The 204,387-nt window shown below is 70.8% G+C and carries 181 protein-coding genes and 2 pseudogenes; 87 read left to right on the forward strand and 96 right to left on the reverse strand.

Annotated elements, in window-relative coordinates; genetic code table 11:
* Positions 1-53: 53 nt before the first annotated feature.
* From ilvC to AB0K18_RS29020, 5 genes and pseudogenes are all read right to left on the reverse strand, one after another.
* Positions 54-1,037 (reverse strand): ketol-acid reductoisomerase, encoded by a 984-nt coding sequence (gene ilvC, locus AB0K18_RS29000; RefSeq protein WP_364376834.1) that lies wholly within the window; start codon positions 1,035-1,037, stop codon positions 54-56.
* A 22-nt stretch (positions 1,038-1,059) separates the two neighbouring features.
* Entirely contained in the window at positions 1,060-1,584 is a 525-nt protein-coding gene (ilvN, locus tag AB0K18_RS29005; RefSeq protein WP_355414474.1) for an acetolactate synthase small subunit, read from the reverse strand.
* 48 nt (positions 1,585-1,632) lie between these two features.
* A pseudogene (locus tag AB0K18_RS29010) lies at positions 1,633-3,378 on the reverse strand (acetolactate synthase large subunit); the annotation flags it as partial.
* A 199-nt stretch (positions 3,379-3,577) separates the two neighbouring features.
* Positions 3,578-6,196, reverse strand: a complete 2,619-nt coding sequence (locus tag AB0K18_RS29015; protein ID WP_364920249.1) for a GGDEF domain-containing protein — start codon at positions 6,194-6,196, stop codon at positions 3,578-3,580.
* Positions 6,197-6,433: 237 nt separating this feature from the next.
* Positions 6,434-7,252 (reverse strand): 2-hydroxyacid dehydrogenase, encoded by an 819-nt coding sequence (locus tag AB0K18_RS29020; RefSeq protein ID WP_364920252.1) that lies wholly within the window; start codon positions 7,250-7,252, stop codon positions 6,434-6,436.
* A gap of 128 nt (positions 7,253-7,380) precedes the next feature.
* Between AB0K18_RS29020 and AB0K18_RS29025 the strand changes: the two genes are divergently transcribed.
* The gene (locus AB0K18_RS29025; RefSeq protein ID WP_364920255.1) at positions 7,381-8,430 is read left to right on the forward strand and encodes a PQQ-dependent sugar dehydrogenase; all 1,050 of its coding nucleotides are present in this window, start codon (positions 7,381-7,383) and stop codon (positions 8,428-8,430) included.
* Between the two features lie 612 nt (positions 8,431-9,042).
* Here AB0K18_RS29025 and AB0K18_RS29030 read toward each other — a convergent pair.
* The 3 genes from AB0K18_RS29030 to AB0K18_RS29040 form a co-directional block, all read right to left on the reverse strand.
* On the reverse strand, positions 9,043-10,794 hold the full coding sequence (locus AB0K18_RS29030) for a VanW family protein (protein WP_364920258.1): 1,752 nt from the start codon (positions 10,792-10,794) through the stop codon (positions 9,043-9,045).
* Between the two features lie 329 nt (positions 10,795-11,123).
* On the reverse strand, positions 11,124-11,792 hold the full coding sequence (locus tag AB0K18_RS29035) for a response regulator (protein ID WP_364920261.1): 669 nt from the start codon (positions 11,790-11,792) through the stop codon (positions 11,124-11,126).
* Positions 11,793-11,864: 72 nt separating this feature from the next.
* A complete protein-coding gene (locus tag AB0K18_RS29040; protein WP_364920264.1) occupies positions 11,865-13,439 on the reverse strand; it encodes a sensor histidine kinase in 1,575 nt (524 codons plus the stop codon).
* A gap of 138 nt (positions 13,440-13,577) precedes the next feature.
* On the opposite strand from AB0K18_RS29040, the gene AB0K18_RS29045 reads away from it, so the two are divergent.
* The 3 genes from AB0K18_RS29045 to AB0K18_RS29055 are packed head-to-tail and all read left to right on the forward strand — an operon-like array spanning position 13,578 to position 16,535.
* Positions 13,578-14,549: a tripartite tricarboxylate transporter substrate binding protein gene (locus AB0K18_RS29045; protein WP_364920267.1), complete on the forward strand. Its 972-nt coding sequence runs from the start codon at positions 13,578-13,580 to the stop codon at positions 14,547-14,549.
* Positions 14,549-15,034, forward strand: coding sequence for a tripartite tricarboxylate transporter TctB family protein (locus tag AB0K18_RS29050; RefSeq protein ID WP_364920269.1), 486 nt, complete (start codon positions 14,549-14,551; stop codon positions 15,032-15,034). Before AB0K18_RS29045 ends, AB0K18_RS29050 begins: the two co-directional genes overlap by 1 nt.
* A gap of 1 nt (position 15,035) precedes the next feature.
* Positions 15,036-16,535: a tripartite tricarboxylate transporter permease gene (locus AB0K18_RS29055; protein WP_364920272.1), complete on the forward strand. Its 1,500-nt coding sequence runs from the start codon at positions 15,036-15,038 to the stop codon at positions 16,533-16,535.
* A 135-nt stretch (positions 16,536-16,670) separates the two neighbouring features.
* Here the strand turns inward: AB0K18_RS29055 and gatB are convergent, their stop codons facing one another.
* The 8 genes from gatB to AB0K18_RS29095 form a co-directional block, all read right to left on the reverse strand.
* Positions 16,671-18,176, reverse strand: a complete 1,506-nt coding sequence (gene gatB / locus AB0K18_RS29060; RefSeq protein ID WP_364920275.1) for an Asp-tRNA(Asn)/Glu-tRNA(Gln) amidotransferase subunit GatB — start codon at positions 18,174-18,176, stop codon at positions 16,671-16,673.
* Positions 18,177-18,225: 49 nt separating this feature from the next.
* Complete coding sequence (locus AB0K18_RS29065; RefSeq protein ID WP_364920276.1) at positions 18,226-18,801, reverse strand: hypothetical protein; 576 nt, start codon at positions 18,799-18,801, stop codon at positions 18,226-18,228.
* A complete protein-coding gene (locus tag AB0K18_RS29070; RefSeq protein ID WP_364920278.1) occupies positions 18,798-19,829 on the reverse strand; it encodes an AAA family ATPase in 1,032 nt (343 codons plus the stop codon). Before AB0K18_RS29070 ends, AB0K18_RS29065 begins: the two co-directional genes overlap by 4 nt.
* Before the next feature lie 22 nt (positions 19,830-19,851).
* Positions 19,852-21,342 (reverse strand): Asp-tRNA(Asn)/Glu-tRNA(Gln) amidotransferase subunit GatA, encoded by a 1,491-nt coding sequence (gene gatA / locus AB0K18_RS29075; protein WP_364920281.1) that lies wholly within the window; start codon positions 21,340-21,342, stop codon positions 19,852-19,854.
* Positions 21,339-21,638 carry an Asp-tRNA(Asn)/Glu-tRNA(Gln) amidotransferase subunit GatC gene (gene gatC, locus AB0K18_RS29080; RefSeq protein WP_101787882.1) on the reverse strand — a complete coding sequence of 100 codons (300 nt, stop codon included), beginning with the start codon at positions 21,636-21,638 and terminating at the stop codon, positions 21,339-21,341. Before gatC ends, gatA begins: the two co-directional genes overlap by 4 nt.
* An 87-nt stretch (positions 21,639-21,725) precedes the next feature.
* Positions 21,726-23,789, reverse strand: coding sequence for an EAL domain-containing protein (locus AB0K18_RS29085; RefSeq protein WP_364920285.1), 2,064 nt, complete (start codon positions 23,787-23,789; stop codon positions 21,726-21,728).
* A 453-nt stretch (positions 23,790-24,242) separates the two neighbouring features.
* Positions 24,243-26,432 (reverse strand): NAD-dependent DNA ligase LigA, encoded by a 2,190-nt coding sequence (gene ligA, locus AB0K18_RS29090; RefSeq protein ID WP_364920288.1) that lies wholly within the window; start codon positions 26,430-26,432, stop codon positions 24,243-24,245.
* Between the two features lie 65 nt (positions 26,433-26,497).
* Positions 26,498-27,499 (reverse strand): methionine synthase, encoded by a 1,002-nt coding sequence (locus AB0K18_RS29095; protein WP_364920290.1) that lies wholly within the window; start codon positions 27,497-27,499, stop codon positions 26,498-26,500.
* A 24-nt stretch (positions 27,500-27,523) separates the two neighbouring features.
* Between AB0K18_RS29095 and AB0K18_RS29100 the strand changes: the two genes are divergently transcribed.
* A complete protein-coding gene (locus tag AB0K18_RS29100; protein WP_364920293.1) occupies positions 27,524-28,165 on the forward strand; it encodes an MBL fold metallo-hydrolase in 642 nt (213 codons plus the stop codon).
* Here AB0K18_RS29100 and mnmA read toward each other — a convergent pair.
* Complete coding sequence (mnmA, locus tag AB0K18_RS29105; protein ID WP_364920295.1) at positions 28,149-29,207, reverse strand: tRNA 2-thiouridine(34) synthase MnmA; 1,059 nt, start codon at positions 29,205-29,207, stop codon at positions 28,149-28,151. The genes AB0K18_RS29100 and mnmA overlap by 17 nt on opposite strands.
* A 66-nt stretch (positions 29,208-29,273) precedes the next feature.
* On the opposite strand from mnmA, the gene AB0K18_RS29110 reads away from it, so the two are divergent.
* Complete coding sequence (locus AB0K18_RS29110) at positions 29,274-30,362, forward strand: DUF695 domain-containing protein (protein WP_364920297.1); 1,089 nt, start codon at positions 29,274-29,276, stop codon at positions 30,360-30,362.
* Between the two features lie 106 nt (positions 30,363-30,468).
* On the opposite strand, the gene AB0K18_RS29115 is transcribed toward AB0K18_RS29110, so the two are convergent.
* Positions 30,469-31,632, reverse strand: a complete 1,164-nt coding sequence (locus tag AB0K18_RS29115) for a cysteine desulfurase family protein (RefSeq protein WP_364920300.1) — start codon at positions 31,630-31,632, stop codon at positions 30,469-30,471.
* Between the two features lie 53 nt (positions 31,633-31,685).
* Between AB0K18_RS29115 and AB0K18_RS29120 the strand changes: the two genes are divergently transcribed.
* The 6 genes from AB0K18_RS29120 (at position 31,686) to AB0K18_RS29145 (ending at position 37,510) form a co-directional block, all read left to right on the forward strand.
* Positions 31,686-32,195: a TetR/AcrR family transcriptional regulator gene (locus AB0K18_RS29120; RefSeq protein WP_364920303.1), complete on the forward strand. Its 510-nt coding sequence runs from the start codon at positions 31,686-31,688 to the stop codon at positions 32,193-32,195.
* A gap of 168 nt (positions 32,196-32,363) precedes the next feature.
* Positions 32,364-33,557, forward strand: coding sequence for an MFS transporter (locus AB0K18_RS29125; RefSeq protein WP_364920306.1), 1,194 nt, complete (start codon positions 32,364-32,366; stop codon positions 33,555-33,557).
* Between the two features lie 120 nt (positions 33,558-33,677).
* On the forward strand, positions 33,678-34,580 hold the full coding sequence (locus AB0K18_RS29130) for an ATP-binding cassette domain-containing protein (RefSeq protein ID WP_364920309.1): 903 nt from the start codon (positions 33,678-33,680) through the stop codon (positions 34,578-34,580).
* Positions 34,577-35,338 carry a hypothetical protein gene (locus AB0K18_RS29135; protein WP_364920311.1) on the forward strand — a complete coding sequence of 254 codons (762 nt, stop codon included), beginning with the start codon at positions 34,577-34,579 and terminating at the stop codon, positions 35,336-35,338. Before AB0K18_RS29130 ends, AB0K18_RS29135 begins: the two co-directional genes overlap by 4 nt.
* A 19-nt stretch (positions 35,339-35,357) precedes the next feature.
* Positions 35,358-36,059 (forward strand): response regulator transcription factor, encoded by a 702-nt coding sequence (locus AB0K18_RS29140; RefSeq protein ID WP_364920314.1) that lies wholly within the window; start codon positions 35,358-35,360, stop codon positions 36,057-36,059.
* Positions 36,056-37,510: a HAMP domain-containing sensor histidine kinase gene (locus tag AB0K18_RS29145; RefSeq protein WP_364920317.1), complete on the forward strand. Its 1,455-nt coding sequence runs from the start codon at positions 36,056-36,058 to the stop codon at positions 37,508-37,510. Before AB0K18_RS29140 ends, AB0K18_RS29145 begins: the two co-directional genes overlap by 4 nt.
* A 361-nt stretch (positions 37,511-37,871) precedes the next feature.
* Here AB0K18_RS29145 and AB0K18_RS29150 read toward each other — a convergent pair whose 3' ends face one another.
* The 12 genes from AB0K18_RS29150 to AB0K18_RS29205 all read right to left on the reverse strand — a co-directional run bounded on the left by AB0K18_RS29150 (position 37,872) and on the right by AB0K18_RS29205 (position 51,202).
* The gene (locus AB0K18_RS29150; protein WP_364920320.1) at positions 37,872-38,825 is read right to left on the reverse strand and encodes an electron transfer flavoprotein subunit alpha/FixB family protein; all 954 of its coding nucleotides are present in this window, start codon (positions 38,823-38,825) and stop codon (positions 37,872-37,874) included.
* A gap of 19 nt (positions 38,826-38,844) precedes the next feature.
* A complete protein-coding gene (locus tag AB0K18_RS29155; protein ID WP_364920321.1) occupies positions 38,845-39,624 on the reverse strand; it encodes an electron transfer flavoprotein subunit beta/FixA family protein in 780 nt (259 codons plus the stop codon).
* 219 nt (positions 39,625-39,843) lie between these two features.
* Positions 39,844-41,064, reverse strand: coding sequence for a serine/threonine-protein kinase (locus tag AB0K18_RS29160; protein ID WP_364920323.1), 1,221 nt, complete (start codon positions 41,062-41,064; stop codon positions 39,844-39,846).
* A 35-nt stretch (positions 41,065-41,099) separates the two neighbouring features.
* Positions 41,100-42,893: a serine/threonine-protein kinase gene (locus AB0K18_RS29165; RefSeq protein ID WP_364920325.1), complete on the reverse strand. Its 1,794-nt coding sequence runs from the start codon at positions 42,891-42,893 to the stop codon at positions 41,100-41,102.
* Positions 42,894-42,909: 16 nt separating this feature from the next.
* Positions 42,910-45,018: a protein kinase gene (locus AB0K18_RS29170; RefSeq protein ID WP_364920327.1), complete on the reverse strand. Its 2,109-nt coding sequence runs from the start codon at positions 45,016-45,018 to the stop codon at positions 42,910-42,912.
* Positions 45,019-45,151: 133 nt separating this feature from the next.
* The gene (locus AB0K18_RS29175; protein ID WP_364920330.1) at positions 45,152-45,664 is read right to left on the reverse strand and encodes a YbaK/EbsC family protein; all 513 of its coding nucleotides are present in this window, start codon (positions 45,662-45,664) and stop codon (positions 45,152-45,154) included.
* Positions 45,665-45,727: 63 nt separating this feature from the next.
* Positions 45,728-47,287, reverse strand: coding sequence for a flavin monoamine oxidase family protein (locus AB0K18_RS29180; protein WP_364920332.1), 1,560 nt, complete (start codon positions 47,285-47,287; stop codon positions 45,728-45,730).
* Positions 47,280-48,122, reverse strand: a complete 843-nt coding sequence (locus tag AB0K18_RS29185) for a M55 family metallopeptidase (RefSeq protein ID WP_355414540.1) — start codon at positions 48,120-48,122, stop codon at positions 47,280-47,282. Before AB0K18_RS29185 ends, AB0K18_RS29180 begins: the two co-directional genes overlap by 8 nt.
* Positions 48,119-49,339, reverse strand: coding sequence for a DUF6395 domain-containing protein (locus AB0K18_RS29190; RefSeq protein WP_364920336.1), 1,221 nt, complete (start codon positions 49,337-49,339; stop codon positions 48,119-48,121). The genes AB0K18_RS29185 and AB0K18_RS29190 overlap by 4 nt, the downstream gene beginning before the upstream one ends.
* The gene (locus AB0K18_RS29195; protein ID WP_345389327.1) at positions 49,330-49,671 is read right to left on the reverse strand and encodes a hypothetical protein; all 342 of its coding nucleotides are present in this window, start codon (positions 49,669-49,671) and stop codon (positions 49,330-49,332) included. Before AB0K18_RS29195 ends, AB0K18_RS29190 begins: the two co-directional genes overlap by 10 nt.
* A gap of 76 nt (positions 49,672-49,747) precedes the next feature.
* On the reverse strand, positions 49,748-50,521 hold the full coding sequence (locus tag AB0K18_RS29200) for an enoyl-CoA hydratase-related protein (protein WP_364920339.1): 774 nt from the start codon (positions 50,519-50,521) through the stop codon (positions 49,748-49,750).
* 24 nt (positions 50,522-50,545) lie between these two features.
* Positions 50,546-51,202 (reverse strand): endonuclease, encoded by a 657-nt coding sequence (locus tag AB0K18_RS29205; RefSeq protein ID WP_364920342.1) that lies wholly within the window; start codon positions 51,200-51,202, stop codon positions 50,546-50,548.
* Between the two features lie 93 nt (positions 51,203-51,295).
* On the opposite strand from AB0K18_RS29205, the gene AB0K18_RS29210 reads away from it, so the two are divergent.
* Together AB0K18_RS29210 and AB0K18_RS29215 are read left to right on the forward strand one after the other, a co-directional pair.
* Positions 51,296-51,580, forward strand: a complete 285-nt coding sequence (locus tag AB0K18_RS29210) for a Fe-S cluster assembly protein HesB (protein ID WP_345389333.1) — start codon at positions 51,296-51,298, stop codon at positions 51,578-51,580.
* Between the two features lie 77 nt (positions 51,581-51,657).
* Positions 51,658-52,188, forward strand: a complete 531-nt coding sequence (locus AB0K18_RS29215) for a hypothetical protein (protein ID WP_364920345.1) — start codon at positions 51,658-51,660, stop codon at positions 52,186-52,188.
* A gap of 71 nt (positions 52,189-52,259) precedes the next feature.
* Here AB0K18_RS29215 and AB0K18_RS29220 read toward each other — a convergent pair.
* Positions 52,260-52,547: pseudogene (locus AB0K18_RS29220) on the reverse strand (TIM barrel protein); the annotation flags it as partial.
* Positions 52,548-52,700: 153 nt separating this feature from the next.
* On the opposite strand from AB0K18_RS29220, the gene AB0K18_RS29225 reads away from it, so the two are divergent.
* Together AB0K18_RS29225 and AB0K18_RS29230 are read left to right on the forward strand one after the other, a co-directional pair.
* Positions 52,701-53,450 carry a hypothetical protein gene (locus tag AB0K18_RS29225; protein ID WP_364920347.1) on the forward strand — a complete coding sequence of 250 codons (750 nt, stop codon included), beginning with the start codon at positions 52,701-52,703 and terminating at the stop codon, positions 53,448-53,450.
* Complete coding sequence (locus tag AB0K18_RS29230; protein WP_364920350.1) at positions 53,443-54,585, forward strand: XRE family transcriptional regulator; 1,143 nt, start codon at positions 53,443-53,445, stop codon at positions 54,583-54,585. The genes AB0K18_RS29225 and AB0K18_RS29230 overlap by 8 nt, the downstream gene beginning before the upstream one ends.
* Before the next feature lie 53 nt (positions 54,586-54,638).
* On the opposite strand, the gene AB0K18_RS29235 is transcribed toward AB0K18_RS29230, so the two are convergent.
* Entirely contained in the window at positions 54,639-55,280 is a 642-nt protein-coding gene (locus tag AB0K18_RS29235) for a TetR/AcrR family transcriptional regulator (RefSeq protein ID WP_364920352.1), read from the reverse strand.
* A gap of 103 nt (positions 55,281-55,383) precedes the next feature.
* Between AB0K18_RS29235 and AB0K18_RS29240 the strand changes: the two genes are divergently transcribed.
* The 5 genes from AB0K18_RS29240 (at position 55,384) to AB0K18_RS29260 (ending at position 63,024) form a co-directional block, all read left to right on the forward strand.
* Positions 55,384-56,310, forward strand: coding sequence for a zinc-binding dehydrogenase (locus AB0K18_RS29240; RefSeq protein WP_364920354.1), 927 nt, complete (start codon positions 55,384-55,386; stop codon positions 56,308-56,310).
* 111 nt (positions 56,311-56,421) lie between these two features.
* Entirely contained in the window at positions 56,422-57,399 is a 978-nt protein-coding gene (locus tag AB0K18_RS29245) for a zinc-binding dehydrogenase (protein ID WP_364920357.1), read from the forward strand.
* Positions 57,400-57,443: 44 nt separating this feature from the next.
* Positions 57,444-59,210 carry an ABC transporter ATP-binding protein gene (locus AB0K18_RS29250; protein ID WP_364920360.1) on the forward strand — a complete coding sequence of 589 codons (1,767 nt, stop codon included), beginning with the start codon at positions 57,444-57,446 and terminating at the stop codon, positions 59,208-59,210.
* Complete coding sequence (locus AB0K18_RS29255) at positions 59,207-61,012, forward strand: ABC transporter ATP-binding protein (protein ID WP_364920363.1); 1,806 nt, start codon at positions 59,207-59,209, stop codon at positions 61,010-61,012. The genes AB0K18_RS29250 and AB0K18_RS29255 overlap by 4 nt, the downstream gene beginning before the upstream one ends.
* Positions 61,013-61,107: 95 nt before the next feature.
* Positions 61,108-63,024, forward strand: coding sequence for an N-acetylmuramoyl-L-alanine amidase (locus tag AB0K18_RS29260; protein ID WP_364920365.1), 1,917 nt, complete (start codon positions 61,108-61,110; stop codon positions 63,022-63,024).
* On the opposite strand, the gene AB0K18_RS29265 is transcribed toward AB0K18_RS29260, so the two are convergent.
* Both AB0K18_RS29265 and glgP read right to left on the reverse strand, forming a co-directional pair.
* Entirely contained in the window at positions 62,987-63,883 is an 897-nt protein-coding gene (locus tag AB0K18_RS29265; RefSeq protein ID WP_355414562.1) for a MurR/RpiR family transcriptional regulator, read from the reverse strand. The genes AB0K18_RS29260 and AB0K18_RS29265 overlap by 38 nt on opposite strands.
* Before the next feature lie 48 nt (positions 63,884-63,931).
* Positions 63,932-66,514 carry an alpha-glucan family phosphorylase gene (gene glgP, locus AB0K18_RS29270; RefSeq protein ID WP_364920368.1) on the reverse strand — a complete coding sequence of 861 codons (2,583 nt, stop codon included), beginning with the start codon at positions 66,512-66,514 and terminating at the stop codon, positions 63,932-63,934.
* Positions 66,515-66,758: 244 nt separating this feature from the next.
* Between glgP and AB0K18_RS29275 the strand changes: the two genes are divergently transcribed.
* From AB0K18_RS29275 to AB0K18_RS29285, 3 genes are all read left to right on the forward strand, one after another.
* Complete coding sequence (locus AB0K18_RS29275; RefSeq protein ID WP_364920370.1) at positions 66,759-68,831, forward strand: alpha-1,4-glucan--maltose-1-phosphate maltosyltransferase; 2,073 nt, start codon at positions 66,759-66,761, stop codon at positions 68,829-68,831.
* 73 nt (positions 68,832-68,904) lie between these two features.
* On the forward strand, positions 68,905-70,605 hold the full coding sequence (treS, locus tag AB0K18_RS29280; RefSeq protein WP_364920372.1) for a maltose alpha-D-glucosyltransferase: 1,701 nt from the start codon (positions 68,905-68,907) through the stop codon (positions 70,603-70,605).
* A 3-nt stretch (positions 70,606-70,608) separates the two neighbouring features.
* Positions 70,609-71,940, forward strand: coding sequence for an aminoglycoside phosphotransferase (locus AB0K18_RS29285; protein WP_364920375.1), 1,332 nt, complete (start codon positions 70,609-70,611; stop codon positions 71,938-71,940).
* A gap of 6 nt (positions 71,941-71,946) precedes the next feature.
* Here the strand turns inward: AB0K18_RS29285 and AB0K18_RS29290 are convergent, their stop codons facing one another.
* Entirely contained in the window at positions 71,947-72,807 is an 861-nt protein-coding gene (locus AB0K18_RS29290) for an NAD(P)-binding domain-containing protein (protein ID WP_364920378.1), read from the reverse strand.
* A 96-nt stretch (positions 72,808-72,903) separates the two neighbouring features.
* On the opposite strand from AB0K18_RS29290, the gene AB0K18_RS29295 reads away from it, so the two are divergent.
* The 6 genes from AB0K18_RS29295 (at position 72,904) to AB0K18_RS29320 (ending at position 83,993) form a co-directional block, all read left to right on the forward strand.
* Positions 72,904-76,005: a BTAD domain-containing putative transcriptional regulator gene (locus AB0K18_RS29295; RefSeq protein WP_364920381.1), complete on the forward strand. Its 3,102-nt coding sequence runs from the start codon at positions 72,904-72,906 to the stop codon at positions 76,003-76,005.
* 147 nt (positions 76,006-76,152) lie between these two features.
* The gene (gene glgB, locus AB0K18_RS29300; protein ID WP_364920384.1) at positions 76,153-78,315 is read left to right on the forward strand and encodes a 1,4-alpha-glucan branching protein GlgB; all 2,163 of its coding nucleotides are present in this window, start codon (positions 76,153-76,155) and stop codon (positions 78,313-78,315) included.
* Between the two features lie 99 nt (positions 78,316-78,414).
* Entirely contained in the window at positions 78,415-80,439 is a 2,025-nt protein-coding gene (locus AB0K18_RS29305; protein ID WP_364920387.1) for a S8 family serine peptidase, read from the forward strand.
* Between the two features lie 194 nt (positions 80,440-80,633).
* Positions 80,634-82,025 carry a S8 family serine peptidase gene (locus AB0K18_RS29310; protein ID WP_364920390.1) on the forward strand — a complete coding sequence of 464 codons (1,392 nt, stop codon included), beginning with the start codon at positions 80,634-80,636 and terminating at the stop codon, positions 82,023-82,025.
* A 109-nt stretch (positions 82,026-82,134) separates the two neighbouring features.
* Complete coding sequence (locus tag AB0K18_RS29315; protein ID WP_364920392.1) at positions 82,135-83,334, forward strand: histidine kinase; 1,200 nt, start codon at positions 82,135-82,137, stop codon at positions 83,332-83,334.
* Positions 83,331-83,993, forward strand: coding sequence for a response regulator transcription factor (locus tag AB0K18_RS29320; RefSeq protein WP_364920394.1), 663 nt, complete (start codon positions 83,331-83,333; stop codon positions 83,991-83,993). The genes AB0K18_RS29315 and AB0K18_RS29320 overlap by 4 nt, the downstream gene beginning before the upstream one ends.
* Here AB0K18_RS29320 and AB0K18_RS29325 read toward each other — a convergent pair.
* Positions 83,883-84,572, reverse strand: coding sequence for a DUF2306 domain-containing protein (locus tag AB0K18_RS29325; RefSeq protein WP_364920397.1), 690 nt, complete (start codon positions 84,570-84,572; stop codon positions 83,883-83,885). The two genes, AB0K18_RS29320 and AB0K18_RS29325, sit on opposite strands and share 111 nt — an antisense overlap.
* A gap of 189 nt (positions 84,573-84,761) precedes the next feature.
* Between AB0K18_RS29325 and AB0K18_RS29330 the strand changes: the two genes are divergently transcribed.
* Complete coding sequence (locus tag AB0K18_RS29330) at positions 84,762-85,745, forward strand: NAD(P)-dependent alcohol dehydrogenase (RefSeq protein ID WP_364920399.1); 984 nt, start codon at positions 84,762-84,764, stop codon at positions 85,743-85,745.
* A gap of 60 nt (positions 85,746-85,805) precedes the next feature.
* The gene (sppA, locus tag AB0K18_RS29335; protein WP_364920402.1) at positions 85,806-87,503 is read left to right on the forward strand and encodes a signal peptide peptidase SppA; all 1,698 of its coding nucleotides are present in this window, start codon (positions 85,806-85,808) and stop codon (positions 87,501-87,503) included.
* Here sppA and AB0K18_RS29340 read toward each other — a convergent pair.
* The 5 genes from AB0K18_RS29340 to AB0K18_RS29360 form a co-directional block, all read right to left on the reverse strand.
* Complete coding sequence (locus tag AB0K18_RS29340) at positions 87,496-87,981, reverse strand: flavin reductase family protein (protein WP_364920403.1); 486 nt, start codon at positions 87,979-87,981, stop codon at positions 87,496-87,498. The two genes, sppA and AB0K18_RS29340, sit on opposite strands and share 8 nt — an antisense overlap.
* A gap of 73 nt (positions 87,982-88,054) precedes the next feature.
* Positions 88,055-88,981 (reverse strand): ABC transporter substrate-binding protein, encoded by a 927-nt coding sequence (locus AB0K18_RS29345; protein WP_364920406.1) that lies wholly within the window; start codon positions 88,979-88,981, stop codon positions 88,055-88,057.
* A 37-nt stretch (positions 88,982-89,018) separates the two neighbouring features.
* Positions 89,019-89,711 (reverse strand): ABC transporter permease, encoded by a 693-nt coding sequence (locus AB0K18_RS29350; RefSeq protein ID WP_364920409.1) that lies wholly within the window; start codon positions 89,709-89,711, stop codon positions 89,019-89,021.
* Positions 89,708-90,388 (reverse strand): ABC transporter permease subunit, encoded by a 681-nt coding sequence (locus tag AB0K18_RS29355; RefSeq protein ID WP_355414599.1) that lies wholly within the window; start codon positions 90,386-90,388, stop codon positions 89,708-89,710. The genes AB0K18_RS29350 and AB0K18_RS29355 overlap by 4 nt, the downstream gene beginning before the upstream one ends.
* A complete protein-coding gene (locus AB0K18_RS29360; protein WP_364920413.1) occupies positions 90,381-91,439 on the reverse strand; it encodes an ATP-binding cassette domain-containing protein in 1,059 nt (352 codons plus the stop codon). The genes AB0K18_RS29355 and AB0K18_RS29360 overlap by 8 nt, the downstream gene beginning before the upstream one ends.
* Before the next feature lie 313 nt (positions 91,440-91,752).
* On the opposite strand from AB0K18_RS29360, the gene AB0K18_RS29365 reads away from it, so the two are divergent.
* Complete coding sequence (locus tag AB0K18_RS29365; RefSeq protein ID WP_364920416.1) at positions 91,753-93,555, forward strand: hypothetical protein; 1,803 nt, start codon at positions 91,753-91,755, stop codon at positions 93,553-93,555.
* A 35-nt stretch (positions 93,556-93,590) separates the two neighbouring features.
* Here AB0K18_RS29365 and AB0K18_RS29370 read toward each other — a convergent pair whose 3' ends face one another.
* Genes AB0K18_RS29370 through AB0K18_RS29395 form a run of 6 tightly spaced genes read right to left on the reverse strand, consistent with a single transcriptional unit; the run spans position 93,591 to position 99,783 of the window.
* Entirely contained in the window at positions 93,591-94,748 is a 1,158-nt protein-coding gene (locus tag AB0K18_RS29370) for a lipid-transfer protein (protein ID WP_364920419.1), read from the reverse strand.
* Complete coding sequence (locus AB0K18_RS29375) at positions 94,745-95,131, reverse strand: MaoC/PaaZ C-terminal domain-containing protein (RefSeq protein ID WP_364920420.1); 387 nt, start codon at positions 95,129-95,131, stop codon at positions 94,745-94,747. The genes AB0K18_RS29370 and AB0K18_RS29375 overlap by 4 nt, the downstream gene beginning before the upstream one ends.
* Positions 95,128-96,033, reverse strand: a complete 906-nt coding sequence (locus tag AB0K18_RS29380) for an OB-fold domain-containing protein (protein ID WP_364920423.1) — start codon at positions 96,031-96,033, stop codon at positions 95,128-95,130. Before AB0K18_RS29380 ends, AB0K18_RS29375 begins: the two co-directional genes overlap by 4 nt.
* Entirely contained in the window at positions 96,030-97,184 is a 1,155-nt protein-coding gene (locus tag AB0K18_RS29385) for an acyl-CoA dehydrogenase family protein (protein ID WP_364920426.1), read from the reverse strand. The genes AB0K18_RS29380 and AB0K18_RS29385 overlap by 4 nt, the downstream gene beginning before the upstream one ends.
* On the reverse strand, positions 97,184-98,173 hold the full coding sequence (locus AB0K18_RS29390) for an acyl-CoA dehydrogenase family protein (RefSeq protein WP_364920429.1): 990 nt from the start codon (positions 98,171-98,173) through the stop codon (positions 97,184-97,186). The genes AB0K18_RS29385 and AB0K18_RS29390 overlap by 1 nt, the downstream gene beginning before the upstream one ends.
* Positions 98,173-99,783, reverse strand: coding sequence for an AMP-binding protein (locus tag AB0K18_RS29395; RefSeq protein WP_364920432.1), 1,611 nt, complete (start codon positions 99,781-99,783; stop codon positions 98,173-98,175). Before AB0K18_RS29395 ends, AB0K18_RS29390 begins: the two co-directional genes overlap by 1 nt.
* Positions 99,784-100,024: 241 nt before the next feature.
* Between AB0K18_RS29395 and AB0K18_RS29400 the strand changes: the two genes are divergently transcribed.
* The 6 genes from AB0K18_RS29400 (at position 100,025) to AB0K18_RS29425 (ending at position 105,841) form a co-directional block, all read left to right on the forward strand.
* Positions 100,025-100,621 carry a TetR family transcriptional regulator gene (locus AB0K18_RS29400; protein WP_364920666.1) on the forward strand — a complete coding sequence of 199 codons (597 nt, stop codon included), beginning with the start codon at positions 100,025-100,027 and terminating at the stop codon, positions 100,619-100,621.
* 267 nt (positions 100,622-100,888) lie between these two features.
* Positions 100,889-101,878, forward strand: coding sequence for a sigma-70 family RNA polymerase sigma factor (locus tag AB0K18_RS29405; RefSeq protein WP_364920435.1), 990 nt, complete (start codon positions 100,889-100,891; stop codon positions 101,876-101,878).
* A 42-nt stretch (positions 101,879-101,920) separates the two neighbouring features.
* Positions 101,921-103,036, forward strand: coding sequence for a steroid 3-ketoacyl-CoA thiolase (locus tag AB0K18_RS29410; protein ID WP_364920437.1), 1,116 nt, complete (start codon positions 101,921-101,923; stop codon positions 103,034-103,036).
* Positions 103,037-103,097: 61 nt separating this feature from the next.
* On the forward strand, positions 103,098-104,132 hold the full coding sequence (locus tag AB0K18_RS29415; protein WP_364920439.1) for an MBL fold metallo-hydrolase: 1,035 nt from the start codon (positions 103,098-103,100) through the stop codon (positions 104,130-104,132).
* A 25-nt stretch (positions 104,133-104,157) separates the two neighbouring features.
* Positions 104,158-104,838 (forward strand): FadR/GntR family transcriptional regulator, encoded by a 681-nt coding sequence (locus AB0K18_RS29420; RefSeq protein WP_364920442.1) that lies wholly within the window; start codon positions 104,158-104,160, stop codon positions 104,836-104,838.
* A gap of 55 nt (positions 104,839-104,893) precedes the next feature.
* Positions 104,894-105,841 (forward strand): DNA polymerase ligase N-terminal domain-containing protein, encoded by a 948-nt coding sequence (locus tag AB0K18_RS29425; protein ID WP_364920445.1) that lies wholly within the window; start codon positions 104,894-104,896, stop codon positions 105,839-105,841.
* Here the strand turns inward: AB0K18_RS29425 and AB0K18_RS29430 are convergent.
* From AB0K18_RS29430 to AB0K18_RS29460, 7 genes are all read right to left on the reverse strand, one after another.
* Positions 105,838-106,776, reverse strand: a complete 939-nt coding sequence (locus tag AB0K18_RS29430) for an aldo/keto reductase (protein ID WP_364920447.1) — start codon at positions 106,774-106,776, stop codon at positions 105,838-105,840. The two genes, AB0K18_RS29425 and AB0K18_RS29430, sit on opposite strands and share 4 nt — an antisense overlap.
* Positions 106,776-107,765 carry an ABC transporter permease gene (locus AB0K18_RS29435; protein WP_364920450.1) on the reverse strand — a complete coding sequence of 330 codons (990 nt, stop codon included), beginning with the start codon at positions 107,763-107,765 and terminating at the stop codon, positions 106,776-106,778. The genes AB0K18_RS29430 and AB0K18_RS29435 overlap by 1 nt, the downstream gene beginning before the upstream one ends.
* Positions 107,762-109,240: a sugar ABC transporter ATP-binding protein gene (locus tag AB0K18_RS29440; RefSeq protein ID WP_364920453.1), complete on the reverse strand. Its 1,479-nt coding sequence runs from the start codon at positions 109,238-109,240 to the stop codon at positions 107,762-107,764. Before AB0K18_RS29440 ends, AB0K18_RS29435 begins: the two co-directional genes overlap by 4 nt.
* A complete protein-coding gene (locus AB0K18_RS29445; protein ID WP_364920456.1) occupies positions 109,240-110,262 on the reverse strand; it encodes a sugar ABC transporter substrate-binding protein in 1,023 nt (340 codons plus the stop codon). Before AB0K18_RS29445 ends, AB0K18_RS29440 begins: the two co-directional genes overlap by 1 nt.
* A 120-nt stretch (positions 110,263-110,382) precedes the next feature.
* The gene (locus AB0K18_RS29450; RefSeq protein WP_364920458.1) at positions 110,383-111,123 is read right to left on the reverse strand and encodes an SDR family oxidoreductase; all 741 of its coding nucleotides are present in this window, start codon (positions 111,121-111,123) and stop codon (positions 110,383-110,385) included.
* On the reverse strand, positions 111,120-112,415 hold the full coding sequence (locus AB0K18_RS29455) for an L-fuconate dehydratase (protein WP_364920461.1): 1,296 nt from the start codon (positions 112,413-112,415) through the stop codon (positions 111,120-111,122). Before AB0K18_RS29455 ends, AB0K18_RS29450 begins: the two co-directional genes overlap by 4 nt.
* Before the next feature lie 8 nt (positions 112,416-112,423).
* On the reverse strand, positions 112,424-113,269 hold the full coding sequence (locus AB0K18_RS29460) for a fumarylacetoacetate hydrolase family protein (protein ID WP_364920463.1): 846 nt from the start codon (positions 113,267-113,269) through the stop codon (positions 112,424-112,426).
* A gap of 463 nt (positions 113,270-113,732) precedes the next feature.
* Between AB0K18_RS29460 and AB0K18_RS29465 the strand changes: the two genes are divergently transcribed.
* Positions 113,733-114,917, forward strand: coding sequence for a cytochrome P450 (locus AB0K18_RS29465; RefSeq protein ID WP_364920466.1), 1,185 nt, complete (start codon positions 113,733-113,735; stop codon positions 114,915-114,917).
* A 107-nt stretch (positions 114,918-115,024) separates the two neighbouring features.
* Here AB0K18_RS29465 and AB0K18_RS29470 read toward each other — a convergent pair whose 3' ends face one another.
* The 4 genes from AB0K18_RS29470 to AB0K18_RS29485 form a co-directional block, all read right to left on the reverse strand.
* A complete protein-coding gene (locus AB0K18_RS29470) occupies positions 115,025-115,813 on the reverse strand; it encodes a DUF559 domain-containing protein (RefSeq protein ID WP_364920469.1) in 789 nt (262 codons plus the stop codon).
* A 614-nt stretch (positions 115,814-116,427) separates the two neighbouring features.
* Positions 116,428-116,838, reverse strand: a complete 411-nt coding sequence (locus AB0K18_RS29475; RefSeq protein ID WP_364920471.1) for a DUF2000 domain-containing protein — start codon at positions 116,836-116,838, stop codon at positions 116,428-116,430.
* A gap of 84 nt (positions 116,839-116,922) precedes the next feature.
* Complete coding sequence (locus tag AB0K18_RS29480; protein WP_364920474.1) at positions 116,923-117,759, reverse strand: SRPBCC domain-containing protein; 837 nt, start codon at positions 117,757-117,759, stop codon at positions 116,923-116,925.
* Complete coding sequence (locus AB0K18_RS29485) at positions 117,752-118,330, reverse strand: helix-turn-helix domain-containing protein (RefSeq protein ID WP_364920477.1); 579 nt, start codon at positions 118,328-118,330, stop codon at positions 117,752-117,754. The genes AB0K18_RS29480 and AB0K18_RS29485 overlap by 8 nt, the downstream gene beginning before the upstream one ends.
* A gap of 51 nt (positions 118,331-118,381) precedes the next feature.
* Between AB0K18_RS29485 and AB0K18_RS29490 the strand changes: the two genes are divergently transcribed.
* On the forward strand, positions 118,382-119,203 hold the full coding sequence (locus AB0K18_RS29490) for an AraC family transcriptional regulator (protein WP_364920479.1): 822 nt from the start codon (positions 118,382-118,384) through the stop codon (positions 119,201-119,203).
* A gap of 235 nt (positions 119,204-119,438) precedes the next feature.
* On the opposite strand, the gene AB0K18_RS29495 is transcribed toward AB0K18_RS29490, so the two are convergent.
* Positions 119,439-120,461, reverse strand: coding sequence for a GDP-mannose 4,6-dehydratase (locus AB0K18_RS29495; protein WP_364920481.1), 1,023 nt, complete (start codon positions 120,459-120,461; stop codon positions 119,439-119,441).
* Positions 120,462-120,711: 250 nt separating this feature from the next.
* Between AB0K18_RS29495 and AB0K18_RS29500 the strand changes: the two genes are divergently transcribed.
* From AB0K18_RS29500 to AB0K18_RS29515, 4 genes are all read left to right on the forward strand, one after another.
* Entirely contained in the window at positions 120,712-121,962 is a 1,251-nt protein-coding gene (locus tag AB0K18_RS29500; RefSeq protein WP_364920484.1) for a glycosyltransferase family 4 protein, read from the forward strand.
* A 3-nt stretch (positions 121,963-121,965) separates the two neighbouring features.
* Positions 121,966-122,676, forward strand: coding sequence for a class I SAM-dependent methyltransferase (locus AB0K18_RS29505; protein WP_364920487.1), 711 nt, complete (start codon positions 121,966-121,968; stop codon positions 122,674-122,676).
* Complete coding sequence (locus AB0K18_RS29510) at positions 122,673-123,722, forward strand: prenyltransferase (protein ID WP_364920490.1); 1,050 nt, start codon at positions 122,673-122,675, stop codon at positions 123,720-123,722. The genes AB0K18_RS29505 and AB0K18_RS29510 overlap by 4 nt, the downstream gene beginning before the upstream one ends.
* A 145-nt stretch (positions 123,723-123,867) precedes the next feature.
* Positions 123,868-124,848 (forward strand): DUF1702 family protein, encoded by a 981-nt coding sequence (locus AB0K18_RS29515; RefSeq protein ID WP_364920492.1) that lies wholly within the window; start codon positions 123,868-123,870, stop codon positions 124,846-124,848.
* Between the two features lie 4 nt (positions 124,849-124,852).
* Here AB0K18_RS29515 and AB0K18_RS29520 read toward each other — a convergent pair whose 3' ends face one another.
* Positions 124,853-125,488, reverse strand: a complete 636-nt coding sequence (locus tag AB0K18_RS29520; protein ID WP_364920494.1) for a class I SAM-dependent methyltransferase — start codon at positions 125,486-125,488, stop codon at positions 124,853-124,855.
* 79 nt (positions 125,489-125,567) lie between these two features.
* Between AB0K18_RS29520 and AB0K18_RS29525 the strand changes: the two genes are divergently transcribed.
* From AB0K18_RS29525 to AB0K18_RS29535, 3 genes are read left to right on the forward strand one after another with little or no spacing between them, the layout of a single operon-like run.
* Entirely contained in the window at positions 125,568-126,020 is a 453-nt protein-coding gene (locus AB0K18_RS29525) for a pyridoxamine 5'-phosphate oxidase family protein (protein ID WP_364920496.1), read from the forward strand.
* Entirely contained in the window at positions 126,017-126,208 is a 192-nt protein-coding gene (locus AB0K18_RS29530; protein ID WP_364920498.1) for a ferredoxin, read from the forward strand. Before AB0K18_RS29525 ends, AB0K18_RS29530 begins: the two co-directional genes overlap by 4 nt.
* A gap of 25 nt (positions 126,209-126,233) precedes the next feature.
* Positions 126,234-127,325, forward strand: coding sequence for a Zn-dependent alcohol dehydrogenase (locus AB0K18_RS29535; protein ID WP_364920500.1), 1,092 nt, complete (start codon positions 126,234-126,236; stop codon positions 127,323-127,325).
* Between the two features lie 71 nt (positions 127,326-127,396).
* Here the strand turns inward: AB0K18_RS29535 and AB0K18_RS29540 are convergent, their stop codons facing one another.
* The 8 genes from AB0K18_RS29540 to AB0K18_RS29575 all read right to left on the reverse strand — a co-directional run bounded on the left by AB0K18_RS29540 (position 127,397) and on the right by AB0K18_RS29575 (position 136,441).
* The gene (locus AB0K18_RS29540) at positions 127,397-128,404 is read right to left on the reverse strand and encodes a sugar phosphate isomerase/epimerase family protein (RefSeq protein WP_364920503.1); all 1,008 of its coding nucleotides are present in this window, start codon (positions 128,402-128,404) and stop codon (positions 127,397-127,399) included.
* A complete protein-coding gene (locus AB0K18_RS29545) occupies positions 128,401-129,552 on the reverse strand; it encodes a Gfo/Idh/MocA family oxidoreductase (protein WP_345389459.1) in 1,152 nt (383 codons plus the stop codon). The genes AB0K18_RS29540 and AB0K18_RS29545 overlap by 4 nt, the downstream gene beginning before the upstream one ends.
* Positions 129,553-129,569: 17 nt before the next feature.
* Positions 129,570-130,619: an ABC transporter substrate-binding protein gene (locus AB0K18_RS29550; protein ID WP_364920506.1), complete on the reverse strand. Its 1,050-nt coding sequence runs from the start codon at positions 130,617-130,619 to the stop codon at positions 129,570-129,572.
* Positions 130,616-131,623, reverse strand: coding sequence for an ABC transporter permease (locus AB0K18_RS29555; RefSeq protein WP_364920509.1), 1,008 nt, complete (start codon positions 131,621-131,623; stop codon positions 130,616-130,618). Before AB0K18_RS29555 ends, AB0K18_RS29550 begins: the two co-directional genes overlap by 4 nt.
* Positions 131,623-133,107 carry a sugar ABC transporter ATP-binding protein gene (locus tag AB0K18_RS29560; protein ID WP_364920512.1) on the reverse strand — a complete coding sequence of 495 codons (1,485 nt, stop codon included), beginning with the start codon at positions 133,105-133,107 and terminating at the stop codon, positions 131,623-131,625. Before AB0K18_RS29560 ends, AB0K18_RS29555 begins: the two co-directional genes overlap by 1 nt.
* A gap of 14 nt (positions 133,108-133,121) precedes the next feature.
* A complete protein-coding gene (locus tag AB0K18_RS29565) occupies positions 133,122-134,279 on the reverse strand; it encodes an ROK family transcriptional regulator (RefSeq protein ID WP_364920514.1) in 1,158 nt (385 codons plus the stop codon).
* Between the two features lie 179 nt (positions 134,280-134,458).
* Positions 134,459-135,331, reverse strand: coding sequence for an SDR family oxidoreductase (locus AB0K18_RS29570; protein ID WP_364920517.1), 873 nt, complete (start codon positions 135,329-135,331; stop codon positions 134,459-134,461).
* A gap of 51 nt (positions 135,332-135,382) precedes the next feature.
* Complete coding sequence (locus AB0K18_RS29575; RefSeq protein WP_364920520.1) at positions 135,383-136,441, reverse strand: MBL fold metallo-hydrolase; 1,059 nt, start codon at positions 136,439-136,441, stop codon at positions 135,383-135,385.
* A gap of 45 nt (positions 136,442-136,486) precedes the next feature.
* On the opposite strand from AB0K18_RS29575, the gene AB0K18_RS29580 reads away from it, so the two are divergent.
* Complete coding sequence (locus tag AB0K18_RS29580) at positions 136,487-137,332, forward strand: glutathione S-transferase C-terminal domain-containing protein (RefSeq protein ID WP_364920523.1); 846 nt, start codon at positions 136,487-136,489, stop codon at positions 137,330-137,332.
* On the opposite strand, the gene AB0K18_RS29585 is transcribed toward AB0K18_RS29580, so the two are convergent.
* Positions 137,280-138,569 carry an MFS transporter gene (locus AB0K18_RS29585; protein WP_364920526.1) on the reverse strand — a complete coding sequence of 430 codons (1,290 nt, stop codon included), beginning with the start codon at positions 138,567-138,569 and terminating at the stop codon, positions 137,280-137,282. The genes AB0K18_RS29580 and AB0K18_RS29585 overlap by 53 nt on opposite strands.
* Positions 138,566-139,132 (reverse strand): winged helix-turn-helix domain-containing protein, encoded by a 567-nt coding sequence (locus AB0K18_RS29590; RefSeq protein WP_364376730.1) that lies wholly within the window; start codon positions 139,130-139,132, stop codon positions 138,566-138,568. The genes AB0K18_RS29585 and AB0K18_RS29590 overlap by 4 nt, the downstream gene beginning before the upstream one ends.
* Before the next feature lie 74 nt (positions 139,133-139,206).
* Between AB0K18_RS29590 and AB0K18_RS29595 the strand changes: the two genes are divergently transcribed.
* The 5 genes from AB0K18_RS29595 (at position 139,207) to AB0K18_RS29615 (ending at position 145,662) form a co-directional block, all read left to right on the forward strand.
* Positions 139,207-139,851: a phenylalanine--tRNA ligase beta subunit-related protein gene (locus AB0K18_RS29595; RefSeq protein WP_364920528.1), complete on the forward strand. Its 645-nt coding sequence runs from the start codon at positions 139,207-139,209 to the stop codon at positions 139,849-139,851.
* Between the two features lie 204 nt (positions 139,852-140,055).
* On the forward strand, positions 140,056-143,706 hold the full coding sequence (locus AB0K18_RS29600) for a multifunctional oxoglutarate decarboxylase/oxoglutarate dehydrogenase thiamine pyrophosphate-binding subunit/dihydrolipoyllysine-residue succinyltransferase subunit (protein WP_364920531.1): 3,651 nt from the start codon (positions 140,056-140,058) through the stop codon (positions 143,704-143,706).
* Positions 143,707-143,808: 102 nt separating this feature from the next.
* Positions 143,809-143,988, forward strand: a complete 180-nt coding sequence (locus AB0K18_RS29605; RefSeq protein ID WP_080045373.1) for a DUF6104 family protein — start codon at positions 143,809-143,811, stop codon at positions 143,986-143,988.
* A 121-nt stretch (positions 143,989-144,109) separates the two neighbouring features.
* Positions 144,110-144,913: a DUF4097 family beta strand repeat-containing protein gene (locus tag AB0K18_RS29610; protein WP_364920534.1), complete on the forward strand. Its 804-nt coding sequence runs from the start codon at positions 144,110-144,112 to the stop codon at positions 144,911-144,913.
* The gene (locus AB0K18_RS29615; RefSeq protein ID WP_364920537.1) at positions 144,910-145,662 is read left to right on the forward strand and encodes a helix-turn-helix transcriptional regulator; all 753 of its coding nucleotides are present in this window, start codon (positions 144,910-144,912) and stop codon (positions 145,660-145,662) included. Before AB0K18_RS29610 ends, AB0K18_RS29615 begins: the two co-directional genes overlap by 4 nt.
* Positions 145,663-145,711: 49 nt before the next feature.
* Here the strand turns inward: AB0K18_RS29615 and AB0K18_RS29620 are convergent, their stop codons facing one another.
* From AB0K18_RS29620 to AB0K18_RS29645, 6 genes are all read right to left on the reverse strand, one after another.
* Positions 145,712-146,572, reverse strand: coding sequence for an oxygenase MpaB family protein (locus AB0K18_RS29620; protein ID WP_364920539.1), 861 nt, complete (start codon positions 146,570-146,572; stop codon positions 145,712-145,714).
* A gap of 75 nt (positions 146,573-146,647) precedes the next feature.
* Entirely contained in the window at positions 146,648-147,604 is a 957-nt protein-coding gene (locus AB0K18_RS29625) for a zinc-binding dehydrogenase (RefSeq protein ID WP_364920541.1), read from the reverse strand.
* A gap of 174 nt (positions 147,605-147,778) precedes the next feature.
* Positions 147,779-148,660, reverse strand: a complete 882-nt coding sequence (locus AB0K18_RS29630) for a hypothetical protein (protein ID WP_364920545.1) — start codon at positions 148,658-148,660, stop codon at positions 147,779-147,781.
* A gap of 47 nt (positions 148,661-148,707) precedes the next feature.
* The gene (locus AB0K18_RS29635; protein ID WP_364376746.1) at positions 148,708-149,139 is read right to left on the reverse strand and encodes a type II toxin-antitoxin system VapC family toxin; all 432 of its coding nucleotides are present in this window, start codon (positions 149,137-149,139) and stop codon (positions 148,708-148,710) included.
* Positions 149,126-149,389, reverse strand: a complete 264-nt coding sequence (locus AB0K18_RS29640; RefSeq protein ID WP_364376749.1) for a DUF6364 family protein — start codon at positions 149,387-149,389, stop codon at positions 149,126-149,128. Before AB0K18_RS29640 ends, AB0K18_RS29635 begins: the two co-directional genes overlap by 14 nt.
* Before the next feature lie 95 nt (positions 149,390-149,484).
* The gene (locus tag AB0K18_RS29645) at positions 149,485-150,924 is read right to left on the reverse strand and encodes an acetyl-CoA synthetase (protein ID WP_364920549.1); all 1,440 of its coding nucleotides are present in this window, start codon (positions 150,922-150,924) and stop codon (positions 149,485-149,487) included.
* Positions 150,925-151,206: 282 nt separating this feature from the next.
* Between AB0K18_RS29645 and AB0K18_RS29650 the strand changes: the two genes are divergently transcribed.
* From AB0K18_RS29650 to AB0K18_RS29675, 6 genes are all read left to right on the forward strand, one after another.
* Complete coding sequence (locus tag AB0K18_RS29650; protein WP_364920552.1) at positions 151,207-152,346, forward strand: trypsin-like peptidase domain-containing protein; 1,140 nt, start codon at positions 151,207-151,209, stop codon at positions 152,344-152,346.
* A gap of 287 nt (positions 152,347-152,633) precedes the next feature.
* Positions 152,634-153,737: a hypothetical protein gene (locus AB0K18_RS29655; protein ID WP_364920554.1), complete on the forward strand. Its 1,104-nt coding sequence runs from the start codon at positions 152,634-152,636 to the stop codon at positions 153,735-153,737.
* A gap of 198 nt (positions 153,738-153,935) precedes the next feature.
* Positions 153,936-155,096 (forward strand): hypothetical protein, encoded by a 1,161-nt coding sequence (locus AB0K18_RS29660; protein ID WP_364920557.1) that lies wholly within the window; start codon positions 153,936-153,938, stop codon positions 155,094-155,096.
* A 550-nt stretch (positions 155,097-155,646) separates the two neighbouring features.
* Positions 155,647-157,179: a hypothetical protein gene (locus tag AB0K18_RS29665; protein WP_364920560.1), complete on the forward strand. Its 1,533-nt coding sequence runs from the start codon at positions 155,647-155,649 to the stop codon at positions 157,177-157,179.
* A 436-nt stretch (positions 157,180-157,615) separates the two neighbouring features.
* Complete coding sequence (locus AB0K18_RS29670; RefSeq protein WP_364920562.1) at positions 157,616-159,169, forward strand: hypothetical protein; 1,554 nt, start codon at positions 157,616-157,618, stop codon at positions 159,167-159,169.
* A 176-nt stretch (positions 159,170-159,345) separates the two neighbouring features.
* A complete protein-coding gene (locus tag AB0K18_RS29675) occupies positions 159,346-160,830 on the forward strand; it encodes a hypothetical protein (RefSeq protein ID WP_364920565.1) in 1,485 nt (494 codons plus the stop codon).
* A gap of 73 nt (positions 160,831-160,903) precedes the next feature.
* Here the strand turns inward: AB0K18_RS29675 and AB0K18_RS29680 are convergent, their stop codons facing one another.
* Together AB0K18_RS29680 and AB0K18_RS29685 are read right to left on the reverse strand one after the other, a co-directional pair.
* The gene (locus AB0K18_RS29680; protein WP_364920568.1) at positions 160,904-162,262 is read right to left on the reverse strand and encodes a hypothetical protein; all 1,359 of its coding nucleotides are present in this window, start codon (positions 162,260-162,262) and stop codon (positions 160,904-160,906) included.
* A gap of 264 nt (positions 162,263-162,526) precedes the next feature.
* A complete protein-coding gene (locus tag AB0K18_RS29685; RefSeq protein WP_364920570.1) occupies positions 162,527-163,714 on the reverse strand; it encodes an NADP-dependent malic enzyme in 1,188 nt (395 codons plus the stop codon).
* A 355-nt stretch (positions 163,715-164,069) separates the two neighbouring features.
* On the opposite strand from AB0K18_RS29685, the gene AB0K18_RS29690 reads away from it, so the two are divergent.
* The 4 genes from AB0K18_RS29690 to AB0K18_RS29705 all read left to right on the forward strand — a co-directional run bounded on the left by AB0K18_RS29690 (position 164,070) and on the right by AB0K18_RS29705 (position 167,026).
* Positions 164,070-164,930 carry an ABC transporter substrate-binding protein gene (locus tag AB0K18_RS29690; RefSeq protein WP_364920573.1) on the forward strand — a complete coding sequence of 287 codons (861 nt, stop codon included), beginning with the start codon at positions 164,070-164,072 and terminating at the stop codon, positions 164,928-164,930.
* Between the two features lie 3 nt (positions 164,931-164,933).
* Positions 164,934-165,761: an amino acid ABC transporter permease gene (locus AB0K18_RS29695; protein ID WP_345389550.1), complete on the forward strand. Its 828-nt coding sequence runs from the start codon at positions 164,934-164,936 to the stop codon at positions 165,759-165,761.
* On the forward strand, positions 165,758-166,501 hold the full coding sequence (locus AB0K18_RS29700) for an amino acid ABC transporter ATP-binding protein (protein WP_364920576.1): 744 nt from the start codon (positions 165,758-165,760) through the stop codon (positions 166,499-166,501). Before AB0K18_RS29695 ends, AB0K18_RS29700 begins: the two co-directional genes overlap by 4 nt.
* Before the next feature lie 66 nt (positions 166,502-166,567).
* Positions 166,568-167,026, forward strand: coding sequence for a CGNR zinc finger domain-containing protein (locus AB0K18_RS29705; RefSeq protein WP_355414736.1), 459 nt, complete (start codon positions 166,568-166,570; stop codon positions 167,024-167,026).
* Here AB0K18_RS29705 and AB0K18_RS29710 read toward each other — a convergent pair.
* Positions 166,963-167,292 carry a S24 family peptidase gene (locus tag AB0K18_RS29710; RefSeq protein WP_364920579.1) on the reverse strand — a complete coding sequence of 110 codons (330 nt, stop codon included), beginning with the start codon at positions 167,290-167,292 and terminating at the stop codon, positions 166,963-166,965. The genes AB0K18_RS29705 and AB0K18_RS29710 overlap by 64 nt on opposite strands.
* A 90-nt stretch (positions 167,293-167,382) precedes the next feature.
* Here AB0K18_RS29710 and sodN point away from each other — a divergent pair, with 90 nt between their 5' ends.
* The 3 genes from sodN to AB0K18_RS29725 all read left to right on the forward strand — a co-directional run bounded on the left by sodN (position 167,383) and on the right by AB0K18_RS29725 (position 169,147).
* Positions 167,383-167,784: a superoxide dismutase, Ni gene (sodN, locus tag AB0K18_RS29715; RefSeq protein WP_148442130.1), complete on the forward strand. Its 402-nt coding sequence runs from the start codon at positions 167,383-167,385 to the stop codon at positions 167,782-167,784.
* Between the two features lie 128 nt (positions 167,785-167,912).
* Positions 167,913-168,350 carry an anti-sigma factor gene (locus AB0K18_RS29720; protein WP_364920581.1) on the forward strand — a complete coding sequence of 146 codons (438 nt, stop codon included), beginning with the start codon at positions 167,913-167,915 and terminating at the stop codon, positions 168,348-168,350.
* Between the two features lie 17 nt (positions 168,351-168,367).
* On the forward strand, positions 168,368-169,147 hold the full coding sequence (locus tag AB0K18_RS29725) for an RNA polymerase sigma factor SigF (RefSeq protein ID WP_186404427.1): 780 nt from the start codon (positions 168,368-168,370) through the stop codon (positions 169,145-169,147).
* A 44-nt stretch (positions 169,148-169,191) separates the two neighbouring features.
* Here the strand turns inward: AB0K18_RS29725 and AB0K18_RS29730 are convergent, their stop codons facing one another.
* Positions 169,192-169,575 carry a hypothetical protein gene (locus tag AB0K18_RS29730; protein WP_364920584.1) on the reverse strand — a complete coding sequence of 128 codons (384 nt, stop codon included), beginning with the start codon at positions 169,573-169,575 and terminating at the stop codon, positions 169,192-169,194.
* Between the two features lie 90 nt (positions 169,576-169,665).
* Between AB0K18_RS29730 and AB0K18_RS29735 the strand changes: the two genes are divergently transcribed.
* Complete coding sequence (locus tag AB0K18_RS29735; protein WP_364920586.1) at positions 169,666-170,631, forward strand: diacylglycerol kinase family protein; 966 nt, start codon at positions 169,666-169,668, stop codon at positions 170,629-170,631.
* Positions 170,632-170,900: 269 nt separating this feature from the next.
* Positions 170,901-171,155, forward strand: coding sequence for a WhiB family transcriptional regulator (locus tag AB0K18_RS29740; RefSeq protein WP_345389576.1), 255 nt, complete (start codon positions 170,901-170,903; stop codon positions 171,153-171,155).
* A 36-nt stretch (positions 171,156-171,191) separates the two neighbouring features.
* Here the strand turns inward: AB0K18_RS29740 and AB0K18_RS29745 are convergent, their stop codons facing one another.
* A complete protein-coding gene (locus AB0K18_RS29745; RefSeq protein ID WP_355414746.1) occupies positions 171,192-172,661 on the reverse strand; it encodes a histidine kinase N-terminal domain-containing protein in 1,470 nt (489 codons plus the stop codon).
* A gap of 58 nt (positions 172,662-172,719) precedes the next feature.
* Here AB0K18_RS29745 and AB0K18_RS29750 point away from each other — a divergent pair, with 58 nt between their 5' ends.
* From AB0K18_RS29750 to AB0K18_RS29780, 7 genes are all read left to right on the forward strand, one after another.
* Positions 172,720-173,115, forward strand: coding sequence for a hypothetical protein (locus AB0K18_RS29750; protein ID WP_364920589.1), 396 nt, complete (start codon positions 172,720-172,722; stop codon positions 173,113-173,115).
* Positions 173,112-173,831, forward strand: a complete 720-nt coding sequence (locus tag AB0K18_RS29755; RefSeq protein ID WP_364376788.1) for a GntR family transcriptional regulator — start codon at positions 173,112-173,114, stop codon at positions 173,829-173,831. Before AB0K18_RS29750 ends, AB0K18_RS29755 begins: the two co-directional genes overlap by 4 nt.
* A gap of 24 nt (positions 173,832-173,855) precedes the next feature.
* Entirely contained in the window at positions 173,856-174,569 is a 714-nt protein-coding gene (locus AB0K18_RS29760; RefSeq protein ID WP_364920592.1) for a dethiobiotin synthase, read from the forward strand.
* A 79-nt stretch (positions 174,570-174,648) separates the two neighbouring features.
* Positions 174,649-175,809 (forward strand): histidine kinase, encoded by a 1,161-nt coding sequence (locus tag AB0K18_RS29765; protein ID WP_364920594.1) that lies wholly within the window; start codon positions 174,649-174,651, stop codon positions 175,807-175,809.
* Positions 175,800-176,456 carry a response regulator transcription factor gene (locus AB0K18_RS29770; protein WP_364920595.1) on the forward strand — a complete coding sequence of 219 codons (657 nt, stop codon included), beginning with the start codon at positions 175,800-175,802 and terminating at the stop codon, positions 176,454-176,456. Before AB0K18_RS29765 ends, AB0K18_RS29770 begins: the two co-directional genes overlap by 10 nt.
* Positions 176,453-177,244, forward strand: coding sequence for a hypothetical protein (locus AB0K18_RS29775; protein WP_364920597.1), 792 nt, complete (start codon positions 176,453-176,455; stop codon positions 177,242-177,244). Before AB0K18_RS29770 ends, AB0K18_RS29775 begins: the two co-directional genes overlap by 4 nt.
* A gap of 59 nt (positions 177,245-177,303) precedes the next feature.
* The gene (locus tag AB0K18_RS29780; RefSeq protein ID WP_364920598.1) at positions 177,304-178,950 is read left to right on the forward strand and encodes an acetolactate synthase; all 1,647 of its coding nucleotides are present in this window, start codon (positions 177,304-177,306) and stop codon (positions 178,948-178,950) included.
* Between the two features lie 4 nt (positions 178,951-178,954).
* Here AB0K18_RS29780 and AB0K18_RS29785 read toward each other — a convergent pair whose 3' ends face one another.
* Complete coding sequence (locus AB0K18_RS29785) at positions 178,955-180,610, reverse strand: protein kinase (RefSeq protein ID WP_364920601.1); 1,656 nt, start codon at positions 180,608-180,610, stop codon at positions 178,955-178,957.
* A 244-nt stretch (positions 180,611-180,854) separates the two neighbouring features.
* On the opposite strand from AB0K18_RS29785, the gene AB0K18_RS29790 reads away from it, so the two are divergent.
* Complete coding sequence (locus AB0K18_RS29790; protein ID WP_364920605.1) at positions 180,855-181,238, forward strand: hotdog domain-containing protein; 384 nt, start codon at positions 180,855-180,857, stop codon at positions 181,236-181,238.
* On the opposite strand, the gene AB0K18_RS29795 is transcribed toward AB0K18_RS29790, so the two are convergent.
* From AB0K18_RS29795 to AB0K18_RS29825, 7 genes are all read right to left on the reverse strand, one after another.
* Positions 181,228-181,440, reverse strand: coding sequence for a biotin/lipoyl-binding carrier protein (locus AB0K18_RS29795; RefSeq protein ID WP_345389604.1), 213 nt, complete (start codon positions 181,438-181,440; stop codon positions 181,228-181,230). The two genes, AB0K18_RS29790 and AB0K18_RS29795, sit on opposite strands and share 11 nt — an antisense overlap.
* A gap of 41 nt (positions 181,441-181,481) precedes the next feature.
* Entirely contained in the window at positions 181,482-182,837 is a 1,356-nt protein-coding gene (locus AB0K18_RS29800) for a biotin carboxylase N-terminal domain-containing protein (protein WP_364920608.1), read from the reverse strand.
* Between the two features lie 132 nt (positions 182,838-182,969).
* On the reverse strand, positions 182,970-184,262 hold the full coding sequence (locus AB0K18_RS29805) for an HD domain-containing phosphohydrolase (protein WP_364920611.1): 1,293 nt from the start codon (positions 184,260-184,262) through the stop codon (positions 182,970-182,972).
* The gene (locus tag AB0K18_RS29810) at positions 184,259-185,614 is read right to left on the reverse strand and encodes an HD-GYP domain-containing protein (protein WP_364920615.1); all 1,356 of its coding nucleotides are present in this window, start codon (positions 185,612-185,614) and stop codon (positions 184,259-184,261) included. Before AB0K18_RS29810 ends, AB0K18_RS29805 begins: the two co-directional genes overlap by 4 nt.
* Positions 185,615-185,838: 224 nt before the next feature.
* Positions 185,839-186,780, reverse strand: a complete 942-nt coding sequence (locus AB0K18_RS29815; protein ID WP_364920618.1) for an NAD-dependent epimerase/dehydratase family protein — start codon at positions 186,778-186,780, stop codon at positions 185,839-185,841.
* A 10-nt stretch (positions 186,781-186,790) separates the two neighbouring features.
* Complete coding sequence (gene rsrA / locus AB0K18_RS29820) at positions 186,791-187,057, reverse strand: mycothiol system anti-sigma-R factor (RefSeq protein WP_345389622.1); 267 nt, start codon at positions 187,055-187,057, stop codon at positions 186,791-186,793.
* Positions 187,054-187,659: a sigma-70 family RNA polymerase sigma factor gene (locus tag AB0K18_RS29825; RefSeq protein WP_345389625.1), complete on the reverse strand. Its 606-nt coding sequence runs from the start codon at positions 187,657-187,659 to the stop codon at positions 187,054-187,056. Before AB0K18_RS29825 ends, rsrA begins: the two co-directional genes overlap by 4 nt.
* A 233-nt stretch (positions 187,660-187,892) precedes the next feature.
* Between AB0K18_RS29825 and AB0K18_RS29830 the strand changes: the two genes are divergently transcribed.
* Positions 187,893-188,633 carry a methyltransferase domain-containing protein gene (locus AB0K18_RS29830; protein ID WP_355414773.1) on the forward strand — a complete coding sequence of 247 codons (741 nt, stop codon included), beginning with the start codon at positions 187,893-187,895 and terminating at the stop codon, positions 188,631-188,633.
* A gap of 51 nt (positions 188,634-188,684) precedes the next feature.
* Here AB0K18_RS29830 and AB0K18_RS29835 read toward each other — a convergent pair whose 3' ends face one another.
* Complete coding sequence (locus tag AB0K18_RS29835; RefSeq protein ID WP_345389631.1) at positions 188,685-189,017, reverse strand: TraR/DksA C4-type zinc finger protein; 333 nt, start codon at positions 189,015-189,017, stop codon at positions 188,685-188,687.
* Between the two features lie 157 nt (positions 189,018-189,174).
* Entirely contained in the window at positions 189,175-189,921 is a 747-nt protein-coding gene (locus tag AB0K18_RS29840; RefSeq protein WP_364920623.1) for an SOS response-associated peptidase, read from the reverse strand.
* Between the two features lie 109 nt (positions 189,922-190,030).
* On the opposite strand from AB0K18_RS29840, the gene aroA reads away from it, so the two are divergent.
* Positions 190,031-191,317, forward strand: a complete 1,287-nt coding sequence (gene aroA, locus AB0K18_RS29845) for a 3-phosphoshikimate 1-carboxyvinyltransferase (RefSeq protein WP_364920626.1) — start codon at positions 190,031-190,033, stop codon at positions 191,315-191,317.
* A 351-nt stretch (positions 191,318-191,668) separates the two neighbouring features.
* Positions 191,669-192,736, forward strand: coding sequence for a ribosome small subunit-dependent GTPase A (rsgA, locus tag AB0K18_RS29850; protein WP_364920669.1), 1,068 nt, complete (start codon positions 191,669-191,671; stop codon positions 192,734-192,736).
* Between the two features lie 67 nt (positions 192,737-192,803).
* Here rsgA and AB0K18_RS29855 read toward each other — a convergent pair whose 3' ends face one another.
* Positions 192,804-193,259: a DUF4442 domain-containing protein gene (locus AB0K18_RS29855; protein WP_364920629.1), complete on the reverse strand. Its 456-nt coding sequence runs from the start codon at positions 193,257-193,259 to the stop codon at positions 192,804-192,806.
* Between the two features lie 89 nt (positions 193,260-193,348).
* On the opposite strand from AB0K18_RS29855, the gene hisN reads away from it, so the two are divergent.
* Positions 193,349-194,146 carry a histidinol-phosphatase gene (gene hisN, locus AB0K18_RS29860; protein WP_364920632.1) on the forward strand — a complete coding sequence of 266 codons (798 nt, stop codon included), beginning with the start codon at positions 193,349-193,351 and terminating at the stop codon, positions 194,144-194,146.
* Here hisN and AB0K18_RS29865 read toward each other — a convergent pair.
* Positions 194,136-195,836, reverse strand: a complete 1,701-nt coding sequence (locus AB0K18_RS29865; RefSeq protein ID WP_364920635.1) for a right-handed parallel beta-helix repeat-containing protein — start codon at positions 195,834-195,836, stop codon at positions 194,136-194,138. The two genes, hisN and AB0K18_RS29865, sit on opposite strands and share 11 nt — an antisense overlap.
* A 58-nt stretch (positions 195,837-195,894) precedes the next feature.
* Here AB0K18_RS29865 and AB0K18_RS29870 point away from each other — a divergent pair, with 58 nt between their 5' ends.
* Positions 195,895-196,728, forward strand: coding sequence for a TetR/AcrR family transcriptional regulator (locus AB0K18_RS29870; protein ID WP_364920638.1), 834 nt, complete (start codon positions 195,895-195,897; stop codon positions 196,726-196,728).
* Here AB0K18_RS29870 and AB0K18_RS29875 read toward each other — a convergent pair.
* Together AB0K18_RS29875 and AB0K18_RS29880 are read right to left on the reverse strand one after the other, a co-directional pair.
* On the reverse strand, positions 196,725-197,510 hold the full coding sequence (locus AB0K18_RS29875; RefSeq protein ID WP_364920641.1) for a fructosamine kinase family protein: 786 nt from the start codon (positions 197,508-197,510) through the stop codon (positions 196,725-196,727). The genes AB0K18_RS29870 and AB0K18_RS29875 overlap by 4 nt on opposite strands.
* Complete coding sequence (locus AB0K18_RS29880; protein ID WP_364920644.1) at positions 197,497-197,970, reverse strand: low molecular weight protein-tyrosine-phosphatase; 474 nt, start codon at positions 197,968-197,970, stop codon at positions 197,497-197,499. The genes AB0K18_RS29875 and AB0K18_RS29880 overlap by 14 nt, the downstream gene beginning before the upstream one ends.
* A 176-nt stretch (positions 197,971-198,146) precedes the next feature.
* Here AB0K18_RS29880 and pstS point away from each other — a divergent pair, with 176 nt between their 5' ends.
* The 5 genes from pstS to AB0K18_RS29905 are packed head-to-tail and all read left to right on the forward strand — an operon-like array spanning position 198,147 to position 202,636.
* Positions 198,147-199,259 carry a phosphate ABC transporter substrate-binding protein PstS gene (gene pstS / locus AB0K18_RS29885; protein ID WP_364920647.1) on the forward strand — a complete coding sequence of 371 codons (1,113 nt, stop codon included), beginning with the start codon at positions 198,147-198,149 and terminating at the stop codon, positions 199,257-199,259.
* Positions 199,260-199,266: 7 nt separating this feature from the next.
* Complete coding sequence (pstC, locus tag AB0K18_RS29890; RefSeq protein WP_364920650.1) at positions 199,267-200,247, forward strand: phosphate ABC transporter permease subunit PstC; 981 nt, start codon at positions 199,267-199,269, stop codon at positions 200,245-200,247.
* Positions 200,244-201,119 carry a phosphate ABC transporter permease PstA gene (pstA, locus tag AB0K18_RS29895; protein ID WP_355414796.1) on the forward strand — a complete coding sequence of 292 codons (876 nt, stop codon included), beginning with the start codon at positions 200,244-200,246 and terminating at the stop codon, positions 201,117-201,119. The genes pstC and pstA overlap by 4 nt, the downstream gene beginning before the upstream one ends.
* A gap of 15 nt (positions 201,120-201,134) precedes the next feature.
* Entirely contained in the window at positions 201,135-201,911 is a 777-nt protein-coding gene (gene pstB / locus AB0K18_RS29900; protein WP_364920655.1) for a phosphate ABC transporter ATP-binding protein PstB, read from the forward strand.
* On the forward strand, positions 201,911-202,636 hold the full coding sequence (locus AB0K18_RS29905) for a response regulator transcription factor (RefSeq protein ID WP_364920658.1): 726 nt from the start codon (positions 201,911-201,913) through the stop codon (positions 202,634-202,636). Before pstB ends, AB0K18_RS29905 begins: the two co-directional genes overlap by 1 nt.
* Positions 202,637-202,883: 247 nt before the next feature.
* Here the strand turns inward: AB0K18_RS29905 and AB0K18_RS29910 are convergent, their stop codons facing one another.
* Positions 202,884-203,765 (reverse strand): serine hydrolase, encoded by an 882-nt coding sequence (locus AB0K18_RS29910; protein WP_364920661.1) that lies wholly within the window; start codon positions 203,763-203,765, stop codon positions 202,884-202,886.
* Positions 203,766-204,387: the final 622 nt, after the last annotated feature.

Raw genomic sequence — 204,387 nt, forward strand, 5'->3', positions numbered from 1 at the left:
CTTCCGATCTGTGCTCCCCCTCGCCCGCCGCGCTCAGCCGGACGCGGCCCGGCTCAGCCCTTGAGCCAGCTCATCATCGGGCGCAGCGTGGCGCCGGTCTTCTCGATGGCGTCCTCGGAGAGCTCCTCGCGGTAGCGCTTGAACTCCTTCTGGCCGCTGTCGAACTCGTTGACGAGCTGCTGGGCGAAGGTGCCGTCCTGGATCTCGCCCAGGATGCGGCGCATCTCCTGCCGGGTCTCGTCGTTGATCACGCGCGGGCCGCGGGTGTAGCCGCCGTACTCGGCCGTGTCGGAGACCGACCAGTACATCTTGGAGATGCCGCCCTCGTACATGAGGTCGACGATCAGCTTCATCTCGTGCAGGCACTCGAAGTAGGCGACCTCGGGCTGGTAGCCCGCCTCGATGAGGGTGTCGAAGCCGGCCTTGATCAGCTCGGAGACGCCGCCGCACAGCACAGCCTGCTCGCCGAACAGGTCGGTCTCGGTCTCCTCCTTGAACGTCGTGCGCAGCGCGCCGGCGCGGGTGCCGCCGATGCCCTTGGCGTACGACAGGGCGAGGTCGAGCGCCTTGCCGGAGGCGTCCTTCTCGACGGCCACGAGCACGGGGACGCCGCGCCCGGCCTCGAACTGGCGGCGCACGAGGTGGCCGGGGCCCTTGGGGGCCACCATGCAGACGTCGACGCCCTCGGGCGCCTCGATGAGGCCGTAGCGGATGTTCAGGCCGTGGCCGAAGAACAGCGCGTCGCCCTCCACCAGGTTGGGGGCGACGTGCTGGGTGTAGAGGTCGCGCTGGATGTGGTCGGGCGCGAGGATCATCGTGAGGTTGGCCTCTTCGACCGCCTCGGACGGGGTGAGCACCCGCAGGCCGTCGTTCTCGGCCTTCTCGCGGCTCTTGGAGCCCTCGGGCAGGCCGACGCGCACGTCGACACCCGAGTCACGCAGGGAGAGCGCGTGGGCGTGGCCCTGGCTGCCGTACCCCAGCACGGCCACGTGACGTCCCTGGATGATCGAGAGGTCGGCCTGGTCGTCGTAGTAGATCTCGGTCACTTGCTAAAACCTTTCAGGCGGTACGGTCCAGTGCCCTGAGGGACCGGTCGGTGATGGAGCGGGCGCCGCGGCCGATGGCCACCATGCCCGATTGGACGAGTTCTTTGATCCCGAACGGCTCGAGGACCTTCACGAACGCCTCGAGCTTGTCGGGGGTGCCGGTGACCTCGATGGTCACGGCGTCGGCCGCCACGTCCACGCAGCGGGCCCTGAAGAGCTGGACGAGCTCCAGCACGTGGGAGCGGCTCTCCGCGTCGGCCTTGACCTTGATCAGCATCAGCTCGCGCTGCACCGACTGCGACGGGTCCAGCTCGACGATCTTGAGCACGTTCACCAGCTTGTTGAGCTGCTTCGTGACCTGCTCAAGGGGCAGCTCCTCGACGCTCACCACGATCGTGATGCGGGAGATGTCGTCGTGCTCGGTCGGCCCGACGGCGAGGGAGTCGATGTTGAACCCCCTGCGGCTGAACAGCGCGGAGACGCGCGCGAGGACACCCGGCCGGTTCTCGACCAGCACGGACAGCGTGTGACGGCTCATCGCTCGCTCACTCTCCTTCGTGCGCCGCGCGGGCACCGCGTCGCGCTCCTAGTCATCCTCGTTCTCCCACTTCGGCGCCATGTCACGGGCGATCTTGATGTCGTCGTTGCTCGTGCCCGCGGCCACCATGGGCCAGACCATGGCGTCCTGGTGGACGACGAAGTCGACCACGACGGGCACGTCGTTGATCTCCATGGCCTTCTTGATCACGGCGTCCACGTCTTCGGGGCGCTCGCATCGCAGGCCAACACAGCCATAGGCCTCGGCCAGCTTGACGAAGTCCGGGATCCGCCGGACCGTCTGCAGGTCGGTGTTGGAGTAGCGCTCGTCGTAGAACAGGGTCTGCCACTGACGAACCATGCCGAGATTACCGTTGTTGATGACCGCGATCTTGATCGGCACACCCTCCAGGGCGCAGGTGGCCAGCTCCTGGTTCGTCATCTGGAAACAGCCGTCGCCGTCGATCGCCCACACCGTGGCGTCGGGGCGGCCCATCTTCGCGCCCATCGCGGCCGGGACGGCGAAGCCCATCGTGCCGAGGCCGCCGGAGTTGATGAACGTGCCGGGGTTCTCGTAGTGGACGAACTGCGAGGCCCACATCTGGTGCTGGCCGACGCCCGCGATGTAGTAGGTGTCGGGGCCCGCGATGGCGCTCAGGCGCTCCATGACGTACTGCGGGGCCAGCGAGCCGTCCTCGAACTGCTCGTAACCCAGCGGGTAGGTCTCCTTGTAGCCGTTGAGCAGCGTCCACCACTCGTCGTAGTCGCCCTGCTGGCCGGAGGCCTGGATCACCGAGACGAGGTCGCTGATGACCTCCTTGCAGTCGCCCACGATCGGCACGTCGGCGTGGCGGTTCTTCGAGATCTCCGCCGGGTCGATGTCGGCGTGCACGACCTTCGCGTGCGGCGCGAACGACGACAGGTTGCCGGTGACCCGGTCGTCGAACCGCACGCCCAGGCCGATGATCAGGTCGGACTGCTGCAGCGCGCCGACCGCCGCGACGCTGCCGTGCATGCCGGGCATGCCCATGTGCTGCGGGTGGCTGTCGGGGAACGTGCCGCGGGCCATCAGGGTCGTGATGACCGGGATCTTCGTCAGCTCGGCGAGCTGGCGCAGCTCGGCAGCCGCGCCGGCCTTGTGGACGCCGCCGCCGACGTACAGGACGGGCCTGCGGGACTCGGCGATGAGCTTGGCGGCCTCGCGGATCTGCTTGGAGTGGGGCCTGGTGACCGGGCGGTAGCCGGGCAGCTGCATGGTGGGCGGCCAGCTGAACGTGGTCTCGGCCTGCAGCGCGTCCTTCGAGATGTCCACCAGCACCGGGCCGGGACGCCCCGTCGAGGCGATGTGGAAGGCCTCCATGATCGTACGCGCGATGTCGCCGGCGTCGGTGATCAGGAAGTTGTGCTTCGTGATCGGCATGGTGATGCCGGAGATGTCGGCTTCCTGAAAAGCGTCGGTGCCGATCATCGGCGCGGCCACCTGTCCGGTGATCGCCACGATCGGCACCGAGTCCATGAACGCGTCGGCGATCGGTGTCACCAGGTTCGTGGCGCCAGGACCGCTGGTCGCCATGCACACCCCGACCTTGCCGGTGGCCTGCGCGTAGCCCTCGGCCGCATGACCCGCACCCTGCTCGTGACGTACGAGCACGTGCCGGACCTTGGTCGAGTCGTAGAGAGGATCGTAGGCCGGAAGAATGGCACCGCCCGGGATCCCGAACACTGTGTCGACTCCGACGTGCTCCAGCGCCCTGACCAGGGCCTGTGCACCTGTCATCCGTTCGGTCATCGGCTCGTTCCTTGCGTGGCTACTCGCTTAAGGACATAAAAAATGCCCCTCTCCGCCGGAACGGCGGGTCTGGGGCGGCGCGCAGGTCGTCGTGCTTCGCTATCGGCCTGCGCGCCGGCGAAGTACTACGAGAATCTCACTGCGAAGCATGGCTTACACGATAGCCGCTCCGAACGCCCCAGTGTCAACTTGGTGGACACATGTCTCAAACCGTGAGACTCGTCCGCATCAGCGAGTCGACCCCGCGCGCCGCCATCGGCCGTGCCACCAGGAAGCCCTGCCCCCTCGTGCAGCCCATCTGCTTCAGCAGCTCGAGCTGCTCAGGACGCTCGATCCCCTCGGCCACCACGATAAGCCCCAGGTCGTGCCCCAGCCGCACGATCGTGCGGGTGAGCAGCGTCAGCGTGTCGTCCTTGCCGAGTCCCGACACGAACGACGGGTCGATCTTGATCATGTCGACGGGGAGCTGGCGCAGGAAGGCCAGCGAGGCGTAGCCGGTGCCGAAGTCGTCGATGGCCAGCCGCACGCCCAGCGAGCGCAGCTCCGACAGCCGCTTGATCGTCTCCTCGGCGTCCTCGACCAGCATCTCCTCGATGACTTCGAGCGTGAGCGACGAGGCGGGCAGCCCGCTCTCGCGCAGCGCCTCCTCCACCGTCTCGACGAACCTGGGCGCCATGATCTGCCGGGCCGACAGGTTCAGCGACAGCCCGATGTCCCACGACGAGGCCCGCCAGGCCGCCACCTCCCTGCACGACTCGCGCAGGATCCACTCGCTCAGCGGCACGATCAGCCCGGTGTCCTCGGCCGGGCCCAGGAACTGCTCCGGCGGCACGAACACCGAGCCGCGCCACCACCGCACCAGGGCCTCCACCGCGGTCACCCGCGACGTGGCCAGATCGACCACCGGCTGGTACTCGATGGCGAACTGCTGCTCGATCAGCGCCCGCTGCAGGTCGGCCGCCAGCTCAAGGCGGCGTACGACGTCGGCGTGCATCTGCGCGGCGAACACCTCGACCCGGCGACCGCCCAGCTCTTTGGAGCGCGCCATGGCCACATCGGCGTTGCGCATCAGGTCGCCGGCCGGCATGCCGTCCTCGGTGAAGGCCACCCCGACGCTCGCCGTCAGCGCCACGTCGCGGTCGGCGACGCGGAACGGCTCCTGCGAGACCGCCCCGACCAGCCGCTCGGCCAGATCGACCGCCACCTGCGCGTCTCCCCCGGTCTCCACCAGCACCGCGAACTCGTCGCCGCCCCACCGGGCGAGCGTGTCGTCCGCGCGTACGGCGCCGCGCAGCCGCCTGGCCGCCTGGCCGAGCAGGTAGTCGCCGCTGGCGTGCCCGACCGAGTCGTTGACCGAGGTGAACCCGTCGAGATCGAGGAAGATCACCGCGACGTTGCCCGACGTGCGCCCCGACAGCACCTCCCTGGTGCGCTCCTCGAAGTAGGCGCGGTTGGGCAGCCCCGTCACGCCGTCGTGGAAGGTCAGGTGGGCCACCTGGTTGCGCAGCGCCTCCTCGTCGCTCACGTCGCGCGTGGTGACCAGCAGCAGGTCGTCGCCGCCGACCTGGCGGGTGGCCACCGACTCGGTGGGCCGCCAGGTGCCGTCGGCCGCGCGGACGCGGCAGGCGATCAGGCAGGCGCCCGGCGCCGCCGGCTCGTCGTCGAGGGTCAGGGCACGCATGGCGACCTGGATGCCCGGCACGTCCTCCGGGTGGATGTAGTCGAAGATCGAGCCGCCCACGACGTCGGCGGGCGCGTAGCCGTACGTCGCCTCGACGCCGGCCCCGATCTCGCGGACGACGCCCTCGTAGTCGCAGGTGAACACCACGTCGCCGGTGCTCTCGGCGAGGTCCATGAGCTGGCGGCGGCCCAGCTTGACCTGAGCGCGCAGGCGTACGTTGGTGGCCGCGAGCACGAACAGGCGGACCAGCAGGAGCAGCACGACCGACGCCTCAAGCGCCGCGACGCCCGCGACCGGCGGCTCCGGGCGGCTGCCCATCTGATGGATCAGCATCGTGAAGACCGCCACCGCGACCAGCGCGAGCGGCGCCAGGCTGACCGCGTGGCCGATGGCCGGCCGGGTCGTCGCCCTGCCCTTCGGGCCCCACGGCACCGCGGCCAGCAGCAGGAACGCGACCGGCGCGAGCATGACGCTCCACAGTTGCGGCTCGCCTTCGAGCAGCCGGCCCACGGCGGAGCCCACCCCCGCCACCGTCATGGTGGCCAGCACGCCCAGCCCCGCCAGGCCGAGCAGCCACGACGGCGACTTGCTGGTGACCACCGACGGGATCATGGAGCAGGTCACCAGCAGCGCGATCATCGGCGGCAGCAGGGCCAGGGTGAACCCGACCGGGTTGGCGGAGTCGGCGTAGACGTGCCGTAGCGCCATGACCCAGCCGATGAGGAAGAGCGCGACGGCGCACAGGTAGGAGTCCGTGAGCTGCCGTAAAGCCGTCCTGGCCGGGAACCTGCGGTCGGCGGCGATCAGCGCGCCGCCGGCCGTGACCACGGTGCCGAGCAGGACGAACATGTCCGCGAAGTTGACGACGAAGCCGTCGGCGAACGGCCGCAGGGTGATGCCCGCGGCCCAGATGACCGCGCCGCCGCCCATCCAGCGGGCGCCCGCCGCCGAGGGGCGGTGCGTGGCGACCTGTCGTACCGAGGCGATCAGCAGGGAGGCGGCGGCGATCAGCGCCGCGAGCCCACCGGCGATCGCGCCGGTGATCGTGGCAGGGGTCTGCGCCAGGAGGACGGCGGCGAACGCCACCGCGCCTGCCACCGCCGCGGCGGCCGGCGGCACCCGTGGATCACGCCAGCGGATCACAGTCGTTGCCCATCCCGTCTCGAACTCTGCACCCGCGACCGCCGAAGCCCGGCCGATCACCTTTGCCAGTGTGTGCGGTCGAAGGTGCGCGGGTGGTGACAACGCCGATGTCGTCACCGATCTGATAACCAGACAGACCAATTGCCGCCAAGAGTTCCTTGACAGTGAGTCAGGAACTCCCTGCAAACGTAACCGTACGCACCGAAGGTCACGGACCAGCCACGTTCCGGGATCCTCTCAGTACGCGTCGGTTATGACGTTGACCAGGTCTTCGCCGGCGCGGTAGCGCTCCAGCTGAGCCCGGATGAGACGCAGTGTCCGCCGCTCGGACGCGGGGGTGCTGCCCGCGATGTGCGGCGTGATCAACACGCCGGGCGCGCTCCAGAGGGGGTGGCCCTCGGGCAGCGGCTCGGGCGCGGTCACGTCGAGCGCGGCGCGCAGCCGGCCCGTCTTCAGCTCCGCGAGGAGGGCGTCGGTGTCGACGATCCCGCCCCTGGCCGCGTTGACCAGCACGGCGCCGTCCTTCATGCGTGCGAGGAACGAGGAGTCGACCATGCCGGCGGTGTCGGGGGTGGCCGGAACCAGCAGCACCACCACGTCCGCCTCGGGCAGCAGGGCGGGCAGCTCGTCCATGGCGTGCACGCCGTCGCGGGCCCTCCTCGCCACCCTGACGACCTCCACCTCGAACCCCTCCAGCCGCCGCTCCAGCGCCGACCCGATCGAGCCGTAGCCGACGATCAGCACGCGCGAGTCGGCCAGCACGCCGGTGTGGTGGTAGGTCCACTCGCCCCTGCGCTGCGCGTCCACGAAACCGGGGAACTCCCTGAGCACCGCGATCATCGCGCCCACCGCCCACTCGGCGGTGCCCGCGTCGTGCACGCCGCGCGCGTTGCACAGCACCGCGCCCTCCGGCATGTGCGGACGGTACGGCTCCACGCCCGCCGTCACCGTCTGCACCAGCCGCAACGACGTCATCCTCGCCAGCGTCCCCGGCACGTCGGGCACGGTCACCAAAGGCGGCACCCATACCTCGACGTCTTCCACGCCGTCCGGCATCGGGACTTTGCTGTTATATACGGCGCATTCGACGCCGGGGAGGTCGGAAAGTGCAGCTGCCACCGAATCGGACGGAACCCAGGTCTTCATGCCGAGAACCTTACGACTCCGAGGGCAGGATGGAACACATGAGGAAGCTCTGGACGATCATGCTGCTGGCCGTCCTGACCGCGTGCTCCGCGGGCGACGGCGAGGTGCTGCCCACGGCCGCGGTGTCCGCCGCCGCCGCTCCCGGCGAGCCGAAGGACGTCGCGACCGGGCTGTCCGTGCCGTGGGGGATCGCGTACCTGCCGGGTGGCGACGCGCTCGTCACCGAGCGCGACACCGCCCGGCTGCTCCGCGTCACGCCCGGCGGCCGGGTCACCGAGCTGGCCACCGTACGGGAGGCGCGGCCCGACGGCGAGGGCGGGCTGATGGGCGTCGCCGTCAAGGACGACCAGGTCTTCCTGTACTACACCGCCGAGACCGACAACCGCATCGTGCGCTACCGCCTCGCCGGTGACGCGCTCACCGACGAGCACCTGCTCGTCCGCGACATCCCGAAGGGCGGCATCCACAACGGCGGCCGGCTCGCCTTCGGGCCCGACGGCCACCTGTACGCCACCACCGGCGAGGTCGGGGACGGCGACCTCGCGCAGCAGCGCGACTCGCTCGGGGGCAAGATCCTGCGCATGACCGTGGACGGGGCTCCCGCGCCCGGCAACCCGTTCGGCACCCTCGTCTACAGCTACGGCCACCGCAACGTCCAGGGCCTCGCCTGGGACCCGTCCGGGCGGCTCTACGCCTCGGAGTTCGGCGCGAACACGTGGGACGAGGTCAACCTGATCAGGCCCGGCGGCAACTACGGCTGGCCCGAGGTCGAAGGCCGCGGCTCCGACCAGCGCTACATCAACCCCATCCTGACCTGGCCCACCTCGGACGCCTCCCCGTCGGGCATGGCCTACGCGAACGGCTCGCTGTGGGTCGGCGCCCTGCGCGGCGCGCGTCTGTGGCAGATCCCCCTGAGCCAGGACGGCTCCGCCGGCACCCCGACCGCCCACTTCACCGACCGTTACGGCCGCCTGCGCGCGGTGGCGTCCGCCCCGGACGGCACCCTGTGGATAGGCACCAGCAACAAGGACGGCCGCGGCTCCCCGAACCCCGGCGACGACCGCCTCATGACCCTGCCCCCCACCTGACCCGAACCGTTGTCGCAGCACCCATCCCCCTGGACTCTTCCGACCTCCGAACAGGCCGTCGCCCCTTCCCCCACAACCACCCCCTGAACCCACCAATCAACCCCTTCACAAACTGCCTATCTCTCCCATCGCAGGGGCCGGGGTCCTTTGGGGTTGGGAGTGGCCCATGGTGCGGTCCGAGGTCCTTCAGGGGGGTCGAGAGTAGGCCATCGTGCGGGCCGAGGTCCTTCAGGGGGGTCGGGAGTAGGCCATCGTGCGGGCCAAGGTCCTTCAGGGGGGTCGGGAGTAGGCCATCGTGCGGGCCGAGGTCCTTTCGGCGGGGTGGCACGAGGGCCGAGGTCCTCAAGCGCGAGGCGGGTTGCATCCCCCACCCAAGCGACCGCACCCGACCCTGACGCACAACCGCCGACCACCGCAAGGGCTGAGGTCCTTCAGGGAGAGAAGGGGAAGGGGAGGACACGCAATGGGACACGAGCCGAGGGGTGTCGGAAGTCGCCCGCGCTCATAGACACCGAGCCGCGCTGCGGGCCGCCGGACCGAGGGGCGCCATGTCCCGCCCGCGCACCGAAAGGACCTCAGCCCTTTCCAGAGCTGAGGTCCTCCCGCACGCCGTCAGCGGGTGCAGACGGTTTGGGGGCGGGGGCGGTACTTGGTGGTGACCTTCTTGTCTTTCTTGAGGATCTTGCCGTCCTTGTGGAAGACGCGGGTCACGTCGATGGTGAAGCCCTGTTCGCCCGTTGTCGGGACGCAGTCCGGGGCGGAGCTCACCTCGCGGCGGAACGGGGTGAAGGCGCGGCGTTCCGACTCCACGGCCTCGATCTTGTCGTAGCGCTTGACGCCCCACAGCGTGATGCTCACCGACGTCGGCGTGGACGCGGTCTTGATGAGGACCCCGTTCTCCGAGTCGTTGCGCCACTTCAGGTCGGGCTCCGGGTGCAGGAGGGTCGCGTCGCGGCCGGCGGGGAAGCGCGAGGAGAAGTAGTCCAGGGGCTGGTGCTCGACGTCGTCGAACCCGGCGAAGTACGCCGCGTTGTACATGGTGGTGGCGAACTGGGCCCCGCCCCCGCCCACGACGTTGACCGTACGCCCGCCGACGACCTGCCCGGCCTGGACGTACCCGTCCTCGACGGTCCGCTCCCCGAGCGCCTCGTTGAGCGAGAACGTCTCGCCCGGCCTGACCACGTACCCGTCGAGCTTCTGCGCCATGCGCTGGATGTTCGTGACGCGCGGCTGGCAGCAGTCGAACGTCGTGGTGAACGACGCCGCGATCTCCTTGATGCCGAGCCCCTCGATGCGGGAGGTCTCGACGGCCGGCGCGACGGTGCCGAGCCGGACCGCGACGACCCGGCTGCCGCCCTGGTCGAACACCTTCTCGGCGTCCCTGGCGAGCAGCTTGTCGTTGACGCCCCGTCCGGGCCGCGAGGGCACGAGGACGGGCTTGCCGTTGACGATCTCGTACGTGGCGTCACGCGGCTGCTGCGCCGCGTCCACCAGGTTGCCCTCGACCTGTTCGAGCACGGCCTTGGCGTTGAACTGGGGCACGAGCCGCCCTTCGCCGTCCACGCCGTACGTGAGGTTCGCGGCGATCATGGCAGGCGGGATCTGCACCTGCTTGGGCCCGAGCGTGAGCGTCAGCGGCGCGGCGACGGCGGCCCTGGCCTTGGTCAGCGCCTCTTCGACGGCCCCCGAGCCGGTGACGGGCTTGGCCGGCCGGAGGGTGAGCACGACGGACCCGCCACCGCCGAGGAAGGCGGCGCCGATCCTGCGTACGGCGTCCTCGCGGTCGAGCAGCACCCCGTTCGCCGGCGTCCGCGCCTGGGGCTCCAGCCCCGAGTACGTGATGCGCCCCTCACGGGCGGGCTTGTCGACGGACCCGGCGAGCCCTTCGACGGTCCGGGTGAGCTGGGCGGCGTCCAGGGTGATCTTCGGCGGGAGGTCGGTGGTGCCGGTGAGCCCCCGCCAGACCTCCTCAGGCGTGGGAAACCCGCTGGGCGCCTGCCCGATGGTGCCGACGACGTCGAGTTCGAGCCCTGCCTCGTCGGGCTGGATCGTCTCCTTCTGCCCGCCGATGTCGGCGATGACGGGTTTGCTGAGCTTGCTGGCCAGGTCGGCACGCAGCTTGTCCGCGGCCTTGGTCACCGTCAGCCCGCCGATGTCGACCCCGGCGACCCGGGTGCCGCGCAGCACCGAGCCGGACATGAGCACGGCCGGCACCACGTACGCGAGCGCGGCCAGGATCACGACCAGCGAGATGATCGCGGGCAGCAGCCGGCGACGGCGGGGCGGATCAGGTTCGTACGACGACGGGCGCTGCGGCGTCCCGAAGACGGGCGCGGGTTGCGCGGGCTCCTTCTCGGAGGCCATGGGCCAGGGCTGGGCCGGCGGAGCGGCCGGTGGCAGCCCGCCCTTGCCCGGCGTACCGCCCGCGGCGCTCGGGCCTTGGGCCGGTCGGGGCTCCTGACGTTCCGGCGGGCCGAAGATGTCCCGGGAGACCCCGGGGGGCAGCCCTTCGATCCGTGGCTTCCTGGAGACGCCCGACGTAGGTAAGGGCACCGAGGCGAACGGGTCGGTCGGTGATTCGATCGGTCCGGCGTTTCGCACGCCTCAATCTCCTCCCGGTCCGCAGCCAAGTCTCAGGCAACAGTAAGGCACGCAGATCCGCATATGTCACGGGAAATGGCTACGGAAGTGTGTCAACCTAGCCACCGGTAGCGATGTTCGGGCCGTCCAGCGGTGCCGTAACGGGGCCGCAACTCGGCCTGGCCGACCGCGCACAGGTGCTCCAGATAGCGCCGGGCGCTGACCCGCGACAGGCCCGTGAGCTCGGCGGCCTCGGCCGCGGACAGGTCGCCGCCGGCCTCCCGCAGCGTGTCGGCGACCAGCGCGCAGGTGGCCGGCGACAGCCCCTTGGGCATGGGGGCGGCGGACGGCAGGACGCCGAAGAGCCGGTCCACGTCGTCCTGGCGCGCCTCGGGGCCGATGGCGGTCAGGCGATCGCGGGTGGCGGCGTACTGGCGCAGGCGCTCGGTCAGTGCGGCGGCGGTGAACGGCTTGATGAGGTAGTTGACCGCCCCGCCCCGCATGGCCTCCCTGACCGTGGGCACGTCACGGGCGGCGCTGATCATGAGGACGTCCACGTCGTGCAGCGCCTTGAGCACCTCAAGGCCCGACATGTCGGGCAGATAGACGTCGAGCAGCACCAGGTCGGGCCGCAACTCCTTCGCGGCGGCGAGCGCGTCGGCGCCGCTGTGGGCGACCGAGACCACGTCGAAGCCGGGCACCCGGCGCACGTAGCCGCTGTGGATGCGGGCCACCATGAAGTCGTCGTCCACCACGAGGACACGGATGTCCCGGTCGCTCATGAGACCGCCCTCGCAAGAAGCAGCGCGCGACCGCTCATGAGACGGCCCTCGCAGGAAAGAGCGCGCAGCCGCTCATGAGGCGGCCCTCGCCGGGAGCAGGGCGGTGAAGACCGCGCCGCCGCTGTTGCGTACCCGCACCCATCCGCCCCTGCGCAGACACGCCTGCCGGGTGAGCGCCAGCCCCAGCCCGCGCGGCCCCGAGTGGGCGGCCTTGGTGGTGAAGCCCTCCCTGAAGACCTCCCCCACCAGCTCGGGCGCGATGCCGGGCCCTGAGTCGCCGACTCGCACGTGCAAGCCGTCCGCGTCGGCCCGTACCGAGACCTCGATCATGCCCTCCGCGCCGTCGAGCGCGTCGATGGCGTTGGCGACCAGATTGCCGACCACCAGGACCGCGTCGCGCGGGTCGCCGAGCACTCCCTCGGGCACCGAGGAGTCGTCGGAGAGCACGAGCCTGGCCCCGCGCTCGGCCGCCTCGGCCGACTTGGCCATGAGCAGGGCCGCGAGGGTCGGGTCCTGGACGCGTTCGCGCAGGTCGATGGCGTTGGTGTGGTGGGTGCTCCGGGTGATGAAGCCGATCGCGGCCTCGTGCTCGCCGAGTTCGAGGAGGCCGACCACGGTGTGCATGCGGTTGGCGAACTCGTGCGCCTGCGCCCGCAGCGCGTCGGTGGCGCTGCTGGTGTCGTCCAGTTCGCGGGCCAGGCGGACCAGCTCCGTACGGTCGCGCAGGGTGACCACCCAGCCGAGCTGGCGGCCGCGTACCCAGACGGGGGTGCGGTTGAGCACCAGCACCCGCTCGCCGTGCAGCACGACGCGGTCCTCGCCGGGGTCGGCGCCGCCGAGCACGTCCCGCATGCGGTCGGAGACGGCCATCCTGGTGAGGTCCTCCCCGACGTCGCCGAGCAGCTCGCGGGCGGCGTCGTTGACCAGCGTGACGCGCCCGTCCATGTCGAGGGCGAGCACGCCCTCCTTGACGCCGTGCAGCACGCCCTCGCGCTGCTCGAGCAGCGCGCCGATCTCGCGCGGCTCAAGCCCGAACGTCTGCCTGCGCACCCGCGCCGTGATGAACGCCGCCAGCGCCAGCCCCGCCAGCAGCACCGCCAGCGCGGTCCAGATGAGCGGCGGCAGGGCGTCGGAGAGCTGGCTGATGACCGTGGTCTCCAGCACGCCGACGGAGACCAGGCCGATGATCTCGCCGTACTCGTCCCTGATGGGCGTCTTGCCCCTGACCGTGGTGCCGATCGTGCCCGTCTCGGTGCCGACCCAGCTCCTGCCGGTACGCAGGACCGTGCTGCCGTCGGTCGACAACCGCTTGCCGATCAGCGAGGCGTTGGGGTGGGCGTAGCGCCGCTGGGCGGTGTTGGCGATCACCACGTAGTCGGCGCCGGTCTCCTGCTGCACGCTCATCGCCAGCGGCTGCAGCACGCTCTCCGGGTGCTCCAGCTCGAACGCCTCGCGTACCTGCGGCAGCGCGGCCACCGACTGCGCGATCGCCAAGGCGCGCTGCTCGTGCAGCGCGTCGAGCTGGTCGCGGGTGTGCTCCGCCCACACGCCTGCCGTGCCCCCGACGGCGAGCAGCACGATCACCATCTGGAGCGCGAACAGCTGGGTCCCGAGGGAGGCGTCACGAACCCGTCTCACCCTGCACATGGAAACAAACGGAGGTCACGTCCGGGTCGCGACCAATACGACCACTACGACGGCAACCACGCAAAGGCTCGACGCGGGCGGGGAACGAACCTCACCATGCCAGTCCTGACGACTGTGAGATCCCCCCTTGGAGTGATCATGCGCTTGCGCGTATTCGCCGCCCTCGCGGCACTCTCCCTCGGCGCGCTGACGGCCTGCGGCGACACGGGCGGCGGCACGTCCGCGAACGCCACGCTGCGCATCATGGCCCCCGCCGCGCCGGGCGGAGGCTGGGACCAGACCTCCCGCGTGGCCGAGCAGGCGCTCAAGGCCGCCGACCCGCAGCGCAAGGTCGAGGTGTACAACGTGCCGGGCGCCGGCGGCACGATCGGCCTGGCGCAGCTCGCCGGCGAGAAGGGCAACGGCAACCTGCTGATGACGATGGGCCTGGTCATGGTGGGCGCCATCGAGCAGAACAAGTCGAAGGTCTCGCTGACCGAGACCACACCCATCGCCAAGCTGACCGAGGAGTACGAGATCGTCGTCGTCCCGGCCGAGTCCCCGTTCAAGTCGCTGGCCGACATGGTCGCGGCCTGGAAGGCCGACCCGGCGAAGGTGTCGATCTCGGGCGGCTCGGCGGGCGGCACCGACCACATCGTGGCCGGCCTGATGGCCAAGGCCGCCGGCGTCGACCCCAAGCAGGTCAACTACATCGCGCACTCCGGCGGCGGCGAGGCGCTCAACGAGCTGCTCGGCAACAAGGTCAGCGCCGGCATCTCGGGCGTGGGCGAGTTCGCCGAGCACGTGAAGTCCGGCAAGCTGCGGGCACTGGGCGTCACCTCCGGCGAGCGGCTGCCCGACCTGGACGCCCCCACGCTGAAGGAGGCCGGTCTCGACGTCGAGCTGTCCAACTGGCGCGGCCTCGTGGCTCCCGCCGGGCTCTCCGACGCCGACAAGCAGGCCCTGACCGACCTGGTCACCAAGATGCACGACGCGCAGCCGTGGAAGGACGCGGTGGCCAAGAACGGCTGGATCGACTCCTTCCAGACCGGGCAGCAGTTCGCCGACTACCTCGCCGCCGAGCAGACCCGGGTCAAGGGCATCATCGCCGAGATGGGGCTCGTCTCCTGATGGCTCGCCGATGGCGGCCCGAGCTCGGGCTGGCGGTCGTGGTGCTGGTGCTGGGCGTGCTCGTCGTGGTCGGCACGCTCGACGTGTCGGCCGCGGCCTCCCAGCTCGGCCTCGGGCCGCGCTTCTTCCCCATGCTGGTGGGCGGCGCGATGGTGGTGATCGGCCTGTTCTACGTGGCCGACGTGCTGCGCGGCGGCCGCGCCGATCCCGAGGAGAGCGAGGACGTGGACGCCGACGCGCCCACCGACTGGCGCAGCCTCGGCCTGGTCAGCGGCATCTTCCTGGCCTTCGCCGCACTGCTGAACGTGCTCGGCTGGATCATCGGCGCGAGCCTGCTGTTCTTCGGCCTGTCCGTCGCGCTCGGGGCCGAGCACAAGCTGCGCGCGGCCGGGATCGCCGTGGTCATGGGGGTGGCGACGTACCTGCTGTTCGTCAAGGGGCTCGGCGTCTCGCTGCCGGGCGGGCCGCTGGAGGGGCTGATCTGAGGTGACCTCGTTCCAGCTCCTGCTCGACGGCTTCGCCGCCGCCCTCACCCCCGTCAACCTCCTGTACGCGCTCATCGGCGTCACCCTCGGCACCCTCGTCGGCGTGCTGCCCGGCATCGGGCCCGCGATGACCGTGGCGCTGCTGCTGCCGATCACCTTCACGGTGCCGCCGACCAGCGCGTTCATCATGTTCGCCGGCATCTACTACGGCGGCATGTACGGCGGCTCGACCACCTCCATCCTGCTCAACACGCCCGGCGAGTCCTCCTCGATGATCACGGCGCTGGAGGGCAACAAGATGGCCAGGCGCGGGCGGGCGGCGCAGGCCCTCGCCACCGCGGCCATCGGCTCCTTCGTGGCGGGGACGATCGCCACGGCGCTGCTCGTCGTGGCGGCGCCCGCGGTGGTGGCCTTCGCGATCTCGTTCGGGCCCGAGGACTACTTCGCGCTGGCGATCCTCGCCTTCACCGCCGTGTCCTCCGTACTGTCCCGGTCGGTCGTGCGCGGCCTCGCCTCGCTCGGCCTCGGCCTGGTGATCGGGCTGATCGGCATCGACCAGCAGACCGGGCAGGCGCGGCTCACGCTGGGCATCCCGCAGTTGCTCGACGGCATCGACGTGGTGATCGTCGCGGTCGGCCTGTTCGCCCTGGGCGAGGCCCTGTACGTCGCCTCCCGCCTGCGGCACGCCCCTCCCGAGGTGGTGCCGGTCGGCCGGGCCTGGATGGGACGCGCCGACTGGCGGCGCTCGTGGCTGCCGTGGCTGCGCGGCACCGCGCTGGGCTTCCCGTTCGGCGCGCTGCCGGGCGGTGGTGCCGAGATCCCGACCTTCCTGTCGTACGCGGCCGAGAAGCGCCTGGCCAAGGGCGTCGCCAAGGAGGAGTACGGCAAGGGCGCCATCGAGGGGGTCGCCGGGCCGGAGGCGGCCAACAACGCCTCCGCGGCCGGCACCCTGGTCCCGCTGCTCACGCTGGGCCTGCCGACGTCCGCCACGGCCGCGATCATGCTGGCCGCCTTCCAGCAGTACGGCCTCCAGCCCGGGCCGCAGCTCTTCGACCACAACCCGGCGCTGGTGTGGGGCATGATCGCGTCGCTGTTCGTCGGCAACGTGATGCTGCTGGTGCTCAACCTGCCGCTGGCGCCGCTGTGGGCGCGCATCCTGCGCATCCCCCGGCCGTACCTGTACGCCGGGATCGTGCTGTTCGCCGCGCTCGGCGTCTATGCCCTGAACGCCACGATCGTGGACCTCTTCGTCCTGTACGTCCTGGGCCTGCTCGGCTACGCCATGCGCCGCTTCGGCCTGCCGGTCGCGCCCGCGGTGATCGGGATGATCCTGGGCCCGATGGCCGAGATCCAGCTCCGCCGCGCCCTGGCCATCGGCGCGGGAGACGTGACCGTCCTGATCCACAGCCCAGTCGCCGTCGTCCTGCTCCTTCTCTCCGTACTCGCCCTGCTGACCCCACTCTTCAAAACCTGGTACACCCGCCGCACCAACCGCCCCTGACGAAAGACTCCGCTCGCGGCGGCGGCTATGCCGCCCCGGCCACCCGCGCCACCCAGGCGCGGCAAGCCACAAACGGTGGGAGACCACAAACGACAGGAAGGCCCCGCCGACGTTGCGGGGCCTTCCTGCCAGGGGTCACTCCTGGACGCCGAGCTTCTCCAGGATGAGCTGCCGGGCCCTGGCCGCGTCGGCCTTGCCCCTGCTGGCCTTCATGACGCCACCGACCAGCGCACCGGCGGCGGCGATCTTCCCGGAGCGGACCTTGTCGGCCGCGTCGGCGTTGGCGGCGATCACCTGGTCGATGATCGCGGACAGCTCGCCCTCGTCGTTGACGATGCGCAGCCCGCGCCGCTCGACGACCTCGTCGGGCGTGCCCTCGCCGGCCATGACGCCTTCGAGCACCTCACGCGCCAGCTTGTCGTTGAGCGCCCCGGAGGCGACCAGCTCGGTCACCCGGGCGATCTGCTCGGGCGTGATCGGCAGGTCGGCGAGCGCGACGGCGTTCTCGTTGGCCCGCCGCGCCAGCTCGCCCATCCACCACTTGCGCGCGTCGGCCGCCGGCGCACCGGCCGCGACCGTGGCCTCGACCAGCTCGATCGCGTCGGCGTTGTGCATGGCCTGCATGTCGAGGTCGGACAGGCCCCACTCGGTCTGCAACCGCTTGCGCTTGACCGACGGCAGCTCGGGCAGCGCCGCCTTGAGTTCGGCCACCCACGCCGTGTCGGGCGCGATCGGCACCAGGTCGGGCTCGGGGAAGTAGCGGTAGTCCTGCGCCTCTTCCTTGGACCGGCCGGAGGTGGTGGTACCGGTGTCCTCGTGGAAGTGGCGGGTCTCCTGAATGATCTTCCCGCCGTCGGCCAGCACCGCCGCCTGACGCTCGATCTCACTCCGCACGGCCCGCTCGACGCTGCGCAGCGAGTTGACGTTCTTGGTCTCCGTACGGGTGCCCCACTCGGACGCGCCGCGCGGCATCAGCGAGACGTTGACGTCGCAGCGCAGCGAGCCCTCCTCCATGCGCACGTCGGAGACGCCCAGCGAGCGCATGATCTCGCGCAGCTCGGTGACGTACGCCTTGGCGACCTCGGGCGCGAGCCGGTCGGTGCCGGGGATGGGCTTGGTGACGATCTCGACCAGCGGGATGCCGGCGCGGTTGTAGTCGACGATCGAGTAGTCGGCCCCGTGGATGCGCCCGGTGGCGCCGCCCACGTGGGTGGACTTGCCGGTGTCCTCCTCCAGGTGCACCCGCTCGATGCCGATCCTGATCGTCTGGCCGTCGACCTCGACGTCGAGGTAGCCGTCGAAGCAGAGCGGCTCGTCGTACTGGGAGATCTGGTAGTTCTTCGGCATGTCCGGATAGAAGTAGTTCTTCCGGGCGAAGCGGCACCACTCGGCGATCGAGCAGTTCAGCGCCAGGCCGATGCGGATCGTCGACTCGATGGCCTGCGCGTTGGCCACCGGCAGCGCCCCGGGGAGCGCCAGGCAGGTGGGGCAGACCTGCGTGTTGGGCGGAGCGCCGAAGGTCGTCTTGCAGCCGCAGAACATCTTCGACTTGGTGCCCAGCTCGACATGCGTCTCAAGGCCGAGCACCGGCTCGAAGCGCTCAAGCGCCTCGTCGTACGGCATGAGCGTACCGGCAGTCATGGTGAGGTCCTTCGTTGAGATCGTTCGTTTCACGCTATGGATTCGGCGGTCAGAGGAAACCATGGTTCCTCAGCGCCTTGGAGGTCGCGTCCAGCCACGTGGCATAGGCAGGCAGCCGGGCCAGCACGGACAGGTCCACATGGTCGCCGACGAAGGCGAAGTGCTCCGAGACCTTCCTGTGGGACACGCCTGCGAGCACCGCTCGCAACGTGGCCTTCGGATCGGCGATCTTCTCGGTGTCGCGCGGCCTGCCGGGCAGGAAGGAGGCGTCCGCCCCCGGAACCCTGGCCCAGACGTTCGCGTCGGCCAGCAACCAGCTCTCCGTCTCCTTGACCGGGACCAGCGGCGCCACCTGGTCGCCCGCGTGCCGGTCGGCCTTGGCCCGCTCGCGGTGGTCACTGTGCAGGAAGATCAGGTGGCAGTCACCCGCCAGCTCTTCGATGGCCTCCCGGATCCGAGCGTCGTCCTTGGTCATGTGGCAGCTGCCGTACTGGACGGACTGCACGTCCACGGGACGCGGCGCCAGGTCCGTCAGCGCACGCAGCTGGCGGCCGATCACCCTGGCTAGGAACAGCTCGTCCGTGTCACCCTCGGCGATCAGCCCAGGCACGAGAGGGCGGCTCATGGCGCCTGCCCGACCGTGCTCAGGTAATCGCGCACCTGGCGCGGGGAGACGAACGTGCCCGGCTCTCCCGTCTGGCGCACCGGCTTGGCCACGGTCACCCGGGATCGCGGGTTCCCGCCCCCGGTCCGCCAGGCCGAGTCGAGGAAGACGAGGGAGTCGGGAGCCGTCCGGTAGAGGACGGAGACCGCGACCGGGGAGTGAGTCGTGAGGATCACCTGCCGCCAGACGTCACCCTTGACGCCGACCCGCTGGGCCACTCTCTGCAGCAGCTCGCCGAGCCTGCTCGGATGGAGCCCGTTCTCGATCTCCTCCACCATCAGCAGTCCGGAGGAGGTCTGGTCGTACAGCGCCGCGAGCAGCGCCAGCACCCGCAGCGTGCCGTCGGACGCCAGCCGCCCCGGCACCGGCTCGCCGTCGATCAGCAGGTCGAAGGACCACTCCTCCGACCTCTCCTCCAGCACCGGGCGGACACCGGTGACATCGGGCACCATCGCCGAGAGATCGACCATGAGGTCGTCCAGCTCGCCGTTCCCCGCCATGCGGCCGAGCACGGCGGCCAGGTTGCCGGCGTCCTCCGCGAGCGGCCGGCGGTCCAGGGCGCTGACGGGCCTGCGCATGGCGGCGGGATCCGGCACGTGGAAGTGCCATTGGCTCGCCTCGGACCACCAGAACTTGGTGGACCCGGTCTCCGAGCGTACCTCCCACCCACCGTAGCGGTCGGCCCGCACCGCCGCAGTCGGCGATTGACCGCCGGCCGTCGCCGCCACCCGGATCGTGAAAGCGGACCGTGCGTCGTCGCCCGCCGGCCGATGGAAGAGCTCCTGCGGCTTGCCCCGGCGCGCCTCCAGCAACGGACCGGGCGTGCTCGCGTGACCGTGCATCAAGATCGCTTCCCGGGCGAACGCCAGCGCGTCCAGCAGGTTGGACTTTCCGCTCGAATTGGGCCCGACCAGGGCAAGGAACGGCGGCACGTCAAGCTCGAAGTCCAGGAAGGACTTGAACCCGTCGATCTCGACCCTCGTGAGCACGCCGCCGTCCCCTCTACACGCCCTACAGCTCCGGAGCCCTGGACAGCAGGCCGCCGCCCCAGCGGCTCTCCAGGGCCTGCTCCACGGCCGCGCCGACGCGGTAGCAGCGGTCGTCGGCCAGGACCGGCGCCATGATCTGCAGGCCCACCGGCAGGTCGTCCTCGTCGGCCAGGCCGACCGGCACGGACATGGCCGCGTTGCCCGCCAGGTTGGACGGGATGGTGCACAGGTCGGCGAGGTACATCGCCATCGGGTCGTCGGCGCGCTCGCCGATCGGGAAGGCCGTGGTCGGCGTGGTGGGCGAGACCAGGACGTCGACCTGCTGGTAGGCGGCCTCGAACTCGCGGGCGATGACCGTGCGCACCTTCTGCGCCTGGCCGTAGTAGGCGTCGTAGTAGCCGCTCGACAGCGCGTACGTGCCGAGCATGATGCGCCGCTTGACCTCGGGACCGAAGCCCGCCGCCCTGGTCAGCGCCATGACCTCCTCGGCGCTGCGGGTGCCGTCGTCACCGACGCGCAGGCCGTAGCGCATGGCGTCGAAGCGGGCCAGGTTGGACGAGCACTCGGACGGTGCGATCAGGTAGTAGGCCGGCAGCGCGGTCGTGAACGACGGGCAGGACACCTCGACGACCTTGGCCCCGAGCGACTCCAGCAGCTGGACGGCCTCGTGGTAGCGGGCCAGCACGCCCGCCTGGTAGCCCTCGCCGGAGAACTCCTTCACCACGCCGATGCGCATGCCCGCGACGTCGGGGTGCTTGGCGGCCTCGACCACGGAGGGCACGGGCGCGTCGATGGAGGTGGAGTCCATCGGGTCGTAGCCGGAGAACGCCTCGTGCAGCAGCGCAGCGTCGAGCACGTTACGGGCGAACGGGCCCGGCGTGTCGAGCGAGCTGGCGAAGGCGATCAGGCCGTAACGCGACGAACCGCCGTAGGTGGGCTTCATGCCGACGATGCCGGTGACCGAGGCGGGCTGCCGGATGGAGCCGCCGGTGTCGGTGCCGGTGGACAGCGGCGCCTCGTACGCGGCCACGGCGGCGCTCGACCCGCCCGACGACCCGCCGGGCACCTTGCTCAGGTCCCACGGGTTGCGGGTGACCTGGTAGGCGGAGTTCTCCGTCGAGGAGCCCATGGCGAACTCGTCGAGGTTGGTCTTGCCCAGGATGACCAGGCCGGCCTCGCGCAGGCGGGCGGTGACGGTGGCGTCGTAGGGCGGCTGCCAGCCTTCGAGGATCTTGGACGCGGCCGTCGTCGGCATGTCGCGCGTGGTGAAGATGTCCTTGTGGGCGATCGGCACGCCGGCCAGCGGCCCCAGCTTCTCGCCCGCGCGCAGCCGGGCGTCCACGGCCCGCGCCTGCTCCAGCGTCGTCTCCCGATCGACGTGGAGGAACGCCTGGACCTTGGGCTCGACCGCGGCCATGCGGTCGAGGTGCGCCTCGGCCACCTCGACGGCCGACACCTCACCTGCGGCGATCATCGAGCCCAGCTCGGCGGCGGTCATGCGGATCAAGCTCATGCCTCCTCCCCGAGGATGCGCGGCACCCGGAAGCGGTCGTCCTCGACGGCGGGCGCGCCGGAGAGCGCCTGCTCGGGCGTGAGGGACTGTCGCACCTCGTCGGCACGGAAGACATTGGTCAGCGGAAGCGCGTGCGACGAAGGCGGCACATCCTCGGCGGCGACCTCGGCCACCTTCGCGACCGACTCGATGATCGCATCGAGCTGGGTGGCGTAGTGATCGAGCTCGTCGTCGGTGAGCGCCAGCCTGGACAACCGGGCCAGGTGTGCGACCTCGTCGCGGGTTATGGCGGACATGAGTCGTTGAACCCGTTTCGTGGATGGAGTCTTTGGACACTGCCATCCTAGGGGTCTTGACGTAGCAGCCCTGAACGCATTATCCGGTCAGGCGGAGCTGACCTCCGGCTGGTACTCGTACTCCACCGATCCCCCGGTCCTGTCGCGCAGCCAGACGGCGGTCTCGTCGGCCGGCATCGGCCGGCAGAACAGCCAGCCCTGCCCCACGTCGCAGCCCAGCTCGACGAGCCGCATCGCGACGTCGTCCGACTCGACGCCCTCGGCCACCGAGCGCAGCCCCAGCGAGCGGACGAGGTCGACGATCGAGCGGACGATGCGGTAGTCGTCCTCCGACTCGGCGATCCGGCGGACGAACGAGGCGTCGATCTTGACCTCGGAGACGGCCAGCCGCTGCAGCCGGATGAGCGAGGAGTAGCCGGTGCCGAAGTCGTCGAGCGCCAGCGGCACGCCGAGCGCGGCCAGCGCCTTGATGGTGTCCTGCGTGTACGCCTGGTCGCCGGTCAGGATGCGCTCGGTGACCTCCAGCTGGATGGCGGCCGGCGGCAGCGCGTACTTCGCCAGGCCCACCTCCAGCTGCTCGGGCAGCGCGGAGCCGAGCAGGTCGCGGGCCGAGATGTTGACCGAGATCTGCACCCGCAGCCCGGTGTGCCACCAGGCCGCGGCCTGCCGCAGGGCCTCCTCGATCACGTACGCCGTGAGCTGCCGCATCAGGTACGACTGCTCGGCCAGCGGCACGAAGTCGGCCGGCGACACGGGCCCGTGCACCGGGTGCCGCCAGCGCAGCAGCGCCTCGACCCCCTGCACGTCGCCGGTGCCGAGCGCCACCTTGGGCTGGTAGTGCAGGCGCAGCTCGTGGTTGTCGATGGCGCGGCGCAGGTCGCCGAGCAGGGTCAGGCGTTCGGGCGAGTTGCGGTCTTTGTCGGGCTGGTAGAGCTCGACGCCCGTACGTCCCTCCTTGGCCAGGTACATCGCCACGTCGGCCCGCTGCAGCAGCAGCTCGAAGTCGGGCGCGTGGTCGGGATAGAGCGCGATGCCGACCGAGGCGTCGAGGTCGAACGTCATGCCCTCCAGGCGTACCGGCTCGGTCAGGGCGGCGCGCAGCCGGGCCGCGACCTCCCTGGCCGCGTGGGCGTCCCTGATCGAGGGCAGCAGCACGGCGAACTCGTCGCCGCCCAGCCTGGCCACGACGTCGCCAGGGCGTACCGAATGGGTGAGCCGGTGCGCGACGAGCTGCAGCAGCCGGTCGCCGACCGGGTGGCCCATCGTGTCGTTGACCTCCTTGAACCGGTCGAGGTCGAGGAGGAACAGCCCCACCCGCTCGTCGTGACGCACCTCGGCCAGTGCCTCCTCGGTGCTGACCACGAGCATCTTGCGGTTGGGCAGGCCGGTCAGCTCGTCGTGCATGGCCTGGTGGTCGCGGCGCAGGGACAGCGTGGCGGTGAAGTAGACGGCGGCCAGCGGCGCCACGAACAGCGGGACGAGCCCCGGCGAATGGCTCATCACGACCACCACCAGCGGCGCCAGGCCCAGCAGCCCGATGTAGACCAGGCCCTGCGGGCCGACGCTGGCCCTGAGCACGCGGACGAGCGAGCGCCGCTCGTGCAGCGCGACGGCACTGCACACGAGGGCGCCCCTGACCAGGAAGTACGCGAGGCCGGACAGGGCGATCGCGAGCAGGTCGCCGCCCTTCGGCACCCACGGCACGGCCGGGCTCGGCACGATGCCGAACGTCCCCAGCACCACGGCCGCCGCGATCAGCGCCAGGGAGGACTGCGCGATGTTGAACATGACCCGATGCCACGACTTGCGCGTCACCACGCCGTTGATGGTGACCGCCACGGCCTGCATGAGGACCGCCACGGGCAGCCCGAGGTGCAGCAGCACCGCGAAGGTGAACATGGTGGACGGGTACGTGCCGCCCACGGCGGTCGCTGACGACACCATGACGGGCCGCAGCTCGCCCAGGATCACCAGCACCGCCAGCACCCAGAACAGCGGGGTGCGGGCGAGCTCCACCAGACCGGACGGGTCGAGCCGGAGCATGGCCACCACGAGGCCGGTGAAGCCGATCACGGTGACGCCCGCGAGATAGCCCCACAGCGGCGTGCCGACGCGTGGTCCGGTGTCGCGGGTGTCGGTTGGGTCAGTCATCGGTAACAGAACCCCCATTAGGTCACTATGGGAGGGTACGACCTTCACCCCACTTCGCGAAACCAAGCGCGTACGTTCCGTCACTTCTCCTTTCCGACATATACCCAAAAAGCACCCTCTGTAGCAAACCGAGCACACTACGACGACCCGCCGCACCGACCCGCCGCCGAAAAAAGACCGCCAACCGCACAACCCAACAACCCGAAAACCCGCTGGGACCCCGCTCCCCTGCCCCTCGGAGCGGCGTGGGCGACCCACAGGTCGGGGTTTGTCGTGTAGAGGGCGTGCCGAAAGGGGGTCCAGCAAGCGAAAGGGAGCCCGCCCGCGCCCGCGAGCGAACCCCCTCTCACGGTCCGCCCGCCTCCGCGAGCGAACCACCTCTCACGGTCCGCCCGCCTCCGCGAGCGAACCACCTCTCACGGTCCGCCCGCCTCCGCGAGCGAACCACCTCCGTCAGGACTCGGGTTTGGTGGCGGCCTCGGCGGCGGCCTCGGGGCCGTCCTTCAGCAGCACTTCGAAGCCGGCGCCGTCGAGGATGGGGACCCCGAGATCGACCGCCTTGTCGTATTTCGAGCCCGCGTTCTCCCCCGCGATCAGGAACGAGGTCTTCTTCGACACCGAGCTGGACACCTTGCCGCCTCGACTGGTCAGCTCGTCGGCCGCGGTGTCGCGGGTGTAGCCCTCGAGGGTGCCGGTCACCACGAAGGTCAGGCCCTCCAAGGTCTGCGGCCCCTTCTCGGGCGCGGGCTCGTCCTCCATGCGGACCCCGGCCGCCCGCCACCGCTCGATGATCTCGCGGTGCCAGTCGACCTCGAACCACTCCTTGATCGTGGCCGCCACCCTGGGCCCGATGCCCTCGACGGCGGCCAGCTCCTCCTCGGAGGCGTTCATGATCGCGTCGATCGAGCGCATGGCGTCGGCCAGCGCGCGGGCGGTGGGCGGGCCGATGTGCCTGATCGACAGGGCCACCAGCACCTGCGCGAGCGAGGACTCCTTGGCCCGGTCGAGCTCCTCCATCAGCCGCAGCGCGTTTTGGCTGGGCTCGCCGTTGATGTTGGAGAAGAACGTGACGACCTTCTCCTGACCTGTCTTCGGGTCGATCTTGGGCAGCCCGGTCTCCTGGTCGCGCACCACCGACTTGATCGGGATGAGCCGATCGAGGGTCAGGTCGAACAGGTCGGCCTCGGTGCGCACCACCGGCTCCTGCGGCGGCAGCGGCTGGCTGAGCGCGGTGGCCGCGACGTAGCCGAGCCCGTCGATGTCGAGGGCGCGCCGTCCGGCGGCGAAGAACAGCCGCTCGCGGATCTGCGCGGGGCAGCCGCGCGCGTTGGGGCAGCGCAGATCGGCGTCGCCCTCCTTCTCGTACGCCAGCAGCGTGCCGCACTCGGGACAGTGGGTCGGCATCACGAACTCGCGCTCCGTCCCGTCGCGCAGTGGCACGACGGGACCGACGATCTCGGGGATGACGTCGCCGGCCTTGCGCAGCACCACCGTGTCGCCGATGAGCACGCCCTTCTTCTTCACGATCGCGGCGTTGTGGAGCGTGGCCCGCTCGACCGTCGAGCCGGACACCGACACCGGCTCCATCACCCCGAACGGCGTCACCCGTCCGGTGCGCCCGACCCCGACCTGGATGTCGCGCAGCTTGGTGTTGACCTCTTCCGGCGGATATTTGTACGCCATCGCCCAGCGCGGCGCCCGCGAGGTGGAGCCCAGCTCCCGCTGGGTGCGGAAGTCGTCGACCTTGACCACGACGCCGTCGATCTCGTAGGGCGGGTCGTGGCGGTGCACGCGGTAGTGCTCGATGAACGCGTTGACCTCCTCAAGGCCCGGCACCACCTTGTAGAGGTCGCTGACCGGCAGCCCGAACTCGCGCAGCCGGTCGTAGACCTCGGACTGGGCGCGCGGCTCCGCCGCGCCCTCCCACACGCCGATGCCGTGGACCAGCATGCGCAGCGGCCGCTGCGCGGTGATGCGCGGGTCCTTCTGCCGCAGCGTGCCGGCCGCGGAGTTGCGCGGGTTGGCGAACGGCGGCTTGCCCTGCTCGACGAGCTGCTCGTTGAGCTTCTTGAAGTCTTCGACCGGGATGTAGACCTCGCCGCGCACCTCGACCAGGCTCGGCACGTCGTCGCCCTTGAGCCGGTGGGGGATGCCCTTGATCGTGCGGACGTTGGCCGTGACGTCGTCGCCGGTGCGGCCGTCGCCGCGGGTGGCGCCGCGCTCCAGCCTGCCGTTCCGGTAGACCAGCGCGATGGCCAGCCCGTCGATCTTGAGCTCGCAGAGATAGGGGCCGGGGTCGCCCTCGGCCAGCCGCTCGGCCCGCTGCGTCCAGGCGAGCATGTCGTCGGCGTTGAAGGCGTTGTCGAGGCTCTCCATGCGGTTGAGGTGCTGGACCTTCGCGAAGTCGCCCGACACCGGCGCGCCCACCTTCTGGGTGGGCGAATCGGGAGTCTGCAGCGAGGGGTGCGCCTCCTCCAGCGCCAGCAGCTCTCTGAACCACTCGTCGAACTGGGCGTCGCTCACCGTGGGCTGGTCGAGCACGTAGTAGCGCCAGCGCGCGTCCTCGACCAGATCACTCAGCTCGGCATGCCGCTTGAGCGCGGCCACCGGCACGCCCTCGACCTCGGCGCCTGGCTCACTCACGCAGCGTCTCCTTCCGTACGACGACCTGAGCAAACGCTACCGCCGACCACCGACAAATCCATGCCTCAGCCGCCCTGGTTCGCGGGATCGTCACGCAGCACCTGAGCCGCCTTCCTGCACGCCGCCAGCGCCGCCCGCGCGTACGCGGGAGACGCGCCCGCGAGCCCGCACGCCGGGGTCAGCACGACCTGCCCGGCCAGCCGGTCGGCGGCGAACCCGAGCCGCCGCCACAGCTCGACGGCCGGCTTGGCGACCACGCCCACGTCGGGCAGCCGGGTGTCCCTGCCGGGCACGACGCCCATGAACAGCGTCATCCCCGCCTCGAACAGCTCGCCCAGCTCGTCCTCATCGCGCCGCCGCATGAGCGACGCGTCCACCGACACGCCGCGCACCCCGGCCCGCCGCAGCAGCGCGTACGGCACCCCGGGCGCGCAGCAGTGCACCACCGCGGCCTCGAACGAGCGCAGCGACTCCTCCACCCGCCACTCCTCGACCGCCGCGAGCCGCCCGAACCCGGACGCCGTCGGCACCGTGCCGGCCAGCACCCCGGGCAGCCCCGGCTCGTCGAGCTGCAGCACGATGTCCGTCACCCCGGGCAGCCGCCTGCGCACCTCCGCGCAGTGCTCGGCCACCCCCTGGGCCAGCGAGGCCGCCAGGTCGCGTACGGCGCCCGCGTCGGAGAGCATCTTGTCGCCGTGCTTGAGCTCGATCGTCGCCGCCAGCGTCCACGGCCCGCAGACCTGCAGTTTCAGCGGCCCCGCGTAGTCGTGGCCGACCTCCTCCAGCCCGTCGAGGTCGCGCCGCAGATGATCGACGGCCCGCTGGTGGTCGCGCCCCGGCCGGTCGGTCAGCCGCCAGCCCGACGGCTGCACCTCGACGGGCAGGTCGATGAGCAGCGCCGCCGTCCGTCCGGCCATGTCGGCGCCGACGCCCCTGGCGGGCAGTTCGGGGAGGTACGGCAGCCCGGGCACCTCGCCGAACACGACCCTGACAGCCTCGAGATGATCAGTGCCGGGGTGCGAGCCCACCCCTGAGGCTTCCCATGTGGACACGGGCTCAGTAGACATGGGCACAAGCGTAGGCTCTGCCGCATGAAGCTCACGAAACACGACCACGCCTGCGTACGCGTGGAGAAGAACGGCAAGGTTCTGGTCATCGACCCGGGCGCGTTCACGAAGGGCCCGGTGCTCGACGGCGCCGACGCGGTGCTCATCACCCACGAGCACGCCGACCACGTGGACGTCGACAGGCTCAAGGCGGCGTCGCCCGGCCTGGAGATCTACACGTGCGAGGCCGTCGCGGCGGAGCTGGCCGATGTGCCGGCGAAGGTGCAGGTCGTCCGCGCCGGCGACGGCTTCGAGGCGGCCGGGTTCAGGGTTGACGTGTTCGGCGAGTGGCACGCCTTCAACCACCCCGACATGGCCATCGTCCAGAACGTCGGTTTCCTGCTCGACGACGAGGTGTTCTACCCGGGTGACGCGCTGACCGACCCGGGCGTCGAGGTGCCCACGTTGCTGGTGCCGATGGGCGCGCCGTGGCTCAGGCTCAGCGAGGTGGTCGACTACATGCGCAAGCTCCGGCCGGCGCGGGCGTACTCGACGCACGACGCCCTCTACAGCGAGATCGGCCTCGGCCTCGTGGACAACTGGCTGCGCATCGAGGCCGACAAGCAGCAGGCCGACATCCGCCGTATCCCGGTCGGCGAGTCGGTGACGATCAGCCAGCCGACATGATCGTGGCCGACCCGATGACCGTCGGCCCTGAGTAGAGCACGGCGGCCTGCCCGGCGGCGACGCCCGTGGCGGGCCGGTCGAGCTCGATGGTCAGCCCGCCGCCGGTCTCGTCGAGCCGGCAGGGATAGACCTCGCCGTGCGCCCTGAGCTGCACGGTCAGGTCGTCGAAGCGGGACGGGCCGTTCCACAGCGGGCGGCCGCAGACGATCGTGGTGACCTGCAGCGCCGAGCGCGGGCCCACCGTGACCGTGTTGGAGACCGGCTCGATGGACAGCACGTAGCGGGGCCGGCCGTCGGGCGCCGGGCGGTCGATGCGCAGGCCCTTGCGCTGTCCGACGGTGAACCCGTGTGCCCCCTGGTGGCTGCCCACCACCTCGCCGCTCTGATCGACGATCGGGCCCTCGGCCGAGCCGAGCCGCTCGGCCAGGAAGCCGCGGGTGTCGCCGTCGGCGATGAAGCAGATGTCGTGGCTGTCGGGCTTGTCGGCCACGGTCAGGCCGCGCCGGGCGGCCTCTTCGCGTACCTCGGCCTTGGTGGAGTCGCCCAGCGGGAAGATCGCGTGGCCGAGCTGCTCGCGGGTGAGCACGCCCAGCACGTAGGACTGGTCCTTGCCCTCGTCGACACTGCGCGCCAGCACGCCGTCGACCAGCCTCGCGTGGTGGCCCGTGGCGACCGCGTCGAAGCCCAGCGCCAGCGCGCGGTCGAGGACCGCCGAGAACTTGATCTTCTCGTTGCACCGCAGGCACGGGTTGGGCGTGCGGCCCGCCGCGTATTCGGCGACGAAGTCCTCCACCACGTCGCGCTGGAAACGCTCGGCCATGTCCCAGATGTAGAACGGGATGCCGATGACGTCGGCCGCGCGGCGCGCGTCACGGGAGTCCTCGATCGTGCAGCAGCCCCTGGCTCCCGTGCGGTGGGATTGGGGGTTGGCCGACAACGCGAGATGCACACCCGTGACGTCGTGACCTGCCTCGGCGATGCGGGCAGCGGCCACCGCTGAATCGACGCCGCCCGACATGGCGGCAAGCACTCGCAGTCCCATGACGCTTCCAGCGTACTGTCCGGGCGGGAGTGCGCGACCATGGGCTCGGTCTGGAAGGATTCGGCCATGCGACTGTTCGGGCGCAAAGACGCAGACGAAGGGGCGGGCCGGCAGGGCGAGGCCATCGCCGGATTCTGGACGTGGTGGCAGGAGACCAGGCCGCGGCTCGACTCGCTGGTGGCATCCGGCGAGACCGGCGACCTCGAGGAGCTGCTGGCTCCCGCGGTCTCCGCGATCGATCCAGGGCTGGTCTGGGAGGTGGCGCCGGGCAAGGAGGCCCTGCACGCCCTCGTGGTGACCGCGGCCGGCGACGCCGAGCTGCGCTCGCTGGCCCACCGCTGGGTCAAGGGGGCGCCCCCCGCCGACCTGCTGTGGGAGTTCCACCCGTCGCGCCAGGCCAATCCGCGCGCCGGCGAGCTGTCCCTCGACGTGGGCGGGCTGACGTTCGGGCTCGACAAGCTGACGCTGGGGCTGCGGGTGCCACGCGACCAGGCCAGGGTCGACGTCGCCGCCTACCACCCGATCTTCGGCGAGCTCGACGAGGACATCCGGCTGGAGAGCGCGCTGCTCGCCCTCGACTGGCTGCTCGGCGAGGACGAGGTCGCCCGGTGGGTGGGCGAGATCACGGCGGTCACGTTCGAGCCGATCGACGCCGTCGCGGCCGTCCACCTGCCCGCCGTCGTCGCCGACGTGGCCGGCGGGGCCGGCGGGGCCGGCGGGGCCGGCGGGGCCGGCGGGGCCGGCGAGGACGAGTGGGTGCTGATGGAGGGTCAGACCGGCGGCGGCGCCGCGCTGGTGGCCACCGCCCGCTATCCCTTGCGTCCCGTCGATCATCCGCTCTGCGATCAGCACATCGCGATCACGCTCCCGTACGCGCACCGCGACGACAACGGCCTGCCTGCGGGCGACTCGGTGACCGCGCTGCGCGACTTCGAGGAGCGGCTGGCCGCGCGGCTGGCCAAGCGGCCCGACGAGGCGGTGATCGCGGTGCACCTGAGCGCAGAGGGGCACCGCGTCGTCCACGTCTACGCCGACCCCACCGGCGACGCCGTCACCCACGCCGAGGAGCTGGCCGCAGGCTGGGACGAGGGCAAGCCGCGGGTCGACGTCGCCCATGACCCGGCCTGGACGGCCATCGCCCCCTTCCTGACCTGAGTCTGGGGCGGGGCCGGTTGAGGGGTCGGCTGAGACCGGCGCGGGGTCGGCTGAGACCGGCGCAGGACCGGCTGAGACCGGCGCAGGACCGGTTGAGGCGGAGGTGTCAGCTGAGGCCGGCGCGGCGGGCGCGTTCGACGGCGGCCGGCAGCACCTCGATCAGGCGGTCCACGTCTTCGCGGGCAGAGGTGTGGCCGAGGGTGAAGCGGAGCGAGCCGCGGGCGGTGGCCGCGTCGGCGCCCATGGCCAGCAGCACGTGGGACGGCTGCGCCACCCCGGCCGAGCAGGCCGACCCGGTGGAGCACTCGACGCCTTTGGCGTCGAGCAGCATGAGCAGCGCGTCGCCCTCGCAGCCGGGGAAGGAGAAGTGGGCGTTGCCGGGCAGCCGGTCGTCGGGGTCGCCGTTGAGCACCACGTCGGGCACGGCGTCGCGGACCCGCAGGATGAGCTCGTCGCGCAGCGCCGACAGGCGGCGGGCGAGGGTCTCCTGCTCGCGTACGGCGACGGAGACGGCGGCGGCGAGCCCGGCGATGGCGGGCGCGTCGAGCGTGCCTGAGCGCACGTCGCGCTCCTGGCCGCCGCCGTGCAGCACCGACACCGGGGTGACCCCCCTCGCCAGCAGCAGCGCACCGACCCCGATGGGCCCGCCGACCTTGTGGCCGCTGATGGTGACCGCGTCGGCGCCCGATCCGGAGAACGACACCGGCAGCTGCCCGACGGCCTGCACGGCGTCACTGTGGAACGGGATGCCGTGGTCGTGGGCGATGGCGGCCAGCACGTGGACCGGCTGGACGGTGCCGACCTCGTTGTTGGCCCACATGATGCTGACCATGGCGACGTCGTCGGGGTCGCGCTCGACGGCCGCGCGCAGCGTCTCGGGGTGGACCCGGCCGAGCTCGTCGACCTCGAGCAGCTCCAGCTCGGCGCCCTGGCTGTCGGCCAGCCAGTGGGCGGGGTCGAGCGCGGCGTGGTGCTCGACGGAGCTGATGAGCACCCGGCGGCGCGGGCGGCGCGCCCAGTAGAGGCCCTTGATGGCGAGGTTGTCGGCCTCGGTGCCGCCGGAGGTGAAGACGACCTCGCTGGGCCGGGCGCCGAGCGCGTCGGCTATCGTCTCCCTGGCCTCTTCGACCACCCTGCGCGCCTGGCGACCCGCCGCGTGCAGCGAGGAAGCATTTCCGACGCGTTTGAGTTGATCCGTCATGGCCTCGATCGCCTCGGGCAGCATGGGGGTGGTGGCTGCATGATCAAGATAGGCCGACGGTCTGGTCACCCGTTCAGGGTATCTCGTTTGCAACTGTACCGTCCGGACGGTACAGTTGAGGCATGCGAAGGGACGAGCTGTTGGACGCGGCGGAGGAGCTCCTCTGCGACCAGGGCTCGACCGCGCTCACCCTGGCCGCGGTGGCCGAACGGGCGGGCGTGAGCAAAGGCGGCCTGCTCTATCACTATGGCTCCAAGGATGACCTGATCAGGGGCATGGTGGAGCGGCTGATCGACGACTTCGACGAGCTCGTGGCCGCCCAGCGGGGCGTGACCTACACCGAGCGCTATCTGGGCGCGACGCTGGCCGCCGTACGTTCCGGCCGCCTGCGACGGTGGGCCGTCGTCACGGGGGCGTCGGGTAACCTGTTCCTGCTCGCTCCGCTGCGCGAGGCGATGGCCCGATGGCACCGCGAAGGGCTGAGCGACGAGCCCGATCCGCTGGCCGCGCAGATCGTCCGGCTGGCCTGTGAAGGGCTGTGGGACGTGGCGAGCCACGACCCCGAGCTCAACAGCGAAGAGGACCTCCAGGCCCTCGAACGCCGCCTGTCCGCGCTGCTCACCCCCGGCTGAGCCGACGCCCCTCCCGGGCACCTTCCCTCTCCCCCTCGGGGCGCCTTGACGGCGCCCCTTTGACGTGCGCCGCACCGGCTCCCGGTGCGGCGCTCGGCGTGCCGGAACGATCCGGCGCGCTCTGACGCATGACCAAGAACACGTACGACTTCAGTGAGGTGTGGCCTTATGACCCGCGAGCTGAGGAGTGCCCGTTACGGGGCGGTCCTCACCTTTGTCCTTGCCGGCCTGATGGTGGGCACGATGACCGTGCGCATCCCCGCCCTGACCGACAAGCTCGGCCTCTCCGAGGCCATGGTCGGGACGGTCCTGCTGGCATGGGGCCTGGGCGCCCTGGTGACGATGCAGTCCATGCGCCGCGTCATGGCGCGCGTGGGCAGCAGGGCGGTGTTGCGGGCAGGTGGTCCCCTGACGGCGCTGAGCCTGTTCGGTGTGGGCCTCGCCCCCGACCTGCCGCTGCTGCTGACGGCCGTGGTGCTGTTCGGCATGGCCTTCGGCGTCATGGACGTCGCCATGAACGCCCAGGGCTCGGCCGTCGAGCAGGCGTACCGCCGGCCGCTGATGAACGGCATGCACGCCGGCTGGTGCGTGGGCGCCATCTCGGCGGGCGCGCTGGGCGCCCTGGCGATCGCCGCGGGGCTGCCGTTCACCGCGCACGTCACGCTGATCGGGCTGCTCTCGCTGCCGGTCATGGTGCTGCTCGGCCGCACGTACCTGCCTGAGCCGCCGGCCGTCGAGACCCGCGCGCAGGGGCGGCGCCGCCTGCCGCCGGTCGTCTACCTGCTGGGCGCGATCATGTTCTTCGCGTTCATGGTCGAGGGCACGGTGGCCGACTGGAACGGCCTCTACATGCGCGACGAGCTGGGCGCGCCCGAGGCCGTGGCGGCGCTCGGCTACCCGGTGTTCGAGGTGGGCATGCTCATCGCCCGGCTGACCGGTGACCGGCTGCGGGTGAGGTTCGGGGTGCGCGGCATGCTGACCGTGTCGGGGGTGGCGACGGCCGGGTTCTTCGCGGTCGTGCTGCTGGCTCCCGCGGCGGTGGTGGCCCTGGCGGCGATGTTCTTCGTCGGGCTCGGCGTGGCGACGATCTCGCCGCTGACGCTGTCGCTGGCGGGCACCGCGACCGACACGCCTGGTCCCGCGATCGCGCAGGCCGGCGCCATGGGCTACGCCGGGCTGCTGCTCGGCCCCGTGGTGATCGGGTTCCTGTCAGACGCCGCGGGCCTGCGTACGGCGCTGGGCATCGGCGTCCTCCTGGGCCTGCTGATCGCGCTCTCGTCGCGGCTGCTCCCGGGCCGCGAGCCGGCCACGGTGACCCAGCTGCCGGAGCCCGAGCCCGAGCCGGTCAGGGCCGCCGCCTGAGAGTTCTCTGTGGGTTCCGCGCGGGCGGTCACCACGTCACCACGTGGGGCCGTCCGCGCTCACAGAGAACTCACAGAACCGTTCAGAACGCCCCCAGACGGCCGCCGCAGGCTGGGTCGCATGATCCAGCTCAACGGACTCACCAAACGCTACGGCGAGCACGCCGCCGTGGACGATCTCACCTTCACCGTACGGCCGGGTCTCGTCACCGGCTTCCTCGGCCCCAACGGCGCCGGCAAGAGCACGACCATGCGCATGATCCTGGGCCTCGACCTGCCCACGTCCGGCTCCGCCACGGTCATGGGCCGGCCGTACCGCGAGCTGCGGCACCCGCTGCGCGCGATCGGCTCGCTGCTGGACGCCTCCGCCGTGCACCCGAGCAGGTCCGCGTACAAGCACCTGCTCTTCCTCGCCCAGACGAACGGCATCCCGGACACCCGCGTGCACGAGGTGCTCGACCTGGTCGGGCTGGCGGACGCGGCGGACCGGCGGGCGAGCCGGTTCTCGCTGGGCATGGGCCAGCGGCTGGGCATCGCCGCCGCGCTGCTGGGCGACCCGCCGGTGCTGCTGTTCGACGAGCCGATCAACGGGCTTGACCCCGAGGGCGTGCGGTGGGCGCGCACGCTGATGCGGGGGTGGGCGGCCGAGGGGCGTACGGTGCTGGTCTCCAGCCACCTGATGAGCGAGATGGCGCTGACCGCCGACCGGCTGGTGGTGGTCGGCAAGGGGCGGCTGCTCGCCGAGGGCGACATCGCCGACTTCACCGGGTCGGACCAGTTGGTGGTGGTGGTCCGCACGCCGGACGCCGGCTCCTTCGCCCGGCGGCTGGAGCTGTCGGGCGCCCGCGTCGATCCTGGCCTGTCCGGCGAGCTGCTGGTCACCGGCATGACCGCGCCCGACGTCGGCCGGCTGGCCGCCGCCGAGAACGTCACCCTGCACGAGCTGAGCACCCGCGGCCCCTCGCTGGAGGAGACGTTCATGGAGCTGACCCGCGACGCCGTCGAGTACGGAGCGGCCCGATGATCGAGACCCCGGTGCTCAAGGCCGAGTGGACCAAGTTCAGCAGCGTCCGGGCCACCATGGTGCTGTCGCTGGCGGCGGTGGCCATGGCGGCCTTCTTCGGCTGGATGTTCGCCAAAGCCTCCGTCATCGACTACCTCACCTCCACTCCACAGGAACGGCTCGACTTCTCGCCTATCGAGATGGGCATGCGGGGCGTGTTCCTGGTCCAGTTGCTGATCGCGGGCATCGGGGTGCTGGTGGTCTCCTCCGAGTACGGCTCCGGCACCATGTCGGCGACCATGGCCGCCGTCGGCGGGCGCGGGAAGTTGCTGGCCGCCAAGGCGGGCATGACGGTGCTGACCACCCTGCCGGTGAGCGTGGCGTCGATCGTGCTGATGTTCACGATCAGCCAGAGCCACCTGGCAGCGAGCGGGGTGCCGTATACGATGCCGGGCGAGCCGATCGGGCTGCGCATGCTGTTCATCGGTCCTGTCGTGCTGACGCTGATCGCGCTGTTCGGGCTGGCGCTCGGCTTCCTGCTGCGCGGCACCGCCGCCGCGGTCAACGTCGCCACCGCCTTCCTGCTGCTGCCGGCCCTGTCGGACGTGATGCCCGGGGTCGGGCCCTTCGTCGAGTCGTACTGGCCCAACGCGGCGCCCTTCAAGGCGATCTACGGAACGCACGAGCTGCCGGACGTAATGGCGTACGGGATCGTCGTGGTCTTCGTCGCGGTCATGATGGCCTTGGCCTTCGCCCGGTTCAGGAACCGGGACGCCTGAATACCCTGGACTCCGGGAGGTGGCTCACTTGGCCGAGCGGCTGCTGGTGGTCGACGACGAGCCCACTGTCAGAGAGCTGCTGTCGGCGACGCTGCGCTTCGCTGGCTTCGAGGTGGGCTCGGCGGCCGACGGCGTCCAGGCGCTGGAGGAGGCCCGGCGCGAGCCGCCCGACCTGGTGCTGCTCGACGTCATGCTGCCCGACCTCGACGGGTTCGAGGTGCTGCACCGACTGCGCGCCCTGCCCAGGGCCGACGGCCGGCCGGTGCCGGTCCTCTTCCTGACCGCCCGCGACGCCAAGACCGACAAGGTCAACGGGTTGCGGCTGGGCGGCGACGACTACGTCACCAAGCCGTTCGACCTGGAGGAGCTGCTGGCGCGGATCCGGGCCATCCTGCGGCGCACCGGCGCCGGCGACCACACGCTGGTGGTCGGCGACCTGGAGGTCGACCCCGACGGCCACCAGGTCACCAGGGCCGGGCGGCCGGTACGCCTGTCGCCCACCGAGTTCAGGCTCCTGCACCACCTGGTGCTCAACGCGGGCCGGGTGCTGCCCAAGGCGAGCATCCTCGACCACGTCTGGCGTTACGACTTCGCGGGAGACACCAGCATCGTCGACACCTACGTCAGCTACCTGCGCCGCAAGCTCGACTCCGGCGACTCGCCCAAGCTGATCCACACCGTGCACGGCGTCGGCTACGTCCTGCGCCGCCCGAAGCCGTGATCGCCCGGCTGCGCGGGCTCTCGCTGCGCGCCCGGCTGCTGGCCATCACGGTCCTGCTGCTCGTCGTGGGGCTGGCGGTGATCGGGTCGGTACTCGTACGCCAGCTCGAAACGCAGCTCATGGCCCGCGTGGACGCCCAGCTCGCCCCCATGGGCGTGGCGATGTCGGCGGTGCCGCCCGAGCTGGCCACCGCGCTCAGCACCCGGGCGGGCGACACCCCGATGGTCCTCACCGACCTCGACCTCGTCAGCCGGATCCACGCGGCCTACCTGGCGCCCGACGGCCGGGTGCTGCGCGCGTTCGGCGAGAGCGGCATCGACCTGCCCCGGCTCGGCACGGCGGACATCGCCGAACGGGGCGGGCGGCCGTTCACCGTGCGGGACGCGGACGGCGGCGAGTGGCGGGCGGTGGCGCTGCCGGCCCGGCGTACCAGTGCCGAGGTCGGGCACACGGGCGTGGTGGCGGCGGTCTCGCTCGACGGGCTGCACTCCACGGTCGATCGCATGTGGATCGTCTGTTACGTCGCCGGAGGGATCCTGCTCGCCGTGCTCGCCCTGGTCGGCGGGCTGGCCATCCGGGCCGGGCTGGCTCCGCTGCGGCGCGTGGAGGAGACGGCGGCGGCCATCGCCGGGGGCGACCTGTCCAGGCGGGTGCCTTCGCCAGGGCCCGCCACCACCGAGGTCGGGCGGCTGGCCCGCTCGATCAACGCGATGCTCGCCCAGATCGAGCATGGCGTCACCGCCAGGGTCGACTCCGAGGCGCGGATGCGGCGGTTCGTCGCGGACGTCAGCCACGAGCTGCGTACGCCGCTGTTCGGCATCAAGGGCTTCTCCGAGCTGTACCGCATGGGCGGCACCGAGGCCGGGCCCGCGCTGGCCCGCATCGAGAGCGAGTCCGGGCGGCTCGCCAAGCTGGTGGACGACCTGCTGCTGCTCGCCGGGCTCGACGAGGACGACGGGCCCGGGCTGGAGCTGACGCCCATGGATCTGCGTACGCTGGCCGCCGACGCCCGCCACGACGTCACCGCCCTCGACCCCACCCGCCCCATCACCTTCACCGGCCCGTCCGCCGGCCCCACCGGCACCGCACCGGTCCTGGGCGACGAGGCCCGCCTGCGCCAGGTCGTCAGCAACCTGGTCGGCAACGCCATCACCCACACCCCCACCGGCACCCCGATCAGAATCGGCGTCGGCATCGAGAGCGGCGAGTCGGTGCTGGTCATCGAGGACGAGGGGCCCGGCCTCACGCCGGAGGAGGCCGCCCGAGCCTTCGACCGCTTCTACCGCGCCGACGCCTCCCGCGCCCGCGCGACGGGCGGCGCCGGCCTGGGCCTGGCGATCGTCCGCTCGATCATCACCGCCCATGGGGGCCATGTGGACCTGCACACGACCCCCGGCCAAGGCGCGACCTTCCGCATCCGCCTCCCCACCCACGAAGACCACCCACCCTGACCACACCCCACCACCCCAGAAAGCCCCCACAAGACCCCTGAACACCCGCGCCACCACGCAGAGACCGGGACGCGCAGGCGCGTGGGAGGGGGCCGGGACGCGCAGGCGCGTGGCGGCGCAAGTGGCGCCTGGAGACGCACGTGTTGCGCGGAGACGCACCTGGTGCGCGGAGACGCACCTGGTGCGCGGAGACACACGTGATGCGCGGAGACACACGTGATGCGCGGAGACGCACGTGATGCGGTACGCGGGTGTGATCGCGATCGGGCGTGGGGGACGGGAGTGGCGCCTGGAAATGCGCAACTCCCTTTCCTGGGAACCCGAAGGGGCCGGGAGTCGTCCCGGCCCCTTCGAGGTTCGCTTACTTGCGCTTCTTGACTTCTTCGGTGAGCTGGGGGACGACCTGGTGGAGGTCGCCCACTACGCCGTAGTCGGCGAGCTCGAAGATCGGAGCCTCCGGGTCCTTGTTGATGGCGATGATCGTCTTCGCCGTCTGCATGCCGGCCCGGTGCTGGATGGCGCCGGAGATGCCGGCCGCGATGTAGAGCTGCGGCGAGACGGTCTTGCCCGTCTGGCCCACCTGGAACTGGTGCGGGTACCAGCCGGCGTCCGTGGCGGCGCGCGAGGCGCCCACGGCGGCGCCCAGGGAGTCGGCGAGCTCCTCGATGACCGAGAAGTTCTCGGCGGAGCCCACACCGCGACCGCCGGAGACGACGATGGCGGCCTCGGTCAGCTCGGGGCGGGCGCCCTTCTCCTGCTTGACGCGCTCCACCACGCGGGCGGCCTTGGCGGCGTCGGACAGGGCGACCGTGACCTCCTCCTCCGTGCCCGCGCCGGCGGCCGGCACGGGGGCGGTGGAGTTGGGGCGTACGGCGATGATGGGCGTGCCCTTGCGGACCCGCGCGTGCACGTTGATGCCGCCGCCGAAGATGGACTGGTCGGCGACGAAGCCCTCGCCGACCCCGACGGCGTCGGTGATGACGCCGGAGTCGGTCTTGATGGCCAGCCGCCCGGCGATCTCCTTGCCCTCGGCGGTGGCGGCGATGAGCACGCCGGCCGCCGACTTCTCGGTGACGAGCTGGGCGAGCAGTTCGGCCTTGGGCGCGACGACGTGGTCGACCAGGTCGGCTGAGGCGGCGACGTAGATCTTGTCGGCGCCGTATTCGGCGAGGCGGGCCTTGGCCTCGGGCGTGATGCCGGGGCCGGCCCAGACGGCGGCGGGCGTGCCGAGGGTGCGGGCCAGGGTCAGCAGCTCGAGCGTGACCTTCTTGACCTCACCGTCGACCTGCTCGACGAGAACGAGAATGTCCGACATATCAGTGAATCCCCCGTTCTCAGATGAACTTCTTGGAAGCCAGGAAGTCGGCCGCGTTCGCGCCGCCGTCGCCCTCGTCCTTGACGATCGTGCCGGCCGCGCGCGGCGGGGCCGGGGCGAAGTCGACCACCTCGGACCAGGCGGCGCCCAGGCCGACCTGGTCGGCGTCGATGGAGGCGTCGCCGATGGCGAGCGTCTCGACCGGCTTCTTCTTGGCCGCCATGATGCCCTTGAACGACGGGTAGCGCGGCTCGTTGATCTTCTCGACCACGGAGACGACGGCGGGCAGCGTGGCCTCGACGCGGTCGTAGCCGTAGTCGGCCAGCCGCTGCACGGTGATCGTGCCGCCGGCGACCTCGACCTTGTTGACGAGCGTGAGCTGCGGGGTGCCGAGCCGCTCCGCGAGCATGGCCGGCAGCATGCCGGTGCGGGCGTCGGTGGACTCGGAGCCCAGGATGACCAGGTCGAACCCGATCTTCTTGAGCACCTGCGCCATCGCGTACGAGGTGGACAGCGCGTCGGAGCCGTGGAGCGCGTCGTCGCTCAGGTGGACGGCCTTGTCGGCGCCCATGGCCAGGGCCTTGCGGATGGTCTCGGTGGCTCTGGCGGGGCCCATGCTCAGGACGGTGACCTCACCGCCGTGGGCCTCCTTGAGCTTCAGTGCCTCCTCGACCGCGTACTCGTCAAGCTCGTTGACCACGCCGTCGGCGGCGTCCCGGTCGAGCGTGTTGTCATCGGACCGCAGCTTGCGCTCGGTCGCCGTGTCGGGGACCTGCTTCACGCAGACGACGATGTTCATGGCCGGTGGCCGACCTCCCGTAGTTCGCCTGCGCCCCCGCCTCGTTGCGGTGGGCGCCGAATCCATCTGTCCAGACTGCCAGGTGCCCTGGGGGCATCCGACAGAGGGTCTGCCGAGGTTTCGCCGTTATGTTACCCATGGGTAGCTTCCGCGCAAACCGAGCACGGCGGCTTGTCCCTACCATACCGAACTTTATTCGGTCAGCACCTGTGACATCTCTTACGCCGACAGCAGGAACACGACTCCCACCACCAGCGCCGTACCCGCGAACAAGGCCAGCGTGAACGCGCTGAACCACGTCGCCAGCCCGAAGCAGAGCCCGACCGTCCCCGCCACGCTGAGCAGATCCGCGATCATCCGGCTGCGCCGGTAGGGGCCCTTCGAGAACAGCGCCACCCCCGCGTCGCTCACCACGGCCAGCGCGTACGCCGCCAGCAGGAACAACGACACCTCGGGCAGCGGCTCACGCGCGGCCGCCGCCAGCAGCGCCACGAACAGCGCCGACCCGATCAGCCACCGCCTGCGCACCTTCTCCCGATGCCGCGCCCTGGACTCCTCCACAGAGCGCCGGTGCTGCTCCTTGACCGGCGGCCGGATCTCCCTGGTGCTCATCTCGTCGTGCTCGGCGACCCGGGGACGTACGGGCCCGAGGCGCGGAGGCGGCACGTGGGCGACGGGCGCCACGCCGAGCCGGTCGCAGATCTGGGCGGCCGTGGGCCGCCGCGCCGGGTCGGTGGACAGGCACTCGCGTAACAGCGGCTCCAGCCAGCCCGGCGCGCCCTCCAGGTCGGGCGGGTGGTGCACGACCCGGTAGGCGACGGCGGAGGCGGGACCCTGCCCGTACGGCTGCCGCCCCGTGGCCGCGTACGCCAGCGTCGCCCCGAACGAGAACACGTCGGCCTCCACCCCGGCGGGCCGCCCCTCCAGCACCTCGGGCGCCAGGTAGCCGGGCGTGCCGACGACCGCCCCCGAGGCGGTGACGGACAGCGAGTCGAGCGCGCTGGCGATGCCGAAGTCGATCACGACGGGCTCGCCCTCGGCCATCATCACGTTGGCCGGTTTGAGATCGCGGTGGACGACCCCCGACTCGTGCATGGCGAGCAGCGCGTCGGCCAGCCCGGCGGCCAGCCGCCGCAGGTCGGCGACCGGCACGGACACCGCGCTCAGCGGGCGGCCCTGGACGTAGCGGGTGACGAGGTAGGGGCGGTCACCCTCGAGCGAGGCGTCGAGCACCTCGGCGATGTGCGGGCCGCCGACGATGCGCATGGTCTCGACCTCGCGGGCCAGCCTGGCCAGTGCCCCGCCGTCGGCGGCGACATGAGGATGGAGCACCTTGACCGCGACCGTACGCCCCTCGGCGTCGAGCGCCAGGTGCACCTCGCCGAAGCCGCCGGACCCGAGACGGGAGAGAAGCTCGTACGGGCCGAGGTGCTCGCTCATACTTCATCTCTCCCCCCGCGGGACCAGGCGGACACTCAGGACCAGGGATTCAGGAAGCTCAGCCCCAGACCGTCCATCAGGCTGCCGATCAGGCCGGTGATCAGGCCGATCGTGCTCTGCCTTGCCTCGCTGGCGAGGCCGTCGATCACCGATTCCGGAGCCCGCCACGGATACCAGTCGGTGGCCTGCCCCATCGCGAACATGACGGCGAACAGCGCCGCGGTGCCCACCAGCAGCACCGCGATGAGCGCCGCGCCTGGACTGCGCAGCACGCCGGTGAGCGTGCGGGTGACGGCCTTGCGCGGGGCGCCGCCGCCGGGCAGCACGAACAGGCCGGCGGTGAAGGCGCCCGCCCCGTACGCGGCCGCCTCGTTGAGGGTGAACGGCCCGGCGAGGTGCAGCACGCCCCAGACGCACACGCCGAACAGCAGGGCCAGCGGCACGTGCACGACCGTCACGAGCGCGGACTTGATCAGCGCCCACGGCGTGCCGACCAGGACGAGCAGCGGGTCGGCTGCACTGCTGCCGCGCACCTGCCGCCGCTTGACCATGTCGCCGAACAGGTATTCGCCGATGCGCAGGACGAGCGCCAGCGCGACGGCGATCGCGCCCGCCATGACCGGCATCACCACGCTCAGCGCAACCAGCGTGACCAGCAGCAGCAGGCCCACGACCTGGCTGCCGAACAGGTAGCGCTTGCGCTCGGCGGGCGGGGTGTACTGCGGCGGTGGCGGCTCGTAGGGCCTGGCCTGTGGCTGTGGCTGTGGCTGTGGTTGGGGCGCGGGGTAACCGGCCACGCGCTGGTCGGGGCGCGGCGCGGGCGGCCTGGCGGCCATCGGCGCGGGCACGTAGGGGGGCGGGCGCTCCTCGCGCCTGGTGGGCGTCGGTGAGGGCGCGGGCGGCGGCGGGGCGGCCTTGCCGTACTCGACCGGCGGCAGCAGGTCGGAGAAGGTGTCCATGGTGCGGGTACGGTCGGCCAGCCGCTTGGTGCCGGTCGGCCCGTCGAAGGACGCCTCGTTGAACGTCGTCACCGACGGGTCGAGCGCCCTGGCCATGCGCAGCAGCTCGGGCGCGCTCGGCCGGGCCTCGGCGTCGACGTGGAGCGCCCTGCTCAACCAGCCGCGCAGCCAGGCGGGCGCCTTGTCGAGCTGGGCCCGCCCTTCCATGATGTTGAAGCAGACCGACTCGAACGTCCCCGTGCCGAACGGCGGCGCCCCGGTGGCGGCGAAGAACACCGTGGAGGCCATCGCGTGCACGTCGGCGGCCTGGGTGATCTCGGAGTCGCGGATGATCTCAGGCGCGAGGTAGCCGGGCGTGCCGACGAACATGCCGGTCTGGGTCAGCCGGGTGGCGTTGACCAGGTGGGCGATGCCGAAGTCGATGACCAGCGGCTCGCCGTCGACCAGCATGACGTTGGACGGCTTGAAGTCGCGGTGGATCACGTCGGCCGCGTGGATGGCCACCAGCGCCTGGCAGAGCCCCTGGGCGAGTCTGATGACCTGGCGGGCCTCCAGCGGCCCCTCGGTCAGCACGGTGTCCTCGAGCGTGCGGCCCGGCGCGAACCTGGTCACGACGTACGGCTGGCCGCCCACGAGCTCGGCGTCGATGACCTCCGCGACGTAGGGGCTGCGCACCCTGCGCATGGTCTCGACCTCGCGGGTGAGCCGGTCGCGCGCCTTGAGGTCGGCGGCGACGTGGGGATGCAGGACCTTGATGGCGACTTCCCTGCCCGCGCCGTCGAGGCCGAGGTGGACGACCCCCATGCCGCCTTCGCCGATCTTCCTGACCAGGCGGTAGGGCCCGAGGCGTTCTGGTGCTTGGGTGTTCATCGCCACCTTCCCCGCGTCATCCCCCGGAATTCCCCCTCAACCCTTCCAGCTGCTCTACCACTGCGTCGACGTTCAGCGGAGTCCATGCACCGGCCCCCTTTGGCTTGTCCCCGAACGTGCCGTAAGCGAGGATCAGCGAGAGCGCGGCCGCGGCCACCAGGACTCCCGCCATCACCATCGCCGCTGTTCTCGAGGGTACGAGCGACGAGAGCGTTCTGCGCATCTGTTTGCCCGGGCCTTCCACTCCTGGGCCGGCGCAGACCGTCCACAGGGCGATGGATGCCCCCCAGGCCAGAGCGTAATAAGGGCTCATATTCACGACGACGGTGAGCAGCAGCGTCACCGGCAATCCGAGGATGAGCGCGTAGAGCGTGAGCGCCAGCGTGATGCCGACCGATTTGGCGAGCACGGCGGGGTAGGCGAAGACCCTGACCACGTCGAGTGCCGCCGCTCCCGCTGCTCTGCGGGCCGTCAGCTGCGGCTGCGCGAGGTCGGCGGCGCGCAGCAGGATGACCGCGGGCAGCGCCAGGACGGCCACGATGACGGGCGCCCGCACGGCCGCCACGATCATCAGGACCAGCAGCATGGCGGCGGAGACGCCGTACGCGCGGGAGCGCTGCAGCACCCGGCCGGGCGGCACGCTCGGGATGTACGGCTCGCGCATGGTGCTCGGGTCGGGCTGCTGCTGCGGGTAGGGCTGCGGCTGCGCCGGGATGTACGGCGGCGGCTGCAGCGGCATCGGGTTGGGCCGCGCGTAGTCGGACCGGCCTGCGCTGGGATGGCCCGCGTTGGGATGGCCGCTGTTGGGATGGCCGCTGTTGGGATGGCTCACATGGGGGTGCCCCGCGTTGGGGTGACCCGCGTGCGGCAGGCCCGGGTGCGGCTGGCTCGCGTTGGGCTGGCTCAGGTTGGGCACCGGCGGCTGGGTGAGGCGCCGGAACTCGGGCGAGTCGGGGCGTACGCGCCGGGTGGGCACGTCGCCGTCACCGGCCGGCGGCGGCACGGGAAGCCCCTGCTGGGGCAGGCTCTGGCTCTGCGGCGGGTTGCCGAGGCCGGCCTCGCGCTGGATGCGCCGCAGCTCCTCGGGCGAGACCCGGCGGGTCGGCCACGGGTCGGGCTGGTCGGGCAGCAGCGAGACGTATTGCTGCTCGGGCTGCGCGGGCGGCGGCACCGGCGGGCTCGCCTGGTGGTCCTGGCCCTCCAGCAGCCGCCGCGGGGTCACCGGCGGGGTGGAGACGTCGTACGACGGCTTGTCGCTCACCCGCGGCGGGACCGCGCGCGAGCCGTCGGGGCGCGGCACCGTGGAGATCTCGTCGGGCGCGTCGCCCGGCGCGGGCTTGGGCAGCATGCGGGCGGCCTGCTCGGCCAGCTCGGCGGCCTTGGGCCGCTTGGCTGGGTTGCGCGAGAACGCGGCCTTGAGCAGCGGCTGCAGCTCGGCCGGCGCGGCGCTGATGTCGGCCTTGCCCGCGGTGATGTTGTAGAAGATCATCTCCAGCGTGCCCTTGCCGAAGGGCGGCTGGCCGGTGCCGGCGTAGAGCAGGGTGCCGGCCCACGCGTGGATGTCGACCTCGGGGCCGGCCTCCTGGCCCTCGATGATCTCGGGCGCGAGGTAGCCGGGGGTGCCGATGAACATGCCGGTCTGCGTCAGCCGGGTGGCGTCGACCGCCTGGGCGATGCCGAAGTCGATCAGCACGGGCTCGCCGTCGAGGATGAGCACGTTGCCCGGCTTGAGGTCGCGGTGGATCACTCCGACCGAGTGGACGGCGGCCAGTGCGGTGGCCACCCCGTGCGCGACCTTGACCAGCGCGGGCAGGTCGAGCGGGCCGTCGTCCTTGACGATCTCGTCGAGCGGCCGGCCCGGCACGTAGCGGGTGACGATGTAGGGGCGATGACCGGTGACGTCGGCGTCGAGCACCTCGGCGATGTATTTGCTGCGCACCCTGCGCATGGTCTCGACCTCGCGCGAGAGCCGCCGCCTGGCGACCTCGTCGCCGGCGACCTCCGCGCGCAGGACCTTGACCGCCACCTGCCGACCCTGGGGGTCGACAGCGAGGTGGACAACGCCCATCCCGCCTTCACCGAGCCGCCTGAGCAGCCGGTAAGGGCCTAGTCGGTCATCGTTCATGGCATGAAGCACCATACCGGCTTAATCCCCGCCCACGAGATGAACCATGAGGCCACATTCCCACTCGTACAACGTCCAAGAAGCCCCCTCCGGTTTCCCAAACGACGGTCTCGAAATGGCCTCGATTCCGCCGTCAGCCGGCCAGGGAGAGCACCTCCGCCTTCTTCAGCCCGGCCAGTGTGGCGCCCGGGAGGGCGAGCTTCGACCCGCGCACGCCGCTGCCGATCACCACGCGCGGATGCTCGGCGACCCTGGCGTCGACCAGGACGGGCCACTCCTCGGGCAGGCCGAGGGGGGTGATGCCGCCGTACTCCATGCCGGTGAGCTCGACCGCGTCGGCCATCGGCGCGAAGCTCGCCTTGCGGGCGTCGAGATGCCTGCGCACGACGCCGTTGACGTCGACCCGCATCGTCGCGAGCACCATGCAGGCGGCGTAGCGCGTCTCGCCGCCCCGCTTGGCCGCCACCACGACGCAGTTGGCGGACTCGTCGAGCGAGACGCCGTAGCGCTCGCAGAACGCAGCCGTGTCGGCCAGCTCGGGGTCGATCCCGGCCACCTCGACGCCCTCCAGGTCAGCGACGGCACGCGCCACCGGGTCGGCCAGGAGGTCGGGCCGTCCTGTCGCGGGCACCCACTGCAACGTCATCTCCAACTCCTCGTCTCGCTTCTCCTGACGAGCCTATTGCGGCCGCCGGAGCAGCGTGCGACGTCACGGAGACCGCAACACGCGCTGGTGCAGCCCGGTGACGACGGCGCGGGCCGACTCCATGGCCCCCGCCTGCCAGGCGATGAGGTAGGTGAGCCAGTCGCCCGCGAAGTAGACCCTTCCTGCCGGGCGTTGCAGAAGAGTGAACGACGGATCAAAGGAGGGCCAGCGCACCCAGCCGCCCAGGATGTGCTCCTGCCGGTGCCAGGCGATGGAGGCGCTGCCCAGGACGTTCTGGCGGTACTTCTCGCCGTGGATCTTCTTTCCCTGGGTGAGCGCCCTGCGCCTGCGGTCCTCCGGGGTGAGCGCGCCGTACAGCTCGGCCTCGGGGCCGGTGTTGTAGTAGCCGACCAGCAGGCCGCGCTCGGCGTGGTAGTCGTGCGAGGGGTACCAGATGTGGGTGATGTCGAGGTCGGTCTCGGTGACGCCGCCGTAGATGCGGTCCTCGCGCTCCCACCAGCGGGTGCCGTACTCCAGGCCGATCTTGCCGGCGGCGACCGGGACGGGGGTGGCCAGGGCGCTCGTCACCTGGGCGCCGAGGTTGTGCGGGATCTTGGCGAGGACGTGCGGTGGGAGCGCGGCGATGCAGTAGTCGGCCTTGAGCACGCCGCCGGTGTAGGCGACCTCGACGCCGTCGTCCATCGTGGTGATCTTGGTGACCTTGGCGCCGGTCCTGATCCGGTCCGTGCCGACGGCCTCCTGCAGCCTGGTGACGATCGCGTCCATGCCGCCGACCGGCTGGAACATGGGGGTGGCCTGCTCGTAGCCGAAGTCGTTGGTGATCGCGCGGCCGGTGCCGGCGGCCAGCACCTGGCGGAGGGTGCCGGGGGCGTCGAGCGGGGTGCCGCCGTCGAGTGCGGGGAACTTCTCGAAGCCGCGGCGGGGCGAGCCCTCGTACTCGTGTTTGGGTCCGAGGTCGCCGAATCGCCTGAGGAACTCCAGCAGGCGTTCCCTGTCGTCCCTGGTGAGGGTTCTGTTCAGGGCGCCGGAGTCGGTGACTTTCGCGAGAAGTTCGGCGACATATCCGTACATGTCGGCTCGGGCGGTGCGGTTCCGCAGCGTCCTGCCGTTGACGTGCACGTACGCCGCCGCGTTCGAGTTCACGAACGTCTCGATCGGGATGCCCAGCTCGCGGCAGTAGTCGAGGGTGACCATCCACGGCGCGATGCGGCCCGGCCCGGCGTTGAAGTAGACGCCCTCGCCGAACGTGACCTCCTGAGCAGAGCCGTTCAGCTCGGTCAGGCGGTCGCCGCCGCGCAGCGTGAGGTTCCTGCCGCCGGCCTTGGGCCGCGCTTCGAGCAGCGTGCAGTCGTAGCCGGCCTTGCCCAGCTCATACGCCGCCGTCAGCCCCGCCACCCCGGCCCCCAGGATGACCACGCTGGCCGACGCCTTGCCGCGCAGCGTGAAGTCGCCCGCGCGCGGCGGCGTGAACTCCTTGTCCTGCCCGGTGGGGGCGAGGCCGAGCGCGCCCATCGCGGCGTACATGGCGCCCGCGCCGCCCGCCGCGCCGATCCCGACGAGCAGGCCGCGCCGGGTGAGCGCGGCCCCCTTGCCGTCAGCCATAGGGCCCGCTGCCGCACGCGACCTGGCCGCCGATCGTGGCGAAGATCCCGAACAGGGCCATGATCTGGGCGAAGTCGTCGGTGGTGAACTCGGTGTGGCGGGTGCCCACCTGCTTGACGCCCGGCACCAGCGAGACGGCGGCGGCGATGGCGGTCGAGTTCCACTCCACGCCCAGCGTGTACGGCGCCGGCACCACGTACGGCGTGAAGTCGCTCAACCGGCCCAGCGCCCGCGCGGTGGCCTCACGGATTCTGCCCTGAGCCACGCTCGGCGGCAGCAGCTCGGCCGAGAACTTGTCGATGCCCTTCTTGACCGCCACGGTCTCGACGTCGCCGAGCAGCTCGCGGGCCTCATCGCCGACCGCCTCGTCCCCGGTCACGAGGACGACCGGCACCCCGTGGAACCCGGCGCACGCCGCCACCAGCCGGGTCTCGCCGCACAGGTCGCCGTTGAGGTAGACGTTCTGGATCTCCTTGCCCATCCAGGTGTGGTTGAGCACGCCGTCGGGCACCCCGGCGCGGGCGTGGTAGCCGACGAAGCAGGCCGCCTGGAACGTCCCGTCGAGGCCCTGCGCCATCCGCTGCGCCTTGCCCGGCCCCCTGATGAGGCTGGCCCGCGGGTCGAGCAGGTCGATCCTGAGGTTCTTGGTGGAGCCGTGGGCGTCGTTGACCAGCACGCTGTCCGCTCCGGCCGCGAACGCGCCCTCGACCGCCGCGTTCGCGTCGGCCGTCATCAGCTCGCAGCCGCGCTCGTAGCCGCGCTTGCCGGCGTGCATCTCCTCCGGGTCGGTCAGCCCGGTCACGCCCTCCATGTCCACCGACAGGTAAACCTTCACGCCTCTGCTCCACTCCCCCAGGTCTCCACCTGGCGCACTTCCGACTCCGTCATCAACCCGACGTTCGCCTCGACGAACGCGGCCGCCTCCGCCCGCCACGGCTCAGGGATCTCCGCCAGGGCCGGCGGGTAGCAGTGGTCGAGCCAGCTCGTCGCCTCCTCGCTGACGTCGAAGTAGTCGAGCGCGGGCGCGAGGACGGTCTTCTCGATGCCGGGGACGCGGGAGAGCCCGTACTGGATCATCTCCTGGCCGCCGTACGGCGGTTTCTTGAGGTATTTCCTGACCGACGGATGCTCGGCCTTCATCGGCGAGTCCAGCGGGCGGCGCTCGACGGCGGCCTGGATGAGCTCCTTGTAGAAGCACTTGCCGCACTTGCGGCAAGGGCCGTCCACGCCCTGCAGGCACCAGCGGACCTGCTCGCGCAGCGGCGAGCCGAGCGCGAGCCGCATGGTGACCGCCTCGCTGACGCCGCCGACGGGCAGCACGATGTGCAGGCCCGCCGCCGCGAATAAGCGCCCCCAGCGGCCGTGCGGCGCCCACATGGGGTTGTCGGGGGTGAAGCGGCCGAGGTAGCGGTCGCCGCCGAGCCAGCGCGAGCCCAGCTCGTAGCCGAAGCCGAGGCCGCCCAGGTCGAGCTGGTCGGCCAGCAGCAGCGCGCCGGCGGCGACCGCGTGGTGCTCGGGGTAGCCGGGGCGGGGCTCGGCCAGGGTGTATTCGAGGTCGGAGCCGACCGTGGTCAGCTCGCGGCCGGTCTTGGCGGCCAGCTTGGCCAGCACGTCGGAGCGGTAGTGGGACCAGCGGTTCGGTACGCGCGGATGCGCCACCCGCTGGAAGTGGACGAAAGGGGCGTCCGGGTACATCGTGGCCGCCGCGACCGAGTCGGCGCCGCCGCTGTAGGAGATGGCCAGCCGTGCCCCCGGCCGCCGCCGCTCCGCGCCCACCGGGCCCGCCTCGACGCCGAAGCCGTCGTGCAGCACCTCGGCCAGCTCGGCGGAGATCGCCCGGTCGAACGTGACGCGCCGGCGCGTCCACGGGGCCACGACCGTCCAGGCGGCGAGGGCGTACAGGTCGGGGTGTGCGTCCTCGGGGACTCCGGTGATCGAGCAGGAGTTGATGGACAGCTTGATCGGGTAGTCGTCGGAGGCCCTGCCGGTGATCTCGTCCTCGGGGTCGAGACGGAAGCTCAGCTGCGCGGCGCCCGTCCAGGTCACGCGCACGGCTGCTCCTCGGCGCGGCCCCGCTCGTCACGCAGCTGGTCGATGGCCTGCCAGACGAGGACCTCGTTCTGCAGCACGCCGTCCAGCGCCTTGGCGGTCTCCTGGGCGAGCCGGTGGGTCTCGTCGACCTTCTTCTTGTCGATCACGGGCGGGCGGGCCTTGCGCAGCCGCTCGACCTCCTCCTGGAGGGTCTGCATCTCCCGCCGCAGCGTCTGCACCTCCCAGAGCGCGTCCCTGATGTCCTGCCGGTGATCGGCGATCGAGATGTAGCGGGAGTCGAACCACGTACGCACGGCCTTTCTGAGCCGTGCGGGGACCAGGACGCGCTTCATGGAAGGCCACCATAGTGGTAAACGAATCCCGCTATGGACGGGCGTAACCGAATGTGATGGCTTCGGGGGGAATCGCTCAGCGGCCTGTGAACTTCGGCTTGGATCGCTCGGTGAAGGCGCGCATGCCGGCCTTCGCGTCCTCGGTGGCGAACATGCCGGAGAACTGCAGCCGCTCGATTTCCAGGCCCGTCTCCAGGTCGGTCTCCAGGCCCTGGTCGATGGCCTGCTTGGCGGCGCGCAGCGCCACGGCGGGCCCGCCGACGAACGTGGCCGCCCATTCGAGCGCGGCGGTGTAGACCTGCTCGTCCGGCACCACGCGGTCGACCAGCCCGACGGCGAGCGCCTCCGCGGCGTCGACGTGGCGGCCGGAGAAGATGAGGTCCTTCGCCCGCGCGGGGCCGATCAGCCGGGGCAGGCGCTGGGTGCCGCCCGCGCCGGGGATGAGGCCGAGCTGCACCTCGGGCTGGCCCAGCTTGGCCGACTCGCCCGCCACCCGGAAGTCGGCGCACAGCGCCAGCTCGCAGCCGCCGCCCAGGGCGTAACCCGTGATGGCGGCGATGACCGGCTTGCCGATGCGGGCGATCGCGGTCAGCGCGCCCTGGAGGGTGACGGAGTGGGCGGACATCTCGGCGTACGACATCTCGGACATCTCCTTGATGTCCGCGCCGGCGGCGAACACCCGCGCGCCGCCGTACAGGATGACCGCGTGCACCTGCGGGTCGGCGTCGATCAGCGCGGCCGCCTCGGCGAGCTCGCGCTGCACCTGAGCGTTGAGCGCGTTCATCTTCGGACGGTCTAGACGGATCGTGGCGATCTGGTCGGCCACCTCGACGCTGACGAACTCACCCATGACCCAGAACCTAACAGCCCCCGATCACCGGGCGGCCGCCGCCTTGACCTCGTCCACGGACTTCTTGCTCCGCGCCACCCTGACGAGCGCGGCCGACAGGCGCGCCAGCTCGTCGCCGGACCCGGCCAGCTCGGCGAGCGGCCCCGCCTGGCGCGGCAGGCCCAGCTTGCCCGCGCCGTCCAGCACCCGCCGGTCCAGGTGCGGCGCGACCTGCGGCCAGACGGCCTGGACCTCGCGCAGGAAGATGTCGGCCCCCGTCGGGCCGATGCCGGGGAACTCGGTCAGCAACTCCGCGATCCGCCGCTCGTCGCCGCCCGCCTCGTCGCGCAGCCGCCGCAGGTCGCCCTTCCAGCGGTCGAGCAGCAGCTCCGCGCCGTCGCCGAGCATCGTGGCCGTGCGCTCGTCGTAGCGGCGGTAGTGGCCGCGGCCCAGCGCGTCCACCCGGTCCTGCCAGCTCGCCTCGCACATGCCCTTGGGCGTGCCGTACCCGGCGGCGAACAGCTCCTTCGCCGCCGCCACCGCCACGTCGGCCGAGATGCGGGCGCTCAGCAGCGTCGCGAGCACCAGCAGCTCGTAGAGCGGTTTGGGGCGGTCGGCGAGCTTGATGCCCGCCTCGCCCGCGTACGTGCGGCCGTAACGGTCGAGCAGCGCCTCCAGGACGGCTCCATCGGTCTTCGCCATGCCGTCCCCGCTACCCGGCGCCGCCCGGCGCATGTGTTTGCTGCTCCGAGGTGGGGGGAGTCGGAGGGTTCCAAGAGGACAAAGGAGCAGGTCGTGCTGACATTGACCGATAACGCCGTGGTCGCCATCCGCGACCTCTTGGTCGGGGAGAACGTGCCCGCCGACGCGGGCCTGCGCATCGCCCCGAAGGCAGACGAGGCAGGAACGCTGGAGGTCACGCTGGCGAGCACGCCGCACGCCGGTGACCAGGTCGTCGAGAAGGAGGACGTACGGGTGTTCGTCGCCGAGGACGCCGTACGGATCCTCGACGACAAGTCGCTGGACGCCCAGCCCGGCAGGCCGGGACAACCCTCGTTCCGGCTCGACCGGCGCGGCTGACGCGGACGCTGTGAGAGGGGGACGCAGCGGACGTTTCGTGTCACGATGACGGCGCGTCCCATCCAGGGAAGTGTCCAATGTGTCACGATCCGCTGCTTCCTCCGTCCGTGGCCGCCGCGCTCACCGACTACCGGTCGTCACGTGACGCGCACGACGTCCGCTGGGGCGAACCGCCTCTCTCGTACGTGGTCCAGGCGTGGACCACCCTCTACCTCCGCGACGACGGCGACTTCTGGGGCACGGGCCTGCGGCAGATGGCCGCCCGGCTGCCGGACGTGCCCGAGGCCGAGCCGTTCGGGATCAGCCGCCCTCCCGCCCGCCACCACACCGGCTTCGCGGGCGCCGTCGACTGGCCCCCGAACGCGGTCGCGCTCGAGGAGCTGCGCTCGCTCGGCGGACTCACCGGTTACGGGCACCCCTTCCGCTTCCCGTTCACCGACGACGACCCGCCCGACGTCGTGCTCGGCCGGGCGCGCAACTGCTCGGCCAGGGAGATCGTGGCCGACCCGGCGCTCGGGCTGATCGACACGCTCGACGTGCTCAACCACTCCTCGATCAGCGCCACGGCGGCCGTCTACCGGCGGCTCATCGGCGCGGCAACCGGCTAGCCGTCACCGCGGGGACCGACGCGGTGCTCTCCTTCTGACCACCTCCGGCTGTACGACCGCGCCCGCGCCGTCTACACCGCCCGCCTCCCCTGACCCGGGCCGGCGTTCGGTTCCCGGCGTTCGGAACGCGCGGACCGCGCGGCCCCCGTGGCCGTCGCGCCGTGCCGGACGACGTGTCCGTCGTAGCCGGTGGCGTACCGGGCGTCGATCCACCGCCGCAGCGGCAGCCCGCCTGAGCCCGGCGCTCCTCGTCCTGGCGCGTCGGCGATCTGGACGTGCGCGATGCGGTCCGCGTGCCGCTCGATGATCGCGGGCACGTCGTCGCCGTTCACCGCCAGGTGGTAGAAGTCGGCGAGCAGCCCCGCCTCTTCCGGCCGGGCGGGCCCTTTTCCGGCCCATGCTCGAGGTGGCATCGTGACACACCGCGAGCACCGGCGTGGCGCGGGGGCGAGGTGAAGCCCCAGCGGGTCTATGATGTTGGAAAGTAAAGCGGCGGGAGGTCGGGCGTGCGGATGTCGCAGTGGGCTCACGACATGTTCGGGCAGCGGGCGTCCCTGGTCAGGGAGTGCGTCGCCGAGGCGTTGTCGGTGGCCGCCGACAACGCGCGCGAGGCCCAGGAGGTCGCGCGCACCGATCATCTGCACCCGTTCGGGTTCACGCTCATGTCGCGCAAGTTCGAGGCGCTGGCCGAGGCGTTCCAGGACCTCGGTGACGTGCGCATCGTCAAGCCGGGCGGCTCCCAGCACGAGCTGGTGGTGCTCGACGGCACGCTGCTGTTCCCGTTCCGCTACGCCAAAGACCGCGCGGGCAGCGTGATGAGCGCCCGCATCGGCGACGGACGGCCGTCGGCGCTGGTGCAGGCGCTGTTCAACCGGTTCGGGCCCGAGCCGCGCATGCGGCAGCTCGCGCTGCACGACGTCGCCCCGCACGCGGTGCCGGTGGCCGAGGCGCTCGGCGACCTGCCCGACGACACCCGCCTCGTGCTGATCGCGTACGCGGCCAACGCCCACGCCGGGCTGCTCGACGCCTGGTGGGGCGAGGCCGAGCTGCTCGACCGCCTCGGCAGCCTGCGCTGGCACCACTGCGAGGAGATCCCGCTCACCCAGGAGGCCGCCGCGCTCACCCAGGAGGCCGCCGCGCTCACCCAGGGCGACACCGCGGCCGCGTTCGACCAGGGCGCGCTCCCCTCCCCCGAGCTCAACCCGCGCTCGGCCGCTCCCGCCCCCCTCCCTCTCTGGCCGGAAGCCGCCGGCGGTGCGTGACCCCGGCACCCCCGGGCCGACGCCACAGGCGGTGGCGGACGCGTTCGACGCGACGCGGCTCACGCAGGCTCGTCATCTGGCCGCGCTCACCAAGAAGGAGGTCGCCGAGCGGCTCGGCGTCTCGCCCGCCGCCGTCGGGCAGTACGAGGCGGGCGTCACCCGGCCGCGGCCCGACCTGATCCCGCTGCTGGCCGAGGTGCTGTCGGTGCCGGCGGCGTTCTTCCTGTCCGGGCGGCCCCACGGCAAGCTCGACGGGTCCATGGCCCACTTCCGCAGCCTGCGCTCCACCCGGGCCTACCAGCGGGCCAAGGCCGTGGCCTTCGTCGAGCAGGTGTGGGAGCTGACGTACGCGCTGGAGAAACGCGTCCAGCTGCCCGCCGTCGACCTGCCGGGATTCGCGGGCGGCGAGATGCACTCCGCGCTGCCCCGCGACCCGGCCGGCGCCGCCCGCGCGCTGCGGGCCCACTGGGGGCTCGGCACGGGCCCGATCAACCACCTCGTACGCCGCATGGAGTCCCACGGCATCGTCGTCGCCTTCCCCCGCCACGACCCCGACGCCGTCACCGTCGACGCCTTCTCCACCTCCAGCCTGCCCAGGCCCATCGTGGTGCTGACGCCCAACCGCTTCGACGACATCTACCGCCACCGCTTCACCGCCGCCCACGAGCTGGGCCACCTGGTGCTCCACGGCGACACCGCGGCCGGCGACTCCCAGCAGGAACGCGAGGCCGACGCCTTCGCCGCCGAGTTCCTGACGCCGCGCGAGAGCATCCTGCCCCGCCTGCCCTCCCGCGCCGACCTGCGCAAGCTGGCCGAGCTGCGGCTGACGTGGGGGGTGTCGGTCGACTCGCTGCTCTACCGGTGCCGCGAGACCGGGCTGCTGTCCGACTCGGGGGCCGGCCGCGCCTACCAGCGGCTCAACGCCCTGCGCGACCAGCCGGGGTTCACCAACGAGCCCGTGTCCGGCTATCCGGGCGAGCAGCCGGTGCTGCTGGCCGAGGCGTTCGAGCTGGCCTGCCGCGAGGGCTCGCTGAGCGCGGCGGCGCTGGCCCAGGAGCTGGCCTGGCCGATCGCCCGCGTCCGCGAGCTCATCGGCCTCCCCGACCGCCGCCCGTCGCTCCGGCTCGTCCCCTGACCGCGCCGGTCAGCGTGCGGGCAGGGTGAGGCGGCCGGCCAGGGCCACGCCGGTCAGCGTGCGGGCGCCGCGGGCAGGGTGAGGCAGCCGGGCAGGGCGGCGACGGTCTCGCGTACGCGGGTGACGAGGTCGTCCGTCGTGGGCTCCGGCAGGGCCGACCAGGCGGCGAGCGCGTGCCGCCAGGCGGCCACCAGCATGTCGCCCGCCAGGCCGAGCCGCAGGTCGGCGGGCAGCCCGAGCCGCCGGTGCATGACCTCCAGCATCGCGTGCATGGTGCTGTCGCAGAAGTGCAGGCAGTGCGCGTCGATCGAGGGTGAGCTGCGGCTGAGCAGGTGACTGAGCCTGGCCCGGCGGGCCCACTCCGGGTCGGCCACCCGGTGCAGGGCGGCCTGCAGGGTCTCCTCCATCAGGGCCAGCAAGGGTCGCCCGTCGGGCACGGCCTGCTCCAGCTCGTTGAGGAAGGTCCGCCACATGTCCTCCAGGGGAGCCATCGCGACCTCCTCCTTGCCGCCGAAGTAGCGGAAGAAGGTGCGCTTGGACACCTCGACCTCGTCGCACAGCTCGTCGAGCGTGACCGCGCCGAACCCCCGGCTGCTGAACAGGTCGAGCGCCGTGTCGATCAACGCCTGCCTGGTGCGCTGCTTCTTGCGCTCCCGCAGCGGTCTCGCGACGGCGGGTGTGGGTGCGGAGGACATGGCACCGAGTGTAGCCCGGGCGGCGAACGCCCCTTGTACGCTTGTGCCACTGAGTGGCATATGGTGGTCGAGCGCTTCTCGACCGATACGGAAAGGCGGCCCTGTGCGAGCCCTGCTCATCGACCACTCCAGCCCCTCCCATCTGCGGCTGGCCGACGTCCCCGATCCCGCGCCCGGCCCCGGGGAGGCCCTGGTCCGCGTACGCGCCCTGTCCCTCAACCACGGCGAGGCCATGGAGGCCGCCGAGGCCCCCGACGGCACCGTGCACGGCTGGGAGGCGGCCGGCGTCGTCGAGCGCGCCGCCGACGACGGCTCAGGACCGCCCGCCGGCACCCCTGTGATCACCGTCGGGCTGGGCGGGGCATGGGCCGAGCTGCGGGCCGTGCCCACCGGCCTGCTGGGCGCCGTCCCCGCCGGGGCCGACCTCGGGGCGCTCGGCACCGTTCCGGTGGCGGGCGGGAGCGCCCTGCGGGCACTGCGCAGGATCGGCTCGCTGCTCGGCAGGCGGGTCCTGATCACGGGCGCGACGGGAGGCGTGGGACGGTACGCCGTCCAGCTCGCCCGGCTCGGCGGCGCCCACGTCATCGCCTCCACCGGCGACGCCGCCCGGCACGGTGACACGCTGCGCGAACTGGGCGCCCACGAGGTGGTCGGGCACCCTGGGGAGGTCACCGAGCCGGTGGACGGCGTGGTGGACAACGTGGGCGGGCCGCAGCTCGTAGCCGCCTTCGAGCGGCTGGCGGCGTACGGGACGCTGGTGTCCGTCGGCCACGTGACCGGCGAGCCGGAGGTGTTCCCGTTCGGGGCGATGCTGGGGAATTCGGGCCGGCACGGCCGGTCGATCACCACCTTCTACCTGATGGACGAACCGGGCCTCGCGGCCGACCTGGCCTGGCTGGCCACCCGCGTCGCCGCCGGCGACCTGGACCCTGGCATCGCGTGGCGCGGCAGCTGGCAGGACACCGGCACGGCGATCACCGCCCTGCTGGACCGCCACCTCCACGGCAAGGCCGTCCTGGACATCACCTGACCCGACACGGCGACGTCACCCGACGACGTCCAGGGGCGGCGGTTGACCTCAAGTGGGCTTGGGGTTGCAGGCTCGGGAGACGAAGCTGTTCGTCTTTTCTTGGAGCACGTCATGCACGCCGTCGTTCTGCACGCCTTCGGTCCCGCCGAGAACCTTCGCTACGAGGAAGTCCCCGACCCCGAGCCCGGCCCCGGGCAGGTGCGCGTCGCCGTCAGGGCGGCCGGGGTGCACTTCATCGAGGCCGTCATGCGGTCGGGGCCGACCGGGGGCTTCACGCCGCCGCTGCCCGAGCCGCCGGCGATCATGGGCGGGGAGGTCGCGGGCCGGGTGGACGCCGTGGGGCCTGACGTCGATCCGTCCTGGATCGGCCGTGACGTGGTGACGTCGGGCGGGCGGCCCGGCGGGTACGCCGAGCTGGCCGTGGCCGACGTGACGTCCCTCCACCCGATGCCCGAGGGGCTCGACCACGTGACGGCCGTCGCCATGATCGTCACCGGCGGCACCACCCTGCACTACCTGGACGTGGCCGCGCTGACCCCCGGTGACGTGGTGCTGGTGACGTCGGCGGCCGGCGGGATCGGGCGGCTGGTCATCCAGTACGCCCGCCGCCTCGGCGCCACCGTGATCGGCGCGGCGGGCGGCCCCGCCAAGGTGGCGGCCGTCCGCGAGCTGGGGGCCGACCTCGCCGTGGACTACGACCTGCCCTCCTGGGACGAGCAGGTCGCCGGGCACCTCGGGGGCCGCAAGGTCACGGCGGTGCTCGACGGGGTGGGCGGTGACAAGGCGCGGGCCGCCTTCGGGCTGCTGGCCGACGGCGGCCGGTTCCTCACCATCGGCAACGCCTCCCAGCAGGACTTCTGGCCCGACGACGACACCCTCGCCGCCCGGGGTCAGACCGCGACCAACGCGCTGCTGCTCCTGCTGGAGCACCCGGAGACGCGACCCGCGTACGAGGCCAAGGCCCTCGCCGCGGCGGCCGACGGAACACTCGTGCCTGCCGTCCAGACGTTCCCCCTTCAGCAGGCCGCCGAAGCCCACGCCGCCATGGAGTCCCGCCGCACCACGGGCAAGGTCGTCCTCGTCCCCTGACCCCGCCCGGGCAGGCTCGCGGGGGCGGTTCTAGGGTGCTTGGCATGCCTGATCCCCTTGCCGACCCGGGAACGCCCGACACTCGCAGTGCGGCTCGCTACCTGTGGTGGCTGGTCGTCCGGCAGCCTGGGCGGGTGTCGCTGGGGGCGTGCTTAGGGACGGCGTGGATGGTGTGCCTGACGCTGCCGCCGTACCTGCTCTCCCGCGCCATCGACGACGGGCTCGCCACGGGGGACCTGGCCGTGCTGACCGGCTGGGTGGCGGCGGTGCTCGGGACCGGCGTGCTGAACGCGTGGCTGGCCATCATGCGGCACAGGACGATGACGCGCGTACGCATGGACGCCGCCTTCCGCACCGCCCACGTGGTGGCCCTGCAGGCGACCCGGCTGGGGGCGGCGCTGCCGCGCAGGGTGACAGCCGGTGAGGTGGTCACGATCGGGTTCGGGGACGCGGCCATGATGTCCGCCACGCTCACCGTCACCGGGCCCGGCGTCGGCGCGGTGCTGGCCTACATCGTCGTGGCCGTGCTGCTGCTGGCGGTCTCGCCGGTGCTGGCCGCCGTGGTGCTGCTGGGCGTGCCCCTGCTCGTCGTGCTGCTGGGGCCGCTGCTCGGACGGCTGCGCGGGGTGGAGACCGCGTACCGGGCCGGGCAGGGCGAGCTGGCGGCCAGGTTCGCCGACATCGCGGGCGGGCTGCGGGTGCTGAACGGCATCGGCGGAAAGGACGTCTACGCCGCCCGCTACCGGCGCGGCTCCCAGGAGCTGCGTGAGCGCGGCTACCGGGTGGGGGCGGTGACGAGCTGGATCCACGCGCTGGGGGTCGGGCTGCCCACGCTCTTCCTGGGGGCGGTGACGTGGCTGGCGGCCAGGATGGCGGTGCAGGGCGACATCACCGCGGGGGAGCTGGTGGCGGTGTACGGGTACGCCGCCGTGCTGGTGGTGCCGGTGACGTTCTTCGTGGAGGGCGGCTACGACATCAGCAGGGGTCTGGTGGCGGCCCGCAGGACCGTACGGTTCCTGTCGCTCGAACCCGAGGACCTCGGGACGCCGGGCGCCGAGCCGCCCGCGCCCGCCGGTGTGCTGCGGGACGGCGTGTCCGGGGTTGAGCTGGCGCCGGGGCGGCTGACGGCGCTGGCCGGCGCGCGGGCCGCGGAGGGTGCGGCGGTGCTCGACCGGCTGGGCGGGTTCGCCGAGCCGGCCGCTACCTGGGACGGGGTGAGCCTGCGTGACCTCGACCCCGCCTGGGTGCGGGAGCGCGTCCTGGTGGCCGACAACGAGGCCGACCTGTTCGCGGGCACGCTGCGTGAGGTCGTGGCCGGTCGCGCCGACCCCTCGGACGCGGAGCTGGAGCTCGCCCTGCACGCCGCCGGGGCCGAGGACGTCGCCAGGTACGGTCTGGACGCGCCCGTCACCGCCCAGGGCCGCAACCTGTCCGGCGGGCAGCGTCAGCGGGTCCGGCTGGCCCGTGCCCTGCTCGCCGCCCCCGCCGTGCTCCTGGCCGCCGAGCCCACCTCGGCCCTGGACGCCCACACCGAGGCCGTGGTCGCCGCGCGGCTGCGTGCCGTACGCGCGGGCCGCACGACCGCCGTCACCACCACCTCGCCGCTCGTCCTGGAGCACGCCGACACCGTCTACTACCTGGTCGACGGCACGGTCGCGGCCTCCGGCGACCACCACACCCTGCTCCGCGACTCCCCCGGCTACCGCGCCCTCGTCTCGCGCGGCGAACCCGACGGGAGCGGCGAAGGGGACGAATCCCCCGGCGACCTCGACAGCGACCCCATCGGCGCCGGGACAGGAGGCCGATCGTGATCGCGGAGGCGCGAGGCCGCGAGGCGGCAGAGACGGCGGATCGGCTGCCGGTGGCCCGGCCCGCCCAGGTGCGGCGGGCGTGGGTGCGGCTCGTGCGGATGGACGGGCGGGCGTTCGCCGCGATGCTGGCGCTCAACGGGCTGGCCGCGGCGGCGGGGCTGGCCGCGCCGTGGCTGCTCGGCCGGATCGTGGACGAGGTGCGCGCCGGCGCGGGCCTCGCGACGGTCGACTGGCTGGCGCTGGCCATCCTGGTGTGCGCGCTGGCCCAGATCGTGCTGTCACGGTACGCGGGCCTGGCCGGCCACCGGTTCGGGGAGCGCACGCTGGCCCGCATCCGCGAGGAGTTCGCCGATCGCGCGCTCGCCCTGCCCGCGACCACGGTCGAGCGGGCGGGCACGGGCGACCTGATCACCAGGGGCACCACCGACGTGGCGGCGGTCGGGGCGACGTTGCGCGACGCGGGCCCCACGATGGCGATCGCCGCCGTGCAGGCCGGGTTCGTGCTGGCCGCCGTGTTCGTGCTGAGCCCGCTGCTGGGCGCGTGCGGGGTGGCCGGGCTCGCCGGGATCTGGTTCGCGACGCGGTGGTACCTGCGCAGGGCGGTGACGGCGTACCTGGCGGAGGGCAGGGCGAACGCGGCGCTTGCCGAGGAGCTGGCGGCCACCACGAGCGGCGCCCGCACGGTGGCGGCGCTGCGGCTGGAACACCGCCGCCTGTCGGCGTGCCGCCGCGCCATCGAGGAGTGCCGGCGCACCCGGGTCAGGACGTTGTTCCTGCGCAGTGTGCTGTTCCCGGTGGTGGACGTCTCGTACGCGATCCCGGTGGCCGCCGTGCTGCTGCTGGGCGGCGTGCTCATGGCGCAGGGCACGGTGACGCTGGGCACGGTGGTCGCGGCGGCGCTCTACCTGCGGCAGCTGTCCGCGCCGCTGAACACCATCCTCGAGAACCTGGAGCTGCTGCAGAGCAGCAACGCGTCGTTCGCCCGGGTGGAGGGCCTGGCCCAGGCGCCGCGCGGCGGGCCGGCGGGTGCGGCCTCCGAGCCGGTGGACGACCGGATCGAGGTGCGCGGCGTGTCCTACGCCTACGACGCGGGCCCCGACGTCCTGCACGGCGTGGATCTGCGGGTACGTCCGGGCGAACGGCTCGCGATCGTCGGCCCGTCGGGGGCGGGCAAGACCACGCTGGGCCGGCTGCTGGCGGGCATGGACACCCCGCGTACGGGCGAGGTCACGGTGGGCGGCGTCCCCGTGGCCGGGCTCGACCCTGACCGGCTGCGCGAGCGCGTCATGCTCGTCACCCAGGAGCACCACGTGTTCCTCGGCACCGTACGCGACAACCTGGCCATCGCGGCCCCCGACGCGACCGACGCCGAGCTGCGCGCGGCACTGAACGCGGTCGGCGCCGACTGGGCCGTGGACCTCGACGCGCACCTCGGCCCCGGCGGTCACCGCCCGGACGGCGCGCAGGCGCAGCAGCTCGCGCTGGCCAGGGTGGTGCTGGCCGACCCGCACACGCTGATCCTGGACGAGGCCACGGCCCTGCTCGACCCGAGGACGGCCCGGCACACCGAGCGCGCGCTGGCCGCCGTGCTCGCGGGCCGTACGGTGATCGCGATCGCGCACCGGCTGCAGACGGCCCGCGACGCCGACCGGGTGGCGGTCATGCGCGACGGCCGGCTCACCGAGCTGGGCACGCACGAGGAGCTGGTGGCGGCGGGCGGCGCCTACGCGGCCCTCTGGCACTCCTGGCACGGCGACCCCACCTCAGGGCCGCCGGCACCCCCCTCCAGGACCGGCCGTTAAGAGCTGAAAAATATCTTCGCAAAGATCTCGCCTGAGAAGGAAAATGTTGAGACGCTGAATCGCACTATGCGCCCCCCAGCCCCGAGGAGTGGTTCATGCGCAGACTACTGGCGACCTCGCTCGTCGCCCTGCTGCCGTTAATCCCGGCGAGCCCCGCCCAGGCAGCGCCGCCGGCGGACCGGCAGCAGGCGTTCACGTCCGCCGCGAAGGAGTTCGGCGTCCCCGAGAGCGTGTTGCTGGGTGTCTCCTACCTGGAGTCCCGCTGGGACGCCCACGCCGGGCAGCCGTCGAGCGACGCCGGCTTCGGCCCGATGCACCTCACCGACGCCGCCGCGTTCACCGCGGGGAACCACCACGACGCGGGCGAGGAGGACGCGCGCGGCGACGACGGCCGTCCGCTGCCCGCCCCCGAGGCCCGCCCGGCGCCGGCCGAGCTGCCGGCCTCGCTGCGGACCATGGAGCGGGCCGCGCAGCTGACCGGCGAGAGCCGTGAGCGGCTGCGCGGCGACGCCGCCGCCAACATCCGCGGCGGCGCCGCGCTGCTGGCCGATTACCAGAAGGCGCTCGGCGCGCCGCTGAGCGACGACCCCGGCCAGTGGTACGGCGCGGTCGCGAAGTACTCGGGCGCCGAGGAGTCGGGCGCGGCCAAGTTCTTCGCCGACGAGGTCTTCTCGATCATCAAGGAGGGGGCCGAGCGGACGACCGACGACGGTCACCGGGTCCGGCTGCCCGCCGTGCCGCGCCTCGACGCGATCGAGAAGTGGCTGGAGAAGCTCGGCCTGCGCCCGCCGGTGCGCCCCGACGGCATCGAGTGCCCGGCGTCGATCTCCTGCGAGTGGATCCCGGCCGCGTACGCGCAGCTCCCGAACGACGACTACGGCCACTACGACCTGGCGAACCGCCCGGCCAGCCAGAAGGTCGACTACATCATCATTCACGACATGGAGGGATATTTCCTGCCCTCCATCCGCCTCAACCAGGACCCCGCCTACGGCGCGAGCTGGCACTACTCCGTCCGCTCCACCGACGGCCACATCGCCCAGCACATCAAGACCAAGGACGTCGGCTGGCAGGCCGGCAACTGGTACATCAACGCCAAGTCCATCGGCATCGAGCACGAGGGCTTCCTGGCGGAGGGCGGCACCTGGTTCACCGAGGCGATGTACCGCTCGTCGGCCCGCCTGGTCCGCTACCTGGCGCTGCGCCACGGCGTGCCGCTCGACCGGGCCCACATCCTGGGCCACGACAACGTCCCCGGCACCCTGCCGACCACCGTGCGCGGCATGCACGAGGACCCGGGGCCGTTCTGGGACTGGGCGCACTACTTCAAGCTGATGGGCGCGCCGCTGCACGGGCTGGGCGGCCCCCGCTCGGGCGCGGTCATGATCAGGCCCGACTTCGCGACGAACAAGCCGCACTTCTACGGCTGTGACCGCCAGAACCCCGAGGCCGACTGCCCGCCGCTGCCCGCCCACACCGTGTGGCTGCGCACGGAGCCGCGCGAGGACGCGCCGCTGGTCAAGGACATCGGCAAGCACCCGACCGGCGAGTCCCTCTACAGCGTGTACGACCACAGCGCCCGCGCCAGCACCGGCCAGCGCTACGCCGTGGCCGAGCGCAGCGGCGACTGGACGGCCATCTGGTACCTCGGGCAGAAGGCGTGGTTCCACAACCCTGCCTCGAACCCGACCGCCGTGCCGTCGATGGGCCTGCTGGTCACCCCCAAGCCGGGCAAGGCGACCGTGCCGGTCTACGGCAGGGCCTACCCCGAGGAGGAGGCGTACCCGGAGGGCATCCCGTACCAGGCGGTGACCCCGCTGCAGTACACGTTCTCGGCGGGCGAGAAGTACACGCTCGCGGGCGTGGCGCCGGCCGAGTATTACCGGGCGGTCACCTTCAACCTGGAAGACCACACGGTCGTGCGCGGCGGGACGAGGTATCTGCAGATCCAGTTCGGCCACCGCGTGATGTTCGTCAAGGCTGACGACGTGCGGGTGACGTTCTCCGGGTGAACTCCGTGACGGCGCGCCTGGTGCTCTCGAGCGCCTCCTGAGAGGAGTCGAACGTGCGCTGGGCGACGCCGACGAACACGCAGTCGACGACGAGGAGCTGGCTGATGCGGCTGGCCAGGGCGCCGGGACGGAACTCCGTCTCGCGCCCGGCCGAGATCAGCACGTGTTCGGCCAGCTCCGCGATCGAGGAGCGGGGGTTGTTGGTGATGGCGACCGTGGTGGCCCCCGCCTCCTTGGCGCGGGTCAGCGGCTCGATCACGTCGGGGGTCTCGCCCGAGGTGCTGATGCCGATGGCGACGTCGCCTTCGCGCAGCAGCACCGCGCTGGTCAGCGCGAGGTGGGCGTCCTGGAACGCGTGGGAGGACAGGCCGATGCGCATCAGCTTCTGGGCGACGTCCTCGGCGACCAGGCCGGAGGCGCTGACGCCGTAGGCGTCGATCCTGCGGGCGCCGACGATGGCGTCGACCACCAGGCCGAGCCGCTCGGAGGTGAGCTGGGCGACGGTGTCGTTGATCGCCTCCGACTCGGCCCGCGCCACCTTGTGGATGACCTCCGACAGCGGGTCGTCGGGGGCGAGGTCGCCGGGCACCAGCCGGTCGGGCTGCGCGGCCGCCGCGGCTAACGCCAGCCTGAGCTGCGGGTATCCGGCGAAGCCGAGCAGCCGCGCGGTGCGCACGATCGTGGCCTCGCTGGTGCCGGAGGCGGCCGAGAGCTCGGTGATGGTGCTCCTGGCCACCGTCGCGGGATCTTCGAGTATGAGGCGGGCGACGGTCTGGGCGGCAGGCGTCAACGACGGCAGCACACCGCGAACCGTGGCCACCAGTGTGTCGGCGCGCAGGCCGTTCCCGTTGTCGTCCACCCCCTGATTATGCCGCGTTGACCGCATTGCTGGCCCCGGCCCGCAGTCCTACCGCAACGTCCCGTTGGTCATGCCGGCCGGCTCCTCGGGAACGGTGACGAGCCCCAGCTCGGCCGGGGTGACGAGCAGCGGGTGGTGCGGGACGACGCGGACGGTGTAGCCGAACGCGCCGGTGCGGTCGAGCGGCACCTTTCCGGTGTAGTGGGCGCGCCGGTCGTCGTCCACCGACTGCACCGTCAGCGTCGCGTACGCCGGGTGCACCAGCTCGTCGTGCGGCCCGACCTTCCCGTACGCGGCCTGCACCTGGACGTCGTCGGGGTCGAGGTCGCCGAGCGCGATCGTGGCGTGCAGCTCGATCGCGGCCCCCACCTCAGGCGTGTCGCCGACGCCGGTCGCCTCGACGTGCTCGACCCGCACCCCGGGCCATGCCCTGGCCACCCGCACCCGCCAGGCGGCGAACGCCTTGGCGGGGGCGTAGGAGTCGGCCGACAGCGCGCGGGCGGAGGCGGCGGCCGGGTTGTAGAGGGTCAGCACGTAGTCGCGGAGCATGCGCCCGGCGAGCACCTTCGGCCCGAGCGAGGCCAGGGTGTGCTTGACCATCTCGATCCAGCGCCGCGGCATGCCGTCGAACGCCCGGTCGTAGAAGCGGTCGGACACCTCATGCTCGATCAGGTCATAGAGGGCGGCGGCCTCCAGCTCGTCGCGCCGGTCGGGGTTGCTCACGCCGTCGGCGGTCGGGATGGCCCAGCCGTTGGTGCCGTCGTACCACTCGTCCCACCAGCCGTCGCGGATGGACAGGTTGAGTCCGCCGTTGAGCGCGGACTTCATGCCCGACGTGCCGGACGCCTCCAGCGGGCGCAGCGGGTTGTTCAGCCAGACGTCGCAGCCCTGCACCATGAGCTGCCCGAGCGCCATGTCGTAGTCGGGCAGGAACACGATCCGGTGGCGGACCTGCTGCTGGTCGGCGAACTTGACGATCTGCTGGATGAGCTTCTTCCCGCCCTCGTCGGCCGGGTGCGCCTTGCCGGCGATCACGATCTGCACCGGCTTGTCGGGGTCGAGCAGCAGCTCGGTGAGCCGCTCGGGGTCGCGCAGCATGAGCGTGAGCCGCTTGTACGACGGCACCCGCCGTGCGAACCCGATGGTCAGCACGTCGGGGTCGAGCGCGTCGTCGATCCAGCCCAGTTCGGCGTCGGAGGCCCCGCGCTCGCGCCACGACCGGCGCAGGCGCACGCGGGCCCCTTCGACCAGCCGCTTGCGCAGCGTGCCGCGGATGTGCCAGATGTCGGCGTCGGAGATCTTCTGGATGCCCTCCCAGCCGCGGGCCCGCTCCAGCAGCGTGGGCAGCTCGCGTCCGGCCAGCTCCATGAACTCGCGGCCGACCCAGGTGGGCGCGTGGACGCCGTTGGTGATCGACCCGATCGGCACCTCGTCCAGGTCAAAACCGGGCCAGAGATCTTTGAACATCTCCCGGCTGACTTCTCCGTGCAACTGGGACACCCCGTTGACCCTCTGGGCCAGCCGCATGCCCATCACGGCCATGTTGAACCGGCTCGGGTCGGCCTCGGCGCCCAGCGCGAGAATGCGCTCGACCGGCACGGTCGGCCAGGAGTTGGGGCCGCCGAAGTGCCGCTCGATCATGTCGCGCGGGAAGCGGTCGATGCCGGCGGGCACGGGCGTGTGGGTGGTGAACACGGTGCCGGCGCGCACGGCCTCCAGCGCCTCGTCGAACGACATGCGGGCCTCGGTCAGCTCGCGGATGCGCTCGAGGCCGAGGAAGCCGGCGTGGCCCTCGTTGGTGTGGAAGACCTCGGGGTCGGCGTGCCCGGTGCTGCGGCAGTAGGCCCTGATCGCGCGTACGCCGCCCACGCCGAGCAGCAGCTCCTGCATGAGCCTGTGGTCGGTGCCGCCGCCGTAGAGGCGGTCGGTGACGTCTCTGGCCGCGTTGTCGTTCTCGGCCACGTCGGAGTCGAGCAGCAGCAGCGGCACCCGGCCCACCTGCGCCACCCACACCTGGGCGTGCAGGACCCGCTCGTCGGGCAGCGACAGGCGGATCCTGACGGGCGTGCCGTCGGGCTCCTTGAGCAGGCTGAGCGGCAGCCCGCCGGCGTCGAGCGACGGGTAGTGCTCCAGCTGCCAGCCCTCGGGCGACAGGGACTGCGTGAAGTAGCCGTGGCGATAGAGCAGGCCCACCGCGAGGATGGGCACGCCCAGGTCGCTGGCCGCCTTCAGGTGGTCACCCGCGAGGATGCCGAGGCCGCCGGAGTATTGCGGCAGCGCGCCGGCGATGCCGTACTCGGGCGAGAAGTAGGCGATGGCCCTGGCGCTGTCGGGCAGCGTCTGGTACCAGCGCGGAGAGGTCATGTATTCGCGCAGGTCGTCTGCCGCGTCGGCGAGGCGGCGCAGGAACCGGCGGTCGGCGGCCAGCTCGGTGAGCCGGGCCGGAGTGACGGCGCCGAGCAGGGCCACGGGGTCGTGGCCGACCTGTTCCCACAGCTCGGCGTCGACCTCCGCGAAGAGGTCCATCGTCTCCGGGTGCCATGACCAGCGGAGATTGTGGACGAGCTCGCCGAGGGCGGCCAGCTCCGCGGGCAGGACGGTGCGGACGGTAAACCGGCGGATAGCTCTCACGTTTCTGCACCCTACGGGCTAGGAGGGACCTCTGAGTCCTTCACCCTCATCAAGGCCGTTCAAACCCCTTCCGGGAACAAGCATGAAGAGGGACTATTGGGGCAACTTTCCAGGTTGTTGGGCCTTCCCGCACACAGTCCGGGGAGGTCTATCCGCTGCTGTCCACAATTTACATGCAAGGATCGTTCCTGCCAGGGAAAGCCTCCGGCGGTACCGGGAGTACCGCCGCAAACCCTTGAATGCGATGATCGGACGAATTCCCATCACGGACATCTCCCCCGTCGTCGACTGCGGGCAGTGGCCCGCCAAGGCGGTCGCCGGCGAGACCTTCGAGGTCTCGGCGACCGTGTTCAGAGAGGGCCACGACGCCGTCGCGGCGGGCGTGGTGCTCACCGCGCCCGACGGACAGCGCGGGCGCCTGAGACCTATGCGCGAGCTGGCGCCCGGCACCGACCGCTGGGCCGTCGAGGTGTGCCTGCCCGCCGAAGGCGACTGGCTGTTCCGCGTGGAGGCGTGGAGCGACCCGATCACGACCTGGCTGCACGACGCGGAGATCAAGATCCCGCGCGGCATGGACGTCGACCTGATGTGCGAGGAGGGCGCCCGGCTGTTCGAGCGGGCGGCCAAGGCCGTACGCCCGGCCGACTGCCCCAACGCCGAGGGCACCAGGACCACCAGGCAGCGCCAGAACGGCAACGGCGACAGCGCGTGCGGCCACCGCGCCGCCCTGCTGTCGATCTCCGCCACGCTGCGTGACGAGAGCCTCGACCCGCGGGCCAGGCTGTCCATCGCCCAGCTTCCCGAGACGGCCGCGCTGCTGGAGGCGCATCCGTTCCGCGAGCTGGTGACCAGGTCGAAGTCGCACAAGGTGAGGGTGGACCGCCGCCGCGCGCTCTACGGCTCCTGGTACGAGTTCTTCCCCAGGTCAGAGGGGGCGGTGGTCGACGGGAAGGGCGTGTCGAAGTCCGGCACGTTCCAGACGGCCGCCAAGCGGCTGCCCGCGATCGCCAAGATGGGCTTCGACGTCGTCTACCTGCCGCCCATCCACCCGATCGGCACCACGTTCCGTAAAGGGCGCAACAACACGCTGAGCCCAGAGCCCGACGAGCCAGGCTCGCCGTGGGCGATCGGCTCCGAGGACGGCGGCCACGACGCGATCCACCCCGACCTGGGCACGATCGAGGACTTCGAGGAGTTCGTGGAGCGGACGAGGGCCCTGGGCATGGAGGTGGCGCTGGACTTCGCGCTGCAGTGCTCGCCCGACCATCCGTGGGTCAAGGAGCACCCGGAGTGGTTCACGATCAGGGCCGACGGGTCGATCGCGTACGCCGAGAACCCGCCCAAGAAATACCAGGACATCTACCCGATCAACTTCGACAAGGACCCCGAGGGGATCTACAACGAGGTCAAGCGGGTGCTGCGGCACTGGATGGACCACGGGGTGCGGATCTTCCGGGTGGACAACCCGCACACCAAGCCGGTGGCGTTCTGGGAGCGGCTGCTGGCCGACGTGCATCGCACCGACCCCGATGTGATCTTCCTCTCTGAGGCGTTCACGCGGCCGGCGATGATGCGTACGCTGGCGAAGACCGGTTATCACCAGTCCTATACCTATTACACCTGGAAGAACAGCAAATGGGATGTTGAGACCTACCTGACCGAGCTGGCCAAGGAGACCTCGGCCTACCTGCGTCCGAACCTGTTCGTCAACACTCCCGACATCCTGCACGAATACCTGCAACACGGCGGTGTCCCCGCATTCAAGATCAGGGCGGTGCTGGCCGCGCTGGCGTCGCCGACCTGGGGCGTCTACTCCGGTTACGAACTCTTCGAAAACGTGCCGGTTCGACCCGGGAGCGAGGAATACCTAGATAGCGAAAAATATCAGTACAAACCGCGCGATTGGGCTGCGGCCGAACGCGAAGGACGCACCCTCGCCCCCTTCATCACTCACCTGAATTTGTTCCGAAGAGCGCATCCCGCACTGCAAGAATTGCGTAATCTACGGTTCCACAGGGTCGACCAACCGGACATCGTTTGCTTCTCCAAACGGCTCCCGGGCGCCTATGACACGGCCACACGAAGGCACGGGCTGGGCGACGTCGTTCTGGCGGTCATCAACCTCGATCCACATCACACCCACGAGGCGACTGTTGAACTCGACCTGCCTGCACTCGGGCTCGACTGGAACGCCGAGTTCGTCGTCGACGACGAGTTGTCAGGCGAGTCGTACCGCTGGCGGCAGAGCAACTATGTACGCCTCGACCCCCACATCCAGCCTGCCCACATCCTGACCGTACGAGCCGCGCCACGGTAAGAAACTGAATTCAGCGGGGAGTCTTCGACGTGTGTGAAAGCGCCTCCCTCATGAGCCCTCTGCGAGGCGGCTCATGAGCTCCACACCCATTCCCAACACCTTTGACGAGGAAAAACCGCGCGATCCCCATTGGTACAAGCGCGCGGTCTTCTACGAGGTCCTGATCCGGGGTTTCTCCGACTCCAACGGCGACGGGACCGGCGACATGAGGGGCCTCATCAGCAAGCTCGACTACCTGCAATGGCTGGGCGTCGACTGCCTCTGGCTGCTGCCGCTCTACGACTCGCCGCTGCGCGACGGCGGTTACGACATCTCGGACTTCATGAAGATCCTGCCCGAGTTCGGCGATCTCGGGGACTTCGTACGACTGGTCGACGAGGCGCACAAACGCGGCATGCGGGTCATCGCCGACCTGGTCATGAACCACACCAGCGACGCCCATCCCTGGTTCCAGGCGTCCCGGCACGACCCCGAGGGGCCGTACGGGGACTTCTACGTCTGGTCCGACACGGATGAGAAGTACCAGGACGCCCGGATCATCTTCATCGACACCGAGACATCGAACTGGACGTACGACCCCGTACGCGGCCAGTACTACTGGCACCGGTTCTTCCACCACCAGCCCGACCTCAACTACGACAACCCGGACGTGCAAGAGGCGATGCTGGAGGTCCTGCGGTTCTGGCTGGACCTGGGCATCGACGGGTTCCGGCTGGACGCGGTGCCGTACCTCTTCGAGGAGGAGGGCACCAACTGCGAGAACCTGCCGAAGACCCACCAGTACCTCAAGCAGGTGCGGGCCGAGGTGGACCGCCTCTACCCCGACCGCGTGCTGCTCGCCGAGGCCAACCAGTGGCCGTCGGACGTGGTGGAGTACTTCGGCGACCCGGTCGGCGGCGGGGACGAATGCCACATGGCCTTCCATTTCCCGCTGATGCCCCGGATCTTCATGGCCGTCCGCAGGGAATCCCGCTTCCCCATTTCCGAAATTTTGGCCCAAACGCCGAAAATTCCGGAAAACTGCCAATGGGGGATCTTCCTCCGCAACCACGACGAGCTCACCCTCGAAATGGTCACGGACGAAGAACGCGACTACATGTACACCGAGTACGCCAAAGACCCCCGCATGCGGGCGAACGTCGGCATCCGCCGCCGCCTGGCCCCCCTGCTGGAGAACGACCGCAACCAGATCGAGCTGTTCACCGCGCTGCTGCTGTCGCTGCCCGGCTCCCCCGTGCTCTACTACGGCGACGAGATCGGCATGGGCGACAACATCTGGCTAGGCGACCGCGACGGCGTGCGCACCCCCATGCAGTGGGACCCCGACCGCAACGCCGGCTTCTCCGACTGCGATCCCGGCCGGCTCTACCTGCCGGTCATCATGGATCCGATCTACGGCTACCAGGCCATCAACGTCGAGGCCCAGCAGAAGAACGCGGGCTCGCTGCTGCACTGGACCCGCCGCATGATCGAGATCCGCAAGCGCCACCCGGTCTTCGGGCTGGGCGGCTACGCCGAGCTCAACTCCTCCAACCCCAGCGTGCTGGCGTTCGTCCGGGAACTGGGCGACGACCGGATGCTGTGCGTGAACAACCTGTCACGCTTCCCGCAGCCGGTGGAGCTCGACCTGCGCAGGTTCGTCGGCGTGTCGCCCGTGGAGACCATGGGCGGCGTTCCATTCCCGGCAATTGGCGAGCTTCCGTATCTTTTGACGCTTCCCGGGCATGGGTTCTATTGGTTCACACTCCCGCCGGCCATCACCCAGGAGGAGTAGGGCGTGCTTGATGAGCTCCTTGTCGCATGGATCAGCCGTCAGCGTTGGTTCGGCGGCAAGGGGCGCCCGATCGACGACCTGTCGATCGACGCGGACGTCGAGCTCGCCGCCGGGCTGCGGCACCTCATCGTGGCCGTCTGGCAGGACGGCTCGCGCGACCGCTACCAGCTGCTGCTGGGCGAGCGTGACGACCTGCCGGATCGGCTCTCCCACGCCCTCATCGGCACCCAGGACGCCACCTACCTCTACGACGCGGTCCACGACAGCGACCTGATGCACGTGCTGCTCGAAGGCATGGCGTCCGATGGAACCCGCAACGGCCTGCGCATGCGGCACGCGCCCGGGCACACCGTGGACACCTCGCCGCGCAGCCTCGTGCTGGGGGCCGAGCAGTCCAACACCTCGCTGGTGTTCGGGGACGCGTACATCTGCAAGCTCTTCCGCCGGCTCATCCCCGGCGTCAACCCCGAGCTGGAGATCATCACCGCGCTCGCGGCCAGGAACGCGCCGCACATCGCGCAGCCGTACGGGTGGATCGAGGCCGACCTCGACGGCACGGACACCACGCTCGCGATCATGCAGGAGTTCCTCACCCCCGCCAACGACGGCTGGGACCTCGCCCTGGCCAGCGTGCGCGACCTGTACGCCTCACTGCCCGAGGTGCCGGCCGGCGAGGCGGGCGGCGACTTCGCGGCCGAGGCGCTGCGACTGGGGATCGCCACCGCGCGCGTCCACCACGAGCTGGCCGCCGCCTTCACCACGAGCGTCGTCGAGATCCACGAGGTCAAGCGCATGGCCGAGGGGTTCAGGCGGCGGCTGGGGCGGGCCGTGGCCGAGGTGCCCGAGCTGCGGCCGCATGTGAGTGCCATTGAGGCCGCCTATCACCAGGTGGAACTGCTCACCACCGAGGTTCCCGTGCAACGGGTTCACGGGGACTTCCATCTCGGGCAGGTCATGCGCACCCCGACTGACTGGGTGATCCTCGACTTCGAGGGCGAACCAGGACAGCCGCTCGCCGAGCGCCGCGCCCTCTCCTCACCGCTGCGTGACGTGGCCGGCATGCTGCGCTCGTTCGACTACGCGGCCCGGCACCTGCTGCTCGGCCACTCCGAGGCCGAGCGGCTGGAGCCCCGGGCGCAGGAGTGGGCCGACCGCAACCGCGCCGCCTTCCTCGACGGCTACACCGAGGGCGGCGGCGTCATCAACGCCGCCGACGCGGCGCTGCTGCGGGCGTTCGAGCTGTCCAAGGCGGTGTACGAGGTCGTGTACGAGGCTCGCAACCGCCCCACCTGGATGCCGATCCCCCTGGCCGCCTTCCGCCCGCGCGCGGCGTGACCGCCGTCAGTCTGAGACCAGCTCCTCGACCAGCCCCGACAGGCCCTCGTGCGCCAGGCCGCGCGCCACGCGGCGCTCCAGGATCTCCTGCATCGGCAGCAGCAGGTCGGGCCGCACGCCCTGCTCGTGGAACGCGCGCACCAGGTTCGCCACGCCGGACCTGTTGATCTCCAGGTTGGAGACGTCGGTGCCGTGGTCGCCCGACTCCATCTTCTCCGCCCACGCCGGCTGCTGGGCGGCCATCGCGTTCAGCCACGGGACCAGCAGGCCGGAGGTGAAGTCCCGCAGCGGGTATCCCGCCGAGCGCACCAGGGCGGCGGCCTCCAGGAAGCCGGCCATCTGGCCGTACATGCCGGTCAGCATCGCGAGGTCGAGCAGCGGCGCCATCCCGGGATCCGCGCCCGTGTACCGGGGGCGGGCCATGGCGGACAGCGCCTGCTCGTAGCGGTCATAGGCGGTCTCGGAGCCGCTGTAGAGGATGAGGGCGCCCGGCGTGGCGATCATCTGCGGCACGGCCATGATGCCGCCGGCCAGGTGGTCGCCGCCGCGCTCGGTCACCAGGGCCGCCACCTCGCGGGCCTCGGCGGGGCGGCTGGTGGTGAGGTTCGCGATGACCCGGCCCTGCAGCTCGGCGCCCTCCAGCGTGGCCGTCACGGACGGGGCGTCGAGCAGGCAGACGATGACCAGCTCGCTCGCCGCGACGGCCTCCGCCGGGGTGGCCGCCTGCTTGGTGCCCTCGGCGACGAGGGGGTCGGCCTTGGCGGGCGTACGGTTCCATACCGTCACCTGGTGGCCGGCGGCGAGCAGGCTCCTGGCGAGCGCGGTGCCCATGAGGCCGAGGCCCAGAACGGAGATATTTTCCGACATTTCGGTGTTCCTTAGGGATGAGGATGTCGCGTCGGGATCCAGGCTGCTGGTGGGCGGTTATGGTCGGGTTCTGAGTTGGTTATGGGGGTTCTTCGGATGCGGTTCGGGGTGCTGGGGCCGCTCGCGGTGTGGTCGGCGGACGGGCGTGCGGTCCGGGTGCCCGAGGTCAAGGTCCGCGCGCTGCTGGCCAGGCTGCTGGTCGACCCCGGGCGTACCGTCTCCGCCGACCGGCTCGTCGAGGACCTCTGGGGCGGGCGGCCGCCCGCCGACGCCTCTGCCGCGCTGCGGGTCAAGGTGTCGCAGCTGCGCCGGGCCCTCGGTGATCGGGAGCTGGTGGCGTACCGCCCGCCCGGGTACGCCCTGCGCGTCGAGCCCGCGTCCGTGGACGCCGCCCTGTTCGAGTCGCTGCTGCGGCGCGCCCGGCACACCGCCGCCTTGGACGAGCGCGCCGCCCTGCTCCGCGAGGCGCTCGGGTTGTGGCGGGGCCCGGCCTACGCCGAGTTCGCCGACGCCCCCTTCGCCGTCGCCGCCGTGGCCAGGCTCGACGAGCAGCGGCTGGTGGCGTACGAGGAGCTGGCCGAGACCCGTCTCGGACTGGGCGAGCACGCGCTGGTCGCCGCCGATCTCCCCGACCTCGTCACCGCCCATCCGCTGCGGGAACGCCTGCGCGCCGCCCACATGCGCGCCCTCTACGGCGCCGGCCGCCCCACCGAGGCGCTGGACGCCTACCAGGACCTCCGCCGTCGGCTCAAGGACGAACTGGGCCTGGACCCCGGCCCCGACCTGGCGGCCCTCCACCAAGCCGTCCTCCGCCAGGACCCGACCCTCACGAACGCGCCCACCCGAGGTTCGACCGGCATGCGACCGGGCGCGCCGCCACCCGAGGCGCGGCCCGGGACGAACCTCCCCGCTCCCCTGACTCCCCTGGTCGGGCGGGATACGGCGGTGTCCGAGGTGCGCGCTCTCCTCCGCGATCATCGGCTCGTCACCCTCACCGGCCCGGGAGGCGTCGGCAAGACCCGCCTCGCCCTGGCCGCCGCCGCTCAGCACGAGACGCCCTTCGACGGCGCCTGGCTCGTCGAACTCGCCGCGCTCCGCCCGGCGGCGCGGATGATGGAGGTGGCGGAGGCCATCGCCGACGTCCTCGGCCTACACGACGACGCTCCGGGCTCGCTTCTGGATCGGCTGCCCGTTGTCCTCGCCGGGCGGCGCGCGCTGCTGGTGCTGGACAACTGCGAGCATGTGATCGAGCAGGTCGCCGAGCTGACCGCGCGACTCCTGCGGGCCGCGCCCGGCCTGCGGATGCTGGCCACCGGTCAGGAGCCGCTGCGCATCGAGGGCGAGGTGATCTACGCCGTGCCCCCGCTGGACCTGGACGCGGCGGTCACCCTCTTCACCGCCCGCGCCTCGGTCGCCCCCGATCCTGACGTGGTGGAGATCTGCGCGCGGCTGGACGGGGTCCCGCTCGCGCTGGAGCTGGCCGCCACGCGGATGCGCACGCTGACGCCCGGGCAGCTGGTGGAGCGGCTCGACGACCGGTTCAGGGTGCTCGCCTCCGGGATGCGCGACGCGCCGGCCAGGCAGCGCACGCTGCGGGCGATGATCGACTGGAGCTGGGAGCTGCTGACGGACGCCGAGCGGGTGGTGCTGCGCCGCCTGGCCGTGCACGCCGACGGCTGCACGCTGGAGGCGGCCGAGGACGTCTGCGCCGAGCCCGGCCTCGACGTGCTCGACCTCCTGGCCCGCCTGGTGGACCGCTCGCTCGTGGTCAGGACGGCGCCGCACGAGGCGCGGTACCGGCTGCTGGAGTCGGTGGCGGCGTACTGCGTGGAGCGGCTGGCGGCGGCCGGGGAGCTGGAGGAGGTGCGGCTGCGGCACGTACGCCATTACGCTGCCCTGGCCGAACGGCTGGAGCCGCAGCTGCGCGGCCACGGCCAGCGGGAGGCGCTGGCCCGGCTCGACGCCGAGGGCGCGAACCTGCGGGCGGCGCTGGAGACGGCGGTCAGGACGCGGACGGCGGCCGAGGCGCTGCGCCTGGTCAACTCCCTGACCTGGTATCGGGTGCTGCGCGGCCGGCTCGGCGAGGCAAGGCGCGCCCTGGAGGCGGCCCTGTCCCCGGGCACGGGCGACACGGGCGCGGCGGAGGCTGAAGCGTGGCTCGCGGGGGTGACGCTGCTGGCGGGAAGGCTCGTGCCGGTGGGTGGCCTGCGGTTCGAGGAGATCGCCGATCTTGGGCGGCGGGCGCGGGTGCGGTGGTTCGTCGGGCACTCCCTGTACGGGTACGACGATCTGTCGGCGAGCGTGGGCCTCATGCGGGCGGCGCTGGCGGAGTTCGGCGAGCTGGGCGACGAGTGGGGCACCGCCGCCGCGCTGACGGCGCTCGGCCGGCACGCCGGCCTGCTCGGCGAGCTCGGCACCGCACGCGATCACGCCGAGCGCGGGCTGGCGATGTTCAGGGCGGCCGGAGACCGGTGGGGTGAGCTGCGGGCGGCGGAGAACCTGGGGACGCTGGCCGAGATCACCGGCGACTACGAGCGGGCGGCGGCGCTGCGTACCGAGGTGCTGGGGCTGGCGGAGGAGCTGGGCCTGTGGAGCACGGTGCCGGACGCGCTGTCCAGGCTGGGCCGGGTCGCGCTGCTGACCGGCGACCACGCGCGGGCGGACGACCACCACGAGCGGGCCAGGCGGCTGGCGGTGGCGCAGTCGAACCGGCCCGCCGAGGAGTTCGCCGAGCTGGGGCTGGCGTTGAGCGCGCGCAGGCAGGGCCGGCTGGACGAGGCCGAGCGGCGGTTGCGTGCCTGGCTGGGCTGGGTCGCTGACGTGGCGGGCGATCCGGGGGCGGCGCTGATCCTGGCCGAGCTGGGGTTCGTGGCCGAGCAGCGCGGCGACCCGGCGGCCGCCCTCGACCTGCAGCTCCAGGGCCTGGCGATGGCCCGCAAGGTCGGCGACCCGAGGGCGACGGCGCTCGCACTCGAAGGTCTGGCGGGCGCGCGGGCCCTCGGCGGCCGTCCTGAGGAGGCGGCGCGGCTGCTCGGCCGGGCCGCCGCGCTCAGGGAGTCGGTGGGCGCGCCGCTGCCGCCGGGCGAGCGCGGCGACGTGGACCGGATCACCGCGGCCGTCCGTAAGGCGCTGGGCCGGGAGGCGTTCGCGACCGCCCTGGCGGCGGGCGCCGCCCTCCCCCTGGAGGACGCCTTTTAGGGAGCAACGCCGGAAAGCGTCCCTGGTGCACCTTTTGTCTAAACCCAAGAACAACCCCTGTTTTTCGCACTTGCAGTGATTGTCAGGGTGAAAGCGGGCAGTGCCTGGGAGGAACGGTCATCATAGGGCAGTGTTGGGAGCATGCCGATGAGGACAGAGCTCGACCGCCTCGCGGGCGGCGCGCACCACGACCCGCACTCCGTGCTCGGAGCGCACCCCGTCAGCGGCGGGGTGGTGTTCCGTGCGCTGCGTCCGCTCGCCGAGCGGGTGCGCGTGGTGTTCGAGGACGGCTCTGCCCACGACATGAAACACCAGGCCCACGGCGTGTTCGAGGTGACCGTACCGGGGCTGGACAAAGTGCCCGCGTACACGTTGAGCGTGAAATATCAGGGCTGCGAGCCGGTCGAGATGCTCGACCCCTACCGGCACTGGCCGACGCTCGGTGAGGTGGACCTGCACCTCATCGGCGAAGGACGGCATGAGCAGCTGTGGGAGGCGCTCGGCGCCCGCGTGATGGAGCACGAGGACGTCGAGGGCACCGCGTTCGCCGTCTGGGCGCCCAACGCGCGCGGCATCAGGGTGGTCGGCGACTTCAACCACTGGGACGGCACCGCCTACCCCATGCGCTCGCTCGGCCGTTCAGGGGTGTGGGAGCTGTTCGTGCCGGGGCTCGGGGCCGGGCAGCGGTACAAGTACCAGATCCTGGGCGCCGACGGCGTGTGGCGGGACAAGGCCGACCCGATGGCGCGGCGCACCGAGGTGCCGCCGATGACCGCCTCGGTGATCGACAAGTCCGACTACAGCTGGCAGGACGACGCCTGGATGGTCGAGCGGCGCGAGCAGCAGCCGCAGACGGGGCCGATGAGCATCTACGAGGTGCACCTGGGGTCGTGGCGGCCCGGCCTGTCGTACGTGGAGCTGGCCGACCAGCTCTCCGAGTACGCCGCCGACCTGGGCTTCACCCACGTGGAACTGCTGCCGGTGGCCGAGCACCCGTTCGGCGGCTCGTGGGGCTACCAGGTGACCTCCTACTACGCGCCGACCGCCAGGTTCGGCACGCCCGACGAGTTCCGCCACTTCGTGGACCGCATGCACCAGCGCGGCATCGGCGTGCTGCTCGACTGGGTGCCCGCGCACTTCCCGATGGACGACTGGGCGCTGGCCCGCTTCGACGGCACCCCGCTGTACGAGCACGCCGACCCGGCCAGGGGCGAGCACCCCGACTGGGGCACGTACGTCTTCGACTTCGGCCGCAGGGAGGTGCGCAACTTCCTGGTGGCCAACGCGCTGTTCTGGCTGAAGGAGTTCCACATCGACGGCCTGCGGGTGGACGCGGTGGCCTCGATGCTCTACCTCGACTACTCGCGCCGCGAGGGCGAGTGGACGCCGAACGTCTACGGCGGCAGGGAGAACCTCGACGCGGTCGAGTTCCTCAAGGAGATGAACGCGGTCTGCTACCGCGAGGCCCCCGGCATCTCGACGGTGGCGGAGGAGTCGACGGCCTGGCCGGGGGTCTCGCGGCCGGTGCACCTGGGCGGGCTGGGCTTCGGCTTCAAGTGGAACATGGGCTGGATGCACGACACGCTCGAATACCTGCGCCACGAGCCGATCTTCCGCCAGTACCACCACCACAAGATGACGTTCTCGCTGCTGTACGCCTACTCCGAGAACTACGTGCTGCCGCTCTCCCACGACGAGGTCGTGCACGGCAAGGGCTCGCTGCTGGGCAAGATGCCCGGCGACGAGTGGCAGCGGTTCGCGCAGCTGCGGGCGCTGCTGGCGTTCATGTGGGCGCATCCGGGCAAGCAGCTGCTGTTCATGGGCGGCGAGTTCGGTCAGGGCTCGGAGTGGTCGGAGAGCCGCGGGCTCGACTGGTGGGTGCTGGAGTTCGACGGGCACCAGGGCGTGCAGCGGCTGGTCCGCGACCTCAACAGGATCTACCGCGAGACCCCCGCGCTGTGGGAGCAGGACTCCAGGCCGGAGGGGTTCCGGTGGATCGACGCCGACGACGCCTCGGGTAACACGTTCTCGTTCGTCCGCTACGCGAACGACGGGTCGGCGGTGGCGTGCGTGGTCAACTTCAGTGGCGGGCCGCACGAGAACTACCGGCTGGGGCTCCCGTACGCGGGGCAGTGGACGGAGACGGTCAACACCGACGCCTACGACTACTGGGGCAGCGGCGTGGGCAACATGGGGCTGGTCGAGGCCGGGGACGAGCCGTGGCACGGGCTGCCGTACTCGACGACGCTGCGGGTGCCGCCGCTCGGCGCGGTCTGGCTCACGCACCCGGGCAGCCGGCTGAACGATTGAGGGGCGGCCGCTGAAAGTTCGGTGAGAAAGCGGGGCGGGGGCCTGTGCCTACCCGGAAAATCACCCTAAACTCCGAGATCATCCCCTCTCGGAGGACGCGTGCGATTCCGCCCCTTGTTCGTGACCTCGATCGCGCTGGCCCTGCTGCCGCTCGCGGGCCCGGCGTACGCCGATCCGACGCCGGCGCCCACCCCGCCCGCCACCCAGCCGGTCACCCCGCCCGTCACCCAGCCCGTCACCCAGCCGGGCACCCAGCCGCCCCCGGAGCAGCAGCCGGCCCCTGAGGAGACGCCTCCGCCGCCGCAGGAGACGCCCAGGACTCCTGAGGAGAAGGTCGAGGAGGGCTTAGGCGTCGACGGCGGCACCGAGCGGGCCATCGTCGAGCTGACCGACCCGGCCCAGCACGCCCCCGTGGCCACGCAGGCCGCGGCCGAGAGCGTGGACGTGCTGCTGCAACCGCAGGACCAGTCATTCATGGTGGTCGAGGGCACCGCGGCGGAGCTGGCCAAGCTGGCCGCGGACCCGCGCGTCTCCTCCATCCACCGCGACCGCCTCTACAGCCCCGCCGAGGTCACCCCGAACCTCTCGCTGATCGGCGCCGACCAGGTGCACCAGGGCGGCAACACCGGCGCGAACCAGGCCGTGGCGGTCATCGACACCGGCATCGACGTGGACCACCCGTGGTTCCAGGACCGGATCCTGGCCCAGGCGTGCTTCTCGGCGACCGAGGACGAGGGCGTCGAGTCGCTCTGCCCGAGTGGCGCGACCGAGCAGCTCGACGGCGACGCGGCCTCGGCGACCACGCCGAAGTGCCTGCTGGGCTCGGTGAACATGTGCGACCACGGCTCGCACGTCGCGGGCATCGCGGCCGGCACCGGCGGCGTCGCGCCGGGCGCGGGCATCGTGGCGGTGCAGGTGTTCAGCCGGATCAACGACGAGGACCTGTGCGGCGAGGCGGCCTGCCTCATGGCGTACGAGTCGTCGCTGCGCCGGGCTCTCGAGTACGTACGGGATCTGAACGTCGCCAAGCCCATCGCCGCGGTGAACCTGAGCCTGGGCGGCTGGCTGTACGACACGAACTGCGACACCGAGCCGGAGGGCGCCGTCTTCAAGGAGACGATCGACGCCCTGCTGGCCAAGAACATCGCGACCGTGGTGGCGGCGGGCAACGAGTACTACGAGGGTGTGGCGCACCCGGCCTGCGTCTCGACGGCGGTGGCGGTCGGCGCGAACGACAACGAGGACCGCATCGCCGACTTCTCGAACCGGGGCCCGCTGCTCGACCTGTTCGCGCCGGGCGTGGACATCACCTCGGCGGTGCCGGACGACGCGACGACCGCCTACAGCGGCACCTCGATGTCCACGCCGCACGTGGCGGGCGCACTGGCGCTGATGCGCGAGGCCAACCCCGATGCGCCGATGACCGAACTGATCGAGAAGCTGAAGACCACCGGCCGCCCGTACGTGTACGAGGCCGCCGGCGCCCAGGTCACCACGCCGCGCCTGGACCTGGCGGCGGCCATCGCGGGGGCCACCACGCAGCCGCCCGTCTCGCAGAGCCCGGCGCCCGAGCCGCCGCCCGGCGAGCTGGAGCCGAACCCGACCGACAGCAGCGGCCCCACGCCGCAGCCGGAGGAGCCGGGTGACCAGCCCTCGACGCCGCCCAGCCCCGTACCGCTGCCGACGGTCACGGTCACGGTGACCGTGACGCAGACGGCGGCGCCCGCGGCGCCGGCGGCGGCCGTGTGCACGCGGGGCACCGCGGCCACAAACGGGGCCAAGAAGCTCAGCGCCAAGAAGTGGGCCGTGGAGCTGCACCGCAGCAGCGGCAAGCTGTCCGACGAGACGCTGACCTGCTATCTGAAGCTGATCGCGAAGTCGAGCAAGGTGTTCCCCGAGCTGACCAAGGCGTCGTCGCTGGGCAAGGCGTACCGGGTGATCAAGGGGACGAGCAGCGGCAAGGCGAAGCTGGACGGCGCGCTGCTGACGGCCTGGCTCAACTGGGCGCACGGCACGAACGGCACCAAGGCGCTGACGGCGGCGGAGAAGGTGCGCCTGTCGAGCAAGCCGTCCGCGAAGGCGCTGAAGAAAGCCACCACGAACATCCTCAAAACCGTCAAATAGCCACATGAAGTGAGAAGGCCGGTCGAATATGGACCGGCCTTCTTCTCTTCTCCCGATTCCCCGTAAAGAACCCTCCATCGTTTGTCTGCCTCACATACGTCACTGACATCACACTTGTCACAGGCGGGGAGGTAGCGGCTGTAATCAGCCGGGAGCCGGACGCGCTTCACGGCTCCAGCCTCCGGGAGGAACAAGTGAGGCTACGGTCTCTGCTGGCCGGCGCGGCGACGCTGGCCCTCACATCAGCCGTGCTCTACGCGGCCCCCGCATTCCACGCCGACGCCGCCGACACGGGCGATCCGATCATCAGCCCGGCGCTGGCCTCGGAGGTGCAGGCGAAGAGCCGGGTCCGCTCCATCATCCAGCTCAAACCAGGTCAGAGCGTGCAGGCGGTGGCCGCCGACCTGGAGCAGGCGTCCGACGGCAGCCGCATCGTCGAGGCGACGGGCTCACCGCACTTCTTCGTCGCCGAGGTGGACAGGCGCACGCTCGACAAGCTCAAGAAGGACGGTCGCGTGCACTCGGTCTACAAGGACGAGCTGAGCATGCCCTTTCTCGACGTCAGCACCGCCCTGATCCGCTCGAACCGGGCGAACGCGGCGGGCTGGAACGGCACCGGCACCACCATCGCCGTGCTCGACACCGGGATCGACCGGGACCACCCGTTCTTCACCGGGCGCATCGTGGACGAAGCCTGCTTCTCCTCCGCCAGCGCCACCGACGGCACGGTCTCGCTCTGCCCCAACAACCAGCCCAGCCAGACCGGACCTGGCGCGGCCGACGCCGAGACCGCGCAGTGCCTGGTCAACGGGCAGAACGCGTGCTCGCACGGCAGCCACGTGGCGGGCATCGCGGCGGGCAAGATGACCGAGGGCGCGCCCGCCAACGGCGTCGCCCCCGAGGCTCGGCTGCTGCCCATCCAGGTGTTCAGCCGGGTGGACAACGCCCTGACCTGCGCGCTGCGGGGCAGCACCGCGCCCTGCTTCCTCAGCTACACCTCCGACCAGAAGCTGGCGCTCGAGTACGTCTCGCGGGTGGTCAGGAGGCACAACGTCGCCGCGGTGAACCTGAGCCTGGGCGGCGGGACGCCGTACTCGGAGGCGTGCGACGGCGACCCGACCGCCGCGGGCGTCAAGCCGGAGTTCGACGCGCTGGTGAACCTGGGCGTGGCGCCCGTGGTCGCGGCCGGCAACAGCGGGTTCGCCAACGCGGTGGCCTCGCCGGCCTGCATCTCCACGGCCATCGCCGTGGGGGCGACCGACGACGGTGACCGGCTGGCCTCGTTCACGAACAGGGGGCCGCTGCTGGACCTGTTCGCGCCGGGCGTGGCCATCAACTCGGCGGTGCCGGACGACGCGTACGGGGACAAGAGCGGCACCTCGATGGCCGCGCCGCACGTCGCGGGGGCGTTCGCGCTGCTGCGCCAGGCCAACCCGGACTTCACGGTCGCGCAGAGCCTGCAGCGCCTGCGGGACACGGGGACGGCGATCCAGTTCGACGCCTCGGGCACGCCGGTGGTCACCTCCAGGATCGACCTGGAACGCGCCACCACCACGGCCCAGGCCAGCATGGACCCCCGGCTCTGAGCGCGGAGCGGCCGCTACAGGCGCTCAAGCGCTCCGGCGACGACGGGCGCCGGCATCGCGCCGCGGGGGGCTGAGCCCCCGGCGGCGCGCGGGAACGTACGATGTGCACGTGCCCGGCTTCTTACGCTCCATCTGGAGCGAGCCCCGCCCGCCCGATCCCCCGTGCCGGGTGTGGCACGACTGGGTGCTGGTGGGCCTGCTCGTGCCGGCCATCGTGCTGGAGGGCCTGCTCAGGGACGACCTGCAGCACCGCCCGCTGTCCATGATCTTCGCGCTGGCGCTGCTGCCCACCGTGCTGGTGCGGCGCACTCACCCGCTGCTCGCCCTGGCCGTGCCCATCGTGCTGACGGGCCTGATCCAGCTCACCACCGGGGCCGACCTGTCGGAGCTGACGGCGTCGGCGTACGTGCTGCTCCTGCTCCACGCGCCCGCCCGCTGGGGCAGCGGGCGTGAGGCGCTGGCCGCGCTCGGGCTGATGGTGCTCGCGGTGCTGACCGCCACCGTCTCGGGGGTCATCGCGCCGGGCGACGTGCTCGGGGCGTTCAGCGCCGTGTTCGCGGTGTTCGCGCTGGGCGCGACCTTCCGTTTCCTCACCCGGGCCAGGATGCGCGAGCTCGACCAGGTCAAGCTGCTCGAACGCGAGCAACTCGCCCGCGACCTGCACGACACCGTGGCCCACCACGTCTCGGCGATGGCCATCAGGGCGCAGGCGGGCATCGCGACCGCCGCCACCGACCCGGGAGCGGCCGTGGACGCGCTGCGGGTGATCGAGGCCGAGGCGTCGCGCACGCTCGCCGAGATGCGCGCCATGGTGCGGGTGCTGCGCAGGGACCAGGTCGCCGAGCGGACGCCCAACGCGCGCCTCGCCGACCTCGAACAGCTCGCGGGACGGCCGTCCGGCGCCGGTCCCGTCGTGGTGCTGGAGATCGACGGCGACCTCGGCGGTGTGCCGCCGTCGGTGGGCGCGGCGGTCTACCGGATCGCCCAGGAGTCCGTCACGAACGCCCGCCGCCACGCCAGGCACGCCACCAGGATCGACGTGCGGGTGACGGTGGACGACACGTCGGTGCGGGTGAAGGTGAGCGACGACGGCGACAGCACCGCCGGCCGTTCCGTGATCTCGTCCGGGTACGGCCTGCTCGGCATGGCGGAGCGCGCCGACCTGCTGGGCGGCACCTGCGAGGCGGGACCCAACCCGGGCCGCGGCTGGACGGTCACCGCCCTGCTGCCGCGCTCAGGACCTCAGGCGGAGCCAGGCAGGCGACCGGCCGCGAGCCGGACGGAGCGGTGGGCGGGAGGACAGGCGTGAGCGAGCCCATTCGGGTGATCGTCGCGGACGACCAGGAGATCGCGCGTACGGGGTTACGGATGATCCTCGACGCGCAGCCCGGCATCGAGGTGATCGCCGAGGCCGGGGACGGCGCGCGGGCGGTCGAGCTGGCCAGGCGGCTGCGGCCGGAGGTGTGCCTGTTCGACATCCGCATGCCGAGCTGCGACGGCATCGAGGCGACCGCGCGGCTGGCCGGGCCCGACGTGGCCGACCCGCTCGCGGTGGTCGTCATCACGACGTTCGACCTGGACGAGTACGTCTACGCGGCGCTCAGGGCCGGCGCCCGCGGATTCCTGCTCAAGGACGCCGGACCCGACCTGCTGGCCCAGGCCGTACGCGCGGCCGCGGCCGGCGACGCGCTCATCGCCCCGAACGTCACGGCGAGGCTGCTGTCCGCGTTCGCCGGCACGGGGCCCGCCCAGCCGCTCGCGCAGCCGGTCGAGCCGCTGACCGAGCGGGAGGAGGAGATCCTGCTCACCGTGGCACGCGGGCGGACGAACAGCGAGATCGCCGACGAGCTGCACATCTCACTCAGCACGGTCAAGAGTCACGTCGCCAGCCTGATGACCAAGCTCGGCGTCCGCAACCGGGTGGAGATCGCCATGTGGGCGTACGAGACCCGCCGGGTGCGGCGCTGACCTGCGGATCCCCCACTCGGCGACGGCCAGGTTGATCACCCAGCCGGCGGCCTGCAGCAGGGCGCGGGCGAAGGCGTCCGGCGGGCCCGCCGCCGCCTCCCAGATCCCCAGGGTGAACGCCTGCGTGCCGGCGCCGAGGCCGATCGCGTACGCGCGGGCCATCCAGGCGCGGTGCCGGCGGACGTCCCGGCGCCGGACGGCGGCGAAGCCGCGGACGAGCGCGACCGCCATGACCGTCCCGAACACCAGCCGGAACGCGGTGAGCAGGCCCGCGTCGCGCGGCGGGAGCGGCGCGAACAGCGTCATCCACACCGCCGACAGCGCCGACACGAGCCCCGCCACGACCAGCACCCGCCCGGCCGCCCGATGCCACCCGCGCCTGCGCCGCCGGAACCCCGGCGCGAACTGGAAAGCGCCGAGCACGGTGTAGAGCGGCGAGGCCGTGACGTGCAACGCCAGCGGCACCCCATGCGCCGCCTCCCCCGGCAGGTCGCCCACCCGCAGCACCCCGGCCACCACGGGCACGAGCCCCAACGCGATCAGCCCGGCGGGCACCGCCCATCCACCTGGAGTTCTCATGCTGCGATGGTGGCCGCGCGGACCACACCGGGGCATCGGTCCAGGGGTCCGTTCCCCGGGGCCGTTCGGCGGGCTCGCACGTCGTACTTTCGGCTGCCGGACGGTCCCGCTTACGGCCGTTACGCCGCCCCTGGTCCCGCGCTCACACTGAGGCCGTCAGCGCAGCGAACCAGCAGAAGGAGATGCGCGATGAAGGCCTGGGTCCTCCGCCGGTACGGCTCCCCCGACGTGCTCGACCTCACCGACCTCGACCGCCCGGCCCCCGGCCCGGGCGAGGTCCTGGTCCAGGTCAAGGCCGCGTCCGTCCAGCCCTGGGACTGGCACCTGATGCGCGGCGAGCCGCTGATGGCCCGCCTGGTGGGCCCGCTCGGCCTGCGCCGGCCGCAGCTCAGCGTGCTGGGCGCGGACGTCTCCGGCGTCGTGGTCGCGGCCGGCGAGGGGGTGACGGAGTTCGCGCCGGGCGACGAGGTGTGGTCGATGCCCGAGGGCGGCGGGTTCGCCGAGTACGTCACCATCCCCGCGGACAAGGTCGCGCGCAAGCCGCACCACCTGTCGTTCGCGGAGGCGGCGGCCGTGCCGCTGGCCGCCATGACGGCGCTGCTCGCGATCCGCGACATCGCCCAGGTCAGGCCGGGGCACCGGATGCTGGTGAACGGCGCGTCGGGCGGGGTGGGCACGTTCGCGGTGCAGCTCGCCAAGGCGTACGGGGCGCACGTCACGGCCGTGTGCGGCGGCAGGAACGCGGAGCTGATGCGCACGCTCGGCGCGGACGAGGTGATCGACTACGCCAAGGAGGACTTCACCAGGGGCGGCCGGCCCTACGACTCCCTGCTCTACATCGCGGGCAACAGGAAGTTCCGCGAGTGCCGGCGGGTGCTGCGGCCCAAGGGCGTGTGCGTGCTCATCGGCGGCTCGCCGGGGCGGTGGGTGCAGCCGATGGGGCAGCTCATCGGGACGGTCGCGGCGTCCACGTTCGTCTCGCAGCGGGCCGTCGTGGCGAACGTCATCGGCTGCCCCGAGATCCGCCGCAACCTGGACGAGCTGGCCGGGCTCATGGAGGACGGCAAGGTGCGCTCGGTGATCGACAGCACGTACGCGTTCGACGAGCTGCGGCCCGCGATGCGCTACCAGGAGGAGGGGCACGCGACCGGCAAGGTCGTCCTCACGATGTGAGCCGGGAACCCCTGGTCCGGCAAGGCCGCATTTCGAATTGTGTCGCTTAGGGTGGCTTCTATGGACGCAGGCAAAGCGATCTTCGAAACCGTCGGCAAGCTCCGCCAGCGGCGTACGGCCCCGCTGGTGCTGGAGCTCGATCTGACCGAGGGCCTCACCGAGGGCCCGCCGTCCGATCCGCTCGCCGCGGTGCTGTCGATGCGCAAGCCGCGCCTGGCCGACGTCCTGTCCGGGCTCAAGCGGGCCCGCCAGGACCCGAAGGTCAGGGCGCTGGTCGTGAAGATCGGCGGCAACCCGCTGGGCCTCGCCATGGTGCAGGAGCTGCGCCAGGCGGTGATCAGGTTCCGGGCGTCGGGCAAGCTGACGGTCGCGTACGCGGAGACGTTCGGCGAGTTCGGCGGCGGCACCGTCCCCTACTACCTCGCCACCGCCTTCGAGCGCCTCTACCTGCAGCCGAGCGGCGACGTCGGGCTGACCGGCCTCGCCATGGAGCAGCGGTTCGTCAAGGGCGCGCTGACCAAGCTCGGCATCGGCTACGAGGCCGGCCAGCGTCACGAGTACAAGACGGCGGTCAACACCTTCACCCAGGACCACATGACCGAGGCCCACCGCGAGTCGGCGGCCCGCATCCTGGAGTCGGTCACCGAGACGGTCGTCGCGGGCATCGCCGACGGCCGCCGGCTCGACCCCGGCAAGGTGCGCGAGCTGATCGACCGCGGGCCGTTCACCGCCGCCGAGGCGAAGGAGGCGGGGCTGGTCGACGGGCTGGCCTACCGCGACGAGGTCTACGACGAGCTCAAGCGCGCCGCGGGCGAGGACGCGCACCTCCTGTACGTCTCCCGCTACGCCCGTGGCGCCTCCGTACGCAAGCTGCCCCAGCCCATGGCCGACGGCATCGCGCTCGTCCACGGCACCGGCATGATCAAGAGCGGCCGCAGCGGGCGCAGCCCGCTCGGCGGCGGCGGCGCGATGGGCTCCGACACGATCAGCGCCTCGCTGCGCGCCGCCCGGCGGGACGAGCACGTCAAGGCCGTGGTGTTCCGGGTCGACAGCCCCGGCGGCTCCTATGTGGCCAGCGACACCGTCTGGCGCGAGGTGACGCTGACGAGCAAGGTCAAGCCGGTGATCGTGTCGATGGGCGACGTGGCGGCCTCGGGCGGCTACTTCGTGTCGATGGCCGCCGACGTGATCGTGGCGCAGCCGGGCACGCTGACCGGCTCGATCGGCGTCTACGGCGGCAAGGCGGTGCTGGCCGAGCTGCTGGAGAAGATCGGGGTCAACTCCGAGCTGCTGGCCGAGGGGGCCAACGCCGGGATGTTCTCCTCCTCGCGCGGCTTCTCGCCCGAGCAGTGGGAGCGGGTGAACGCCTGGCTCGACCGCATCTACGACGACTTCGTGGGCAAGGTGGCGCGCAGCCGCGACCTCAACCCCGAGCGGGCGCACGAGCTGGCCAAGGGCCGCGTCTGGACGGGCGCCGACGCTCACGCCCACGGGCTGGTGGACGAGCTGGGCGGCCTCGAGGACGCGCTGGCGCTGGCCAGGAAGCGCACGGGGCTGGCCGACGACGCTCCCGTACGCACCTATCCCCGGCTCAACCCGCTCGAACGGCTGCGCGGGCCCGAGTCCAGCGAGGACAAGTCGGCGGCGCTGGCCAGGATCCGGCTCGACGCGTGGGGGCCGCTCGCGCGCCTCTCGGCCGAGCTGGGCCTGCCCGCCGGCGGCCCGCTCCTGCTCCCCTCGTGGTACCGGATCAGCTAGCGATGGAGCGGTAGCGGCCGCGGATACGTACCAGCGGCTGCTTGGTGGCGTCGACGTAGTCGACGGCGAGGACGGCGGCGATGAAGATCGTGTGGTCGCCGGCCGCGACGACCTTGGTGGTCTCGGCCTCGACGGCGGCCACCCCGCCCTCGACGACCAGCGCCTCGGTCTGCGGCCCCCGGTGGTGCGGGGTGCCGGCGACGAGCAGGCGGGCGCTCGGCCGGCCCGCGGTGGCGAAGCGGCTGGCGACGGCCGCCTGCCCGGACGACAGCAGCGAGGCGGCCCAGCGGTCCTGCCGCAGCAGCACCTCGGTGAGGTAGCCGCGGCTGGCCAGGCTCACCAGCACCAGCGGCGGCTCCAGCGAGACCGACATCAGCGCCGACACGGTCGTGCCGATGTCGTCGCGCCCGTCGCGCGCGGTCACCACCGCCACGCCGGCCGCGAGCTGTGCCATCGCCTCCGTGAACAGCTCACTCACCGCGCCGCCCGCCCCGCCGAGCGGCTGGCCGGGCCTCCGCGCGTGCGGAGGCCCCTGACGTGAGTGACGGCGCTCAGGCGAGGCCGTTGCCGGTCAGCCATTCCTTGGCTACCGTAGCGGGCTCGTCCTTGTTGACCGAGATCTTCTGCATCATCTGCAGCAGCGAGTCGGTGGTCAGCTTGGCCGAGATGCCGTTCAGGGTGGTCCTGATCGTGTCGTCGGCGGACGCCTTGTGCAGCAGCGGGGTCACGTTCTGGGCGGCGAAGATGTTCTTGGTGTCCTCGAGCGGCACCAGGTCGTTCGTCGTCATCTTGGGGTCGGTGGTGAAGACGTTGCCGACCTGGATGGAGCCGTCCTTGAGCGCGTCGGCCGTGGTGGGGCCGGTCGGCTTCCACTCCTTGAACTCCAGCCCGTAGACCTCCTTGAAGCGCGACTCCCAGCGCTTCTTGAACTCGGGCGGAGCCCCCAGCACCATGTCCTTCGAGACCTTGGCGAGGTCTTCGATGGTGTTGAGCGAATGCTTGGCCTGGGTGTCCTTGGTGACCGAGAGGCTGTCCTTGTCCTCGGCGGGCGAGGAGTCGAGCACTTCGAGCTCGGCCGGCAGCTTCTGCTTGAGGGCCGCGTTCACCTCGTCGGTCGTCACCGAGGTGTCCTTGATGTCGACGAAGGCGAGCAGGTTGCCGTTGTACTCGGGGACGATCGTCAGACCGCCGCTCTTGACCTGGTCGTAGACGACCTCGCGGCTGCCGATGCGCGGCTTCTCCTCCACCTGCACGCCCTTGGCCTCAAGAGCCTGGGCGTAGATGGAGGCGAGCAGCACGCTCTCGTCGAAGTCGAAGGAGCCGACGATCGCCTTGCCTCCCGCGCCGGAAGCCGAGCCGGAGGGGGCCGCGCTCGTCGTGTCGAGCGGGTTGCCCCCGGTGGAGCCACCCCCACCGCAGGCGGTCAGCGCGAGCATCGCCGACAGGAGCACCCCCGCGATGCCGTACGTGCGTCTCATGACTTTTCCCTTCTTAGCGGGAGGTTATACAGCAAAACTAGCGAACCTTCAGGCGCCGGCTCACCCCCGGAGAGACCGCCACTCTCTGGGCGAGAGCGAACAGCACCTGCACAACGAGCGCGAACAGCACAATGAGTACGGAACCACCGACGACGCTCGCGTAATCCTTGGTCGCGAAACCGTCGATGACATAACGGCCGAGCCCCCCGAGCCCGGTGTACGCCGCGACCGTCGTGGTGGCGACGACCTGGATGGCCGACAACCGGCAGCCCAGCAGGATCAGCGGCAGCGCCACCGGCACCAGCACCCGCCCGAGCACCTGCCCGCCGCGCAGCCCCATCCCGTACGCGGCGTCGCGCAGTTCGGGATCGACCCCCCTGATCCCCTCGAAGGTGTTGACCAGGATCGGCGGCACCGACAGCAGCACCAGCGGAATGATCACCGGCCAGATGGAGGAGGTGCCCAGCAGCAGCACGAACATCACCAGCAGCCCCAGCGTGGGCAGTGCCCTGGCCAGGTTCGCGGTGACGACGACGAGCACCTCGCCCCGCCCGGTGTGGCCGATGAGCAGGCCGAGCGGCACCGCGATCACCGCCGCGAGCAGCAGCGCGAGCGCCGAGAACTCCAGGTGTTCGAGCAGGCGGGCGGGGATGCCGCCGGTGCCCGACCAGTTGGCGGGGTCGCCGAAGAAGTCGCTGAGCCAGCCGAAGAAGGAGGTCAGCCAGGTCACGACGCGGTCCCCTTCCGTGCGCGCACCCAGGGGGTCAGCAGTCGCTGGGCGAGGACCAGCAGGCCGTCGGCGACCAGCGCCAGCGCGACGATGAGCACGATGCCGGTGATGACCGGCGGCATGAACGGGTTCTGGTAGGCCCGGGTGAACAGGCCGCCGAGCCCGCCCTGCCCGATGAGCGCGCCCACGCTGACCAGGCTGATGCTGGAGACCGCGACCACCCGCAGGCCGGCCAGCACCACGGGCACCGCGATGGGCAGCTCGACCGCCAGCAGCCGGCGCAGCGGGGTGAAGCCCATGGCGACGGCCGACTGCCGGACGTGGTCGGGCACCGAGTCGAGGCCGTCGACCACGGCGGGGATGAGCACCGCCGTGCCGTAGAAGGCCAGCGGGATGATCACCGTGGTCTGCGACAGGCCGGTCACCGAGATCAGCAGCATGAAGACGGGCAGCGAAGGCAGCGCGTAGATGACGTTCATCAGCCCGGAGGTGGGCTGGTAGAGCCAGCGCCAGCGCGCGCAGGCCAGGCCCAGCGGCAGCGCCACGACCAGCGCGAGCAGGATCGGCATGAACGACATCACGAGGTGGTCGGTGAGCAGGTTGCTGATGCTGTCGACCCGCCCGGTGTCCCAGTTGCGCCCGATCCACTCCCACAGGGAGGGAGGACCGTCACCCATCCGCGGCCTCCGCCAGCGCCTCGTCGAGTGCCTGCCGGGTGGCCACGCCGGCCACCTTGCCGTCGGCGTCGAGCGCCACCGCGTAGCCGGACGGCGACAGCAGCGCCGCGTCCAGCGCGGTGCGCATGCTGTCGCGGCCGTGCCGGAAGGTGCCGAACGGCTCCAGCTCGCCGCCCGGCTCGCCGGTGCGCCAGCCCACCGGCCGGCCGTCGCCGGTCACGACCAGCAGCCAGGGCTCGGGCGAGGCCGCAGCCGAGCCTTCTGGCACGGTCAGGTCCGTACGCAGCCGCAGCCCCTCAGTGGAGACGAACTGCAGCCGCCTGATGCCCCTGTCGTGGCCGAGGAACTCCTGGACGAAGTCGTCGGCCGGCGCGGCGAGCAGCGTCTTGGGGTCGGCGAGCTGGGCCAGCTTGCCGCCCACTCGCAGCACCGCCACCCGGTCGCCGAGCTTGATGGCCTCGTCGATGTCGTGGGTGACGAACACGATCGTCTTGTTCAGCTCGCTCTGCAGCCGCAGCAGCTCGTCCTGCAGGCTCGTACGGACGATGGGGTCGACCGCGCTGAACGGCTCGTCCATGAGCAGCACCGGCGGGTCGGCGGCCAGCGCCCGCGCCACGCCTACGCGCTGCTGCTGCCCGCCGGAGAGCTGGAACGGGTAGCGCCGGCTCAGCGCCGGGTCGAGCCCGACGCGTTCGAGCAGCTCCATGGCCCGGGAGCGGGCCTTCTTGCGGTCCCAGCCGAGCAGGTAGGGGACGGTCGCGACGTTGTCCACGATCTTGCGGTGGGGGAAGAGACCGGCCTGCTGGATGACGTAGCCGATGCCGCGCCGCAGCGTCGGCGGGTCGATGCCCTGCACCGGGACGCCGTCGAGGAGGATGCGGCCCTCCGAGGCGTCGATCATCCGGTTGATCATGCGCAGGGACGTCGTCTTTCCGCAGCCAGACGGGCCGACGAGCACGGTGATCTCGCCCGTGGGCGCCTCTAGGTCGAGGTGATCGACGGCTACCGTGCCATCGGCATAGCGTTTGGTGACGGATTCGAATGTGATCACGCGCGAACTCTCGCTTCGGGCTTCGGGAGGCAGCGCCGCAGCCCCCGTGCCACGACCGCCGCATGATCTGCTGGACCCACAGACTACGGTGACCCTGACCGGCCTGTCCTCCCGGGTTTTCCTGAAACGCTTCACTTGCCGCATCACTGAAAACCTGTGTAAAGACCGGATATTCCTGGCAATTCCGCATCTGGTAGTGCGCCGGACCACGCCAGTTGGCATGATTACCCTCACGAATCCTGACGCATCAGCTCACAACCTCCTGACGCGCCCCTCACCCCCCAGCGTCCGCATCCAGCAAGGGACCGGCCACGTGTCTCAGCCGCTCACCGATCAGCGCCAGCGCGCCGAACTGATCGCAGAGCTCTACGACCGCCACGCCGCCGGGCTGTTCGCGTACTGCGCCGACCAGCTCGGGGATCTCGGCGCGGCGTCCGACGTCCTGGCGTCCGTGCTCAACGGCGTCCCGGCCACCGCTCCGCCGCGTGCCGCGCTCTACGCGTTCGCGCGCCGCGAGATCCACCGCAGGGACATCGTCTACTCTCCCCCCACCGTCGACCCGCTCATCGACCCGGCCACCGCGCTCGTCGAGCGCTCCCTGCGCGAGCTGCGCCCGCACCAGCGCGAGGTGCTCGTGCTGTGCGCGGTGTGCGGGCTCAGCAAGGCCGAGCTGGCCTGGGTGCTCGACGTCGCGCCCGACACCGCCGAGGAGCTGGCGGTCGGAGCGGGACACCAGCTCAGGCAGGCATTGGGCACCGCGCTCGCCTCCACCGGGGTCCGGCTGCCCAAGCCGATCGCCGACGTGTACGGCGCCCTGCGGGTCGCGCCGCTGCCCGACGTGCTGGGCCGCCTGCCGTGGCCGCAGCCGCCGGGTGCGCTGCGCATCCACTTCGCCGGCTCGCGCCCCGCCGCGCCCGGCCCGCTGTTCACCAAGCCGCGCTGGCCGAGCCCGCCCGTCTGGCCGCAACCGCTGGCCGACGCCGACCCGGCCACCAGCACGGTGATCTTCCCGGCAGAGCTGCTGACGCCGCCCGCGTCGTCGCACCGGCCCGAGCACGACGCCACCACGGCGCCGATGCCGAAGCTGCGCGATCCGCTCAGGCCGCCGGGCGACGTACTCGATCCCGGTGTGCCGCTGCGCGACCCGCTCGGCTCGACCCGCGCGTTCAAGGACCCGCGGGCCGGCCGAGGTCCGCTCGGCGGGTCCGCGCGTGATCCGCGCGACGCCGGTGACGTCCTCGCCTGGTCCGGTACGTCGGGCGGGCAGCCGGAGCGGCCGTTCTACCTGGCCGAGCCCGAGCCCAACGCGGCCGACCCGTTCGCGACGGGTGACGTGATCCTGCCGAAGGACGCGCCCGATCCGTACATGACGGGTGACGTCCTCGTCCACCAGGGTCCTGCCCGGCCGGTCCCGCCGCCGCCGCGGGGCGACCGGCGCCAGCCGTCGCTGGAGCCGCAGCCCACGCCCGAGGAGTTCCGCCGCCTGCCCGAGATGCCTTCAGGGGCGGCTCGGACGGACGAGCCGGTCCACGAGCCCGCCGCGCCGCTGTTCAAGCCGCGCTCCCGCCCGTCCGACCGGCCCCAGAAGTCCGGCGGGACGGGCAAGCCGGGCCACCGCGCGACCGGCGGCAAGGCCCCGGGCAAGCCGGCCAGGCCGGCCAGGCCGGCCGAGGGCAGACCTTCGAGCGAGCCCGTCTACCGCCTGCCCGAGCGCCCCGCCACCCCCGAGCCGGAAGCGGCCGCCGCCCGCGAAACCCCGTGGAGCAGCGGCCAGAAGACCAGGACCGCTCGGGAATTCGGGCAGGAGAGCAGGCGAGGAGCCCTGCGGGAGACCGGGCGGGAGACCGGGCGGGAGACCGGGCGGGAGACCGGGCGGGAGACCGGGCGGGAGACCGGGCTGGAGGCGGGGTGGCAGGAGGCGTCGCTGATCGCGCCGCGTCCCGTACGCGCCCGTCCCGTCACCAAGCGCCGCCCTGAGGTGACCCCGCGCCCGCCGAAGCAGCGCCGCCGCAAGAACCGCCACTACGACTGGGTGTGGGAAGTGGTCGGCTTCCTGCTGTGCGTGGCGATCGCGATGATCGTCTTCTTCTCCATGCCGGTCTTCGTCAACCCCTGACCGCCCCTGACCGCCCCGTGACGCCGCCGGGGCGGTCAGCCGCCGGACAGGATCAGCCCGCTCGTCGGCACTCCCGTCCCGGCGGTGACGAGGACGTTGGCGACGTTCTGCACCTGGTTGGCGGCCGTCCCCCTGATCTGGCGGACGGCCTCGGCGATGCCGTTCATGCCGTGGATGTACGCCTCCCCGAGCTGCCCTCCATGCGGGTTGACCGGCAGCCGCCCGTCCAGCTCGATGCCCTCGTCGCGCACGAAGCCCGCCGCCTCGCCGCGCCCGCAGAAGCCCAGCTCCTCCAGCTGGGTCAGCACGAACGGGGTGAAGTGGTCGTACAGGATGGCCGTCTGGACGTCGGCCGGCGACAGCCCCGACTTCGCCCACAGCTGGCGCCCGACGACGGACATCTCGGGCAGTCCGGTCATGTCATCGCGGTAGTAGCTGGTCATCATCATCTGCTCGGCCCCCGCCCCCTGCGCGGCGGCCGCGATCAGGACCGGTGACCTGCGCAGGTCGCGGGCGCGCTCGGCCGAGGTGACGACCAGGGCCACCGCGCCGTCGCTCTCCTGGCAGCAGTCGAGCAGGTGCAGCGGCTCCACGATCCACCGGGACGCCTGGTGCTCCGCCAAGGTGATCGGCCGCCCGTGGAACCAGGCGGCCGGGTTCGTGGCGGCGTGCCGGCGCATGGCCACCGCCACCCGGCCGAAGTCCTCGGAGGTGGCGCCGTACACGTGCTGGTAGCGGCGGGCGAACATGGCGACCCAGGCGGCGGGCGTCATCAGCCCGTACGGCACGTGCCAGCTCATCTCCAGCCCCTGCGAGGTGGGCTGCCCGCTCAGCCCCGAGTTGGGCTGCCCGAACCGGCGCCCTGAACGCTCGTTGAAGGCCCGGTAGCAGACCACCGTGCTCGCCATGCCGGTCGCCACCGCCATGGCCGCGTGCGCGACCGTGCCGCAGGCCGCGCCGCCGCCGTACTCGACGCGGGAGAAGAAGGTCAGCTCGCCGATGCCGGTCTCCCTGGCCACGGCGATCTCCTGGTTGCTGTCCTGGGTGAAGGTGACCAGGCCGTCCACGTCGGAGGGCGACAGGCCGGCGTCGTCCAGCGCCGCCAGCACGGCCTCGGCGGCCAGGCGCAGCTCGGAACGTCCCGACCGCTTGCTGAACTCGGTGGCGCCGATGCCCGCGATGGCGGTGTTCACTGGCTCTCCCCCTGGATGAACGTGACGGTCGCGGTGGCGTGGTCGCCGAGGCTCACCCGGCCGCGCACCCGCACGGCCGTCGCGCCGTCCGCGCCCTCGACGACCGTGCCGCTGAAGGTCAGCCGGTCCCCCGCGTACGCCGGCACGCCCAGCCGTACGTCGATGGCCTTGATCATCGCGCCGGGGCCCGCCCAGTCGGTGACGTACCGCTCCACCAGGCCCATCGTGGTCAGGATGTTGAGGAAGATGTCCTTCGAGCCCTGGGCGCGGGCCAGCGCCGTGTCGTGGTGGACGGGCGTGAAGTCCATCGTGGCCAGCGCCGTCGAGATCACCATGGTCGGCGTCAGCTCGATCGTCAGCTCGGGCAGCGTCGTCCCGATCATGCGGGCTCCCATCTCGGCAGCACCAGCTCGGCGTCCATCGCGTCGAACCGCACCCGTAACCGCATCCCGACCTCCACGTCCTCGGGCGGGCAGCCCACGACGTCGCCCACGACCCGGACACCCTCCGGCAGCTCCACCACCCCCACCACGAACGGCGTCTCCCGTCCCGGCACCGGCGGATGGTGGTGCACGACGTAGCTGAACAGCACGCCCTCGCCGCTCGCCACCGTGTGACCCCGGTTGGCGGAGCGGCAGCGCGGGCAGAGCGGGCCCGGCGGGTGGCGCCGCTCGCCGCATTCGGCGCACGCCTGGATGCGCAGCTCGCCCTGCTTCGCGCCCTCCCAGAAGAACGCGGTGTCGTCGTTCACGGCCGGCCGCAGCGGGTACGGCTTCCGCTCCTCGGCCTGTTCCCTGTCCGGGGGGCGGAACTTGAGTACGCGGAACATCATCGTGGCGACCGGCTCGTCCTCGTCGGTGTACCAGGTGACGTTCCAGGTGGTGAAGTAGCCGGTGCCCAGCGCCGTGCGCTTCGGCCCGGCGAACCCCGACAGCCGGGTGGCGGGGGTGAGCCGCTCGCCCACCCGTACGTGGCGGTGGTAGGTCTGCTCGCAGTTCGTCGCCACCACGCCCGTGTAGCCGGCGCGGTCGAGCGCGGCCAGGAGGTCGTCGACCGGCGAGCGGTCCCTGCCGCCCGGCCCGCGCATGGTCCACACCTGCGCCATGGCGGGCGGGGCCAGGCCGCGGTCGAGGTAGGCGGGGTTCGTGTCGCCCATGGCGGTCAGCCAGTGCCGGATCATGGGGACGTTGACGGGGTCGTCGGCCGGCGTGCCGCGTACCTCGCCGAGCGCCGCCTGCTTGGCGGCCAGCTCGTGCAGCTCCTCCTCGCCGAGCACCCCGCTCATCGGGGCGGCCTCGGCAGGCTCAGGCCGAGCATGGCGATCAGCTCCCGCTGCACCTCGTTCACCCCGCCGCCGAACGTCAGCACCACCGCCCCCTTGCTCGCGTGGTCGGTGCGCTCGATCAGCTCGGCGGTCTCGGGGTCGGCCGGGTCGCCGTACCTCGCCAGCACGTCCCCCACGATCCTGCCGACCTCCTGCATGCGCTCGGAGGCGTAGATCTTGGTCGCGGACGCGTCCGGCGCGCCCAGCCAGCCGAGGTCCATGTTGGCCGCGACCTGCCAGTTGAGCAGCTCGTTCGTACGGAACGCGGCCCACACCGCGGCCAGCGCCCGCCGCACGCCCGGCTCGGCGTCCAGCCCCGTGCGCCGCGCCCAGGCGAGGAACCTGTCGTAGGTCTGCCCGATGTTGCCCGCGGGGCCGAGCGTGACCCGCTCGTGGTTGAGCTGATTGACGATGAGGTCCCAGCCGCGGTCCACCTCGCCCACCACCATGTCCACCGGCACGCGCACGTCGGAGTAGTAGGTGGCGTTGGTGTGGTGGCGGCCGTCCATGGTGACGATCGGCGTCCACGAGAAGCCGGGGTCATCGGTGGCGGCGATCATCATCGTGATGCCCTTGTGCCGCTTGGCCGTCGGGTTCGTACGGGCGGCGAGCCAGATGTACTGGGCGTAGTGCGCGCCGCTGGTGAAGATCTTCTGGCCGTTGACGACGTAGTGGTCGCCGTCCAGCACCGCCGTCGTCCGCAGCGCGGCCAGGTCGGTGCCCGCCTCTGGCTCGCTGTAGCCGATCGCGAAGTGGCACTCGCCGGCCAGGATGCGGGGCAGGAAGAAGTCCTTCTGCTCCTGGGTGCCGTACTGCATGAGCGTGGGGCCCACCGTCTGCACGGTGATGATCGGGTACGGCACTCCCGCGCGGGCGATCTCGTTGGCGAAGATCTGCTGCTCCAGGGGGCCGTAGCCGCCTCCGCCGTACTCCTTGGGCCAGCCGAGGCCGAGCTTGCCGTCCCTGCCGAGCCGGCGGCAGTGCTCCATGTACGCCTCGCCGAACGGATCGTCGGCGATCTTGGCCCGGTCTTCGGCGGTCAGGCAGGAACCGAAGTACTCGCGCAGCTCGTCGCGGAGCCCGCGCTGCTCGGGGGTCAGGTCGATGAGCATCAGACGAGCGCTCCGATCAGGTCGAGCTGGGCGTCGGCGCCGCCGAGCAGGTGCGACAGGTGCTTGGCCTGGGCGAAGTAGCGGTGCAGCGGGTAGGTGACGTCGAGTCCGAGCCCGCCGTGCAGGTGCTGGCAGGTGTAGAGCGCCTTGACCGCCTCCCCCACCTGGTACGCCGCCAGCGCCAGGTCCTGCTCGGCCGGCAGCCCCTCGGCCAGCCGCCAGGCCGCCGACCACATCGCCACGTCGAGCGCCCGCCCCGCGATGTAGACGTCGGCGATCTGCATCGTCACGGCCTGGAACTCGGCCAGCGCCCGCCCGAACTGCCTGCGCTCCTTGATGTAGCCGGTGGTCAGCTCCAGCGCCCCCGCCAGCACCCCGCTCGCCTGGGCGGCGACCGCGGCCATGAACACCTGGACGGCGTCCCGCGCCCCCTCGGGCCCTGCCACGCGTTCGGCCGGGGTCGCGTCCAGCACGATCGTGGCGGCCGGCTCGCCCGTCGAGGTGTGCTCCGGCGTGCCCGCCAGGCTCTCCACCAGGAACAGCCCCTCGTCCGCCGTCACCAGCACCCCGGCGCCGTCCGGGTGCGGCACGCCCGTCTTGCGCCCGCTGACCTCCCACCCGCCGCTCACCTCGCGGGCGGTGGTGCGGGGCGGGTCGGCCAGAGGGCCGCCGGCTTCGCGCAGCGCGAGGGTGAGCCGGGCGCCGGGCGGCCGCTGCCGGTCGGGGGCCGCGTGCCGGGCCAAGAGGAGCTGGCCCGCGAGCACCGGCAGGGCGGGCACCGGGGCCGCGCGGGCGCCGACCTCGCGCAGCACCACGGCCATCTCCACCGGGCCGAGCCCCGCGCCGCCCGCCGCCTCGGGCACGCACACGCTGAGCAGCCCGGCCTGCCACAGCCGCTCCTCGTCCCCTTCCTCCGGCCCTTCTCTCGACAGGACATCGGCCGCCAGCTGCTTCAGCTCCCGCTGGGTTTCGTCCAGGTTGAAATCCACTACGTCTCCAAGAGGTGTCGCCTGCCGTGCCGTACGAAGTCGTCCTCGATGCCCTTCACGTCCGCGTCGGTGAGCGGACGGAAGCCGTGCCGCGTGCGCCACCAGACGGGGTCGGCGGTGCGCCACGCCTCGCGGGCGAGGTGCCGCTTGACGACCTTGTGCGAGGGTGTCTGCGGCAGCTCGCGGGCGATGCGGACGTAGCGGGGCAGCGCCTTGACGCCCAGGTCGGCGCGGCCGGCCAGGAAGCCGGTGAACGCCTCCGGGTCGAAGCCGCCCTCCAGCACCAGCGCCGCCATCACCTGGTCGCCGGCCGCCGCGTCGGGCACCGGGTAGACCGCCGCCTCCACCACCCCGGCGAACTCGCGTAACGCCGCCTCGATGGGCGCCACGGCGAGGTTCTCGCCGTCCACGCGCAGCCGTTCCGTGCCTCGTCCCGCGAAGAAGACGTGGCCTTCCGCATCGGCGTAGGCCAGGTCGCCGGACCAGAACGCGCCGTCCCTGACCCGTTCCGCGTCCGCCTCCGGGTCGTTGTAGTAGCCGTCGAACAGCCCCAGCCCTGCCGTGTTCACCAGCTCGCCGACCGCTTCCTCCGCGTTGAGCAGGCGGCCGTCCTCGATCCTGGCGGGCGGGCAGGGGCGGCCGGTGAACGGGTCGAGGATGTGGACGCCGTCAGGGAGCCGGCCGAGGGAGTCCGGCGGGCCCGTGGGGTCGGGAGTGAGCGAGATGGCCGTCTCCGTCGACCCGAACGCGTCGATCACCCGGCACCCGAACCGCTCCCCGAACCGCCTGGTCGCCACCGCGCTGCCCTCGTTGCCGAACGCGATCCGCAACGGGTTGTCGGCGTCGTCGGGGCGCTCCTCGGTGGCGAGCACATAGGAGAGCGCCTTGCCGACGTAGTGGAGGTACGTGGCGCCGTACCGTCTGATGTCGGTCAGCAGCCCCGTCGCCGAGAAGCGTCGCCGCAACACCAGCCGGGCCCCCGACGCGACGGCCGGGGCGTACGCGGCCATGAGCGCCCCCGAGTGGAACAGCGGCATCGAGCAGTAGACGGCGTCGTCGGGGCCGAGCATGGCCGCCAGACTGACCCCGGGCACGGCCAGCTTGCGCTGCGTGACCCGGACAGCGCGCGGCCGCCCCGAGGTCCCCGAGGTGAAGATCAGCATCACCAGCTCGCCCCCCTGCGGGTCAGCACGCTCCTGATCGGCGGAGGAAGCGTGCGGAGGCGAGTTCATGGCGAGCGGGTGGGACTCCAGCCCCAGTTCCCTGGAAACCTCGGTGGCCAGGTCCGTGAAGGGGGTGTCGGCCAGGAGCAAGGTGACGTCGGTGGCGCGGGCGTCGCGGATCAGCTCCGGGGCCGGGCGGGTGGGGTTGAGCGCCACCACCACGTGGCCGGCCAGCGCCGCGCCGCCGATGAGGAAGACCAGGTCGGGAACGTTCTCACTCAACACACCGACGTGCGTGCCAGGGCCGTGCGCGGACAGGCGGGCGGCGGCCTCGTGACAGGCGACGACGTGCTCGCGCCACGTCCACACCCTGTCCTCGAACACGAGCCCGGGGCGGTCGTCGTGGGCGCGTGCGGTCAGCAGGGAGGCGAGCGTGTCCGCGGTCATCGCTCCTCCAGCAAGCGCTAGGTAAGCCGATTCGCAAACTAGAACAGATTCTAATGTCTGTCCAGCGGCCACCTATCTACATAAGGCCGGATATATCCGTGTAACGCCGGAGACATGGGCCTATAGGGCCGGTTTGTGACCCGCGAGTAACAAGCCGCGTCAAGAAGAAATCAGATAACGTGTTCTCATGCGTTCCACGCACGCCACCCCCGCGGCGCCCCCCAGCGACTCCGAGGGCACCATGGAGAACGGTTCCACCCCGGGCGGGCACAGCGTCCGCACCCGCAGCCAGCACCAACGCCGCAAGCGCATCGTCCAGGCCGCGGCGGCGCTGGCCTCACGCGGCGGTGTCGAGGCCATGCAGATGCGGACGGTGGCCGAGCGCGCGGGCGTGGCGCTTGGCACGCTCTATCGCTACTTCCCGTCCAAGATGGACCTCGTCGTCGCCGTCGTCGGCGAGGAGATCGACCTGCTGGAGAGCAGCATCGAGCGGCGCCCGCCGGGTGCCGCGACTCCGGCCAGCCGCGCGGTCGACGTGCTGATGCGGGCCACCAGGGGGCTCATGCGCGAGCCCGAGCTGGCCGACGCGCTCATCCGCTCCCTGATCATGGCCGAGGTTCAGACCCCCTTCGGCGACCGCATGACCGGCCTGCTGCTGCGCGTCTCAGCCGACGGCCTGACCCTGCAAGAGGCGACCGAGGAGCAGGTCGACCTCGCCGGCTCCCTGGCCAGCGTCTGGGTCCAGGAGCTGCTGGAGATGCTGCGCGGCCGCCGCACGTACGACGAGATCCAACGCCGCATCGAAACGGCCGCCGCCCGCCTCCTCGCGGACATCTGACAGATCGAAAACGACCCGGGGCCGGGCCATCGCCCGCCCACCCCTCCCCCGCCGCCGCGCAACCGGTCCTTCCGGGGGAAGGGGTGAGGTTCTCCCCCGCCGTCGAGGACCCCGCTCCATCGGCGCCCACCCCTTACCCGCTGTCGGTGATCCTGAGCGGTCCCCGCTCTCGTCGTCGGGTGGGGCGGGCTGGTGTGTCTGGTCTCTTCTTTCTTCTCCGGAGGGGATTTTGGGATTCTGTCGGTGGCGGGGGCTATACAGGGGGGTATGACCGACAAGCCGACGAGTGAGGACTTCCTCCGCCAGGCTGATCCCATGCGGCGCGAGTTGCTCGCGCACTGCTATCGCATGATGGGTTCGGTGCACGACGCCGAAGATCTCGTGCAGGAGACCTACCTGCGCGCGTGGAAGGCGTACGAGGGCTTCGAGGGGCGTTCGTCCCTGCGCACGTGGCTCTACCGCATCGCGACCACCACGTGCCTGACGGCGCTCGACAGCCGTTCCAGGCGCCCCCTGCCGACCGGGCTCGGCGCTCCCAGCCAAGAGGCCGCCGCGCCGCTCGTCCGCGACGACGAGGTGCCGTGGCTGGAGCCCGCGCCCGACGCCCTGACGGGTGCCGGCGCCGACGACCCGGCCGCGATCGTGACCTCGCGCGAGAGCATCAGGCTCGCGCTGATCGCCGCGCTGCAGCACCTGCCGCCCCGCCAGCGGGCGGTGCTGGTCCTGCGCGACGTGCTCAAGTGGAAGGCCGCCGAGGTGGCCGAGGCGGTCGGGGTCTCGACGGCGGCGGTCAACAGCCTGCTGCAGCGGGCCCGCGCCCAGCTCGACGAGGTGGCGCCGAGCATCGACGACCCGGTCGAGCCGCTGACGTCCGAGCAGCGCGACCTGCTCGACCGCTACGTCGCCGCGTTCGAGAACTACGACGTCGACGGCCTGGTCCACCTGTTCACCGAGGACGCGGTGTGGGAGATGCCGCCGTTCACCGGCTGGTACCAAGGTCCCGAGTCGATCGCCGAGCTCACCAGGACGCAGTGCCCGGCGGAGCGCGCGGGTGATCTGCGGCTGGTCCCGGTCGCGGCGAACGGCCAGCCGGCGTTCGCGGTCTATCACCGCAAGGACGGCGTCTACGGCCGGTTCGCCATCATGGTGCTCACCTTGTCGGGCGACCGGGTCAGCCACGTCGGCATGTTCTTCGAGGAGCAGCTGTTCGAGACCTTCGGCCTGCCGCCGAAGTGGGAGGGTTCCGCAACGAAGTAGAACCAGTTACAGTCGCGCCAGAGCTTAATTCTGGAGGCGGCTGTGGGCACACCCGTGATCGTCGAGGCCGTACGCACACCGATCGGCAAACGAGCCGGCTGGCTGGCGGAGCTGAAACCGCAACAGGTTCTGGCCACGGCGCTGAACGGGCTCGTCGATCGGGCGGGCATCGACCCGGCGATCGTCGAGCAGGTGTTCGCCGGCTGCGTGACGCAGGCGGGCGAGCAGGGGGGCCACGTCGGGCGGCACGCCTGGCTCTATGCCGGGCTGCCCTACCAGACGGGGGTCACCACCGTCGACGCCCAGTGCGGCTCGTCGCAGCAGGCGGTGCACCTGGCGGCGGCGCTGATCGGCGCGGGCGTGATCGAGGCCGGCGTCGGCTGCGGCGTCGAGGTCATGAGCCGGGCGCCGCTGGGCAGCAACGTACGCCCCGCCAGGCCGCGCCCCGACGACTGGGCCATCGACCTGCCCGACCAGTTCACGGCGGCCGAGCGCATCGCCGAAAGGCGCGGGCTGACGCGTGAGCGGCTCGACTGGTTCGGGGCGCGCTCGCAGCGGCTGGCGGCCAAGGCGTGGGCCGACGGGCGGTTCGAGCGGGAGATCGTGCCGGTGGGCGGCGTCCGCCGGGACCAGGGCCTGCGCGAGACCACCGTCGAGGGGCTGGCCGCGCTGAAGCCGGTGGTGGAGGGCGGCCTGCACACGGCAGGCACGTCCTCGCAGATCTCCGACGGCGCGGCGGCCGTGCTGGTGATGAGCGAGACGGCGGCGCGGCGGCACGGCCTGCGGCCCAGGGCCCGCATCCTGGCGCAGGCGCTGGTGGGGGCGGAGCCGTACTACCACCTCGACGGGCCGGTGGCGGCGACGGCCAAGGCGCTCGCGTCGGCCGGGATGACGATCGGCGACATCGACAGGTTCGAGGTGAACGAGGCGTTCGCGTCTGTCGTGCTGTCGTGGGCGAGCGTGCACGAGCCCGACTTCGACCGGGTCAACGTCAACGGCGGCGCGATCGCGCTCGGCCACCCCGTGGGCGCGACGGGCGCCCGGCTCATCACCACGGCGCTGCACGAGCTCGAACGCTCCGATTCCAGCACCGCGCTCGTCTCGATGTGCGCGGGCGGCGCACTGGCCACCGCCACCATTCTGGAACGAATCGGCTGAACGGGTATCCGAGTGCCGCAGCAGGCGCTCTTACCCACGAACCACCACGAATCGGGGGCAGATGAAGACCAGGCGCAGACCGTACGCTGAGCAGCGTCCGCAGGATCTCGGCGGCGGCGTGTGGAGCGTGCCGGTGCCGATCCCGGGGAACCCGCTCGGCTACACGCTCGTCTACGCCGTCGAGTCGCCCAGGGGCCCGGTGCTGATCGACGCCGGCTGGAACCACCCCGACGCCTGGGACGCGCTCGCCGGCGGCCTGGCCGCGCTCGGCATCGACGTGAGCACGGTGAGCGGGGTGGTCGTCACCCATTTCCATCCCGACCACGCCGGGCTCGCCGGGCAGGTGCGCGAGGCGTCCGGCGGCTGGATCGCCATGCACGAGGACGACGCCGCGCTGGTCAGGCTCATGACCGAGTACGCGGCCGGCGAGCACGACGACTTCCAGGGCGACATGCTGCGCCGCGCGGGAGCCGACCCGGGCGAGGCCAGGCAGGTCATGGGCACCAGGCCCGCGCCGCCCGCCCTGCCCGACCGCGAGCTGCGTGACGGCGACCTGGTGGACTTGCCGGGCCGCAAGCTGCGGGCGTTCCACACGCCTGGCCACACACCGGGACACATCTGCCTGCATCTGGAGGACGCGGACCGGCTGTTCACCGGTGATCACGTCCTGCCCGACATCACCCCGCACGTGGGGATCTATCCGTACGATCGCGACGACGTCGATCCGCTCAGCGACTTCCTGAACTCGCTGGACCGGATCGGCGACCTCTCGGCGGCCAGTGGCCCGCTCGACGCTCTCCCCGCCCATGAGTGGATATTTTCGGATGTTGCGGCGCGCGCCGCCGAGATCCGCCACCATCACGAGGAGAAACTCGAACGGCTGCGCGCCCTCCTGGCCGGGCAGGCGCAGCCGCTGACCATCTGGGAGGTCGCCGCGATGATGACGTGGAACCGGCCGTGGGACGAACTGCCCCCGGTCCTGAGGGGCATGGCGGCCGGGGAGGCCGCGGCCCATCTGCGTACGCTGGAGGCGCGCGGTCAGGTTCGTCGCCACGCGGGGGTCGATCCGGTCCGCTTCCAGGCTCTAGACTCCTAGACATCCGATGTCTAGGGAGAAGAGCGTGGCGGTCACCGACGCGGCCATCGACAAGATCAAGCAGATGATCGTCTCCGGCGAGCTGGCGCCAGGAGACCGCCTGCCCAAGGAGGCCGACCTGGCCGAACGGCTCGGCCTCTCACGCAACTCGCTGCGCGAGGCCGTCAGGGCGCTGTCGCTCATCAACGTCCTCGACGTACGCCAGGGCGACGGCACGTACGTCACCAGCCTCGAGCCCCGGCTGCTGCTCGACACCATGTCGTTCGTGCTCGACCTGCACCGCGACGACACCGTCCTGCAGTTCTTCGAGGTCCGGCGCATCCTCGAGCCGGCCGCCACCGCGATGGCCGCAGAACAGATGACCGACGCCGACGTCGAGGAGCTGCGGGTGATCCTCGACAAGCTGCCCGAGCGGCCGACGGTCGAGGAGCTGGTGGCCAACGACCTCGAGTTCCACCACCGCATCGCGCAGGGCTCGGGCAACAGCGTGCTGTGCTCGTTCATCGAGAGCCTGTCGGGGCCGACCACCCGGGCCAGGATCTGGCGCGGCCTCACCCAGGAGGGCGCGATGGACAAGACCCGCGAGCAGCACAGCGCGATCTACGAGGCCATCGCCGGCCGCCAGGCCGACGTGGCGCGCTCGTGGGCGACCGTGCACGTCGCGGGGGTCGAGGCGTGGCTGCGGCGGGCCCTGGACATGGACTGACACATCGGAGGATTAGCCGCGATCAGCCTGCGTGGCAGCGGGTAGTACCGGTTCTGTGCCCGACAAACTGACGCATTATCGGAGCAAACGCGACCCCGGCCGCACGCCTGAGCCCATCCCCGATGCCCCCGGCGGCACCCCCGGCGGCAACGCGTTCGTCATCCAGGAGCACCACGCCCGGTCCCTGCACTGGGACCTGCGGCTCGAACGCGACGGCGTGCTCGTCTCGTGGGCGGTGCCCAAGGGGCTGCCCGCCGACCCTGACACCAACCATCTCGCCGTGCACACCGAGGACCACCCCATGGAGTACCTCACCTTCCACGGCGAGATCCCCAAGGGCGAGTACGGCGGCGGCACCATGACCGTCTGGGACACCGGCACATACGAGACGGAGAAGTGGTCGGATCGCGAGGTCAAGGTCGTGCTGAACGGCGAGCGGGCCTCCGGCCGGTTCGTGCTGTTCCGTACGCGGGGCAAGAACTGGATGATCCACCGGATGGGCTCGGCCGTCCGCGACCCGTTCCCCGGCCTCGCCCCCATGGAGGCGACCCCGCGTTCCCGGCCGCCCAAGGACGTCTCGGCGTACGCCTTCGAGTTCGCGTGGGGCGGGCGGCGGCTGCTCGTGCCGATCGACGGCGGGCGTACCGAGGCGGCCGGCGAGCACCCCTGGCTGCGCGGGCTGGCCGAGTCGTTCGGCAGCCGCACGGCGGTGCTGGACGGCGAGCTGGTCACGCTCGGCGGCGCCGAGCTGCTCGTCTTCTACGACCTCCTGTACGACGACGGCCACACGCTCACCGGCGAGCCCTACACGGTGCGCCGCGCCGCCCTGGACGCGCTGGCCCTCACCGGCGCCCACTGGCAGACCGCCCCATCGTGGCCCGGCGACCTGGCCCCGGTCCGCCAGGCCGCCCGCGACCAGGGCCTGCCAGGCGTGGTGGCCAAACGCCTCGACTCACCGTACGAACCGGGCCCGTCAAAGCACTGGCTCTTCCTGAAGTCCTAGAGCAGGCCTTCCGCCGTGAGGTCCGTCCACAAGGACTCGGGGACTGGGCGATCCAGGAGGGTGGTGTTCTCCTGGACCTCCTGGGGGGTGCGGGCGCCCACGACGATCGTGGTCACCGCCGGGTGGCGGAGGGGGAAGGCCAGCGCGGCCTGGGGCAGGGTGACGTCGTGGCGTTCGCAGACCGCGGCGATGCGCCGCGCCTTCGCCACCAGATGCTCGGGGGCGGGCAGGTAGTCGAAGGTGCCCGCGGGCTCGTGCGTGGCGAGCAGGCCGCTGTTGAAGACGCCGGCGGCCAGCACCGCGACGCCCCGCCGCGCGCACTCCTCCAGGAGCGGCAGGCCCGACTGGTCGAGCAGGGTGTAGCGGCCGGCCAGCATGACCACGTCGATGTCGGTCTCGCGGACGAACCGCAGCGGCACCTGCCACTGGTTCATGCCGACGCCGACCGCCCGGATCCGCCCCTCGGCGCGCAGCTCGGCCAGCGCCGGATACGCCTCCTTGATCGCCTGGTCGGCGTGGTCGTCGGGGTCGTGGATGAAGGCGATGTCCACACCGGGCAGCTCGAGGCGGGTGAGGGACTCGGCGAGCGACGTGCGTACGCCATCGCCGGAGAAGTCCCACACCCGCTCCAGGTAGTCGGGCTCGTCGAAGCCCAGCTCCGCGCGCCCGCCCTGCTCGGAGGAGGTGACGGTGACCGGCCGCAGCAGCCGGCCCACCTTCGTGGACAGCAGGTAACCCGACCGGCCGGCCAGCGCCGCGCCGATCCGCCGCTCCGACACGCCGAGCCCGTAGTGGGGCGCGGTGTCGTACAGGCGGATGCCGCTCTGCCAGGCGGCCTCGACGGTGGCCCGCGCCTGGTCCTCGGCCACCGCGTCGTACAGGTTGCCGATGGGCGCGCCGCCGAAGCCGACGCGGGGCAGGTCGATCCGGTCCATCAATCCTGCGCCTTTCCGCCGGCGATCCTGCTGATCATGAGTGCGATGAGGATGATCGAGCCGTAGATGACCGGCTGCCAGAAGCCGGACACCCCGATGAGGGTGAGGATGTTCTGCACGAGGCCGATCACCAGCACACCGGTGAGCGCGCCGAGGATGGTGCCTTTGCCGCCGTCCATGCTGACACCGCCGATGACGGCCGCGGCGAACACCATGAAGATCCAGCCGACGCCCTGCTGGTTGCCGATGGCGCCGAGGCGGCCGGTCTCCAGCACGCCGGCCAGCGCGGCGAGCGTGCCGCCCAGGATGAACACGCCGTACAGGACCCGATCGACCCGGATGCCGGCGGCGCGGGCGGCGTCGAGGTTGCCGCCGATCGCGTAGAGCGCGCGGCCGAGCCGCAGGTAGCCGAGGCCGAAGATGCCGGCCGCGAACAGCACGCCGGCGATCCAGATGGCGGCGGGCAGGCCCAGCCACATGGCGCTGCCCAGGTAGAGGATCGAGTCGGGGAGCTCGAACAGCGTCTTGCCCTCGGTCGGCCCCTGGAGCAGCCCGTGCACGATGATCAGCATGGCCAGCGTGACGATGAACGCCGACAGCTGGAACCGTACGATCAGAAAGCCGTTGAACGCGCCGATCGCGGCTCCGACGAGCAGCGCCAGCGGGATCACCAGCACGCCGGGCAGGCCGATGCCGAAGCCGCCCGCCGACACCGGGATGACCAGCATCACCGCGATCGCCGGCGCGGTGCCGACCGTCGACTCCAGAGACAGGTCGAACTTGCCGGCGATCAGGATCATCGCCTCGGCCAGCACTAGCAGCGAGATCGCGGCCTGCTGCTGGAGCACGTTCGTCAGGTTGCCCGCCGTCAGGAAGGTCGGGTCGAGGAACGCGCCCACGACGAGCAGGAGCACGATCACCGGGACGAGCGTCAGATCGCGGAACTTGGCCAGCCGCACCCGCGGCGCGGGAGCCGTCAAAGCAGTCACTCTTCTATGCCTTCCATCACGGCCACGAGCTCGTGGTCACTCCAGCCACGCGGCACCTCCTTGACGACCCTGCCGTGGAACATCACCAGCACCCGATCGCAGATCCGCAGGTCGTCGAGCTCGTCGGAGACCACCACCGCCCCCGCGCCGCGCTCGACGGCGTCCTCGACGGCGCCGAGCAGGGCCTGCTTGGCCTTGACGTCGACGCCGGCGGTCGGGTTGATCACCACCAGCACGGCCGGATCGTCCACCAGCGCCCGTGCGAACACCACCTTCTGCGCGTTGCCTCCTGACAGGTCGCCCACCGGCTGGTCGGGCCCCTCGGTCTTGATGTCGAGGGAGCCGATCAGTCGCTCGGCCTCGGCGCGGCGCCGCGCGGGCGAGACCATGCCGAAGCGGCCCAGCTTGCGGGCGATCGGAAACGTGGCGTTCTCCCCCACCGACAGCAGCGGCACGAAGCCCTCGTGGTGGCGGTCCTCCGGGACGAACCCGAGCCCGGCCCGCATGGCGGCGGGCACGTCGCCCGGCCTGACCTGGGTGCCGTTGACGGTGACCGTGCCGGCGTCCGCTTTGCGCAGCCCCACCAGCGTCTCCGCCAGGCCGACCTTGCCGCTGCTCGCCGACCCGGCCAGGCCGACGACCTCGCCCGACCTGACCGCGAGATCGACGCCGGTGTAGCGGCCGGCCAGCGACAGCCCGGCGCCCTCCAGCACGACCCGCTCGGCCGGCGTGTGCTCGCGGGCCTCGTACGCCGCCGTCGCCTCGCCGGTCATCGCGGCCACCAGCTCGTCGTGCGGCAGCCCCGCGACCGGCCTGGTCAGGACGTGCCGGGCGTCGCGGAACACCGTGACGCTCTGGCAGATCTCGTAGACCTCGTCGAGGTGGTGGGAGATGTACATCATGGTCACGCCCTGCTCGCGCAGCGAGCGCATGCGCGCGAACAGGCGCTCGATCGCCGGGCCGTCGAGCCGCGCGGTCGGCTCGTCCAGGATGATGAATCGGGCGCCGAACGACAGCGCGCGGGCGATCTCCACGAGCTGGCGCTGCTCGACGCTCAGGTCGCCGGCCAGCGCCTGCGCGTCCACGTCCACCTCGTACGTGTCCAGCAGCTCCCTGGCCCTGGCCCGCAACGCCCGCCAGTTGATCGTGCGCCCTTCGGACTGGCGGTTGAGGAACAGGTTCTCGGCCACCGTCAGCGCCGGGATGATCGTGGACTTCTGGTAGACGCACGCCACCCGCCGCCGCCAGGCGTCCCGGTCGCCGAGCGCGGGCGCGGGCTCGCCCGAGAAGCGCACCTCGCCCTCGTCCGGCCGTTGCAGCCCGGTCAGGATCGACACCAGCGTGGACTTGCCGGCGCCGTTCCTGCCGACCAGCGCGTGCGTCTCGCCCTCGGCGATCGTGATGCCGGCGCCGTCGAGCGCGGTCGTCGGGCCGAAGCGCTTGACCACGTTCCTGGCTTCGACGTGGGTGCTCATCACTTGACCTGGTTGCCCCAGAGGGCCTGGTCGTCCACGTTCTCCTTCGTCACGAGCGGCGCGGGGAGCTGGTCCTCCAGGCCGTTCGGCAGCTCGATGATCGTGCTGTCGTGGTCGGTCGGGCCGGGCTTGAACGTCTTGCCCTCGGCGGCGGCCTTGGCGTAGAAGAGGGCGTACTTGGCGTACAGGTCGGCCGGCTGCGAGACCGTCGCGTCGATGTCGCCCTTGCGGATCGCCTCGAACTCCTGCGGGATCCCGTCGTTGGAGATCACGAAGATGTGCTTGGGGTCGTCGGTGGGGAGCAGCAGGCCCTTCTGCTTGAGCACCTGCAGCGTCGGCGCCAGGTGCACGCCGCCCGCGTGCATGTAGATCCCCTTGATGTCGGGGTTCTGCTCCAGGCGGGTCTGCAGCATCGACGCCGCCTTCGTGCCCTCCCACTCGGTCGGCTCGCTGAACACCGTGATGCCGGGGAACTTGCTCTTCATGCAGTCGAGGAACGCCTCCGACCTGTCGCGGCCGTTGATCGAGCCGAGCGAGCCCTGCAGCTGCACCACCTTGCCCTTCCCGCCGAGTTTCTCGCCGAGGAACTCGCACGCCTTGGTGCCGTACGCGCGGTTGTCGGCGCGGACGACCATGTAGACGTCGCCCTTGTCGGGGCGGGTGTCCACGGTGACGACCGGGATCTTCTTGTTCTCCAGCTGCTGCAGCGTGGTGGCGACGGCGCCGGTGTCCTGCGGGGCCATGACGATGACCTTGGCGCCCTGGCCGACCAGCGCCTGCACGTTGTTGACCAGCTTGGCCACGTCGTTCTGCGAGTTCGTGGCGGGCATGAGGTCCACCTTGAGCTCACCGGCCATCTGCGGGACGTACTTGATGTAGGAGTTCCAGAAGTCGGAGTCGGCGCGGGGATGGTCGATGCCGATCTTCCCGCCGCCGCCTCCTTCCGCCGTCGTGCCGCCTGCACCGCACGCGGTCACGACCGCCAGCATGGCCGCTGCCGCGACCGCCCGTCCGATCTTCATGGGGGGTACCTTCCTTAGTTGCCTGGCCCTCTGGTGGGAGGGCCGTCGGCCGGCGGCCTGCGGGGCCGCCGGCCATCGGTCGGCGCATTTACGGCCGTGCCGCCCTTCGGCGGCGGCTGTTCAGTTGGCGGGGCGCAGTCGCAGGCCCTGCATGCCGCCGTCCACCGCGAGCGCGGTGCCCGTGGTCGAGGCGGACTCGGGGCTCGCGAGGTAGGCGATCGCCGCGGCGACCTCCTCGGCGCTGACCAGGCGGCCCATCGGCTGCCTGGCGTTGAGCGCCGCGCGTTCGGCCTCGGGGTCGTCGGCCGCCTCCAGCAGCCTGCCCACCCACGGGGTGTCGGCGGTGCCCGGATTGACGCAGTTGACCCTGATGCCCTCGCGTATGTGGTCGGCGGCCATGGCGAGCGTCAGCGATTGCACCGCGCCTTTGGTGGCGCTGTACAGCGCCCGCTGGGGCAGCCCCGCGGTGGCCGCGACCGAGCAGGTGTTGACGATCGCGGCATGCTCCGACCTGCGCAGGTACGGCAGCGCCGCCCGCGCGACCCGGACCATGCCGAGGACGTTCACGTCGAACACCCGATGCCACTCACTGTCCGGGTTGTCCTCGATCGTGCCCTGGGCGCCGATACCGGCATTGTTGACCAGCACGTCGATGCCGCCCAGCCGCTCGGCCGCCTCCGCCACCGCGGCGCGTACCGCGGCGTCGTCCGTGACGTCGGCCTTGATGCCGATGAACGGCTCACCCGGCGGGTTGAGGTCGAGGCAGGCGACCCGCATGCCGCGCACCGCCAGCGCCGACGCCGCCGCCAGGCCGATCCCCGAGCCGCCGCCGGTCACGACCGCCTTCAGCGCGTCACTCATGCGTCCCTCCAGACCTCGCCACCGGGGAAGGTGTGGGCGGCGATCGACTCCTCGCGCAGCTCCGCGCTGAACCCGGGGCGCGACGGGGCCGCGTACCTGCCGTCCTTGATGACCACCGGGTCGACGAAGTGCTCGTGGAGGTGGTCGACGTACTCGATGACGCGGCCGTCCATCGTGCCGGTGACCGCCACGTAGTCGAACATCGACAGGTGCTGCACCAGCTCGCACAGCCCCACGCCGCCCGCGTGCGGGCACACCGGCACCCCGAACTTGGCCGCCAGGAGCAGGATCGCGAGGTTCTCGTTCAGCCCGCCCACCCTGGCGGCGTCGATCTGCACGTACGACAGCGCCTCGGCCTGCAGCAGCTGCTTGAAGACGATGCGGTTCTGGACGTGCTCGCCGGTCGCCACCGGGATCGGCGCGATGCCCCGCGCGATCGCCGCGTGCCCCAGCACGTCGTCGGGGCTCGTCGGCTCCTCGACCCAGTGCGGCTCGAACTCGCGCAGCGCGTTCACCCACTCGATGGCCGAGCCGACGTCCCAGCGCTGGTTGGCGTCGATGGCGATCGGGAAGCCGGCGCCGCACACCTCCCTGGCCACCCTGAAGCGCCGCCTGTCGTCCTCCAGGTCCGCGCCCACCTTGAGCTTGATCTGGCCGAAGCCCTGCTCAAGCGCCTCCTTGCAGAGCCGGCGCAGCTTCTCGTCGTCGTAGCCGAGCCAGCCTGGCGACGTCGTGTACGCCGGATAGCCCGTCTCCTGCAGCCGCGCGATGCGCTCGGCCTTGCCGTCCTCCGCCGTGCGCAGGATCTCCAGGGCGTCGTCCCTGGTCAGCGCGTCGCTCAGGTAACGGAAGTCGATCAGTTCGACGATCTCCTCCGGCGACATGTCCGCGAGCAGCCGCCAGAGCGGTTTGCCGGCCCGCTTCGCCTTCAGGTCCCACAGCGCGTTGACCACGGCGGAGATCGCCATGTGCATGACGCCCTTCTCCGGGCCCAGCCAGCGCAGCTGCGAGTCGTTGACCAGCTCCTTGTAGAGCGCGCCGAGGTCCTCGACGTCCTTGCCGATCACGTACGGCCGCAGCGCGCCGATCGCCGCCGTCTGCACGTCGTTGCCCCGGCCGATGGTGAACGCGAACCCGTGGCCCTCGTGTCCGTCGTCGGTCTTGAGCACCACGTACGCGGCGGAGTAGTCGGGGTCGGGGTTCATCGCGTCGGAGCCGTCGAGCTCGCGCGACGTCGGGAAACGCACGTCGTGCGTCTCCATGCCCACGATCCGGTACGTCGGGGTCGTCATGCCTGCCGTCATGCCTGCCCCACCGTCTGCCGCTGCCGGCCGAGGCCCTCGATCTCCAGCTCCATGACGTCACCCGCGCGCAGGTACGGCTGGCCCGGCATGCCCATGGCGACGCCGGCCGGGGTGCCCGTGTTGATCACGTCGCCCGGTTCCAGCACCATGAACTGACTCAGGTACCGGACGACCTCCGCCACGTCGAAGATCATGTTCTTGGTGTCGCCGTCCTGGCGCAGCTCGCCGTTCACCCACAGGCGCATCGCCAGGTTCTGCGGGTCGCCCACTTCGTCGGCCGTCACCAGCCAGGGGCCCAGCGGGTTGAACGTCTCGCACGACTTGCCCTTGTCCCACTGGCCGCCGCGCTCAAGCTGGAACTCCCGCTCGGAGACGTCGTTCGAGATCGCGTACCCGGCGACGGCCTCCAGCGCCTCCTCCCGGCTGCCGAGGTAGCGGGCCTCCCGCCCGATCACGATGGCCAGCTCCACCTCCCAGTCGGTCTTCACGCTGCCGCGGGGCACGAGCACCTCGTCGTACGGGCCGACCATGGTGTTGCTCGCCTTCATGAACACCACCGGCTCCGCCGGGACCGCCGCGCCCGACTCGGCGGCGTGGTCGCTGAAGTTCAGCCCGATGCACACGATCTTTCCCGGCCGCGCGATCGGCGCCCCGACCCTCAGCCCCTCGGCCTCCACGACGGGCAGGTCGCCCCGCTCCAGCGCCTCTCTGACCCGCGCCACTCCCCCGGAGGCGAGAAAAGCCCCGTCGATCTCGGGTACGCCAATGTCACGCAGGTTGCCAGCGTCGTCCATGACCACCGGTCGCTCCTGGCCGACAGGTCCTACTCGCAGCAGCTTCACACCGCATCCTTCACCTATACATCGGATGTCTCGCCTCACGATGCTCGTGCGGCAAAGTGCAACGTGTCAAGAGGCGCGGGGTCGTCCGATGTTTCCAGGCGAGCCTCGGGACCGATACCTAGGGGACGGATGAGGCGCCACGCACCTCGAAAAACCACCCTCTCGCCCCAACCCGGACCCCACCCACCGTGGCGCTCGCCCTCGCCCGAAGAACATCCGGATATAACCGAAACGCCACCCGATATACCCCTTTCGCCTTTCCTTCCCGCCATCACATTCGCCCCCCGCCAAGCCCGCCACCAGCACCAGCAGGGGCACGTCGAAAGCGCATCCGGAGCGCACCCGGAGCGCATCCGGAGCCATCCGCACCCCTCCTTGACGGGCGTACAGTGGCGTAATAGAACACGTTTCAAGTACGGTGTCGATGACCCAACCAAGCGCTTGACCTACGAGGTGACCCCGCGTGCACATCGACCTGGTCGACAGGGACCTATACGCCACCGCTGGACCACCCCACGCCCAGCTCGCCTGGCTGCGCGCGAACTCTCCGGTCCACTGGCACGAGGGCGACCCGGGTTTCTGGGCCGTGACGCGCTACGACGACGTCGTCCACGTCTCGCGCCACTCCGAGCTCTTCTCCTCCCATCGCAGGCTCGCCCTCTTCGACGAGCTGGAGGAGGACCAGATCGCGCTGCAGCGCCTCATGATGCTCAACCAGGACCCGCCCGAGCACACGCGCCGGCGCGCCCTGGTGAACCGGGGCTTCACCCCGCGCACGATCGGCGCCCTCGAACAGCACATCCGCGACATCTGCGACGACCTCCTCGACAAGGTCACGGGCGAGGTCGACTTCGTCACCGAGGTCGCCGCACCCCTCCCTCTGTACGTGATCTGCGAACTCCTCGGGGCCCCGGTCGAAGATCGCGACAAGCTGTTCAACTGGTCGAACCGCATGATCGGCGCCCAGGACCCCGATTTCGCCCCCACCCCGGAAGAGGGCTCGGACGCGGCCATGGAGGTGTACGCGTACGCCAACCAGCTGGCCGCCCAGCGCAAGGCCAACCCCAGGAACGACATCGTCACCCGGCTGCTCCAGCCCAACGAGAACGGCGAGACGCTCGCCGAGGATGAGTTCGACCTGTTCGTCCTCCTTCTGGTGGTGGCCGGCAACGAGACCACGCGGAACGCGGCCTCAGGCGGCATGCTCGCCTTCTTCGAGCACCCCGCCCAGTGGGACCGGCTGGTAGCCGACCCCACGCTGGCGAAGACGGCCGCCGACGAGATCGTCCGCTGGGTCTCCCCCGTGAACCTCTTCCGCCGTACCTCGACCGCCGACCAGGTGCTCGGGGAGAAGGAGATCAAGGCGGACGACAAGGTCGTCGTCTTCTACGCCTCCGCCAACCGCGACACCTCCGTCTTCCCGGACGGCGACGTCTTCGACATCGGCCGCGACCCGAACCCGCACATCGGGTTCGGCGGCGGCGGCGCCCACTTCTGCCTCGGCAACCACCTCGCCAAGCTGGAACTCCGCATCCTCTTCGAGCAGTTGGCCCGCCGTCACCCCCGCATCCACCAGTCAGCCGCACCCCGCCGCCTCCGCTCGAACTTCATCAACGGCATCAAGGAACTCCCCGTGAGAATCGGCTAGCGCCCCTCGGCCACCCTCTATGGCGAACGTGGGGCGCCCATCCGTGGGGCGTCCGTTGGCAGGGCCAGGGACCGTTGGCTGTGTGATTCGCCGATGACTGCGCTGGGTTAGCGGTAGCGGGGTTTGCGGCGGGCGGCGCGGATTCGGGAGAGGATGCGGGTCGTTCCTTGGGGGCCGGGTTGCCAGCCTTGTTCGATCAACGTGTTGGCCACCTGGTGGAGGAGGTCGGCTATCTGGGCGGGGATGACGTCTCGGCGGACGGTTATCACTCGCCAGCCGTGGCGGCGCAACTCCTCTCGCCTGTCCGCGTCGTGTTGCTGGTCGGCGGGTGAGGTGTGGTGTTCGCGGCCGTCGTACTCCACGGCGACCTTGTACTCCTCCCAGCCGAGGTCGAGGTAGGCGGAGCGGTCTTCGCTCAGTTGCACCTTGATCTGGGTGGTCGGTCTGGGAAGGCCGCCGTCCACGAGGATCACCCGTAGCCAGCTTTCCCTGGGTGAGGCGGCTCCTCTGTCGGCGAGGCCGAGGGTGTCGCGCAGGCGCCAGGAGTTGAGGGGGCGGTGCCACAGGGCTTCCAGGTCCACGCCTCGGCGGGCGAACTGGTCGAGGATGGCGACCGCTTCCGGGCGGGGTAGCCGGCGGGCGCAGTCGAGAGCCGTGCGTTCCATGGTGGTGAGGCGGACGCCTTTGTGGCCGGTGATGTCCTCTTGCGGGAGTGGGGTCAGGTAGGTCACGCAGCCGGGGATCGCCAGGTGGGTGGGGGCTGTCACCTCGACGGGCCACTCGTGGTCGGGAGTGGCCGTGATCTGGAGGCCCCAGATGTGGGCGGCTGTCTGACCGCAGACGACGGCGTGCGGGACGGCCATGGTGATGCTGCGGGCCCGCTCGATCAGGGGCACGGGGGCGGGTGTCCGTCCTGAGCGTGAACGGGGCGGCAGGCCCACGAGCTCTTCTGATCGACCCGCAGGCTTCTCAGGCCGATCCGCAGGCGCCTCCGCTCGCCTCGTGAGTGCTTCTGGTCGGGTGGCGACGGTCTCTGGTCGCCCGATGCCTGTCTGCGGTCGCCGCGCGAACGCGGGTGGTTGTTCCGCGGGCGGGAGTGGTTGTTCTGGGAGCGGTAGGAGCTGGGGCGTCTTGGTCGGTTTGGGGTGGGTCGTGGGCTGGGGTGTGGGGGTGGTAGGCCGGGGCGTGTGGGGCGTGGGCTGGGCGCTGTGGGTGGGGGGCTGGGGTGTGTGGGTGGTGGGGCGGGTCATGGCTTGAGGATGGCGGCTCGGGGCCGCAGAACCAGGGCCGAATGCGGTTCTGTGGATGAGGGGGGTCATCCACAGAACCGCATTCGGTTCGAAGGTGGCTGGTGCCGAAAGCGGCTGCCCCCTGCGACCAGTCCCTGCGCCACTCCGCGGCCGGTCCCTACGGCCACTCTGCGCTGGTCTCCGCAGTCACTCTGCGGCTGGTCCCTACGGCCACTCTGCGGCCGGTCCCTGCGGCCGCTTTGCGGGCGACCTTCCTCGCGTCAGGGGTGGAGGGTGAGGCCCTTCAGGGATTTGTCCATCGGGGTTTTGGGGCCGTACAGGGCCAATCCGACCAAATTGAGGTCCTCGGCCGGGTACGCGCGTACGGCGGCCCGGTTGTCCTCGTCGTTGCCCGTCTTGAACATGTCCTCCGTGTAGACGGCCACGCCCAACCCCCGTCCCACGGCCTTCTCGCGGACCGTGCGCAGCGTGGCGAGGTCCGCCTGGTAGATGACCACGGGCTGGCGGAACATCGGCAGGTACGTGTTCCCCGACCCGTCCTCGTAATCGTCCCCCATCACCTCCGCCCGCCCGCCGGCGATGGCGCTGGCGAGGAAGGCGGTGACGTTCAAGCGTTGCCAGGCGGCGAGGTCCGAGCGGACGACGATGCCGATCTTGGTGTCGAAACGCATGGTCAGCAGCATTCCGGGCCGATAGGGCCTTGTCTTGAACGCTCGTGCGCCGGCCCAGAGACCCGGCACAGAGATCCGGCACAGCTACGCGGTGATGATCGGCTGCCAGTTCGGGATCTCGTGGTAGCGGCGCAGCTCCGCCAGCCCCGACACGAACCCGCCCCACGCCGCGTACGGCGGCCGCGACTCGTCGAAGCCGCTCTGCACCAGCGTCAGTCGCGTCTTACCGCCGGACCCCTCCAGCTCCCACGAGCCCACGCCGTTCTCGCCCCAGCCGACCGAGAGCTTGCGGTCCGGCTCCAGCTCCAGGATCCGCGCGGGGTCGGGGTCGTTGTCGAAGCCGCCCATGGCGAACCGCCCGCCGACCTGCGGCTCGATCTCGATGGGGAAGCCGAACCACTTGGAGACCGCCTCGGAGGACGTGAGCGAATCGAAGACCTGCTCGGGCGAGGCCGCGATCTCGACGGTGGTGCGCATCTCCGCCGAGGTGAAGTCGATCTTGTCGGTGAGCGGGCGGCCTTCGAGGTGCTCGGCGAGGTTGGTGAGCACCAGGCACCAGTACGTCTGCAGCACGCCCCTGATGCTCTTGCCGGTGATGACGTCCTGGAAGTCGAAGTGCGTCTGCGACAGCGTCACCACGGTGTGCTCGCCGTCGGCCTCCCAGGTCAGCTCGCTGGTGGTCTCCTCGCCGTCGAGCAGCCAGGCGAAGCGCAGCGTACGCTCGTCGGCGTGCAGCAGCCGCTGGTGCGGCGCGTCACCCTCGGGCGTCGTACGCCCCCAGAACCCGAAGCGTCCCTCGGCGAGGTTCACGTCCACGTGCTCGGCCAGCCACCCGCGCAGCGCCTCGGGGTCGGTGAGCGCGCGGCGCACCTCCTCGACGCCGGCGGGGATGCGGGCACGCACGGTCAACGGCTCAGACATCGTCTCGTTCTCCTTCTGACTGGGGTGCGGCATGGGGGTAGCAGGCGATGGCCAGCTTGAAGGCGTCGCCTTCGTCCCCGCCGTATCGGGTGAAAAGGTCCTGCAGCAGGGTCTGCAGCTCGTTCAGGAACTCCTGTCGTCGCTCAGGGCGCACGTGGATCTCGCCGGACAGCCCGATGGACGGCAGCTCAGGGGCGCTGCGGTCGAGCGCCGCGATGTCGGCCTGCACCTCCTCCATGAGGTCGAGCAGGTAGCCGAGGCTCAGCTCGTCGCGGGCCTTGCGCAGCCCGATGCGGCCGACGAGGCGGGGCGACAGCCAGTACGACCGCGCGCCCGCCTGGTAGATGCCCTCGTGGACGCCGCGCACCTTGCGCTCGGCCACCTGGTCCACCAGGCCCGCGTCGACCAGCCGCTTGACGTGGTAGTAGACCCGCTGCGGCGTCTGGCCGAGTCGCTCCGCCACCTCTGAGCAGGTGCGGGGCTCGGCCAGCTGCCGCAGCACCTCCACGCGCTGCGGCTTGAGCAGGGCTTCTGCCTGCTCGATCTCTTCCAGGTACAGGACGTCTCTCATCGCAAAAACAATCCTTTACGTAAAAACTCTCTTTGTCAATAGAGTGGAAGGGTGACGCAGGACTGGTCCCGCTACTGGAGGTCGCCCGACCGGCCGCTCGAGGCCATGCACGCCCACTTCGAGCGGCACGTCTACCACCGGCACAGCCACGAGACCTACTCCTTCGGGGTCACCGAGCACGGGGCGCAGGCGTTCACGTGCCGGGGGGCGGCGCACACGAGCGCGGCCGGCATGGTCATGGCCTTCAATCCCGAGGACCCGCACGACGGGCACGCCGCGAACGCGCTCGGCTTCACGTACCGGATGGTGCACATCGGGCCCGCCCTGGTGACGGACGCGCTGGAGGACGCCACAGGCCGCCGCGCGAGCCTGCCGCTGTTCGCCAGCCCCGTGGTGGACGATCCGGCGCTCGCGGGCGCGCTGCGCGCCCTGCACGCCGCGCTCCTCGACGACCGCGCGACCGCCCTGCGCCGTGACGAGCTGCTCACCGCCACGATCGCGGCCATCGTACGTCGCGCCGCCGCCTCCCCCGTGGCCACCGCCCGCGTACGCCATGACGCCACGGCCGCCCGCGCCAGGAGCGTCCTGCACGACCGCCTGACCGACGACCTCACCATCGACGACCTCGCCACGGCGGCGGGCGCCAGCCGGTACACCGTCTACCGCGCCTTCCACGCCGCCTACGGCATGGCGCCCAGCGACTACCAGCGCCAGCTCAGGCTGAGGAGGGCCCGCGACCTGATCGCCACCGGCACTCCCATCGCGGGGGCGGCCGCGGCGTCCGGCTTCGCCGACCAGAGCCACCTGACCCGCTGGTTCACCCGCTGCTTCGGCCTGACCCCGGGGGCCTACCGCGCCGCGCTCACCCCCTGAGCGCGCCGTAAGAGGCGAGGCGCAGTGAGGAGCCAGGAACGAAAGGAGAGGGAGAGGTCATAAGGGGAAGAAGCGGACGCCGCCGCGCGGCCGGACCGGACGGGGCGGCGCCAGAGGGGCCGCCCTCTGATCAGGGCCATGAGCTGTCGTCGCGACGGCTGCCGCCATGATCAAGGTCAGGGGGCGCCGCTACGGGCGGAGCAGGGGGGCGGCGCCGAAGGGGTCGCCGCCCTGATCACGGCCAGGAGCTGTCGTCGTGGGGGTCGCCGCCGTCTCTCAGCAGGTGCAGATCGGCCTCGACCATCATGGCGACCAGTTCGTCGAACGACACCTTGGGCTCCCAGCCGAGCTGGGCCCGCGCCTTCTTCGGGTCGGCGCAGAGGAGGTCGACCTCGGCGGGCCGGTGCAGGGTCTGGTCCGTGACGACGTACTGCTCCCAGTCCAGGCCGGCCGCGCTGAACGCGGCCTCCACCAGCTCCCTGACCGACTTCATCCGCCCGGTGCCGATGACGTAGTCCTCGGGGGTGGCGGCCTGCAGCATCAGGTGCATGGCCTTGACGTAGTCGCCGGCGAAGCCCCAGTCGCGGCGCGCCTCCAGGTTCCCGAGGCGCAGCTCGTTCGCCAGCCCGAGCTTGATCCGGGCGACGCCGAGCGAGACCTTCCTGGTGACGAACTCGGCCCCGCGCCGCGGCGACTCGTGGTTGAACAGGATGCCGGAGACGGCGAACATCCCGTACGACTCGCGGTAGTTCTGGGTGAGGAAGTGGCCGTACGCCTTGGCGACGCCGTACGGGGAGCGCGGATGGAAGGCGGTGCGCTCGTTCTGCGGGGTCTCGCTGACCTGCCCGAACATCTCAGAGGACGACGCCTGATAAAAGCGGATCTGTCCGGACGCCGACCCACCCCGCGACACCCCGGAACACACCCGGATCGCCTCGAGCATCCGCAGGACGCCCATCCCGGTCACCTCGGCCGTGAGCTCCGCCTGCTCCCACGACATCGGCACGAACGAGATCGCACCCAGGTTGTAGACCTCATCGGGCTGAACGCGTTCCACCGCCGAGATCAGCGACCCCTGGTCGAGCAGATCACCCCGCACCACCTGGACGTCGGCGAGCAGCTTGCGCATCCGCGACACGCGCGGGTTCGCCTGCCCACGGGCCAGCCCCCACACCTCGTACCCCTGCTCCAGGAGGTGCTCCGCCAAATAGGAACCATCCTGGCCGGTGATGCCGGTGATCAGAGCGCGCCTGGCCAAGGGGTCCTCCAACGATCGCCTGCTCCATCCCTTAGGGACGGAATGTACCGCCAAGCACCTCTTTGAGGCACCGAGCCGCCTAGAACACGTTCCACCGAACCACGCTCGGTCACGGCAACGTCGCAGTTCGCACGACCTGTGAGCCCAGTTGTGAACAATTCCAGCCGACCTACCGAATGGTAGCCTTTTCGGACTAAGGTCATCTTTCACGGTACACGCCCGACTCAGGGCCCTACCGGCGGAGAAAGGGGTGTCCGTGCGGGAGCCAAAGCTGCGGATCGCGCTTCTGTCCTACCGCAGCAAGCCCACCTGCGGTGGTCAGGGTGTCTACCTCCGCCATCTGAGCCGGGAGCTCGTGGCGCTCGGGCACCACGTCGAGGTCTTCTCCGGCCAGCCGTACCCCGAGCTGGACGAGGGCGTCATCCTGCGGGAGGTGCCGAGCCTCGACCTTTACCGCGACGAGGACCCGTTCCGAACCCCCAAGCTGCACGAATACCGCGACTGGATCGACTGGCTGGAAGTCGGCACGATGTGGACGGCCGGCTTCCCCGAGCCGCTGACCTTCACCCTGCGGGCCTACCGCGAGCTGAAGAAGCGCGTCGGCGACTTCGACGTCGTCCAGGACAACCAGACGCTCGGCTACGGCCTGCTCGGCATCCAGCGCCTGTTCCCCGTGGTCGGGACCATCCACCACCCGATCAGCGTGGACCGCCGCATCGAGCTGGAGGCCGCCGAAGGGGCCAAGAAGCTGAGCCTGCGCCGCTGGTACGGCTTCGTGAAGATGCAGTCCCGCGTCGCACCCAGGCTCAGCCCCATCCTCACCGTCAGCGAGTCGTCGCTGGCCGACATCCACCGCGACTTCAACGTCCCCCAGGCCAACATGCGGCTGATCCCGCTCGGTGTGGACACCCGCTACTTCCACCCCCGGCAGGACAAGCCCCGCCGCAAGGGCTCGATCGTGGCCGTGGCCAGCGCGGACTCCCCCATGAAGGGCGTCGCGACGCTGCTGCGCGCGGTGGCCAAGCTCGCCACCGAGCGCGACGTGAACCTCACCGTCGTCAGCAAGCCCACCCCCGGCGGCCCCACCGAGCAGCTCGTCCAGGAGCTGTCGCTGCAGGACCGGGTGCGCTTCGTGCACGGCATCTCCGACGACGAGCTGGGCGAGCTGATCGCCACCTCGGAGATCTCCGTCGTGCCCTCCCTGTACGAGGGCTTCTCCCTGCCGGCCGTCGAGCACATGGCCTGCGCCACGCCGCTGGTCGCCAGCCGTACGGGCGCGCTGCCCGAGGTGGTCGGCGACGCCGCCGTTCAGGTGCCGCCCGGCGACGCGGAGGAGCTGGCCGCGGTGCTGCGCCGGCTGCACGACTCCCCCGAGGAGCGCGAGCGCGTGGGCAAGGCGGGATACGACCGCGTCATGGAGCGCTACACCTGGCACGTCGTGGCCAAGCGGACCGTCGAGGCGTACCACGAGGCCATCGACAACCACAAGAGGAGAGGCTAAGCAGTGCTGACCGTGGACTTCGCCCGGCTTCCCGTGGGCCCCGGCGTGCGCGTGCTCGACCTGGGCTGCGGCGGCGGCAGGCACGCGTTCGAGGTGCTCCGCAGGGGCGCCGACGTGACCGCGTTCGACATGGACCAGGCGGAGCTGGACGGCGTCGCGGCCATGTTCACGGCGATGGACAAGGCGGGCGAGGTGCCGGACGGCGCCACCGGCGAGATCGTCCAGGGTACGGCGCTGGACATGCCGTTCGAGGACGGCAGCTTCGACCGTGTGATCGCGGCCGAGGTGCTGGAGCACATCCCCGACGACATGACGGCCATGCGGGAGATCTTCCGCGTGCTGCGCTCCGGCGGCACGGCGGCGATCACGGTGCCGAGCTTCCTGCCCGAGCGGATCTGCTGGGCGCTGGACGAGGCGTACCACACGGCGCCCGGCGGCCACGTGCGCATCTACACGCTGGCCGAGCTGTCGGCCAAGCTGAAGTCCGTCGGGTTCGAGATCGGCCCGCACCACCACGCCCACGGCCTGCACGCGCCCTACTGGTGGATCAAGTGCGCGGTCGGCGTGAACAACGACGACCATCCCCTCGCCAAGGCCTACCACCAGCTGCTGGTGTGGGACATCATGAAGCGCCCGGCCGCGACCAGGATCGCCGAGAACCTGCTCAACCCGGTCATCGGCAAGAGCGTGGTCCTCTACATCAGGAAGCCATGATCTCCCGCGCGGAGGTCGTGCGGACGGCCGAGAGCATCGCCGCGATCCAGCAGGACGACGGCGGCGTTCCGTGGCCCGAGGGCCACGTCGACGCGTGGAACCACGTCGAGTGCCTGATGGCGATGTCCGTGGCGGGCCTGCGCGAGCCGGTACGCCGCGGCTACACCTGGCTGGCCCGCCACCAGCGCCCCGACGGCTCCTGGCCGATGAAGCTGGTGGACGGCGTCGCGGCGGAGCGGGGCGGCGAGAGCAACCACGCCGCCTACGTCGCCGTGGGCCTGTGGCACCACCACCTCGTCACCGGCGACCAGGGCTGCACAGAGGAGCACTGGCCGATGGTCAAGGCGGCCCTCGACTACGTGGCGGGGCTGCAGACCGAGCGCGGCGAGATCGTCTGGGAGCGCGACGCCGAGGGCAGGGCCGCCTCGTACGCGCTGCTGACCGGCTGCTCCTCCATCCACCAGGGGCTGCGCTGCGGCGTACGGCTGGCCGAGCACCTGGGCGACCCGCAGCCGCACTGGGAGCTGGCCGCCGGCCGCCTGGCGCACGTGGTGGCGGCGCACCCTGAGGCGTTCGCCGACAAGAGCCGCTTCTCGATGGACTGGTACTACCCGGTGCTGGGCGGCGCCGTACGCGGGCGGCAGGCGCTGGAGCTGCTGGAGCGCGAGTGGGCCACGTTCGTGGTGCCGGGGCTCGGCATCCGGTGCGTCTCCGACCAGCCGTGGGTCACCGGGGCCGAGACGTGCGAGCTGGTGCTGGCGCTCGACGCGCTGGGCGACGGCGAGCGGGCCCGCGCGCTCTTCGCCGACGTGCAGCACCTGCGGCACGAGGACGGCTCGTACTGGACGGGCTGGCAGTTCGCCAACCGCAAGCACTTCCCGCACGAGCGCTCCGGCTACACCGCCGCGGCGGCGGTGCTGGCGGCCGACGCGCTGCTCGGGCTGTCGCCGGGCGCCGGGATCTTCCGCGACGTGGACGGGACCGCGGTGTCGGATCCCGAGGTGTGCGGATGCGCCGCCGTACGCGGGGCCGAAGAAGGCCGCTGACCGGGGCACAAGCGCTTTTGCCGGTTCTTTGCCGGGGAAATCCGGTGCGCCGCCGCCGAACGCCGCAATGGGGTTACTAGCTTCGTGTCTGGCCGTACGAGGCGTCTTCGGGGGAAGCGTGGGCGACACGGGCACAACTTCGTTCTTGGACCAGGTCAGGACCGAGCCGACAACCCTGCCGGCGCTCTCGCGCCCGAAGGGGCTGCTGAGATGGCTGGCGAAGGATCCGCTGGAGTGCGATCTGAGCCGGCGCAGGTTCCGGCTCAGGGGCGGCGCTCCCCGTACGGTCTTCGGCAAGGCCGAGCAGTCGTACGTCTTCGGCTTCAACGCGGCGATCTCCCGCGAGGTCGAGAAGGTCGAGGAGATCCCGCAGGAGCAGCGGCCCTTCGGCTACGAGGGAGCCGCCGCCGCGTGCACCGTGCTCGACCTGCTCACATTGACTCGGGGCCGGCGCCTTCACGAGCTACTGGCCGGCCCCGCCCAGCATCACCGCCACGCCGCGTACGTCGGTGCCGGGCGCGGCTACGCGCTGCTGCGGCTGCGCCCGGTGTGGGGCGCGCGGCGGGCGCACCCGCTGCTGCGCTGGCTGGCCGTGGACGGCTTCGGCTTCCAGTGGGGCCTGTCCAGGACCGACCGCATGGTGGGCGAGCGCATGATGCCCGACCTGCTGACCCGGGCGCACTGCGCGGTGTTCGACCAGGGGCTCGGGCGGCTGCTGTGGTATCACGACTGCGCCTCGCCCGACGACGTGGCGGCGCGCATCGCGAGCTACCCGCCCTCGCGCCGGGCCGACCTGTGGAGCGGGGTCGGGTTCGCGGCGACGTACACCGGCGGCGCCGAGGCCGACGAGCTGTGGTGGCTGACCGAGCACGCGGGGGGCGACGGGTTCCGTGCGTACCTGGCGCAGGGCTGCGCGTTCGCGGTCAGCGCGCGGCTGCGCTCGGGGCTGCTGCCCGAGCACCTGGCGCAGGCCGTGCCGATCCTGGCGGGCGCCGAGCCCGACGAGGCGGCCGCGTGGACGGACGAGGCGCTCATCGCGCTCGGCCACGAGGCGCACACCCACGAGGACTTCCAGAGGTGGCAGTCGCGGATCCGCGGCGCCTGGACCCGCCGCCACCGCTACTGAGCGCTCAGGCGCCGGGTGCGACGCGCTCCAGCACGCGCAGCGACCCGGTCACCGAAACCTCTTTGAACGCGCCGGAGGCCAGGGCCCGCAGGTAGACCCGGTAGGGGGCCTGGCCGCCGTCGGCCGGGTCCGGGTAGATGTCGTGGAAGACGAGCGCGCCGCCCTCCATGACGTGGGGAGCCCAGCCCTCGTAGTCGCGGGTGACCGGCTCGTCGGAGTGGCCGCCGTCGATGAACAGCAGGCCGAGCGGGGTGTTCCAGAGCCGGGCCACCTGCTCGGAGCGCCCGACGACGGCGATCACCTCGTCCTCGAGCCCGGCCGCGGCGATCGTGGCGCGGAAGACCGGCAGTGAGTCCATCTTGCCGAAGCGCGGATCGACCAGGCTCGGGTCGTGGTGCTCCCAGCCGGGCTGGATCTCCTCCGAGCCGCGGTGGTGATCGACGGTGACGACGACGGAGCCGGTCTGCCGGGCCGCCGCGCCGAGGTAGACGGCCGACTTGCCGCAGTAGGTGCCGATCTCACCGATGGGGCCGAGCGGGCCGTAGCGACGGGCCGCCTCATAGAGGGCCAGGCCCTCGTCGTCGGGCATGAATCCCCTGGCCTCGCGGGCCGCGCGCAGCAGCTCTGGCGGCATCGTCATAGCCCCTGACCCTAGCCGAACCGAACAACATTCCGCCGGGCTCTTGCCGGGCCGTTCTGGAACCTGTTCTACTTGGCACGTGAATCAGCGCGCTCGCATCGCGATGCCGGACGACGACGTCGCCGCGTTCATCGAGAACTCCGGCAAACTGCAGCTGGCCACCATCAATCCTGACGGAACACCGCACCTGGTCACCATGTTCTACGGCCTCGACGAGGGCCGCATCGCGTTCTGGACGTACGCCAAGTCCCAGAAGGCCAGGAACCTCGCCCGCGACCCCCGCGTGAGCTGCCTCGTCGAGGCCGGCGAGAGCTACGACGAGCTGCGCGGCGTGCTCGTCTACGGCACCGCCACGCTCGTGGACGACCGCGACCACGTCATGGCCATCGGGCTCGAGGTCGCCCGCCGCACGACGCCGGGCGTGGCCGACGAGCTGCTGCTCCCGTACGTGGAGAAGACCGGGCTCAAGCGGGTTGCGTACGTCGTCGAGAGCACCAAAGTGGTCTCATGGGATCACAGGAGGCTCAGATGAAGGTGAAGGTCGACGAGCTGGTCTGCGAGGCCAACGCCGTGTGCATGGGGCTCGCGCCCGAGGTGTTCGAGGTGGACGACGACGACCAGCTCCACATCCTGCTCCCCGAACCACCCCCCGAGTTGCAGGACCGCGTCCGCCACGCGGTCAGGTCCTGCCCGAAAGCAGCCCTGTTCATCGAGGACTAGCCCCCCAGGCACGAGGAGGAACCTCATGCGCGCCGCGATCCTGCACGCCGTAGGCACCGACAGCAAGCTCGACCTCCGCGACGACGTCACCCTGGCCCCGGTCGGGCCGACCGACGTGCGCGTCAGGATCCGGGCCACCGGCGTGTGCCACTCGGACCTGTCGGCCATGTCCGGCGTGCTGCCGCAACCGGTGCCGCTCATCCCGGGCCACGAGGGCGCGGGCGAGGTGGTCGAGGTGGGCGAGCACGTCAGCACCGTCAAACCGGGCGACCACGTGGTCATCAGCTGGCGCCCGGCGTGCGGCGAGTGCGATCTGTGCGTGGGCGGGCAGCCGTACCTGTGCATGAAGTACGTGATCGAGTCCTTCACCAAGGGTAACTTCCGCTTCGGCGGCGACGGGGCGACGGCGTTCGGCATGGCGGGCTGCGGCACCTGGGCGGAGGAGGTGATCGTGCCCTGGCAGGGCGCCATCAAGATCGACGAGGACGTGCCGTGGGAGGCGGCGGCGCTGATCGGCTGCGGCATCACGACCGGCGTCGGCGCCGCGATCAACACCGCGAAGGTACGCCCGGGCTCCACGGTCGTGGTGATCGGCTGCGGCGGCGTCGGCCTGTCGGTCATCCAGGGCGCCCGCGTCTCCGGCGCCAGGACGATCCTGGCCGTGGACCCGCTGGTGTCCAAGCACGAGCTGGCCAGGAAGGTCGGCGCCACCCACACCGCCACCCCCGAGCAGGTGCCGGAGTCGCTCGGCGAGCTCACCGGCGGCGCGGGCTTCGACTACGGCTTCGAGGTGGTCGGCAAGTCCGCCACCATCCAGAGCGCGTGGCAGCTCACCCGCGCGGGCGGCGACGTGATCGTGGTCGGGGCGGGCGCGATGGACGACATGGTGTCGATCTCGGCGTTCAGCCTGCTGTTCGACGGCAAGAACCTGCTGTCCAGCCTGTACGGCGAGGCCGACGTGCGGCACGACTTCCCGTACTTCGCCAAGCTCTACAAGGCCGGCCTGCTCGACCTCGAGTCGATGATCAGCTCCCGCATCCGGCTCGGCGACCTCAACGAGGCCGTCGAGGCGCTGCGCGGCGGCGAGGTGCTGCGGCAGATCGTCATCATGGACTGAGACCCCACGACAGACGCCGGCCGGCGCCCCCCGGAGGAAGGGAGGCGCCGGCCGGTTCGGTCCCCCGCCGCTCAGGTGGTGGAGAAGGCGGCGTCGAAGGCCGTGGTGGGCGGGGTGATGGCGTTGAGCTTACGGATGTAGCCCAGCGCCTCCCTGGCCCCGTCGAGCCGGTCCATGCCGGCGTCCTCCCACTCGACCGAGATCGGCCCCTCGTAGCCGATCGCGTTGAGCGCGCGGAAGCAGTCCTCCCACGGCACGTCGCCGCGACCGGTCGAGACGAAGTCCCAGCCCCTGCGCATGTCGGCCCACGGCAGGTGCGACGACAGGCGGCCCTTGCGGCCGTCGCCGACGCGGAGCCGGGTGTCCTTGCAGTCGACGTGGTAGATGCGGTCCTTGAAGTCGAGGATGAACCCGACCGGGTCGATGTCCTGCCACACCATGTGCGAGGGGTCCCAGTTGAGGCCGAACGCCGGCCGGTGGCCGATGGCCTCGAGGGTGCGCACGGTGGTGTGGTAGTCGTAGGCGATCTCGCTCGGGTGCACCTCGTGGGCGAAGCGCACGCCGACCTCGTCGAAGACGTCGAGGATCGGGTTCCAGCGGTCGGCGAAGTCCTGGTAGCCCGCGTCCACCATCGAGGCGGGCACCGGCGGGAACATCGCGACCGTGTGCCAGATCGACGAGCCGGTGAAGCCCACCACGGTGTCCACGCCGAGCGCCGCCGCAGCGCGCGCGGTGTTCTTCAGCTCCTCCGCCGCCGCCTGACGCACCGACTCGGGGTCGCCGTTGCCCCAGATGCGGGCCGGCAGGATCGCCTTGTGCCGCTCGTCGATCGGGTGGTCGCAGACGGCCTGGCCCACCAGGTGGTTGGAGATCGTCCACACCTTCAGGCCGTGCTTGTCGAGCTGGGCCCGCTTCTGCTCCACGTACGAGGGGTCGGACACCGCCTGCGCCACGTCGAAGTGGTCGCCCGAGCAGGCGATCTCCAGGCCGTCGTAGCCCCACTCGGCCGCCAGCCTGCACACCTCCTCGAAGGGCAGGTCGGCCCACTGTCCGGTGAACAGCGTGACTGGTCTCATCAATCCTCCACGTTCGTGTAGCGGCTGCCGTCAGCCGCGCTGCGCTCGACCGCCTCCAGCACCCGCTGCACCCGTAGCCCGTCGGCGAACGAGGGCGTCGGGTCGGCGCCGGTGGCGACCGCCTCCAGGAAGTCCCTGACCTCGTGGGTGAAAGTGTGCTCGTAGCCGAGGCCGTGGCCGGGCGGCCACCAGGCGCCGACGTACGGGTGGTCGGGCTCGGTGACCAGGATGCGCTCGAACCCGCCGCCGCCGGCGCTGAACCACAGCTCGTTCATCGACTCGAAGTCGAACGCGAGGCTGCCGAGCGAGCCGTTGATCTCGATGCGCATCGCGTTCTTGCGCCCGTTGGCGAAGCGGGTGGCCTCGAAGGAGGCCAGCGCGCCGCCGGACATCCGCCCGATGAACAGGGCGGCGTCGTCCACCGTGACCTCGCCCCTGGCCGACGAGCCGGTGGCGCCGAGCCCGGCCGACTCGGTGGCGAGCGGACGCTCCTTGATGAACGTCTCCGTCAGCGCGGAGACGCCCACGAGGTTCTGGCCGGTGATGAACTGGGCGGCGTCCACGATGTGGGCGCCGATGTCGCCCAGCGCGCCCGAGCCGGCCTTGTCCTTCTGCAACCGCCAGACCAGCGGGAACTCCGGGTCGACGATCCAGTCCTGCAGATAGACCGCGCGGACGTGCCGGATCTCGCCGATGCGTCCCTCCTCGACGTACCGGCGGGCGAGCGCGACCGCGGGCACCCGCCGGTAGTTGAAGGCCACCATGCTCTTGCCCGGCGCCGTGGCGGCCGCCGCCGCCATGGCCTCGGCCTCGGCGACGGTGTTGGCCAGCGGCTTCTCGCAGATCACGTGCTTGCCTGCGGCCAGCGCGGCGATGGCGATCTCGGCATGCGAGTCGCCCGGCGTGCAGATGTCCACGATCTGCACGTCGTCCCGCTTGATGACCTCTCTCCAGTCGGTCTCGGCGTCGGCCCAGCCGAGCTGCGCCGCGGCCGCCGCGGTGCGTTCCTTCGACCGGCCTGCGAGCACCGCCATGCGCGGCGCCAGCGGCAGGTCGAAGAACGCTCCGACACTGCGCCAGGCCTGGGAGTGGACACGGCCCATGAAGGCGTAGCCGATCATGCCCACGCCGATGGTGGTTCTGTCTGACATGCAACCCCCGATCAGGATCAGGATTCGAAGCCGAGCGCCAGGTACTTCTCGACGTTCTCCTTGGTGATGGTCTCGGACGCGAGCGTGATGGACTGGGGAACCTGGTTCTCCACCAGATCACTCATGCCCTTCCCCTGTGCTATCAGACGCGCCAGCTTGATCGCCGAGGAGGCCATGGTCGGGCTGTAGGTGACCGTCGCCTGCAGCACGGAGTTGCCCGCCTGGATCTCCCGCATCGCGTTCAGCGAGCCGGCCCCGCCGACCATGATGAACTCGTCGCGGCTGGCCTCCTTGATCGCGGCCAGCACGCCGACGCCCTGGTCGTCGTCGTGGTTCCACATCGCGTCGATCTTCTTGTGCGCCTGCAGCAGCGAGGTGGCGACCTCGTTGCCGGTCTCGACCGTGAACTGCGCGTCCTGCTTGGCGGTGACGCTGAACCCGTACGTCTTCAGCGCGTCCTCGAAGCCCTTGGTGCGGTCCTGGGTGAGCGGCAGCGTGGCGATGCCCTGGATCTCGACGATCACCGGGTTCGACACGCCCTTGTCCTTGAGCTGCTTGCCGATGAAGTGGCCGGCCGCGACGCCCATGCCGTAGTTGTCGCCGCCGACCCACGTCCGGTAGGCCAGCTTGTCGGGGAAGATGCGGTCGAGGTTGACGACCGGGATGCCCGCCTCGGTGGCCTGCAACGCGACCTGGTTGAGCTGCTGGCCGTCGTTGGGCAGGATCACCAGCGCGTTCACCTTGGCCGCGATCAGCGACTCCACGGCGGAGATCTGCTGGTTGATGTCGTTGGTCGGCTCGACCGGCTTGAACTCGATGTCCGAATACTGCTTCGCGGTCGCCTCGGCGTTCTTGGCGATGGCGGCGATCCAGCCGTGGTCGGCCGCCGGAGCGGAGAAGCCGATCACCACCTTCTCGCCCGGCTGGTCGTTGCCGCCGGTGGCGGCGGGCGCCGGCTGGGGCGCCGCGCTGCTCGGCGCCGCAGCGGGCTCGTTGCTGGTGCAGCCCGCCGCCAACAGCACGGCTCCGCCGACCAGGAATCCCCTGCGCGCGACGTTGTCACTCATGGTGCTCTCTCCTTCAGGTTCCGCCGCTGGAGAAGGACGGCGACGACGATGATCAGGCCCTTGGCGATCAGCTGGTCGCTGGTGTTGAGGCCGTTGAGGATGAAGAGGTTGGTGATCAGGGTGAAGATCAGCAGGCCCAGGATCGAGCCGATGATCGTGCCCCGGCCACCCGTGAGCAGCGTGCCGCCGATGATGACGGCCGCGATGGCGTCCAGCTCGTACAGGTCGCCGTGGGTGGACGAGCCCGTCGTCGTACGCGCCATGATGAGGATCGCGGCGACGCCGCAGCACAGCCCCGACAGGGCGTACAGCAGCATCGTGTGCCTGCGTACGTCGATGCCGGCCAGGCGGGCGGCCTCGGGGTTGCCGCCCACCGCGTACGTGCGCCGCCCGAAGGTCGTGCGGTTGAGCAGGATCCAGCCCAGCACCACGACCAGCGCGAAGATGTAGACCAGCAGCGGGATGCCGAGCACCCGGGTGGTCGACAGGTCCACGATGGCCGTGTTGTCGGCCTGGATGAGCTGCGTCTTGCGGTCGGACATGCGCTGGGCGAGCCCGCGGGCGGCCACCAGCATGGCCAGTGTGGCGATGAACGGCACCAGCCGCCCGTACGCGATGAGCCACCCGTTGACCAGCCCCGCCCCGGTGCCGACGAGGATGGCGCAGATCGCCATCACCACCGGCCCGTACGACTGGGTGGCGAGCGTCGTCGCCCACACGCTGGCCAGCGCCATGACCGCGCCCACCGACAGGTCGATGCCCCCGCCGATGATGACGAACGTGGCCCCGACCGTGATGACGCCGATCGTGGCGGCCAGCGACAGGATGCTGACGAAGTTGGAGGCCGTCGCGAAGTTCTCGTATCTGGTGACCAGGCCGACGACCACCAGCAGCGCGAGCGCGCCGATCAGCCCGAGGTGGCGCATCTCGCTCACCCCGCGGATCGACGGCAGCGCCGGCAGGCTCGCCTTCCCGGCACGCCGGTCTGTTGCGGGCTCGCTCATCACGCCGCCCTCCCATTCATGATCATGTCCAGTACGCGATGCTCGTCCAGCTCGGCCGCCTCCCCTTCGTGGATGACCTGACCCTCGCGCAGCACCAGCACCCGGTCGGAGAGCCCGAGCACCTCGGGCACCTCGCTGGAGACCAGCAGCACCCCGATGCCCTGCTCGGCGAGGTCGCGGATGACCGCGTACAGTTCGGCCCTGGCGCCCACGTCCACGCCTCTGGTCGGCTCGTCGAGCAGGAGCAGCTTGCGGCCGCCGAGCAGCCAGCGGGCCAGCACGGCCTTCTGCTGGTTGCCGCCCGACAGGGTTCTGATCGGGCGTTCGGGGTCGGGTGGCCGGATGTCGAGCATCTCCGACAGGCGGCGGGCCTCGGCGCGCTCCCGTTTCCTGTCCAGCCAGCCGAACTTCGCGAAGCCCGGCAGGGTGCCCAGCGTGATGTTCGCGGTGACGCTCTGGTCGAGGAGCAGGGCCTGGGCCTTGCGCTCCTCGGGGGCGAGGCCCATGCCGCGGCGTACGGTGCCGACCACGCCGCGCCGCGTCCTGCGGCCGTCCAGCAGGACGCGGCCGGTGGCGGTGCGGGCGCCGTAGACGGCTTCGAGGATCTCCGAGCGGCCCGAGCCGACGAGCCCGGCGAGGCCGACGATCTCGCCCGCCCGCACCGAGAACGACACGCCGGAGAAGACGCCCGGCGAGGCCAGGTCCTCCACCCTGAGCACCTCCTCCCCCGGTTCGCGGCCGGCCCTGGGCGGGAAGACGTATTCGACGTTGCGGCCGGTCATCAGGGAGACGATCTCGGTGGTCGGCGTGTCGCGGGCGGACAGCCCGACCGCGACCGTGCGGCCGTCCTTGAGCACCGTCACCCGGTCGCCGATCTCGCGGATCTCCTCCAGGCGGTGGGAGATGTAGACCACGGCGACGCCCTGGGCGGTCAGTTCGCGGATGATGCGGAAGAGGTTGTTCACCTCGTCGTGGGCGAGCGCGGCCGACGGCTCGTCCATGATGATGAGGCGAGCGTCGTGGGAGAGCGCGCGGGCCATCGAGACGACCTGCTTGGCGGCCGGCGACAGCCGCCCGACCTCCACCGACGGGCGGATCTCCGGGTGACCGAGGCGTTCCAGCACGGCCGTGGCGGCGCGACGGCCCGCCGCCCTGTTGACGAAGCCGAGGCGGGCGTGCTCGTGGCCGAGGAAGATGTTCTCGGCCACGGTGAGCCCGTCGACCAGGTCGAGCTCCTGGTAGATGGTGGCGAAACCGAGCCTGATGGCGTCGATCGGGCTGCCGGGGCGCACTTCCGCGCCGTTGAAGCTGATGGTGCCCTCGTCCGGCTGGTGCACCCCGGCCAGCACTTTGATCAGGGTGGACTTGCCGGCGCCGTTCTGGCCGAGCAGGCAGTGCACCTCGCCCGCCCGTACGTCCAGATCGACCCCGTCGAGCGCGCGCACGCCGGGGAACTGCTTGACGATGCCCTTCATGACCAGCATCGGGGGAGTCCCTTTCAGGCGTTGACGATGCGGTTGATGTTGTCCGGTGACAGGTAGTGCTCGATCGCGAGAATTCCGGCGCCCAATGCGGCGGCGTTGCTCCCCGTACGACTCGGCGTGATCGACAGATGGTGGGTGGCCAGTGGCAGCGACCGGCGGTAGACGGTCTCCCTGATGCCGGCCACCAGGTGCTCGTGCACCCGCGACAGTGCGCCGCCGATGACGATGACCTCGGGGTTGAAGAAGTTGACCAGGCTGGCCAGCACCTCGCCGATGAGCCGGCCGGCCTCCCTGACCAGGCGCAGCGCCTGGGTGTTGCCGGACTGCACGAGCGCCACCACGTCGCCGCCTGACTCGGCGGGCAGGCCGAGCTCGCTCAGGCGGCGCGCGATGGCGGCGCCGCCTGCCACGGCCTCCAGGCAGGCGCTGTTGCCGCACCGGCAGCCGGCGTCGTCGTGGCCGCTGACCCTGATGTGGCCGATGTCGCCGGCCGAGCCCTGTGCGCCCCTGTGCAGCCGGCCGGCGGCCATGATGCCGCAGCCGATGCCGGTGCCGACCTTGACGAACAGCAGGTGGCGGGTGTCGGGGAAGGCGTTGCGGTGCTCGCCCAGCGCCATCACGTTGACGTCGTTGTCCACCAGGACCTCGACGCCGTCGAAGTAGTCGGGGATGGGGTAGTCGTTCCAGCCGGGCATGATCGGCGGGTTGTTGGGCCGGCCGGTGGCGAACTCGACCGGGCCAGGCACGCCTATCCCGAGCGCGCGCAGTGCGCTGCGGGGCCGTCCCGCCTGGTCGAGCAGGTGGTCGAGGCGCTGGTCCACGTGGGCGAGCACGCTTTCAGGGCCGTCGCCGATGAGCAGGCCGTCCTCGCACTCGGCGAGCACGTTGCCCGAGATGTCCATGAGCGCGACCCGGCAGTGGGTGGCGCCCAGATCGACGCCGGCGAAGGCGTGGTCCTCGGTGTGCAGGCGCAGCTGGCGCGGCGGCCGGCCACCGGTGGACTCGCCGCTCTCGGTCTCCTCGATCAGGCCGCGCTCGATCAGGGCGTCGACACGCTGGGAGATGGTGGATCTGGCCAGGCCGGTGAGCCTCGCCAGATCGGAACGGGTCGTCGCCGAGCCCGCGCTGATGAGCGTCAGCACGTCGCCGGCGGAACCCGGCTGGGGGGTCATGCCGCGACAATAAGATCACCGATGCGGCAAATCAAGAGCCTTAATCGACCGAACTCGCCTAACTTCCGCCGAAGATCGAACAAAGACCTGTTTGTGCTGAAAAAGCCACCGTTTTGACACAAAGGCCCTGTCACCGCGCGGCGCGGTGACAGGGCCCCCGAGTGAAACGTGCGGAAGAACTAGAGCATGGCCTTCATGGAGTCGCCCGCGGTCAGCACGTACGGCTGCTCGGCCATCACCGACTCCCAGTTGCCGGCGATCACCTCGGGCGTGACGTCGTCGGTCTTGAAGCCGGGCCCCTCCGCCACGAACACCCGCGCCACCCTGCCGCCCCCGACCGTGAACACCTCGCCGCTCGTCTCGCACGACTCGTGCACGAGGTAGGCGACCAGCGCGCTGACCCGCTCGGGGGTGAACTTGGCCTCGAACTCGGCCGGCAGCAGCGCCTCGGTCATGCGGGTCCAGGCGATGGGCGCGATGGCGTTGGCCCTGATGCCGTTGCGCGCGCCCTCGATGCCGATCGTCTTGGTCAGGCCGACCAGGCCCATCTTGGCGGTGGAGTAGTTGGCCTGACCGAAGTTGCCGAACAGGCCGGCCGGGCTCGAGGTGTTGACGACACGGCCGTAGCCGGCGGCCTTCATCAGCGGGTACGCGGCCTGACTGACGAGGTAGGAGCCGCGTACGTGCACGGCGAGCACCTGGTCGAAGTCCTCGACGGTCATCTTGCCGAACGACTTGTCACGCAGGATGCCCGCGTTGTTGACGACGATGTCCACCTTGCCGAAGGCGTCGACGGCGGCCTCGACGATGGCCCTGGCACCCTCGGGGGTGGCGACGTTGTCGGTGCTGGCCACGGCCTGGCCGCCGTTCTTGACGATGAGGTCGGCGACCTCGGCGGCGGGGCCGGCGGACGCGCCGGTGCCGTCGAGCGCGCCGCCGAGGTCGTTGACGACGACCTTGGCCCCCCGCTCGGCCAGCAGGAGCGCGTGCGACCTGCCGAGGCCGTGCCCGGCCCCCGTGATGATCGCGACCCTGTCATCGAACCGAAGCATCGAACCTCCCAAGCAGGAGAACAACATTCTAGTACGCTTACGATAACCGGCTCAGGGCGCGCGCCACAGGTCCGGCTCGCCCGGCTCCCTGACCACTCTCCCCTTGGCCTCCAGCCACGCCAGGTGCGCCAGCGTCTCGTTGTTGGCCGAGCGCCGCATGAACGGCGGGATCGTCTCCCACGGCCGCGACCAGGTGAGCCGGGTCGCGACGTCCCAGCAGGCCGCCGCGCCGCCCTCGGCCAGCACCTGCTCGATCTCGGCCAGCCGGGCGTCGTGGTGCGCCATCACGGTGTCCACCCGCTCGGCCAGCTCAAGGAAGCGGTACTCGTGCGCGGGCAGCACCTCGTCCACCTCCAGCTTGCGCACCGCGGCCAGCGCGTCGAGGTAGTCGGCCAGCGGGTTCGGCCCCGACTGCGGGTGCACGGCCACGATGGGCGTGATCTTGGCGAGCACGTGGTCGCCGGAGAACAGCACCCGCCGCTCCGGCGAGACGAAGCACAGGTGGCCAGGCGAGTGCCCCGGCGTCCAGACGGCGCGCAGGTCCCAGCCGGGCAGCTGCAGGTCGTCGCCGTCCCCGACCAGGCGGTCCGGCTTGGCCATCGTGACCACGTGCCTGATCATCATGGAGGCGCCGGCCAGCTCGTCCAGGGTCAGGTCGGGCACGCCGCAGCGGCGCAGCAGCGCGCGCTCGCGCTCCACCAGGGAGTCGATGAGCGCGTCGTCGTAGCGCTCGCGGATGAGGCGGGCGTCGGCCGGGTGCAGCGCGATCCAGGCGCCCGACGCCTCGCGGACCCGCCCGGCCAGGCCGTAGTGGTCGGGGTGGATGTGGGTGACGAGCACGCCCTTGACGTCTGTGATCGCGTATCCGGCCACGCCCAGGCCGGCCACGAGCGCGTCGTACGCCTCGTCGGTGTTCCAGCCGGCGTCGATGATCGCCACGCCGTCGGGCAGCTCGAGTGCGTAGACCAGCACGTACCGGAGGGGGTTGATCGGGATCGGGACCGGGATGGACCACAAACCGGGACGTACGCGCTCGACGCCGGGGACGGACCCGCCGAGCCACGCCTCCCGCTGTGCCACGTTCGCAGGGGTCACCATGAATTTCGCCACGTGCCGAATATAGTTCTGTAGCAGAATCGTGTTCTACTAGGGGTCATGAAGCTGAGCCGCGAGATCGCGAATGATGGCCGCTTCGTCCGCCAGCCGAACCGTTTCACGGATCGGCTCGGCCCGCCCGAGCCAGGCCGCTACCGCCTCTACGCCTCCTACGCCTGCCCGTGGGCCCAGCGCGTGCTCATCGTCCGCAAGCTGCTCGGCCTCGAAGAGCTGCTCGACGTCGCGATCACCGACCCCATCCGCGACGAGAAGGGCTGGCGGGTGCCCGGCGGCGACCCGGAGTACCTGTCGGAGCTCTACCACGCCACCGACCCCGGCTACGTGGGCCGCTACACCGTCCCGTGCATCTGGGACACCCAGGACGAGCGCATCGTCACCAACGACTTCCCCCAGATCACCCTCGATCTGGAGACGTCATGGGGCACCTCGCCCGACCTCTATCCCGAGCGCCTGCGCCCCGACATCGACATCATGAACGACCGCCTCTATCACGGCCTGAACAACGCGGTCTACGAGGCGGGCTTCTCCCGTGACCAGCAGGTGTACGAGGAGGCGGTGGCCCGCGTCTTCACCACCCTCGACTTCCTGGAGGTGCGCCTGGCGGAGTCGGAGTTCCTCTTCGACACCCTCACCGACAGCGACGTGCGCCTCTACACCACTCTGGCGCGCTTCGACTCGGTCTACCACACGCACTTCAAGTGTTCCGTCCGGCGGCTGGTGGACTATCCGGCGCTGTGGGCGTACGCCAGGCGCCTCCATGCCATCCCGGCCTTCCGCGAGACCACCGACTTCGACCAGATCAAGCGTCATTACTACCTCACCCAGACCGACATCAACCCGAGCCGGATCGTGCCGGTAGGGCCTGAGCTGGACTGGAGCCTCTAGCCCCGCCGACCGGCATCCGGACGAACAGCAGCGTCGAGGCCAGCAGCACCACGACCACGACTCCCCAGGCCGTGGCCAGGCCCGCCTGGGCGGCCAGCGCGCCGAGCGCCAGGTTCGCCCCCGCGCCGCCGCCCTGCAGGGCCAGCGAGGACGTCGAGGTCACGGTGGTGCGGTCGGCCGCGGTGACCGCCTTGTGCGTCAGCTCCAGGCAGAGCACCGAGGCGATCGCGAGGCCGACGAACAGCACGACGTAGGCCAGGCCGGCGCTCGCCGTGCCCGCCGGGCCGTCCAGCTCGGCCGTGGCGGCCAGCGCGGCGATGGCCAGGGCGCTCAGCACCGTCCCCACGATCGCCCCCCGCGCCGAGCTCCCGGTCAGCCGGGCCGCGCGGGGCGCGAGCGCGCTGCCCGCCGCGCTGCCGGCGAACCCGAGCGCCGCGACCACCGCGTAGAACAGGCTGCCGCGCTCGGCCGTGCCGGCCAGCTCGGCCAGCCGGCCGGGCGTGAGCAGCTCGACGCTCGTCAGCATGACGCCCGAGACCGCGGCGGCGCCCATCATGCGGCGCAGCACCGGCCCGCCCGCCGCCAGCCTGACGCCGGAGACGATCGTGGCGGGCACCTCGCGCAGCACGTCCGCGAACGTCCTGCGGCCGTGCGCCGGCTCGGGCAGCGCGAACAGCACCACGACCAGCAGCACCGCGGCGGCCACCGCGCCCGCCAGCGGGGGCGCGGCCAGCGGGAACATCAGCGAAGGCGGCACCAGCAGCGGCAGGCAGCCGCCGGCCAGCACGCCCGCGCACAAGGCCACGGACTCCATCACCGCGCCCCTGGCCAGGCCCGGCTTGAGGTCGGCGTCGTGGCCCTCGACGGCGTGCAACGTGTCGACGTACCAGGAGGTGGCGGGGCCGCTGGACAGCGCCCTTGCCACGCCCTTGAGCACGCCGCTCACCAGGAACATCCAGAACGTCGTCGACACGCTGAGCATCGCGAGCGAGACCACCGTGACGGCGGCCGACGCGGCCAGCACCACCCGGCGCCCCACGACGTCGGACAGCCCGCCGGTGGGCAGCTCCAGGCTCAGGGTGACGATCGAGAACACGGTGGTGACCAGCCCGATCTGGGCCAGGCCGAGCCCTCGTTCGCTCATCAGCAGCACCATGCCGGCCACCATCAGCCCCATGGGCAGCCAGGTCAGGAAATTGACCAGCATGTAGCGACGCAGTGCCAATCGTGCGGTCATGACTCGTCCCTCCGCTTCTGGGGGAAGCCGCCCACGAAAACGTGGACCGGCTGCACGCCGGGGGCGCCCTCGTGGCGGGCGGCGAGCTCGTTCAGCAGGTCCTGGGCCCGCCTCAGGAACTCCGTCAGCGCCGCAGGGGGCAGCTCGAAGAGGTGGTCGTCGATGCCCGCGGCCTCGACCCACTCCGGCGACCAGGCGTCCTCGTCGAAGCCCAGGGCCGCCTCGGCCAGCACCTCGGCCTGCCGCGTCCTGATGACCTCGACCGCCTCGCGCCCGCCCGGCACCTCGACCATCTCGCGGCTGTTCCACGAGGTGTAGCGGTGGCGGGCGCGCCAGCGGCGCTCGCGGCCGTCGCGGCCTTCCGTGTCCTCTTCGATGAAGCCGTACTTGAACAGCTCGCGCAGGTGGTAGCTGGTCGAGCCCGAGCTCTCGCCGGTCCTGCGGCCGAGCTCGCTGGCCGTGGCGGGGCCTTCCGAGCGCAGCAGGCCGAGCAGCCGGCCGCGCAGCGGGTGCGCGGCCACCTTGAGCGCCTGCGGGTCACTGATCTTGTACCGGTCCTCCATGTCTCTGACGATAGACCGCAAAGGCATTTTTGCAAAGGGACTTTTGCGGTTTTTCCGGCTCCTAGACTGTGGGGATGCTCGACGACATCTGGGTTGACGACTCCGTCTTCGCACTGCGCCCCGACTTCGCGGTGCTGGTCATGACCGCACACGGCCTGCGCAACGGGCCCACGGACGACCGGTCGCGCGCCTGGCTGAAGGCGGCCGGCGAAGAGGAGATCCAGACCGCCAAGATCGACGCCTGGAAAGAGGCCTACCGCGCGTTCGGCGCCAAGCCGCAGCGCACCCGCCCCTCGGTCGACGCGCTCACCCGGCGCATGCCGCTGCCGGAGATCAACCAGGCGGTCGACGCGTACAACTCGGTGAGCGTCAAGCACGCGCTGCCCATCGGCGGCGAGGACCTCGACCGCTACGTCGGCCCCGCGCGGCTCGTACGGGCCGCCGGCGACGAGCCGTCGGAGGAGGCGCTCGGTCAGCCCGAGTCGGGCGAGGTCGTCTGGCGCGACGACGAGGGCGTCACCTGCCGCCGCTGGAACTGGCGCCAGGTCGTGCGCACCCGGCTCACCGAGGACACCACCAACGCGATCTTCCTGCTCGAACGCCTCGAGCCGATGTCGCTGGAGGAGCTGGAGCAGGCCGGCGACGAGCTCGCCGCGCTCCTCTCGGAGCTGTCGCCTGACGTGCGCATCGCCCGCAGACTGCTGACCTCGGGGAAATAAACCTCCCCCACAGGTGTTGATACCAAAGAGTAATAAAGGCTGCACCACCCGGATTGACTAGGGGGGCGTGACGTCTTTGCACGGTCCTGGGACGATCGTTCGAGGCGGCACGCCCTCTTGGGCGCGCGCTGCCGGTCCGGGCGAGTAGCCTTGGACAGGTTCTCTAACATCAACGCCGATCTGCGGAAGAGGGCGATTTCCGCCGTGTCGTCTGAGTCGTCGCGGACAAACCCGCTGGCAAGCTTTGGTCAGAACGAATGGCTTGTCGACGAGCTGTACCAGAAGTACCTCCAAGATCCAGAGTCGGTCGACAAGGCCTGGTGGAACTTCTTCGCTGACTACAACCCTGATAACGGACCGGGCCGACCCCCGGTCAGGGAGGCGGCGAACGGCACTGTGACCGCGCCCGCGCCTCCCAAGGCGCCGCCGAAGGCGCCACCCTCGGCTCCGGCCGCGGCTGACAAGCCGAAGCAGCCCGCCACCCCGGTGCCCAAGGGCGCCGAGGAGGTCAAGCTGCGCGGCGCGGCGGCCCGCACGGCCGCCAACATGGACCTGTCGCTGTCGGTGCCGACCGCGACCAGCGTCCGTGCCATCCCGGCCAAGCTGCTCATCGACAACCGCATCGTGATCAACAATCACCTCAAGCGGGGTCGCGGCGGCAAGATCTCCTTCACGCACCTGATCGGGTTCGCGATCGTCAAGGCGCTGAAGGCCATGCCGGAGATGAACTACTCCTACGCCGAGATCGACGGCAAGCCCACCCTGGTCAAGCCCGAGCACGTCGGCTTCGGCCTGGCCATCGACGTCCAGAAGAGCAACGGCGACCGCCAGCTCCTCGTGCCCTCCATCAAGGGCGCGGAGGAGATGGACTTCCGCCAGTTCTGGATGGCCTACGAAGAGGTCGTACGCAAGGCGCGGGCCGGCAAACTCGGCGTCGACGACTTCTCCGGCACCACGATCTCGCTGACCAACCCCGGCACCATCGGCACCGTCCACTCCGTCCCGCGCCTGATGCCCGGCCAGGGCACCATCATCGGCGTCGGCGCCATGGAATACCCGGCCGAATACCAGGGCGCATCGCCCGACACGCTGTCGCGCCTGGCCGTCTCCAAGGTCATGACGCTGACCAGCACCTACGACCACCGGATCATCCAGGGCGCCCAGTCGGGCGACTTCCTGCGCCAGATCCACCGGTTGCTGCTCGGCGAGGACGGCTTCTACGACGAGATCTTCGAGGCGCTGCGGATCCCGTACGAGCCGGTCCGCTGGGTCCAGGACATCTCGGCCTCCCACGACGACGACGTGGCCAAGTCCGCCCGCGTGATCGAGCTGATCCACGCCTACCGCGTGCGCGGCCACCTCATGGCCGAGACCGACCCGCTGGAGTACAAGCAGCGCAAGCACCCCGACCTCGACATCCAGAGCCACGGCCTGACGCTGTGGGACCTCGAGCGCGAGTTCGCCACCGGCGGTTTCGGCGGCCGCCCGCTGATGAAGCTGCGCGAGATCCTGGGCGTGCTGCGCGACTCCTACTGCCGCACGGTCGGCATCGAGTACATGCACATCCAGAACCCCGAAGAGCGGGCCTGGATCCAGGCACGGGTGGAGAAGCCGCACAAGTCGCCCGAGCGCGACGAGCAGCTCAACATCCTGTCGCGGCTCAACACCGCCGAGGCGTTCGAGACGTTCCTGCAGACGAAGTTCGTCGGCCAGAAGCGCTTCTCGCTCGAGGGCGGCGAGTCCCTCATCCCGCTGCTCGACTCGGTGATCAGCGACGCCGCCGACGAGGGCCTCGACGAGGTCGTCATCGGCATGGCCCACCGCGGCAGGCTCAACGTGCTGGCCAACATCGTCGGCAAGTCCTACGCGCAGATCTTCGGCGAGTTCGAGGGCAACATCGACCCCCGCACCGCCCACGGCTCCGGCGACGTGAAGTACCACCTGGGCGCCACCGGCATGTTCACCGCGCCGAGCGGCAACACCATCACCGCCTCCGTGGTCGCCAACCCCTCCCACCTGGAGGCGGTCGACCCGGTGCTGGAGGGCGTCGTCCGGGCCAAGCAGGACCTTCTCGAGCGCGGCGAGGAGGGCTTCACCGTCCTTCCCGTCCTCGTCCACGGCGACGCGGCCTTCGCGGGCCAGGGCGTGGTGGCCGAGACGCTCAACCTGTCGCAGCTGCGCGGCTACCGCACCGGCGGCACCGTCCACGTCGTGGTCAACAACCAGGTCGGCTTCACCACCTCGCCCGCCTCCTCGCGCTCGTCGGTCTACGCGACCGACGTCGCGCGGATGATCCAGGCACCGATCTTCCACGTCAACGGCGACGACCCCGAGGCCGTCGTGCGGGTGGGCCAGCTGGCCTACGAATACCGCCAGGCGTTCCGCAAGGACGTCGTCATCGACCTCATCTGCTACCGCCGCCGCGGCCACAACGAGGGCGACAACCCCGCCTTCACCCAGCCGCTGATGTACGACCTCATCGACGCCAAGCGCTCGACCCGCAAGCTCTACACCGAGGCCCTGATCGGCCGCGGCGACATCACGGTCGAAGAGGCCGAGCAGGCGCTGCGCGACTACCAGGCCAAGCTGGAGCAGGCGTTCACCGAGGTCCGCGAGGCGGCGAAGAAGCCCAAGGAGGCGGCCGCCATGCGGGTGCCGCCCGCCGAGGTCGTCAAGTGGTCCCACGCCGACACGCCGACGGCGATCAGCGACGAGACGCTCAAGCGCATCGTCGACACCCAGCTCAGCCTGCCCGAGGGCTTCACGCCGCACCCGCGTCTCGCGCCGGTGCTGCAGCGCCGCGGCCAGATGGTCGAGCAGGACTCGATCGACTGGGCGATGGGCGAGACGCTGGCCTTCGGCTCGCTGCTGATCGACGGCCACCCGGTGCGCCTGGTCGGCCAGGACTCCAGGCGCGGCACGTTCACCCAGCGCCACGCCGTCCTCGTCGACCGCATGACCGGCGCCGACCACACGCCGCTCAAGACCTTCAACGAGGGCACCACGAAGTTCTACGTCTACGACTCGCTGCTCAGCGAGTTCGCGGCGCTCGGCTTCGAATACGGCTACAGCGTGGTCAGGCCCGACGCCCTGGTCTGCTGGGAGGCGCAGTTCGGCGACTTCGTCAACGGCGCCCAGACGATCATCGACGAGTTCATCTCGTCGGGCGAGCAGAAGTGGGGCCAGAGGTCCTCGGTCGTGCTGCTGCTGCCGCACGGCTACGAGGGTCAGGGCCCCGACCACTCCTCGGCCCGCATCGAGCGCTTCCTCCAGGTGTGCGCGCTCGACAACATGACCGTCGCCCAGCCCACCACGCCGGCCAACTACTTCCACCTGCTGCGCTGGCAGGTGGAGTCCGAGCGGCACAAGCCGCTGGTGGTCTTCACTCCGAAGTGGCTGCTGCGCCACAAGGCGGCCACGTCCAAGGCGTCCGACTTCACCTCGGGCACCTTCCAGCCGGTCATCGGTGACACCACCGTCGACCCGGCCAAGGTGACCAGGGTGGCGCTCACGTCCGGCAAGCTCTACTACGAGCTGCTGGCGCAGCGCGACAAGAGCGGGCGTGACGACGTGGCGCTGGTCCGGCTCGAGCGGCTCTACCCGTTCCCGGCGGAGGAGCTGGCGGCCGAGCTGACCCGCTACGGCGCGCAGGCCGAGCTGGTCTGGGCCCAGGACGAGCCCACCAACATGGGCCCGTGGCCGTACCTCACGCTCAAGCTGGCCGAGGACCCGCAGGTGCTGGGCGGCCGGTCGCTGCGCCGGGTGTCGCGGACGGCCAACAGCTCGCCGGCGACCGGTTCGCACAACGCGCACGACCGGGAGCTCGAGGAGATCCTGCACCAGATCTTCGGCTGAGCATTCATGTGATCGACGGTGAGCCCCCTGCCCCTCGTGGCCGGGGGCTCACTGCTGTCAGTCAGACGGGGCGGCGTCGCCCCGGGTAGTCGAGGGAGAACCATGTACTTCACCGATCGGGGGATCGAAGAGCTGGTCGAGCGGCGTGGCGAGGAGGAGGTCAGCCTGCTCTGGCTGGGCGAGCGGCTGCGCGAGTTCGTCGATCTCAATCCCGAGTTCGAGACGCCGATCGAGCGGCTGGCCACGTGGCTGGCCCGGCTCGACGACGACGAGGACGACTGACCGCCGCCCGCCTGAAGGTGCGCGGCGGTAGTCTCGAAGCAAAACGCGATACATCTTGAGTCTTCAGCTAACGCGACATATCGTGTTTTGCGTAGGATGACGTGAGGGAAAGGGCGGGAGCATGCAGCAGTGGACGATCGACGCGCCGGACCGGCTCACCTTCGACCAGGTCGACGACCTCGACGTACGCATCGTCGCGGGCCGGCTCGACGTCCTGGCCAGTGACGGGCCACCCACCCTGGAGATCGCCGAGATCGCGTCGGCCTCGCCGCTCCTCGTCACGTACGACGAACTGGCCCGCACACTCACCGTCGCCTACCGCGACCTCACCTGGGACGGCCTGCTCGGCTGGCTGCGCCGCGACAAACGCAGAACCGTGCTGTCCATCGCCGTCCCCAGGACCTGCCGGATCAAAGCGGGCGTCGTCACGGCGCCGGCCGTGGTCGCCGGGTTCGAGCGCGTCACGGACGTCAAGAGCGTCTCCGGCGAGATCGTGCTCGACGGCGTCAGCGGCGAGGTCACGGCCAACACCGTCTCCGGTCCGGTCGAGACCCGCGCCATGGACGGCGACCTGTCGTTCGTCAGCGTCTCGGGCGACCTCACCGTGGCCGACGGCACGCCGCACCGCCTCAAGGCCAACACCGTCTCCGGCCGCATCACCGCCGACCTGTCACTGCGTCCCACCGGACACGTGACCATCAACAGCGTCTCCGGTGACATCCTGGTCAGGCTGCCCGAGAACGTGGAGGCGGACGTCACCGCCCGATCCACCTCCGGCCGGCTCGTCAGCACGTTCGAGGAACTGTCCACCAAGAGCTCCCCCGGCATGAAGTCGATGTCCGGGCGGCTCGGCGGCGGCATGGCCTCGCTGTCGGCCACCACGGTCTCCGGCGAGGTCACGCTGCTCAAGGGAGAGAAGGAATGAGCCCTGTCTTCGGTCACGGCCGGCTCCGGCTGTACCTGCTCAAGCTGCTGGACGAGAGCCCGCGCCACGGCTACGAGGTCATCCGGCTGCTTCAGGACCGCTTCCTCGGCGTCTACTCGCCCTCTCCCGGCACCATCTATCCGCGCCTGGCCAGGCTGGAGGAAGAGGGCCTGGTGACGCACGAGGTGGTCGAGGGCAAGAAGGTGTTCTCCATCACCGACAAGGGCCGCGAGGAGCTCAACGACCGGCTCGACGAGCTCGCCGACCTGGAGCAGGAGATCTCCGCCTCCGTCCGCGACATCGCGCGCGAGGTCAAGGAGGACGTCCGCGACACCGTACGCTCGCTGCGCGACGAGCTGACCCGCATGGCCAAGGACGTGCGTACCGGCGCCGCCGACGACACCAGGCGGCTGCGCCGCCAGCAGAAGGAGGACCTCAAGCGGCTGCGGGACGAGCAGAAACGCCAGTGGATGGAGCACGCCTACCACTGGCAGGACGAGGGCGAGCGGCTCAGCAGGGAGTGGCGCAGGATCTGGCAGGAGGCGTGGAGCACGCTCGGCGGCCCACCGCCCGGCGGCCCCGCCGGCCGCGCCGACCTGGACGCCGAGCTGGGCGAACTGCTCGCCGACTTCGTCGGCCAAGCCCGCCGCGACGCCTCCGAGGCCCGCCTGACCCCCGACAAGCTGGCCGAACTCCGCACGACTCTCACCGAAAGCGCGACCCGCATCCGCGAGATCCTCGACCGCTGACCCGCCCACACCCCTGGCCGGCGCGGGGGCTCTTCCGGCGAACGTGGGGTCAGGCGGAGCGGAGGTGCTGAGGGGTGGGGCTGCGGGTGCGGCGGGCGGCTCGGCGGGCCTGGTAGGCGAGCGGCATGTAGCGCAGGCGTTCCGGGAGGCGCGGGTTGAGCATCGCCACCGCGTGGCCCAGGTGGCGTAAGCGGCGTTCGTCGCGGGCCGTCCAGCGTAAGCCGAGCGTGCGCCGGACGGCCGGTGGCAGCGTGCCGACCGTCAGGAAGGACGTCAGCTCCCCCGCTCCGGCCCCGACCGGCCGCCACAACCGCCGCAGTGGAGCGGGCAGTCCGGGCGGCGCGGGGGTGCCGCGCATCGCGGCCAGCACGTCGAGGGCGGTCGGGTGGGCTTCGAGCCGCTCGGCCACCATCCTGTCGAAGTACGCACGGAACGCCGGAAGGTCGGCGGGGACCTCACGTTCGGGCACCCGCAGGATCGCCCCGAGCTGCCGCGACTCCTCGTAGAACCGCTCCAGCTGACCCGTCGGGTACGGGCTGCCGAAATAACGGTTGAGCGTGATGAACCGCTCGAACAACGTCAGGTGCACCCAGGCCCACGCCTCACCGTTCAGGGCGTGGTAGCGCCGGCCCTGCTCGTCCACACCGCCGATCGGCTCGTGCAACCGCCTGAGCCGCTGCCCCTCGGCCGGGCCCTCGGCGCCGCCGTACACCCACTTCTGCACGGAGATCAGCGTGCGCTGCAGCCGCCCCCACGGATCCTGCTTGTACGTCGAGTGCTCGCCCACCGCGGCCCCCACGGCCGGATGCATGGTCTGCAGCACCAGCGCACTGCCGGCGATGAGCAGGTTGCGGTACTCCCCGGCGGTGTCCCAGTGCATCGAACCCGGGCCGAACGGCACAACGTCCACGCTGATCACTCCTGGGTGAGACCCCTCATCCTTCTTGTATCACCCAGAAGCCGGCAAAAGTAACTTGTCACTTATCTAGCGGGTAAAGACGATCTTCCCGAAGATGTCCCCTGACGCCAGCGCGGAGAACCCCTCGTGCGCCTCCGCCAGTGGCATCATCCGGTCGACCACCGGCCGCACCCCCGTCTGCTCCAGGAACACCGCCAGCCGCCGCAGCTGCTCCCGCGTCCCCATCGTCGAGCCGACCACCGACAGCTGCAGGAAGAAGACCCGGTTGAGGTCGGCGGGCGGCACCGCGCCGCTGGTCGCCCCGCACACGACGATGCGCCCGCCCGGCTTGAGCGACTTGAGCGAGTGGTCCCACGTGGCCTGCCCGACCGTCTCCATCACCGCGTCCACCCGCTCGGGCAGCCGCGCCCCCGGCTCGAACACCTGGTCCGCGCCCAGTTCCAGGGCCGCCGCCCGCTTGCCCTCCGTCCGGCTGGTGGCCCAGATCCGGTAGCCGGCCGCCCGGCCCAGCGCGATCAGCGCCGTCGCCACGCCGCCGCCGGCCCCCTGCACGAGCACGGTCGAGCCCGGCTCCAGCCCGGCCTTCTCGAACAACATCCGGTACGCGGTCAGCCACGCCGTCGGCAGGCAGGCGGCGTGCTCGAAACTCAGCGCCGCCGGCTTGGGCACCAGGTTGCGCCGCGGCACCGCCACCCGGTCGGCGAACGTACCGTCGTGCACCTCCGACAGCAGCGAACGCTTCGGGTCGAGCGTCTCGTCGGGGCCGGAGCCGATCACGGAGTGCACGATGACCTCGTTGCCGTCCTCGTCCACGCCGGCGGCGTCGCACCCCAGCACGATCGGCAGGCGGTCCTGGCGGATGCCGACGCCCTTGAGCGTCCACAGGTCGTGGTGGTTGAGCGCGGCGGCTCGTACGGTGACGGTCGTCCACCCGTCCGGCACCTTCGGCTCTGGGTGCTCGCCCAGCGTCAGTCCGGCGAGCGGGTTGTCGGGATCGATCTGCGTGGCGGTAACGGCGAACATGGCCGCACCCTACTTCAGCCCACCCTCCCACCCCACCCCCACACCCACCTACCGAGAAGCAACCACCAGCGGGAAGAAAGGAGAAAGAAACCACCCACCACCTGAAAGGCGCTCTCCTCCCGCCGCCTCTGTCAGGTGGCGGTGACGTGGGGACCGGTTCCCGACAAGAGATGGTCAGCGGAGGGTGATGCGGAGGTCGTCGAGGACGGTGCGGCGGAACTCGGGTGGGCCGGTGACCGCCACCAGGACGTCATCGCGGCAGACCATCTCGCCGCGCCGCCCGCGGCCGTCGGTGACCGCCGGCATCTTGGCCTTGGACGCGCAGCCGGGCGTCGGGACGAGTGCCACCAGCTCGCCCATCCCGCCGCCGAACCACAGTTGCGGCCCGGCGGGATAACCCTGCACGACCGTGCCGGGCGGAGCCAGCCGGACGCCCTTGCCGGCCGACAGCACGAGGTAGCCGTCCTTGGTCACCCGGCCCTTCATCTGGCGGGCCAGCGTCATCCGCTGCTCGAACGTCAGCCCCGGCCCCCGGTCATAGACGGCCAGCCGCCACGGCCCGAACGCGAACAGCAGCACCTGCCCGTAGGACCCGCCACCGGCCTGGCGCGGCCAGAGGGTGACGTTGGAGGTGAAGTTCCTGATGGGCTGCCCGCCCCGGGTGACCTCGACCTCACCGAGGTAAGGAGCGACGAACTGCCGGAACCGCCCGTCGACCCACCCGCCCCAGAACGGCCGCGACCCCATCTCAGCGAGCCCCAGCTCAGCCGGATAACGCACCTCACCCAGGGCGCCGTCGGGGAACACGACCGGCAGCACCCGGTCGCCGCCCTTGCGGGTGGCGGGCGCGGTGAGGATGTTGGGCTCGCTCTGCACCCTGGTGAGGGACCGGATCGGCGCGGGCGTCGGCCCCTCGGCATCGGTCATGGGGGCGGGCTCGCGCCGGTTGAGCAGGTTGACGGCACAGATGACCACGAGCGCCACCACCACCGTCACTCCGACCCACCGGCGACGGCCGCGCCCCCCTGCCTCGATGACGTCGAACCGGTCAGCCACCGACGTTCCTAGCCGAGTAGTGCTGGCTTGCGCCCTTTGTCCTCAGTTCAATTGAGTGGCGACCGCCAGCGCAACCCCTCGAACCGGGCGAAGTCGGTATCGCAGGTCACGAATTCACAACCGTGCTCGATGGCGAGCGCGGCGAGATAGGCGTCGGGGATGAGCTTTCTGCGGGCGTCGGTCTGCTTGCAGAGCCTCGTGAAGATCTCCCAGTGACGCTCCCCGGGGGCGACGACGATGGCGTGGCGTTGGTTGCGGACCTGCTCGGCGAAGGCGAGGATCTGCCGCATGGTCGGTGGGGGGTCGCAGTGGATCGCCGTGATGCTGAGCACCCGGATGAACCCGTTGATCACGAAGTCGGAGACCGCGTAGGCGGACTCGCCGTTGACCTGTTCCTCGAGCAGCTTGTGGCAGACGACGTGGTGCGGCGCTTCCGTGCGGAAGGCGTTGACGAGGATGTTGACGTCACTGAGCAGCATCGTCGTGCACCTGCCCATACTTCTCGATGTCGTCTTGCTCCATCAGGAAGTGGATGTACTCGGGGGTCAGCTCGATCCCCGGCTTCAGCTTCGCGTTGCTGGTGACGAGCTCCACGCGGGGCCGTTCGGCCGCCTCCGTGGAGCGGTTGAGCAGTTGGCGCAAGGCGTCCTCCATCACTGAGGTGAGGCTTCGTCCGTTTCTGGCCGCGTAGGCCTTCGCCTCGTTGAGGAGCGCTTCGTCGATGCGCACTGTTGTCCTCCGCATGGCTCCAGCGTGAGCCAGTGACATAAAAATGTCAAGAACAGATAGTAGTCGCATCGTCACAACTTTGCGCTCACTTCACGTCACCACGAAGCCACATTGACCTTGCCGTCCGTGACCACCCGCACCTCCTTCCCGACCAGCTCCCGCGACTCGGCCTCGGCCAGCAGCTCCTCCTCCACGACCACCGCATAAGCCCGCCCGGAGCCCGGCACCTCCACCACGACGAACCCCTTCTCGAAGCCCCCGTCCCGCCCGTGCGCCACCGTGTACCCGGCCACCGTCCCGGTCCCCGAGCAGGCGGAAACCAGGGGCACCTCCTTGCCGACGTGGACGGGCGCGGGGTCACCCGCCCGCCCGCCGGGCTCGCTCGACCACACCGCGCAGCTGTGCTTGGTCAGGTGCATCCCGACCCCGGTCACCAGCCCGTGCCCCGACTGGGCACGCAGCAGCCCGGCCATGGTGGCCGTCGAGTGCAGCACGTAGTCGCTGGCGGGTCCGCCCGCGTACGGCAGCCCGCCCGTGACGGTGAGCCCCCGCCGATCAAAGGGGTCGAGCCCGAACGCGTCACACGCCTGCCGGAGCGCGACCGCGAAGCAGCTGTAGACGTCGAGCGCGTCCATGTCGCCGAGCCCGAGCCCGGCGCGGTCGAAGGCGGCGCGGGCGGCGGCGCCGGCGGCGGGCGACGAGCCCAGCGAGGGCCGCGCGGCCACCTCCCAGGTGTCCTCCGCGTACGCCCACCCCCGCAGGTACACCCGCTGCTCGGCGGGCACCCCCAGCCGGTCGGCGAGCGCGGTGCCGGCGAGCACGACGGCCGCCGCCTGGTCGACCTCCAGCACGGCCACCGTGGAGCGCGTGTACGGCCAGCCGACGTACCGCCGGTCGGCGGCGAGCTCGCCGGCGGTGCGCACGGTCCGCCGCCACGCATAGGGGTTGGCGGCGGCCACCTCGGTCATCGGCGCCATCATCAGGGCCCGCTCGCGCATCTCCTCCTCGATCGTCACCCCGAGGAGCGCCCGCCGGGCGGTCTCCATGATCGGGTAGGTGTGCACGGGCAGGAACAGCCCGTGCGCCAGCGCCGACGGGTGCGGCGGGCGCTCCCACCCGTACGGCGGCTTGGGGTCGGCCGGATGGCTCCACGGCACGTGCTCCCCCGCCTTCCGGTACGCCCGCCGCGTCGCCAGCGCCTCGGCCCCGGCCACGAGCGCGCTGTCGAACTCGCCCGCCGCGATCCCGGCCGCCGCAGCCCCGATGAGCAGCTGCGGCGCGGTGCCACCGACGGCCGAGTACGCGCGATGGCGTGGCGCGGCCCCGAGCCGCTCCGCGAGCCGGCCGACGGGCGAGTCGTACTGCCAGGAGTCGGTCCAGACGACCTGGAGCGAGCCGAGCCGCGAAAGAGGCAGCCGCGCGTCGCCGGCGGCCTCGCGCGCCACCGACTCCCACAGCTCGAGCGGTTCCGGGCCGGGCTGTTCGCGAATCGTGCGCTGCGCGATGCCGATGAGACAGGGGGTGCGTGGATCCATGAACCCAGCTAACCAGAACATCGCTCTGTTGATAAGCGCGGCACGTCGAGTGGCGCGTGATAATAGCCGTTACCACTGTTGCCAAAGGCATTGATCACGGCTTCGACCAGCGAAAATACCGATCGGCAATATGCATTCTGATAACGGAACGGGACCGTCCCATGCCTTTTCTCATCGCTTTCTGGCGGCCCAGTCAGGCCATTCATTAACGTTTCGAGCGTTTTCCTGGCCCATCGGGGCGCCGTACCCCGCTCTGGGCCGCCGAAAGCTGAGAGGAGCTCCATGTCTTCCCGAGCAAGGCGCATCGCGATCCCCCTGGCCGGCCTGATGGCCGTCGGGCTGACGGCGGGAACGGTGAGCAGCGCCACGGCGAGCACCGCCACGACCACCACTGCCCGCTCCGACGTCATCTCCAGGAACGCGGCGACCCCCGCCGAGCAGGCCGTCCAGTTCTGGACCCCCGACCGCGTCAAGCGAGCCACCGACTACGACGACGGCCTCGACCTGTCCACCCGCGGCGTCAAGGGCAGCAACGACACCCCTGACGGCCCGGCCGGCTCCGTCCCGCCGATCGGCGCGGAGAAGGGCGCAACGTCCAAGAAGAGCAAGCAGGTCAACCTGCCCAACACCGTCGGCCGGGTGTTCTTCACCCTGCCGAAGACCGACCCCCGCAACCCGAAGAACTGGCGTTACTGCTCGGCCAGCTCCGTGCAGGGCAAGTACCGCAACCTCGTGGCGACCTCGGCCCACTGCGTGTACGACACGAAGAAGAACACCTTCTACGACAACTGGGTCTTCATCCCGTCGTACTGGGACGGCGACACCGCCTGGACCGGCAAGGCCCCCTACGGCATCTACGCCGCCAAGACCTTCAACGCGCACGACGACTTCGTGGTGAAGGAGGACTACGACTACGACTACGCGTTCGTCAACGTCTACAACGGCATCAAGGTCAACTGGGAGAAGTCCGGCAACCGCTGGCGGTGGACGGTCAAGAACGTCGGCAGGCTCGGCGACAACGTCGGTGGTCAGGGCTTCACCTGGAACAGGAGCACCAAGCTGAACGTGTTCTCGTTCGGCTACCCCGCGGGCGAGCACCCCGACGGCGACAAGCCGTTCACCGGGCGCACCATGAAGTGGTGCTACGGCAAGACCAAGGCGATGCCGGAGGCCAAGAAGTACAACCTCCAGGAGCACATCGGCGTCAAGTGCTCGTTCACGGCCGGCGCGAGCGGCGGCCCGCTCCTCTACAACTACAAGAGCGCATCACGCACGGGCTACCTCGTCGGCGTCAACAGCGTCGCGTGGGACACCGACGGCAACGACCGCTACGACCACATCTCCTCGCCGTACTTCAACGGCGACACCTACAAGGTCTACAAGGCCGCGGCCAACCGCTGGACCGGCAACATGCCGCGGTGATCGAACGGCACCCCGGGCCCCGGTTCCCCTGGTTCCGGGGCCTGCGGCCATGCCCAAATGCGATCGCGCCGAGCACCCGCGCCCCGGCCGGGCCACGCACAATTCCAGGTACGCTGAACCGGCCTCCGACCTGCGGTAACACGGCAAGTTAATGATCATTTACACGTATGCCTGACGGAGTCCTTATACCTCACGGCACACTCTTGATCAGGTAACGAATCTCTATCCGAGCTGCAATACAGTCAACACTTCTGGAAAAATCCACCCTTACGACCCGAGAAAGGCATTTGATGATCCCCCGAGCCAGGCACCTCGCGGCCGCTGCCCTCAGCAGCGCGCTGCTGATGCTGCCTGCGCTGACCCTGCCCACACTCACGGGGATCGCCCATGCCGCCCCGGCGAGCAAGGTCTACGCCGCGCCGCTGGCCAAGACCGCGGCCGACGTCCAGCGGGTCGCCGAATACTGGAAGCCCGACCGCCTGAAGAAGGCCGACAGCTTCAACCCGGCGACGCCGGGCACCTCGGAGAACGCCGCCGCGACCACCACCGCCTCCGCCGCCCCCGTGGCGGCGGTCAGGCGCTCGATCGCCGCGCAGAGCGTCAACGCCGTGCCGCCGCGCAAGGGCGGGGCCGCCAGCACCATGGGCAAGGTCTTCTTCCGGTTCGGCGACAAGGAGTACTGGTGCTCGGCCAGCTCGGTCGCGGCAAGGAATCGCAGCGTCGTCGCCACGGCGGGACACTGCGCGTACGACTCCCGCCAGGCCAAGCCCGCCGACTACTGGATCTTCGTCCCCAACCCCGGCCCCAACGGCGAGACGCCGTACGGCATCTACGTGGGCTCGTCGATCAGCCTGCACGAGGACTGGTCGGGCCGGGCCGACTACGACTACGACTACGCGTTCGTCACCGTGCACCGGGGCTTCACCTGGACAGCCAAGGACGGCGGCTACGTCATGCAGGACGTCGGCCGGCTCCAGGACAACGTGGGCGGGCTCGGCATCGCGCTGAACAAGAAGCCGGGCACATACACCTCGGCCGCCTTCGGCTACCCGGCGGGCGTGCAGCCCGACGGCTCGACCCCGTTCAACGGCAAGAAGCTGATGAAGTGCAGGGAGCGCACGACGCGCTTCACCGTCGCGCCCAGCCGCGACCTGCAGAAGGGCGTGGAGCTGGCGCCGTGCGACTTCAGCCCGGGCGCCAGCGGCGGCCCGTGGGTGATCGGCTACGACGACACGCGCCGGCTCGGCAGCCTCAACGGCGTCAACAGCCTGACCTGGAACAGGGACGCCAAGGGCGGCTATGACGCGGTGTCGTCCCCTTACTTCGACACCACCACCGGGGAGGTCTACCGGCACGCGGCCGGGCTGACCACCCCGGCAAATGTGACGTAGATCATAGAAACCGATCGGCACCCTCAGACGTCCAGCAGCTTCTCTGTCACGAGACGATCACGGCGCGCTTGGAGAGCATGGGGATGATCTACAGCAAATTCCCAGGAAGAGGATCAAAGCTGTAGGTTCCGGGCTGTCCATTTGCTGAGTTCAGGAGGGCCACGAGGCGCCTCCTCGCCAGCGCAACCTGGAGTTACGTTGAAGCGAATCCTCCTGCCCGCCGGCGGCGCCGTCCTGGCCACCGGTCTGCTCGCCACCGGCCTGACCGGGACATCGCAGGCCGCCGCGCGTGTCGCCCACGACCCGATGGCCCGCAACTCCTCGGCCGCGGTCTCCATCGCCTCCTTCTGGCTCGCCTCCAACGGTGCCGCGCTCCGGTCGGCGACCCAGTACACGTGGGACTCGAAGGAAGTCAGGAAGGTCGTCTCCAAGGGCGGCTACACCCCTGACGGCCGGCCCGGCACGACCGCCCCCACCGGCGGCACGAAGGCGGCCGGCGGCCAGAACGTGAACCTGCCCAAGACCGTCGGCAAGGTCTTCTTCGTCGACGCGCACGGCAAGTTCCGCTGGTGCTCGGCCACTTCGATCCAGTCGAACTACCGCAACCTGGTCGCCACGGCCGGCCACTGCGTGTACGACACCGACAGCAACAAGGACACGCTCGACAGGTGGGTCTTCGTCCCCGGTTACTACCAGGGCAAGGCTCCTTGGGGCATCTACGTGGGCAAGCAGGCCTTCACCCACTACGACTTCGACGTCTACGAGGACTACGACCGCGACTACGCGTTCGTCACCGTCTACAACGGCATCACCCTCCAGCGCGTCAAGCCGGTGAACAAGCGCGACTACCAGCGCTTCACCGGCCCCAAGCGCTCCTGGGGCGGCCGCTACCACCTCCTGGTGGTCAAGGACGCGGGCCGGCTCGGTGACAACGTCGGCGGCCAGGGCTTCGCGTGGAACCAGCCCACGGGCAAGCCGGTCCGCACGTTCGGCTACCCGGCCGCGCCGCACCCCGACGGCGACCGGCCGTACAGCGGCGTGACGCCGAAGCACTGCTACGGCAAGACCACCGGCAAGAAGCTCGGCGCCTCCTGGCTGAAGATCGAGGAGCACGTCGGCCTCAAGTGCGCGGTGACCCCGGGCTACGACGGCGGCCCGTGGCTGCTGAACTACAGCAACGGCAAGCGCACCGGTTACGTCAACGGCGTCACCAGCACCTTCGCCGACCAGGACGGCAACGACCGCATCGACTACATCACCTCGCCGTACTTCGACGGCGAGACGGCCTCGGTCTACAACGCGGCCAAGAACGTGTGGTCGGGCAAGATCGTCGGCCCGAACGGCGAGCTGTACAAGTAAGCCCTACCAGGGGAAGCGAGGGCCTCGGTCTCCGAGGCCCTCGTCTTGTTTTCACGGGCCCAGAAAGGCCCCTCGCGCCCTCAGCAGACCTCCGGCCGGCCAACGGCACGGAGGTCTTCGCATGTCCGGAGCCTGTCGGGAGCCTGCCCGGAACGCGTCCAGAACCCCCGCGCGGACGGGCTTCCTGAGAGGTCAATAGGGCAAAGCTGAAGATCACCTGGGAGCGCGGGTGAGCTTAGACGGGCTGAGGCTCCAATTCGGTTCCTGTGATCTGCGTCACGATCACCCGATGACACAGAGTATCGGGACACTAACGAAACTTCCGTACCAAGAGCATTACCCCCCGCGTACCCTGCAATAACGTGATCTCCCCGTCACGCCGCGCGAAGATCTCTGACTGATAACGGAAAGGTCACGGCGGTAAGGGTGACTACCGGATCTTCCGAAGCGGGTTTCACCTGCGGAGATCACCACGCTATGTTCCTTGCTATCCCTTTACTGACGCATGGGACGCAAGTTGCGACCCACGACAGAGCAAGGAGCAGTTCCCTTGAAGCGCATCCTCATCCCCGCCGGTGGCGTCATTGCCGCCACCGGTCTGCTGGCCGCCGGCCTCGCCGGTACGGCCTCCGCCGCGTCTGACGTCGCCAAGGACAACCTGGCGACCTCTGCGGCCAACGCGAACGCGATCGCCTCTTTCTGGGCCGAGAACAACGGTGCCGCCCTCAAGGCCGCCACCGAGTCCAACGTCTGGGAGAAGAGCGACGTCGCCAGGCTGCAGAGCAAGGGCGGCTCCACCACGGACACCAAGCCGGGCTCCACCGCGCCGATCGGCGAGGAGAAGAAGACCGCCGCCAAGGTGCAGAACGTCAACATGCCGAAGACCATCGGCAAGGTGTTCTTCGTCAACGGCAAGGGCGAGAAGAAGTGGTGCTCCGCCACCTCGATCCAGTCGCAGTACCGCAACCTGGTCGCCACGGCCGGGCACTGCGTCTACGACACCGGCGCCAACGCTGACGTGATGGACAAGTGGGTCTTCGTCCCCGGTTACTACCAGGGCAAGGCTCCTTGGGGCATCTACGTGGGTAAGCAGGCCTTCACCCACTACGACTTCGACGTCTACGAGGACTACGACCGCGATTACGCGTTCGTCACCGTTTACAACGGTGTCAAGGTCGACGGTTCCGAGTCCAGCAAGAACGTCTCCAAGGCCGAGTGGGACAAGTACACGGGCCTGAAGGACTCCAAGGACGTCGAGATCAGCAAGGAAGAGTACCTGAAGGGTTCGGTTGACCCCACGTCGACCGAGTCCTACTGGGTCAAGCGTGGCTCCGCCCCCGAGGCGACGGGCCCCGACTTCCCGGGTGCCACCGTCGGCAAGGTCGAGGTCTCCGAGGGTCGTTACAACCGCGCCGGTGTCGGCAAGGGCAACGGCCGCAAGTTCGGTGAGCCCGTCACCGAGAACGTGACCGCCAACGACGCCGCCGCCTACAAGGCCAAGCAGCGTCGGAACTCCTTCAAGTACCCGGCCAAGGTCGAGCGTGACCGCCGCGGCAACTGGACCATCACGCACTTCTTCGTGCAGCAGTGGTACAAGCCGGGCTCGGACACGAAGTTCTACAAGACCGTCTTCTACATCATCGACCACAAGTCCCTGGACGCGGGTCGGCTCGGTGACAACGTCGGCGGTCAGGGCTTCGCGTGGAACCAGCCCACGGGCAAGGCCATCCGCGTGTTCGGCTACCCGGCCGCTGCTCACCCCGACGGCAACAAGAACTACACCGGCATTACTCCGAAGTGGTGCTACGGCAAGACCACCAAGAAGCTGGTCGGTTCGGCTGCCAAGAAGATCGAGGAGCACGTCGCCCTCAAGTGCGCCATGACCGAGGGCGCCGACGGTGGTCCGTGGCTGTACAACTACAGCAACGCCAAGCGTCTCGGCTACGTGAACGGTGTCACCAGCACCTTCAACGACCAGGACAGCAACGGCCGCGTGGACTACATCTCGTCGCCGTACTTCGACGGCGAGACCAACACCGTCTACAAGGCCGCTGCGGCCTCGTGGTCCGGCAAGGTTGTCTGACGTAACGGCCAGCGACCGGTCCTGAACCGTTCGTAGACCTGTTACACGCGAAGGGCCCGGCATCTGCCGGGCCCTTCTGCGTTCCACCCCCGAAGGTGAAGCCCTTTGGACGCACGGGAGCCCGATACGGTGCCATCAACCCAATGTGATGTGCGTCACATAGCCCGCCTCGGCCGGACCGACGGAACGCCTCGCTCCCCGGACGCCCCACTCACAGCTTCTTTATGTTGATCAGGGCAAATGGGAGAGAGATCGCCTTCTTCCGAGCTTCTGCGCCAACGCCTCTTAAACATCACAGATCGATCACGCCCGACGAGTCGCCTCTTTTCCTTCCAAAGCGGCTACCGGACCTCAAGATCGACACTGTATGTTCCTGCCATCCCTTTACTGACGCATGGGACGCAAGAGGCGTTCCACGACAGCGCAAGGAGTTACCGTGAAGCGCATCCTCCTCCCGGCCGGTGGCGCCGTTCTGGCCACTGGTCTCCTGGCTGCCGGCCTGGCCGGCACCGCTCAGGCCGACAACACCGTGGCCAACGCCGACCTGGCGAAGACCGCGGCCCAGGCCCAGGAAGTCGTCGAGTTCTGGACCAAGTCGAACAACGCGGCGCTCAAGGGCGCCACGGCCTTCAGCCCCGACGCGCTCGAGGTCAAGAAGACCGTGACCGGTGGCGGGTATACCTCTGACACCAAGCCGGGCGCCACGGCGCCGATCGGCGAGGAGAAGAAGTCCGCCGCCAAGGTGCAGAACGTCAACCTCCCGAAGACCATCGGCAAGGTGTTCTTCGAGGGCCACGACGGCAAGCTGTACTGGTGCTCCGGCACCTCGATCCAGTCGCAGTACCGCAACCTGGTCGCCACGGCCGGGCACTGCGTCTACGACGTGGTTTCGAACAAGGAAGTCGTCTCCCGCTGGGTGTTCGTCCCCGGTTACTACCAGGGCAAGGCTCCGTGGGGTCTGTACGTGGGTAAGCAGGCCTTCACCCACTACGACTTCGAGGTGTACGAGGACTTCGACCGCGACTACGCCTTCGTCACCGTCTACGACGCCCTCGCCGGTTCCGCCAAGGAGCCCAAGAAGGTTACGTGGGACGAGTTCAAGAAGTACCGCGGCGAGAAGTTCGTCAAGGAGGTCCCGGTTAGCCGGGAAGAGGCTCGCAAGCGCCTCGACCCGCACAACAAGGACGTCTACGTCTTCAAGGGTGGCACCCCCGACGAGGCCGTCGGCCCCAACTACCCGGGCGCCGAGGTGACCAAGCACGAGGTCACCGCCGCCGAGTACTTCCGCGCCCGCTCGGGTCAGGGTCAGGGCCGCAAGTACGGTGAGCCCGAGGTCGAGCAGGTCACCTACAACCAGGCCCTCGAGTACCTCAAGGGTCAGGGTTGGGACCCGCGGCACAACAAGCCGGCCAAGCCGAACGCGGAGTTCCCCGGCACCGTCAAGCTGGACCGCGCGGGCAACAGCACCATCACGCACTACTTCACCCAGCTGTGGGTGAAGAAGGGCGAGGACAAGGGCTGGGTCCGTAAGGACTTCTACACCGTCGTCAGCGGCCTCAAGAGCGGCGGCCGTCTGGGCGACAACGTCGGTGGCCAGGGCTTCGCGTGGAACCAGCCGTCCGGTAAGTACGTCCGGACGTTCGGTTACCCGCAGGGCGCGCACCCCGACGGCAACAAGCCCTACACCGGTGTCACGCCGAAGTGGTGCTACGGCAAGACCTCGCACAAGGCCCTGCAGATCCCGTCCCGCAAGGTCGAGGAGCAGCAGTCCTTCAAGTGCGCCGTGACCGCCGGCTACGACGGTGGCCCGTGGCTGTACAAGTACAGCAACGCCAAGCGTCTCGGCTACGTCAACGGTGTCACCAGCCTCATCGCCGACACCGACAAGAACAACCGCTACGACACGATCACCACGCCTTACTTCGACGGTGAGACCAACGTCGTCTACAAGGCCGCTGCGGCCTCGTGGTCCGGCAAGCTCGTCCCGTAGTAAGACACGGCTTCGTGGACAGCGACTTGTTCCTGTTCAGCAGCTAGGAACCGAAGGGCTCGGCAGCCAGCCGGGCCCTTCGGCCTTTTTCGGCCCAATTTGGGAATATCCCTTACCAGAGTGACTGGTGGGTCGATAGGGTCTTTACACCCTTTTTGACAACAGTGGAGCCTCCGTTGAAGCGCCTGCTCATCCCCCTTGTAAGCGCCGGCCTCAGCGCCGCAGTACTCGCCGCACCCGCCTCCGCCCAGCCGAGCTGGGCTTCCGAGAACCTCACCCCGAAGCCAGCCGACGCGTACGGAGACGCCTTCTTCTGGCTGGACGCCAACGGAGCCGCACTCCGTAAGGCGACGCAGTACACCCTGGACACCAAGGACGTCCCGAAGCTCGTCTCCGCGCAGAGCAAGACCGTGCCGGACGGCAAGCCGGGCATGACCGGCCCGACGACCACCAGCAAGGCCACCACCAGCAAGAACGTCAACCTGCCCAAGACGATCGGCAAGGTCTTCTTCCTTGACGAGCAGGGCCGGTACCGCTGGTGCTCCGCCACCTCCATCCAGTCGAGGAACCGCAACCTCGTCGCCACCGCCGGTCACTGCGTGTTCGAGCACGGCAAGGATGACGTGTTCGACAAGTGGGTCTTCGTCCCCGGCTACTACCAGGGCAAGGCCCCCTGGGGCGTGTACGTCGGCGCGTACGCCTTCACCGCCTACGACCTTGACACCTACGACGACTACGACGGCGACTTCGCCTTCGTCGCGGTCCACAACGGCTTCTCCCTGGCTCCCGAGCGGGCGGTCTCCCGCAAGGAGTTCGACGAGTGGCTCGGCGACAAGTGGATGAAGCCGCGCGAGATCACCGCGCAGGAGTTCGTCAAGTGCAAGCTCAACCTGGGCGAGTGCTGGTCGCAGGGTCACGGGACGCCGTCGCTGGTCGGTCCTGACCACCCGGACGCCGCGCTCGAGCGGGTCGAGGTCAGCAAGGCGACCTACGACCGTGCCGGCGTGGGCAAGGGCCAGGGCTTCAAGTTCGGCGAGCCGATCGTGGAGCAGGTCACGGCCAACCAGTACCAGGCGTACAAGGGCCTCGGCACCAAGGGCAAGGACAAGCTCGGCAACTACACCATCACCCACTACTACACGCAGAAGTGGGTCAAGCCCGACAGCGGCCGTAAGTACTACCAGGCGCAGTGGATGGTCGGCATCGCCAAGGACCTCGGCGCGCTCGGCGACGTGGTCGGCGGCCAGGGCGTGGCCTGGAACCAGCCGCTGGGCCAGAGCGTGACGGCCTTCGGCTACCCGAGCGCCCCGCACCCCGACGGCAACAAGCCGTACTCCGGTGTGACGCCGAAGTGGTGCTCCGGCAAGACCTACACCAAGTCCGTGCAGGTCAACACGTTCAAGGTCGAGACGCACCAGATGCTGAAGTGCTCGATGACCGGCGGCGCCGACGGCGGCCCCTGGCTCATCAAGTACAACAACAGCAAGCGCACCGGCTACGTCAACGGCGTGACCAGCGTCTTCGCCGACAACGACGGCAACAACCGGATCGACCACATCAGCTCGGCCATCTTCGACGGCGAGGTCGCCGACGTCTACAACAAGGCCAGCTTCAAGGACACCGGGGCCATCGTGACCCCCAAGGGCGAGCTGCTGACGTAAGCACCCGCCGCCGACGGCCCGCACCCCGCCGTCTCGCCGGGGTGCGGGTCGTTCGCGCGTTCGTACGGCAGGTTCATACGGCGGTGAGCTCGCGGCTGCGCTCCCGCAGCACCATCACCGGCCGCTCGTTCTTGTACGGTTCGAGCCGCCGCCGCAGGTCGGCCGCGTACGACCGGGACCGCGCCGACTGCAGCTCACCCGCCAGCGCCAGCGCGCTGCCGGCGGCCGAGCACGCCTCCTCCAGCTCGCCGCACTGGAGCAGCCCCGCCGCCAGCAGCGACAGGTTGAACATCCGCCCCCGTACGTAACGGCCGTCCATGTCGAGGGACCGCCGCGCCTGGCGGACGGCCCGCTCGCCCTCACCGAGGTCACGGAAGCAGTGGGCGAACTTGGCGGACAGATAGGCCTCGTCGAAGTAGCCGAGCCAGGTGGGCTCGTCGGCGGGCCTGCGGGCCTCGAAGGCGCGCTCCGCCTCGTTGAGCGAGGCGCCGCAGGACCGGGAGTCGCCCAGCCCGGCGTGCGCGTGCCCCTCGAGGACGTGGGCGGAGGCGAGGAGTGTCTGCACGCCGGCCTTGCGCGCCGCCAGCTGGGAGGCCCTGGCGAGGTCGAGCGCGTGTGCCGGCTGGCCCATGTAGATGGCCTGGTGAGCCATCCCGGCCAGGATCTCGCCGCCCAGAGTCTGGTCGTCGGCGCCCCTGGCCAGGCGCAGGGCCTGGATGAGGTAGCGCTGGGCGAGACCGTGCTGCTCCATGTCGTAGGCCATCCAGCCGGCCAGCCTGGTCAGCTCCGCGGCTGCGGAGGCCAGCTTGCGGCCGGTGGCCTCGTCGTAGGCGCCGTCCTTGAGCAACGGGGAGACGGCGGTGTCGAGGTATTTGATCACGGACGAGCGGACCCTGCCGCTGCCGAACCGGTTGTCGAGCTCACTGAACGAACGGGTGACCTCGTGGATCGCGGCGATGTCGGCGCGGCCTATCCGCCGCGCCCCCATGCCGCTCATGCGTCCCTCCTGCGGGGACGTCAGCCAGCGTACGGCTCCAACGGAGCCGGCTCCTATCGCGAACGTCGAGTCGATCAGGAACCTCCGTCTCTCTACATCGGCCCGCCACAGTGCCGTCACGGTCGCGACCCCCTCCTGCCACGTGTGCGTGAACTCCTGCCCGAGATCGAGGGGTGTGATGGTGGCCGGCATGCCGAGGTCCTCAGAGGTGACCGGCCTGCCCAGCCGCAGCGCGAAGATCTCGCTGAGCAGGCTGGGAACCGGGTCGCGCGGCCGTTGACCGCCGATCCAGCGCAGCACGGAGCTGTGGTCGTACTTGAGGCCCGGGGTGCCACGGGCTGCTCCGAGATCGTTGAGGCGCCTGGCCAGTCCCTTGTGGGAGAAGCCCGCCTCTGCGATGAGCTGCTGCAGCAGTCGGTTCGGCTCGCGTTCCATCGCTCTCCTCGTCACAGGAGTCGGCGCCCACATCCTTACAGAGAGCTACTGTTATAGCACCTTGGGTAAAGGATTTATGACGGTTCCCAAAGGTCACCCCAACTCCAACCCACCCCACCGCCGGTGTCGCGCCAGGTCGTACCGGCGGCCCGCTCCTGGACGGCGACTTCACCTACCCGGGAAACGGTCGGGTAATCAGCGCGTCGAGGAGCGCAAAAGGGGCGGGCGCGGGCCGAAAGGCCCGCACCCGCCCCTAAGCGGAGGTCAGAGGCGTGCGACGCCGTCGGCCCTGGCCTGCGCGGCCACCGCGGCGATGACGGCCGGCGCCACCCGCTCGTCGAAGGGACTCGGGATGACGTACGTCGCCGACAGGTCGTCGCCCACGACGCCGGCCAGCGCGTCGGCGGCGGCCACCTTCATGTTCTCGGTGATCGACCCGGCCCGCACGTCGAGCGCGCCCCGGAAGACGCCGGGGAAGGCGAGCACGTTGTTGATCTGGTTGGGGAAGTCGGAGCGGCCGGTGGCGACCACCGTGGCGTGCCTGGCGGCCACGTCGGGGTGCACCTCGGGCGTCGGGTTGGACAGCGCGAAGACGATGGACCCCGGCGCCATGGACGCGATGGCCGCCTCGGAGACCGTCGAGCCCGACAGCCCCACGAACACGTCGGCGCCCGCCAGCGCCTCCTCCGTCGAGCCGGTGTGCCCCGCCTTGTTGGTGTCGCGGGCGAGCGCCTGCTTGACCGGGTTGAGCCCGTCGCGGCCGTCGTAGATGAGGCCCTTGGAGTCGGAGACCGCGATGTCGCCGATGCCCGCCTCCAGCAGGATGCGGGTGACGGCGACGCCGGACGCGCCGGCTCCGGCCACGACGGCGCGCAGGTCGCCGAGCGTGCGGCCGGTCAGGCGGGCGGCGTTCTTCAGCGCGGCCAGCACGACGATGGCGGTGCCGTGCTGGTCGTCGTGGAAGACGGGGATGTCGAGCGCGTCGCGCAGCCGCTGCTCGACCTCGAAGCAGCGGGGGGCGCTGATGTCCTCGAGGTTGATGCCGCCGAACGAGGGCGCGAGCCTGGTGACGGTCTCGACCAGCGCGTCGACGTCGGTGCAGTCGAGGCAGAGCGGAACGGCGTCGACGTTCGCGAACTCCTTGAACAGCAGCGCCTTGCCCTCCATGACCGGCATGGCGGCCGACGGGCCGATGTCGCCGAGCCCGAGCACGGCGGTGCCGTCGGAGATCACCGCGACCACGCGGGAGACCCATGTGTAGTCGGCGGCGAGCGCGGGATCGTCGGCGATGCCGGAGCAGACCCTGGCGACGCCCGGCGTGTAGGCGAGTGACAGGTCGTCCGCGTCGCGGACGGGCACGGTGGAGCGGATCTCGATCTTGCCGCCGCGATGCAGGGCGAAGGCAGGATCGGCGTCGAGTGCGGTGGAATCAGAAGCGGGCGTGGCAGCCACAGCGACCCCTGTAGTGATTGGTAGCGGAGAAACCTTCGGCGTACGAGCGCGAGCGGGCTGGCTTCGGTAGCTGCCAGAGTCCCCTCGCCGATCGTCTCGTTGAGGGGGTTCGGGGGTCACCCGTGTCCCCATAGTGCCACATCGTGAGACGGTGATCGATGTCGTTCCCGCTGAGTCGTTCCTGCGGAGTCGCCGCGCTCACAGGGCCTTGCGGCCGTCCGCATCCGGCCTGGTGTCGGCTCTGACGCCGTTCCGTTGACGCATCGTTAAACGTCCGATGACAGATACGCACAAAACCCCATTTAAACTGCACAAAACGCACGTCATGGCATTTCACTTCTCGAGGAGGCCGTACATGGCCCTCAGCCCCAAGGGCCGCCGCGGCTACGCCGCCGGCGCGCTCGCCCTGACCGCCGCCCTCGCGCTGTCCGCGTGCGGCGGCGAGAGCGGCTCGAGCTCCGGCACCACCAGCGCGAGCGCCACCGGCGCGGCCGCCGGCGTCAAGCTGGTGCAGCCCGGCAAGCTCACCGTCTGCACGAACATCCCGTACGAGCCGTTCCAGTTCAAGGACGACAGCGGCAAGGTCGTCGGCTTCGACGTGGACATCGTCGACCTGGCCGCGAAGAAGCTCGGCGTCGAGCAGAACATCGTCGACATCGACTTCGCCGTCATCAAGAGCGGCGCCGCGATGGCCGCGGGCAAGTGCGACGTCGCCGCCGCCGGCATGACCATCACCCCCGAGCGGCAGCAGAACATCGACTTCTCCGAGCCCTACTTCGACGCCACGCAGGCGCTGCTGGCCAAGAAGGGCACCGGCGCCAAGTCGCTCGAGGACGTCAAGGCCAAGGGTCTCAAGCTGGGCGCGCAGGCCAGCACCACCGGCCTCGACTACGTCAAGAAGCAGGGCTTCGACCCCACCGAGTACGCCGACTCCGCCAAGGAACTGCTCGCCCTGCAGGCGGGCCAGGCCGACGTCGTCGTCCAGGACCTGCCCGTCGTGCTCACCTGGCTGAAGAAGTCCGACGTCGCCGAGAAGTTCGAGCTGATCGCCAGCCTCGACACCGGCGAGCAGTACGGCATCGGCCTGAAGAAGAACGCCGACCCGACCCTGCTCAAGACGATCAACGAGGAGATCGCCAAGGCCAAGCAGGACGGCACCTACGAGAAGATCTACGTGAAGTGGTTCGGCAAGAAGCCCGGCGAGCTGGGCAGCTGATCCATGGCCGAGCAGCCCAAGACGGCTGAGCCTGCTCGCGCCAGGCTCAGCCCCCGCAAGAAGCAGCGGATCAGCCGGGGCATCCAGTACGCCGTCCTGGTCCTCGCGCTGGTCGGCGTCGTCCTCTACGCCGACTGGGGCAGCCTCGCCCAGAACTTCGCGAAGGGCGACGTGGCGCGCGAGGCCCTGCCCGACCTGTTCACGGTCGCGCTGCGCAACACGATCATCTACGCGGTGGGCGGGTTCCTGTTCTCGTTCCTGCTGGGTCTGGTGCTGGCGCTGATGCGGCTGTCGCAGGTGCTGCCGTACCGGTGGATCGCGATCGTCTACATCGAGATCTTCCGCGGCCTGCCCGCGCTGCTGATCTTCCTGATGATCACGTTCCTGCCGCTGGCGCTGCCCGGCTTCGCCGTCCCCGGCGGCACGTACGGACAGGGCATCCTGGGCCTCGGCCTGGTGGGCGCGGCCTACCAGGCGGAGGTGTTCCGCGCGGGCCTGCAGGCCGTGCCCAAGGGGCAGACGGAGGCCGCGCGCTCGCTCGGCATGTCCGCCACCAGGGCGCAGGTCACGGTGGTGATCCCGCAGGCGATCAGGATGGTCATCCCGCCGACGACGAACCAGTTCGTGGCCCTGCTGAAGGACTCGTCGCTGGTGCTGTTCCTCGGCGTCTCCGGCGAGTACGTCGAGCTGGCCAAGTTCGGCAACGACCTGGCCTCCCAGTTCGCCAACGCCACGCCCATCATGGTCGCCGGCGTGACGTACCTGATCGTCACCATCCCGCTGGGCTACCTCGCGTCCCGGCTGGAGGGACGTAAGGGGAGGACGCGATGACGCACGCCATCGAACTGCGCGACCTGCACAAGTACTTCGGCCAGAACGAGGTGCTCAAGGGCATCGACATGACCGTGGACACCGGCCAGGTGGTCTGCGTGATCGGGCCCTCGGGCTCCGGCAAGTCCACGCTGCTGCGCTGCGTGAACCTGCTGGAGACGCCGACCAGGGGCAAGGTGTTCGTGGAGGGCGTCGAGGTGACCGACCCCGACGTGGACATCGACGCCGTACGCCGCCGCATCGGCATGGTCTTCCAGCAGTTCAACCTGTTCCCGCACATGACCGCGCTGGAGAACGTGATGGTCGCCCAGCGGCGGGTGCTCAAGCGGGGCAGGAAGGAGGCCGAGGTCATCGCCCGGGAGAACCTGGACAAGGTGGGCGTCGGCGCCAAGTGCGACGCCCTGCCGGCCCAGCTCTCCGGCGGCCAGCAGCAGCGGGTCGCCATCGCCAGGGCGCTGGCCATGAGCCCCGACCTGATGCTCTTCGACGAGCCCACGTCGGCGCTCGACCCCGAGCTGGTCGGCGACGTGCTCACCGTCATGCGCAAGCTGGCGGAGGAGGGCATGACGATGCTGGTGGTCACCCACGAGATGGGCTTCGCCCGCCAGGTGGCCGACCGGGTGGTGTTCATGGACGGCGGCGTGGTCGTCGAGGACGGGCCGTCGTCCCAGGTGATCGGCGATCCGCAGCAGGAGCGCACGCGGACGTTCCTGCACCGCGTGCTGCACCCGGAGGACTGACGCTTCTCTCCGACCGGAGGGCGGGACGCGCGCGGCGCGCCCGCCCTTCTGGTGTAATACACCGGCATGGACCTGACCTCTTACGCGGAGTGGGCGGTCCGGCTGGCCAACGACCTCGCGCCGCCGGCCGAGCTGCGCGGGCTGCGCGACGAGCTGGCCGCCGTGTTCGACGCCGCCGGTGACGAGCGCGCGGTGGCGTCGCGGCTCAACGCCCTGCTGGAGCGCTATCCCGTACGCCCGCAGCTGTCCGACCACGACGGCCACGGCTGGCACCTGCACCTGGCCGACGACCCCGCGGCGACGGCCGTGATGGGCCTGGCCGCGGTCGTGGCGGAGCTGGGCGTGGACCGGCTGGGGCGCTGCCACGAGCCGCGCTGCCGCCGCGCCTTCCTCGACACCTCGTCCAACCGCTCGCGCCGCTACTGCTCGGCCCGCTGCGCCAGCCGCGCCAACGTGGCCGCCTACCGCGCCCGCCGCCGCGACGCCGCCCGGCCGGCCGGCGGGCGGCGGATCAGTGGCCAGTAGCGCAGCACGACGCGGCCCACGACGTCCTGGACCGGCCCGAAGTCCCAGCTGTCGCGGCGCCCGCTGGCCCGCTGGTTGTCGCTCTCCAGCCACCAGCCGTCGGCGCCGTGCCATTGGGCGCGTTTGACGATCAGCCGGTCGGGGTCGCCGGGCAGGCGGGCGACGACGAGGTCGCCAGGACGTACGGCGGCGCCCCGCCGGACCAGCAGCCAGTCGCCCGGCAGCAGCGCGGGCCGCATCGAATCACCTTCGACACGCACTCTCATCGGCTGTGACCCCCTACTCCGCAGGCGTCGGGACCCGAGTAAGGTCGGTTAGTGGACCAAGCTGATTCAGCATCCAGGAAGGACTTTCTGATGCTCGCACGACTGCTACGACCCAAGCATGTCGCTTCCGCACACTGCGACCTGCCCTGTGGGGTCTACGACCCCGCTCAGGCCCGCATCGAGGCCGAGTCGGTCAAGGCGATCATGGAGAAGTACGCGGCCAACGAGGACCCGGTCTTCCGCGCCCGCGCCATCAAGATCAAGGAAGAGCGCGCCGAGCTGGTCAAGCACCACCTCTGGGTGCTCTGGACCGACTACTTCAAGCCCCCGCACCTGGAGCAGTACCCGCAGCTGCACCAGCTCTTCTGGGACGCCACGAAGCTGGCCGGCGCGGCCGGCGCCAAGGGCACCGTCGAGGTGGCCAAGGCCGAGGACCTGCTGGGCAAGATCGACGAAATCTCCAAGATCTTCTGGGAGACCAAGGCCGCCTAAAACGGCACATAAGGCTCTGTGCGGTCCCCGGCCGCACAGAGCCTTTTCCGTTGATGGCGAGTCTGAATCGTCCAAGCACCGCTCAGGGGCGGTAAGTTGCAGTCAGCGCCGGATTCGCGAGGAGGAACGTGACCGAGGAAACCGAGACGCGCGCGGAAGGCGTGGCCGGCATCCGCGACGTGGTGAGCATCAGGCTCCCCGCGGCGAGTGCCTACCTGTCTGTGCTGCGTACGGCTACCGCCGGCCTGGCCGCGCGGCTTGACTTCACCCTGGACGAGATCGAGGACCTGCGCATCGCGGTCGACGAGGCCTGCGCCATGCTGCTCAGCGAGGCGGTGCCGGGCACCGACCTGACCGCCGAGTTCGAGCTGACGGGGCAGGAGATGCAGGTCAGAGTGGAGGTGACCACCGTCGGCAACTCCGCGCCCAAACGCGATGACTTCGCCTGGATGGTCCTGACCGCCCTGGCCGACGACGTCGACGCGGTGACCGGCTCCCCCGACCGTATGGCGATCGTCCTGCGTAAGCGCCGAGGCGCTGCCCAGAATGCGGCGGGGCCGGCGTGACGGAAAGGACTGGAGCCATGGCCACCAGCGAACACGCCGTGCCCGACCGGGTGCGTGCCCGCATGCTCTTCGCCGAGCTGGCCGAGCTGGGCCCCGAGGAGCCGCGCCGCCAGCGCATCAGGGACGAGCTGGTCGAGCTCCACCTTCCCCTGGTCGAATACCTGGCGCGCCGCTTCCGCAACAGGGGCGAGTGGCTCGACGACCTCACCCAGGTCGCCACCATCGGTCTGATCAAGTCCATCGACCGGTTCGACCTCAACCGCGGCGTGGAGTTCTCCACCTACGCCACGCCCACCATCGTCGGTGAGATCAAGCGGCACTTCCGTGACAAGGGCTGGGCGGTTCGCGTGCCGCGCCGGCTGCAGGAGCTCAAGCTCTCGCTGACCAAGGCGATCAGCGACCTGTCGCAGCGCGAGGGGCGTGCCCCGACGGTGGCCGAGCTGGCCACCTACCTCAAGATGACCGAGGAGGAGGTGCTGGAGGGGCTCGAGTCGGCCAACGCCTACTCCACGGTCTCGCTCGACGCGCCCGACTCGGGCGACGACGACGCGCCCGCGGTCTCCGACTCGCTCGGCATCGTGGACGAGTCGCTCGAGGGCGTCGAATACCGCGAGTCGCTCAAGCCGTTGCTGGAGCGGCTGCCGCCGCGCGAGAAGCGCATCCTGCTGCTGCGCTTCTTCGGCAACATGACGCAGTCACAGATCGCCACCGAGCTGGGCATCTCCCAGATGCACGTCTCGCGCCTGCTGGCCCGCACCCTGGCCCAGCTGCGCGAGGGCCTGACGGCCGACGACTGACCGGGTTTTCCGCACCCGCCCGGCGCGACGTGCGGAAAACGCGGCTAACCGTCGCCGTAGAGCGCGTGGGTGGTGGGAGGAGCGAGCAGCGTCACCAGCCCGGCCAGGGCCACCACGATCAGCGGGATGCCGAGCTGCGGCTGGTCCGACTGGATCAGCGTGACGGAGATCGGCAGCATGAAGATCTGGGTCAGCACCGCGGGCGACCTCCCCCACCGCTCCATCTGGAACAGCCCGCCCCAGGCCACCCAGAGCAGCCCGGCACCCACCAGCAACCCGAAGACCGCCTCCGCCACGGCGGTGGTCATGTCGTCTGGCCTGCCTGTCAGGGTCTCCACGGCGACGAAGACGCCGAGCCCGAGCGCCACGAGGCCCTCGACGGCGACGACCGCGGCGGCGATGAGGAGGGTAAGCGGGCGACCGTTCACGGTCCGTACCCTACCTCCCGGGGCGCGCGGCGCGGGAAACAGGACGTTCGGCGGATAAGCCGGACAAGCTCCACCGGATACGCTGGCGACATGCGCGCCATGCTGCTGGTCAACCCCAAGGCCACGACCACGAACGCCCGTACGCGCGACGTGCTCATCCGCGCGCTCGGGGCGGCCGTGGAGCTCGCCGTCGAAGAGACCCGCTACCGGGGTCACGCGGCGTCACTGGCGGCCACCGCCCGCGCCAAGGGCTACGACGTGGTGGCCGTGCTGGGCGGCGACGGCACGATCAACGAGACCGTCAACGGCCTGCTCAATCCCGTCAACGGCGGCGAGGCGCCGCCGCTCGACGACCCCAGCACCGGACGGCCTGGGCTGATCGTCATCCCCGGCGGCAGCGCCAACGTCTTCGCCCGCGCGCTCGGCCTGCCCAACGACCCGGTGGAGTCGACGGGCCAGGTGCTGGAGGCGCTCAGGGAGGACCGGCGCAGGACCGTGGGTTTGGGGCAGGCCCTGTGGGAGGGCCAGAGCCGCTACTTCACGTTCTGCTCCGGCATGGGGTACGACGCCGAGGTTGTACGGGCCGTGGAGGGCCTGAGGGGCACCGGCCGTAAAGCAACCCCCACACGGTATGTGAACACGGCTCTGAGGCACTATCTGGCCACGGACAAGCGGCATCCCGCGATGACGGTGACCGGTCCCGGCATCCCGGCGGCCGGCGGGGTGTTCATGGCGATCATCTCCAACACCTCGCCCTGGACGTACGTCGGCAGCCGCCCCGTGCGCCCCACCCCGTGGGCGAGCTTCGAGACCGGCCTGGACCTCCTCGGCCTGCGCAGGATGAGCCCTATCACACTCGCGCCGGTGATCAGGCACATCCTCACGGAGAGTGAGGCCCTCCCGTCCGGCCGGAACCTCGTCCAGCTCCACGACGAGGCCGAGTTCACGCTCACCGCCGAGCGTCCCGTGGCCTTCCAGCTGGACGGTGACTACCTGGGCGAACGCGAGAGGGTGACGTTCCGGTCTACACCGAACGCGTTACAAGTTCTGGTCTAGCCGGTTACATTCGGTCATTGTGTGACGCATCCGACATCCATAACCGCCAAAACTTACCGCCAACCCCCTTGCGTGCACTCTGCGTGGCTGACAGGCTCAACCATGACGTCCGAACGTAGGACCTTTAACAACCCCAGGGTCCTCGGCGGGCGGCGGGCAACCCCGGTCCTCACAGGATCCGGGTCATTGTTCGCGCGAGTTAGTGAAACTCTTCACAAAGTAGCCGCACGGAGCCCGACCGAAGGCTCCATCTACTAAGGAGTGGACGCATGGACTGGCGCCACCGAGCTGCCTGCCGTGACGTGGACCCCGAGCTGTTCTTCCCGATCGGCAACACCGGCCCGGCACTCATGCAGATCGAAGAGGCCAAGCAGGTCTGTCGTTCCTGCCCGGCCGTCGACGCCTGCCTGAAGTGGGCTCTCGAGTCCGGCCAGGACGCCGGCGTCTGGGGCGGCCTGAGCGAGGACGAGCGTCGCGCGCTCAAGCGCCGCACCGCCCGCGCCCGTGCCCGCGCCACCGCCTGAAGACCTTCATAGTCTCCCCACCATACGACGGCGCTGTCAGCAGGGCGGAAGCGGGATCGACAGAACGACCTCCGTGCCGCCTTCCAGGCGCGGCTCGACGGTGAGCCGCCCGGACAGCTCCCCTTCCACCAGCGTGCGCACGATCTGCAACCCCAGGCTGGTGGAACTGTCGAGATCGAAGCCGTCGGGCAGCCCGCGGCCGTCGTCCCAGACGGTCACGTTGAGCCGCTCGTGCGCGGACTCGACCATCACCTCCAGCCGCTTGGGCCGCCCATGCTGCAACGCGTTCTGCAACAGCTCGGTCAGCGCCATCGCCAGCGGGGTGGCGATCAGCGACGGCAGCACGCCGAACTCCCCCACCCGCCGCGGCGTGACCGCCACCTCGGGGGACGAGACCTCGCCCGCCATGGCGATCACCCTGTCGGCGATCTCGTCGAAGTCGACGAACTCCTCCGGCGCGTGCGAGAGCGTCTCGTGCACGATCGCGATCGAGCCGACCCGGCGTACGGCCTCCTCCAGCGCCTCGCGGCCCTCCGGCACCTGAAGCCGCCTGGCCTGCAGGCGCAGCAGCGCGGCCACGGTCTGCAGGTTGTTCTTGACCCGGTGGTGGATCTCGCGGATGGTGGCGTCCTTCGTCATCAGCTCGCGCTCGCGCCTGCGCAGCTCGGTGACGTCCCTGATGAGGACGAGCGCGCCGATGCGGCCGCCGCCGACGATCAGCGGGATGGCGCGCAGCTGCACGATCGTGCCGCCCGACTCGACCTCCGTCTCCTTGGCCGCGCGCCCGCTGGCCACGATCATGAGGTCTTCGTTGATGGGCTCGTCGGAGTAGCACAGCTGGGCGGTGACCCGGCCCAGCTCGGCGCCCACGAGGTCGGCGTGCAGGCCGAGCCTGCGGTAGGCCGACAGCGCGTTGGGGGAGGCGTACGTGACGCGTCCGGCCCTGTCGAGCCTGAGCAGGCCGTCGCCCACGCGCGGCGAGCGGACCAGGATCGGCTCGTCGCCCGAGAAGGGGAAGCGCCCTTCCGCCACCATCTGCGCCAGGTCGGAGGCGCTCTGCAGGTAGGTCAGCTCCAGCCGGGAGGGGGTGCGGGCCGAGGAGAGGTTCGTCGAGCGCTGGATGACCGCGAGGAAGCGGGCCTCGCCGTCCTCGACCGCCCGGCGTACGGGGATGGTCTCCTCCCTGACCGGCACGCCCGTGGACCAGTCGGGGTCGCCCTCGCGGCAGATGCGCCGCTCGTTCCATGCGGTGTCGATGAGCTGGCGCTCGCCCTTGGCCGCGACCGTGCCGACGATGTCGTCGTGGTAGACCGTCGGGCCCGTCGTGGGGCGCATCTGGGCGATGGCGATCCAGCCGTTCTCTCCCAGCAGCGGCGCCCACAGCACGAGGTCGGCGAACGACAGGTCGGCCAGCAGCTGCCAGTCGGAGACCAGCGAGTGCAGCCAGTCGAGATCCGCTTCGTCGAGCGCGGTGTGGCGGGCTACGAGGTCGCTGAGAGTCGGCACGAGTGCATCATGCGTGCTTTCCCCCGCAACAACCAAACCGACCCCCGGGCAGGCGGGCATGTTTGACGACAAGGGTGACGGCACCGCCCACATAGCTGAACTTGTCACGAAATCTCATACTGTGAGAAGCGTCATACCGCCGAAGCCGCGAGCCGCCGAGAACGAGCCGCTCCGCGACGAGCCGGAGGTGATCCACACGAGCGCGACGTCCTCCCGGCACCGGCGCGACACGGCGCGCGCGCCCGTCTCGGTTGCGATCGCGCACACTGCTGTGGATATCCTTCACCATCAACCTGAGCTGCCCGGATCCGCGCGTGCCCACACCCGCACGCGCCCGGCGCCGGTCGGCCGCCGCGGCCCGCGGTTGACCACTCGGGCCGAAGTGAGTTCCGATGATCTCGCGGTGACCAGACACGCCCTCACCGCCGTGGCAGAAGTGAAGGTGAGAGCGTGAGCGACGACAGCCCCCGCGTGCCGAAGTACTACGACGTGAAACGGGCCCTGCTCGAACTCACCAAGACCCTCTCCCCCGGCACCGCGCTCCCGCCGGAACGCACGCTCGCGGTCCGGTTCGAGACCTCGCGCACCACCGTACGCCAGGCCCTGACCGAGCTGGTCGTCGAGGGGCGGCTGCTGCGCATCCAGGGCAAGGGCACCTTCGTCGCGCAGCCCAAGGTGGCCCAGGTGCTGCAGCTCACCTCGTACATCGGGGACCTGCGCACCGCCGGGCTCGAACCCGACACCAAGATCCTCGAGATCGGCTACATCACCGCCGACGAGGCCCTGGCCCGCCGCCTGGCCATCAACCCCGGCGGCCGCGTCCTGCGCATCCACCGCCTCCGCCTGGCCAACGGCGAGCCCGTCTCCATCGACACCACCCACCTGTCCGCCCGCCGCTTCCCCCGCCTGCGCCGCGAGCTCGAGGTGCACGCCTCCCTGTACGAGACGCTGCACAACGCCTACAACGTGCGCCTGACGGACGCCGAGGAGATCATCGAGACCGTCCTCGCCACCCCCTACGACGCCAAGGCCCTGGGGGTGGACGTCGGCCTCCCCATGCTCCTGCTCACCCGGCACGCCTTCGACGCCGACGGCAACCCGGTGGAGTGGGCCCAGAGCCTCTACCGCGGCGACCGCTACAAGTTCGTCACCCGCCTGCGCCGCCCCTGACCGCCCTTTCCCTACGCTTGTGGCATGAGCGTTCTCGTCGTCGCGGGTACCGGCAGCGGTGTGGGGAAGAGCGTGGTGACGGCGGCGGTGGCCGCGCTGGCGGTCGCTCGGAAGGCCGAGGTGGCCGTGGTCAAGGCGGCGCAGACCGGCGCCGGCGCCGGGGACGACGGTGACGTCGATCGGGTGATGCGGCTCTCCGGGGTCAGGACGACGTTCGAGCTGGGGCGGTTCCCCGACGCGCTGCCGCCCGCCGCGGCCGCTCGGGCCGCCGGGCTGCCGCCCGTGTCCATGACGGCGGCGGCCACCCTCGTGCGGGAGCTGTCGGAGAGCAACCGGCTGGTGCTCGTGGAGGGGACGGGCGGGCTGCTCGATCGCTACGACGAGGACGGCGCCACCGTGGCCGACCTCGCGCGGACGTTGCGGGCCCAGGTGCTCGTGGTGGTGAGCCCCGGCGCCGGCGCGGTGAACGACACCGCGCTCACCCTGGAGGCGCTCGCGCATCGGGGGCTCGACCTCGCGGGGGTCGTCATCGGGCGGTGGCCCGCCGCGCCCGGGCTCGTGGAGCGCTCCGCCGTCGCCGACCTGGAGATGCTGGCGGCGCGCCCCCTGGCCGGCGCGCTGCCCGACGGGGCCGGTGCGTTGTCCGGGCCTGAGACGTTCCTGGACGTGGCCAGGCGTGGCCTCAGTGCCGCGCTGGGCGGCGCCTTCGACCCGGCCCGCTTCCGCCAGACCGCCTGAAGGGTGGGGTTAGCCCTACCATCCACCGGCACACCAGGCCCATTTCACGGCCCCGCCACCGATCATTACCGTTGAGGACATGAAAGTCCCCCGTCCCTGGTCGGCGCGTGCCTGGCTGGACACGGCGCACGTGATGGTGGGCCTGCCCGTGGCCATGCTGCTCGGCGCGCTCACGCTGGCCCTGGCCGTGGCGCCGCCGCTGCTGGTGCGGGCGGTCCCGAGGTTCACGGGGGTGCAGCGGTCGAGGTTCGAGGCGTTCCTGGGCTCCCGCATCCCGCCCGTACGCTCTCCTGCGAACCTGCGCGCCACCGCGACGTGGCGGCAGATCTGCTACCACCTGCTCTCCCCCTGGGTGAGCCTGGTGGGCGTGTTCCTCGTGGCGATGGCGTGGGGTGGCGCCGTCGTGGGGCTGCTGGCGTTTCTGCCGCCCAAGCTACAGCCGCCGCCGCTGGAGTTCGAGTTCGGCCTCAGGGACGGCAAGGTCGTGTTCGTCTACATGCTCGTGGGCCTGAGCCTGGCGCTGCTCGCGCCGCTGCTGGCGCGCGGCATGGCGGTGCTGGACCTGTCGGTGGCGCGTACGCTGCTCGGCCCGAGCCGCAGCGAGCTGGGCCAGCGCATCGAGACGCTGACCGAGAGCCGGGCCGGCGTGATCGACGCGGCCGACGCCGAGCGCCGCAGGATCGAGCGCGACCTGCACGACGGCGCCCAGCAGCGGCTGGTGTCACTGGCGATGAACCTGGGCCTGGCCAGGGCGACGCTGACCGACCTGCCCGACCCGGCGCGCGAGGCCATCGAGCAGGCCCACGAGGAGGCCAAGCAGGCGCTCAAGGAGCTGCGCGACTTCGTCCGCGGCCTGCATCCGGCGGTGCTCAACGACCAGGGCCTGGACGCGGCGCTGTCGGGCGTGGCGGCCCGCGCGCCGTTCCCGGTGAAGCTGCGCGTGGACATCGAGCGGCGGACCACGCCGACGATCGAGGCGGTGGCGTTCTTCATCGTCTCTGAGGCGCTGACGAACATCGCCAAGCACGCGGCGGCCACCAAGGCCGAGGTGAGCGTGCGGCGGGAGCGAGACCGCCTGCATCTGCTCGTGTGGGACGACGGCTGCGGCGGTGCGAGGATGGACGGCGGCACCGGGCTGCGCGGCCTGGCCCAGCGGGTCGACTCCGTGGACGGCACCCTGCGGCTGTCCAGCCCGCTCGGGGGACCGACGACGATCGAGGTGGAGTTGCCGTGCGAGTAGTGCTCGCAGAGGATTCCGTGCTGCTGCGCGAGGGGCTGATCCGGCTGCTCGACGCGGCCGGCATGCAGGTGGTGGCGGCCGTTGACGAGGCCGAGGGGTTACTGCGCGCGGTCGAGGAGCATCGGCCCGAGCTGGTCATCACCGACGTGCGCATGCCGCCCACGCACACCGACGAGGGCCTGCGCGCCGCGCTGGTGCTGCGCCGCCAGCAGCCGAAGCTGGCGGTGCTGGTGCTCTCCCAGTACGTCGAGGAGCGCTACGCCGCCCAGCTGCTGGCCTCGGCCGCGACCGGCGGGGTCGGCTACCTGCTGAAGGACCGGGTGGCCGACGTGGCGGAGTTCATCGACGCGCTGCGCAGGGTGGGGCAGGGCGGCACCGCGCTCGACCCCGAGGTGGTCTCCCAGCTGCTGCTGCGCGGCAACAACGACCCGCTTGAGCGCCTGACGCCGCGCGAGCACGAGGTGCTCCAGCTGATGGCGGAGGGCCGCTCCAACGCCGGCATCGGGCAGGCTCTGGTGCTCAGCGAGGGCGCGGTGGGCAAGCACATCGGCAACATCTTCACCAAGCTCGACCTGTCACCGGCCGAGGGCGACCACCGGCGGGTGCTGGCGGTGCTGCAGTTCCTGAAGATCAGGAGCCTGCCGTGAGACCGGTCTGGCTGATGGCGGGCGCGGCGGCCACGGTGATCGCGCTGACGATCTCGACGGTCGTGCTCTGGCGGGGGTTCGCGCGGGCGCGCACGCCGACGGAGGTCACGATGCGCTCCATCCCGTTCGAGGGCGAGAGCCTGCGGGTGAAGACCGGCAAGGGCAGGGTCGGCCTGTACGTCCTGCCGGGCAAGGCGGGCGAGCTGCTGCTCGAGCGCTCGCTGCGCTGGACCAGGGACCGCCCGACGGTGACGGAGGAGTGGGACGACGGCTCCCGCACGCTCCTGCTCGACGCGGTCTGCCCCGGAGGCGACCAGCCCGACGGGCCGTTCTGCCACGCCGACTACACGTTGTTCGTGCCGCCGGAGACGAACCTCGACGCGAGCACCAGGGGCGGGGGTCTGGGGGTTTCCGAGCTGTTCGGCGACGTACGCCTGACCTCGGTGTCGGGTGACCTCGACGTGCACGCGGTCGCGGGCGACCTGTGGGCGCGCACGGGCACGGGCAGCGTGGACGCCGACGACCTCGGCGGGCAGCGGGCCGACGTCGAGGTCGGCACCGGCGACGTCGACCTGCGCTTCGCGGGAGCGCCGTCGCAGGTCAAGGCCGTCGTCCGCACCACCGGCGACGTGATGGTGAACGTGCCGCCGCAGGCGGGCCGCGACGGCACCTACGACGTCACCGCGACCGGCACCAACACCACGGTCGACGTCCGGCAGGCCCCCGGCTCCCCCAAGACGATCGTCGCGACCACCGAGGACGGCTTGGTCACGATCTGTTGCCAATGACCGATCAACGCGTCGGTCGAGACCTGTTTACTCGGGTGACTGGTTGGTAAGTTCCCGGCATGGAGTCTGCGAAGCACGCCGGTGACGCCGCCGTCGCCGTGTCCAAGGCCTATGGCGTCGAGACGATGTTCACCCTGTCGGGGGGGCACGTCTTCCCCCTCTACGACGGCGCGGTGCACGAGGGCATGCGCATCCTCGACGTACGCCACGAGCAGAGCGCGGTCTTCGCCGCGGAGGCGACCGCCCGGCTGACCAGGAGCCCCGGTCTGGCCGTGCTGACGGCGGGCCCCGGCATCACCAACGGGGTGAGCGGCGTGGCGACGGCCCACTTCAACGGCTCACCGGTGGTGGTGCTCGGCGGCCGGGCGCCCCAGTCGCGCTGGGGCAGCGGCGCGCTCCAGGAGATGGACCATCCGCCGCTGCTCGACCCGATCACGAAGCTGGCGTTCACGGCGAGCGCCGCCGACTCGGTCGGGCAGGACGTCGAGGTCGCCTTCCGTACGGCGGTGGCGCCGCATCGCGGGCCGGTCTTCCTCGACTTCTACATGGACCACCTGTTCTCGCCCTCCCCGGTGCACGAGGTGCACACGCAGACGCCGTCCCCGCTGGAGCCCGACCCCGACGACCTGGCGAGCATCGCGCGCCTGCTGGCCGAGGCGGAGCGCCCGGTCCTGGTGTACGGCTCCGACGTCTGGATGGACCGCGCGGAGGAGGCCGCCCTCGACTTCGCGGAGACCTGGCGGCTGCCGGTCATCCCCAACGGCCAGGGCCGCGGCATCCTGCCCTCCGGCCACGAGCTGCTGGCGACCCGGGCGAGGGGCATGGCGTTCGGGCAGGCCGACCTGGTGATCGTGGTGGGCACGCCGATCGACTTCCGGCTCGGCTACGGCTGGTTCGGCGGCAAGGACGGTGCGCCGCTGGCCAGGGTGGTGCACATCGCCGACGCGCCCTCGCAGCTGACCACCCACATGCAGCCGGCCGCCTCCGCCGCCGGTGACCTGTCGGTGGTGTTCTGGAGCCTCGGCACGGCGTGCGCGGAGGCCGGGGTCAAGCCCGACGCGTACGCCTCGTGGGTGACGAAGCTGTCCGACACGGCCGCGGCCGCCATCGCCAGCGACGCCGAGCTGCTGGCCGCCGGCTCCGACCCGATCCATCCCATGCGCATCTACGGCGAGCTGGCCAAGGTCCTCGACGACGACGCCGTGGTGATCGGCGACGGCGGCGACTTCGTCTCGTACGCGGGCAAGTACGTCGAGCCGAAGCAGCCGGGCAACTGGCTCGACCCCGGCCCGTACGGCTGTCTCGGCACCGGCCTCGGCTACTCCATCGCCGCCCGCCTGGCCAGGCCGTCCTCACAGGTCGTGCTGCTGCTCGGCGACGGCGCCGCTGGCTTCTCGCTGATGGACGTCGACACCCTCGTCCGCCACAGACTGCCCGTCGTCATGATCTGCGGCAACAACGGCATGTGGGGCCTGGAGAAGCACCCCATGCAGCTGCTGTACGGCTACGACGTGGCGGCCGAGCTGCAGCCGCAGTGCCGCTACGACCAGGTGGTGACCGCGCTGGGCGGCGGCGGCGAGCTGGTGACCAAGCCGTCGGAGATCGGGCCTGCGCTGCGAAGGGCGTTCGACTCGGGGCTCCCGTACATGGTGAACATCGCGACGGACCCGCAGGTCGCCTACCCCCGCAACACGACGGGGGTCTGAGCCGTCACTGGTTCTTGGAGGGCGTGGGGGTCGGCGTGGGGCTGGGCGGCGGCTCGTCCTCGGGGCAGGCGCTGTCGACGATGACGAGCACGACCTCCGTGCCCTTCTCCACCCTCTTGCCCGGGCCCGGAGTGGTCTGCTTGATCCGCCCGCAGCGCCGCCCGTCGGTGGTGGTGGTGCGGTCGTCGGTGCGGGGCAAGAGCCCGGCCGCCTCGATGATGCCCTGACCTTCGAGGAAACGCTTGCCGACCACGTTGGGCACCGGCACCTTCTTGTCCGTCGGGGTGCTGGTGGGCGTCTTCGACGGCGTGGGGCTGCTGGACGGCGTGGTGGTGGGCGTCTTCGTGGGCTCCGGGGTGGTCTTCGTGACCGAGGGCCTGGGGGTGTGCGGCCGGTTGACCGTCTGCTCCCGGGTCGGCTCGGGCTGAGGCTCCTCGGTGACCTCGGGTTCCTTGGTCGTCGGCTTCGCGGGCTTGCTGGTCTTGGGCTTGCCCTCCTTGCCGTCGCCCGCGTTGGCGGCGGCGGAGATGGACTGCGTCGGCTCGGCCGGAGTGGTGGCGATGCCGCTCAGCGCGACCGCGCCGGCGCCGGCGCCGAGCACGACGGCCGCCGCGATGCCGGCGACCAGCCCGGTCCTGCGCGGCGCCTTCGCCGCACGCCTGCTCCCGCCGCGCCGCTCGGACAGCGCGGTGTCCTCGTGGGCCATCCGGGCGCCGGTCTGGTAGGGGTCGGTGTCGCGCTGCTGGTAGGACTGGCCGGCCTGCTGGTACGCCTCCGGCGGAGGCGCCATCGTGGCCCCCGTGGCGGGCGCGCTGGCGGGCGGCTCCGGCAGGGCGGCCGGGGTATGCCCGCTGGCGATCGCCCTGGCGGCCTCGCTCATCGCGCGCGCGTTGGGGTAGCGCCGCGCCGGGTCCTTCGACAGGGCGATGTCGACGAGCGTGCGCACCGACTGCGGGATGTCCTGGGGCAGCGGCGGCGGCGCCTCGCGGATGTGCTTGAGCGCGATCGTGACCGCGCTGTCACCGTCGAAGGGCCGCTGGCCGACCAGGCACTCGTACGCGACGACGCCCAGCGCGTAGATGTCCACGGCGGGCGTGACGGGAGCGCCTTCGGCCTGCTCGGGGGCGCAGTAAGCGGCGGTGCCGAGCACCATGCCGGCGTCGGTGAGCCGGCTCGCGATGTCGGAGCGCGCGATGCCGAAGTCGGTCAGGACGAGCGTGCCGTCGCGCTGCACGAGCAGGTTGCCCGGCTTGACGTCGCGGTGCACGATGCCCTGGTCGTGGACGGCCTGCAGAGCCGATGCGGCCTGCGCGATGAGCTCCATCGCCGCCTGCGGCGGGATGCGGCCCAGCCGGGCGAGCAGCCGGTCGAGCGGCTCGCCGTCGACGAACTTCATCACCAGGTAGACGGTGTCGCCGCTGACGCCGTAGTCGTAGACGTCCACGACCCCGGAGTGGTTGATGGTGGCCATCGCCCGCGCCTCCCCCTGGAAGCGAGCGACGAAGCCGGGGTCCTGCATGCGGCCTGGGAGCAGCACTTTGACGGCGACGGTGCGGGCGAGGACGGTGTCCTCACCTCGCCACACCTCGCCCATGCCACCGGCGCCGATGCGGGTATCCAGTCGATACCGCCCCGCCAGCGTCGTCCCTTGGGCCACCATGATTCCCCCGCTACCCCCCTACGTCCGAAACCTCTCCCACCCCGCGGATCTCCAACAAAGCGAAGTTTTGTCGCGGTGAGGTAACACAGTGGTCACGGAACTCAGAGAGTGTACGACTCACCTGTCCCACATGCCACTCAAATGCCTCAAGCCGTACAAAGCCTATCCTGAGGCCTTGCAACCGCACTTGTCCGCGTTTCCCGGGAAGTCAACGGGCCCATTCCACCGCCCGTAGGCTGATCCCATGACGCTCGCACCAGGCCTGCGCGCCCAGCTCCCGACCGTGGTCGAGATGGCCGACACCGCCAAGGAGATCGGCAGCGGTGAAGTGCCGGTGCTGGCCACGCCCAGGCTGCTCGCCCTCGCGGAGGCGGCCACCGTACGCGCCGTCGCCAGGCACCTCGCGCCGGGCGAGACCTCCGTCGGCACCCGCGTCGCCCTCGACCACCTGGCCGCCAGCCCGCTCGGCACCCGCGTGCAGGTCGGCGTCGAGCTGACCGAGGTCGACGGGCGGCGGCTGGTCTTCGCCTTCGAGGCCCACGACGAGCGCGGCTCCGTGGTGGGCAAGGGCACGATCGAGCGCGTCGTGGTCGACCGTGCCAGGTTCCTCGCCCGCACTACTCGATGACCGCGATCAGGTCGCCTTCCTGGATCACGTCTCCCTCGGCGACCTTGAGCTGCGCCACCACGCCGTCGTCCTCGGCGATCACCGGGATCTCCATCTTCATGGACTCGAGGATGACGAGCGTGTCGCCGTCGGAGACGGTGTCGCCCTCCTTGACGACCACCTTCCACACGTTCGCCACCATCTCAGCGCGTACCTCAGCCACCGGGACTCCCCTCTTTCACTGAACCAACAATCTCATGGGCCTCAGGCGCGCATCCGCGCGACCAGGCCGGTGTCGTAGTCGCCGGTGGCGAACTCCGCGTTCTCCAGCAGCTCCGCGCAGAACGGCAGGTTGTTCTTCGGGCCCTCCACGACGAACTCCGCCACCGCCTTACGGCCCTTCTCCAGCGCCTCTGCCCGGTCCGAGCCGTATACGCACAACTTGGCCATCAGCGGGTCGTAGAACGGCGTGACGGTGTTGCCCGCCGTGTAACCCGAGTCGACGCGGACGCCGTCGCCCGCGGGCTCGTCCCAGGTCGTGATCGTGCCGGGGCCGGGGAAGAACCGCTTGGGGTCCTCGGCGTAGACGCGGAACTCGATCGCGTGGCCGCGCGGCTCGGGCCGCACCTCGGGGCTCTCGCCCGCCGCCACCCGCAGCTGCAGCTCGACCAGGTCGAGGCCGGTGACCAGCTCGGTGACCGGGTGCTCCACCTGGAGCCTGGTGTTCATCTCCAGGAACACGAAGTCCTGAACGTCGGCGTCGACCAGGCACTCGACCGTGCCCGCGCCGACGTAGCCGACCGTCTCGCCGGCCCGCACCGCCGCCGCCAGCATGCGCTCGCGCAGCTCGGGGCTGATGCCGGGCGAAGGAGACTCCTCGACGACCTTCTGGTGGCGGCGCTGCACCGAGCAGTCGCGCTCGCCCAGCGCCACGACCCTGCCGTCGGGCAGGCCGAGGATCTGCACCTCGACGTGGCGGGCCCGCGCGATGTAGCGCTCGAGCAGCACGGCGGGCCCGTCGAGCGCGTCGCCCGAGAACCGCGCCGCCGCCCGCGCGGCCTGCTCGTACGCCTTGGCCAGCCCCTCGTCGTCGTAGGCCACGCTCATGCCGATGCCACCGCCGCCACCCGCGGTCTTGACCATGACCGGGTAGCCGATGGACTCGGCGGCCTTCAGCGCCAGCGACAGGTCGGTCACCGGCTCGCGGGTGCCCGCCGCGACCGGCACGCCGGCGGCCTCCATGAGGTTACGGGCGTTGATCTTGTCGCCCATCTTGTCGATGGCCTCGGGCGACGGCCCGATCCACACCATGCCGGCCTCGATCACGGCCCTGGCGAACGCGGCGTTCTCGGCGAGGAAGCCGTAGCCGGGGTGGACCGCCTTCGCGCCGGTCGCCCGTGCCGCCTCCAGCACCTTGGCGACGTCGAGGTAGCTCTGCGCCGGGTTGGCCGGTCCGAGCAGCACGGCCTCGTCGGCCTCGCGGACGAAGGGCAGGTCGGCGTCGGCCTCCGAGTGGACCGCGATGGCACGCAGGCCCAGTTGCTTGACCGTGCGGATGATCCGCCGCGCGATCTCTCCTCGGTTGGCGATCAGAACGGGTCCGAGCGTCTCAGTAAGCACGCCGACCACCCTACGACCGCCGACGCCCTGACCCCTTTCCCCCGAAACCACCGATCCGGCCAGCGCGATCTGTAGGAACCCCACAAAAGTGAACGCCCGGAAACCCTCGCGGCGTACGCGCGGCTGTAGATGCTAGATCCGGCCGCGGTCGATCACGCGGGCCAGCGCCTCCACCGCATGGGCATCGTACGCGCTCCCCGCCGACAGGCGGATGCGCTCCAGCGCCGCCCCGCTCCTGTCACGATCGGTCGAGGGCCCCACCAGGTCGTCGTAGGCGTTGGCGACCTTGATGATGCGGCTCGACAGCGGCGGGTCGTCGGCGATCGCGTCACACTGCCTGCTGACCACCTCGGCCACCCGGTCGAGCACGCCGGTCTGCCTGATGACCTCGGCGCCCAGCTCGGCGATCCGCCGGGCCTGCTCCGGCTCGGTCAGCACGGTCGCGCCGCCCGGGATGGGGTCGCGCAGCGAGAGCTGGCCGATGTCGTGCATGAGCGCGGCGTACTCCAGCTCCAGCAGCTCGGGCTCGGCCATGCCCAGCTCCCTGCCGACGGCCACGGCCAGGCGGCTGACCCGGCGCGAGTGGCCCGGCTCGACGTAGCCGCCGACCTCGGTGACCCTGGACAGGGCGCGTACGGTCTGCAGGTAGGTGGCGCGGATGCCGGCGTACTTGCGGAAGGCCACCTGCGTGACCAGCAGCGGCGCGGCGAACACCAGCAGCGCCACCAGGTCCATGCTGTGCGTGGCGAGCGCGAGCAGCACGCCCGACGAGCCCACGGCGGCGCCCAGCGGGAAGGCCATGTTGAGCTCGTCGCGCACGGCCACCCTGAACGCGGTGCGCACCTGCTCGGCCCGCAGCAGCGCGGCGATCAGCACGTCGATGAGCAGCGTGATCGTGATGAGCGTCACCATCACGGCCAGCGCCGGCCACCAGGTGCTCGTGGGCGGCTTGGTGAGGTCGAAGAGCGGGTCGGCGAGCGGCCGGAACGCGAAGGCCAGCAGCGCGCTGGTGAGCAGCCGGCGCGCCATCGCGTCGAGGCGCGGCGGCCTGCCCACGGCGAGGTGCGGCAGCGCCCCTGCCAGCATGCCGACCGCGATCACCGCCACGACCTGCAGCGCCGAGTGATGCAGCTGGTTCTGGCTGAGGTCGAGCAGCAGCGTGTAGCCCAGCGCGGCGGCGGCCCCGATGGGCGCCACCTCCCTGTTGCCCGGCATGGTCAGCCTGGCCAGCTCGCCGACCGCGATCAGCGCGCCGAACCCGACCGCGATCTCCGGCTTGTTCAGCCCTTGGGCCGCGGTGTACGCCACGCCGGTCAGCGCGACCAGCCCGGCCGCGCAGATGAGCAGCAGCTGCCCCGAGTCGAGCCTGCGCAGGACCTTGTGCAGCGAGCGGTCCCGCGGCCTGACGCGTTCGGTGGTGATCATGGCCCGGTCACGACCTGGATGGGCATGGTCGGGTCGTCGTGGTCCTTGATCTGTGTCTCGGCGACCTCGGGAGGCGGCGGGTCGACCCGGCGCGGCGGCTGCCACGGCTCACGCTCCAGCGCGCGGATGAACGCCGCCACCATGACGGGGTCGAAGTGCGTACCCGCGCTCCTGCGCAGCTCGTCGAGCGCCACCGGCACCGGCCGCGCCCCCCGGTAGGAGCGGTCGGAGGTCATCGAGTCGAACGCGTCGGCCACCGCGATGACCTTGGCGAACTCGGGGATCTCGTCGCCCGCCAGGCCCATCGGGTAGCCGGTGCCGTCGTGGCGCTCGTGGTGGTGCATGATCCCGGCGTACGCCTCGTCGAGGAAGCCGATGCCGCGCACGATCTCCAGCCCCCGCATCGGGTGGAGCTGGATCGCGGCGAACTCCTCCTCGGTCAGCGGCCCGTCCTTCTGCAGCACCTTGGTGGGCACGCCGAGCTTGCCGACGTCGTGCAGCATGCCGGCGTAGCGGATGGCCCGCACCCGCTCGTGGCCCATGCCGATCTCCTGCGCGATCATGGACGAGGCGTGCGAGACGCGCGTGCAGTGGCCGCGGGTGTAGTAGTCCTTCGTCTCGACGGCCTGGCAGAGCGCGGCGATCGTGGCGTCGTACGAGCGCTGCTGCGCGTGATACTGCCCGAACGCCCACCGCGCCACGAACAGCGGCACCAGCACCAGCACCGCCGAGATCGACGCCACCGTGGCCCACAGCCCGGCCACGAGCAGCCCGAACGTGCCGTAGCCCAGGTAGGACAGCAGGAACTGGGCCATGCCGCGGCGCGGCATCTCGGTGGCTCGCACGTGCGTGGCCAGCCCGATCATGGTGAGCGTGAGCGCGATGTTGAGCGGCACGAAGACGGCGGTGGCGGCGACGTACGGGCCGATGAGGTCGTCGAAGGCGTTGACGTCGGGCACGCCGACCCGGCCGTCGAGCGCCTCGTAGACCCGCCCCGCCGCGTAGCCGCAGATGGCGAACTGCGCGCCGTTGAACAGCCGCTTGACCAGCGGCAGGCCCGGCCGGACGCTGACCATCGCGGTCAGCCCGACCAGCGCCGCCCCCTCCGGTCCGATCAGCACCACGGCCGCCAGCGAGGCGGAGAAGCTGACGGACACGGCGGTCTGCTCCATGTTGAGCAGCGTCGGCATCGACTCGCAGACCAGGAACAGCAGGGCGAGCACCAGGAGGATGTCAAGGTCCTCCGTGGCCACGGGCGCGCCGGACACGATCACGCCGCGAACGATGAGAGCGGCCGCCGCACCGATCACGGCGACCAGATAGACCCTTGCGGGCCACGGCAGATCACGCATGGCGGCCCCCCATAGTTATCAGGTCCAGGACACCCCAGGTGGCACCACGCCGCCGCTCATGAGCACGACCACAGGGGCGATCAGCACGAGGGCGGTGAGCAGCCGGGCGACCGTAACCTTCGACATCCACATGCCTCCACGTCGACTTGTGGGATTCACGCTACAGAAGACGGGATGGCCGCATGGGGAGAGTCGGAAATCGCAAGCAAAGCGTAATCAAGTCACTACTTGCCGCGACGCGTGGCGGCCCACTCGACGGTCTTCTTCACCCCGGTCGCCAGGTCGACCCTGGGCTGCCAGCCGAGCCCCTCGTGGGCCGGCACCGGGTCGACCGCCATCGCGGGCAGGTCGCCGGGGCGCGGCGGCGCGAAGCCGGGCTTGTCCTGGGCGCCCGCCGCGTCGGCGATGAGCGAGTGCAGGCGGCGGTCGGTGGTCTGGATGCCGGTGCCGAGGTTGAAGCGGCGGCCGTTGCCCTCGGGCCCGCACGCCCGCACGAAGCCGTCGACCACGTCTTCGACGTAGACGTAGTCGCGGGTCTGGGTGCCGTCGCCGAAGACGACCGTGGGCCGGCCGGTGAGCAGCGCGTCGGTGAAGATGGAGACCACGCCCGCCTCGCCCTCGGGCGCCTGGCGGGGGCCGTAGACGTTGGACAGCACCAGCGTGGTGTATTCGAGGCCGTAAAGAGCCTTGAACGTGGCGAGGTAGATCTCGCCGCTCAGCTTCGAGGCCGCGTACGGCGAGCGCGGATCGGTCGCCGCGTCACCCGGCACCGGGATCGTGGCAGGACGCCCGTAGACGGCCACCGACGAGGCGAACACCACCTTGCGCGTGCGCCCCTCGTGGGCCGCGGCCAGCACCGCGGCCGTGCCCTCGACGTTGAGCCTGGCGTCGTGCGCCGGGTCGGCCACACTCTTGCGCACGCTGATCTGCGCGGCCAGGTGGCAGACCACCTCCGGCTGCAGCTCGGTCATCAGCCCCACGAGCGCGCGGTCGCGGATGTCCATCTCGTGCAGCCGGAACCGGTCGCCGGCCGCGGCCCCTGCCAGGTTGTCGCGACTGCCGGACGACAGGTCGTCGACCACATCGACCTCATGGCCGTCGGCCAGCAGGCGATCGACGAGATTCGATCCGATGAACCCGGCACCCCCGGTGACCAACACGCGCATGAAGTGAATCTTAGTCGGCCAGCTCCGACCTTACTTGCGCGATGCGATCGAGCACCTTGGAGCGCAGGTCGGCCGGGACCGGGTCGCAGCCGCAGTGCTTGTGGACCAGCGCCTTGATCGCCTTGTCCAGGTCGTATTCCTTGAGGCACGGGCTGCACTCGTCAAGGTGCACCTTGATGTCGGCGACGTCCCCCTCCGTCAGCTCGCCGTCGAGATAGGCGTAGACCTTGTCGAGCACTTCACGACAGTCGGTGTCGTGCGGCTTGCCACAGCTCATTTCGATCCCTCCGACGGGACCAGGCCACGCTCGCGGGCGTAGTCCTCAAGGAGGCCCCGCAGCTGCCTGCGTCCCCTGTGCAGCCTCGACATCACGGTGCCGATGGGAGTGCCCATGATGTCGGCGATCTCCTTATAGGGGAAGCCTTCGACGTCGGCCAGGTAGACCGCGATCCTGAACTCCTCCGGCAGAGCCGCCAGCGCCTGCTTGATGTCACCGTCGGGCAGGTGCTCCAGCGCCTCGACCTCGGCGGACTTCAGGCCACTCGAGGTGTGGGACTCGGCCCGAGCCAGCTGCCAGTCCTCGATCTCCTCGGTGCCGGACTGCCTCGGCTCCCGCTGCTTCTTGCGATAGCTGTTGATGAAGGTGTTGGTGAGGATCCGGTAGAGCCACGCCTTCAGGTTCGTGCCCTGCTGGAACTGGTGGAACGACGCGAACGCCTTGGCGAAGGTCTCCTGCAGCAGGTCCTCCGCGTCCGCGGGATTTCGGGTCATCCGGAGCGCGGCGGAGTAGAGCTGCTCGAGATACGGCATGACGTCGCGCTCGAATCGCTCGCTTCGCTGCTCCAGCGTCTCCGCGCCTGTCGCGGGCACCGGACCCACCCCCCTAAGATCACCGGTGGCCGGCTGTGGCGGTACACCGTACTCAGGGGAGGATACCCGCTGGCTCGCGACCACTCGGTCAGCGGGCTGGGGGTCTGCCAATGTGAGCATGCTCGTCGCAACACGCCCGCGCCCTTGTCTGTTCCCGCAAGATAGAAGGTACGAAGGACCCGGTGCGGGGAACGTCATACGTACCGGCTGGTAGCCCTTTTTCCGGAACCCAGGAGTCGCGTGTGCTGCCCATTCCGGCCGAGGAACTGAACGGCTCAGGGACGCTCGGGCCGTACTGGACCTTCTACCGCGCCGTCGCCGCCGAACAACTCAACCGATGGCTCCCCGCCGAAGCCTCCGTCATCCTCGACCTGTCGGGCGGGCGCGGGCGATGGTCAGGCCAGGCCGCCAGAGCCGGACACCGGGTGATCGAGGTGCTCGACTTCCGCCGTACCGTCGACGGGCAGTCGCGGCTGCGCGACGCCGACCGCGTACGCCACGTGCGCGCCGACGATCTGGCGTTCCTGCCCGACGAGAGCGTCGACGCCGTGCTCGCGGAAGAGCGCGTGATGTCGATCGAGCTCATGGCCGAGTCCGCCATGAACGACGTGGCCAGGGTGCTCAAGCCCGGCGGGCGCGCCCTGGTGTGCGTCGACTCCCTGGTGCTCGGCATGGCGATCCTGGCCGAGCAGGAGCAGTGGCAGCACCTGCGGCAGACCGGCGAGGTCATGCTCGTGCCGTGGCCCGACGGCAGCATCACCCGCTGCTTCAGCAGCACGCAGCTGCGCGAGCTGCTCCAGGGCGCCGGCCTGGAGATCGAGTGGATGCGGCCCCGTACGGTGCTGTCGCCTTCCACGGTCGACCACGTGCTCGGCTCCGACGCGCGGGCGCTCAACTACCTCGTGCGCACCGAGCTCGAAGCCCATCCCGACGACGACGACACCGTCGGCATCCACCTGGTGGCCAGCGCCCGGAAGAAGTGAGCCCACCTCGCCGTTCTTCGTGTCCGGCGAGTGCGCCCTCCTTCTCGCCGGTCAGCGGCGGCGTTCGCGCTTGCCCTGGCAGGGCACGCAGCGCGCGGCCTCGGGGCGGGCCTCCAGCCTGCCCTCGGGCACCGGCTTGGCGCAGTCGACGCACCGGCCGTACGCGCCCTCGTCGATGCGCCTGATCGCCTCGACGATCGCCTGCCGCTGGCTGTTGGCCACGGTCAGCATGGCCTGGGCCCGGTCCGCGTCGGTCAGGTCGGAGCCGGCGTCGGCGGCCGAGCGGTCGCGTACTCCGACGGGCTCGCCGCGCAGGACCCCGATCGAGCGATCGAGGTCGGCGAGCATTTCTTCCAGCCGCTCACGAGCGGTCGTGACGTCCACGAATCCGCACCTCCGGGTAAGAAGGGGGCAAACCCGCGGTCAGGACTCCCCGGATGTCCCGCCCGGTGTGATCAAGGGGCAATGTTGGCGGTGACACCGAGTGAACGGTTGCATCGCTTTCCTCACCGGATGCCCACTTGCCGAGCTTTTTACACCTTTAGAAAAGCGCGGTTTCCTCCTCCTCCGGGAGGGGTTTGATGAGGTCGGGGCCGTTGTTCCGGACGTTGTTGACGTCCGTGGAGACCGCGTAAGCGGTGAGCCGTCCCGGCTCGGCGGGCACCAGCAGCCGCCCCGCCTGCGTGGTGTCGGTGAGCTTGGGGTCGAGCCACTCCGCCCAGTGGTCCCTGTCGATCATCATGGGCATCCTGTCGTGGATGCGGCCGAGCTGGTCCTCGGCGTCCGTGGTGATGACGGTGCAGGTCACCAGCCACTTGAGCGGGTCGTCGTCGTCCCTGGACGGGTCCTTCCAGAATTCGTACAGGCCGGCCATGGCCAGCACCCCGCCGTCGGCCGGATGGATGAAGTACGGCTGCTTCTTCTTCTTTTCTCCCTCGACCGGCATCCACTCGAAGTAGCCGTCGGCCGGCAGCAGGCACCTGCGCTTGGCGAACGCCTGACGATAGGACGGCTTCTCGGCCAGCGTCTCGGCCCTGGCGTTGATCAGCCGGGAGCCGATCGACGGGTCCTTGGCCCAGGCCGGCACCAGGCCCCACTTGACGATCCTGAGCTGCCGTACCGCCCGCGCGGCCTCCTTGGGCACCCGGCTCAGCACGGCGTAGACGTTCTTGGTGGGCGCGACGTTGTAGTCGGCGCCGAGCTCCTTTTCGGGGTCGCCGTCCTGCTCGACCTGGAACTCCTCGAGGAGCTCGTGCTTCTTGCGCGCCGAGGCGTATCTACCGCACATGCCCCCACACTGCCATCTCTTCGGTACGTCCATCCACAGGGAGCGACCGTACGGCAGCCGTCATCCACAGCCTGTGACCCCCGCCGCCGACGGCCAGTACTCTTTGACCATGCCCGCCACCACGCCCGCTCCGCACTGGCCCGCACCGACGGCGACGGCTCCCGTCGCCGCCACCGTCCCGCTGCCCGGCTCCAAGTCGGTGACCAACCGCGCGCTCCTGCTGGCCGCGCTCGCCGACGGTCCAGGAGTCGTCCGCCAGGCCCTGCGCAGCCGCGACGCCGACCTCATGGTGGCGGCCCTGCGCGCGCTGGGCACCACGCTGGAGGCCGTCAGTGAGACCTCGGCGGGGGTCGACTGGGCGGTGACGCCGGGCCCGATCCGCGGCGGCGCGCGCATCGACGCCGGCCTGGCCGGCACGGTGATGCGGTTCGTGCCGCCGATGGCGGCGCTGGCCGACGGGCCCGTCTCGTTCGACGGCGACCCCCATGCGCGCAAGCGCCCGATGGGGCCCATCCTCGACGCGCTGCGCTCGCTCGGGGCCCGCATCGACAACGACGCGCTGCCGTTCACCATCAGCGGGCCGCCGGCGGGCGGCGAGGTGACGCTCGACGCGTCCGGTTCGTCGCAGTTCGTCTCGGGGCTGCTGCTGACCGCCGCGCGCTACGAGAAGGGCGTCACGATTCGCCACGTCGGGCCGCCGGTGCCGTCGCAGCCGCACATCGAGATGACGGTCGAGATGCTCAGGGCGGCGGGCGTCACGGTCGACGACCACGAGCGCGACGTGTGGCGGGTCGAGCCCGGCCCCATCGCGGCCAGAGACGTGACGGTCGAGCCCGACCTGTCCAACGCGGCCCCGTTCCTGGCGGCGGCCCTGGTCACGGGCGGCAGGGTGACGATCCCGGGCTGGCCCGAGCGCACCACCCAGCCGGGCGACGCGCTGCGCGGCCTGCTCACCGCCATGGGTGCCACGGTCACCCGCTCGGGCGACGACCTCGTGGTCACCGGCACCGGCCAGGTCACCGGCCTCGACGCCGACCTCCACGAGGTGGGCGAGCTGACCCCCACGATCGCCGCGCTCGCCGCGCTGGCCGGCACGCCGAGCCGCATCAGGGGCGTGAGCCACCTGCGCGGCCACGAGACCGACCGCCTCGCCGCACTGGCCACCGAGATCAACCGCCTGGGCGGCGACGCGGAGGAGACCGACGACGGCCTGCTCATCCGGCCCCGGCAGCTCCACAACGGCGTCTTCCACAGCTACGACGACCACCGCATGGCCACGGCCGGTGCGGTGATCGGCCTCGCGGTGCCGGGCGTCGAGGTGGAGAACATCGCGACCACCGCCAAGACCCTGCCGGAGTTCGTCCAGATGTGGACGGCGCTGCTGGAATCGCGATGAGCTGGGCAGACCTTCGCCTCGGCGGTATGACTGGTTTCACCGGTGAAGCGCCGGGCACGTCGGAAAAGGGCGACACGTGAGAACGCGCCGCCCCCCGCACCATCATGAGATCCACCGGCACGACACCACCACCCGCCCGATCGTGGGCGACGATTCACGACCGGAGCACGGTCCCACCACCGGCTTCGGCTCCCCATATGACTGTGCCGCCCGGCGGATCGACGCCGCGGCCGTCCGAACGCGGACCGACGGCACACCGATGACACCGGCCATGCCCGGCCGGTCCGGGGTGGGGGCCGTCCGCCCACTGTCAGCAGCAGCAAGGAGGAACGAGCGTATGGGAGCGGACCGCTGAGGAAGCGGGAGTACGACGAGGACGACGTCAGGGTTCGGCCGGGCAAGGGCTCCAGGCCGCGGACCCGGATCCGTCCTGCGCACGAAGACGCCGTCGAAGGGTTCGTGGTGGCCGTCGACCGAGGCCGCTACACCACGCTGGTCGAGCCGGAGCGCCCCAAGGGCTCGGCGCAGAAGCGCAAGCCGCCGCAGCGCCGGCTCGTGGTCGCCATGAAGGCCCGCGAGCTGGGCCGCAAGGGCATCGTCGTGGGCGACAGGGTCGCGCTGGTGGGCGACGTGTCCGGCAAACCCGACACGCTGGCCCGCGTGGTGCGGGTCGAGCCCCGCACGTCGATGCTGCGCCGCTCGGCCGACGACGTCGAGGACACCGACGGCATCGAGCGCCCGGTGGTGGCCAACGCCGACCAGCTCGTCATCGTGACCGCCCTGGCCGACCCGCCGCCCAGGCCGCGCATGATCGACCGCATCCTGGTGGCGGCGTTCGACGCCGAGATCGACACCCTGCTCTGCCTCACCAAGTCCGACCTCGCCCCGCCCGACGAGCTGGTGGCCCTCTACGAGCCGCTGGGCGTGCCGCACGTCGTCGTGCACAAGGGCGGCTCGCTCGACGAACTGCGCGACCACCTGGCCGGCCGCATCAGCGTCATGGTCGGGCACTCGGGGGTGGGCAAGTCCACCCTGGTCAACGCTCTGGTGCCCGACGCCAACCGGGCCGTCTCCCAGGTCAACGCCGTCACCGGCCGCGGCCGCCACACCTCCACCTCGGCCGTCGCCCTTGAGCTGCCCGAGGGCGGCTGGATCATCGACACGCCCGGCGTACGCAGCTTCGGCCTGGCGCACGTGTCCGTGGAGACGGTGCTCGCGGCCTTCCCCGACCTGGTGGAGGGCACGGTCGAGTGCCCGAAGGGCTGCACCCACCTGGGCGAAGGCTGCGCCCTCGACGCCTGGGTGGCGGCCGGCAACGCCGACCCCGCCCGCCTGGAGTCGTTGCGCCGCCTCCTGTGGACCCGCGAAGGCCCCGCCGACGACCCCCGCCCCGCAGAAGAACCCGCCGACACCCCCTGACCGCGCCAGCGCAACCGCGTCCGCCGGTCGCCGCCTTCCCCCACGGCGTCCGCTGGTCGGCGGACCGTCACACGCGGGTGGGGCGGAGGGTCCAGGTCACGGTGAAGGTGGTGACGACTGTGCCGTCCGGGTTCGTCAGGTCCACCGTCACGTCGAACTCCGGCCGTTCCCCCGCGTCCAGCCGCGCCAGGACGTCCGCGCGGGAGACCGTCAGCCGGGCCTCGGCCCTGATCTCGCCCAGAGCGACCTTGCGGAAGGCGATGGTCGCCGTGGTGGGCAGCGGCACCGCACGTACGAGCTGGTCACCGAAGACGGACAGCACAGCGGCCCCCGACGCCGACTCGGCGAGCGTGAAGAGCACCCCCGCGTGCGGCCCGCCGACGTGATTGGCCAGCTCCGCCCGCTCAGGAACGCGGCAGACCGCCCGCCCGTCCCCCACCGACTCGAAGACGATGCCCAGCGTCCGGGCGAACGGGACCGACCCCAGCAGAAGCTCACCGACATCTTGCGACATGCGAGACATGCTACTGGTCAGTAACTGGAAGCAGAGTTACCAGAAAAGGGGCGTTGGTAACTGATGTCCGTATGGCCGACGCGGTAGCGTGGGCGACCGTGCAGGGTTATAACGATGATCTTCGCCTCGCGCATGTCATGGCGGACGCCGCCGATGACCTGACCATGCGGCGGTTCAAGGCGGTCGACCTCAAGGTCGAGACCAAGCCCGATCTGACGCCGGTCAGCGACGCCGACCGCGCGGTGGAGGAGGCCATCAGAGGCACGCTGCGCCGTGCCAGGCCGCGTGACGCGGTGGTCGGCGAGGAGTTCGGGAAGACCGGCTGGGGCGCCCGCTCGTGGATCATCGACCCCATCGACGGCACCAAGAACTACGTACGCGGCGTGCCCGTCTGGGCGACCCTGATCGCGCTCATGGAGTACGGCAAGGTCGTCGTCGGCCTGGTGTCGGCCCCCGCGCTGGGCCGCCGCTGGTGGGCCGCGACCGAGGGCGGGGCGTGGACGGGCAGGAGCCTGACCAAGGCGTCCCGCATGCGGGTGTCCTCGGTCTCCTCCCTGGAGGACGCGTCGTTCTCGTATTCGAGCTTCGGCGGCTGGGAGAAGACCGGCAAGCTGGACAACTTCCTTGACCTGAGCCGCGCCTGCTGGCGGACCCGCGCGTACGGCGACTTCTGGTCGCACATGATGGTCGCGGAGGGCTCGGTCGATTTGTCGGCCGAGCCGGAGCTGTCGCCGTGGGACATGGCGGCACTCACCGTGATCGTCGAGGAGGCCGGCGGCGTCTGGACCGACGTCGCCGGCGTCAAGGGCCTCGAGGGCGGCAGCCTCGTCTGCACGAACGGTCGCCTGCACGCCGAGGTCATCGACCGCCTCAACGGCACCACGGTCAGGACCTGACGCCCGCCCTGTCCTGGATGGCCTGGGTAGCGGCGGTCAGCGCGCCTTCGTCGGCGATAGTGACGTTCCCCTCGTACGTCACCCCGCCCGGCGGATCGTCGTGCCCCACCGGGTCGGCGTCCCAGAAGTTGCCCCGGTAGGTCACGTTCTCCAGCGGCGGCCCGACGTGCAGCACGGCCGTGTTGTCGGCCCGCATGACGACGTTCTCCTCGACGAGCACCCAGCTGGCGCCGTAGTCGGTGTAGAGCCCGAAGTTGTACGGCGTCACCGTGTCCTTGATGACGTTGCCCCGGACGACGGCCCCGGTCTCCGCCGAGTCGCCCTGCGGCCCCGACAGGTAGACGCCGCCCCCGTCGGCCAGCACCTGCAGGGTGCGGGCGGTCAGGTTGTGCAGGATGTGGGTGCCCTCGCCGGCGCCTGCCACGATGCCGCAGTGGGGCACGTCGGTGACCTCGTTGTGCGCGACCACGCAGCCCCGGGTGCCGGAGATGGCGATGCCGGGCGACCCGCTGAACTCCAGCCCGGTCCCGCGCACCCGGTTGTCCTCGATCGTGGCGCCCCGGGTGCCGGTCACGGTGACGCCGCCGCCGGCCAGCGTGTCGAAGGCGCACCGCCGTACGGCGACGCCGTCGCCCCCGCTGACGCTGAGCCCGGTGGCCCCGATCCGGGTGAACCGGCACCCCGTGACCTCGACGCCGTCGGCGTCCTCGACCTGAACGCAGGCCGGAACCGTGACGGAACTCAACGGATACGTCACGTACGACCCCTCGCCCAGCTCGGCCCGCTCGACCGGCCCGCCCTCGTAGAACCCGCTGCCGTGATAGTGCACGAACCCCTCGGGCCGCCCCGGCCGCAACCACATGGCCTCGGCGAACACCAGCCCGCGCAGGGCCACCTCGCGCGCACCCGCCAGCCGTACCAGCGTCTCCAGCACCGGCGCGACCACCCGCGCGGACGCCGGCTCCTCCCCCGGCAGCGGCAGGTACATCAGCACGTGCGCGCCCGGCCGCGCCCGGTCGAGCACGAAGGTGCCCGGCTCGCGCAGGAAGCTCGGGTCGTTCTCGACGGACGTGGGCAGGCCGGGGCCGATGGAGGCGTTGCCCTCATAGAGGGACTGGTAGAGCGCGTACGCCCACTCGTACCCGGGCCGCGCCATGGTGATCACGGTGGAGTCGCCCTCGCGCGCGATGCCGGCCACCTGGAGCCTGGCCTCGGTCCACGGATAGACGCCGCGGTGCACGAACTCGACGTTCTGCCAGCTCAGCGGCTCAGGGCTGTCGGTGACGTAGCCGGTCTCGGTCGCCGTGACCGTGCCGGGCAGGCCGGGGACGGCGGCGCGCGGTGCCCGCCGGCCGTTCACGTAGAGCTGCCGGGTGTCGAGGTCGCCGACCTCGGCCAGCCAGACCCCGTCGTGGCGCACCCGCCAGCCGGTGATCTCCCGCCCGCCGCTGATGACGGGCTCCTCCTGCTCGGGGGTGCCGTGGCCGGCCGCCTGATAGACCGTCCCCGAGTCGTCGGCCCCCAGCTCGAACGGGCGGGTCAGCACGTGGACACCGCCCCGCAGGTGCACGACCGCCTTCCCACCCGCCTCGCGGGCCGCCGCGCGGGCGCGTTCGAGTGTGGCGAACGGCCGCTCCTGCGAGCCGGGCCAGGAGTCGTCGCCGGCGGGCGAGACGTAGATCTGTTCCATGAGTCACCTCTGCTGTCGTTTATGCCGTACACAGATTTGTACACCATAAACTAGACCCATGGACGACGGTGTCGAATTGTTGTGGCGCGACAGGGACGACGAGAGCGCGCCGCGCGCCGGGCTCAGCCTCGACCGGATCGTGCGGGCGGGCATCGAGCTGGCCGACGCCGAGGGGCTCGACGGCCTGTCGATGCGCAAGGTCGCCGACCGGCTCGGCTTCACCACGATGTCCCTCTACCGCCACGTGCCGGGCCGCGACCAGCTCGTCGCCCTGATGCGCGACACCGCCATCGGCGAGCACCTGACCGACGACGAGGAACCGGCCGGCGCGGGCTGGCGCCCGAGACTCGAGGCCATGATCAGGCAGGGCTGGCGCTGCCGCCGTCGCCATCCATGGCTCGCCGAGGTCAGAGGCACCCGCAACGTCCCGGGCCCGAACGCGGTGGCGCTCTTCGACCGCATGCTGAGCACCCTCACCGGCACCCCGCTCCACCCCCGCGAGGTGATCGCCGCCGTCAACCTGGTCGGCCGCTTCATGGACGCCGAGACCCTGAGCCTCGTCGAGACCCTGCGCGAGGAGCGCAGCAGCGGCGTGTCCGAGGAGGAGTGGTGGGGCGCCAGAGACTCCCTGTACGAACGCCTCCCCGCCTACCCCACGATCACCCACCTCTGGGAGACGGGCGGCTGGGACGCCCCTGAGGACTCCTTCGAGTTCGGCCTGCGCCGCATCCTCGACGGCATCGAAGCCCTCATCCAGGAGCGTGACGAAAAGCGTGACGAAACTTGTGTGGAGTGCGGCGACAAGCTGGACCCCGCCCCATCGGGCCGCCCCCGCGTCTACTGCTCCCGCGCCTGCCAGCAACGCGCGTACCGCCGCAGAAGAACCCCTTAGAGGGCGAGCACCCGCCGCACCGCCGCCATCAGGCTGTCCCGATAACCGCCCCCGTACAACACCACATGGACGAGCAGCGGATGCAGCTGATGCACCGGCACCCGCTCCCGCCACCCCTCGGCGAGCGGCCACTCCTCCCGATAAGCCCCCAGCACCCGATCGAGCTGCGGCAGCCCGAACAGATCGAGCATCGCGAGATCCGTCTCCCGGTGCCCGCCGTGCGCCGCCGGATCGATCAGCACCCCCTGCCCACCCGACCACAACACGTTCCCGCTCCACAGATCCCCATGGATCCGGGCAGGGGGCTCGGCCGGCCCCGCCACCTCCGGCAGCCGCGCCACGGCCCGCTCGACCAGCGCGACGTCCGAGGCGGGCAACCGCGCCGCCCGCAGGAACGGCAGCACCCGCCGCTCCCCGTAGAACGTCGCCCAGTCAGGGGCGTCCGCGTTGTCCATCGGCAACTCGGCGATGAACCCGGGCCACGGAGCCCCGAACCGGCCGGCCCCCGCCCGATGCATCCGCGCCAGCATGCGCCCGAACCGCTCGGCCGCCGCCCGATCGGGCCGCTCCTCGCCTACCCAGGCCAGCACGAGCCGATCAGGCTCTGCTTCGATCACCTCGGGCACCGCGGCGACCTCGCCCAGCCAGCGCAGCCCGGCGGCCTCCGACACCAGCACGTCAGAGGCGGGCCCGCTCTTGACGAACACCGCCCGCCCGTCGTCCAGCACGCCCCGCCGCAGCCGCCGCCCGTGCGACGTGCCGAGCTCCTCAGCGAATCTCATCGGCGATGTGCTTGGCGACGCCCTCAGCGGCCGACTCGACCAGCTCCAGCACCTCCTCGAACCCCTCACGCCCCCCGTAGTACGGATCAGGCACCTCCGCCCCCTCGGGCGCGGCGGGATCGAACGACCGGAACAACCGCACCTCCACCCCAGCAGGCGCCAGCCGCCGCAGGTTGGACAGGTTGTCCCGATCCATGGCGAGCACGAGGTCGTACCGGTCGAACCAGTCCTTGGTGAACTGCCTGGCCCGGTGCGCCGACCCGTCGTAGCCGCGCAGGGTGAGGATCTCCAGCGCCCGCTCGTCCATCGGATCGCCCACGTGCCACCCGCCGGTGCCGGCGGAGTCGACCACGACCTGCGCGCCGAGGCCGCGGTCGGCGAGCACCTGGCGCAGCACCACCTCCGCCATCGGAGACCGGCAGATGTTCCCCATGCACACCACGACCACGCGATACGTCATGCCTCCATTCTCACCAATGATCCGAGGTGAGCCGTTCACCAAGAGGCACGTCACGGTGAATCGGTGCAGCACACCGACCCGCAGCGTTCACCGTCCGTTCATCCGCTCTCGGGAGGCGAGTCACCTTCGCTGCATAGCTTCATGGCGACTAAGGATCAAGTGGGAGGAACCCAACCGTGAAGTATGCAGGCCGGCTCGCCGCCGTCGCCGTCGTCGGCGCGCTCTCGCTCGCTGCGTGCGGCACAGACAACAACAACCCCTCGGGCAGCGGCACGACCTCCGCGACCGCCGCCGCGCCCGCCGCGGGCAACGACAACGGTCTGAGCGGCTCGATCAACGCCGCAGGCTCCTCGGCCCAGGCCAACGCGATCACCGAGTGGACGAAGAACTTCACGGCCACGAACCCTGGTGTGACCCTGAACTACCAGCCCAGCGGCTCCGGCGCGGGCGTGCAGGCGTTCATCCAGGGCACGGTCGCCTTCGCCGGCTCCGACTCGGCGCTGAAGGACGACGAGCCCGCCCAGGCCGACGCGCGCTGCAAGACCGGCAAGGCCATCAACATCCCGATGGTCACCGGCCCGGTCGCGGTTGTCTACAACCTCCCCGGCGTGGACGGCCTGCAGCTGTCGCCGAAGACGCTGGTCGGGATCTTCAACAGCAAGATCACCAAGTGGGACGACCCGGCCATCAAGGCCGAGAACCCGGACGCCCAGCTCCCGTCCACGCCCATCCAGGCCGTCCACCGCTCGGACGAGTCGGGCACCAGCGACAACTTCACCAAGTTCCTCAAGGCCACCGGCGACTGGCCGTACGAGCCGGGCAAGGCCTGGCCCGCCGAGGCCAAGGGTCAGGGCGCCAAGGGCTCCGACCAGATCGCCGCCAGCGTGAAGGACTCCGAGGGCGCGATCAGCTACGTCGAGCTCTCCTACGCCGAGAACTCCTCGCTGCAGACGGCCAAGGTCGCCAACGGCGCCGGCGAGTACGTCGAGCTCACCCCGGAGAGCGCGGCCAAGACCGTCGAGACCGCCGAGGTCAAGGGCACCGGCAACGACCTCGCCCTGTCCATCGACTACGCCACCAAGACCCCGGGCGCCTACCCGATCGTCCTGGTGACGTACGAGATCACCTGCGAGAAGGGCCTGCCGGCCGACCAGCAGAAGATCGTCAAGAGCTTCCTCACCTACACCGCCAGCGACGAGGGTCAGGCGGCGCTGAAGGAGCTGGGCTACGCCCCGCTCTCGGGCGAGCTGCTCACCAAGGTCAGGACCGCCGTCGAGGCCATCTCCTAGGCAGCTGATGACGACCGACGTACGTACCCGTGATGGCGGACCGGACACCAGCCGGTCCGCCTCGCGGCGCAGCCTCGGTGAAGGCCCCTTCCGCTTCGCCTCCACCGCCGCCGGCGTCGTCCTGCTGGGGATCATGGCGGCCATCGCCGTGTTCCTCATCGGCGAGGCCATCCCGGCGCTCCAGGCGAACAAGGCGTCCTTCCTCACGGAGCTGACCTGGGACCCCAACGGCCAGCAGACGTTCGGCATCGCCGCGCTGGCCTTCGGCACCGTGCTCAGCTCCGCGCTCGCGCTGGTCATCGCCACCCCGATCGCCGTCGGCGTGGCGCTGTTCATCTCGCACTACGCCCCCCGCAGGCTCGCCGCGCCGCTCGGCTACCTCATCGACCTGCTCGCCGCGGTCCCCAGCGTCGTCTACGGCCTCTGGGGCCTGGCGTTCCTGGTGCCGCTCATGCGGACGCCGTCGCAGTGGCTCAACGAGCACCTCGGCTGGTTCCCGCTGTTCGCCGGCGAGGGCGTGATCGGCGGCAAGACCATGCTCGCCGGCGGCATCGTGCTGGCCATCATGATCCTGCCGATCATCGCGGCCATCTCGCGCGAGGTGTTCCTCCAGGCGCCGAAGATGAACGAGGAGGCGGCGCTCGCGCTCGGCGCGACCCGCTGGGAGATGATCAGGATGGCCGTCCTGCCGTTCGGCCGCCCCGGCGTCATCAGCGCCGCCATGCTCGGCATCGGCCGCGCCATGGGCGAGACCATCGCGGTCGCGCTGATCTTCCCTGCCACCTTCGACATCACCTTCGAGATCCTCACCCCGCACGCCAACAGCATCGCCGCCAACATCGCCAACGGCTTCGGCGAGGCCACCGAGATCGGCAGGGGCGCGCTGATCGCGTCCGGTCTGGTGCTGTTCCTCATCACGTTGCTGGTCAACATGGGCGCGCGCGTGGTCATCAACCGCCGCAAGGAGTACGCGAGGGCCGGCGCATGACCTCGATCCAACACATCTCCACCGGCCGCCGCATCAAGGACCGGGTCGTCCAGGGCCTGGTCTACCTGGCGTTCGCGCTGGCCGTCGTGCCGCTCGTCTCCGTGCTGTGGCTGGTCATCTCCAACGGCCTGGCCCGGTTCGACCTGGAGTTCCTCACCCACTCCATGAACGGCATCGGCGCCAGGGACGCCGGCGGCGGCGCGTACCACGCCATCGTCGGCACCCTCGAACAGGTCCTGCTCGCCTCCGTCATCTCGGTCCCGATCGGCCTGTTCACCGCCATCTACCTCGTCGAGTACGGCGAGGGCGGCCGCCTCAGCCGGGCCATCAGCTTCTTCGTGGACGTCATGACCGGCATCCCCTCGGTCGTCGCCGGCCTGTTCGTCCTCGCGTTCTGGATCCTGTTCCTCGGCTTCCCCTACTCCGGCTGGGCGGGCGCACTCGCCCTGTCCATCCTGATGATGCCGACCGTCGTCAGGTCCGCCGAGGAGATGCTGCGCCTGGTGCCTGGCGACCTGCGCGAGGCCTCGTACGCGCTGGGCGTCCCCAAGTGGCGCACCATCGTCAAGGTCGTGCTGCCGACCGCGTTCACCGGCATCGTCACCGGCGTCATGCTGGCCGTGGCCCGCGTCGCCGGCGAGACCGCGCCGCTGCTGATGACGGTGTTCTTCACCAACTCCATCAACAACGACCCGTTCAACGGGCCGCAGATGGGCCTTCCCCTCTTCGTCTTCGACCAGGCGGCCCGTCCCAACGACACCGCCATCGACCGGGCGTGGACCGGAGCCCTCACGCTGATCCTGATCGTCATGCTGCTCAACCTGGTGGCGCGTCTCATCGCCTGGTGGCGTGCGCCCGCCAAGGGCCGATAGGGGGTAACCACCACAATGTCCAAGCAGATCCAGGTATCGGGCCTCGATGCGTACTACGGGGCGCACAAGGCGATCGAAGACGTGTCGATGACCATCGAGCCGCGGTCGATCACGGCGTTCATCGGCCCGTCCGGCTGCGGCAAGTCGACGTTCCTGCGCACGCTCAACCGCATGCACGAGGTCATCCCCGGCGCACGCGTGGAGGGCAAGGTGCTGCTCGACGGCGAGGACCTCTACGCCCCCACCGTCGAGCCCGTCTCCGTCCGCCGCATGATCGGCATGGTCTTCCAGCGCCCGAACCCGTTCCCCACGATGTCGATCTACGAGAACGTGGCCGCCGGGCTCCGCCTCAACCGCCGCGTCAGCAAGTCCGAGACCGACGCCATCGTGGAGGAGTCGCTCAAGGGCGCCAACCTGTGGAACGAGGTCAAGGACCGCCTCAACAAGCCCGGCGCCGGCCTGTCCGGCGGGCAGCAGCAGCGGCTCTGCATCGCCCGCGCGATCGCCGTCCAGCCCGAGGTCCTGCTCATGGACGAGCCCTGCTCCGCGCTCGACCCCATCTCCACGCTGGCCATCGAGGACCTCATGGCCAAGCTGAAGGACCAGTACACGATCGTCATCGTCACCCACAACATGCAGCAGGCCGCGCGGGTCAGCGACCGTACCGCCTTCTTCAACCTCGCCGAACAGGGCAAGCCCGGCAAGGTAATCGAGATGGACGAGACGTCCCGCATGTTCACCAACCCCTCACAGAAGGCCACCGAGGACTACATCACGGGGCGCTTCGGCTGATGACCCACCAGCAGGCGGCGCCCACGATGAACGGGGACACGAGGGCCAAGCCCGTACTGCTCATCGCCGACCCCGACGGCTCCGTGGTGGACGACGTCGCCACCGCCCTCGAACGCGAGGGCGTGGCCGTCACCGGGGCGCCCGACGGCGCCCAAGGGCTGCTGCAGGCCGGAGCCCTGCAGCCGGATGTGGTGCTCGTCGCGGCCACGCTGCCGGTGATCGACCCGGTCGAGTTCGTCCGCGCCGTACGCCTCGCGCGCAGCGTACCCGTCCTGCTCGGCGTCGGAGAGGGGCATGCCGAGCAGGCCGTACGCGCGCTCGCCGCCGGCGCCGCCGCCTGCGTGGCCCGGCCGTACCGGGTGCCGGAACTGCTGCCGTTCATCCAGGCCAGCTCCCCCGAGTCGCGCAAGGTGCTCACCGTCGGCGGCGTCGAGCTGGACGTCCACGCCTACCAGGTACGCGTCGCCGGCCGCGCTGTCCACCTGCCGCTACGCGAGTTCGAGCTGCTGCAGTACCTCATGCGCAACGCCGACCGCACGGTGACCCGCGAGCAGATCATGCGCCACGTCTGGCACGCCGCCGCCAACACCTCGACGAACACCATCGCGGTCCACGTCAAACGTTTGCGAGCACGCCTGGGCGACGAGGACGACCAGCTCATCCAAACGGTCCGCGGCGTCGGCTACCGCCTCGTCACCCCAATCACCTCAAAAACCCTTACCTGACAACGAGAACCCCTCACCCCGGGCCCCTCCAAGAACCCCGCACAACGCGCCCGGACACCCATCACCCGAGGTAGGTCCGAGAACCCCGCACCCCAGACCATCAGCCCGGGCACCTCCGAGACCCCCGCACAACGCACCCCGACACCCATCACCCTGGGCAAGTCCGGGGACATCGCGCAACGCGCCCGATAGCCATTACTTCGGCATCTTCGAGGCCCTCGCACAGCGCGCCCGGCCTCGCAGCCCGTCACCCCGGGCAGTCCCGAAACGCCCGCATGACGCGCTCAGCGACGCCTTCGACCGTCGCTATGCCGTATTCCACCTGAGGGCTGCCCTCACTCAGCACCGCGATCGCGAAGTCCCGTCCGCCGCTCCTGATCAGCCCGACGCTGGCCGTAGCCCAGCGCTTGTTGGACACCCGCTTAAGCCAGCCGTTCTTCAGCACCACCCGCTCCCCACGGCACGCGGCCGCACTGACCCCCCAGTCCTGCCCGTCCACAACGGCGCCCATAAGGCTCAGCACCCGCGCGCGATCCTTCTCCTGAAGCGGCCCCTTCTTGGAGACCAGCGCTCCCATGAGCCGCACCTGATCGTCGACGGACGTCGGAGTAATCCCCCAGCAGTACAGATCCACGCACGTCCCCGCCATCCCCCGCGTCTCCCGCAGCCCAAACGTCCTGCCCACCGCATCGAACCCCGACACCCCGCCGATCCGCTCCCACAACCGATCGGCCGCATGGTTGTCGCTGTACCGGATCATCCGCTCAGCATCCCGCCGCACCCCGGCCGGCAACGCCTTCCACCTGGTCCTGAGCAACACCCCAAGAAGTATCTGCACCTTGGCCACACTGGCGGTGATCATCCGCTCGCCCGCGTGATACCGATAACTACGCCCAGCCCCCAACTCCTCGACCATCACCGCAACCCGCCCAACGCGCCCAGCAAGATACCGATCAAGCCGCTCCGAAATAGCCTTGGCCGGCACCTCCGGCCTCTCAACAACCCGCCGCCGCCCCACCACCAGTTGCCGCGCCGCCGCCTTCGCCCCTAACCCCACCCAAGCACTTCCGACCCGCAGCACCGCCTTGCCTTCCACCCCCACATTCACCCGATCAGCAACCTGACCCACCCCTACACCAACCTGAGTCGCCCCAGCACCCACCTGACCTGGCACAGCCCTCGCCGGATTCGGCCCCTCATTGCCCCGAACTGGCCCCACACCCACCGACGCCACTGGACCTGTACTCATCGGCCCCCACTCCGCACCAGCCTTGGCCGCCCTCACCTCACCAGCCACCACTAAGGGCACAACCAACCCGACCACCCCAAAAAGCAGCCCCACCACCTTCACCCAAACCCCGGCCATTCGAGCATTATCACGACATCACCAACCAACCCGCCACCCCAAACCGTCTCCAACACCGCCAACCCGAAGAGCCAGCTCCACCGAAGAAGCCCCGGCACTCGAGAAGACGAGCGGTCATCCGAAAGACTGCGGCCCTCGAAGACCCGCAGGCGAAAAGACCGCCACCCCCGAAGCCCCCGCACAGACGACGAGGCCACGACCTTTCAAGCAAGACCAGGAATACGCCGAAAAGACCCTCGGCCATGCGAAGACGACCCGATGACCCCGGCCATGCGGAAAAAAAGGGGTGCGGACATGCGGAAAGGGCCCCAACACCAGAACCTGGCGTTGAGACCCTTCCCTTGAAAGATTGTGCGGCGGTGACCTACTCTCCCACACCCTCCCG

It is taken from the genome of Nonomuraea sp. NPDC049421 (genome assembly GCF_040677005.1).
GTDB classification, from domain to species: Bacteria; Actinomycetota; Actinomycetes; order Streptosporangiales; family Streptosporangiaceae; genus Nonomuraea; species Nonomuraea salmonea.

Coding starts and splice junctions, on each gene's coding strand:
- ilvN (WP_355414474.1), bottom strand. CDS start 1,584: ATGAGCCGTCACACGCTGTCCGTGCTGGTCGAGAACCGGCCGGGTGTC.
- AB0K18_RS29020 (WP_364920252.1), bottom strand. CDS start 7,252: ATGCCGGACGGCGTGGAAGACGTCGAGGTATGGGTGCCGCCTTTGGTG.
- AB0K18_RS29025 (WP_364920255.1), top strand. CDS start 7,381: ATGAGGAAGCTCTGGACGATCATGCTGCTGGCCGTCCTGACCGCGTGC.
- AB0K18_RS29030 (WP_364920258.1), bottom strand. CDS start 10,794: ATGGCCTCCGAGAAGGAGCCCGCGCAACCCGCGCCCGTCTTCGGGACG.
- AB0K18_RS29035 (WP_364920261.1), bottom strand. CDS start 11,792: ATGAGCGACCGGGACATCCGTGTCCTCGTGGTGGACGACGACTTCATG.
- AB0K18_RS29040 (WP_364920264.1), bottom strand. CDS start 13,439: ATGTGCAGGGTGAGACGGGTTCGTGACGCCTCCCTCGGGACCCAGCTG.
- AB0K18_RS29045 (WP_364920267.1), top strand. CDS start 13,578: ATGCGCTTGCGCGTATTCGCCGCCCTCGCGGCACTCTCCCTCGGCGCG.
- AB0K18_RS29050 (WP_364920269.1), top strand. CDS start 14,549: ATGGCTCGCCGATGGCGGCCCGAGCTCGGGCTGGCGGTCGTGGTGCTG.
- gatB (WP_364920275.1), bottom strand. CDS start 18,176: ATGACTGCCGGTACGCTCATGCCGTACGACGAGGCGCTTGAGCGCTTC.
- AB0K18_RS29065 (WP_364920276.1), bottom strand. CDS start 18,801: ATGAGCCGCCCTCTCGTGCCTGGGCTGATCGCCGAGGGTGACACGGAC.
- gatA (WP_364920281.1), bottom strand. CDS start 21,342: ATGAGCTTGATCCGCATGACCGCCGCCGAGCTGGGCTCGATGATCGCC.
- gatC (WP_101787882.1), bottom strand. CDS start 21,638: ATGTCCGCCATAACCCGCGACGAGGTCGCACACCTGGCCCGGTTGTCC.
- AB0K18_RS29085 (WP_364920285.1), bottom strand. CDS start 23,789: ATGACTGACCCAACCGACACCCGCGACACCGGACCACGCGTCGGCACG.
- AB0K18_RS29095 (WP_364920290.1), bottom strand. CDS start 27,499: ATGTCTACTGAGCCCGTGTCCACATGGGAAGCCTCAGGGGTGGGCTCG.
- AB0K18_RS29100 (WP_364920293.1), top strand. CDS start 27,524: ATGAAGCTCACGAAACACGACCACGCCTGCGTACGCGTGGAGAAGAAC.
- mnmA (WP_364920295.1), bottom strand. CDS start 29,207: ATGGGACTGCGAGTGCTTGCCGCCATGTCGGGCGGCGTCGATTCAGCG.
- AB0K18_RS29110 (WP_364920297.1), top strand. CDS start 29,274: ATGCGACTGTTCGGGCGCAAAGACGCAGACGAAGGGGCGGGCCGGCAG.
- AB0K18_RS29120 (WP_364920303.1), top strand. CDS start 31,686: ATGCGAAGGGACGAGCTGTTGGACGCGGCGGAGGAGCTCCTCTGCGAC.
- AB0K18_RS29125 (WP_364920306.1), top strand. CDS start 32,364: ATGACCCGCGAGCTGAGGAGTGCCCGTTACGGGGCGGTCCTCACCTTT.
- AB0K18_RS29130 (WP_364920309.1), top strand. CDS start 33,678: ATGATCCAGCTCAACGGACTCACCAAACGCTACGGCGAGCACGCCGCC.
- AB0K18_RS29135 (WP_364920311.1), top strand. CDS start 34,577: ATGATCGAGACCCCGGTGCTCAAGGCCGAGTGGACCAAGTTCAGCAGC.
- AB0K18_RS29150 (WP_364920320.1), bottom strand. CDS start 38,825: ATGTCGGACATTCTCGTTCTCGTCGAGCAGGTCGACGGTGAGGTCAAG.
- AB0K18_RS29155 (WP_364920321.1), bottom strand. CDS start 39,624: ATGAACATCGTCGTCTGCGTGAAGCAGGTCCCCGACACGGCGACCGAG.
- AB0K18_RS29160 (WP_364920323.1), bottom strand. CDS start 41,064: ATGAGCGAGCACCTCGGCCCGTACGAGCTTCTCTCCCGTCTCGGGTCC.
- AB0K18_RS29165 (WP_364920325.1), bottom strand. CDS start 42,893: ATGAACACCCAAGCACCAGAACGCCTCGGGCCCTACCGCCTGGTCAGG.
- AB0K18_RS29170 (WP_364920327.1), bottom strand. CDS start 45,018: ATGAACGATGACCGACTAGGCCCTTACCGGCTGCTCAGGCGGCTCGGT.
- AB0K18_RS29175 (WP_364920330.1), bottom strand. CDS start 45,664: ATGACGTTGCAGTGGGTGCCCGCGACAGGACGGCCCGACCTCCTGGCC.
- AB0K18_RS29180 (WP_364920332.1), bottom strand. CDS start 47,287: ATGGCTGACGGCAAGGGGGCCGCGCTCACCCGGCGCGGCCTGCTCGTC.
- AB0K18_RS29195 (WP_345389327.1), bottom strand. CDS start 49,671: ATGAAGCGCGTCCTGGTCCCCGCACGGCTCAGAAAGGCCGTGCGTACG.
- AB0K18_RS29200 (WP_364920339.1), bottom strand. CDS start 50,521: ATGGGTGAGTTCGTCAGCGTCGAGGTGGCCGACCAGATCGCCACGATC.
- AB0K18_RS29205 (WP_364920342.1), bottom strand. CDS start 51,202: ATGGCGAAGACCGATGGAGCCGTCCTGGAGGCGCTGCTCGACCGTTAC.
- AB0K18_RS29215 (WP_364920345.1), top strand. CDS start 51,658: ATGTGTCACGATCCGCTGCTTCCTCCGTCCGTGGCCGCCGCGCTCACC.
- AB0K18_RS29225 (WP_364920347.1), top strand. CDS start 52,701: ATGTCGCAGTGGGCTCACGACATGTTCGGGCAGCGGGCGTCCCTGGTC.
- AB0K18_RS29235 (WP_364920352.1), bottom strand. CDS start 55,280: ATGTCCTCCGCACCCACACCCGCCGTCGCGAGACCGCTGCGGGAGCGC.
- AB0K18_RS29245 (WP_364920357.1), top strand. CDS start 56,422: ATGCACGCCGTCGTTCTGCACGCCTTCGGTCCCGCCGAGAACCTTCGC.
- AB0K18_RS29250 (WP_364920360.1), top strand. CDS start 57,444: ATGCCTGATCCCCTTGCCGACCCGGGAACGCCCGACACTCGCAGTGCG.
- AB0K18_RS29260 (WP_364920365.1), top strand. CDS start 61,108: ATGCGCAGACTACTGGCGACCTCGCTCGTCGCCCTGCTGCCGTTAATC.
- AB0K18_RS29275 (WP_364920370.1), top strand. CDS start 66,759: ATGATCGGACGAATTCCCATCACGGACATCTCCCCCGTCGTCGACTGC.
- treS (WP_364920372.1), top strand. CDS start 68,905: ATGAGCTCCACACCCATTCCCAACACCTTTGACGAGGAAAAACCGCGC.
- AB0K18_RS29290 (WP_364920378.1), bottom strand. CDS start 72,807: ATGTCGGAAAATATCTCCGTTCTGGGCCTCGGCCTCATGGGCACCGCG.
- AB0K18_RS29295 (WP_364920381.1), top strand. CDS start 72,904: ATGCGGTTCGGGGTGCTGGGGCCGCTCGCGGTGTGGTCGGCGGACGGG.
- glgB (WP_364920384.1), top strand. CDS start 76,153: ATGAGGACAGAGCTCGACCGCCTCGCGGGCGGCGCGCACCACGACCCG.
- AB0K18_RS29325 (WP_364920397.1), bottom strand. CDS start 84,572: ATGAGAACTCCAGGTGGATGGGCGGTGCCCGCCGGGCTGATCGCGTTG.
- AB0K18_RS29330 (WP_364920399.1), top strand. CDS start 84,762: ATGAAGGCCTGGGTCCTCCGCCGGTACGGCTCCCCCGACGTGCTCGAC.
- sppA (WP_364920402.1), top strand. CDS start 85,806: ATGGACGCAGGCAAAGCGATCTTCGAAACCGTCGGCAAGCTCCGCCAG.
- AB0K18_RS29345 (WP_364920406.1), bottom strand. CDS start 88,981: ATGAGACGCACGTACGGCATCGCGGGGGTGCTCCTGTCGGCGATGCTC.
- AB0K18_RS29355 (WP_355414599.1), bottom strand. CDS start 90,388: ATGGGTGACGGTCCTCCCTCCCTGTGGGAGTGGATCGGGCGCAACTGG.
- AB0K18_RS29375 (WP_364920420.1), bottom strand. CDS start 95,131: ATGATCGGGACGACGCTGCCCGAGCTGACGATCGAGCTGACGCCGACC.
- AB0K18_RS29380 (WP_364920423.1), bottom strand. CDS start 96,033: ATGAGCGGGGTGCTCGGCGAGGAGGAGCTGCACGAGCTGGCCGCCAAG.
- AB0K18_RS29385 (WP_364920426.1), bottom strand. CDS start 97,184: ATGCTCATCGACCTGACCCCCGAGCAGCGCGGGCTCCGCGACGAGCTG.
- AB0K18_RS29395 (WP_364920432.1), bottom strand. CDS start 99,783: ATGACCGCGGACACGCTCGCCTCCCTGCTGACCGCACGCGCCCACGAC.
- AB0K18_RS29400 (WP_364920666.1), top strand. CDS start 100,025: ATGGAGAACGGTTCCACCCCGGGCGGGCACAGCGTCCGCACCCGCAGC.
- AB0K18_RS29405 (WP_364920435.1), top strand. CDS start 100,889: ATGACCGACAAGCCGACGAGTGAGGACTTCCTCCGCCAGGCTGATCCC.
- AB0K18_RS29415 (WP_364920439.1), top strand. CDS start 103,098: ATGAAGACCAGGCGCAGACCGTACGCTGAGCAGCGTCCGCAGGATCTC.
- AB0K18_RS29430 (WP_364920447.1), bottom strand. CDS start 106,776: ATGGACCGGATCGACCTGCCCCGCGTCGGCTTCGGCGGCGCGCCCATC.
- AB0K18_RS29440 (WP_364920453.1), bottom strand. CDS start 109,240: ATGAGCACCCACGTCGAAGCCAGGAACGTGGTCAAGCGCTTCGGCCCG.
- AB0K18_RS29445 (WP_364920456.1), bottom strand. CDS start 110,262: ATGAAGATCGGACGGGCGGTCGCGGCAGCGGCCATGCTGGCGGTCGTG.
- AB0K18_RS29450 (WP_364920458.1), bottom strand. CDS start 111,123: ATGAGTGACGCGCTGAAGGCGGTCGTGACCGGCGGCGGCTCGGGGATC.
- AB0K18_RS29455 (WP_364920461.1), bottom strand. CDS start 112,415: ATGACGACCCCGACGTACCGGATCGTGGGCATGGAGACGCACGACGTG.
- AB0K18_RS29475 (WP_364920471.1), bottom strand. CDS start 116,838: ATGCGTTTCGACACCAAGATCGGCATCGTCGTCCGCTCGGACCTCGCC.
- AB0K18_RS29480 (WP_364920474.1), bottom strand. CDS start 117,759: ATGTCTGAGCCGTTGACCGTGCGTGCCCGCATCCCCGCCGGCGTCGAG.
- AB0K18_RS29485 (WP_364920477.1), bottom strand. CDS start 118,330: ATGAGAGACGTCCTGTACCTGGAAGAGATCGAGCAGGCAGAAGCCCTG.
- AB0K18_RS29510 (WP_364920490.1), top strand. CDS start 122,673: ATGATCTCCCGCGCGGAGGTCGTGCGGACGGCCGAGAGCATCGCCGCG.
- AB0K18_RS29520 (WP_364920494.1), bottom strand. CDS start 125,488: ATGACGATGCCGCCAGAGCTGCTGCGCGCGGCCCGCGAGGCCAGGGGA.
- AB0K18_RS29530 (WP_364920498.1), top strand. CDS start 126,017: ATGAAGGTGAAGGTCGACGAGCTGGTCTGCGAGGCCAACGCCGTGTGC.
- AB0K18_RS29535 (WP_364920500.1), top strand. CDS start 126,234: ATGCGCGCCGCGATCCTGCACGCCGTAGGCACCGACAGCAAGCTCGAC.
- AB0K18_RS29545 (WP_345389459.1), bottom strand. CDS start 129,552: ATGTCAGACAGAACCACCATCGGCGTGGGCATGATCGGCTACGCCTTC.
- AB0K18_RS29550 (WP_364920506.1), bottom strand. CDS start 130,619: ATGAGTGACAACGTCGCGCGCAGGGGATTCCTGGTCGGCGGAGCCGTG.
- AB0K18_RS29555 (WP_364920509.1), bottom strand. CDS start 131,623: ATGAGCGAGCCCGCAACAGACCGGCGTGCCGGGAAGGCGAGCCTGCCG.
- AB0K18_RS29560 (WP_364920512.1), bottom strand. CDS start 133,107: ATGCTGGTCATGAAGGGCATCGTCAAGCAGTTCCCCGGCGTGCGCGCG.
- AB0K18_RS29565 (WP_364920514.1), bottom strand. CDS start 134,279: ATGACCCCCCAGCCGGGTTCCGCCGGCGACGTGCTGACGCTCATCAGC.
- AB0K18_RS29570 (WP_364920517.1), bottom strand. CDS start 135,331: ATGCTTCGGTTCGATGACAGGGTCGCGATCATCACGGGGGCCGGGCAC.
- AB0K18_RS29580 (WP_364920523.1), top strand. CDS start 136,487: ATGAAGCTGAGCCGCGAGATCGCGAATGATGGCCGCTTCGTCCGCCAG.
- AB0K18_RS29585 (WP_364920526.1), bottom strand. CDS start 138,569: ATGACCGCACGATTGGCACTGCGTCGCTACATGCTGGTCAATTTCCTG.
- AB0K18_RS29590 (WP_364376730.1), bottom strand. CDS start 139,132: ATGGAGGACCGGTACAAGATCAGTGACCCGCAGGCGCTCAAGGTGGCC.
- AB0K18_RS29595 (WP_364920528.1), top strand. CDS start 139,207: ATGCTCGACGACATCTGGGTTGACGACTCCGTCTTCGCACTGCGCCCC.
- AB0K18_RS29605 (WP_080045373.1), top strand. CDS start 143,809: ATGTACTTCACCGATCGGGGGATCGAAGAGCTGGTCGAGCGGCGTGGC.
- AB0K18_RS29610 (WP_364920534.1), top strand. CDS start 144,110: ATGCAGCAGTGGACGATCGACGCGCCGGACCGGCTCACCTTCGACCAG.
- AB0K18_RS29615 (WP_364920537.1), top strand. CDS start 144,910: ATGAGCCCTGTCTTCGGTCACGGCCGGCTCCGGCTGTACCTGCTCAAG.
- AB0K18_RS29625 (WP_364920541.1), bottom strand. CDS start 147,604: ATGTTCGCCGTTACCGCCACGCAGATCGATCCCGACAACCCGCTCGCC.
- AB0K18_RS29635 (WP_364376746.1), bottom strand. CDS start 149,139: ATGCTGCTCAGTGACGTCAACATCCTCGTCAACGCCTTCCGCACGGAA.
- AB0K18_RS29645 (WP_364920549.1), bottom strand. CDS start 150,924: ATGGATCCACGCACCCCCTGTCTCATCGGCATCGCGCAGCGCACGATT.
- AB0K18_RS29650 (WP_364920552.1), top strand. CDS start 151,207: ATGTCTTCCCGAGCAAGGCGCATCGCGATCCCCCTGGCCGGCCTGATG.
- AB0K18_RS29680 (WP_364920568.1), bottom strand. CDS start 162,262: ATGGAACGCGAGCCGAACCGACTGCTGCAGCAGCTCATCGCAGAGGCG.
- AB0K18_RS29690 (WP_364920573.1), top strand. CDS start 164,070: ATGGCCCTCAGCCCCAAGGGCCGCCGCGGCTACGCCGCCGGCGCGCTC.
- AB0K18_RS29695 (WP_345389550.1), top strand. CDS start 164,934: ATGGCCGAGCAGCCCAAGACGGCTGAGCCTGCTCGCGCCAGGCTCAGC.
- AB0K18_RS29700 (WP_364920576.1), top strand. CDS start 165,758: ATGACGCACGCCATCGAACTGCGCGACCTGCACAAGTACTTCGGCCAG.
- AB0K18_RS29705 (WP_355414736.1), top strand. CDS start 166,568: ATGGACCTGACCTCTTACGCGGAGTGGGCGGTCCGGCTGGCCAACGAC.
- AB0K18_RS29710 (WP_364920579.1), bottom strand. CDS start 167,292: ATGAGAGTGCGTGTCGAAGGTGATTCGATGCGGCCCGCGCTGCTGCCG.
- sodN (WP_148442130.1), top strand. CDS start 167,383: ATGCTCGCACGACTGCTACGACCCAAGCATGTCGCTTCCGCACACTGC.
- AB0K18_RS29725 (WP_186404427.1), top strand. CDS start 168,368: ATGGCCACCAGCGAACACGCCGTGCCCGACCGGGTGCGTGCCCGCATG.
- AB0K18_RS29735 (WP_364920586.1), top strand. CDS start 169,666: ATGCGCGCCATGCTGCTGGTCAACCCCAAGGCCACGACCACGAACGCC.
- AB0K18_RS29740 (WP_345389576.1), top strand. CDS start 170,901: ATGGACTGGCGCCACCGAGCTGCCTGCCGTGACGTGGACCCCGAGCTG.
- AB0K18_RS29750 (WP_364920589.1), top strand. CDS start 172,720: ATGTTTGACGACAAGGGTGACGGCACCGCCCACATAGCTGAACTTGTC.
- AB0K18_RS29760 (WP_364920592.1), top strand. CDS start 173,856: ATGAGCGTTCTCGTCGTCGCGGGTACCGGCAGCGGTGTGGGGAAGAGC.
- AB0K18_RS29765 (WP_364920594.1), top strand. CDS start 174,649: ATGAAAGTCCCCCGTCCCTGGTCGGCGCGTGCCTGGCTGGACACGGCG.
- AB0K18_RS29780 (WP_364920598.1), top strand. CDS start 177,304: ATGGAGTCTGCGAAGCACGCCGGTGACGCCGCCGTCGCCGTGTCCAAG.
- AB0K18_RS29785 (WP_364920601.1), bottom strand. CDS start 180,610: ATGGTGGCCCAAGGGACGACGCTGGCGGGGCGGTATCGACTGGATACC.
- AB0K18_RS29790 (WP_364920605.1), top strand. CDS start 180,855: ATGACGCTCGCACCAGGCCTGCGCGCCCAGCTCCCGACCGTGGTCGAG.
- AB0K18_RS29805 (WP_364920611.1), bottom strand. CDS start 184,262: ATGATCACCACCGAACGCGTCAGGCCGCGGGACCGCTCGCTGCACAAG.
- AB0K18_RS29810 (WP_364920615.1), bottom strand. CDS start 185,614: ATGCGTGATCTGCCGTGGCCCGCAAGGGTCTATCTGGTCGCCGTGATC.
- AB0K18_RS29815 (WP_364920618.1), bottom strand. CDS start 186,780: ATGCGCGTGTTGGTCACCGGGGGTGCCGGGTTCATCGGATCGAATCTC.
- rsrA (WP_345389622.1), bottom strand. CDS start 187,057: ATGAGCTGTGGCAAGCCGCACGACACCGACTGTCGTGAAGTGCTCGAC.
- AB0K18_RS29840 (WP_364920623.1), bottom strand. CDS start 189,921: ATGTGCGGTAGATACGCCTCGGCGCGCAAGAAGCACGAGCTCCTCGAG.
- aroA (WP_364920626.1), top strand. CDS start 190,031: ATGCCCGCCACCACGCCCGCTCCGCACTGGCCCGCACCGACGGCGACG.
- AB0K18_RS29855 (WP_364920629.1), bottom strand. CDS start 193,259: ATGTCTCGCATGTCGCAAGATGTCGGTGAGCTTCTGCTGGGGTCGGTC.
- AB0K18_RS29865 (WP_364920635.1), bottom strand. CDS start 195,836: ATGGAACAGATCTACGTCTCGCCCGCCGGCGACGACTCCTGGCCCGGC.
- AB0K18_RS29870 (WP_364920638.1), top strand. CDS start 195,895: ATGGACGACGGTGTCGAATTGTTGTGGCGCGACAGGGACGACGAGAGC.
- AB0K18_RS29875 (WP_364920641.1), bottom strand. CDS start 197,510: ATGAGATTCGCTGAGGAGCTCGGCACGTCGCACGGGCGGCGGCTGCGG.
- AB0K18_RS29880 (WP_364920644.1), bottom strand. CDS start 197,970: ATGACGTATCGCGTGGTCGTGGTGTGCATGGGGAACATCTGCCGGTCT.
- pstC (WP_364920650.1), top strand. CDS start 199,267: ATGACGACCGACGTACGTACCCGTGATGGCGGACCGGACACCAGCCGG.
- pstA (WP_355414796.1), top strand. CDS start 200,244: ATGACCTCGATCCAACACATCTCCACCGGCCGCCGCATCAAGGACCGG.
- pstB (WP_364920655.1), top strand. CDS start 201,135: ATGTCCAAGCAGATCCAGGTATCGGGCCTCGATGCGTACTACGGGGCG.
- AB0K18_RS29905 (WP_364920658.1), top strand. CDS start 201,911: ATGACCCACCAGCAGGCGGCGCCCACGATGAACGGGGACACGAGGGCC.